General features: G+C 60.7%; 207 protein-coding genes, 6 tRNA genes and 8 pseudogenes (1 of these 221 only partly in view). 83 read left to right on the top strand and 138 right to left on the bottom strand.

What is annotated here, in order from left to right:
- Positions 1–262: 262 nt before the first annotated feature.
- Positions 263–925, bottom strand: coding sequence for an invasion associated locus B family protein (locus ACIPSK_RS03825; RefSeq protein WP_017964275.1), 663 nt, complete (start codon positions 923–925; stop codon positions 263–265).
- Positions 926–1,209: 284 nt separating this feature from the next.
- Here ACIPSK_RS03825 and ACIPSK_RS03820 point away from each other — a divergent pair, with 284 nt between their 5' ends.
- From ACIPSK_RS03820 to ACIPSK_RS03810, 3 genes are read left to right on the top strand one after another with little or no spacing between them, the layout of a single operon-like run.
- Positions 1,210–3,012 carry an extracellular solute-binding protein gene (locus ACIPSK_RS03820; RefSeq protein ID WP_162118610.1) on the top strand — a complete coding sequence of 601 codons (1,803 nt, stop codon included), beginning with the start codon at positions 1,210–1,212 and terminating at the stop codon, positions 3,010–3,012.
- A gap of 60 nt (positions 3,013–3,072) precedes the next feature.
- Complete coding sequence (locus tag ACIPSK_RS03815; RefSeq protein WP_162118611.1) at positions 3,073–3,744, top strand: DsbA family oxidoreductase; 672 nt, start codon at positions 3,073–3,075, stop codon at positions 3,742–3,744.
- 11 nt (positions 3,745–3,755) lie between these two features.
- A complete protein-coding gene (locus tag ACIPSK_RS03810; protein WP_162118612.1) occupies positions 3,756–4,259 on the top strand; it encodes a GrpB family protein in 504 nt (167 codons plus the stop codon).
- 37 nt (positions 4,260–4,296) lie between these two features.
- Here ACIPSK_RS03810 and ACIPSK_RS03805 read toward each other — a convergent pair whose 3' ends face one another.
- Genes ACIPSK_RS03805 through ACIPSK_RS03795 form a run of 3 tightly spaced genes read right to left on the bottom strand, consistent with a single transcriptional unit; the run spans position 4,297 to position 8,617 of the window.
- The gene (locus ACIPSK_RS03805) at positions 4,297–4,764 is read right to left on the bottom strand and encodes an OsmC family protein (protein ID WP_162118613.1); all 468 of its coding nucleotides are present in this window, start codon (positions 4,762–4,764) and stop codon (positions 4,297–4,299) included.
- 50 nt (positions 4,765–4,814) lie between these two features.
- Positions 4,815–8,315, bottom strand: a complete 3,501-nt coding sequence (mfd, locus tag ACIPSK_RS03800) for a transcription-repair coupling factor (protein ID WP_162118614.1) — start codon at positions 8,313–8,315, stop codon at positions 4,815–4,817.
- Positions 8,312–8,617 carry an FAD assembly factor SdhE gene (locus ACIPSK_RS03795; RefSeq protein WP_012757428.1) on the bottom strand — a complete coding sequence of 102 codons (306 nt, stop codon included), beginning with the start codon at positions 8,615–8,617 and terminating at the stop codon, positions 8,312–8,314. The genes mfd and ACIPSK_RS03795 overlap by 4 nt, the downstream gene beginning before the upstream one ends.
- A gap of 92 nt (positions 8,618–8,709) precedes the next feature.
- Here ACIPSK_RS03795 and recG point away from each other — a divergent pair, with 92 nt between their 5' ends.
- Complete coding sequence (recG, locus tag ACIPSK_RS03790; RefSeq protein WP_162118615.1) at positions 8,710–10,815, top strand: ATP-dependent DNA helicase RecG; 2,106 nt, start codon at positions 8,710–8,712, stop codon at positions 10,813–10,815.
- A gap of 81 nt (positions 10,816–10,896) precedes the next feature.
- Here recG and ACIPSK_RS03785 read toward each other — a convergent pair whose 3' ends face one another.
- The 14 genes from ACIPSK_RS03785 to pcsA all read right to left on the bottom strand — a co-directional run bounded on the left by ACIPSK_RS03785 (position 10,897) and on the right by pcsA (position 27,276).
- On the bottom strand, positions 10,897–11,604 hold the full coding sequence (locus tag ACIPSK_RS03785) for a DUF502 domain-containing protein (protein ID WP_162118616.1): 708 nt from the start codon (positions 11,602–11,604) through the stop codon (positions 10,897–10,899).
- 135 nt (positions 11,605–11,739) lie between these two features.
- Positions 11,740–13,566 (bottom strand): glutamine--fructose-6-phosphate transaminase (isomerizing), encoded by a 1,827-nt coding sequence (gene glmS / locus ACIPSK_RS03780; protein WP_162118617.1) that lies wholly within the window; start codon positions 13,564–13,566, stop codon positions 11,740–11,742.
- 109 nt (positions 13,567–13,675) lie between these two features.
- Complete coding sequence (gene glmU / locus ACIPSK_RS03775) at positions 13,676–15,037, bottom strand: bifunctional UDP-N-acetylglucosamine diphosphorylase/glucosamine-1-phosphate N-acetyltransferase GlmU (protein ID WP_162118618.1); 1,362 nt, start codon at positions 15,035–15,037, stop codon at positions 13,676–13,678.
- Between the two features lie 164 nt (positions 15,038–15,201).
- On the bottom strand, positions 15,202–15,987 hold the full coding sequence (locus ACIPSK_RS03770) for a FadR/GntR family transcriptional regulator (protein ID WP_162118619.1): 786 nt from the start codon (positions 15,985–15,987) through the stop codon (positions 15,202–15,204).
- A gap of 16 nt (positions 15,988–16,003) precedes the next feature.
- On the bottom strand, positions 16,004–16,972 hold the full coding sequence (yjfF, locus tag ACIPSK_RS03765; protein WP_162118620.1) for a galactofuranose ABC transporter, permease protein YjfF: 969 nt from the start codon (positions 16,970–16,972) through the stop codon (positions 16,004–16,006).
- Positions 16,973–16,977: 5 nt separating this feature from the next.
- Positions 16,978–17,982, bottom strand: coding sequence for an ABC transporter permease (locus tag ACIPSK_RS03760; protein ID WP_162118621.1), 1,005 nt, complete (start codon positions 17,980–17,982; stop codon positions 16,978–16,980).
- Complete coding sequence (ytfR, locus tag ACIPSK_RS03755) at positions 17,979–19,502, bottom strand: galactofuranose ABC transporter, ATP-binding protein YtfR (RefSeq protein ID WP_162118622.1); 1,524 nt, start codon at positions 19,500–19,502, stop codon at positions 17,979–17,981. The genes ACIPSK_RS03760 and ytfR overlap by 4 nt, the downstream gene beginning before the upstream one ends.
- 218 nt (positions 19,503–19,720) lie before the next feature.
- Positions 19,721–20,683: a galactofuranose ABC transporter, galactofuranose-binding protein YtfQ gene (ytfQ, locus tag ACIPSK_RS03750; protein ID WP_162118623.1), complete on the bottom strand. Its 963-nt coding sequence runs from the start codon at positions 20,681–20,683 to the stop codon at positions 19,721–19,723.
- 144 nt (positions 20,684–20,827) lie between these two features.
- Complete coding sequence (locus ACIPSK_RS03745; protein ID WP_162118624.1) at positions 20,828–21,904, bottom strand: BMP family ABC transporter substrate-binding protein; 1,077 nt, start codon at positions 21,902–21,904, stop codon at positions 20,828–20,830.
- Positions 21,905–21,956: 52 nt separating this feature from the next.
- Positions 21,957–22,877, bottom strand: coding sequence for an ABC transporter permease (locus ACIPSK_RS03740; RefSeq protein WP_162118625.1), 921 nt, complete (start codon positions 22,875–22,877; stop codon positions 21,957–21,959).
- Entirely contained in the window at positions 22,874–23,959 is a 1,086-nt protein-coding gene (locus ACIPSK_RS03735) for an ABC transporter permease (protein WP_162118626.1), read from the bottom strand. The genes ACIPSK_RS03740 and ACIPSK_RS03735 overlap by 4 nt, the downstream gene beginning before the upstream one ends.
- Positions 23,949–25,517 (bottom strand): ATP-binding cassette domain-containing protein, encoded by a 1,569-nt coding sequence (locus ACIPSK_RS03730; protein ID WP_162118627.1) that lies wholly within the window; start codon positions 25,515–25,517, stop codon positions 23,949–23,951. Before ACIPSK_RS03730 ends, ACIPSK_RS03735 begins: the two co-directional genes overlap by 11 nt.
- A gap of 39 nt (positions 25,518–25,556) precedes the next feature.
- Entirely contained in the window at positions 25,557–26,537 is a 981-nt protein-coding gene (locus tag ACIPSK_RS03725) for a quinone oxidoreductase family protein (protein WP_162118628.1), read from the bottom strand.
- A gap of 10 nt (positions 26,538–26,547) precedes the next feature.
- Positions 26,548–27,276: a phosphatidylcholine synthase gene (gene pcsA / locus ACIPSK_RS03720; protein ID WP_162118629.1), complete on the bottom strand. Its 729-nt coding sequence runs from the start codon at positions 27,274–27,276 to the stop codon at positions 26,548–26,550.
- A gap of 356 nt (positions 27,277–27,632) precedes the next feature.
- Between pcsA and ACIPSK_RS03715 the strand changes: the two genes are divergently transcribed.
- Positions 27,633–28,445: a ferredoxin--NADP reductase gene (locus ACIPSK_RS03715; protein ID WP_017964255.1), complete on the top strand. Its 813-nt coding sequence runs from the start codon at positions 27,633–27,635 to the stop codon at positions 28,443–28,445.
- A 50-nt stretch (positions 28,446–28,495) separates the two neighbouring features.
- On the opposite strand, the gene ACIPSK_RS03710 is transcribed toward ACIPSK_RS03715, so the two are convergent.
- Positions 28,496–29,110, bottom strand: a complete 615-nt coding sequence (locus tag ACIPSK_RS03710) for a GntR family transcriptional regulator (protein ID WP_162118630.1) — start codon at positions 29,108–29,110, stop codon at positions 28,496–28,498.
- Between the two features lie 251 nt (positions 29,111–29,361).
- On the opposite strand from ACIPSK_RS03710, the gene ACIPSK_RS03705 reads away from it, so the two are divergent.
- The 5 genes from ACIPSK_RS03705 (at position 29,362) to ACIPSK_RS03685 (ending at position 35,241) form a co-directional block, all read left to right on the top strand.
- Positions 29,362–30,252: a LysR family transcriptional regulator gene (locus ACIPSK_RS03705; RefSeq protein WP_162118631.1), complete on the top strand. Its 891-nt coding sequence runs from the start codon at positions 29,362–29,364 to the stop codon at positions 30,250–30,252.
- A 226-nt stretch (positions 30,253–30,478) separates the two neighbouring features.
- The gene (locus ACIPSK_RS03700) at positions 30,479–31,492 is read left to right on the top strand and encodes an amino acid ABC transporter substrate-binding protein (protein ID WP_162118672.1); all 1,014 of its coding nucleotides are present in this window, start codon (positions 30,479–30,481) and stop codon (positions 31,490–31,492) included.
- Between the two features lie 50 nt (positions 31,493–31,542).
- Entirely contained in the window at positions 31,543–32,730 is a 1,188-nt protein-coding gene (locus tag ACIPSK_RS03695; protein ID WP_162118632.1) for an amino acid ABC transporter permease, read from the top strand.
- A 1-nt stretch (position 32,731) separates the two neighbouring features.
- Positions 32,732–33,871 carry an amino acid ABC transporter permease gene (locus ACIPSK_RS03690; RefSeq protein WP_162118633.1) on the top strand — a complete coding sequence of 380 codons (1,140 nt, stop codon included), beginning with the start codon at positions 32,732–32,734 and terminating at the stop codon, positions 33,869–33,871.
- 143 nt (positions 33,872–34,014) lie between these two features.
- Positions 34,015–35,241, top strand: coding sequence for a MalY/PatB family protein (locus tag ACIPSK_RS03685; RefSeq protein WP_246709896.1), 1,227 nt, complete (start codon positions 34,015–34,017; stop codon positions 35,239–35,241).
- A gap of 15 nt (positions 35,242–35,256) precedes the next feature.
- Here the strand turns inward: ACIPSK_RS03685 and ACIPSK_RS03680 are convergent, their stop codons facing one another.
- From ACIPSK_RS03680 to ACIPSK_RS03660, 5 genes are all read right to left on the bottom strand, one after another.
- Complete coding sequence (locus ACIPSK_RS03680; protein WP_162118635.1) at positions 35,257–36,459, bottom strand: ABC transporter permease; 1,203 nt, start codon at positions 36,457–36,459, stop codon at positions 35,257–35,259.
- Positions 36,449–37,165, bottom strand: a complete 717-nt coding sequence (locus ACIPSK_RS03675) for an ABC transporter ATP-binding protein (RefSeq protein ID WP_162118636.1) — start codon at positions 37,163–37,165, stop codon at positions 36,449–36,451. Before ACIPSK_RS03675 ends, ACIPSK_RS03680 begins: the two co-directional genes overlap by 11 nt.
- A 12-nt stretch (positions 37,166–37,177) precedes the next feature.
- Entirely contained in the window at positions 37,178–38,470 is a 1,293-nt protein-coding gene (locus tag ACIPSK_RS03670; protein WP_162118637.1) for an efflux RND transporter periplasmic adaptor subunit, read from the bottom strand.
- Between the two features lie 184 nt (positions 38,471–38,654).
- Entirely contained in the window at positions 38,655–39,029 is a 375-nt protein-coding gene (locus ACIPSK_RS03665; protein WP_162118638.1) for a GFA family protein, read from the bottom strand.
- Positions 39,030–39,038: 9 nt separating this feature from the next.
- Positions 39,039–39,248: a hypothetical protein gene (locus tag ACIPSK_RS03660; protein ID WP_017964244.1), complete on the bottom strand. Its 210-nt coding sequence runs from the start codon at positions 39,246–39,248 to the stop codon at positions 39,039–39,041.
- A gap of 379 nt (positions 39,249–39,627) precedes the next feature.
- Here ACIPSK_RS03660 and ACIPSK_RS03655 point away from each other — a divergent pair, with 379 nt between their 5' ends.
- A complete protein-coding gene (locus ACIPSK_RS03655) occupies positions 39,628–39,810 on the top strand; it encodes a hypothetical protein (protein ID WP_017964243.1) in 183 nt (60 codons plus the stop codon).
- A gap of 115 nt (positions 39,811–39,925) precedes the next feature.
- Here the strand turns inward: ACIPSK_RS03655 and ACIPSK_RS03650 are convergent, their stop codons facing one another.
- The 5 genes from ACIPSK_RS03650 to ACIPSK_RS03630 form a co-directional block, all read right to left on the bottom strand.
- Positions 39,926–41,005, bottom strand: a complete 1,080-nt coding sequence (locus ACIPSK_RS03650; RefSeq protein WP_162118639.1) for an ABC transporter ATP-binding protein — start codon at positions 41,003–41,005, stop codon at positions 39,926–39,928.
- Positions 41,006–41,055: 50 nt separating this feature from the next.
- Entirely contained in the window at positions 41,056–42,105 is a 1,050-nt protein-coding gene (locus ACIPSK_RS03645) for a carbohydrate ABC transporter permease (protein WP_162118640.1), read from the bottom strand.
- Positions 42,102–43,139 (bottom strand): carbohydrate ABC transporter permease, encoded by a 1,038-nt coding sequence (locus ACIPSK_RS03640; RefSeq protein ID WP_162118641.1) that lies wholly within the window; start codon positions 43,137–43,139, stop codon positions 42,102–42,104. Before ACIPSK_RS03640 ends, ACIPSK_RS03645 begins: the two co-directional genes overlap by 4 nt.
- Before the next feature lie 11 nt (positions 43,140–43,150).
- Complete coding sequence (locus tag ACIPSK_RS03635) at positions 43,151–44,410, bottom strand: ABC transporter substrate-binding protein (protein WP_162118642.1); 1,260 nt, start codon at positions 44,408–44,410, stop codon at positions 43,151–43,153.
- A 65-nt stretch (positions 44,411–44,475) separates the two neighbouring features.
- The gene (locus tag ACIPSK_RS03630) at positions 44,476–46,998 is read right to left on the bottom strand and encodes a hypothetical protein (protein ID WP_162118643.1); all 2,523 of its coding nucleotides are present in this window, start codon (positions 46,996–46,998) and stop codon (positions 44,476–44,478) included.
- A gap of 186 nt (positions 46,999–47,184) precedes the next feature.
- Between ACIPSK_RS03630 and ACIPSK_RS03625 the strand changes: the two genes are divergently transcribed.
- The gene (locus ACIPSK_RS03625) at positions 47,185–48,240 is read left to right on the top strand and encodes a LacI family DNA-binding transcriptional regulator (protein WP_162118644.1); all 1,056 of its coding nucleotides are present in this window, start codon (positions 47,185–47,187) and stop codon (positions 48,238–48,240) included.
- Between the two features lie 227 nt (positions 48,241–48,467).
- Here the strand turns inward: ACIPSK_RS03625 and ACIPSK_RS03620 are convergent, their stop codons facing one another.
- Genes ACIPSK_RS03620 through ACIPSK_RS03600 form a run of 5 tightly spaced genes read right to left on the bottom strand, consistent with a single transcriptional unit; the run spans position 48,468 to position 53,583 of the window.
- Positions 48,468–49,211, bottom strand: a complete 744-nt coding sequence (locus ACIPSK_RS03620) for an ABC transporter ATP-binding protein (protein WP_162118645.1) — start codon at positions 49,209–49,211, stop codon at positions 48,468–48,470.
- Positions 49,208–50,053, bottom strand: a complete 846-nt coding sequence (locus ACIPSK_RS03615) for an ABC transporter ATP-binding protein (RefSeq protein ID WP_162118646.1) — start codon at positions 50,051–50,053, stop codon at positions 49,208–49,210. The genes ACIPSK_RS03620 and ACIPSK_RS03615 overlap by 4 nt, the downstream gene beginning before the upstream one ends.
- Positions 50,040–50,942: an ABC transporter permease gene (locus ACIPSK_RS03610; protein ID WP_162118647.1), complete on the bottom strand. Its 903-nt coding sequence runs from the start codon at positions 50,940–50,942 to the stop codon at positions 50,040–50,042. The genes ACIPSK_RS03615 and ACIPSK_RS03610 overlap by 14 nt, the downstream gene beginning before the upstream one ends.
- On the bottom strand, positions 50,939–51,967 hold the full coding sequence (locus ACIPSK_RS03605) for an ABC transporter permease (protein WP_162118648.1): 1,029 nt from the start codon (positions 51,965–51,967) through the stop codon (positions 50,939–50,941). Before ACIPSK_RS03605 ends, ACIPSK_RS03610 begins: the two co-directional genes overlap by 4 nt.
- A gap of 20 nt (positions 51,968–51,987) precedes the next feature.
- Positions 51,988–53,583, bottom strand: a complete 1,596-nt coding sequence (locus ACIPSK_RS03600) for an ABC transporter substrate-binding protein (protein ID WP_162118649.1) — start codon at positions 53,581–53,583, stop codon at positions 51,988–51,990.
- Positions 53,584–53,717: 134 nt separating this feature from the next.
- Here ACIPSK_RS03600 and ACIPSK_RS03595 point away from each other — a divergent pair, with 134 nt between their 5' ends.
- From ACIPSK_RS03595 to kdgD, 3 genes are all read left to right on the top strand, one after another.
- On the top strand, positions 53,718–54,428 hold the full coding sequence (locus tag ACIPSK_RS03595) for a FadR/GntR family transcriptional regulator (RefSeq protein WP_162118650.1): 711 nt from the start codon (positions 53,718–53,720) through the stop codon (positions 54,426–54,428).
- 65 nt (positions 54,429–54,493) lie between these two features.
- On the top strand, positions 54,494–55,468 hold the full coding sequence (locus tag ACIPSK_RS03590; protein ID WP_162118651.1) for a mannonate dehydratase: 975 nt from the start codon (positions 54,494–54,496) through the stop codon (positions 55,466–55,468).
- A gap of 32 nt (positions 55,469–55,500) precedes the next feature.
- On the top strand, positions 55,501–56,427 hold the full coding sequence (gene kdgD, locus ACIPSK_RS03585; RefSeq protein ID WP_162118652.1) for a 5-dehydro-4-deoxyglucarate dehydratase: 927 nt from the start codon (positions 55,501–55,503) through the stop codon (positions 56,425–56,427).
- A gap of 68 nt (positions 56,428–56,495) precedes the next feature.
- On the opposite strand, the gene ACIPSK_RS03580 is transcribed toward kdgD, so the two are convergent.
- From ACIPSK_RS03580 to ACIPSK_RS03555, 6 genes are all read right to left on the bottom strand, one after another.
- The gene (locus ACIPSK_RS03580; RefSeq protein WP_246709894.1) at positions 56,496–57,074 is read right to left on the bottom strand and encodes a GFA family protein; all 579 of its coding nucleotides are present in this window, start codon (positions 57,072–57,074) and stop codon (positions 56,496–56,498) included.
- Positions 57,075–57,153: 79 nt separating this feature from the next.
- Entirely contained in the window at positions 57,154–57,921 is a 768-nt protein-coding gene (locus ACIPSK_RS03575) for an alpha/beta hydrolase family protein (protein WP_162118653.1), read from the bottom strand.
- Positions 57,922–58,122: 201 nt separating this feature from the next.
- Positions 58,123–59,196 carry an ABC transporter ATP-binding protein gene (locus tag ACIPSK_RS03570; protein WP_162118654.1) on the bottom strand — a complete coding sequence of 358 codons (1,074 nt, stop codon included), beginning with the start codon at positions 59,194–59,196 and terminating at the stop codon, positions 58,123–58,125.
- A 22-nt stretch (positions 59,197–59,218) separates the two neighbouring features.
- On the bottom strand, positions 59,219–60,067 hold the full coding sequence (locus tag ACIPSK_RS03565) for a carbohydrate ABC transporter permease (protein WP_003539503.1): 849 nt from the start codon (positions 60,065–60,067) through the stop codon (positions 59,219–59,221).
- Positions 60,060–60,998: a carbohydrate ABC transporter permease gene (locus tag ACIPSK_RS03560; protein ID WP_162118655.1), complete on the bottom strand. Its 939-nt coding sequence runs from the start codon at positions 60,996–60,998 to the stop codon at positions 60,060–60,062. The genes ACIPSK_RS03565 and ACIPSK_RS03560 overlap by 8 nt, the downstream gene beginning before the upstream one ends.
- Positions 60,999–61,077: 79 nt before the next feature.
- Complete coding sequence (locus tag ACIPSK_RS03555) at positions 61,078–62,382, bottom strand: ABC transporter substrate-binding protein (RefSeq protein ID WP_162118656.1); 1,305 nt, start codon at positions 62,380–62,382, stop codon at positions 61,078–61,080.
- 198 nt (positions 62,383–62,580) lie between these two features.
- Here ACIPSK_RS03555 and ACIPSK_RS03550 point away from each other — a divergent pair, with 198 nt between their 5' ends.
- From ACIPSK_RS03550 to ACIPSK_RS03540, 3 genes are read left to right on the top strand one after another with little or no spacing between them, the layout of a single operon-like run.
- Entirely contained in the window at positions 62,581–63,780 is a 1,200-nt protein-coding gene (locus ACIPSK_RS03550; protein WP_162118657.1) for an ROK family transcriptional regulator, read from the top strand.
- Between the two features lie 33 nt (positions 63,781–63,813).
- Complete coding sequence (locus ACIPSK_RS03545) at positions 63,814–64,914, top strand: Gfo/Idh/MocA family protein (protein WP_162118658.1); 1,101 nt, start codon at positions 63,814–63,816, stop codon at positions 64,912–64,914.
- Between the two features lie 18 nt (positions 64,915–64,932).
- On the top strand, positions 64,933–65,574 hold the full coding sequence (locus ACIPSK_RS03540) for a ThuA domain-containing protein (protein WP_162118659.1): 642 nt from the start codon (positions 64,933–64,935) through the stop codon (positions 65,572–65,574).
- A 166-nt stretch (positions 65,575–65,740) separates the two neighbouring features.
- On the opposite strand, the gene ACIPSK_RS03535 is transcribed toward ACIPSK_RS03540, so the two are convergent.
- Both ACIPSK_RS03535 and ACIPSK_RS03530 read right to left on the bottom strand, forming a co-directional pair.
- The gene (locus ACIPSK_RS03535) at positions 65,741–66,217 is read right to left on the bottom strand and encodes a DUF2938 domain-containing protein (RefSeq protein WP_162118660.1); all 477 of its coding nucleotides are present in this window, start codon (positions 66,215–66,217) and stop codon (positions 65,741–65,743) included.
- Positions 66,218–66,352: 135 nt separating this feature from the next.
- Positions 66,353–66,442, bottom strand: a pseudogene (locus ACIPSK_RS03530) (MarR family transcriptional regulator); the annotation flags it as partial.
- Between ACIPSK_RS03530 and ACIPSK_RS03525 the strand changes: the two are divergent.
- Positions 66,431–66,757, top strand: a pseudogene (locus ACIPSK_RS03525) (FAD-dependent monooxygenase); the annotation flags it as partial. The pseudogenes ACIPSK_RS03530 and ACIPSK_RS03525 sit on opposite strands and share 12 nt — an antisense overlap.
- A gap of 97 nt (positions 66,758–66,854) precedes the next feature.
- On the opposite strand, the gene ACIPSK_RS03520 reads toward ACIPSK_RS03525, so the two are convergent.
- From ACIPSK_RS03520 to ACIPSK_RS03510, 3 genes are all read right to left on the bottom strand, one after another.
- Positions 66,855–67,121 carry a hypothetical protein gene (locus ACIPSK_RS03520; protein ID WP_017964219.1) on the bottom strand — a complete coding sequence of 89 codons (267 nt, stop codon included), beginning with the start codon at positions 67,119–67,121 and terminating at the stop codon, positions 66,855–66,857.
- Positions 67,121–67,291, bottom strand: coding sequence for a hypothetical protein (locus ACIPSK_RS03515; RefSeq protein ID WP_162039352.1), 171 nt, complete (start codon positions 67,289–67,291; stop codon positions 67,121–67,123). Before ACIPSK_RS03515 ends, ACIPSK_RS03520 begins: the two co-directional genes overlap by 1 nt.
- Before the next feature lie 127 nt (positions 67,292–67,418).
- The gene (locus ACIPSK_RS03510; RefSeq protein WP_017964218.1) at positions 67,419–67,676 is read right to left on the bottom strand and encodes a DUF982 domain-containing protein; all 258 of its coding nucleotides are present in this window, start codon (positions 67,674–67,676) and stop codon (positions 67,419–67,421) included.
- A 439-nt stretch (positions 67,677–68,115) separates the two neighbouring features.
- Here ACIPSK_RS03510 and ACIPSK_RS03505 point away from each other — a divergent pair, with 439 nt between their 5' ends.
- Positions 68,116–68,943 (top strand): nickel-binding protein, encoded by an 828-nt coding sequence (locus ACIPSK_RS03505; RefSeq protein ID WP_162118661.1) that lies wholly within the window; start codon positions 68,116–68,118, stop codon positions 68,941–68,943.
- Between the two features lie 282 nt (positions 68,944–69,225).
- Here ACIPSK_RS03505 and ACIPSK_RS03500 read toward each other — a convergent pair whose 3' ends face one another.
- Both ACIPSK_RS03500 and ACIPSK_RS03495 read right to left on the bottom strand, forming a co-directional pair.
- On the bottom strand, positions 69,226–69,516 hold the full coding sequence (locus ACIPSK_RS03500) for a DUF982 domain-containing protein (protein WP_017964215.1): 291 nt from the start codon (positions 69,514–69,516) through the stop codon (positions 69,226–69,228).
- A gap of 859 nt (positions 69,517–70,375) precedes the next feature.
- The gene (locus tag ACIPSK_RS03495) at positions 70,376–70,855 is read right to left on the bottom strand and encodes a hypothetical protein (RefSeq protein WP_168724934.1); all 480 of its coding nucleotides are present in this window, start codon (positions 70,853–70,855) and stop codon (positions 70,376–70,378) included.
- Between the two features lie 285 nt (positions 70,856–71,140).
- On the opposite strand from ACIPSK_RS03495, the gene ACIPSK_RS03490 reads away from it, so the two are divergent.
- Positions 71,141–71,878 carry a hypothetical protein gene (locus ACIPSK_RS03490; protein ID WP_162118662.1) on the top strand — a complete coding sequence of 246 codons (738 nt, stop codon included), beginning with the start codon at positions 71,141–71,143 and terminating at the stop codon, positions 71,876–71,878.
- 18 nt (positions 71,879–71,896) lie between these two features.
- Here the strand turns inward: ACIPSK_RS03490 and ACIPSK_RS03485 are convergent, their stop codons facing one another.
- Positions 71,897–73,390, bottom strand: coding sequence for an FAD-dependent monooxygenase (locus ACIPSK_RS03485; protein ID WP_162118663.1), 1,494 nt, complete (start codon positions 73,388–73,390; stop codon positions 71,897–71,899).
- A 658-nt stretch (positions 73,391–74,048) separates the two neighbouring features.
- On the opposite strand from ACIPSK_RS03485, the gene ACIPSK_RS03480 reads away from it, so the two are divergent.
- Positions 74,049–74,276 carry a hypothetical protein gene (locus ACIPSK_RS03480; protein WP_017964209.1) on the top strand — a complete coding sequence of 76 codons (228 nt, stop codon included), beginning with the start codon at positions 74,049–74,051 and terminating at the stop codon, positions 74,274–74,276.
- A 74-nt stretch (positions 74,277–74,350) separates the two neighbouring features.
- Here the strand turns inward: ACIPSK_RS03480 and ACIPSK_RS03475 are convergent, their stop codons facing one another.
- Positions 74,351–74,554, bottom strand: coding sequence for a CsbD family protein (locus ACIPSK_RS03475; RefSeq protein ID WP_026154138.1), 204 nt, complete (start codon positions 74,552–74,554; stop codon positions 74,351–74,353).
- Positions 74,555–75,239: 685 nt separating this feature from the next.
- On the opposite strand from ACIPSK_RS03475, the gene ACIPSK_RS03470 reads away from it, so the two are divergent.
- Positions 75,240–77,171 carry a hypothetical protein gene (locus tag ACIPSK_RS03470; protein WP_162118664.1) on the top strand — a complete coding sequence of 644 codons (1,932 nt, stop codon included), beginning with the start codon at positions 75,240–75,242 and terminating at the stop codon, positions 77,169–77,171.
- A gap of 24 nt (positions 77,172–77,195) precedes the next feature.
- The gene (locus tag ACIPSK_RS03465) at positions 77,196–77,414 is read left to right on the top strand and encodes a hypothetical protein (protein ID WP_017964206.1); all 219 of its coding nucleotides are present in this window, start codon (positions 77,196–77,198) and stop codon (positions 77,412–77,414) included.
- 125 nt (positions 77,415–77,539) lie between these two features.
- On the opposite strand, the gene ACIPSK_RS03460 is transcribed toward ACIPSK_RS03465, so the two are convergent.
- The 4 genes from ACIPSK_RS03460 to ACIPSK_RS03445 form a co-directional block, all read right to left on the bottom strand.
- Positions 77,540–78,729 (bottom strand): IS3 family transposase gene (locus ACIPSK_RS03460; protein ID WP_162118665.1). Its coding sequence is split into 2 segments (ribosomal slippage): positions 77,540–78,477 and positions 78,477–78,729, totalling 1,191 coding nucleotides; the frame shifts between segments, so codons are not numbered across the junction.
- 231 nt (positions 78,730–78,960) lie between these two features.
- Positions 78,961–79,584: a TetR/AcrR family transcriptional regulator gene (locus ACIPSK_RS03455; RefSeq protein WP_311202880.1), complete on the bottom strand. Its 624-nt coding sequence runs from the start codon at positions 79,582–79,584 to the stop codon at positions 78,961–78,963.
- Between the two features lie 8 nt (positions 79,585–79,592).
- On the bottom strand, positions 79,593–82,703 hold the full coding sequence (locus tag ACIPSK_RS03450; protein ID WP_162118674.1) for an efflux RND transporter permease subunit: 3,111 nt from the start codon (positions 82,701–82,703) through the stop codon (positions 79,593–79,595).
- Complete coding sequence (locus ACIPSK_RS03445; RefSeq protein ID WP_017964200.1) at positions 82,703–83,818, bottom strand: efflux RND transporter periplasmic adaptor subunit; 1,116 nt, start codon at positions 83,816–83,818, stop codon at positions 82,703–82,705. Before ACIPSK_RS03445 ends, ACIPSK_RS03450 begins: the two co-directional genes overlap by 1 nt.
- A gap of 98 nt (positions 83,819–83,916) precedes the next feature.
- On the opposite strand from ACIPSK_RS03445, the gene ACIPSK_RS03440 reads away from it, so the two are divergent.
- A complete protein-coding gene (locus ACIPSK_RS03440) occupies positions 83,917–84,510 on the top strand; it encodes a TetR/AcrR family transcriptional regulator (RefSeq protein ID WP_017964199.1) in 594 nt (197 codons plus the stop codon).
- 229 nt (positions 84,511–84,739) lie between these two features.
- The gene (locus tag ACIPSK_RS03435) at positions 84,740–85,555 is read left to right on the top strand and encodes an oxidoreductase (RefSeq protein WP_162118666.1); all 816 of its coding nucleotides are present in this window, start codon (positions 84,740–84,742) and stop codon (positions 85,553–85,555) included.
- 216 nt (positions 85,556–85,771) lie between these two features.
- On the opposite strand, the gene ACIPSK_RS03430 is transcribed toward ACIPSK_RS03435, so the two are convergent.
- Positions 85,772–85,847: transfer RNA gene (locus tag ACIPSK_RS03430), tRNA-Lys, on the bottom strand.
- Positions 85,848–86,077: 230 nt separating this feature from the next.
- Between ACIPSK_RS03430 and ACIPSK_RS03425 the strand changes: the two genes are divergently transcribed.
- The 8 genes and pseudogenes from ACIPSK_RS03425 to ACIPSK_RS03390 form a co-directional block, all read left to right on the top strand.
- A complete protein-coding gene (locus ACIPSK_RS03425; RefSeq protein WP_162118667.1) occupies positions 86,078–86,827 on the top strand; it encodes a cytochrome c biogenesis CcdA family protein in 750 nt (249 codons plus the stop codon).
- 115 nt (positions 86,828–86,942) lie between these two features.
- Positions 86,943–87,123 (top strand): annotated as a pseudogene (locus ACIPSK_RS03420) (alpha/beta fold hydrolase); the annotation flags it as partial.
- 218 nt (positions 87,124–87,341) lie between these two features.
- Complete coding sequence (locus ACIPSK_RS03415; RefSeq protein WP_162118668.1) at positions 87,342–88,379, top strand: LLM class flavin-dependent oxidoreductase; 1,038 nt, start codon at positions 87,342–87,344, stop codon at positions 88,377–88,379.
- A gap of 390 nt (positions 88,380–88,769) precedes the next feature.
- On the top strand, positions 88,770–90,299 hold the full coding sequence (locus ACIPSK_RS03410) for an aldehyde dehydrogenase (NADP(+)) (protein ID WP_162118669.1): 1,530 nt from the start codon (positions 88,770–88,772) through the stop codon (positions 90,297–90,299).
- 345 nt (positions 90,300–90,644) lie between these two features.
- Positions 90,645–91,436 carry an SDR family NAD(P)-dependent oxidoreductase gene (locus ACIPSK_RS03405; protein WP_162118670.1) on the top strand — a complete coding sequence of 264 codons (792 nt, stop codon included), beginning with the start codon at positions 90,645–90,647 and terminating at the stop codon, positions 91,434–91,436.
- Positions 91,437–91,724: 288 nt separating this feature from the next.
- Entirely contained in the window at positions 91,725–92,213 is a 489-nt protein-coding gene (locus ACIPSK_RS03400) for a cupin (protein ID WP_162118671.1), read from the top strand.
- A gap of 210 nt (positions 92,214–92,423) precedes the next feature.
- Positions 92,424–93,359, top strand: coding sequence for an MBL fold metallo-hydrolase (locus ACIPSK_RS03395; RefSeq protein ID WP_162119657.1), 936 nt, complete (start codon positions 92,424–92,426; stop codon positions 93,357–93,359).
- 239 nt (positions 93,360–93,598) lie between these two features.
- A pseudogene (locus ACIPSK_RS03390) lies at positions 93,599–93,757 on the top strand (AEC family transporter); the annotation flags it as partial.
- On the opposite strand, the gene ACIPSK_RS03385 reads toward ACIPSK_RS03390, so the two are convergent.
- From ACIPSK_RS03385 to cysG, 5 genes are read right to left on the bottom strand one after another with little or no spacing between them, the layout of a single operon-like run.
- On the bottom strand, positions 93,725–94,936 hold the full coding sequence (locus ACIPSK_RS03385) for a UbiH/UbiF family hydroxylase (protein ID WP_162119656.1): 1,212 nt from the start codon (positions 94,934–94,936) through the stop codon (positions 93,725–93,727). The pseudogene ACIPSK_RS03390 and the gene ACIPSK_RS03385 overlap by 33 nt on opposite strands.
- A gap of 39 nt (positions 94,937–94,975) precedes the next feature.
- Entirely contained in the window at positions 94,976–95,488 is a 513-nt protein-coding gene (locus tag ACIPSK_RS03380; RefSeq protein ID WP_162119655.1) for a DUF934 domain-containing protein, read from the bottom strand.
- Between the two features lie 10 nt (positions 95,489–95,498).
- Positions 95,499–97,169, bottom strand: coding sequence for a nitrite/sulfite reductase (locus ACIPSK_RS03375; protein WP_162119654.1), 1,671 nt, complete (start codon positions 97,167–97,169; stop codon positions 95,499–95,501).
- 8 nt (positions 97,170–97,177) lie between these two features.
- Entirely contained in the window at positions 97,178–97,492 is a 315-nt protein-coding gene (locus ACIPSK_RS03370) for a DUF2849 domain-containing protein (RefSeq protein WP_017964185.1), read from the bottom strand.
- Between the two features lie 2 nt (positions 97,493–97,494).
- The gene (gene cysG / locus ACIPSK_RS03365) at positions 97,495–98,931 is read right to left on the bottom strand and encodes a siroheme synthase CysG (protein WP_162119653.1); all 1,437 of its coding nucleotides are present in this window, start codon (positions 98,929–98,931) and stop codon (positions 97,495–97,497) included.
- Between the two features lie 268 nt (positions 98,932–99,199).
- On the opposite strand from cysG, the gene ACIPSK_RS03360 reads away from it, so the two are divergent.
- Positions 99,200–99,787, top strand: a complete 588-nt coding sequence (locus tag ACIPSK_RS03360; RefSeq protein WP_162119652.1) for a deaminase — start codon at positions 99,200–99,202, stop codon at positions 99,785–99,787.
- Between the two features lie 36 nt (positions 99,788–99,823).
- Positions 99,824–100,663, top strand: coding sequence for a nucleoside triphosphate pyrophosphohydrolase (mazG, locus tag ACIPSK_RS03355; RefSeq protein WP_162119651.1), 840 nt, complete (start codon positions 99,824–99,826; stop codon positions 100,661–100,663).
- 214 nt (positions 100,664–100,877) lie between these two features.
- On the opposite strand, the gene hflX is transcribed toward mazG, so the two are convergent.
- The 5 genes from hflX to ACIPSK_RS03330 form a co-directional block, all read right to left on the bottom strand.
- Entirely contained in the window at positions 100,878–102,203 is a 1,326-nt protein-coding gene (gene hflX, locus ACIPSK_RS03350) for a GTPase HflX (RefSeq protein WP_027684812.1), read from the bottom strand.
- Between the two features lie 77 nt (positions 102,204–102,280).
- Positions 102,281–102,523: an RNA chaperone Hfq gene (gene hfq, locus ACIPSK_RS03345; protein WP_003539403.1), complete on the bottom strand. Its 243-nt coding sequence runs from the start codon at positions 102,521–102,523 to the stop codon at positions 102,281–102,283.
- A gap of 113 nt (positions 102,524–102,636) precedes the next feature.
- Positions 102,637–103,500: a D-amino-acid transaminase gene (locus ACIPSK_RS03340; RefSeq protein ID WP_162118753.1), complete on the bottom strand. Its 864-nt coding sequence runs from the start codon at positions 103,498–103,500 to the stop codon at positions 102,637–102,639.
- A 63-nt stretch (positions 103,501–103,563) separates the two neighbouring features.
- The gene (ntrX, locus tag ACIPSK_RS03335) at positions 103,564–104,928 is read right to left on the bottom strand and encodes a nitrogen assimilation response regulator NtrX (RefSeq protein WP_017964179.1); all 1,365 of its coding nucleotides are present in this window, start codon (positions 104,926–104,928) and stop codon (positions 103,564–103,566) included.
- Positions 104,918–107,185 (bottom strand): sensor histidine kinase NtrY-like, encoded by a 2,268-nt coding sequence (locus ACIPSK_RS03330; protein ID WP_017964178.1) that lies wholly within the window; start codon positions 107,183–107,185, stop codon positions 104,918–104,920. The genes ntrX and ACIPSK_RS03330 overlap by 11 nt, the downstream gene beginning before the upstream one ends.
- Positions 107,186–107,690: 505 nt before the next feature.
- On the opposite strand from ACIPSK_RS03330, the gene ACIPSK_RS03325 reads away from it, so the two are divergent.
- The 5 genes and pseudogenes from ACIPSK_RS03325 to ACIPSK_RS03305 all read left to right on the top strand — a co-directional run.
- Positions 107,691–108,644 carry a formylglycine-generating enzyme family protein gene (locus ACIPSK_RS03325; protein ID WP_162118754.1) on the top strand — a complete coding sequence of 318 codons (954 nt, stop codon included), beginning with the start codon at positions 107,691–107,693 and terminating at the stop codon, positions 108,642–108,644.
- Between the two features lie 481 nt (positions 108,645–109,125).
- Positions 109,126–111,552 carry an arylsulfatase gene (locus ACIPSK_RS03320; RefSeq protein ID WP_162118755.1) on the top strand — a complete coding sequence of 809 codons (2,427 nt, stop codon included), beginning with the start codon at positions 109,126–109,128 and terminating at the stop codon, positions 111,550–111,552.
- 79 nt (positions 111,553–111,631) lie between these two features.
- On the top strand, positions 111,632–112,021 hold the full coding sequence (locus ACIPSK_RS03315; protein ID WP_162118756.1) for a hypothetical protein: 390 nt from the start codon (positions 111,632–111,634) through the stop codon (positions 112,019–112,021).
- Positions 112,022–112,284: 263 nt separating this feature from the next.
- Positions 112,285–114,123 (top strand): annotated as a pseudogene (locus tag ACIPSK_RS03310) (adenylate cyclase).
- Positions 114,124–114,175: 52 nt separating this feature from the next.
- Positions 114,176–114,355 (top strand): annotated as a pseudogene (locus ACIPSK_RS03305) (hypothetical protein); the annotation flags it as partial.
- Between the two features lie 133 nt (positions 114,356–114,488).
- Here ACIPSK_RS03305 and ntrC read toward each other — a convergent pair.
- Genes ntrC through dusB form a run of 3 tightly spaced genes read right to left on the bottom strand, consistent with a single transcriptional unit; the run spans position 114,489 to position 118,107 of the window.
- Complete coding sequence (gene ntrC, locus ACIPSK_RS03300; protein WP_017964172.1) at positions 114,489–115,940, bottom strand: nitrogen regulation protein NR(I); 1,452 nt, start codon at positions 115,938–115,940, stop codon at positions 114,489–114,491.
- Positions 115,937–117,091 carry a two-component system sensor histidine kinase NtrB gene (locus ACIPSK_RS03295; RefSeq protein WP_017964171.1) on the bottom strand — a complete coding sequence of 385 codons (1,155 nt, stop codon included), beginning with the start codon at positions 117,089–117,091 and terminating at the stop codon, positions 115,937–115,939. Before ACIPSK_RS03295 ends, ntrC begins: the two co-directional genes overlap by 4 nt.
- Positions 117,088–118,107 (bottom strand): tRNA dihydrouridine synthase DusB, encoded by a 1,020-nt coding sequence (gene dusB, locus ACIPSK_RS03290; protein ID WP_162118801.1) that lies wholly within the window; start codon positions 118,105–118,107, stop codon positions 117,088–117,090. The genes ACIPSK_RS03295 and dusB overlap by 4 nt, the downstream gene beginning before the upstream one ends.
- Before the next feature lie 142 nt (positions 118,108–118,249).
- On the opposite strand from dusB, the gene ACIPSK_RS03285 reads away from it, so the two are divergent.
- Positions 118,250–119,470, top strand: coding sequence for a bifunctional 2-C-methyl-D-erythritol 4-phosphate cytidylyltransferase/2-C-methyl-D-erythritol 2,4-cyclodiphosphate synthase (locus ACIPSK_RS03285; RefSeq protein ID WP_162118757.1), 1,221 nt, complete (start codon positions 118,250–118,252; stop codon positions 119,468–119,470).
- A complete protein-coding gene (locus ACIPSK_RS03280; protein ID WP_162118758.1) occupies positions 119,467–119,967 on the top strand; it encodes a CinA family protein in 501 nt (166 codons plus the stop codon). Before ACIPSK_RS03285 ends, ACIPSK_RS03280 begins: the two co-directional genes overlap by 4 nt.
- A 14-nt stretch (positions 119,968–119,981) precedes the next feature.
- Here ACIPSK_RS03280 and ACIPSK_RS03275 read toward each other — a convergent pair whose 3' ends face one another.
- The 16 genes and pseudogenes from ACIPSK_RS03275 to ACIPSK_RS03200 form a co-directional block, all read right to left on the bottom strand.
- The gene (locus tag ACIPSK_RS03275; RefSeq protein ID WP_017964167.1) at positions 119,982–120,434 is read right to left on the bottom strand and encodes a type II toxin-antitoxin system RatA family toxin; all 453 of its coding nucleotides are present in this window, start codon (positions 120,432–120,434) and stop codon (positions 119,982–119,984) included.
- A 9-nt stretch (positions 120,435–120,443) separates the two neighbouring features.
- A complete protein-coding gene (locus ACIPSK_RS03270; protein WP_162118759.1) occupies positions 120,444–121,040 on the bottom strand; it encodes an AAA family ATPase in 597 nt (198 codons plus the stop codon).
- Positions 121,041–121,073: 33 nt separating this feature from the next.
- Positions 121,074–121,622 carry an AAA family ATPase gene (locus ACIPSK_RS03265; protein ID WP_162118760.1) on the bottom strand — a complete coding sequence of 183 codons (549 nt, stop codon included), beginning with the start codon at positions 121,620–121,622 and terminating at the stop codon, positions 121,074–121,076.
- Between the two features lie 284 nt (positions 121,623–121,906).
- Positions 121,907–122,878, bottom strand: a complete 972-nt coding sequence (lipA, locus tag ACIPSK_RS03260) for a lipoyl synthase (protein ID WP_162118761.1) — start codon at positions 122,876–122,878, stop codon at positions 121,907–121,909.
- Positions 122,879–122,926: 48 nt separating this feature from the next.
- Positions 122,927–123,175: a GlsB/YeaQ/YmgE family stress response membrane protein gene (locus ACIPSK_RS03255; RefSeq protein ID WP_162118762.1), complete on the bottom strand. Its 249-nt coding sequence runs from the start codon at positions 123,173–123,175 to the stop codon at positions 122,927–122,929.
- Positions 123,176–123,199: 24 nt separating this feature from the next.
- Positions 123,200–123,454: a GlsB/YeaQ/YmgE family stress response membrane protein gene (locus ACIPSK_RS03250; RefSeq protein WP_003539329.1), complete on the bottom strand. Its 255-nt coding sequence runs from the start codon at positions 123,452–123,454 to the stop codon at positions 123,200–123,202.
- A gap of 74 nt (positions 123,455–123,528) precedes the next feature.
- The gene (gene lpdA / locus ACIPSK_RS03245) at positions 123,529–124,977 is read right to left on the bottom strand and encodes a dihydrolipoyl dehydrogenase (protein WP_162118763.1); all 1,449 of its coding nucleotides are present in this window, start codon (positions 124,975–124,977) and stop codon (positions 123,529–123,531) included.
- Positions 124,978–124,994: 17 nt separating this feature from the next.
- A pseudogene (locus ACIPSK_RS03240) lies at positions 124,995–125,207 on the bottom strand (GNAT family N-acetyltransferase); the annotation flags it as partial.
- Between the two features lie 67 nt (positions 125,208–125,274).
- Positions 125,275–125,916, bottom strand: a complete 642-nt coding sequence (locus tag ACIPSK_RS03235) for an SGNH/GDSL hydrolase family protein (RefSeq protein ID WP_162118764.1) — start codon at positions 125,914–125,916, stop codon at positions 125,275–125,277.
- A gap of 19 nt (positions 125,917–125,935) precedes the next feature.
- Complete coding sequence (locus ACIPSK_RS03230) at positions 125,936–127,282, bottom strand: pyruvate dehydrogenase complex dihydrolipoamide acetyltransferase (RefSeq protein WP_162118765.1); 1,347 nt, start codon at positions 127,280–127,282, stop codon at positions 125,936–125,938.
- A 15-nt stretch (positions 127,283–127,297) separates the two neighbouring features.
- Complete coding sequence (locus ACIPSK_RS03225) at positions 127,298–128,692, bottom strand: pyruvate dehydrogenase complex E1 component subunit beta (RefSeq protein ID WP_162118766.1); 1,395 nt, start codon at positions 128,690–128,692, stop codon at positions 127,298–127,300.
- A gap of 15 nt (positions 128,693–128,707) precedes the next feature.
- A complete protein-coding gene (gene pdhA, locus ACIPSK_RS03220; RefSeq protein WP_024320711.1) occupies positions 128,708–129,754 on the bottom strand; it encodes a pyruvate dehydrogenase (acetyl-transferring) E1 component subunit alpha in 1,047 nt (348 codons plus the stop codon).
- A gap of 145 nt (positions 129,755–129,899) precedes the next feature.
- Entirely contained in the window at positions 129,900–130,220 is a 321-nt protein-coding gene (locus ACIPSK_RS03215; RefSeq protein ID WP_017964158.1) for an FtsB family cell division protein, read from the bottom strand.
- Between the two features lie 189 nt (positions 130,221–130,409).
- On the bottom strand, positions 130,410–131,684 hold the full coding sequence (gene eno, locus ACIPSK_RS03210; RefSeq protein ID WP_017964157.1) for a phosphopyruvate hydratase: 1,275 nt from the start codon (positions 131,682–131,684) through the stop codon (positions 130,410–130,412).
- Positions 131,685–131,826: 142 nt separating this feature from the next.
- On the bottom strand, positions 131,827–132,672 hold the full coding sequence (gene kdsA / locus ACIPSK_RS03205; RefSeq protein ID WP_162118767.1) for a 3-deoxy-8-phosphooctulonate synthase: 846 nt from the start codon (positions 132,670–132,672) through the stop codon (positions 131,827–131,829).
- Positions 132,669–133,565, bottom strand: a complete 897-nt coding sequence (locus ACIPSK_RS03200; RefSeq protein ID WP_162118768.1) for a VOC family protein — start codon at positions 133,563–133,565, stop codon at positions 132,669–132,671. The genes kdsA and ACIPSK_RS03200 overlap by 4 nt, the downstream gene beginning before the upstream one ends.
- Positions 133,566–133,762: 197 nt before the next feature.
- Between ACIPSK_RS03200 and lexA the strand changes: the two genes are divergently transcribed.
- Complete coding sequence (gene lexA / locus ACIPSK_RS03195) at positions 133,763–134,482, top strand: transcriptional repressor LexA (protein ID WP_162118769.1); 720 nt, start codon at positions 133,763–133,765, stop codon at positions 134,480–134,482.
- Here the strand turns inward: lexA and ACIPSK_RS03190 are convergent.
- Positions 134,463–136,895, bottom strand: a complete 2,433-nt coding sequence (locus tag ACIPSK_RS03190; protein WP_162118770.1) for a ComEC/Rec2 family competence protein — start codon at positions 136,893–136,895, stop codon at positions 134,463–134,465. The two genes, lexA and ACIPSK_RS03190, sit on opposite strands and share 20 nt — an antisense overlap.
- Positions 136,896–137,185: 290 nt before the next feature.
- Between ACIPSK_RS03190 and gltA the strand changes: the two genes are divergently transcribed.
- On the top strand, positions 137,186–138,475 hold the full coding sequence (gene gltA / locus ACIPSK_RS03185; protein ID WP_017964153.1) for a citrate synthase: 1,290 nt from the start codon (positions 137,186–137,188) through the stop codon (positions 138,473–138,475).
- A gap of 36 nt (positions 138,476–138,511) precedes the next feature.
- Here gltA and lpxB read toward each other — a convergent pair whose 3' ends face one another.
- The 18 genes from lpxB to ACIPSK_RS03095 form a co-directional block, all read right to left on the bottom strand.
- Positions 138,512–139,690: a lipid-A-disaccharide synthase gene (gene lpxB, locus ACIPSK_RS03180; RefSeq protein WP_162118771.1), complete on the bottom strand. Its 1,179-nt coding sequence runs from the start codon at positions 139,688–139,690 to the stop codon at positions 138,512–138,514.
- Positions 139,687–140,568 carry an LpxI family protein gene (locus ACIPSK_RS03175; RefSeq protein ID WP_162118772.1) on the bottom strand — a complete coding sequence of 294 codons (882 nt, stop codon included), beginning with the start codon at positions 140,566–140,568 and terminating at the stop codon, positions 139,687–139,689. Before ACIPSK_RS03175 ends, lpxB begins: the two co-directional genes overlap by 4 nt.
- Before the next feature lie 3 nt (positions 140,569–140,571).
- Entirely contained in the window at positions 140,572–141,390 is an 819-nt protein-coding gene (lpxA, locus tag ACIPSK_RS03170; RefSeq protein WP_064250064.1) for an acyl-ACP--UDP-N-acetylglucosamine O-acyltransferase, read from the bottom strand.
- Complete coding sequence (gene fabZ / locus ACIPSK_RS03165) at positions 141,387–141,854, bottom strand: 3-hydroxyacyl-ACP dehydratase FabZ (protein ID WP_017964149.1); 468 nt, start codon at positions 141,852–141,854, stop codon at positions 141,387–141,389. Before fabZ ends, lpxA begins: the two co-directional genes overlap by 4 nt.
- Positions 141,847–142,911 carry a UDP-3-O-(3-hydroxymyristoyl)glucosamine N-acyltransferase gene (gene lpxD / locus ACIPSK_RS03160; RefSeq protein WP_162118773.1) on the bottom strand — a complete coding sequence of 355 codons (1,065 nt, stop codon included), beginning with the start codon at positions 142,909–142,911 and terminating at the stop codon, positions 141,847–141,849. Before lpxD ends, fabZ begins: the two co-directional genes overlap by 8 nt.
- Before the next feature lie 50 nt (positions 142,912–142,961).
- A complete protein-coding gene (bamA, locus tag ACIPSK_RS03155; RefSeq protein ID WP_162118774.1) occupies positions 142,962–145,295 on the bottom strand; it encodes an outer membrane protein assembly factor BamA in 2,334 nt (777 codons plus the stop codon).
- A gap of 197 nt (positions 145,296–145,492) precedes the next feature.
- Positions 145,493–146,626 (bottom strand): RIP metalloprotease RseP, encoded by a 1,134-nt coding sequence (gene rseP / locus ACIPSK_RS03150; RefSeq protein ID WP_017964146.1) that lies wholly within the window; start codon positions 146,624–146,626, stop codon positions 145,493–145,495.
- Positions 146,627–146,650: 24 nt separating this feature from the next.
- A complete protein-coding gene (locus ACIPSK_RS03145; protein WP_162118775.1) occupies positions 146,651–147,481 on the bottom strand; it encodes a phosphatidate cytidylyltransferase in 831 nt (276 codons plus the stop codon).
- Entirely contained in the window at positions 147,481–148,224 is a 744-nt protein-coding gene (locus tag ACIPSK_RS03140) for an isoprenyl transferase (RefSeq protein ID WP_162118776.1), read from the bottom strand. The genes ACIPSK_RS03145 and ACIPSK_RS03140 overlap by 1 nt, the downstream gene beginning before the upstream one ends.
- A 37-nt stretch (positions 148,225–148,261) precedes the next feature.
- A complete protein-coding gene (gene frr / locus ACIPSK_RS03135) occupies positions 148,262–148,822 on the bottom strand; it encodes a ribosome recycling factor (RefSeq protein ID WP_017964143.1) in 561 nt (186 codons plus the stop codon).
- 164 nt (positions 148,823–148,986) lie between these two features.
- Positions 148,987–149,709, bottom strand: a complete 723-nt coding sequence (gene pyrH / locus ACIPSK_RS03130) for a UMP kinase (RefSeq protein ID WP_003539289.1) — start codon at positions 149,707–149,709, stop codon at positions 148,987–148,989.
- A 96-nt stretch (positions 149,710–149,805) separates the two neighbouring features.
- The gene (gene tsf / locus ACIPSK_RS03125) at positions 149,806–150,732 is read right to left on the bottom strand and encodes a translation elongation factor Ts (protein ID WP_017964142.1); all 927 of its coding nucleotides are present in this window, start codon (positions 150,730–150,732) and stop codon (positions 149,806–149,808) included.
- 256 nt (positions 150,733–150,988) lie between these two features.
- Positions 150,989–151,756: a 30S ribosomal protein S2 gene (gene rpsB / locus ACIPSK_RS03120; protein ID WP_017964141.1), complete on the bottom strand. Its 768-nt coding sequence runs from the start codon at positions 151,754–151,756 to the stop codon at positions 150,989–150,991.
- Positions 151,757–151,937: 181 nt separating this feature from the next.
- Positions 151,938–153,044, bottom strand: a complete 1,107-nt coding sequence (locus tag ACIPSK_RS03115) for a substrate-binding domain-containing protein (protein ID WP_162118777.1) — start codon at positions 153,042–153,044, stop codon at positions 151,938–151,940.
- Positions 153,044–153,661 carry a 5-bromo-4-chloroindolyl phosphate hydrolysis family protein gene (locus ACIPSK_RS03110; RefSeq protein WP_162118778.1) on the bottom strand — a complete coding sequence of 206 codons (618 nt, stop codon included), beginning with the start codon at positions 153,659–153,661 and terminating at the stop codon, positions 153,044–153,046. The genes ACIPSK_RS03115 and ACIPSK_RS03110 overlap by 1 nt, the downstream gene beginning before the upstream one ends.
- A gap of 7 nt (positions 153,662–153,668) precedes the next feature.
- Positions 153,669–155,237 (bottom strand): substrate-binding domain-containing protein, encoded by a 1,569-nt coding sequence (locus ACIPSK_RS03105; RefSeq protein WP_162118802.1) that lies wholly within the window; start codon positions 155,235–155,237, stop codon positions 153,669–153,671.
- 14 nt (positions 155,238–155,251) lie between these two features.
- Entirely contained in the window at positions 155,252–156,328 is a 1,077-nt protein-coding gene (locus ACIPSK_RS03100; protein ID WP_162118779.1) for a toxic anion resistance protein, read from the bottom strand.
- A gap of 191 nt (positions 156,329–156,519) precedes the next feature.
- Complete coding sequence (locus ACIPSK_RS03095; protein ID WP_017964136.1) at positions 156,520–157,356, bottom strand: cell envelope integrity EipB family protein; 837 nt, start codon at positions 157,354–157,356, stop codon at positions 156,520–156,522.
- 136 nt (positions 157,357–157,492) lie between these two features.
- Between ACIPSK_RS03095 and ACIPSK_RS03090 the strand changes: the two genes are divergently transcribed.
- The 4 genes from ACIPSK_RS03090 to ACIPSK_RS03075 all read left to right on the top strand — a co-directional run bounded on the left by ACIPSK_RS03090 (position 157,493) and on the right by ACIPSK_RS03075 (position 160,534).
- Positions 157,493–157,963, top strand: coding sequence for a RidA family protein (locus ACIPSK_RS03090; RefSeq protein ID WP_162118780.1), 471 nt, complete (start codon positions 157,493–157,495; stop codon positions 157,961–157,963).
- A complete protein-coding gene (locus ACIPSK_RS03085; RefSeq protein ID WP_162118781.1) occupies positions 157,960–158,679 on the top strand; it encodes a glycerophosphodiester phosphodiesterase in 720 nt (239 codons plus the stop codon). The genes ACIPSK_RS03090 and ACIPSK_RS03085 overlap by 4 nt, the downstream gene beginning before the upstream one ends.
- 177 nt (positions 158,680–158,856) lie before the next feature.
- On the top strand, positions 158,857–160,047 hold the full coding sequence (locus tag ACIPSK_RS03080; RefSeq protein ID WP_162118782.1) for a GNAT family N-acetyltransferase: 1,191 nt from the start codon (positions 158,857–158,859) through the stop codon (positions 160,045–160,047).
- Between the two features lie 55 nt (positions 160,048–160,102).
- A complete protein-coding gene (locus tag ACIPSK_RS03075) occupies positions 160,103–160,534 on the top strand; it encodes an HIT family protein (protein ID WP_162118803.1) in 432 nt (143 codons plus the stop codon).
- Positions 160,535–160,641: 107 nt separating this feature from the next.
- Here the strand turns inward: ACIPSK_RS03075 and tnpA are convergent, their stop codons facing one another.
- From tnpA to ACIPSK_RS03040, 7 genes are all read right to left on the bottom strand, one after another.
- On the bottom strand, positions 160,642–161,049 hold the full coding sequence (gene tnpA, locus ACIPSK_RS03070; RefSeq protein WP_162118783.1) for an IS200/IS605 family transposase: 408 nt from the start codon (positions 161,047–161,049) through the stop codon (positions 160,642–160,644).
- Between the two features lie 165 nt (positions 161,050–161,214).
- The gene (clpA, locus tag ACIPSK_RS03065; RefSeq protein ID WP_162118784.1) at positions 161,215–163,707 is read right to left on the bottom strand and encodes an ATP-dependent Clp protease ATP-binding subunit ClpA; all 2,493 of its coding nucleotides are present in this window, start codon (positions 163,705–163,707) and stop codon (positions 161,215–161,217) included.
- A 10-nt stretch (positions 163,708–163,717) separates the two neighbouring features.
- Positions 163,718–164,068 (bottom strand): ATP-dependent Clp protease adapter ClpS, encoded by a 351-nt coding sequence (gene clpS, locus ACIPSK_RS03060; protein ID WP_017988219.1) that lies wholly within the window; start codon positions 164,066–164,068, stop codon positions 163,718–163,720.
- A gap of 274 nt (positions 164,069–164,342) precedes the next feature.
- Complete coding sequence (locus ACIPSK_RS03055) at positions 164,343–164,717, bottom strand: phasin family protein (protein ID WP_017964130.1); 375 nt, start codon at positions 164,715–164,717, stop codon at positions 164,343–164,345.
- Between the two features lie 272 nt (positions 164,718–164,989).
- Entirely contained in the window at positions 164,990–165,193 is a 204-nt protein-coding gene (locus tag ACIPSK_RS03050; RefSeq protein ID WP_003539277.1) for a DUF3126 family protein, read from the bottom strand.
- A 140-nt stretch (positions 165,194–165,333) separates the two neighbouring features.
- Positions 165,334–166,167, bottom strand: coding sequence for a serine O-acetyltransferase (gene cysE, locus ACIPSK_RS03045; RefSeq protein WP_011651805.1), 834 nt, complete (start codon positions 166,165–166,167; stop codon positions 165,334–165,336).
- Between the two features lie 128 nt (positions 166,168–166,295).
- Positions 166,296–167,081, bottom strand: a complete 786-nt coding sequence (locus ACIPSK_RS03040; RefSeq protein ID WP_162118785.1) for an alpha/beta fold hydrolase — start codon at positions 167,079–167,081, stop codon at positions 166,296–166,298.
- Positions 167,082–167,238: 157 nt separating this feature from the next.
- On the opposite strand from ACIPSK_RS03040, the gene ACIPSK_RS03035 reads away from it, so the two are divergent.
- Positions 167,239–167,484, top strand: coding sequence for a zinc-finger domain-containing protein (locus ACIPSK_RS03035; protein ID WP_017964128.1), 246 nt, complete (start codon positions 167,239–167,241; stop codon positions 167,482–167,484).
- Between the two features lie 27 nt (positions 167,485–167,511).
- Positions 167,512–168,666: an FAD-dependent monooxygenase gene (locus ACIPSK_RS03030; protein ID WP_162118786.1), complete on the top strand. Its 1,155-nt coding sequence runs from the start codon at positions 167,512–167,514 to the stop codon at positions 168,664–168,666.
- 31 nt (positions 168,667–168,697) lie between these two features.
- Here the strand turns inward: ACIPSK_RS03030 and ACIPSK_RS03025 are convergent, their stop codons facing one another.
- Positions 168,698–169,888, bottom strand: a complete 1,191-nt coding sequence (locus ACIPSK_RS03025; RefSeq protein ID WP_162118787.1) for a cystathionine beta-lyase — start codon at positions 169,886–169,888, stop codon at positions 168,698–168,700.
- 361 nt (positions 169,889–170,249) lie between these two features.
- On the opposite strand from ACIPSK_RS03025, the gene ACIPSK_RS03020 reads away from it, so the two are divergent.
- The 6 genes from ACIPSK_RS03020 to ACIPSK_RS02995 all read left to right on the top strand — a co-directional run bounded on the left by ACIPSK_RS03020 (position 170,250) and on the right by ACIPSK_RS02995 (position 175,826).
- Positions 170,250–171,275 carry an amino acid ABC transporter substrate-binding protein gene (locus tag ACIPSK_RS03020; RefSeq protein WP_064251094.1) on the top strand — a complete coding sequence of 342 codons (1,026 nt, stop codon included), beginning with the start codon at positions 170,250–170,252 and terminating at the stop codon, positions 171,273–171,275.
- Between the two features lie 103 nt (positions 171,276–171,378).
- Complete coding sequence (locus ACIPSK_RS03015) at positions 171,379–172,581, top strand: amino acid ABC transporter permease (protein WP_162118788.1); 1,203 nt, start codon at positions 171,379–171,381, stop codon at positions 172,579–172,581.
- 1 nt (position 172,582) lies between these two features.
- A complete protein-coding gene (locus ACIPSK_RS03010) occupies positions 172,583–173,737 on the top strand; it encodes an amino acid ABC transporter permease (RefSeq protein WP_017964123.1) in 1,155 nt (384 codons plus the stop codon).
- A 35-nt stretch (positions 173,738–173,772) separates the two neighbouring features.
- Entirely contained in the window at positions 173,773–174,546 is a 774-nt protein-coding gene (locus ACIPSK_RS03005; protein WP_162118789.1) for an amino acid ABC transporter ATP-binding protein, read from the top strand.
- Positions 174,547–174,875: 329 nt separating this feature from the next.
- A complete protein-coding gene (locus tag ACIPSK_RS03000) occupies positions 174,876–175,304 on the top strand; it encodes a DUF3597 domain-containing protein (protein WP_162118790.1) in 429 nt (142 codons plus the stop codon).
- Between the two features lie 210 nt (positions 175,305–175,514).
- A complete protein-coding gene (locus ACIPSK_RS02995) occupies positions 175,515–175,826 on the top strand; it encodes a hypothetical protein (protein WP_162118791.1) in 312 nt (103 codons plus the stop codon).
- Positions 175,827–175,977: 151 nt separating this feature from the next.
- Here ACIPSK_RS02995 and ACIPSK_RS02990 read toward each other — a convergent pair whose 3' ends face one another.
- Complete coding sequence (locus ACIPSK_RS02990; protein WP_017964118.1) at positions 175,978–176,157, bottom strand: hypothetical protein; 180 nt, start codon at positions 176,155–176,157, stop codon at positions 175,978–175,980.
- 496 nt (positions 176,158–176,653) lie between these two features.
- Here ACIPSK_RS02990 and ACIPSK_RS02985 point away from each other — a divergent pair, with 496 nt between their 5' ends.
- The 4 genes from ACIPSK_RS02985 (at position 176,654) to ACIPSK_RS02970 (ending at position 181,052) form a co-directional block, all read left to right on the top strand.
- On the top strand, positions 176,654–176,911 hold the full coding sequence (locus ACIPSK_RS02985) for a hypothetical protein (protein ID WP_162118792.1): 258 nt from the start codon (positions 176,654–176,656) through the stop codon (positions 176,909–176,911).
- A 1-nt stretch (position 176,912) separates the two neighbouring features.
- Positions 176,913–177,203, top strand: coding sequence for a DUF982 domain-containing protein (locus ACIPSK_RS02980; protein ID WP_017964116.1), 291 nt, complete (start codon positions 176,913–176,915; stop codon positions 177,201–177,203).
- A 726-nt stretch (positions 177,204–177,929) separates the two neighbouring features.
- Entirely contained in the window at positions 177,930–178,211 is a 282-nt protein-coding gene (locus ACIPSK_RS02975; protein WP_162118793.1) for a hypothetical protein, read from the top strand.
- Positions 178,212–179,204: 993 nt separating this feature from the next.
- A complete protein-coding gene (locus tag ACIPSK_RS02970) occupies positions 179,205–181,052 on the top strand; it encodes a choice-of-anchor Q domain-containing protein (RefSeq protein ID WP_017964113.1) in 1,848 nt (615 codons plus the stop codon).
- A 183-nt stretch (positions 181,053–181,235) separates the two neighbouring features.
- Here the strand turns inward: ACIPSK_RS02970 and ACIPSK_RS02965 are convergent.
- The 3 genes and pseudogenes from ACIPSK_RS02965 to ACIPSK_RS02955 form a co-directional block, all read right to left on the bottom strand.
- Positions 181,236–181,447 (bottom strand): annotated as a pseudogene (locus ACIPSK_RS02965) (ATP-binding protein); the annotation flags it as partial.
- Positions 181,448–181,550: 103 nt separating this feature from the next.
- Positions 181,551–181,627, bottom strand: a tRNA-Arg gene (locus ACIPSK_RS02960).
- A 57-nt stretch (positions 181,628–181,684) separates the two neighbouring features.
- Positions 181,685–181,990 carry an ETC complex I subunit gene (locus ACIPSK_RS02955; protein WP_162118685.1) on the bottom strand — a complete coding sequence of 102 codons (306 nt, stop codon included), beginning with the start codon at positions 181,988–181,990 and terminating at the stop codon, positions 181,685–181,687.
- Between the two features lie 305 nt (positions 181,991–182,295).
- Between ACIPSK_RS02955 and ACIPSK_RS02950 the strand changes: the two genes are divergently transcribed.
- Both ACIPSK_RS02950 and ACIPSK_RS02945 read left to right on the top strand, forming a co-directional pair.
- A complete protein-coding gene (locus ACIPSK_RS02950; RefSeq protein ID WP_017964110.1) occupies positions 182,296–182,508 on the top strand; it encodes a hypothetical protein in 213 nt (70 codons plus the stop codon).
- 184 nt (positions 182,509–182,692) lie between these two features.
- A tRNA-Pro gene (locus tag ACIPSK_RS02945) sits at positions 182,693–182,769 on the top strand.
- Positions 182,770–182,834: 65 nt separating this feature from the next.
- Here the strand turns inward: ACIPSK_RS02945 and ACIPSK_RS02940 are convergent.
- Both ACIPSK_RS02940 and ACIPSK_RS02935 read right to left on the bottom strand, forming a co-directional pair.
- Positions 182,835–183,323: a DUF192 domain-containing protein gene (locus tag ACIPSK_RS02940; protein ID WP_162118686.1), complete on the bottom strand. Its 489-nt coding sequence runs from the start codon at positions 183,321–183,323 to the stop codon at positions 182,835–182,837.
- Between the two features lie 2 nt (positions 183,324–183,325).
- Positions 183,326–183,904: a cold-shock protein gene (locus tag ACIPSK_RS02935; protein WP_012757289.1), complete on the bottom strand. Its 579-nt coding sequence runs from the start codon at positions 183,902–183,904 to the stop codon at positions 183,326–183,328.
- A gap of 195 nt (positions 183,905–184,099) precedes the next feature.
- Between ACIPSK_RS02935 and gloA the strand changes: the two genes are divergently transcribed.
- The 5 genes from gloA (at position 184,100) to ACIPSK_RS02910 (ending at position 186,489) form a co-directional block, all read left to right on the top strand.
- Positions 184,100–184,540, top strand: coding sequence for a lactoylglutathione lyase (gloA, locus tag ACIPSK_RS02930; RefSeq protein ID WP_162118687.1), 441 nt, complete (start codon positions 184,100–184,102; stop codon positions 184,538–184,540).
- A gap of 175 nt (positions 184,541–184,715) precedes the next feature.
- Complete coding sequence (locus ACIPSK_RS02925; protein ID WP_409995652.1) at positions 184,716–185,771, top strand: YcbK family protein; 1,056 nt, start codon at positions 184,716–184,718, stop codon at positions 185,769–185,771.
- A 197-nt stretch (positions 185,772–185,968) separates the two neighbouring features.
- Positions 185,969–186,043 (top strand) — tRNA-Glu (locus ACIPSK_RS02920).
- 74 nt (positions 186,044–186,117) lie between these two features.
- Positions 186,118–186,192 (top strand) — tRNA-Glu (locus ACIPSK_RS02915).
- 222 nt (positions 186,193–186,414) lie between these two features.
- Positions 186,415–186,489, top strand: a tRNA-Glu gene (locus tag ACIPSK_RS02910).
- Positions 186,490–186,536: 47 nt separating this feature from the next.
- Here the strand turns inward: ACIPSK_RS02910 and recJ are convergent.
- The 5 genes from recJ to ACIPSK_RS02885 form a co-directional block, all read right to left on the bottom strand.
- Complete coding sequence (gene recJ / locus ACIPSK_RS02905) at positions 186,537–188,339, bottom strand: single-stranded-DNA-specific exonuclease RecJ (RefSeq protein WP_162118689.1); 1,803 nt, start codon at positions 188,337–188,339, stop codon at positions 186,537–186,539.
- Between the two features lie 186 nt (positions 188,340–188,525).
- Complete coding sequence (locus tag ACIPSK_RS02900) at positions 188,526–188,780, bottom strand: hypothetical protein (protein WP_026154131.1); 255 nt, start codon at positions 188,778–188,780, stop codon at positions 188,526–188,528.
- Between the two features lie 162 nt (positions 188,781–188,942).
- Positions 188,943–190,268: a homoserine dehydrogenase gene (locus ACIPSK_RS02895; protein WP_162118690.1), complete on the bottom strand. Its 1,326-nt coding sequence runs from the start codon at positions 190,266–190,268 to the stop codon at positions 188,943–188,945.
- A gap of 61 nt (positions 190,269–190,329) precedes the next feature.
- On the bottom strand, positions 190,330–191,547 hold the full coding sequence (locus ACIPSK_RS02890; protein ID WP_162118691.1) for an LL-diaminopimelate aminotransferase: 1,218 nt from the start codon (positions 191,545–191,547) through the stop codon (positions 190,330–190,332).
- A 222-nt stretch (positions 191,548–191,769) separates the two neighbouring features.
- A complete protein-coding gene (locus ACIPSK_RS02885; RefSeq protein WP_162118692.1) occupies positions 191,770–192,183 on the bottom strand; it encodes a hypothetical protein in 414 nt (137 codons plus the stop codon).
- Positions 192,184–192,333: 150 nt separating this feature from the next.
- Between ACIPSK_RS02885 and ACIPSK_RS02880 the strand changes: the two genes are divergently transcribed.
- Both ACIPSK_RS02880 and ACIPSK_RS02875 read left to right on the top strand, forming a co-directional pair.
- On the top strand, positions 192,334–194,202 hold the full coding sequence (locus ACIPSK_RS02880; RefSeq protein ID WP_222281171.1) for a PHA/PHB synthase family protein: 1,869 nt from the start codon (positions 192,334–192,336) through the stop codon (positions 194,200–194,202).
- 207 nt (positions 194,203–194,409) lie between these two features.
- A complete protein-coding gene (locus ACIPSK_RS02875; RefSeq protein ID WP_162118693.1) occupies positions 194,410–195,750 on the top strand; it encodes a DUF2778 domain-containing protein in 1,341 nt (446 codons plus the stop codon).
- Between the two features lie 38 nt (positions 195,751–195,788).
- Here ACIPSK_RS02875 and ACIPSK_RS02870 read toward each other — a convergent pair whose 3' ends face one another.
- On the bottom strand, positions 195,789–196,946 hold the full coding sequence (locus ACIPSK_RS02870; RefSeq protein WP_162118694.1) for a pyridoxal phosphate-dependent aminotransferase: 1,158 nt from the start codon (positions 196,944–196,946) through the stop codon (positions 195,789–195,791).
- Between the two features lie 210 nt (positions 196,947–197,156).
- Between ACIPSK_RS02870 and ACIPSK_RS02865 the strand changes: the two genes are divergently transcribed.
- The 5 genes from ACIPSK_RS02865 (at position 197,157) to aat (ending at position 200,980) form a co-directional block, all read left to right on the top strand.
- The gene (locus ACIPSK_RS02865; protein ID WP_162118695.1) at positions 197,157–197,915 is read left to right on the top strand and encodes a DsbA family protein; all 759 of its coding nucleotides are present in this window, start codon (positions 197,157–197,159) and stop codon (positions 197,913–197,915) included.
- 160 nt (positions 197,916–198,075) lie between these two features.
- Positions 198,076–198,513, top strand: coding sequence for a type II 3-dehydroquinate dehydratase (gene aroQ, locus ACIPSK_RS02860; protein WP_162118696.1), 438 nt, complete (start codon positions 198,076–198,078; stop codon positions 198,511–198,513).
- Between the two features lie 20 nt (positions 198,514–198,533).
- Positions 198,534–198,998 (top strand): acetyl-CoA carboxylase biotin carboxyl carrier protein, encoded by a 465-nt coding sequence (gene accB / locus ACIPSK_RS02855; protein WP_162118697.1) that lies wholly within the window; start codon positions 198,534–198,536, stop codon positions 198,996–198,998.
- A gap of 4 nt (positions 198,999–199,002) precedes the next feature.
- Complete coding sequence (gene accC, locus ACIPSK_RS02850; RefSeq protein WP_017964094.1) at positions 199,003–200,358, top strand: acetyl-CoA carboxylase biotin carboxylase subunit; 1,356 nt, start codon at positions 199,003–199,005, stop codon at positions 200,356–200,358.
- Positions 200,359–200,365: 7 nt separating this feature from the next.
- Positions 200,366–200,980 carry a leucyl/phenylalanyl-tRNA--protein transferase gene (aat, locus tag ACIPSK_RS02845; RefSeq protein ID WP_162118698.1) on the top strand — a complete coding sequence of 205 codons (615 nt, stop codon included), beginning with the start codon at positions 200,366–200,368 and terminating at the stop codon, positions 200,978–200,980.
- A 110-nt stretch (positions 200,981–201,090) separates the two neighbouring features.
- On the opposite strand, the gene ACIPSK_RS02840 is transcribed toward aat, so the two are convergent.
- The 5 genes from ACIPSK_RS02840 to gatB form a co-directional block, all read right to left on the bottom strand.
- A complete protein-coding gene (locus tag ACIPSK_RS02840) occupies positions 201,091–201,525 on the bottom strand; it encodes a DUF2155 domain-containing protein (RefSeq protein ID WP_017964092.1) in 435 nt (144 codons plus the stop codon).
- Between the two features lie 116 nt (positions 201,526–201,641).
- Positions 201,642–202,040 carry an NADH:ubiquinone oxidoreductase subunit NDUFA12 gene (locus ACIPSK_RS02835; RefSeq protein ID WP_162118699.1) on the bottom strand — a complete coding sequence of 133 codons (399 nt, stop codon included), beginning with the start codon at positions 202,038–202,040 and terminating at the stop codon, positions 201,642–201,644.
- A 103-nt stretch (positions 202,041–202,143) separates the two neighbouring features.
- Complete coding sequence (locus tag ACIPSK_RS02830) at positions 202,144–202,617, bottom strand: GNAT family N-acetyltransferase (RefSeq protein WP_162118700.1); 474 nt, start codon at positions 202,615–202,617, stop codon at positions 202,144–202,146.
- Positions 202,618–202,621: 4 nt separating this feature from the next.
- Positions 202,622–203,125: a GNAT family N-acetyltransferase gene (locus tag ACIPSK_RS02825; RefSeq protein WP_162118701.1), complete on the bottom strand. Its 504-nt coding sequence runs from the start codon at positions 203,123–203,125 to the stop codon at positions 202,622–202,624.
- Positions 203,126–203,128: 3 nt separating this feature from the next.
- Positions 203,129–204,631 (bottom strand): Asp-tRNA(Asn)/Glu-tRNA(Gln) amidotransferase subunit GatB, encoded by a 1,503-nt coding sequence (gene gatB, locus ACIPSK_RS02820; RefSeq protein ID WP_162118702.1) that lies wholly within the window; start codon positions 204,629–204,631, stop codon positions 203,129–203,131.
- Positions 204,632–204,779: 148 nt separating this feature from the next.
- Between gatB and ACIPSK_RS02815 the strand changes: the two genes are divergently transcribed.
- Complete coding sequence (locus tag ACIPSK_RS02815; protein WP_162118703.1) at positions 204,780–205,091, top strand: DUF1294 domain-containing protein; 312 nt, start codon at positions 204,780–204,782, stop codon at positions 205,089–205,091.
- Between the two features lie 4 nt (positions 205,092–205,095).
- On the opposite strand, the gene ACIPSK_RS02810 is transcribed toward ACIPSK_RS02815, so the two are convergent.
- Positions 205,096–205,605 carry a GNAT family N-acetyltransferase gene (locus ACIPSK_RS02810; protein ID WP_162118704.1) on the bottom strand — a complete coding sequence of 170 codons (510 nt, stop codon included), beginning with the start codon at positions 205,603–205,605 and terminating at the stop codon, positions 205,096–205,098.
- Positions 205,606–205,916: 311 nt separating this feature from the next.
- On the opposite strand from ACIPSK_RS02810, the gene ACIPSK_RS02805 reads away from it, so the two are divergent.
- Positions 205,917–206,174, top strand: coding sequence for a YjhX family toxin (locus tag ACIPSK_RS02805; protein ID WP_162118705.1), 258 nt, complete (start codon positions 205,917–205,919; stop codon positions 206,172–206,174).
- A gap of 50 nt (positions 206,175–206,224) precedes the next feature.
- Here ACIPSK_RS02805 and ACIPSK_RS02800 read toward each other — a convergent pair whose 3' ends face one another.
- From ACIPSK_RS02800 to ACIPSK_RS02780, 5 genes are all read right to left on the bottom strand, one after another.
- Positions 206,225–206,500: a hypothetical protein gene (locus ACIPSK_RS02800; protein WP_162118706.1), complete on the bottom strand. Its 276-nt coding sequence runs from the start codon at positions 206,498–206,500 to the stop codon at positions 206,225–206,227.
- A gap of 22 nt (positions 206,501–206,522) precedes the next feature.
- Positions 206,523–206,996 carry a GNAT family N-acetyltransferase gene (locus ACIPSK_RS02795; protein WP_168724936.1) on the bottom strand — a complete coding sequence of 158 codons (474 nt, stop codon included), beginning with the start codon at positions 206,994–206,996 and terminating at the stop codon, positions 206,523–206,525.
- 17 nt (positions 206,997–207,013) lie between these two features.
- A complete protein-coding gene (gene gatA, locus ACIPSK_RS02790; protein ID WP_162118708.1) occupies positions 207,014–208,495 on the bottom strand; it encodes an Asp-tRNA(Asn)/Glu-tRNA(Gln) amidotransferase subunit GatA in 1,482 nt (493 codons plus the stop codon).
- A gap of 59 nt (positions 208,496–208,554) precedes the next feature.
- A complete protein-coding gene (gene gatC, locus ACIPSK_RS02785) occupies positions 208,555–208,842 on the bottom strand; it encodes an Asp-tRNA(Asn)/Glu-tRNA(Gln) amidotransferase subunit GatC (RefSeq protein ID WP_017964081.1) in 288 nt (95 codons plus the stop codon).
- A gap of 69 nt (positions 208,843–208,911) precedes the next feature.
- Positions 208,912–209,616 (bottom strand): metal-dependent hydrolase, encoded by a 705-nt coding sequence (locus ACIPSK_RS02780; protein WP_162118709.1) that lies wholly within the window; start codon positions 209,614–209,616, stop codon positions 208,912–208,914.
- Between the two features lie 116 nt (positions 209,617–209,732).
- On the opposite strand from ACIPSK_RS02780, the gene ruvX reads away from it, so the two are divergent.
- Positions 209,733–210,227, top strand: coding sequence for a Holliday junction resolvase RuvX (gene ruvX, locus ACIPSK_RS02775; protein WP_162118710.1), 495 nt, complete (start codon positions 209,733–209,735; stop codon positions 210,225–210,227).
- On the opposite strand, the gene ACIPSK_RS02770 is transcribed toward ruvX, so the two are convergent.
- From ACIPSK_RS02770 to ACIPSK_RS02760, 3 genes are all read right to left on the bottom strand, one after another.
- Positions 210,164–210,496 carry a DUF6105 family protein gene (locus tag ACIPSK_RS02770; RefSeq protein ID WP_162118711.1) on the bottom strand — a complete coding sequence of 111 codons (333 nt, stop codon included), beginning with the start codon at positions 210,494–210,496 and terminating at the stop codon, positions 210,164–210,166. The genes ruvX and ACIPSK_RS02770 overlap by 64 nt on opposite strands.
- Complete coding sequence (locus ACIPSK_RS02765) at positions 210,493–210,666, bottom strand: hypothetical protein (RefSeq protein WP_017964077.1); 174 nt, start codon at positions 210,664–210,666, stop codon at positions 210,493–210,495. The genes ACIPSK_RS02770 and ACIPSK_RS02765 overlap by 4 nt, the downstream gene beginning before the upstream one ends.
- A 129-nt stretch (positions 210,667–210,795) precedes the next feature.
- On the bottom strand, positions 210,796–211,455 hold the full coding sequence (locus ACIPSK_RS02760; RefSeq protein ID WP_162118712.1) for a TetR/AcrR family transcriptional regulator: 660 nt from the start codon (positions 211,453–211,455) through the stop codon (positions 210,796–210,798).
- A gap of 248 nt (positions 211,456–211,703) precedes the next feature.
- On the opposite strand from ACIPSK_RS02760, the gene map reads away from it, so the two are divergent.
- From map to ACIPSK_RS02735, 5 genes are all read left to right on the top strand, one after another.
- Positions 211,704–212,540 (top strand): type I methionyl aminopeptidase, encoded by an 837-nt coding sequence (gene map / locus ACIPSK_RS02755; RefSeq protein WP_012757260.1) that lies wholly within the window; start codon positions 211,704–211,706, stop codon positions 212,538–212,540.
- Positions 212,541–212,547: 7 nt separating this feature from the next.
- Entirely contained in the window at positions 212,548–213,375 is an 828-nt protein-coding gene (radC, locus tag ACIPSK_RS02750) for a RadC family protein (protein ID WP_017964075.1), read from the top strand.
- Between the two features lie 119 nt (positions 213,376–213,494).
- Positions 213,495–214,901 (top strand): Si-specific NAD(P)(+) transhydrogenase, encoded by a 1,407-nt coding sequence (sthA, locus tag ACIPSK_RS02745; protein ID WP_162118713.1) that lies wholly within the window; start codon positions 213,495–213,497, stop codon positions 214,899–214,901.
- A 57-nt stretch (positions 214,902–214,958) separates the two neighbouring features.
- The gene (locus ACIPSK_RS02740) at positions 214,959–215,768 is read left to right on the top strand and encodes an endonuclease/exonuclease/phosphatase family protein (protein ID WP_210254222.1); all 810 of its coding nucleotides are present in this window, start codon (positions 214,959–214,961) and stop codon (positions 215,766–215,768) included.
- A 161-nt stretch (positions 215,769–215,929) separates the two neighbouring features.
- Positions 215,930–217,699, top strand: a complete 1,770-nt coding sequence (locus ACIPSK_RS02735) for a B12-binding domain-containing radical SAM protein (protein ID WP_018496735.1) — start codon at positions 215,930–215,932, stop codon at positions 217,697–217,699.
- Positions 217,700–217,814: 115 nt separating this feature from the next.
- Here ACIPSK_RS02735 and ACIPSK_RS02730 read toward each other — a convergent pair whose 3' ends face one another.
- Together ACIPSK_RS02730 and tig are read right to left on the bottom strand one after the other, a co-directional pair.
- Positions 217,815–218,234, bottom strand: coding sequence for a nuclear transport factor 2 family protein (locus tag ACIPSK_RS02730; RefSeq protein WP_162118714.1), 420 nt, complete (start codon positions 218,232–218,234; stop codon positions 217,815–217,817).
- Positions 218,235–218,510: 276 nt separating this feature from the next.
- A protein-coding gene (tig, locus tag ACIPSK_RS02725) for a trigger factor (protein ID WP_162118715.1) crosses the window boundary here: on the bottom strand, positions 218,511–218,546 show its end. It continues 1,449 nt past the right edge of the window; the window shows 36 of its 1,485 coding nt (coding positions 1,450–1,485); its start codon lies off the right edge, out of view; the stop codon is at positions 218,511–218,513.

Below are 218,546 nucleotides of genomic sequence, written 5' to 3'. Positions count from 1 at the left end.
CAAGCTCGGCGGCTGGAACGGCTACGCCTCGGCCAAGCCGCCGGGCCCAATCACCTTCTTCAACGGCCTCAAATACTTTCGAGCCGTCGCCGATGGATGGGCTTTGCGAGATATGTATATGCCCTAGCGTTTTTACGGGGAGAGGGTGAGGGGCAGCCATTGGCACGAACCGGACCACGGTGGCACAAGCTGCAGAGATCGAAATCTACCAACAAAAAACCCGGCGTGAAGCCGGGTTTCTGTTTCAAAGAAGGTGACAGGATTACTGCGCCTTGGCTGCCTTCTGCGCGTCTTCCAGCTTCTTGCGGGCTTCTTCGGCCTTCTTCTGCATGCTGTCCTGCAGGCTGCGCTGGCTTTCAGCGAGCTTGGATTCGGAAACCGGTTCGCCGTCATAAGCACCGGTGAAGCCTTCAAGCGAAATCTTGATCGGGTTCGGGGCGCGGCGGAAGTTGATCGAGGTGAAGATCACGTCGCTGCCCTTCTTGAGGCTGGCGATCATCGCGTCGGTCAGCGGGATTTCAGCGGTGCACTTGTCCGGCAGGCAGACGGCGTAGTCGAGCTTTTGGCCTTTGCCGCCGTCGATCTGCATGAGGACGCCGGGAGGGACGAGGCGTGCAGTGGGAACCGAGACCTGCAGGAGCTTGCGGTTGATCTTGCCGGAAACCGAGATCAGGCCGACGGCCGTGACGAGCTGGCCGCCATTGGCGAGGATCAGGTTCTGGACAACACAGATGTCGTTGTCTTCCTGCTTGCTGCAGGTCTTGTACCAGCCGAGCTTCGGCGCTCCTGCGGCCTGTGCCGGGGCATCGGCCGGAGCCTGTGTCGCCGCATCCTGTGCGAAGGAGGAGACCGGAGCCGAAGCGCCGAACACCACTGCCAGAACGGACAGTGCTGCCCGCATTTTCTTTTCAGACTTGAACATCATAACGAATTCCGTCTCCTGATATCCGTTCGGGGCAACGTCTTGCCGCCCCAACCATCGGGTCGTTCGGCACTCCACCTCTTAAAAAAATAAGGCAAATGCATGACCCCTAAACTTCGGGTTCACCTGTTACATCGCAGCGTGCAAGATATCCAGCACTTCTTTGGCAATTTGACGCGCATTTCGTCGCGATGCCAAAGAAATCGCCGCTCCGTGTTGGAATCGGTCGACCCCATGATAATCTTGGCGTGAATCATGCCCCGTTTTCACGGATCAAGGATTGTCGAATGCTCCGTATCGTCGTCCCCCTCGTCCTCTCGCTGCTGTGCGGCACGGTCGCCGCCGAGCCGCTGCACGGCATCGCGATGCACGGCGAGCCTGCTCTGCCGGCTGATTACAAGCACTTCCCTTACGTCAATCCCGACGTCAAAAAGGGTGGCAAGATCACCTATGGCGTGGTCGGCACCTTCGACAGCCTCAACCCGTTCATCCTGAAGAGCATGCGCACGACGGCGCGCGGCATGTGGGATCCGGACTATGGCAATCTCGTCTACGAATCGCTGATGCAGCGCTCCAGGGACGAGCCTTTCACCCTCTACGGCCTGCTTGCCGAGACGGTCGAATGGGACGACGATCGGAGCTTCATTCAGTTCAACCTCAATCCGAAGGCGAGATGGGCCGATGGCCAGCCGGTGACGCCGGAAGACGTGATGTTCACCTTCGAGCTGATGCGCGACAAGGGCCGCGTGCCCTTCGCCAACCGCCTCAACGTCGTCGCCAAGATGGAGAAGGTCGGCGAGCACAGCGTGCGCTTCACCTTCAACGACAAGGCCGACCGCGAGACGCCGTTGATTTTCGGTCTGTTTCCGGTGCTGCCGAAACATGCGATCGATCCGGCAACCTTCGACCGTTCATCGCTGACGCCGCCGGTCGGGTCCGGTCCCTACAAGGTGAAGACGGTGAAGCCCGGCGAGAGCATCACCTATGAGCGCGACCCCAACTACTGGGGCAAGGACATTCCCGCCAAGGTCGGCACCGACAATTACGACCAGATCACCGTCCAGTATTTCCTGCAGGATACGACGCTGTTCGAGGCCTTCAAGAAGGGCGATGTCGACATCTATCCGGATGGCAATCCCGGCCATTGGGCCAATGCCTATAATTTCCCCGCCGCCACCTCGGGGGCCGTGGTCAAGGACGTGTTCACGCCGAAATTGCCGAGCGGCATGCTCGGCTTCGTGTTCAATACGCGCCGGCCGATCTTTGCCGATCTCAAGGTGCGCGAAGGCCTGTCGCTGGTGTTCGATTTCGAATGGGCGAACAAGAACCTCTATTCCGGCGCCTACAAGCGCACGCAGAGTTTCTGGCAGAATTCCGAGCTGTCGAGTTTTGGCGTCCCCGCCAATGCGGCCGAGCTTGCCCTGCTCGGGCCGATCAAGGACAAAATTGCCCCGGAGATTCTCGACGGCACCTACAAGCTGCCAGTCACCGACGGCTCCGGCCGCGACCGCAATGTGCTGAAACAGGGCGTCGAGTTGCTGAAACAGGGCGGCTATACGATTCAGGGCGGCAAGATGCTCGATGCCTCCGGCCGCCAGCTCGCCTTCGAGATCATGACGCAGAATGCCGACCAGGAGAAGCTCGCCGTCGCCTACCAGCGTTCGCTGCAGACCATCGGCATCGCCGCTTCGATTCGCACGGTCGATGATTCGCAGTATCAGAGCCGGACGAACAGTTTTGACTACGACATGATCATGAAGTCCTACACGTCGTCGCTATCGCCTGGAAACGAACAGCTCGGCCGCTGGTCTTCGGCAGCGAAGACCCGCGAGGGCAGCGACAGTTTCGCAGGCGCTGCCGACCCCGATCTCGATACGCTGATCGATCACCTGCTTCGGGCGCGCTCGGCCGAGGATTTCACCGCAGCGGTGCGCTCCTATGACCGGCTGCTGCTGTCCAGCCATTACGTGCTGCCGCTCTATCATATGGATCAGCAATGGGTGGCGCGCAGCAAACGCATCGGCCATCCCGACACGGTGCCACTCTATGGCTACCAGCTGCCGCTCTGGTGGGATACGAGCGCCCAATAAGAACAGCCGAACCGCCCGGCTTACATGTCTCCCTTGGAGACCCATAGAAGGAAAATCATCATGGAGCGTATCACCATCGACGTCGTCTCGGATGTCGTCTGCCCCTGGTGCTATCTCGGCAAGGCGCGGCTGGAACTCGCCATCGCCGAGGTGCAGGACCAAATCGGCGTCGACATCAACTGGCGGCCGTACCGGCTCAATCCCGACTATCCCAAGGAAGGCGTCGACCAGAAGAAGGCGCTGGCGGAGAAGCTCGGCGGCGAGGAGCGCGTGGCGCAAGCGCACAAGATGCTCAGCGATTATGGCCGCGAGGTCGGCATTGCCTTTAATTTCGAGGCGATCAAGATCGGCCCGAACACGCTCGATGCGCATCGACTGATCCACTGGGCGATGATCGAAGGCCGCGAGAAGCAGGACAAGGTCGTTGACGCGCTGTTCAAGGCGAATTTCGAGGAAGGCCGCAATGTCGGCGACCATGCGGTGCTGCTCGATATCGCCGAAAAGTCCGGCCTCGACCGCTCAGTCATCGCCTCGCTGCTTGCCTCCGATGCCGACCGCGATCTGATCGTCGCCGAGATCAAGGCGGCCCAGGAGATGGGCGTCAACGGCGTGCCGTTCTTCATCTTCGACCAGCAGTATGCCGTCAGCGGCGCCCAGACGCCTGATGTGCTCGCGAATGCATTGCGCGATATCGCCAAGGCGAAAGCCGAGGCGCGATCGGGCCTCAACTGAAGCTACCGGTCATGCGGATCGAAATTGAGGAGCCGCGGCAAAGCTGGGTCGAGGATTTTGCGAGCCTCAAATCCGCAATCATGGGCGCAGCACCCGCCGGGGCATATCTGCATCACTTCGGCTCGACGGCCGTTCCCGGGCTTCCCGCCAAGAATATCATCGATATTCAACTAACGGTGCACGATCTCGCCGACGTCGATGCTGACGCATTCGAAGAGGCAGGCTTCGAGCGCAGACCAATCGTCATCGATCACTGCCCTCCGGGAGTTGATCTGGCGGAAGGCGAACTGCGCAAGGCCTTCTATCGCAGCAACGGGCGTCCGGCGAATTTGCACATGCGCGCCCATCCGACAGCGGGAAACGCCTACGCTCTGATCAAGCAGCGGCTTGCCCAACGGTTTCCCGACGACGTCGATTTCTACTACGACATTAAGGATCCGGTGTTCGACATCATCATGGACGGCGCCAATGACTGGGCAAAGCTGATCGGCTGGTCAGAACCGCCGGGCGATTGAAGCCGCCAAATCTGGTGCGCGTAATTATTGCGGCAGCTCAGCCCAGAACCGGAAAGCAGCGCACCTCGGTCTTCACCGAATTGGCGATGAAGCATTCGTCGTGGGCGCGATGGTGCAGGGCTTCGAACTCGCTTAACGAGGGCTGCTTCTCGCCGCTGAAGACGACATGCGGACGGAGCGTCACGACGGTCATGGCAAGGCGGCCCTCGGCATTCTTTTCCGTCACGCCTTCGGCGGCATCGGTGTAGCTGTCGACGCAGAATCGCTGTTTGGCGGCGAGCGACAGGAACCAGAGCATGTGGCAGCTGGAGAGCGAGGCGACGAAAGCCTCTTCCGGATCGACGGCATCTTCGGCGGAATAGGGCAGCGGCACGACATGCGCGGAAGAGGATGCCCTCACCTCGATGCCGCCGTCGAAACTCCAGCGGTGGGCGCGGCTGTAGCGGTTGTCGGTGAAGGTCTCGCCGTTGCGCTGCCAGGCGATCGTTGCGCCGTATGTCGCCATTCTCAATCTCCCTTTTCCACGCAGTTCCGGACGCTTTTACTCGAATTGCTCTATTTCGCGAGTTCGGCCAGTTGCGTCATGATGACCGCTGCCCCCTGCAGGCGTTTTTCCGGCGTCGGCAGGTCTCGGGTCAGGAACAGGCTGTGGTCGGGACGGATCTTCGCCATCGTGCCCTGTTTGCCGATATAACCGACCAGGTTGGCCGGATTGGGGAATTCCTTGTTGCGGAACTGCACGACGACACCCTTCGGGCCGGCATCGAGTTTTTCGACATTGGCGGTGCGGCAGAGCGACTTGATGTAGACGATCTTCAGCAGATGCTGGACTTCGATCGGCATCGGGCCGAAGCGGTCGATCATCTCGGCGCCGAAGCCGTCGATCTCCTTGAGCTCGGTGATTTCGCCGAGGCGGCGGTAGAGCGCCATGCGCAGGTGCAGATCGGGAACGTATCCTTCCGGGATCATTACCGTCGTGCCGACGGAGATCTGCGGCGACCAGCCGGTGTCGTGGATCTCGTCGACACCCTTCACCTCGGCGACCGCCTCTTCCAGCATCTGCTGGTAAAGCTCGAAACCGACCTCCTTGATGTGGCCGGACTGCTCCTCGCCGAGCAGGTTTCCGGCGCCGCGGATATCGAGGTCATGGCTTGCCAACTGGAAGCCGGCACCGAGCGTATCCAGCGACTGCAGCACCTTCAACCGGCGTTCGGCGGTGGCCGTCAGCACCTTGTTGACCGGCAGGGTGAAGAGCGCGAAAGCGCGCACCTTCGAGCGGCCGACGCGGCCGCGCAGCTGATAGAGCTGGGCAAGGCCGAACATGTCGGCGCGGTGGACGATCAGCGTGTTGGCTGTAGGCACGTCGAGGCCGGATTCGACGATGGTTGTGGACAACAGCACGTCGTAGCGGCCTTCATAGAAGGCGTTCATGATGTCTTCGAGTTCGCCGGCCGGCATCTGGCCATGGGCGACGGCGACCTTCAGCTCCGGCACATCCGACTGCAGGAAGGCATGCACATCCTCGAGGTCGGCAAGCCTAGGGCAAACATAGAAGCTCTGGCCGCCGCGATAATGCTCGCGCATCAGCGTCTCGCGGATGACCAGGCTGTCGAAGGGCGAGATGAAGGTGCGCACCGCCATGCGGTCGACCGGCGGCGTGGTGATCAGCGACAGTTCGCGCACGCCGGTCATGGCAAGCTGCAGCGTGCGCGGGATCGGCGTTGCCGACAGCGTCAGCACATGCACGTCGCTCTTCAGCTCTTTCAGCCGCTCCTTGTGCTTGACACCGAAATGCTGCTCCTCGTCGATGACGAGCAGGCCGAGATTGGCGAATTTGATGCCGGCGCCGAGCAGCGCATGGGTGCCGACGACAATATCGGTCTTGCCTTCCGCCACTTCCTTCTTGGTCAGCGCCAGCTCCTTGGCGCCGACGAGGCGCGAGGCCTGCTGGATGCGCACCGGCAGACCGCGGAAACGGTCAGAGAAGGTCTTGAAATGCTGGCGGGACAGCAATGTCGTCGGCACGACGATGGCGACCTGGGCGCCGTTCATCGCTGCGACGAAGGCGGCGCGCAACGCCACTTCGGTCTTGCCGAAGCCGACGTCGCCGCAGACGAGGCGATCCATCGGCCGGCCGGCGCCGAGATCGGAGCGCACCGCCTCGATGGCGTTTTCCTGGTCCTCGGTCTCGTCATAGGGGAAGCGGGCGGCGAATTCGTCGTAAAGGCCTTCCGGCGTCGTCAGCATCGGCGCATGGCGCGTCAGGCGCTCGGCGGCGATGCGGATCAGCGCATCGGCCATATCGAGCAGGCGCTTCTTGAGCTTGGCTTTGCGCATCTGCCAGGCGCCGCCGCCGAGCTTGTCGAGTTGGGCTTCGGTGCCCTCGCCGCCGTAACGGGAGAGAAGATCGATGTTTTCGACCGGCAGGAAGAGCTTGGCCTCGTCGGCATACTGCAGCTCGAGGCAGGCATGCGGCGCGCCGGCGGCCTCGATGGTCCTCAGCCCGATGAAGCGGCCGATACCGTGTTCGGCGTGGACGACGATCGAGCCCTCGTCGAGGCCTGCAACTTCCGAGATGAAATCGGCGGCGCGCTTGCGGCGCTTCGAGCGGCGCACCATGCGGTCGCCTAATATATCCTGCTCGCCGATGACGACGAGGTCGCCGGCCTCGAAGCCGGCTTCGAGGCTGAGCACGGCAGCAGCCGCCTCACCTCTCGCCAGCGAGCCGACATCCTTCAGCGCCTCGATCGGCTTGACCTTTTCCAGGCCATGTTCGTTCAGCACCTGCAGCAGGCGTTCCAGCGAGCCTTCGGTCCAGGCGGTGACGAGCACTTTCGCGCCGGCGGCGCGGCGATCGGCAATATGCTTGACGACGACGTCGAAGATATTGATGCGTTCGGCATCGCCGCCGCCTTCGGCACTCGAACGAGCCCAGCGCTGGCCCTGGCGGGCGTCGATGTTGACGACCCGCCGCGCCTCGCCCTCGTGCTCGTTAAAGGGGCTGATGCGGATCGCGCCGAGCGCATCGAGGGTTTTGACGAAAAGCTTGCTGTCGAGATAGAGCTGCCCCGGCGTCACCGGCTTGTAAGGCGTGCCCTGCGTCATCCCCTTGGCCGGCTGGCCGGAATTCAGGCGGGCATCGTAATAGTCAAAAACGAGCTTGGAGCGCTCTTCGGCTGCTTCACGCACCGTATGGTCGATGACGATGCGGAAGCCGCTCAAATAATCAAAGACGGTATCGAGCTTCTCGTAAAAAAGCGGCAGCCAGTGCTCCATGCCGGGGTACCGGCGGCCTTCGGAGACGGCGAGATACAGCGCGTCGTCACGCGTGGTCGCGCCGAAAGCGGAGAGGTAATTCTTGCGAAAACGGCTGATCGTATCGGGGGTCAGCGTCACCTCGCTCATCGGGTTGAGATCGAGGGAGCGCACCTGCCCGATCGTGCGCTGGCTGGCCGGATCGAAGCTGCGGATGCTTTCCAGCGTGTCGCCGAAGAAATCGAGGCGGACCGGCTCTTCGGAACCCGGCACGAAGACGTCGAGAATGCCGCCGCGCACGGCATATTCGCCGACCTCGCGAACGGTGGCGACGCGCTCGAAGCCGTTGCGCTCCAGGCGGCCGGCGAGATCGTCCATGCGCAGCTGGTTACCGGGACGGGCCGAAAAACTCAGGCTTTCAATGACATCCTGCGGCGCTACCTTCTGCAGCATGGCATTGGCGGTGACGAGCACGATTGCCGCATGCGGCTTCTTGCGATGGGCGATGAGGCCGCCGAGGGCGGCCAGCCGGCGGGCGGAGGTGTCGGCGCTCGGCGAGACGCGGTCATAAGGCAGACAGTCCCAGGCCGGCAGGGTGAGAACCGGAATGTCGGGGGCGACGAAGCCCAGCATCTGCTCCAGATCGGCCATGCGGTGGCCGTCGGACATGACATAGGCGACCGGCTCTCCCGTTCGGGCGAGCTCGGCGAGCAGCAGCGTTTCAAGGCCTGCCGGCACATTGCCGATCGTCAGCGGCTCGGCAATGGCCGCAAGCTTCTTCGCATCGAAACCAGGGATCATTCCGGCGTCCTGAGGGGCTTGTCAAAATCGGGTTTGTAGGCGGCGATGCGAGCAAACATCGGGGTCTGGAAACGCTCGGGCACCGGCCATGTTCCCATGATCCAGCGGACGAGATCATTGTCCTCTTCCGCCATGATCGTCTCGAACTCGTCGAGCTCGGCTTCCGACAGTCTGGCGACCTCGGCTTCGGCGAATTGGCCGAAGACCAGATCCATCTCGCGGATGCCGCGATGCCAGCAGCGGAAAAGGATCCGGCGGCGGCGCGGGTCGAGACCGGCACTGGTGAGCGTGACACCTGTCATGGCATTACCTTCCTGTTGATGCGCCTCTATAGACCCTGGAAAGCGGCTTGTCAGCCTTGCCAAGGCCGCATTGTTCATCGCATTTTGGCCGCATGCGCCCCGCCATTCTCGATCCTCTGTTTTCCCCCATTTCGGGCCTTCCGGGCGTCGGCCCGAAGATCGCCGACCTGCTGGTCAAACTGCTCGGGCGCGAGACGCTGGAGGATTGCCGGGTCATCGATCTGCTCTTCCACGCGCCCTTCTCGCTGATCGACCGGCGCAACCAGCCTGGCATCGCCCGCGCGCCACAGGGTGCGGTCGTAACAATCACGGCGCGCGTCGACCGGCACCAAGTGCCGCCGCGCGGCAAAAGCAACATCCCCTATCGCGTCTTCCTGCATGACGAGACCGGCGAGCTGACGCTGGTCTTCTTTCGCGGACAGGCGGCGTGGCTGGAAAAGCAGCTTCCCGTTGACGCGGAGGTGACCGTCAGCGGCAAGATCGACTGGTTCAACGGCCGCGCCTCGATGGTGCACCCAGACTATATCGTCAGGGCTGAGGAGGCGGAGAGCCTGCCGCTCGTCGAGCCGATCTATCCGCTGACGGCCGGACTTTCACCGAAGACGCTGCGCAAGATCATCGACGCCGGCCTGCCGCGTTTTCCCGAACTGCCGGAATGGATCGACCTGGCGTTGACAGAGAAACAGGGCCTGCCGTCGATCCGCGACAGCTTCCACATGCTGCACGAGCCGCGCGATCCCACCGACATCGACCCGCAGGCCCCTGCCCGGCGGCGGCTTGCCTATGACGAATTCCTCGCCGGCCAGCTATCGCTGAGCCTGGTGCGGCAGAGGCTGCGCAAGGTGGCGGGCCAGCCGGTGCATGCCACCGGCGCCATCAGCAGCAAGATCCTGAAGAGCTTGCCCTTCTCGCTCACATCAAGCCAAAACGAGGCAATCGCCGAGGTTTTGAAGGATATGGCCGGCAACGAGCGCATGCTGCGGCTGCTGCAGGGCGATGTCGGTTCCGGCAAGACGCTGGTGGCGCTGATGGCGATGGCAGCGGTGATCGAGAGCGGCGGCCAGGCCGTGCTGATGGCGCCGACCGAAATCCTGGCGCGGCAACATCACGCGACGATCTCGAAATTCACCGCAGGCACCGGGCTCGGCATCGAGGTGCTGACCGGGCGCACCAAGGGACGCGAAAGGGAGGAAATCCTGGAGCGCATCGGCTCGGGTGCTGCCCAGATCATCATCGGCACGCATGCGCTGTTCCAGGACAGCGTCGCCTACGCCAATCTGATGCTTGCCGTCGTCGACGAGCAGCACCGTTTCGGCGTGCATCAGCGCCTGCGGCTGACCGCCAAGGGCCTCTCGCCGCACATGCTTGTCATGACGGCGACGCCGATCCCGCGCACGCTGGTGCTCGCCGCCTTCGGCGACATGGACGTCTCCAAGCTCACCGAAAAACCGGCCGGTCGCAAGCCGATCCAGACGATCACCGTGCCGATGGAGCGGACCGGCGAAATCGTCGGGCGGCTGCAAAGCGCGATTGCCGAGGGCAAGAAGGCCTACTGGATCTGCCCGCTAGTCGAAGAATCCGAAGAGCTTGACCTGATGTCGGCCGAGGAGCGGCATGCGACGCTGGTCTCAGCGCTTGGCCCTGATGTCGGCCTGATCCACGGCCGCATGAGCGGACCGGAGAAGGACGCGGCGATGATGGCGTTCAAGAACGGCGAGACCCGGCTGCTCGTCGCCACCACCGTCGTCGAGGTCGGTGTCGACGTGCCGGATGCGACGATCATGGTGATCGAACATGCCGAACGCTTCGGCCTGGCGCAATTGCATCAGCTGCGCGGCCGCGTCGGGCGCGGCGACGAGGCCTCAACCTGCATCCTGCTCTACAAGGGACCGCTCGGCGAGACCGGCCATGCCAGGCTTTCGATCATGCGCGAGACGGAGGACGGCTTCCGCATTGCCGAGGAGGACCTGAAGCTGCGCGGTGAAGGCGAATTGCTCGGCACAAGGCAATCCGGCACGCCGGGTTTCCGCATCGCCAGCCTCGAGGCGCATGCCGACCTGCTGGAGATTGCCCGCAAGGATGCGGCTTACCTCATCGAGCGCGATCCGGAATTGACCACCGAGAGAGGCACGGCGATTCGCACCCTGCTCTATCTTTTCCGCCGCGACGAGGCGATCCGTTTTCTTAGAGCGGGATAAAGCGCGCCGCGGCGCGCTTTAAGCCTTCCTTCCATGCATGTCGTTATCCCAAAACCGCTGAACACTTTTGGGCGACATGCATCATTCGGCCTTGGAAACTGCCACCGGCTTCGGCCGCGGCAAGTGCTTCTGCTTCGGCTCCGGCTGGGGGATCTCAGGAGCCACGAGACCGCCCGAAATCAGGAACTTGGCGGCATCCTCCGGCGACATGTCGAGCACGACGATCTTCTCACGCGGAACGAAGACGAGGAAACCGGCCGTCGGCACCGGCGTCGGCGGCAGGAAGACCGCGACCATATCCTGGCCCATCGCATTGAACTTCGAAGCGATTTCGCCTTTGGCGTCGGTGGCGACGAAAACCAGCGCCCAGAGACCGGGACTTGGATATTCGATGAGGCCGACTTTCTTGAAGGAGTTCGACTGCTCCTTCAACACGGTCTCGAAAATCTGCTTCACGCTTCTGTAGATCGTCCGTACGAGCGGCATGCGCTGGACGACGGATTCGCCGAAACCGACGATGCTCTGGCCGATGAGGTTCTTGCCGAGGAAGCCGACGACGGTGATCAGGATAACGGCTGTCAGCAGGCCGAAACCGGGAATAGCGAAATTGAGATAGCTTTCGGGATTCCAACGTGCCGGAATATAGGGCCGGACCCAACTGTCCGACCAATGGATGAAGGTCCAGGTCAGCCAGATGGTGATCGCGATCGGGGCGCAGATGATCAAACCTGCGAGAAAATTATTCCTCAGCCGGGTCGCGACCGGCATTCTGGGGGCGTTGTCGGCCATCGTTTCCAGATGAACTCCATCTCAGTCCTGGACAGGCCGGAACGCCGGCCCTTCCCCCTTGTCCGCAGACCAAAACTGCCAGAATTCTGGGCGTCGCACAATATGTTTCGGCGGCACGGTCGCGGCGTTACAGGCTTATTCCACAGTCACCGATTTCGCCAGGTTGCGCGGCTGATCGACATCGGTGCCCATGAAGACAGCGGTGTGATAGGCGAGCAGCTGGATCGGCAGCGAGAAGATCATCGGCGCGATGATTTCGTCGACGACAGGCAGGGCGATCGTCGCCATGGTCGGCAGTTTCGAGGCAGCCGCACCGGCCTCGTCGGTGATGAAGATGATGCGGCCGCCGCGGGCTGCGACCTCCTGCATGTTCGAGACGGTCTTTTCGAAGAATCGGTCGTAGGGGGCGATGACGATGACGGGCATGTTCTCGTCGATCAGCGCGATCGGTCCATGCTTCAATTCGCCGGCGGCATAACCCTCAGCGTGGATATAGGAAATTTCCTTGAGCTTCAGCGCGCCTTCCATAGCGAGCGGGAAGCTGGTGCCGCGGCCGAGATAGAGCACGTCCTTGCACTTCGACAGCTCACGCGACAGACTTTCCATCTGCGGCTGGATGAGGTTCAGCACCCGGCTCATGATGCGCGGCATTTCGGCGAGATGGCGCACCAGCGCCCTCTCCTCCTCGGCACTCACCGTGCCGCGCGCCTTGCCGGCGCCGATCGCCAGCGCTGCCAGCACGGCAAGCTGGCAGGTGAATGCCTTGGTCGAGGCGACGCCGATTTCGGGGCCGGCCATGATCGGGAAGACGGCGTCGGATTCACGCGCGATCGTCGATTCGCGGACATTGACGACGGCGCCGATCTTCAAGCCGTTTTCGCGGCAATAGCGCAAGCATGCCAGCGTATCGGCGGTCTCGCCGGACTGCGAGATGAAGAGCGCAGCCTGCGACGGCGACAGCGGCATTTCGCGGTAGCGGAATTCGGAAGCGACGTCGATCTCGACCGGCAGGCGGGCATAACGCTCGAACCAGTATTTGCCGACGAGGCCGGCGAGATAGGCAGTACCGCAGGCAGAGATGGCAAGGCCGGTCGCCGCCTTGAAGTCGATCGCGGCGGCGTTGGCGCCGATCGTGTTCTCGGCGAAATCGACATAGTGACTGAGCGCGTGAGAGATCACCTCCGGCTGCTCGTAGATTTCCTTTTCCATGAAGTGGCGGTGGTTGCCCTTATCGACAACATAGGCGGTCGCCTGCGAGGTCTGGCGGGCGCGGTTGACCGGCTTGCCGGCGAAATCGAGCACCGAGACACCATCGCGGGTGAGGACAGCGCAATCGCCGTCGACCAGATAGGTGATCTCGTTGGTGAAGGGCGAGAGCGCGATCGCATCCGAGCCGAGGAACATCTCGCCGCGGCCATAGCCGACGGCAAGCGGCGGACCGGAACGGGCGGCCATGATCGTACCGGGATCGGCCTTGAGCATGATGGCCAATGCATAGGCGCCGGTTACCCGGTTCAGCATCTTCAGCATGGCGGCGCGCGGCTCCAGGCCTTCGCGCAGGTATTTCGCCATCAGATGGGCGACCACTTCGGTATCGGTCTGGGTTTCGAAGACCGAGCCCTCTTCCGTCAGTTCGTCGCGAAGCTCGGAGAAGTTCTCGATGATGCCGTTATGGACGACCGCGACGCCCTCGACGAAATGCGGATGGGCATTGGTCTCGTTCGGAACGCCATGGGTCGCCCAGCGCGTGTGGGCGATGCCGACGGTGCCGGGCAGCGGTTCGCTGTCGAGGCGCTTTTCCAGATTGAACAGCTTGCCCTCGGCGCGGCGGCGATCCATCACGCCGTCATGGATGGTGGCGACACCGGCGGAATCGTAACCACGATATTCGAGACGCTTCAGCGCATCGACCAGGCGCCCGGCAACAGGCGCAGTTCCGACGATCCCCACAATGCCGCACATATAGTATCCCCATGAAGGCTTCGATGACGAGGCCAGTCCTAACGATTCCTGCTTATTTCTCAATCACCTCGGCGGTCACTTTCAATTTCCGCCGGTTACGCAAGGCCGGTCAGGCTTTCGCCTTCTTCGCCGCCTTGATAGCGAGCGCACGCTCGCGCAGCAGCGTCGCACGGCCGGGCTTGATCTCCTGCCGAGCGCGGCCGAGCGCCAGCGCGTCGGCCGGAACATCGACGGTGATGACGCTGCCGGAGGCGATATAGGCGCCGTCGCCGATCGTCACCGGCGCGACCAGCGAGGAATTGGAACCGATGAAGGCGTTTTCGCCGATCACCGTCTCGCTCTTGTTGACGCCGTCATAATTGCAGGTGATCGTGCCGGCGCCGATATTGCTGCCGGCGCCGATGACGGCATCGCCGATATAAGTCAGGTGGTTGACCTTGGCGCCCTCGCCCAGCCGGCCGTTCTTGACCTCGCAGAAATTGCCGACTTTGGCGCCGCTGGCGAGATCGGCGCCCGGCCGCAGCCGCGCGAAGGGACCGACAGTCGCGCCCTGACTGACATGGGCGCCTTCGATATGCGAGAAGGCGTGAATGACGGCGCCGCTGTCGATCACCGCGCCGGGGCCAAAGACGACATTCGGCTCGATCAGCGCGTCCTGGCCGATGACGGTATCGTAGGAGAGAAACACCGTTTCCGGTGCGATCATGGTGACGCCTGAAAGCATCATCTGGTGGCGGCGGCGCTCCTGCCAGAAGCGCTCGATGACGGCGAGTTCGGCCCGGGTGTTGCAGCCGGTCATCTCGATCTCAGGCGCATCGACCGCGGTGACGCGTCCGCCGAGCGAACGAGCGATCTCGACGAGGTCGGTCAGATAGAATTCACCCTTGGCGTTAGCGTTGCCGATGCGCGAGAGAAGATCGAGCGCCTTGCTACCGCTAATCGCCATCAGCCCGCTGTTGCACCATGTGACGGTGCGCTCGGCATCGGTCGCGTCTTTTTCCTCGCGGATGGCAATGAGTTCGCCGTCCTTGACGAGCAGGCGGCCGTAGCCGCTCGGCCGGTCGGTGTGGAAACCGATGACGACGACATCGCTGCCATCGGCAAGGGCCTGGCGGGCGGCCTTCAGCGGTGCGTCGGTCTGCAGGGGCACGTCGCCATAGGTGACGAGGATATCGTCATAGCCCTTGGCGATCGCTTCGCGCGCCGCCAGCACCGCGTGGCCGGTACCGAGACGTTCCTTCTGCAGATAGGATTCGATGCCGACGCCGTCGATGCTTGCCGCCTTTGCCACGTCCTCGGCGTCACGGCCGACGACAAGGGCGACGGACGAGATGCCGGCAGAGGCAACCGCCTCGACCACGTGGGCGATCATCGGCCGTCCGGCGACCGGATGCAGCACCTTTGATTTCGAGGATTTCATCCGCGTGCTGTCACCGGCGGCAAGGATGACGGCAAGACAAGTGCGTTCCATGATTTGCTCCGCGAATCCGCGCCACGAGGCGGCTTTATCGCCTCATACTGCATAATTCCCTAAATCGGAATCGATTTAAGGATAAATTATGCAGCCATTCGAAGCGCTGCAGCGTCCTTTGCGCCTCTCGAAAAGATGCGCGGCGCTGCAGACAAGAACAGCCTTCACAAAGGTGAAATTGCGCTCGAAATCGACCCTGTGACGGGCTCGGAGCCGCGGGCCGCGAAGGCTTCATGCACATGATGGCGGCCGTCCAGGATGACGTCCTCCATCGCGCGGCGCGCAGCACTGCTATCGCCGGACACGATCGCATCGACGATGCGCATATGGGTGTCGGCGATATTGGCGAAGCCGTTTTCGGTTGGCGGCGTGCTCATCCGGAACATGCCGACGAGGGCTGCTTCAATGAGGCTGCCCAGTGTCCGCATGAAGGGATTGTGCGAGGCTTCGGCGATCGCCAGGTGAAAACGAAGGTCGGCGAGTGCCAGGCTGTCGGCCGTATGACCAGGCGCCGCCATCTCGAGCGCCAGCCCGCGCAGCATCTCGATATCCTCGGCATTCGCCCGCTCGGCGACGAGCCCGGCGGCGAAGGGTTCGAAGGCGAGACGAATATCGTAGAGCTGCAGCAGAAACTCTTCCGTCACGCCGTTGTCGAAGTGCCAGGCGATGATCTCGCTGTCGAACATGTTCCAGAGGTTCTTCTCGGTCACACGCGTGCCGACCCGCGCCTTGGCGACGACCATGCCCTTGGCGGCAAGCGTCTTCATCGTCTCACGCAAGACGGTGCGGGACACTTTGAAACGCTGCGCCAGTTCCGTATCGCCCGGCAGGATCGAGCCAACGGGATAGGTGCCGGCGACAATCGCCTTGCCGAGTTCGTCGACGACCTGGGCGTGGCTCGTCCGGGTTCTGCGCCCCGTCTTGCGTGTCTCGTCCAATTTGTAGCGCAAGCGATCCGTCTCCCCCTCAGGCGTACCTCTTGTTCAGACTGGAAACGAACAGGATGGCTTTCTGCATCAGGATGAATGCAAACAGCAGAAGGCCAATCAGGATCTTGGTCCACCAGCTCGACAGCGTGCCGTCAAAGGTGATGTAGGTCTGAATGAGCCCCTGGATCAGGATACCGATCAAAGTTCCCGCCACGAATCCCGCTCCTCCGGTCAGCAGCGTCCCCCCAATGACCACCGCCGCGATAGCATCGAGTTCGACGCCGACTGCTGCAAGAGAATATCCAGCAGAGGTGTACAGCGAAAAAACGATCCCGGATAGGCCTGCAAGAAATCCCGACAGCGCATAGATCTGGATTGTCGTGCGGCCGACCGGCACACCCATCAGCCGCGCCGTCTGCGCGCCGCCGCCGAGTGCATAGACGTTGGTGCCGAAGCGGGTGCGCTGGGCGATGAAGATGCCGACCGCAAAAACCAGAAGCATGATACCGCCGATCAGCGTCAGCCGCCCGCCGCCGGGCAGACGCCAATAGAGGCTCGTCAACGTCGAATAATATTCGTGATCGATCGGGATGCTGTCGATCGAGAGCACGAAGGCCATGCCGCGCGCCAGGAACATGCCGGCGAGTGTGACGATGAAGGCCGGCATTTCGAGATAGTGGATGATCGCGCCCATGACCGCGCCGAAGGCGGTGGTGATGACGAGCACAATCGTAAAGGCAAGCAGCGGATGGATCGAGGTCTTCTGCAGGATGACCGCGAGGAAGACGCCGGTGAAGGCAATGACCGATCCGATCGACAGATCGATACCGCCGGAGATGATGACGAAGGTCATGCCGACGGCGGCAATGCCGAGAAAGGCATTGTCGGTCAGAAGATTGCCGATGACGCGGGTCGACAGCATGTTCGGATATTGCAGCGTGCAGCCGGCATAGGCGAGCACGAAGATGACGACGGTAGCCAGCAGCGGCAGGTATTTGGAGTTCATTTCGGCTACTCCCTTCCGCTCTGCCGGCGGCTGGCGAAGATGGCGAGCGATTGCACCGCCGGCGACTGGATGACGAGGATGACGATAATGATGACCGCCTTGATGATCAGGTTGAATTCAGGCGGGAAACCGGAAGACAGGATGCCGGTATTCACAGCCTGGATGATCATTGCGCCGATCAGCGATCCGAGAATGCTGAAGCGGCCGCCGAGCAGCGAATTGCCGCCAACGACGACGGCGAGGATCGCGTCGAGTTCCAGCCAGAGACCGGCATTGTTGGCATCGGCGCCCTTGATGTCGGCGGCGACGATGATGCCCGCGATCGCGGCACACAGCCCGCTCAGCATATAGACGGCCATCAGCAGCACCGGCGTTTGAATTCCGGACAGTGTGCTGGCGCGGCGATTGATGCCGACGGCCTCGATCAGCATGCCGAGTGCGGTGCGGCGGACGAGCAGGATGACGAGTAGGCCGACGAGAAACCAGATGACGACAGGCATCGGCAGCAGGGCCATGGAACCGCTGCCGAAGAAGGTCAGCCCATCATCGTTGAAGGTCAGGATAGCGCCCTCGGTGATCAGCTGGGCGATGCCGCGACCGGCGACCATCAGCACCAGCGTGGCGATGATCGGCTGGATATTGAGCACGGCCACCAGGAAACCGTTCCAGACGCCGCAGGCGATACCGATCATCAATGTCAGGAAAATAGTGTAGGCCACTGAATTTCCTGAAACAATCGACGATGCAGCGACGGCGCCGCAGATAGCCACGACCGCCCCGACGGACAGGTCGATGCCCTTGGTGGCAATGACCAGCGTCATGCCGATCGCCAGCAGCGCCACCGGCGCGCCGCGATTCAGCACGTCGATGAGGCTGCCATAGAGGCGCCCGTTTTGAACCACGACATTAAAAAACTGCGGCGACGTTATGAAATTCAACAAGAGAATGACAACGAGCGCGATCAATTGCGGCGCCAGGCGATAGGCCAGCGCATTCCGGGAGGACTTCATGCTTCCTCCGTCTTGTGCTCGGCGGCAGCGATGGCATCGACGATGCCGGCGGCGGTGATACGTTCGCCCGTCAATTCGGCGATATGCTGCCGGTCGCGAAGCACGATGATACGTGAGCTATAGGCGACAAGCTCTTCAAGTTCCGATGAAATTACGATCAATGACATGCCTTCGGCGCAGAGCTGTTCGATGAGCCGGATGATCTCGGCATGGGCGCCGACATCGATGCCACGGGTCGGCTCGTCGAGGATCAGAAACTTGGGATTGGTCGCCAGCCAGCGGGCGAGGATCGCCTTCTGCTGGTTGCCGCCGGAGAGCAGCCGGATCGGCTTTTCGCGGTCCGTGGTGCGGATATCGAGCGCCTTGATGTAGCGGTCGGCAAGGGCATTCTGCTCGGCGCGCGAGAGCGGCCGGGTCCAGCCGCGGCGCGCCTGCAGGGCAAGGGCGATGTTCTCCCTGATCGACAGGTCGCCGATGATGCCATCGGTCTTGCGGTCCTCGGGGCAGAAGCCGAAACCCTTTCCGATCGCGGCGCGCGGGCTGGAGAGCGTCACCGGCCGGCCGTCGATCGTGGCGCTGCCGCTGTCGGCGTGTTCAACGCCGAAGAGCAGTTCGGCGGTTTCGGTACGGCCGGAGCCGAGCAGCCCGGCGACGCCGACCACCTCTCCGGCGCGCACCTCAAGGTCGAAAGGCTTGACCTTGCCGCGTTTGCCGTAGCCTGAAAAACGATATCGAACCTCGCCTGCCGCAAGGCTGCGTTCCCTGACAGTCTCTTCGACATGCGCCAGTTCGCGGCCGAGCATCATGGCGATCAGGCCCTGGCGCGGCAGATCGACGGCATCACGGGTGCCGACGAGCTTGCCGTTGCGCAGCACGGTAATGCGGTCGCTGATCGCATAGACCTGCTCAAGAAAATGGGTGATGAAGACGATGCCCAGGCCGCGCTTCTTCAGGTCTTCGATGATGCGGAAGAGCAGCGCGACCTCCTGGTTGTCGAGACTTGCCGTGGGCTCGTCGAGGATCAGCACCTTGCCTGAGAGATCGACGGCGCGGGCGATGGCAACCACCTGCTGGACGGCGACGGAAAAACGGCCAAGTTCGGCGGTAACGTCGATATCGATGCCGTAACCGGTGAGCAGATCGCGCGCCTGGCGGTTCATCGCGCGCATGTCGGTCATGCCGAACCGTCTTGGCTGGCGTCCGAGAAAGAGATTTTCGGCGACGCTTAAATTGGCCAGCAGGTTGACCTCCTGGTAGACGGTGCCGATGCCGAGCTTCTGGGCGGCGAGCGTATTGGCCGGATTGATTTCCTGGCCGTCGAGCGCCAGGCTGCCCTCGTCACGATGATAGGCGCCGGTGATGCACTTGATCAGCGTCGACTTGCCGGCGCCGTTCTCGCCCAGCAATGCGTGCACCTCGCCTCTGCGGAGCGTGAAATCGACCTTATCCAGCGCCACCGCGCCGGGAAAGAATTTCGATATTCCTGAGGCCGCGAGAACGTTCTCGAAATCGTGAGTCATAAGGGTCAGTTTTCCTGATATTGACGGCAAAAGCCGCGCCGCGGCCGGACATGATGTCCCAAGGCGGCGAGGCAGTTCCGCACCGGTCCATGACGGGCCGGTGCGGTTCTACAGCGCCCCTCGTCTTTTCAGACACCGACGCTGTAGCGCTTTGAATTGCTGCATGATCTATCCTGAAATCGATTCAGACCTCAGGAATTATGCAGTGTCAAATCAGATCAGTAGCCCTGGCCCTTCTTCTCTTCGTAGACCTTCATCGGGTCGTCGGCAGGCGTGTAGAGCTTCGACTCAGTCTGGATCCACTTCGCCGGAGCCTTCTTGTCCTTCAGATAGGCTTCGAGCGCATCGAAGGCCGGACCTGCCATATTCGGCGTCAACTCGACCGTGGCATTGGACTCACCTTCGGACATGGCTTTGAAGATATCGGGCACGGCGTCGATGGAGACGACGAGGATATCCTTGCCGGGCTTCAGGCCGGCTTCCTTGATCGCCTGGATGGCGCCGACGGCCATGTCGTCGTTATGGGCGTAGAGAGCGCAGATATCCTTGCCGCCATTCTCGGCCTTCAGGAAGCTTTCCATGACTTCCTTGCCCTTGGTGCGGGTGAAGTCACCGGTCTGGCTGCGAACGATCTTGAGGTTGTCGTGGCCGGCAAGGGCTTCTTCGAAGCCCTTCTTGCGGGCGATGGCCGGCGATGAACCGGTGGTGCCCTGAAGTTCAACGACATTGCACTTCTTGTCGCCGACGGTCTTGACCAGGAAGTCGCCTGCGACCTTGCCTTCATGGACCAGATCCGACGTAACAGCCGTCAGGTAGAGATCGTCGGGAGCCTTGATGGTACGGTCGAGAAGGATGACCGGAATCTTGGCTTCCTTGGCTTCCTTGAGAACGTCGTCCCAGCCGGTTTCGACGACCGGAGCAATGAGAATGGCATCGACGCCCTGAGCAATGAAGGAGCGCAAAGCCTTGATCTGGTTTTCCTGCTTCTGCTGCGCATCGGCAAACTTCAGATCGATGCCGCGCTTCTTGGCCTGCTCCTTGGTCACGGTCGTTTCAGCCGCACGCCAGCCCGATTCCGAGCCGATCTGCGAGAAGCCGACAGTCAAACCACCGGCCGAAGCCGAACCGAACATGCAGGCAGCCAGAATCGTGGCACTCAAAAGTGCAGTCTTCAATTTCATGATTTCCTCCCAATGCCGCATCTCGCGGCGCCGGGTCAAAAAATCATATAGTATTACTTTTGTAAATCGGAATCTTGGGATGCATTGCAGCAAAAAAAGAGCGCCCACGAGGGCGCCCTTCGCATTTGCGAGATAGCTGCGGGATTATTTACCCGGCAGCTTATCGTCGACACCTTCAACGTAGAAGTTCATGCCGAGCAGGGTGCCGTCATCGGCCTTCTCGCCGGCCTTCAGCCAGGGCGTTCCGTCCTGCTTGTTGATCGGTCCGGTGAAGGGATGCAGTTCGCCTGATTTGATCTTGGCTTCGGTTTCCTCGGCCATCTTCTTCACGTCATCGGGCATGTTGGTATAGGGCGCCATCTTCAGGATGCCGTCCTTCAGGCCGTCCCAGCTCTGCTCGGACTTCCACGTGCCATCCAGAAGAGCGTGAACGCGCTTGGAGTAGTAGGCCCCCCAAGTGTCAACGATTGCCGTCAGTTGAGCCTTCGGGCCTGCTGCGATCATGTCGGACGCCTGGCCGAAGGCGTGGATGCCGCGTTCTTCGGCAACCTGCATCGGCGCGGTCGTGTCGGTGTGCTGCGTCAAGACGTCGACGCCCTGGTCGACCATCGCTTTGGCGGCGTCGGCTTCCTTGCCGGGGTCGAACCAGGTGTTGACCCAGATGACCTTCAGCTTGAAGCTCGGATCGACCGACTTGGCGCCCTGCTCGAAGGAGTTGATGCCCATGACGACTTCGGGAATCGGGAAGGACGCGATATAGGCTGCCCCGTGATTCTTCGAGGTTTTCGCGGCGATCTGGCCGAGGATGTAGCGGCCTTCATAGAAGCGCGAATTATAGGTCGCGAGGTTAGGGCCGGTCTTGTAACCGGTGCCATGTTCGAACTTGACCTTCGGGAACTTTGCGGCGACCTTCACCGTCGCATCCATGAAGCCGAAGGACGTGGTGAAGATCAGCTTGCAGCCGGAACGGGCAAGGCGCTCGATGGCGCGCTCGGCATCCGGGCCTTCCGGCACGTTTTCGAGATAAGGCGTATCGATCTTGTCGCCGAACTCGGCCTGGACCTGCTGGCGGCCGAGATCGTGGGCCTGCGAATAACCACCGTCGGTATGCGAACCGACATAGACGAAGCAGACCTTCGTCTTGTCCGCGCCGTGAGCGGCGGAAGAGATGCCGATCACGGCGGCAGCCGAGGCGGCAAGTGTGAATGCTAACTTCTTCATGGGAACCCCTGTTGGTTTGAAGTTATTGCGGAAACCCGTCTTTGTTGTTGCTTTATCGCTCCGGAACGAAGGCTTTTCCGAGCGACGCGGGCGTATTGATCAACGTCGTGCGGCGATTATGGGAAATGATGATGAGAACCACAATAGTCGCGGCGTAGGGCAGCATCGAAAGAAACTGCGAGGGAATGCCGAGACCGAAGGCCTGCGCGTGAAGCTGCAGGATGGTGACTGCGCCGAAGAGATAACCGCCGGCAAAGACCCGCCACGGCCGCCAGGAGGCGAAGACCACCAGGGCCAGCGTGATCCAGCCGCGGCCGGCCGACATGTTCTCGGCCCATTGCGGCGTGTAGACGAGCGAAAGCTGCGCGCCGGCAAGACCGGCGCAGGCGCCGCCGAACATCACCGCCAGATATCGCGTGCGGATGACATGAATGCCGAGTGCGTGGGCCGAACCGTGATTGTCGCCGATCGCCCTGAGCTTCAGCCCGGTCCGGCTGCGAAACAGAAACCAGCTGACGCCGACCACGAGCGCGATCGACAGGTAGAAGATCAGGTCCTGCCTGAAGAGAACATGGCCAACGACCGGAATATCCGACAGGACCGGAATGACGATCTCTCCCAGCCGGATACCGGGCATGCCGACATAGGCTTCGCCAAGCATGCCTGAGGCGCCGAGGCCGAGAAGGGTGAGCGCCAGACCGGTCGCCACCTGGTTCGCCACCAGGGTCAGCGTCAGGAAGGCAAACAGAAGAGAGAAAAGCGCGCCTGCCGCAATGCCGCAGACGATGCCTACATAGGGCGAGCCCGAGATCTGCGCGCCGGCAAAGGCGGCAACCGCGCCCATGATCATCATGCCCTCGACACCGAGATTGAGAACGCCGGAACGCTCGGCCACGAGTTCACCGAGTGCGGCGATGACGAGCGGCGTCGAGGCGGTGATGACAGTCAGCAGAATCGCTTCGAAGATGCTCATGCCACCCTGCCCCTTAGCCGCGACCAGACAATGCGGATTTTGTAATAGATCAGCGTATCGCAGGAGAGCACGAAGAAGAGCAGCAGGCCCTGGAAGACGCGGGTGACCTTGTCGGAAACGCCGAGCGAAAGCTGGGCCGCTTCGCCACCGAGATAGGTCAGCGCCAGCACCAGGCCTGATGCGATGATGCCGAGCGGATTGAGGCGGCCGAGGAAGGCGACGATGATGGCGGTGAAGCCGTAGCCCGGCGAGATCGCCGGCTGCAAATGGCCGATCGAGCCGGAGACCTCGGCTATCCCGGCAAGACCGGCAAGAGCGCCCGAGAAGAGAAAGCTGAACCAGATCATCTTCTTCGACGAAAAGCCGGCAAAGCGCCCTGCCCGCTCCGATTGACCGAGCACGACGATCTCGAAGCCTTTCAGCGTATAGCGCATCATGAACCAGACACCGATTGCGGCGATAATGGCGAAGATGAAGGCCCAATGGGCGCGGCCGGACTCTTCCCAGATCGCGGGCAGCACGGCCTCCGGTGCGAAATCACGGGAAACCGGAAAGTTGAAGCCCTTCGGATCGCGCCAGGCGCCGCGAATCAGCCAGTCGAGGAAGAGCTGGGCGATATAGACCAGCATCAGGGACGTCAGGATCTCGTTGGTGTTGAAATGCGCCTTCAGCAGCGCCGGAATGGCCGCGAAAAGTGCACCGCCAAGCGCGCCCAGTATCAGCATCAGCGGCAGCACGAGCGGCGAATGCCAGTCGTAGAAGACGATCGGTAGATAGGAGCCGGTGATGGCTCCGATGGTGAACTGGCCTTCGGCGCCGATATTCCAGTTGTTCGAGCGATAACAGACAGCCAGGCCTACGGCGATCAGGATCAGCGGCGCGGCCTTGATCGCCAGTTCGTGCAGCGACCAGACCTCGAGCAGCGGCTCTACGAAGAAGGCGTCGAGTGCGGCGACCGGGTCCTTGCCGAGCATGGCGAACATGATGGCGCCGAACACCAGCGTCAGGACAAGGGCCAAGAGCGGCGAGACGAAAGCGAAGAGCTTCGAGACGTCGGGGCGTTTTTCGAGTTCAATGCGCATGGGGCGCCTCCGGAGCAGAGCCGCTCTCGTGCAGGCCGCCCATCAGTAGGCCGATCCTTTCCCGTGTCAGTTCGCCCGCCGGGAACGGGCTGGAAAGGCGGCCTTCGCAGATGACGGCAATATCGGTCGCCACCTCGAAGATCTCGTCGAGATCCTGGCTGATGACGACGACGGCCGAACCAGCTCTTGCGAGATCGACAAGCGCTTGGCGGATGCGGCTTGCCGCCCCGGCATCGACGCCCCAGGTCGGCTGGTTGACGACGAGCACGGCAGGCTGGCGGTCGAGCTCGCGGCCGACGATGAACTTCTGCAGGTTGCCGCCTGATAAGGAGCCGGCGGCCGGGTCATCGCCGCTCTTGCGGACATCCATCGCCTCGGAAATGCGTCTTGCGGCGGATTTCACCGCAGCGTGGCGGATGATGCCGAGCAGGCCCAGAAATGCCTTGCGGTCCGACTGGCTGCGGGCAAGGACGAGATTGTCCGACAGTTTCATGGCGGAGATGGCGGCATGGCCATGGCGCTCCTCCGGCACGAAGCCGGCGCCGAGAAGACGGCGGGCGGTAATACCCTGATTGCCCACGTGCTTCTTGCGGATGACGATCGCCTCGGCCGAGGCGACCGGATATTCGCCCGACAGTGCGTCGAAAAGCTCGCTTTGCCCGTTGCCCGCGACACCTGATATGGCGAGGATCTCGCCGGAGCGCACCGCCATCGACACATCTCGCAGGGGCACGGCGAAGGGGGTGCGCGCGGCGACGGAAAGGTTGGCGACGGCAAGCAGGATCTCGCCCCTGTCGTTGCGCTCCGGATGCGTGACGGTCGCCACTTCGCTGCCGACCATCATGCGAGCGAGCGAGGCCGGCGTTTCCCGCTTCGGATCGCAGGCGCCGGTCACGCGGCCATGGCGCAGCACGGTGGCGCGATCGCAGATACGCTGCACTTCTTCCAAGCGGTGGCTGATATAAAGAACCGAACGTCCCTCGGCGCGCAGCTTGAACAGCGTCTCGAACAGCTTGTCGGCCTCCTGCGGCGTCAGCACCGAGGTCGGCTCGTCGAGGATGATGAGCTTCGGGTTCTGCAGCAGCGCACGGACGATCTCGATACGCTGGCGCTCGCCGACCGAGAGATCGGCGACATGGGCATGCGGATCGAGAGGCAGGCCGTAGGCCACCGACAGCGCTCTCGCCTCCTCGGCGATTTTGTCGATCGGGATGGCGTCATCGAGCGATAGGGCGATGTTTTCGGCAACCGTCAGCGCCTCAAACAGCGAGAAATGCTGGAAGACCATGCCGATGCCGAGCTTGCGGGCTTCCCCAGGCGACGTAATCGCCACCGGCTGGCCCTGCCAGAGGATATGCCCGTCCGTCGGCTCGAGAACGCCGAACAGCATCTTCACCAGGGTGGATTTGCCAGCACCATTTTCGCCGAGAAGCGCATGAATTTCGCCCGGCGCGATATCGAGATCGATTTCATTGCAGGCGGCAAAGCCACCGAAGAACTTCGTCAGCTTCTGAACCGATAATAACGCACCGGAATCCGGCACATTCAATGGCGACACGTTCCCCTCATTTCTTCTGCCAACCGGTCCGTTCGGATCTCATGGAATCAGCAGCGTCGTTCCTGTTGTTTTTCTTGTTTCCAGATCCGCGTGAGCCTGCCCAACGTCACGCAGCGGATAGGTTTGATTGATATTGATACGCACTTTGTTGCTTTGCACAATATCAAATAGCGCTTTCGCACTGTCGGTCAGCTCCTGGCGCGCGGCGATATAGGTAAAGAGCGTCGGCCGCGTCGCAAAGAGCGAGCCCCTCTGCGCCAACATCGCAAGGGTGAAATTCTCGATCGGGCCGGAGGATTGGCCGAAGGAGGCAAAAAGGCCGCGCGGCTTCAGACAATCGAGCGACTGTGGAAAAGTATCCCGTCCGATCGAATCGTAGACGACATCGACGCCCTTGCCGCCGGTGATCTCACGAACACGGTCGACGAAGCTGTCGCTCTTGTAGTTGATCACATGGTCGTAGCCATGGGCGAGCGCCAGCTCGATCTTGTCTTCAGAGCCTGCCGTGCCGATGACGGTGGCGCCGAGCGCCTTTGCCCACTGGCCGGCGATCAAGCCGACCCCGCCGGCAGCCGCATGGAACAGCAGCACCGTCTCAGGGCCGACCTTGAAGGTGCGGTTCAAGAGATATTCGGCGGTCATGCCCTTCAGCATCATCGCCGCCGCCGTTTTAAGTTCTATGCCGTCCGGCACATGCACCAGATGACGCGCCTCGATATTGCGTTCAGCGCTATAGGCACCGTCGGCGCTGGCATAGGCGACACGGTCGCCAACCTTGAAATCCTCGACGCCGGGGCCGACCGATGTCACGGTGCCGGCGCCCTCCTTGCCGGTGACGAAGGGCAGATGCGGGGTATTGTAGGTGCCGTTGCGGAAATAGACGTCGATGAAATTAAGCCCGACCGCCGCCTGTCTGATCTGCACTTCGCCCGCCGACGGCGGCGGAAGGTCGATCTCGACATAGTCGAAAACCTCCGGCCCGCCCGTCTTCGAAAATGAAACAGCCTGCGTTTTGGTCATCTTGCCTGTCCTATGCTTCGCGTCCAAGGGCGGGGAAGAATTGCAGCACCGCGCCGATGACGTAAAGATAGGCTCCGGTCACGATAAAGAGAATGAGCGCCCATTCGGGCGTGTCGAAATGCATCAGCAGCGAAAAAATGCCGAGCGCAGACCACAGGAAAAAGACGCCAAGATTGAGCGGGCGCAGCCTTTTGACCCGGATCGGGTGAAGGAAATTGATCGGCAGGAAGGTCAGCACCACCGAGACGATGACAACGGTAAGCGCCGTGGTGGCGCTGGCATCGATGACGAACAGCGTGAAGACGATCATGTTCCAGACGACGGGGAAGCCGGAGAAGAAATACTCATCCGTCTTCATGCCCATATCGGCATAGTAGATGGCGCTGGAGACGACGATCATGCCGGCGGCGGCGAAGGACCAGGGCTCGCCGATCATGCCGCTCTGATAGAGCGCGAAGGCCGGCAGAAGCACATAGGTGACGTAATCGATGATATTGTCGAGCGTATCGCCCGACCAGTTCGGCAGCACTTCCTTTACACGCACCTTGCGGGCGATCGGCCCGTCTATGCCGTCGACGAGAAGGGCGAGACCCAGCCACCAGAACATGTCAATGAAGCGGTGCTCGGCGGCGGCAACGACGCCGAGAAAGGCAAGGAAGGAGCCGGAGGCCGTCAGAATATGGACGGAAAAGGCGCGCATCTCCGCATAAGGAACACGCTTGTAGTTGAAAATCTTCATATTCCCCGACCGCCCTATCGCGCTCGCCCCGGCAAGCATCTTTTTTTCACCACCATCGCCGGACCCTGTTGCTGAATCGGGTTCGACGTCGTAGGTCTTTGTTGTCGCATCATTTTTGCCGAAAACCGGCATCCGTTTCCGGCGTGCTGCTCTAATATGCATCCTTTGCCGGGCTTCGCCAGCGGGAAATAAGACATTCTCCGCCCGCCTCCGGTCGGCCATTGAATCCTGACCATGACATGCATATTTCCCTTTAGAAGCGTCGCGTGGAATGGAATGCCTTTAATTCCGGCCGGATTTGTAATATCTCGCTCGCATTCGAAAGTTCATCCGACGAAACGGGATCCGCTACCGAAATGAACGCGCCTGCAAAGACCGAAGACTTCGCCTCGTCCATCCCCGCCGGCGTCTATGCCGAGACGGTGCTCGATGTCACGCACTATACCGACCGGCTCTTCCGCTTCACGATGACCCGGCCGCAGGGCTTCCGTTTCCGTTCCGGCGAATTCGCGATGATCGGCCTGATGGTCGAGGGCAAGCCGGTGTTCCGCGCCTATTCGATCGCCAGCCCCGCCTGGGCCGAAGAGCTTGAATTCTTCTCGATCAAGGTGCCGGACGGTCCGCTCACCTCCCATCTGCAGGCGATCAAGCCGGGCGACCAGGTGCTGATGCGCAAGAAGCCGACGGGCACGCTGGTGCTCGATGCGCTGACGCCCGGCCGTCGTCTCTACATGTTCTCGACGGGAACGGGCATTGCGCCTTTCGCCAGTCTGATCCGCGATCCCGAGACCTATGAGAAGTTCGAGGAAGTGATCCTCACCCATACGACGCGTGATGTCGCCGAGCTGAAATACGGCTTCGACCTTGTGCACGAGATCCAGAACGACGAGTTGCTGAAGGAAGTCGTCGGCGACAAGCTGCGCCACTATGCGACCGTCACGCGCGAGGATTTCGAATATCGCGGTCGCATCACCGATCTGATCTCTTCCGGCAAGCTGTTCACCGATCTCGGCGTGCCGCCGCTCGACCCGGCGATCGACCGCGGCATGATCTGCGGCTCCTCGGCCATGCTGAAGGACACCAAGGAACTGCTCGAGAAGGCCGGCCTCAATGAAGGCGCCAACAGCAAGCCCGCCGAATTCGTCATCGAGCGCGCTTTCGTCGGCTAAAGCATTTCTAACAATCTGATCTGTCAACGGCTCCGGAAACGGAGCCGTTTCTACGCGTGGCTGAGATAATCGATCAGCAGCGCCGTGGTAGCGCGCGCCTCATCCGGCCTGCCCTGATGGATGGCGCGAATGACGGCGACATGCAGCGCGATGGCACGATCCATGCGCTCCGGGTTTGCCTTGGAGTACCAGAGGCGACGCGAATGCGTCTGCACCGGGCCGAGCGCTGCCGTGATGAAGCCGTTCGGGCAGGCATCTTCGAGGACTTCGTCGAAGGTCTTGTCGGCGGCAAAGAAGCCGGCGAGATCGGCGCTGACAGCGCATTCCTCCATCGCGCGAGCGCAGTCGAGGAGGCGCGCGCGCTGCTCGTCGCTCGCATGTTCGGCGACGAGTCTTGCCGCGATCGGCTCCAACTCGCGGCGCACCTGCATGACATTGCGATGATCCTCAGGCGCGATCTCGGCCACCTGCAGCCCGACGCGCGGCTTGACCAGGATCAGCCCCTGCCAAGCGAGCTTTTGGATCGCCTCGCGCACCGGCGTACGCCCATGGCCCGCCATATCGATCAGCTGCTTCTCAGTGACCAGCGCGCCGGGCTTCAACGCCAGCGTCACGATCAGATGCTCCAGCGCCAGATAGGCAAGATGGCTCTGTGACGTCTGCATGCAAACAACTGCTCCCCCACTGATATATCAAATCCTGGCATGCTGGAAACCGCACGGCAAGCCGTACTGATAAATGAATGGAGGGTCTCAAGATTGAGTGCTCCGAGGAAGGGGAGTTCTTCGTGGCAGCGCGGATCGGCGGTCCGCGCCATTGAATCTCGAACAGAATTTGACCCTTGTCACCTTACGGTTGTCATGCGCCTGGCGAAATGCTTCGATGCTCCTCATGAACCGGTTTCATGGAGCTCGCAATGTCTCCCGACAACGTTGACCTTAATCTCCTGCGCGTCTTGGATGTGCTGATGCGGGAGAGGAGCGTTACGCGCGCTGCCGATCAATTGGGCCGGACCCAATCCGCGGTCAGTCACTCGCTCTCGAAGTTGCGCATCATATTTAAGGACGAGCTGTTCACACGCGACGGCGGATTGATGAGGCCCACGCCTCGCGCATTGGAGCTTATCGGGGACCTATCTGACTCTCTCGGAAAAATTCGCGGTTTGATTGGGCGGTACAATGTCTTCGACCCTGCAACGACAGAACGAAAGTTTCGCGTGGGGCTCACTGACTATCATGCGATGATCTTCATCCCGGGCCTTATTCGGGAATTCTCCAGACAGGCGCCATATGCGACCCTGAATGTCATACCCGCCAACCGGGCTGAAGCTGAAAGCGCAGACTACTTCCGACAAGTCGACTGCACTTTGACGGGCGCGAGTCTGAAGGACGACCCCAACCTGACTAAAACCGAGCTCGGACAGGACAGAATCCTGTGCGCTGTTTGGAGTGGTAGCCAGATCGCCAGGTCTCCATTAGGTTTGGAGCAGTATCTTTCGGCATCTCACCTTCAAATTTCCGCCGATGGTCTATCTGAGGGTTTGGCAGATGGTGCACTTAAAGAGCGTGGGCTTAGGCGAAAGGTCGTCGCAACCATTTCAAACTACTTAGTGATGCCGTTGGCGCTCAGGGGGACGGACCTGATCACGCATTGTGGCGACGGCATTTTTCAGATTCTTGACGAAGCAAACGAGATTTACACTTCTCTCGCCGCCCATACCCATTCCTTCCGTCAGCGCAAGTCTCGTGGTTCACCGGCAGATGGCTGCCGATCAGGGAATCCTTTGGCTGCGTCGCCTTATAACTGAACTGTATCACGCGGCCCAGATCAGCAAAAATGAAGCCATATTGGCAACCAACGTAATCGCGTGACGAGGAATGCCAACTAGGCAGTCAGTTTTGACGCATTCATCCGGATTCCAGTGCTCTGATATTGTATGAATTTCATTCATAAATTGGATGTCGACAATCAATTTGACAGATTGGCCTTCAGCCAGTCACCCTCTTTGGCAGAATTCAAAAGGGGATCCTCCAATGCGAAATTTAATCGCCAGTATTCTCGGCGCGGCAATTGCCGCTTCTGCATATCCCGTTTGGGCGGGAACCTTGGACGATGTCAAAGCAAAGGGCTTCCTCACATGCGGAACGAATCCGGCAACGGCGGGTTTCAGCGTTCCTGACAACGATGGGAAGTGGACAGGCTTCGTCGTCGACTACTGCCGCGCCGTGGCCGCTGGCGTTCTCGGCGATGCAACGAAGGTCAAGTTTATCCCGCTCAACGCCAAGGACCGGTTTACCGCGCTTCAATCCGGCGAGATCGACATCCTGGCTCATAATGCGACGTGGACGTCCTCGCGAGACACTTCCCTCGGCATCATCTTCGCTGGCACTTATTTTTATGATGGCCAGGGCTTCATGGTTCGCAAGTCGGAGAATATTCAGTCCGCCAAGGGTCTGGACGGCGCATCAATTTGCGTTTCGCAGGGGACTACCGCCGAATTGAATCTGGCCGACTATTTCCGCATCAACGGCATGACCTATAGTGCCGTCGGTTTTGCTGATGAAGAGGCTGTCATCAAGGCTTATGAGGAAGGGCGTTGTGACGTTTTCTCCGCAGACACTTCGAGCCTGAACGCTGCGCGTATCCGTATGGCGAAGCCCGACGAGAACGTCGTGCTCCCGGAAATCATTTCGAAGGAGCCGCTGGGGCCTGCCGTCCGCCAAGGTGACGACCAGTGGCTGAACATCGCCAAGTGGACTCTCAATGTCATGCTCGCCGCAGAAGAGTTCGGCATCACCTCGAAAAACGTCGACGAGATGAAAAATTCCGCCGATCCGAATATACGCCGCCTCCTGGGCGTCGAAGGAAGCTTGGGCAAAGACGTCGGGCTCGGAGAGACCTGGTCTCAGGACATCATCAAGCAGGTTGGCAATTATTCCGACGTTTTCGAGCGTTCGATCGGCAAGGAATCTCCCTTGAAGATAGAACGTGGTGTGAATGCGCTCTGGAATGCCGGCGGCCTTCAATACGCACCTCCCATCCGTTGATACGAGGCCGCCAGGAGAATCGGCGGCCTCTTCCTAGTTGGGAGGAACCAATGGTTGACATTTCTCTGCCTATGCATGTGCGTAGCACCTTCTCGATCTATGACAAAAAGCTTCGCGGGATCGTCTATCAAGCTGCTTTGGCTGTAAGCTTGGCTGTGGTGCTCGCGGCGGTTACAACCCAAACTGTTTCGAACATGAAACGGCGCGGCATTCCTCTTAGCTTCGACTTCTGGAAACAGACTGCAGGCTTCCAGATCAATCAGACGCTGATCCCCTACGACACCCTGTCCACCTATGGACAGGCATTTTGGGTTGGCGTGGCAAACACACTCCTGGTCAGCGTAGTGGGAATCGTACTTGCCACAATCATTGGTTTCCTGATCGGCATTTCACGCCTTTCCAAAAACTGGATAGCCGCCAAGGTCGCGACCTCCTATGTCGAAGTCATTCGAAATATCCCGCTGCTGCTTCAGCTTCTGTTCTGGTACAACGCAGTCCTGAAGCCGCTGCCTGCGCCAAAGGCATCGATCTCCCTTCCCGGGGGAATCTACCTCAACAATCGTGGGATCATAATGCCTACGGTTGAGCTTCAGGCGGGCGCCGGCTGGGTAGGTGTGGCAATCGTCGCCGGGGTGGCTGTCGCGATTGCGTTCGGAGCCTACGCGCTGACGCTCCAGAAGCGAACAGGCAAGCAGCTTCCGGTCCTCCTTGTCACGATACTCGCTCTCGTCGGGCCGCCACTGCTTGCTTGTGTGGCCGTGGGCAGCCCCTGGACCTTCACCTATCCGGAGCTGAGGGGTTTCAACTTCCGTGGGGGCCAGCAGATCTACCCTGAGTTCGCGGCCCTGCTCATCGGCCTTTCTGTCTACACGGCGTCATTTATCGCGGAAATCGTTCGCGGTGGCATTCAAGCCGTTTCCAAAGGACAGACAGAAGCGGCCCACGCGCTCGGTCTCCCACAGGGCAAAACATTGCGACTGATTGTCATCCCGCAGGCTTTGCGGATCATCATCCCGCCTTTGACCAGTCAATATCTGAACTTGATCAAAAACTCGTCGCTTGCCGTTTTCATTGGTTATCCCGATCTCGTTCAGGTCTTTGCCGGCTCCGTACTCAACCAAACGGGGGCGGCGGTGCAGGTGATGGCCATAACGCTCGGGGTCTATCTCGTCATCTCCTTGAGCACATCGGCCGCCATGAACGGCTTCAACCAACGTTTTGCGCTCGTGGAGCGATAAGATGAATGAAACTCTTCATGTGCCGGCTGCATATCGATATGAATACATTCCTGCTGTCGCTCCGCCGCCCGGAATCCAGCCCGGCACTATGACTTGGGCACAGAAGAACCTGTTCTCCAGTCCCTTCTCATGCCTTTTAACCGTGTGTTTCACCGGGCTGGCGGTTTGGCTCGTTTGGCAATTCCTGAGCTTTGCCTTGATAAATGCCGTGTGGAGCGGTGACAGCGAAACCTGCCGTGCCAATCCAGACGGCGCATGCTGGTCGTTTGTCGCCGCTAAACTGAACTATCTACGGTACGGCGCATATCCGGCAACCGAGCGCTGGCGGGTCGACGTAACGCAGCTGATTGGTGCTGCCTTGGTCGGGTGGCTCCTATGGCGGAGCGCCCCATGTCGCAACATCGCAGCACTGCTGTTCTTCGGAATTTATCCCATTGTGGCGTTTGCGCTGCTTCGTGGTGTGGAAACGATTGGTCTGCCGGTCATAGACACAACGCTATGGGGCGGAATGATGATCACGCTCTTGATGTCCGTTGTAGGGATCGTGTTTTCGCTGCCGCTTGGGATCATCCTCGCACTCGGCAGACGTTCTGAGCTTCCAATCGTCAAGGCCGTCTGTGTCTTCTATATCGAGATTGTCCGAGGCGTACCCTTTATCACCGTGCTCTTCATGGCGAACTTCATGATGCCTCTGTTTGTGCCTGAGGCACTAACGCCCGATAGACTTTTGCGCCCAATGATTGGCACTGCCCTCTTCTCGGCGGCTTACATGGCGGAAGTAATTCGTGCCGGGCTGCAGGCTATCCCCAACGGCCAATATGAAGGGGCTCAGGCCCTGGGCGTCGGGTACTTCACGAGCATGAGGCTCGTCATCCTGCCTCAAGCGCTCGCGATCGTCATTCCCGGCATTGTTTCGACGTTCATTGGACTTTTCAAGGACACGACGCTCGTCGCGATCGTCGGCATAGCAGACTTTCTGCGAGCAGTCGAAACCGCCCGTATCGATCCGAACTGGGCGGGACCGACTATCTCGTCAACCGGTTATCTTTTTGCGGCGGTTATCTACTGGATCTTCTGTTTCGGGATGTCTCGCTATTCCATGTCCGTGGAAAGTCATCTCGCGCGCGCTCACAAATCATAGGAAGTGCGGATGTTGAACAATCCGAAGTAAACGCCGCTGGCGACATCACAGCCGCCGCCGGGCAGTTCCTGCGACAAATCCTGAGGTGATTGTCCCGCTCTTTCAATGCGCGGCTTGCGCACACAAATACTAGGACTCAAACGATGACACAGTCCCATGCACCGGCGACCAGGAAACTGGGCGCCGAGGAGACGAATTTTGACGTTATTCATGACCGCAGCCAATTCGGTTCGGCGAAATGGGCCAATCAGTGGGACGAATTCTCTCCCCGCGTCCAGGGCGACGGATTGATATCGCTCTGGACGGCCGACATGGATTTTCGTGCGCCGGAACCGGTGATTGCACGCCTGCGCGAGGCCGTTGATCACGGCATCTATGGCTATACCAAGCGCGATCCGCACCATTACGAAATCATAAAGTCCTGGTTCAAGCGCCGCCACGGCTGGAATGTGGATGTCGAGACGCTGCTTCCTGCTCCGGCAATCATGCCCTCCGTCGCAGCTATCTTGCGGACCTTTACCCAAGCTGGTGACGGCGTCATCGTCCAGGCACCAGTCTATTCTCCATATTTCCAAGTCGTCCGCGAGAATGGCAGGAAGCTCCTGATCAACCGCCTGAGACTTGCGAACGGTGCCTACGAGCTCGATCTGGAGGATTTCGAACGGCAAGCTGCGAACGGCGCCCGCGCGTTTTTATTGTGCAATCCGCACAACCCTGCCGGAAAGGCCTGGACACGTGAGGAGCTGAAGAGCCTTGACGCCATATGTGAGCACTACGGCATCCTGGTCATCTCCGACGACATTCACTGCGACATTCGACTAAGCGATCGTCCTCATATCGTATTCTCCTCTCTCGGTGACGCCGCGGCGGCAAAATCCTTCATCTGCACAGCACCGACCAAGACATTTAATTTGGCCGGTGTACCTGCGGCTACAGTTTCCGTCGCTGACCGGAAACGTCGCGAGGAGCTGTTCCAGGTCATGCAAGCATCGTTCATGCTGAACGCTCATTATTTCGGACGGCTGGCTCTTGAAGTCGCATATAGCTCGGGCGATCAATGGCTCGACAGCCTTACACCTTATGTTCGCGAGAACGTCGATCTCGTCTCGTGCGTAGCGGGCAACAATCTTCCGGGTATCACACCGATGCGACCCGACGCGTCATATCTGGTCTGGCTCGACGCGCGAGAGTTGGACGAAAAGGTGGAAGGAATCCATCGATTCTTCGTCGAACGGGCCGGGGTCAACCTCTACGATGGGCGCGTCTATGGGCCGGGTGGAGAAGGATTCATCCGCCTAAACGTCGGTTGTCCGCGCTCAGTCCTCAAGGAAGCGCTCGGGCGCATGGCACGCGCCCTCGCAGCGCTATAGCGCTTGCGGCGTCTCTTACTCGTGCCGCAGCGCCTCGATGGGGTTCAACTGCGCTGCCCTTCTCGCCGGGAAATAGCCGAAGATCATGCCGATCGCCGCGGAGAAGAGGAACGCGACGGCGACCATCAGGGGGCTGAAGACGAAGGGCACTTTCAGCAGCGTCACAGCGCCGAAGCCGAGGCTCAAGCCCAGCACGATGCCCGTGACCCCGCCGAACAGCGACAGTGCCACCGCCTCGACCAGGAACTGGGTGAGCACCTGGTTTTCGAGCGCGCCGATCGCCAGGCGGATGCCGATCTCGCGGGTGCGCTCGGTGACGGAGACCAGCATGATGTTCATGATGCCGATACCGCCGACGAGCAGGCTGATCGCAGCGACGGCGCCGAGCAGGCCGGTCAGCAGCGTCGTCGTGCCGGTCATCGCCTCGGCGATCTGGGTCATGTCGTTGACGTTGAAATCGTCTTGGCGGCCGGGCACGATCTTGCGGCGTTCGCGCAGGAGATTTTCGACATCGGACTGCACCTTGGCTGTGGAGACGCCGTCGCGCGCCGAGATGATGATCTGCGGCACGTTGCTGTTACCGCTGATGCGCCGCTGGAACACCTTGACCGGCATGATGACGACATCGTCCTGGTCGTTGCCCATGCCGGACTGGCCGCGCTTGGCAAGCACGCCGATGACGGGGCACGAGACCTTGCCGACGCGGATCTGCTGGCCTGTGGGATCGGCGCTGCCGAAGAGCTGCGAGCGCACCGTCTCGCCGATGATGCAGCGCGCCTGGCCGCGTTCCTCGGCAGGGGTGAAATTGCGTCCGAGCGCCAGGTTCCAGTCCTGCGCGATGAAATAATCATTGGTGGTGCCGGAGACGCTTGTGGAATGATTTTGACCGCCGAAAATCACGGTCGCGGTGGACTGGTTGAGCGGCGCCACGGCCCTGAGGCCGGTGATCTGGTCGCTGATCGCCGCGACGTCCTTGATGCTGAAGCGCTTGGCCTCGGAACTCGCCCGGCCGGGGCCGAACTGGCCGGGACGGACGAACAGCATGTTGGTGCCGAGTCGCGACAGCTCGGTCGAGACTTGCGCGGTCGTGCCGTTGCCGATCGTCACCAGCGCGATGACGGCGGCAACGCCGATGACGACGCCGAGCACAGTCAGGAACGAGCGCAGCATGTTGCGGCTGATGGCCCGCAGCGCCAGCTTCAGCGTCTCAAAGAACATGATCCGCCCTCCTCCGATGCTCGACCTCAGTCTCCAGCTTGCCGTCGACGAAGCGCAACAGCCGCTGCGCATAAGCGGCAATATCGGGCTCGTGGGTGACCATGACGATGGTGATGCCTTGCTCGCGGTTCAGCCGTGTCATCAGATCCATGATTTCGACGCTGGTTTTCGTGTCGAGATTGCCGGTGGGCTCATCGGCCAAGAGTAGCGCCGGCTCGGTGACGATGGCGCGGGCAATGGCGACGCGCTGCTGCTGGCCGCCTGACAGCTCCTGCGTCTTGTGATGTTCGCGACCGGACAGCCCGACCAGCGCCAGGGCTTCGCGGGCCCTTTCGCGCCGCTCGCGCACCGCCATGCCGCGATAGATCAGCGGCAGTTCGACATTCTCGACGGCCGAGGTGCGCGACAGGAGGTTGAAGCCTTGGAAGACGAAGCCGAGCATGTAGCGGCGCAGCAGCGTCAACTGGCTGCGGTCGAAGCCGCTGGTCGGAATGCCCTCGAAGATATAGTCGCCGGCGCTCGGCACGTCGAGACAGCCGAGAATGTTCATCGCCGTCGACTTGCCGGAGCCTGATGGGCCCATGATCGCGACGAATTCATGGGCGTTGATCGCGAGATCGACGTGGTCGAGCGCGCGGATCGCCGCCTCGCCCTCGCCATAGACTTTCGAGACCTGTCTGAATTCGATGAGCGGCGGGCTTGCCATCCGTTTCTCCGCCTAGTTCGCACGCGCCGTGGCGTCGATCACCAAAGCGTCGTCTTGCTTGATGTCGCCGGAGACGACCTGAGTGAACTGGCCGTCGGATGAGCCGACCTGGATGACAACAGGCACCGGGCGGCCGTTGCGCAGCACCCAGACGCGGCGCTGCGTGCCCGTCAGCGCCGAACCGGCATTGTTGTTCCGCTGGCGCGGCGGGCCGAAGATACCGAAAATGCCGCGGCCGCGCCTTTCCGCCTGCGCAGGCGCATAGCGTAGCGCGGCGTTCGGCACCATCAGAGTATCCTTGACAGCCTCGACGGTGACGTCTGCCGTCGCCGTCATGCCGGGACGCAGCAGCAGGTCGGCATTGTCGACCGACAGGACCGCCTTATAGGTCACGACATTGTTGACCACTTCGGAGGCGAAGCGGATCTGCTCGATCTCGGCGGGAAATGTCCGATCGGGATAGGCGTCGACGGTGAACTTCGCCTTCTGGCCGACGGCGATCTGGCCGACATCGGCCTCGTCGACATCCACCTGCAGTTCCATCTTCTTCAGGTCGCCGGCGATGGTGAAAAGGATCGGTGCCGAAAGCGAGGCTGCGACCGTGGCGCCCGGATTGACGGAGCGGGTGAGGATGACGCCGTCGATCGGCGAGATGATCTTCGCCTTGGCGAGATTGACTTCGGCAAGCTGCAGGTCGGCCTCCGAGGCGAGGACCTCGGCCTCGTTGATCTGTTTGGCGGCGACGGCGGAATCATATTTGTAGCTGGCATCATCGAGGCTCTGCTGGGTGGAGACGTTGCTCCTGACCAGGCTCTTCAACCGCTCGAGCGAGGTGCTTGCCGATTGCATATCGGCATCGGCCTTGACGACGTTCGCCTTGGCCGAATTGAGCTTGGCGCGCGAGCTCTTCACATCTGCCTCGAGCTTGTTCGTATCGAGAAGGGCGAGCACTTCGCCTGACTTGACCGTGCTGTTGTAGTCGACGTTGACGTCGCGGACCGTGCCGGACAGCTCGCTCGATATATCCACCTGCTCGGTCGGCTGCACGGAACCGGTGGCGGTGACAAGCACCGTCAGATCGCCGCGTCTTGCCGGCTGAGTAGCATAGTTCACTTCGCTTTGCCCGCGGCCCACATAGAAATAGGCAGCAACTGCTGCGGCAGCGATGAGGATCAGCAGGATGATCAGGCGTTCGCGCCAGCGGCTGCGCTTGCCTTGCCGTCCCGATGCGGCAAGGACCGCTGCGAGATCGGACGCTGCGCCTGTCTTTGCTCCGGTCTCGCTGCCGCTTACGATTTTGTTCATGTCGTCCTCGATCCGTCAGTGACCGCTTGCGGCCTCTGCGGCGAAATAATCATAGCGCAGATGAACCGGCGATTAGCGTTGCCGCCGAACTGGCACGGAATTGCAGATGGGTGAAATGAAATATTGGTAAGGAAAGTCAAGTTTCGGTGCGTTTGATCTCGATGGCGACGCGCTTTAGCGCCCGTCAGTTCGCATCCTCGGCAAATTGCCCCGCGCCGGGCAAGGGATGCAGCCACAGTTCGCGCCGCTTGATCCAGACTTCATAGCCAGGCGCAAGATCCGTCGGCGGGCTGTCAAGCGAGCCCAGACGGACTTCCGCCTCGTCATCCCTAAGGCAGAAAAGCCTGCTGCCGCAGACGGGGCAGAAGCTGCGGCCGGAGAAAGTGGCGACCCCGCCGCTGTGGGAGAAAGCCTGGCGCGGCCAGACCGCGAAGAAGGTGAAGGCGGAGCCGCTCGATTTGCGGCAATCGGCGCAGTGGCAAAGGCCCGTGCGAAGCGGTTCGCCTTCCACCCTGTAGGCCACCGCCCCGCAAAGGCAGCTTCCGGTTCGGATCTTCATGTCGGACCGTCAGGCGTCGAGATTGGTCGGCAGGCCCGGCGGGCGCCGCTTTGCCGCCATCAACAGGTCGAGTTCGGTAGCCGACGGGCCGAACTTGTCGTAGAGGCGCCTTGCCTCCTTGTCATCCAACCGGTATTTCCTGGCAAATTCGCCGATGCTGTAGGGGCGGCCACGCAACACTCTGCGCGCCGGGGTCGCCGTATTCGGTGCGTCGGTCATGGTTTTCTCCTTTCGTCACGTCCCTTTTAAGGTAGAGCGAGCTGTCGATTTGAAAAGAGCCGGCGAGCCGCATCGAAGCTTCCGGCGCGGGTGGATGCGGTTGTTTTCCTGGAACCTTTTCGCCGATATGCGCATTTTCAAATCGAGGTTGCGGGCCGCGCCAAGCGGACGCGGCGGTGCTGGAGAACATCGGGATTTTTCCGCTTTCTCCCGATGGCCAACGAAATGGCAGGCGAGCTCCCTGCCCGCCCGGCCTGCGTCCTCGCTCCTCGGCTCGAGCTGCGATCACGAAATGTTAAAATGCGGAACGCATGTACCAGAGCGAGGTTGTCCACCCGAGGTCGACGTGGCCTCAGTTCAAAATCCAAGGAGAAACCAAATGGCAAACCAAGGTGGAACCCACGAACAGCACGTCAAGGCTGGACAGCAGAGTCACAAGAATGACTCCAATACCCGCAGCGCCTCTTCAAGCGGCCGCGACGCGCAGTCCAGCGGAACCCGCGGCGGCAGCCATGAGCAGCATGTAAAGGCTGGTCAACAAAGCCATAAGAACAGCCAATAACGTTGTGCTGATATGAAATTCGGCCCGCGCTGCGGCGCGGGCCTTTGTTTGTCCGGCTCATTGTTCCACGCATGTCGTTATCGCATAACCGCTGCACACTTTTGCGCGCCATGCTTTAGGATAAACGCCTGCCGTCCTCGCCGAAGAGGTGGAGTACCTCGGGGTCGAGATGCAGCGGCAGGCTGTCGCCCGATTTCATCCGCTGCTGGCCGGCAAAGACCGCAATCAACTTTTTCCCGCCTGCGTCGGCGTGGACGACGGTCTCCGAGCCCAGTTCCTCGACAAGAGTGACGCTTGTATCCAGCCTGCTTGCTGAGGCCGCATCGGCAAGGGTGATATGCTGCGGGCGGATGCCGATGCTGACCCTTTCGCCCGCCGGGCGTGCCTCCTTGGCAATGACGGAAAGTCGATGGCCGCCGACGGTTTCGACCTCGGCCAAACCGTCCTCGTGACCGACAACCGCGCCTTCGAGGAAATTCATGTGCGGCGCGCCGATGAAGCCGGCGACGAAGCGGTTGGCCGGCCTATTGTACAGTTCCAGCGGTGTTCCTACCTGCTCGATCTTGCCGCTTCTCAACACGACGATGCGGTCGGCCAGCGTCATTGCCTCGACCTGATCATGGGTGACGTAGATCATCGTCGCCTTCAGGCGGGCGTGAAGGGCGGCCAGCTCAGCGCGCATGCTGACCCTGAGTTCGGCGTCGAGATTGGACAACGGCTCGTCGAGCAGGAAGGCATCCGGCCGCCGCACGATGGCACGGCCGATGGCGACGCGCTGGCGCTGGCCGCCGGAGAGCTGGCCCGGGCGGCGCTGCAGGAAAGGCTCGATCTCCAGCATGCGCGCGGCGTCGGTAATACGCGCTTCGATCTCGGCCTTGGCCACCTTGGTATTCTCCAGACCGAAGGCAAGATTTTCCCGGACACTCATATGCGGATAGAGGGCATAGGACTGGAAGACCATGGCCAAGCCGCGATCGGCGGCGCTGATAGCGGTAACATCCTTGCCGTCGATGGCGATGCTGCCACCTGTGGGCTTGTCGAGGCCGGCGATCAGGCGCAGCAGCGTCGATTTCCCGCAACCGGAGGGGCCGACGAAAGCGACGAACTCGCCGTCGTTGACCTGAAGCGAGACATCGCGAATGACCTCGACGGCGCCGAAATTCTTGACGATGTTCCTGAGCTCGAGCCCGCTCATGCATTCTCCTGTTTCATATGGAAGCTGGCCTCTTTCAAATTATAGCTGGCCTATTTGAGCCCCGAGCCGGCAATGCCGGTGGTGATGAAGCGCTGCAGGAAGACGAAAATCAGCACGACCGGGATCATCGAGACGACGGTCATGGCGAGGATATAGTGCCATTGCACGTTGAGTTCGCCGGCATAGACATTGAGGCCGACCTGCAGCGTATAGAGTTCCTTGCGCGAGAGCACGATCAGCGGCCAGAGGAAGTCGTTCCAGCGCCAGACCACCGAGAAGATCGCCAGCACGGCGAGAGCCGGCGCCGACAGCGGCAGGATGATGCGCCAGTAGATCTGCCATTCGCTGGCCTTGTCCATGCGCGCAGCGTCGAGCAATTCGTCGGGGATGGTCAGCATGTATTGCCTGAGCAGGAAGACGCCCGTCGGGGTGGCGACTGTCGGCAGGATGACGCCCCAGAGGCTGTCGAAGAGGTTCAGCGTGCCGATGACGGAATAGAGCGGTACGACGATGACCGAGAGTGGCACCATCAGCGTCGCCAGGATCATCAGCATGACGGCGGTGCGGCCGGGGAACTGGTATTTCGACAGCGCGAAGGCGGCCATGGAATTGACGAGCAGCGTAATCGCCGTCGCCATGACGGTGACGAAGACGGAGTTGCGCAGGAACAGGAAGAAATCGAAGCGCTGGAAAGGTTCGGTGTAGTTGCCGCCGGCGAATTCGACCTCACGGACTGGCGTGCGGTCCTTGATGTTGACCTTGACGATTTCACCCGGCTGTTTCGGATCGACCATCTGCCCCATGATGCCGATGCGGCGCACTTCGGCGAACACACGCGTGCTGCCATCCGGCATTGCGACATTATAGAGCGGCAACGGCTTGTCGTAGCCCGGCACCACCGCCTGTTCGGTGACGTAGGGCAGGAAGGACGGCGGGAACTCGGCAAGGGCGGCCGGCGTCTTGAAGGAAGAGAAGACCAGCCAGACGGCCGGGCCGAACATCAGGAAGACACCTGAGACTAGCCAGATCCAGGTGACGACATCGGTCCAATGCCAGCCTCGGCCGCGGCGGCGGAGCAGAAATGCAGAGACAGCGCTCATTGGCGTGCTCCCTTCTTCTCGTTGCGGCTACTGACGCTGAGCTGAACCAGCGTCAGGATGACGAGCACAATGCCCATCAGGATCGAGGCGGCAGAAGCCAGTCCCGGATTGCGCAGCGAACTCGCAAAGCCGGTCTCGTAGATATATTGCGTGATGTACATGGTGCTGGTGCCCGGCCCGCCGCCGGTCAACACGAAGACCTCGTCGAAGATCTGCACGGCGCGGATCAGCGCCAGCACCAGGACGACGATGAGGTTCGGCATCAGCAGCGGCAGGGTGATCCGCCGGAAGATGCGGGTGGGGCTCGCCTTATCCATTGCCGCCGCTTCGTAGAGGTCCCGCGGGATTGCCTGCAGGCCGGCAAGCAGGATCAGCGCATAAAAACCCATATGCGCCCAGACCGAGACGAAGACGGCGAAGAAGAACGCCCAGAAACGATCGCTGAGCCAGGAGAAGGGTTCGAAGCCGAAGGGGCTCAACGCATAGTTCAATAGGCCCTCGCGCTGCAGGATCCATTTCCAGATCAGGCCGACGACGACGGGCGACAGCAGCACCGGGAAGAAGAAGACGGCGCGCCAGAAGCCGCGATTGGAAAGCTCGCGGTTGAGAATCAAAGCGGTGGCGAGCGCCGCAATCAGCATCGCTGTCACCTGGAAAACGACGAAGACGGCGGTGTTGCGCACGGCCGCCCAGAAAGTGTCGGCCGCGCAGGTCGAGGGATCGAGATACGAGCGGCAATCGAAGAGAATGCGGTAATGGTCGGCGCCGACATAGGTCCTGTTCGGCAGGAAGATGGCGCTGCCGCTCGTCGTCGAATAGATGAAGTTGATGACCAGCGGCAAGAGCACGAAAACAGAAAAGATCAGCATGTTGGGCGCCAAAAAGACGCCCGCCATGCCATTCAGCCCCGTCAGCTTCTGCCAGGCGCGCATGGGAATGTCGATGAGCCCCAAGACCAGCCGAACAGGCGCCGAGAGTGCCTGCTGTAGACCGGTTTTCACCGGTGATTCGGAAGAAACCGTCTTCGCCGTCATCTGCTTTTCCGTCAGTTGCCGGCGACCTTGGCCTTGATGTCTTCGTCGATGCGGGCATAGGCGTCGTCGAGCTTCATTTCACCGGCGATCACCTGGCTGATGCGTGCGACGATGGCGCTGTAATAGGCATCCGACCACTTCCAGCCCGGCAGCTTCATGGCCGGTGCCGCCGTCTGTCCGGCCGCTTCCACGAAGGCCTTCAGCGCCGCCTGCACATGCGGATTGTCGGTCTTGAAGTCCAGCTGGCCGGAGGCGACGCCTTTGTGCGCCGGGATGAACAGGCTGCGCTCGGCAAATTCCTTCTGCACATCGGCGCTTGCCAGGTAATCCATCACCTTGGCGACATCTTTCGGGTTCTTCGTGTACTTGACGGCCACCAGACCCGCACCACCCTGCATGCCGGAGCATGCCACCGGGCCGCAGGGGCTTCCCGTCACGACCCAGTCGAAATTATCGCCGATCTTCTGGGCGAAGCCCGAAACCTGCCAGCTGCCGGAATAAAGATAGGCGAGGCCACCATTGATGAAGTCCTCGGCAGCAGAGCGGTAGGTTGAGCCGGCAGCACTCACCCAGACGTCCTTGTTGATGGTGCCCTCCTCGTTCCACTTGACGAAGCGGCTGAGGAAGTCCTTGGCGCCCTGATCGAGCGGCGCGGGCTTGCCGTCGGCGGCGATGTAGTTGGCGCCGTAGGAGATGTTCGGGCCGGAGACGCGGTGGCCGGAGCGGTCGATCGCCATGGCGAAGACCTTCTGGCTGTCGGCGACCTTCTTGGCTGCTGCCGCCCAGTCGTCCCAGGTGGCCTTCGGTCCGGGAATTTCGACGCCGGCCTGCTCGAACAGTGTCTTGTTGGCGAAGCCCCCGGTCAGCGTCAGCTGCGTCATGAAGCCGGTAATGGCATTTGAGCCATCGGGTCGCATCCAGTCAGCTTGGGCGCCGAAATTATCGTCCCAATATTTCGCGTCGCTGAGGTAGGGGCGCAGATCGAGCCAGTGCTGCGCCGGCGCCTTCAGGTTGGTGACACGGGCGATATCCGGCCCCTGCCCGGCTTCAAGCTGCACCGGCAGCTGTTCCTTGACGACATTGTAGGAGACTTCGTCGAGGATGACATTGACGTCGGGGTTGGCCTTCGAGAAGCGCGACAGCAGATCCTTGATCACCTCGCCTTCGCCGCCGTCGGAATACCACATGATGCGCACGTCGCCGGCATGGGCGGCAACGGAACTCAAGAGAACTGCAGCAAAAGCCGCGCCGATCGATTTCATTCTGGTCATTTTCTCCTCCTCTTGACCGATGAATTCCTGTGTCCGGCCGGTCCTCCACCTGCCGGACACGTCGTCTACGAGGCCGCGCGCCGAGGCTGCCTGCCCGGTATCTTCAGATGTACCGCGTCTCCCCGCACCGACCAGTCCGTCGGGCGAAGAATGCGGCCTTCGGCGCGCACGGTGCCGTTCTCTTCGAAGACGACCGGGCCATAATCCGGATCGTCGACGATCAAGGCGCCCTCGTCGTCGCGCCGGGCCGAAAGCGTGGCGAAACGCGCCTGCATGCCGTCAAGATCAGCCTCGCGCCCGAGATCGGAGAGACGGACGATCCAGCGGCCCTTGCGGCCGGCCAGGCGCAGCTCGATATCCGTCGTCGGCCCTTGCTTTACCGGCTCCAGCGCACCGTTGCCGATCAGCATCGCAATGCCGTCGCCCGAACGGGCGAGCGCCAGATTGCCGTCGACCACCGTGTCGTCGAAGGCCTCGAGCGGGTACCAGGCATGGGTGAAATCCGGCTGGCCCTCATGGATATCGAAATCGAGGATCGCCAGATCGCGATACTGATGCACGCGCGGCAGCGTTCCACAGCCACCCCAGAAGCTCGGCCGGCCATAACCGAACTGGATGGTTTCGCCGGGATGGTTGATCCAGATCTGCGCTTCCGGCCGGCTGCCCAGACGCAGGTGCAGCACGGTTTCCTGATAACCCCAAGCGCCGGGACGATAATGGGCGATCGTGCCGAGTGCGGTGTCACGGGTCTTGTAGTGATAGAGGGCGGCGAAACGGTTCTCGCCCTGGGAAAAGGTCCATTCCTGCGCATCGTCCGACTGGTGCGCGGCGATTTCGGCCAGCGCTTCTGGAAAACGCAGGCCATGATCGCGAATGCAGACGGCCAGCTGCGGCAAAGCGTGGACACGCCGGCCGTACCAGCCGCGACCCCAGAGCAGTCGGGCGATGGCGGAGAGTTCGACCGATCGGCCGGGGCGCAGCGTATGTTCGTAGGAACGGCCCTGGCTGCCGGTCAGCATGCCGTGATGGGCCGAGCGGGCAACGATCTCCATCAGGCGGACGATGCTGGCACTCGCCCGGCTGCGGATCTCCTCATCCGGCGCGCAGGCGGCAAGCGCCGTCAGCCCCTTGAGATCGATCGGGAAATAGGGAACGGAATTCCACTCGGCCATTTCCCAGCGCTCGAAATGATCGAGCCAGGCGCGGACACGCTCTTCGCCGACCCGCATCTGCTCGGTGCCGGTGCGGCCGGAGCGGACGAAAACGGCATCGGGGAACAGCCTGCCGCCGAGATAGGCGGCGGTATGGAAGAGAAGCGCGTGGTTTTCCGAGAAATACCACTGAACGTCGTTGCCGGGCTCATCCATCCAGTAGCGGTAATTGAGGACGGCGTGCTCGATCCTGTCGCGCAGCGCCGGTGATAGCAGATCGCTCCAGCGCGTATAGGCAAAGAGCAGCGGCACCAGCACGAAATCGGCGCAGTCGTGACAATCCTCGATGACCGGCAGCATGGCCGAGATCATCGCCTCGGTTTCCTCGCCGCCCTGCCCCAGCGCAAGACGGGCGAAAGCACAGACCGTATCGGGTTCGGAATGGGCGGCAACCTCGGCCAGCGCCTCGGCGACGCGGTCCTCAAGGGCGGCGGGTGCCTCCCCCTGGCGCTCGGGATGACAGATCTCGACGCCGAGCGTGCGACTGAGCGAAAGCGCGCCTGTTGTGAAGGTGATGCGGAAATGGCGGAAATCGGCGGGCATATCAGCCGAGGTTCCGAGCGCCAGTTTCGTTGCTCCCGCTTCCAGTTCGAAATCATAATCGAACCGCTCGATCGACATGAAGTCGCCTTCGATCTCGACATGGCTGCTTAGCGCCACCGGCAGCGGCGCGGGGAAAAGGATGGTCACGTCTTCGCCGAGATAGGCGGTGCGGTCGAAGCGCATGCCTTCGAGGATCGCCTCCAGCGCATCCGCATTACCGGCGGCAACGGGAACAGGCAGGGCAGTTTCAACTTCCGGCCCCTCGACATAATCCAGCTGGAAATAGAAACGGGCGTCGCGCTCGGCGAGATCGTCGAAATAGACGCGGATCTCGTTGAGGCCGGCGACCAGATCGACCTCGAAGAGCTGCTGGGCTTCGAGATTGCGCTCATAAGGCGCCATGAAGCCCTGCTCGCGGCCATTGACGAAGAGGATCGCGCCGCCGCAGGTCGACAGGCGAAGCGTGGCAGACCCCGCCGAGCGGGCATCGAGGAAGGTGCGCGCCCAGCAGCCGATGCGTGTCGGGCGAAACCAGAAGCCGGAAAGATCGACGCGCGGGGAGGCAAAAGGAAGCCACCAGCGGACGGCCCCGAATTCGGCAGTCGGCTGCGGCCGTCGGCCGGAGAAGGATTTTTTGAATTCGGTGCGGCAGGGATATTCATGCGGGATGAAATTCTTCGTCTTGGTGACGAAGAAGAACGGATCCATGCTGCCTTCCATCGGACGATCGGCGACGTCGTAGCGCTGCTGCCACAGATGGGCGAGCTGCCAGTAGACGATCGGGCTGGCCTTCGCCGCTGAACGGCGGAGATGGGATTGCTGCTCAGCGGTCATGCTTCAGCCCGCTCAAGCCTTGGAACGCCGGGTAAAACACCGACGCTTGGACTGGCCGTCTAGCCACATTTCAAAGCCTCCCTGCTCTGCCGCTTGTCGCGGACTCCTCAAGGACAATTGTGCATAGGCATTCCATTTGCGCAATCTGAAAGATTTTTGCATAGTAGCTGGGAGCGAGGAGACGACATGGCGGCGGAAGAGAAAAAAGGCAGGCGGACACGCCTCGACGACATTGCTGCCAGATGCGGCGTCTCGATCAGCACGGTGTCTCGTGCGCTGGCCGGCGAAAAGGGCGTCAGGCCGGAGATCCGCAAGCTGGTGCTGGAAACGGCAAGTGCGGTCAGCTACGCCCTGCCGGCGAGCGTTGCCGGCAAGAAGGTCATGCTCGTCGCCTCCGGCGCAGCGATGATCGACTATGTCCGCAACCAGTTTACGCTCTATGTGCTCGAAGGGTTGAATGCGCGCGCAGCCGCCCTCGGCATCGAACTGGCGATGCGCTCGGTCGCCGACAAGGGGGATGAAGCCCGCGTCGTCGCCGAGATGCGTGATGATCCGAGTTTTGGCGGCATGCTGATCCTGACCGTCGATGAAGAGGACATGCTGGCGGCGGCCGCCGATCTCGGAAAGCCCGTCGTGCTGGTCAACAGCGACGATCCCTATATGCGGCTTTCGAGTGTTACGCCCTGCAACCGCTCGGCCGCCTTCATCGCCGCCGAGCGGCTGATCAAGGCGGGACATCAACGCATCCTGTTCATGCTGAGGCCGGGTCGGCGGACGATCGAGCGGCGCCTGGAAGGCTGGCGCGATGCCATGCAGCATCATGGGCTGACGGCCGATGCCGATCTGGTGCTCGAGGTCGACGACTGGTTGCCGGAACTCGGCGCCGAAGCCGTCACCCGTCTTATCCGCGAGAAAGGCCTCTCCTTCACCGCCATCCTGACGGCTGGCGACAGTCTGGCCAACGGCGCGGTGCGCGGACTGCAGTCGATGGGTTATGCCGTGCCGCAGGACATCTCGGTGATGGGCATAGACGACCTGCCACAGTCGGCCTTTCTCAATCCGCCGCTATCGACGGTGCATATTCCGATGCGCGAACTCGGCGCCACCGCGCTCGATCTGCTGCGCGACATGATGCTCGGCCTTGCCGTCCCGCGGCGGCGAGTCGAGCTTGCCTGCCATCTTGTCGAAAGGGGCAGCGTTGCAGCGGTCAGGCATGTACCTGTCGTAACGGAAGGTCGCTGAGGACACGCGATATCTCGGCCAAGAGATCGCAGAGACCGCCCCTCATCCGGCTGCCGCCACCTTCTCCCCGCTCGCGGGGCGAAGGGACCCCCGCCGCAACCTCTCCGTTCCTCTCCCTCCACCTCTCGTGTGGCACGTCCCCTCGCCCCGTTTACGGGGAGAGGGTTAGGGTGAGGGGCAACCATTAGCGCAAACCGGGCAATTCCACGCCACCGCGATCGAGGACATCAAGCCTCCATAAAACTCGCCTCAAACAGCTCGCGCGCATAGGCATCGTGGGTGATACCGGCCTGCAGATCCTCCCTGGTGAGTTCGTCGACGAAGCAACCGTTCTTCATGATCAGCACCCGGTCGCACATATGAGTAATGACCGCGAGGTCGTGGCTGACAAGCAGATAGGTCAGGCCCTTTTCCTCGCGTTGGTCGGCCAGCAGGTTGAGGATTTCGGCCTGGACCGAGACATCGAGCGCCGAGGTCGGCTCGTCGAGCAACAGGATGGGCGGCGACAGGATCAGGGCCCGGGCGATTGCCACCCGCTGCCGCTGGCCGCCGGAAAGCTCGTGCGGAAAACGGTTTGCGAAGCTCGCCGGCAAACCGACCTGGATCAGTGCCTTTTCGACCTTCGACCAGATCTCGGAATGGCCCATCGCGCGCAGCGGTTCCGCCAGGGCGGTGCCGATACGATGGCGCGGATGCAGGGATCCGTAAGGGTCCTGAAACACCATCTGGGCAAATTTCAGCTCCTCGCGGGAGCGCTTCTTGCCGATCGGTTTGCCGCCAAGCTCGATGTGACCGGTCCAACCGGCCTCCATGCCGGCGAGGCAACGCAGCACCGTCGATTTGCCGCATCCTGATTCACCGACAATGCCGAGCGTCTCCCCCTGGCCGACCTGAAAACTGATGCCCTTGACGACATGGTTGCTTGATTTGCCGGAGGCAAAGACGACATCAAGGTCACGCACATTGATCATTGCGCCATCTCCAGATCGAGTTTCGTCCTGTCGAGGACCGCGAGCCGGCGAACCGGATTCCTCGGGTCGGGCAGCGCAGCGATCAGCCCACGGGTATAGGGATGACTGGCGTCCTCGAGACTGGTCAGCGTTTCCACGATCCGGCCGGCATACATGACGATGATGCGCTCGCAAAAGGCTGCCACCATGCGTATGTCATGGCTGATCAACAGCAGCCCGGAATTGTTCTCGCGGACCAGTTCATCGAGCAACAGCAGCACGTCCTTGCGGACGCTGACATCAAGCGCCGAGGTCGGCTCGTCGGCGATGACAAGCTTCGGCCGCGCCAGCAGCATCATGGCGATCATCACGCGCTGGCCCATGCCGCCCGAGATCTGATGCGGATAAAGCGCCATGACCCGATCCGGATCGCTGATGCGCACGCGCTCCAGCATGGCGCGGGCAGCCTCATGCGCCTGTTTCTTGTGAAGACCGAGGTGAAGGCGGGCGGCTTCGGCGATCTGCTTGCCGATCGAGAGCACCGGATTCAGCGAATAGCGCGGATCCTGCATGATCAGCGCGACGTCCTTGCCGCGAAGCGCTCCCATCTGACGCTCGCTCTTTGCAGGCAACGAACTGCCGGCGAGATCCAGGCGTTCGGCCGAGACCACCGCGGCCGGCGGCAGAAGGCGCATGATGGCGCGACCGGTCGTCGATTTGCCGGAACCGGATTCTCCGACGATCCCGACGCGTTCGCGCCCGACGTCGAAACTGACATTGGAGACGGCGGGCACGGCGCCTCGGCCGAAACGGACGCTCAAACCTTCGACGGAAAGAACGGGCTGCAGATCACGATCTTGCATGGCGAGGATCCAGAATGTCGCGCAGAGCATCTCCGGCGATGTTGAAGGCAAGGCTGGTGAGGAGGATGGCGATACCCGGCATCACGGCAACCCACCAATAATCGAGCATGAACTTGCGGCCGCTGGAGATCATCGCGCCCCATTCCGGCGCCGGCGGCTGGGCGCCAAGCCCGAGAAAGCCAAGCGAAGCGGCCGTCAGAATGATACCCGCCATGTTGAGCGTCAGGCGAACGATGACGGACGGGACGCACATCGGGGCGATATAGAGGAGAAGAATGCGCATCGGCGAGGCGCCATAAAGGCGGGCGGCGACCACATAATCGGCGTTTCTGACGACAAGCGCCTCGGCGCGCGCGAGTCTGGCAATCGGCGGCCATGCGGTCAGCGAGATCGCGATGATTGCGGTAGTCAATCCGGCGCCGAGTGCCGCAGCAAAAGCCAGAGCCAGGATCAGTGACGGGAACGACAGAACGATATCGGTGGCGCGCATCAGCAGCGCATCGGTGCGCCCGCCGAAGAAGCCGGCGACAACGCCGATCAACAGGCCGATCGGCCCAACGATCGACGAGATCGACAGCACGGTCTGGATGGTGATGCGCGTGCCGAAGATGAGCCGGCTCAAGATGTCGCGGCCGAATTCGTCCGTGCCTGCCAAGTGCGCGAGGCTCGGCGGCTGCAACGCATCGCCAAGCGCCTGTATCGCCGGATCGTAAGGCGCCAGCAGCGGCGCGAAGATCGCGATCAAGCAAAGCAGACCGAGGATGACAAACCCTCCAAGACCAAGCGGCTCGGCCGCCAATTTGCGGCCGGCGCGCGCAAACGACGCCGCGACACGGGTCGACATACTTGGAGGGCGGATCTGAATTTCGCTGCGGATAACATCGCTCATCGGGCGGCCTCCCGCATGCGCGGATCAAAGACGGCGTAAGCGACGTCGGCCAGGAAGTTCAACAACATGAAAATGAATCCCACAATGATGGTGCCGGCGACGATGGCGTTCATGTCGCCGATCATCAGCGCGTTGGTCATGTACTGGCCAATGCCCGGCCAGGAGAAAACGATCTCGGTCACGACAGCGCCTTCGAGCAGACCGCCATAGGAAATGGCGAGAATGGTGATCAGCTGCACCGCAATGTTCGGTAGCACATGGCGCCAGATCGTGCCGAGCGGGCTCACACCCTTGGCTCGGGCCGCGATGACATAATCCTGGCTCAACTGCTCCAGGGTGAAGCTGCGCGTCATGCGGGTGATGTAGGCCATCGCCGCATAGGCAAGGATGACGGCTGGCAGAATGATATGGCCGAGCGCATTCCAGAAGACTTCCGTCTCGCCCTGCAGCAGGCTGTCGATCAACAACAGCCCGGTTTGCGGCGTGACGAGGCCTTCGTAAAAGACATCGATCCGACCCGGCCCACCGACCCAATTGAGGCCGGCGTAGAAGATGACGAGGCCGACGATGCCGAACCAGAAAACCGGGATCGAATGACCGACGAGCGCGACCACGCGCGCCGTCTTGTCGATGAAGCTGTCGCGAAAGAGTGCTGCGACCAGCCCCAGCGGGACACCGACGAAGGTCGAAATGATCACCGCCAGCGTTGCCAGTTCGAATGTCGCCGGAAACGCCTGGGCAAGATCCGAAGAGACGGGATTACCGGTGAGGACGGCCGTGCCGAAATCACCATGCGCCAAGCCATTCAGATAGAGGAAAAACTGCTGATAGATCGGCAGATCGAGCCCCAGGCGCGCCCGCATCGCCGCATAGGCAGCGGGATCGGCGAGCTCGCCGACGATTGCGCCGACCGGATCGGTGGGCAAGACGCGGCCGATCACGAAGGTCACACATAAGAGGATGAACAGGCTGACCAGCAAATGCGCCAGGCGTCGGCCAAATTCGGCTACGGAGAGTTCCTTCATGATCGGCTGTCCTGGGAGTATTACTGGGTTTCGACTTTGGTCACGTTCTCGAGACGCGTCAGCTGAGACGGATGCCCCACATATCCCTCGACCTTGCTATTGAGGACGATCGGCTCAAAGCGCTCGAAGAGCGGAAGCACCGCCGGCTTCTGTTCGACGAACATCTTCTGCATCTGAACATAGAGTTCGCCACGTTTCTTGGCGTCCGGCTCCATCGACGCCTTGGCCGTCAGGGCCGTGAGTTCCGGGATGTCCCAGGCCGAGCGCCAGACGAAATTGCCGGCATTGTTGGCTTCCTTCGAGTTGTCCGGATTGGAGGAAAACTGCTCCATCGAGCCAAGCACGTTCGGCATATAGGCGCTGGTCTGCGGGATCAGCAGATCGAAATCCCTGGCGCGATGGGCGGCGATGATTTCCGAACCGTTGCCCTGCTGGATGTCGATCTTGATGCCAATTTGAGCAAGCGATGCCTGGATGGCGGTGGCCAGATCGATGCGCGGCGTTTGCGCGATGGTCTTCAGCGTCAGCGAAAAGCCGTCCTTGAAGCCTGCCTCGCTCAGCAGCTGCTTGGACTTTTCGACATCGAGATGCCAATCGGGGTTGGGGATGGCGTACTCGAAATTCTCCGGAACGGGAACGTTTCTCGCCCGGCCGTAAGGGCCCATGATCGTCTTTTCGATGCCCTTGTAGTCGATGCCGTAGGCGATGGCTTCGCGAACCTTCGGATTGGCGAGGTATTTGTTGCCGGCATTCATCGACAGAACGTAGAAACCACCCGTCGGAATACGCTGGATGGCAAAGCCCTTCTTGTTCTGGAACGTCGCGAGATCCGAGGCGGTCAAGGCGCTGGCAATATCGATATCGCCGCGTTCGAGCATCAGCCGCTCGACCTGGCTTTCAGGCACATGCCGGACGATGACGCGGCGCATCTTCGGCACGCCGGCCATATAGTCCTTGTTGGCGTCGAGGATCACCAGTTCGTTCGGAGACCAGCGATTGAGGGTGAACGGACCGGAGCCGGCAGAATGCGTTCGCATCCAGGCATTTCCGTAGTCGTTGTCGACGGCATGGCTCTCGACCTCGACGCTGTCGACCACGCTGGTGGTGGTCGTCGTCAGCCGGTAGAGCAGAAGCTCCGCCGTCACCTGGTCGGAGAGATCAATCCGCACCGTCTGGTCGTCGACGGCCTTGACGAGCTTTTCGACATTGTCCTTGTCGTAGCCGACGCGCTTGAGGTTGGCGGCGGCGGCCTGGTCCATCTTCAGGAGCCGCGCCAGCGAGTAGACGACATCCTTCGAGGTGACCGGGTTGCCGGAGGCGAAATTGGCCTTGCGCAGCGTAAAGGTGATGCCCTTGTCGTCCACCTTCCAGCTTTCCGCCAGCTGCGGAAGGATCTTACCATCAGCCGTACTGGCGACCAGCCGATCGTACAGATTCGACATGATCTCGACCGCCTTGCCTTCGGTCGCCTGCTGCGGATCGAGCGACAGAACCTGCGCGAGCGAAGTGCCGACCACCAGCTGGTCCTGCGGCGTGGCGGCCTGCATCTGCGGTGCAGCGATCGTCAGGGCGCCGATGACGGCACCGACGAACAAGCTCTTAGAAAAATGCTTCATTGTCACTCCTCCCTGGATTACTATAGGAAACATATTATGTCGCCAGTATGTCGTATTATGATTTAACGAAGTCTGATAGGATTGACAAGACCCGGGCGGCAGAGACTTGGTGGGAAGGGATTGGGGAAGCCGAAATGACGACACTCAGCCGGGGCCGGCAAAGACTGGCGCAACAGGTTATCGATCAGCTGCGGGCGCAAATCGAGACGGGAAAGCTGCGCGTCGGCGACCAGCTGCCGACCGAGCCGCAGCTTGAAGCGACATTCGGCGTCAGCCGCACCGTGGTGCGCGAGGCGATTGCGGATCTGAGGTCGGCTGGCTTCGTCAAGCCGATCCAGGGCAAAGGCGTCTTTGTCGCGGATCCGAAGGCGCATTCGGTCCTGTCGCTAACGCCGGTGGAGATCAAAAGCATTCCAGAAACCCTGGAATTGCTGGAGTTTCGCATGGCGGCCGAGGGTGAAGCGGCGGCAATTGCTGCTTATCGCCGCACGGCCGAGCAAGAGGCAGCAATCCGCGACGCCAACCGCAGAATGGCGCACCTGATCGAAACCGGACAGCAAACGGTGGAAGCGGATTACGCCTTTCACATGGCGATTGCTGCCGCCACGAACAATCGATTCTATGTCGATGTCCTACGCCATTTCGGCCCCAGAGCCATCCCCCGCGGCCAGTTTCCGACGCTGCCGGAAGCCAACGACCGCGACTATCTTCAGAAGGTTTATGCCGAACATGTCGAGATCCTCTCGGCAATCGCCGATCAGGATCCCGAACGCGCCCGCCAGGCGATGCGCGCCCATATGCTGGCCAGCCAACGCCGCTACCGCATGCTCGCCGAGCAGCAATAGGGCTCGACACCCTTCAAAATTCATATTATGTCATATGACATTGTGTAATTTCGAAAGAGACTCAAATGTATCTGGGAACACAGGTCGCAGCGCGGGATGACGACGATTATCGTATCTTCGCGCAACTGGGTGTGAAGCATATCAACGCCGACCCGCCGGGAAAGCCGAGCAACTGGACGCTGTCCGATCTCGAGCGCCATCGCGACAAGGTCGAAAGCTTCGGCCTGATCCTCGACATGATCCAGTTGCCCCTGCCCTCGCAGCCGATCGAGAAGGCGTCCTATCCCGATATCCTGCTTGCCGGCCCCGAGCGCGACAGACAGATCGATGCCGTCTGCAAACTGATCGAGAATGCCGCCGCCGCCGGCATTCCTGCGGTGAAGTACAATCTCAACCTGATCGGCATTCCCCGTACGCCGGATGAGCCGGGACGCGGCGGATCGCTGAATGCGAGCTTCCGATGGGACAAGACGGACCAGCAGGCCGAGCCCGGCCTTGCCGGCGTGCTTTCGGAAGACGAAAACTGGGAGCGGATCGACTATTTCCTGGAACGCGTCGTTCCCGTTGCTGCAAGCAACCGCGTCCGGCTCGCCTGCCATCCGCACGATCCCTATACGCCGCCGGGTTATCGCGGCGTCACGCGGGTGCTGGGTACGGTGGAAGGCCTGAAGAAATTCGTGCTGATGCGCGAAAACCCCTATCACGGCCTCAATTTCTGCCAGGGTTCGATCGGCGAGATGCTGGAAAATCCCGGCGAGGAAATCGACGATGTCATCCGCTGGTTCGGCCAGCGCGGCAAGATCTTCAATGTTCATTTCCGCAATATTCGCGGCGGCAAGCTGTCCTTCATGGAAACCTTCCCTGAAGAAGGCGACATGGACATGGTCCGCTCGGCCAGGATCTACAAGGAGGTGGGCTTCAAATACATGCTGATGCCCGACCATGTGCCGACCGTCAGCGGCAAGGATCCAACCGCCACCGCATTTGCCTTCTGCTACGGCTATATCGCGGCACTTCTGCAAGTGCTCGAGAGCGAGTGAGCCGGTTTTCAACACCTAAGAAATAGGACTTCATGATGAACCCGATTGAATTGAAGAAGGCCGTCGGTAGTGGCCTCCTGTCGTTTCCGGTGACCCATTTCGACGATCACCTCAAATTCGACGAAGCCAAGTACCGCCGTCATGTCGAGTGGCTTTCCGGTTATGACGCTGCTGCGCTGTTTGCAGCCGGCGGTACCGGGGAGTTCTTCTCTCTCAATCCGGCCGAGATTCCGCAGGTGATCCGGGCAGCCAAGGCGTCGGCGGGCAAGACGCCGATCATTTCGGGAACCGGCTACGGCACCTCGCTCGCCATCGAGATCGCAGTCGCGGCCGAGAAGGCCGGCGCCGACGGGCTGCTGCTGCTGCCGCCCTATCTGATATTTGCCGAACAGGCGGGTCTCATCGCCCACGTCAAGGCGGTCTGCCAATCGGTCGGAATCGGCGTCATCGTCTATAACCGGGACAACGCCGTCCTGACCGCCGACAGCATCGCGCGCCTGGCGGAGGAATGCCCGAACCTGATCGGCTTCAAGGACGGCGTCGGCGATGTCGACAAGGTGATCGAGATCACCACCCTGCTCGGCGACCGTCTCGTCTATGTCGGCGGCATGCCGACCCACGAGGTTTATGCCCAGGCCTATTTTGCAGCTGGCGTGACCACCTATTCATCGGCCGTCTTCAACTTCGTGCCCGCGCTTGCCCAGCGCTTTTACGGCGCCTTGCGCACCGGCGACCAGGCAACCGTCGACGAGATCCTGAAGAGCTTCTTCTTCCCCTTCGTCGCCTTGCGCAACCGCAAGAAGGGATATGCCGTCTCCATCATCAAGGCCGGCCTTCGCGTCCTCGGGCAGAATCCCGGCCCCGTGCGCCCACCTCTGACGGATCTTTCCCAGGAAGAGCTCGCGCTATTGGAAAAGATCGTCCAGGCAAACGGAGTCACACGGATTGCGGCGGAATAGTACAGCGCGGCTGCAGGCCGCCGGGCTGCCCGGCGGCTGTCCGTGCACCTCTTGAACGTAGGCCGTTGCTATCGCTGGTTTCCGGCGCGACGGCCTTTCGGAATAGCGGCAACGGACAGCGCCGCACTGGCAACTGCCGAATAGGGCTCAGCCATCACACCCCTCGCCGCCCATGAAGTGGTATCGTGATCGGGGTGCTGGTTGTTGCTCTCCTTGATCGCCGCGGCCCAGTCGGCGCCGTTGTTTTCGGTCGCACCGGTATTTTCTATGCCCGTGATCGTATCAAACCATCCAACCATGTTCTCGGTGCAGGTATTGGCAAGCGGCGAGAAGGCGTGCGGATCGTCAAGCGAACCGATCATCAGGTTGGTGCGACCGTTTTCGAGGTGGTGGAAGAACAATGGCGTGCCGCAATTGGCGCAGAAGCCGCGCTCGACAAGCTCCGAGCTCTTCCAGACGCTCGGCTTGCCGCGTGTCCAGGTAAGCGCATCATCGGGCGCGGCGACGAGCGCGGCAAAGATGTTGCCCGAGGCTTTCTGGCACATGCGGCAATGGCAGAGATGCGAATTGTCAAACATAGCGGTTGCGTGGTAGCGCACGGCACCGCACTGGCAGCCACCGCTCACCTCCATCTCGTTGCGTTTCATTTTTCTCCTCCTTCAAGAGGCGGGTTTGGGCTTAATCTCTTTTAGGTTTTCGTCACTTTCCCGAAGCTGTTACGCTGCCCTAGTGGTACGTCACGACGGGATTGAACACCCTTTGCAGGAAGGGCCTGAGAGCTCCCTGCATGTGGTTCCTTGGAATTTGATGTCCACACTCAAAGACGTGAAGCGTCGCCAGGACTCCGGCATTGGACAGAGCTTTTGAGAATAGTTCGGCTTGGGCAACAGGAGCACGGTCGTCATGCTTTCCATGCAGCAACAGCGTCTCAGACCGAACTTCGGGCGCATAATGCAATGCAGAGCGAGCCAGAAAGGCCTCTCTCGATAGGCCCGCCTCTTTCTCGATAGCCCACCGCAAACCGTCTGAACTCTCGTGATAGGCGGCTTCAAGATCGTAGACGCCGCTGGATAGAATGACTGCTCGCAGATCAGGAACCTGGGTGGCGACCATGGCCGATGCAACGGCACCACGACTGTTTCCATTGAGAACAATTCGATTTGGATCGACGGAAGGCTGGCCCCGCAGGAAGGCGAGAGCAGCGATGATCGCTTGCTGGGTTTTGGGGCCGCAGAAATCTGGAGGGCCGTCTGACGCCCCAAAACCGGGCTGCGAGACTGCCGCAGCAGTGATATTCAAACGAGAACAGAACCGAAGCAACGCGCCGCTGTCGACCGCCTCTATCCCTCCAAGCAGACGGCCACCCTGATTGCCGTGGACAAATAGGATTGCTCCTGCGGGCGCTTCGCTTGCGGCTTGAGCTTGAAAAAGCTCAACCGTGGCTCCGTCACCCCGGTCAATGAGATGTCGAGTTACTACCGGCATAACCACCATCAGGTTTTCGCGTGCCGGACAGACAATAGTGCAACTTGTGGCATTGGCAACGTCCGGTGGCGGCGGAAATCGTTGAGAAACCAGATGGATTAACCGCTCATCCGTCCGTTTCGGTCTTTTGAGCAGGGGAGAAGAGGATGTGCCTACCCTTCCCGTTCCCGCTCGTCGACGTAAATCGGACAGCCGTGGGACAAGTGGCGCCTACAGCGCCACGCCGGTGCCTCGGTCAAACACGTGCACCTGATCGCTGGTGATGCTTGCCTCGAAAACGGCGCCGTAACGGGCGGGGTATTCGCCGTCGACGATGGCGGTCACCTGCTGTCCGGCGAGATCGAAGACGACATGGGTCTGGGCGCCCGTCGGTTCCACCAGCATCGTCCGGCCGGCGAGCGGCGTGCCGGCGGCGACACCTGGAATGAGATGTTCGGGGCGCAGGCCGATGGTGATGGACTGGCCGGCCTTGACCTTACGGTCCGGCGCGATGCGGATTGCCGTGCCGTCGCTAAGACGAGCAGCAGGCTCACCATTTTCGCCGTCGACCGTGCCTTCGAGCATGTTCATCGCCGGCGATCCGATGAAGGCGGCGACGAAGAGATTGGCGGGTTTCCTGTAGAGTTCGAGCGGCGTCCCCTGCTGCTCCACCCTGCCCTGATTGAGCACGACGATGCGGTCGGCAAGCGTCATCGCTTCGATCTGGTCGTGGGTGACATAGATCGAGGTCGTCCTGACCTTCTGGTGCAGCGTCTTGATCTCCGAGCGCATCTGCACGCGGAGTTTCGCATCGAGGTTGGACAGCGGCTCGTCGAACAGGAAGACGGCGGGATTGCGCACGACGGCACGGCCCATGGCGACGCGCTGGCGCTGGCCGCCGGAAAGCTGGGCCGGCTTGCGGTCGAGCAGATTGCCGAGATCCAGCATGCGGGCGGCTTCGGCCACCCGGGCTTCGATCTGCGGTTTGGCAACGCCGGCGAGCTTCAGATTGAAGCCCATGTTTTCAGCAACCGTCATGTGCGGATAGAGCGCGTAGGATTGGAAGACCATGGCGATGTTGCGTTCGCGCGGCGTCATGGCGTTGACGACCTTGCCGCCGATGGCGATCTCACCATCGGTGATCTCCTCAAGGCCGGCGATCATTCTGAGCAGTGTCGATTTTCCGCAACCGGACGGCCCGACGAGGGCGACGAATTCGCCATCCTCAATATGAAGCGAGATGCCGTGAATAACGTCGATGGCGCCATAGGTCTTGCTGATATCCGTGAGTTCAACGGATGCCATGATTGCACTCCAACGGTTCGGCTCAGGACTTCACGGCGCCGGCGGTCAGACCGGCGATGATGTGTCTCTGGGCGACGAAAAAGACGATGATGGTGGGAAGGATGGTCAGCGTGATGAAGGCCAGCACCAGCTGCCATTCCGTGCCGTACTCGCCGCGATAGACCATGATGCCGAGCGGCCAGGGATATTTCGATTCCGAGTTCAGCATGATCAGCGGCAGGATGTAGCTGTTCCAGCTGCCGACGAAGGAAATGATGCTGACGGTGGCGACGATCGGGCGGGAGAGCGGCAGCGAGATATGCCAGAAGAAGCGGAGATAACCGCAGCCGTCGACGAAGGCCGCCTGAAACAATTCTTCCGGAAGATTGCGGAAATAGTTTCGAAACAGCAGGATGCTCATGCCGAGACCGAAAGCCACCTGCGGCAGCACCACGCCCCAATAGGTATCGAGCAGGCCGAGATCGCGGATGCGAATGAACAGCGGCAGGATCGCGGTCGCCGCCGGAAACATCAGGCCGAGCAGGAAATAATTCAGTAGGAAGGACGATCCGAAAAAGCGGACATGGGCAAAGGCGAAAGCCGCCATCGACGAGACGATCAGCGTCAGGAGGACGGTGAGCGACGCGATCACCAGCGAATTGCCGATCTGCAGCCAGTAGCGTTCACCGAAGAGAATATCTGTGTAGTTCGCCCATTGCCACTCCGTCGGCAGGCCGAAGGGATTGGTGCGCAGGTCGCCCAGCGTCTTGAAGCCACCGAGTGCGGTCGTCAGCAGCGGTACGAGCACGATCGCGGCAATCAGGCTCAGCGACACGTAGAGATAGACGCGCGTTGACGTGCTCATGCGGATGGAAGAGCTCATATCAGTCATGGCGCATGAATATCCTTTTGTAACCGAAGGCGAGCGTCACGCAGATGATGAAGAGCACGACGCCGACGGCGCTGCCGAGGCCGACCTGCATGCGCATGACACCATAGGTGTAGAGGAAGGTGACCATCGTCTGGGTGGAGTTGGACGGCCCGCCGCCGGTCAGCGGCATGATCATGTCGAAGAGTTGCAGCGAGCCGACGACGGCAAAGAATATGGAAAGACGCAAGGTCGAGCCGAGCAGCGGCAGCGTCACGTAACGGAATTTCTGCCAGCCGGTGGCGCCGTCGATTTCGGCGGCCTCCAGCACGCTCTTGTCGACGGATTGCAGGCCGGCGATGAACAGCATCATGTGGAAACCGAAATATTTCCAGACGATAACGCCAAGCACGGCATAGATCGCCACGTCCTTGTCGGCGAGCACGTAAGGGTTGGCGAAGCCGAAGAAGTTGGAAACGGCGGCAAACAGGCCATAGTCGCCATCATAGACAAAGCGCCAGATGAGGCCCGCGGCAACGTCCGCCAGCACATAGGGCAGGAAGAAGATCAGGCGGTAACCGACGACACCCGGAATGCGGTGCGCCAGCATGGTCGCCAGCCAGATGGCGAGCGGCACCTGGATGCAGATCGAGATCACGATGATCAGGCCGTTATTGACCAGCGCCTGGGTGAAGGCCGCATTGCGGAACAGAACTTGGAAATTACGCAGCGCGATGAACTCGGTCGGCGTGCCATAGCCGTTCCACTTGTAGAGGCTATACCAGGCCGCCTCGCCCATCGGCATTATGACGAAGAGCGTGAAGAGCAGCAGCGCCGGCGGCAGAAAGATGAGCAGCACCGTCAGCCGGTCATGGGCGACCGAGCTTTTCCGGTTTGCGGCCCGTCTTGCCGGCCTCGCGGCCGATGTCACCGAGGGTACTGAAATATTGGCCATGGGTCCTGCTTTCGTTCGTCGGCAGCAATGCCGGCGCTCCACTTGATCGAGAGCGCCGGGAAGGCTCTGCGGGCGCTGGTTATTGTTCCAGCTCGAAAGCGTCCTGGATCATCTGGGCACCGTCCTTGGAATTCATCTGGCCGGAGACGATTTCCACGGAGACGTCGTTGACGACACGGCCGACGGCCGCGCCGAGATCCTGGTCGAAGAAGTTCTGATGCCAGGTCGAACCGGCAAGCTGTTTGGCCGATTCGGCCAGCAGCGGATTGACGACGCCGTCATCGGCGCCGACGGCAACGGGAAGCAACATGCCGGCCTTGGCCATCGCCCGCTCGTTTTCCGCATTGGTGAGGAAGGCGAGGAAATCGAGCGCTTCCTTGGAGGCCTTCTTGGTGACGGCCCAGCCGTTCAGGCCGCCAAGCGTATCGGTCGGTTTGCCGGCGCCGCCTTCGACCGTCGGGAAGACGAAACGGCCGATATTGTCTGATGAAAGCCCCTTGCCGTCGCCGGCATTCTTGCGCTGGTTGGCCTCGGTCGCTTCAAAGCCGAGGATCATCGCAGCCTTGCCGTCGCCGAAAACGCCGAGCGTCTGCGGCCAGGTCGCACCGAGATAGCCGGGCTGGAACGGCTCGAGCTTGCCGAGTTCGGCGAGGTCGTCGCCGGCCTTGATGATAGCGGGATCAAGGAAACCTTCGCCCTCGCCGTTCTTGGCCGCTTCGAACACCTTCTGGCCGCCCTCGCGCATGACGAGATAGCTCCAGTAGAAATGGATAGGCCATTTCTCACCACCGCCGCCGGCGATCGGCACGATGCCGGCCGCCTTGATCTTCTGAACCGTGGCGAGAAAATCGCTCCACGTCTTGATGTCTTCGGCTTTGACGCCCGCCTTGGCAAACAGCGTCTTGTTGTAGAAGAAGCTGACGAGACCGACCTTGTAGGGAATGGCCCAGGTCTTGCCGTCGAAAGTCAGGCCATCGACCGAAGCCGGGGTATAGGCGCTGCGCAGCTTGCCGCCATCGCCATCAAGCGCTGCCGTCACATCCTGGAGCGCGCCGGTTTCGGACTGCTGCTTCAACACGCCGCCGCCCCAGCTGAAAAAGAAATCCGGCACGTCGTCGGACTGGAGCAATGTCGGAAGCTTGGCCTTGAAGGCCTCGTTTTCGAGGAACTGCATCTGGATGTCGACGTCGGGATGCTGGGCTTCGTATTTCTTGACGATGTCTTCCCAGGCCGCGACGTTTTTCGGGTCGAGCTCGAGATGCAGCCATTTCACCACTGTCGTCGCCGAGGCGGCGCCCGCTCCCGCCAACAACAGGCCGGCTGCCGCAGCCATGGATACAATGCGCCTGCCGCCGAAAGCGGCGTTCTTCAGCATAAAATTCATTGATTTTCCTCCCAGGGGTCTATCCTCACAATTTTTCCCCTATGCGGATTAATTCAACGGAGCTTTGCCCGGATGTCAACCCAATCGCTGCTATTTTTACCAAATACGCTTGACAGGCCCACGGGATTGCCTGCTATTTATTTCGTAACCCGTTAAAAATATTGGGTTCCGCCCAACAAACGATGCCGGCTAGTTTTTATGAAGACCGCAGATCCAGAATTGATGCGCGCGATCAATCGCTTGAACGTGCTCGATACCATCCGGCGCCATGGTCCGATCTCGCGGATAGAGATCAGCGAGCGTACCGAACTCTCCACCACAACCGTTTCGGCGATCACCGCCTCGCTGCTCGACGACGGGCTGATCCTGCCGCGCCATGAAGGCGACATCCGCAACGAGGCGGTGCGCGGCAGGCCGCGCGTGGCGCTGGAGCTCAATCCGGATGCCGCCCGCGTGGTGGGGGGCAAGATCGCCGCCAACCGGATGGTCTTCGTCGTCACCAATTTCCGCGGCGACGTGCTGTCGAAGCTTTCCCTGCCGATCCGCATCGACCGGCAGCCAATCGGCGTCATCGCCGATCTCGTCGAGGACGGCGTCAGGCGTTGCGTCGTCGATGCCGGGCTGTCGCTGGAGGATGTCGACAGCGTCTGCCTCGGCTTTCCCGGCGTCATCGAGCACCGCACCGGCTATATCAGAAGCAGCCCGATCTTTCGCGACACCAACGTCGATTTCGCCGCCGAGATGTCGACGCGGCTGGCAACGCCGACCATCGTCGAAAGTGATGCGCATGCCATCACGCTTGGCCATCACTGGTTCGGAAAGGCGCGTGATCTCGAGGATATGGTATTGATTTCGCTCGAACAAACGTTGGGGCTCGGAGTGCTGCACGGCAACAGCCTGTTTCGCGGCGCCGGCGGCCTCAGCCACAATCTCGGCGACCTCGTGCTCGGCATGGGGCCGAACGGCGTCATCCGGCTTTTCAGCCAGGCCGGCGAAAGCGCCATCCTCGGCGAACAACCAGCCGACGGGCGTTTTGCCGAAGCGATCCGGCTCGGCCGCGGCATGAACCATGCGCAGGCGCTGATCAAGGCCGATGACGACCGGCTGATCAGCGCCGCCATCCGCGCCGGCGAAGCGGTGGGATTGACCATCGCCAACATCGTCACGCTGTTTGCGCCGCCCCGCGTCATCCTTGTGGGCTCGAGCCTGGCGCTTGGCGAACCCTTTCTGAACAGCCTGCGCGATGCCTATGCGCTCGCCATTCCGCCGTCGCTGAAGGGGGTGAGCGAACTCGTCTTCGACGATTCGAGCGATGATTTCTGGGCGCAGGGCGCGGCTGCCGTGGCGCTCTACGAGCTTTACGAATCGCCCTGGAGCACGACCGGGCCGGCGCTCTGACGGGCGCCACAATCACAATCAATGGAGGAATTCATGGAGAGAGTCGGTATCGGCATCATCGGATGCGGCAATATTTCAGGCGCCTATCTCACGGCGATGGCATCCTTTCCCATTCTCGATATTCGCGGCGTTGCCGATCTCAATCGGGAGCTGGCCGAGGCGAAGGCTAAGGAATTCAACGTTCCGGCCCGATCGATCGAAGAGCTTTTCGCCGATCCGAAGGTCGAGATCATCGTCAATCTGACGATCCCGAAAGCCCATGTCGCGGTCGCGCTGCAGGCGCTCGAGGCCGGCAAACATACCTATTCGGAAAAGCCGCTCGGGATTAATTTCGCGGAAGGGAAAAAATTGGCGGATGCCGCCAAGGCGAGGAATCTGCGCATTGGTGCTGCCCCCGACACCTTTCTCGGCGGTGGCCACCAGACGGCCCGCGCGCTGATCGACCAGGGCGTCATCGGCCAGCCGGTCGGCGGCTCTGCGAGCTTCATGTGCCCGGGCCATGAGCGCTGGCATCCGAACCCGGACTTCTATTACGAAGTCGGCGGCGGGCCGATGCTCGACATGGGTCCCTATTACATCACCGATCTCGTCAATCTTCTCGGACCGGTTTCGCAAGTTGCGGGTTTTGCGACGACGCCGCGCGCCGAACGGCTGATCACCAGCGAACCGCGCAATGGCGAGCGCATTCCCGTCCATGTGCCGACCCATGTCGCCGGCATGATGCGTTTTGAGAACGGCGCCGTCGTGCAGATCGCCATGAGCTTCGATGTCGCCGGCCACAAGCATGTGCCGCTTGAGGTCTACGGCACCGAAGGCACGCTTGTTGTGCCCGATCCCAACAAGTTCGCCGGCCCGGTGGAATATCTGAAGAAGGGTGGGCCGTTCGAGGACCAACCGGTCACCACGCCCTATGCCGACGGCAATTATCGCTCGCTCGGCGTCGCCGACATGGCGCATGCGATCCGCTCCAACCGGCCGCACCGCGCCAATGGCGACCTGGCGCTGCATGTGCTCGAAGTCATGGAAGCCTTCCACATCGCCGCCGCGACCGGCCGAACGGTCGCGATCACCACGGCGACGGAGCGCCCTGCCCCGCTGTCCCAATCCATCGTCGACGGACGGCTGGCGAAATAAGTTTCAGGAGGAAAGACTATGCGTGAAGCACTGATCGTCTGGGGCGGCTGGAGCGGGCATGAGCCGCAGGAGTGCGCCGAAATCATCAAGACCATGCTCGAGGAAGACGGTTTCAAGGTCTATCTCGAACACGGCACCGAGGCGCTTGCCGACCCTTCCGTCCATGATCTCAGCCTCGTCGTGCCGATCATGACGATGTCGAAGATCGAGAAGGAGGAGGTCAAGAATCTCGCCACGGCGATCGAAAGCGGCGTCGGTATCGCCGGCTATCACGGCGGCGCGGGCGATGCCTTCCGCGACTCCGTCGACTACCAGTTCATCATCGGCGGCCAGTGGGTGGCTCACCCCGGCAACATCATCGACTATACCGTCAACATCACCCGGTCCGACGATCCCCTCATGGAGGGCATTGCCGATTTCCCCTATACGTCAGAGCAATATTACATGCATGTCGACCCCTCAAACGAGGTTCTGGCGACGACGAAATTCACCGGCGAACACGCCTACTGGATCGACGGCGTCGTCATGCCCGTCGTCTGGAAGCGGAAATACGGCAAGGGCCGCGTCTTCTATTCCTCGCTCGGCCATCAGGCCAAAGAATTCGACGTTCCCCAGATGAAGACCATCTTCCGCCGCGGCGCCAACTGGGCGGCGCGGTGAGGCTGTCCGGTTTGTAGGCATCCAAGAAAGGCCCCTCCCCAACTCCCCACAAGGGGGAGGGGCTAACCCGGAGCGCCCACCTCGTTCTTCTTGAAACGTCGCAGATCTAGAAAGCGGGTGCGGCATCTTAGCCCCTCCCCCTTGTGGGGAGGGGTTTTGGCTGATCTCAGCCGATGATCAACGCCGTGCCGTAAAGCCCCAATGCAAACACCATATGAGCCAGCAGATTGAAGCACCGGACCTTGTTCGGGGTCGGATGTTTGGAAGCGGCCCAGCCGATGCCGAGGCCGGGCTGCAGGAGGAACCACCCTGCCCCGACGGTGATGATGCCGAAGATCCAGGCGGGTAGAAATGTCGGGGCCGCCAGCCAGGCCGAGCCCATGATGATGGCGAAGATCACCCCATAGAGGATGCCGACGGCGTAGTGGCCGATCCAGCCGAGAGCCAGTTCACTGCCATAGGGCTCGGCGTCGGCAATGCTCTCGTGAAAGACCTTGCCGCGGCTAAGGTGCCAGAACCAGCGTCCCACAGGCGCCCAGTTGGGCGCCGCCTGGCCGAACTGGGTGAGCAGGATCGCCCAGAGGTCCATCAGGATGGTTGCGCCGGCGCCGATCACCAGGCCGCGCCACAGAATATCGAACATTGGGAATCACCGGAAAACGTTGCGATTGCAGGACGCTACAAGATCATCGCCGACGCGCCGGCGCAATGGCTCCGGTGAATTCAAAGGCCACATTCCGGAGTGATTCAGAGGCTAATCCGCCTGCGGTTCGCCCTCGCCCATCCGCTCGCGGGCGATATCGATGCGATCGGTCATTGCCTTGCCCTTCGGGCTGATGACCGCCTCGCGCACGCGGCGGTCGGCGGACAGGGCCTGAATACCAGCGTTCAGGACGCCCATAATCTCGGATGGAAACTGGCGGCGGTTGCTGCCAGCGCCCCTGACGCGCTGCTCGACAGCTATGAGGAAGAGCGCCGCCGCCGTGCTCGGTCTGGCGACCAATCTCCTCGACGCCATGAAGCGCGGCGATATGCGGGCGCGGCCGTGATGTGCATCAACTCGATATCGGCTATCCCAATTCCTCCCTCGCGCTGGAAAAGCCGGAGCGGAACGCCGGCCTGCTTGCGTGCGCCCGATGCGCCGCTCAAAGCTGTCGCCGGCCAGCCGACGCGTCCGCTCGAAAGCGTTGCGGCAGATCCTTCGAGGCTCCGCCCGATGGGCAACGTATAAGGATGAGGAGCGTTAGAGGTGCCGCGCTATAAACGGGGCACACGGATCTTTAGAGGGCATCCCGCTCGTATCGCGGCGCCCATCCGCGGGCCATCCCGCGGCTCATCACGCTTTCCGCCAGCGCCAATTGCTGGCGGAGATGTTTGCAGTCATCGAGCAGCGAGCGTATCGCCGCCTTGGCATTGTCGTCATGCCAGGCAAGCACGGCTTCGACTTCCCAAGCTTGATCTGGCCAGGCTTGATCGGGCCAGGTTTGATCAGGTCCAGTTTGTTCGGGTCGAGGCCGATGGGGTTCCAAGACTTTTGCCGGCTGCATCAGTTCAGCGCCAACGGCAATTGCACAGGGCGCGGCAATGGCGGCAGCGGCCGGCTGAGTTCGACCTTTCTCTGCCAGGCGGCGCGCCGCTGTTGATCCCGCTCGCGGGCTGCGCGGGACGCTTCGACGAGCGCGAGGGCGTTGGCGATCACCTGTTCCGTATGCGTCATGATCATCTCCAATGTTCCTGTTTTGTTCTACGTTAGAACTTCGGCAGGAAAAGTCAAGCGTTGGGATGATATGGCTTTGAGGATGGGTGTGGCCAGGCGGAGGCTGGGGTCGAGGCGAGCCAGATACTCAGTCGGCCGCTTCTATGACGGCGATGCCGGCCTCCTGTGCTGCCCTGATGAAGGCCGCCCGCACGTGTTCCGGTGGGAGATCGCCGATGATCGCATCCAGGCACGACTTGACGGCCTCGAAATACTCTTCACCATCGTCTACCGGCCAGTCGCGCAGCAGCGTGCGCGCGGCGTCCCACACAGAGTTAATAACGGCATAATGGCCGATCCCCATTGAGGCCAAGCCAACCGGTCGAAAATGTGCCGTCTGTCTCACTTTGCTACAGCTTTTCCCAATTTCAGTGGAGCTCATGGGTACGATGCAAGTTGCGTGCCGTTGGTAGGCCGCGTCACCAGCCGAAGGGTGGCTTCACGGGATTTGATCTTGGTCAGCGATGCTCGCAGTGTAGGTGTTCCTTTCGTCCGCTCCAGATCCCCTGCAGCCGCTGCTTTTGAGAACATGGAGCCTGAACTGGGATCCTGCGATCAGTCATTAAGCGACTGATTATGGTAAATATCGGGCTTCCCCTCCCAGGCCTGCTGATTAAAACTCAGTCTTTCCTTTTATACTCTACAAGGATTACAGCAACTCATATGCATTGCCGGAAGCAAAAACCCCTATAATCATTCATGGATTGTCCCAGAGGTGGACGGAGTTTCATCCGGGTCGTACAATGCCATTATCCTGCACGCGGCGGATCTGGGAGGAGCGCGCGATGCCTATCTTCATGGACCGGCACTTTCTTGAAGGAACGTCAGCCGCCGACGTTGCCAGGGCGCATCGCATGGATCTCGATATCCAGGACAAGTACGGCGTCAAATTCCTGACCTACTGGTTCGATCAGCGGCGCGGGACCGCCTTTTGCCTCGTGGATGCACCGGATGCCGAAACCGCGCAATGTGTGCATCGCGAAGCGCACGGCTTCGTCGCCGCCGAGATCGTCGAGGTTGCCTTGTCGGCGGTCGAGGCTTTTCTCGGCCGAATTCACGATCCTGAGCCGGCACCCGGTCAGTCGTCCAGCGACGTCGATCCCGGCCACCGAGCAATCCTCTTTACCGACATCGTCGGATCGACAGCGATGACATCGCGCCTCGGCGACCGGATTGCGACCGAAATGGTCAGAGCCCATGATGCCATCGTGCGCCGATGCCTCAGCCAGAATTCGGGCCGCGAAGTGAAACACACCGGCGACGGCATCATGGCGGCCTTCGCCGCGACAACAGCAGCCGTCGAATGCGCAATGGCGATCCAGCGGGAATTCAAGCGTTACAACGGCGGTAACACCGAACCGATCCACATCCGCATTGGACTGGACTGCGGCGAACCGGTCGAGGACAGCAACGACCTCTTCGGCTCGACCGTGCAACTTGCCGCGCGTCTCTGTGCGGCAGCCTCCAGCGACCAGATCCTCGTCTCGGAGAACATTTTTCGCGAATACGGCGCCGCCGATCTCTTCGCTCACGTAGCGCGCCGACGGTTCAAGGGGTTTTCGAAGCCCATGCTGGTCTTCCGATGCGATTGGGCCAGCGCCGGCCTTGGCTAAGATTTGTCGAGATCCAACACCCGAACAGGCATCTGCCTCTTGGCAGGGCTTGCCGCGCCGCGCGCTTGGTGGCGAAGAAATAGGCGATCATCAAAGCATAGGGCGCAAAACTGTGCCGCGATTTTGGGACAGCGACATGCGTGAAAACAAAGAGCTGAAGGCGAAGAGCGAATCTGGAGTTTGCGACCACTTCAGGCCAGCAGACGTTGAGACGAGAACGCACCGCAAAGTGGCGGCGCGTTCTCGTCTGCTATCGGATAGCCTCGTCAAAAGCCTGTCTTGCTAAGCATTGCCCATATGCTCGTTCATCAGCCGCTCGAATTTGGGGCCACCCTCGACCTTCGCCAGCACGCCCGACATCTTGAGGAACCGACGGAAATTCTCGCGTGCAGCGCTCAGCGGGAAACGCCCGTTGGCGGTATCTCTGCACGCCTTCAACAGCGTTTCATATGCCAAACCCCGTTTGTCCTCCGGCCACTCCTCCAGAACATCGAAGATTTCATCGAGGCACGTGACCTCATCGATGAAATGTTGACGATGCAGCAGAATCGGATCAAACCGAGTTGACGACATAGTATCCTCCCATTTATATTACTATTTTATGGCGTAATTCTACTGAAGAACCCCGATTTATTCAAGTCAAAATCAAATTCGCCTGACTATTAACGGCCATGCAACTACTTCCATAACGGCAGAATAGCCCGATCAGACTAGACTGAAGCGAAGTTGATCATCGGCTGAGGTTCGACGCATCACGATTTGAGATTGGTTGATCAATCATACGAATGTTTCGGCTCAGCTGAGCGTGCGTCTAGCGCCCCAGAAGTTTTCGCATAGGCTCGTGTTGGCATGGTAGATTGCCACCATGACAACCTTGCGAGGAGACGTTCAGATGAACCAATTTTTTACGTTGGTAGCGGGAGTGCTGATCGGCGTATCCGCGATCACGTCTTCCTGTACGTCGCCTGCAAGGCAGGATCACCAGGATTATCAATACCAGCGGAATACATCGGTAAACCCGGCATGCGCGGATGGGTTCAGACCCGGCAATGCTCGCTCGTGCAGCTATTGAAAGATTTAGAACCGAAATTGGTTTTGCACCAGGGGCGGCACGCGACAGCAATGGGCCGTTCGGGAACTCCTAACCTGCTTCACCGTTATGTGATCGGGCCACAGTTGGCCCGATCTCAAACAGGAGAACGGTTTCCCATGAACAATTTGATTTGGCTCGTCGGCGCTGTCGTTATCGTGCTCGCGATTTTGAGTTTCTTCGGATTCCGCTGATTGCAGACGTGCTGATGGAATGTGGCGACTGAACCGCGCCTTCCCTTCCTGGCGATCGGATGGAGGGCGAATTCCTCCGCGCCGATGATCGATAGGGAGTGGGAGCGCCTCAAACCGCGGAAGCCTTGAGCGGCGTCAAAGCCGTCAATCACCTCTCGCAAAGCTTCGCGAGGTTCTTCTCGAGGCTTCGCCGCAGCGCCTCGGAAATCTCGGTCTGGAGTCCATTGACAACATCGCCGAAGCGACCGCCAGTCTGCACGATCTCGATCGAACTCTCGGCGGTCTTGCAAGTCGCAAGGTCGACCTGCAGATGGACTTCCGCGGTCGCCGAGAACCCGCCTTTGACGATAGCTTCGTCCGATGTCTTGCAGGCCAGCGTGCCTCGGGCACTGGCCTGCGCGGCGTCGCCATTCACCGACACCTGGAGGTTTTCGATCTTCACGGAATCGAGCTTGTCGACGCCGACCTGCACGGTAATCCCAAAACTCGAGACCTTCGCCTTGAGCGACCTGCAAGGTTGCGCGTCTGCGATCGCCCGCTCCAGCGCATTCGCTGCTTGCGCCTGTGAGACGGTGAGCGGTTGCAAGACAAGAGCACCTGCCGCAAGCGGGCCCAGCCAATTACGCATCTCTTTCTCCGTTCCGTATAGTCCGATGAGCAGTCCGCGGATGCCCGGCATCATAAGCGTGGAACAGGCTGTCGGCAAAGCAATGCCGATCGCCGCCACACAGTCGTGCTTTGCTATCGCGTTTGCCATTTTCCGAGCAACATCGGGTCGATTCGGGATCGACCGCCATGTCCTCGACTATCCTCAGAATGACGTGTGAACAGCGCGAAAAGTGGATGATCACCCCCTCGGTCTTCCTTTACAATCAGTCGTTTCGGCCTCTCAAGCCAGTGCATGGGAAAATCGATGGATCGTCTTTTTGGTGCAGATGAAGTGGCGCAATCGGAGAAGCGGGCTGCAGAAGCGGATCGGCCGGAGGGCTTGGCGCGGAATGTTGCGGTCATCAAGATCGGCAACTGTCTGCTGGGTTACAAGGCCGTCCAGCGCCGCATGCGGGCCAGCCGTTGGAACCATTTCCGCGGCCGGATGCGCGAGATCGAAAAACTGATCAGGCATCGTCACGGAGACATTGTGCCCGAGGCCGACGACGCATTGATCTATGTCGAGGTGATCGCCAGCCTCGCCCTTGTCGAATTCAAGGAAGAGTTCGTCGACGTCGTGCTCGGCTGGGCGGCGCGATGGCTGCCATGGGCTGGGAAAGCCGACATGGAGGAAGTCATCTACGAGCGGACAAAGGTGCGCTTTTCTGACTTGTCGGCCGACGCTCTCGGTCATGCTCTGTACCTAAGCTACGCGGAACGAAGTGCCCTCGATATCCGCACCATCGGTGCCTTCGATGTGCCGAAGCGGAAGCGAGAAAAATTGCAAAAGGAAAAGCGGCGGCAGCGAGACCGAAGCCGGAAAGAGGAGCAGCGCCGTGCCGTCGGCGCGCGTTCCAGAGCCGATTATCTCGCCCATTCTTTGAGTGCAGCGCGCCCCTGGGAGGCTTTCGGCATCAGCCGCCGGACGTGGGAACGTCGCGGCAAACCGATGCCGGATCCCGCGACGATATCGGATTGCGGTTCGATCTCGCTCGCCGCCTAGGTCGGAGCTTCTCGGCCTTTAGCAGGGTGGTCCGAACCAGCTATTCACAGCCTCTTGCAAACCATCCTGCATCCCGTTACCCGCCCACGCCACATATCCATCGGGCCGGATCAACACTGCGGTGGGCGCGGAGACCGCACCCAGCGCAGGCAGCTCCCATGCACCGTCATATCCGGCGTCGACCAGCGTGATGCGGTCAGACCACGGCGCGATGTCGAAGCTGCCGGGCGCGTCGAGGTTCAAGAACACAGGCCGCGCATCTTGGAGCAGCGTAGAGAGACGCAGAGGACCATCAGGTGTGGTGAGGTCAAGGTCAGGCATGCGGCGGCCGAGCAGCGGATGCCCCTCACCGAGGTCGTAATGGATACCAAGTCCCGACATTTCGGCCGCGATCCGTTTGCGCGGTTCCTCCATGCCAAGCAGCTCCGTCACGATGTCTCGCAAGGCTTCGGTGCGATCGTCGGTCCGCTGCAACGCGACCTGCGCCATCGTCATGCGCAACACGCGGGCCGCAACCGGATGCCGCTCGGCGTGATAGGTGTCGAGCAAGGCTTCGGGCGACGTGCCTTTTACCACCTGGGCCAACTTCCAACCGAGATTGACGGCATCCTGCACACCGGTATTCAGGCCTTGTCCGCCGACTGGAGAATGCACATGGGCGGCATCGCCGGCGAGGAGTACCCGGCCCTTGCGGTAGGCCGTTGCCTGCCTGGACATGTCGGTGAACCTGGAAATCCAGTTGACGCGATGGAGTCCGTAATCCGTTCCGAAGGCGGCGATAAGTGCGTCCCTGAGATCCCCGAGGGTCGGCTCGGTCCTGGCGCCGGCATTCTTCTCCGGCACCATCACGCCGACCGGACCTTCCTTGGCAAAGACGATCTTGCGGTCGTGGATTTCATACTCCTCCCTGCCAAAGGCATAAATGCCAAGGGCCGTGCGATGGATGCCCAATGGCGGCTCCTCTTCCATCTCCACTTCGGCGAGAATGTTGCTGATCGTCGGATCCCATCCTTCAAACGCAATGCCTGCAGCCTTGCGAACCAGACTGCGGCCGCCATCGCAGCCGACGAGATAGCGTGCCTTGAGCGAAGCGCCATTGGATAGCTCAATGGTGACGCTGGTGTCGTGCTGCGCAAAACCCGTTACCTCAAGGCCGCGATGGATCGGCACCTCGAGCTCGCCGACCCAGCCGGCCAGAATGCGCTCGATATGCTTCTGCCTCAACGCCAGCCCGTAATTGTGCCGGGTCGGAAAATCGCTGATGTCCAGACGTGTGACCGCGAACCCCGTGACCTGGGCTATCTGCCCTTCCGCAAGGAACCGGTCGACAACGCCACGCTGATCGAGAACCTCGAGCGTGCGCGCACTCAGACCGCCGGCACGCGTACCGGCAAGCTCCTGGTTGGGTCGGCGCTCGACAATGGCGACGTCGACGCCTGCCAAGGCAAGCTCGCCTGCCAGCATCAGGCCCGTCGGCCCTGCCCCTGATACCACGACTGCATGTTCCCTCATCCGCAGACTCCCTTATTTCAATTGTTCCAATGCGATCTCTCAGGGTCTAATGAGACCTCGTCTCACTGCACCACCCCGATCTCATCGGTCCTGCGCAGCTGGCGATTTTCTCTGTCGCAGGTTGTTCTACCTATAATTATAAACCTCATACTGGTTGGAAGGACTTGCGACAGGATTCCTGGCTTGCTCTCTAAAGCCATGTTCTTTGCCACTTGCAGGTCTCTTGCTGTGGAGCTTGAGCTTTTCAATACGACCTGACCGGGTGGGCGCCGGATCTGGCAGGCGCCCACCCGGGGTCGTTCCTCTCGAAGGGGATCAATCAATTGCGGAACGACGTATCTTACTGCGGAGCCGGAGCTTTTTGCGGAATCGTATCGGCCGCTGGTCGCTCAGACGGATCAGCGGGATGGCCATAGATTGTGTACACGGCCCCCGCCAGCACCCCCAAAAGGAGGAGCGCGGCTACGTACAACATCATGCTACGGATTGCCGTCTTTGGTGTCTCGTCCATTGGGGATCTCCAGGATTACTCAACGGTCAAATTCAATGCGGGCGCTGTTGGTTCCGAGGTGGAGGTTGTTCAGGTGAGTAGCCACTCACGGAACGATCAGGTCCGGATCTGGTTTAACCAATATGCTCATCGCTAGCGGAGGCCATCATGTGGGCAATCCTGACCGGAGCCGCACTCATCATCGGCGGACTTCTTTTTCTCTTTACGTCGGCGCTTGGTCGAAGACCGAGTAATCCGCATCAAATGCCGCAAGGCGGCACCACGCTGGAACCACGACGCCAGGGCCTCAGATTCCTCGGCGTGTCGCAAAACTGGCCAGCGCTGGCCATAATCGCGATCGGCGCACTTCTTCTGGCTTTTGGCGGATATTCATGACATCCGACAACCCTTGACGGCACTAGCTCCTTCCACAGCAAAAACCCGGCTTTCACCGGGTTTTTGTTCAGGCACTACCAAGTCTGGCGACTGGTCCAGTCATCGATGTCGCGTCTGACACGATCCTTTTGGAGGCCATACCGCTCCTGGATCTTGCCTTCCAGCTGCTCGCGCTTGCCCGCGATCTGGTCGAGATCATCGTCAGTGAGTTTGCCCCACTGCTCCTTGATCTTGCCCTTCGCCTGCTTCCAGTTTCCTTCGACACGATTCCAATCCATGGTCGATTTCTCCCGTCTGTTGATGAGGAGAAAACGGAGCGCAGCGGAATTTGGTTCCTGTGTCATAGTCGATTTCATAAACCATCGCGCTATCTGCATCGACGCTCGTAGACGACATCCAAGGCCATGCTCGCCAACAGTTGATCGCCATCGGCCTCAATCTATTCCGAGAGCCTCCCGAAGCAGCGGGACGACTGCCTAACTGATTATAGATCCTTCACTTGCCGCCGCCCTGCGACGCCTTTTATCCTGTTGCACTTCGGCGTTTGAGCAAATGGGACCTATCGTGCCGACTCTAATGCGGAGATCATCTTTTGACCGCGGCGGCGAAAGCCGTAGCAGGCAAGAAAGTCCCTCGGCTCAGGCTGTCGCTTTGACCCGCCATTGGGCAATCCAGGGGCCCAGCGCAGGAGCCCTCCGATTCGCGTTTTCCAGCCATCGCGGTGCCAGTGAGTGCATCTATAATCATCATCTTATATGGAATTCTCTTTAAAGATAATTTGGCCAAGCCGATTGCGAAATTCGTTTCTGCCGTTAACTTGGAAAACGTAGCATACGTTTTCCAGGTACTATTGAATTTCATGGCGCATTGGGAAAAAGTCCGCCGCGAGTGCGACTTCTGCTGGCGCAATACACACACTGCGCTTTCGTGCAGACGCAGAGATGTGATGACTTGAAGGGCAAAATGGCGCTTGTTCTGAAGACCTTCGGTAGGTTGCAGCTCGTTGACGAGGACGGGAATGGGGTCGCGTTTCCGGAGAAGGGCCTGCTGCTTCTCGCCTATTTGCTCACCACCGACCAAGGTTCGGCGGATCGAACAACATTAGTGAGCTTTCTGTGGGGCGACGCCGATAGGGACGATACGCTTGCGACTTTGCGTAAGTTGATTTCGAGAATGAAGGCCCGTCAAATTGAACTCGGGATAAATATCCTTTCATCCCAGGGCAACATGGTCACCCTCGACCGGGAGTCTCTGTCTTCCGACATTCTGCTATCCGGGACAGAGGAAGAGGTTGAACCGTTCTCCCGGCTTAAGCATCTCGTGAAGCTCATGAACCAGCCTTTTCTGGGGCCGGTTCACAGTCATAGCCGTCAGTTTCAACGGTGGCTCGCCGAGCGAGAAATTTGCCATATCGAGCTTCTCGGTAATACATTGAGAACGGCGTCCCGACTGCCGCAGTCGCAGAAGGAATCCGAACTCCTGAGGAAGGCTGCAGTTATCCTCTTTCGGACGGAGCCGAAGGATCCCGATACACTGCAAATGCTCATACAGATATTCCAGGCGGAAGAGGAAGTTGCGTCCCTTCGGAACCATTTTGAACAGCGGCGGAATTCGATTTTGCGAGGAATCGCCGCGCGCGCCAGATCCGATGACGATGACGCAAAATCCCTCCGTCCGACATCAGCGCCTGCAAAGCCGAAACTCGAGGCCGCTCTTCCCGTTGAGCCCGAAGATATCCGGATTGCAATTCCCCGCCTGGTGCTGCTTCCGCCCAAGAACCAATCCGCGCGACCCCAAGCGGGTTTTTTAGCCGCATCTTTGGTGGAAGATATCACAATCGGATTTTGCGCCTTCAACAGCCTGGAGGTCATAGCCCCCTATTCGGCGGTTCAAATCGGCCACCACATGGAGACGCAGAAAGCCTTCTTTGAACGGCATCGCGTCAATTATATTCTCGATACCCGGATCAGCAACACGGACGATGACGTCACCCTGTTCGCCCAACTGATCTTTTTCGACCAAAATCAAATAGTTTGGGCGGAAAGATTCAGCCTTGATCATATGGATCTCGTCAAAGATCGGAGAACTGTCGCCCGACGGATCGCTCTCTCGGTGTCCAGTGAAATCGAGCGCCATGAGACGTTGCGCGAAGATCTGAACCCGATCGCTTACCATCGATATCTTGTCGGCAGGCGGCACCTGGCGCGATTGACGCTTCCGAATCTGCGGCGTGCGCGCAAGGAAATGAAAGCCGCACTCAGCGTCAGCCCCGATTTCGCGCCGGCGCTGAGTTCGATGGCCCGGACCTACTCGAAGGAATGGTTGTTGACGGCCAGGGGTGATGCCGATCTTTTGCAATCGGCGGAGATTTTGGCAAAGCAGGCCACCGAGACGCGTCCGGACTTCGCCGATGGATATCGCGAGTTCGGGGTCGCCAAACTGTTACAGGGGGCATTTGACGAAAGCGCCGAGGCAATGGAAGTGGCCGAGAGCCTTGCTCCACACTACGCCGACGTGATTGCCGACTATGCAGACACCTTGGTTCATTGTTCGCTCCCCGCGATGGCCTTGCGAAAGATCGAGCGGGCAATCGAGCTGAACCCGCTTGCTCCCGACACTTATTTTTGGACCGCCGCGGGAGCGAACTACGCCCTCGGAGCTTTTGAAGAGTCCCTGGATTACATCGGGCAGATGGCCGATCCGAGTCTCGCGGATAGGCTATCTGCCGCAAGCTGGGCTATGCTGGGCCGTCAGGACAAAGCGCGGGTCTTCGTCAGGAGGTTTCGCGAAGGCAACCCGGCCTTCGATGTGGACAAGTGGTTGTCTGCTGTTCCAAGTAAAGAGCAGTGGCATAAAGATCTTTATCGTGAAGGCCTGAAGAAAGCTGGATTTTAAACATCAATCGTTGGAGGGAAAACCATGGCTACAGTTGTTATTATTAGTGTTGACGGCCGAGACGAACTCTGGATCGCTGATCTGGACAACGGCACCGTCGTGCCGCTCCCGGAGCCCAAATCAGGCGGCCTGAAAGTGGTGACCGATCTTCGCGCGACCGGGACAACCTTGACGAAGGGCGTGAATATCGCCGTGGTTGTCAAATCTGCGGAGGCAGCACTTTCGGGCCATTATGATGGCTGAACGCCGATAACCTTAGCGGCGTGAGGCTGGAAGGCGGCAGCACGCTGGAACGAGGCTTCAAGTGGTCGATATTCATGGCATCCGACGGCGCTTGGCCGTACCAGGAGTGACCTGCCACTGATCTTTCATCCAGCGGCGGTTAGAGCCCCGGCAGTTTTGAATACGCCAAATGGCGCGGTGTGAGCAACCGGCGGAAACGCGAAGCTTTCACCTTGCGCAGCGTTGGAGCCGGTTGCGGCGATGGTCCCGGCATAGTCTGCCGGGGTTTTGTATCCGAGCGATGAGTGCGGCCGGAAATGGTTGTAATCCTCAGCCCATTCAGCAATGGCGCTGCGGGCATGATCGAGGCCGAAGAAGAGGCTCTCGTTGAGCAACTCGTCGCGCATCCGACCGTTGAAACTCTCGACATAGCCGTTCTGCGTTGGCTTCCCCGGCGCAATATAGTGCCATTCGACCTTGTGATCCTTCGACCAGGCAAGAATGGCATTCGAGGTGAATTCGGTGCCGTTGTCGGAGACGATCATATCAGGCTTGCCGCGTCGTTCGATCAGCGTCGTCAGTTCCCGAGCAACACGGCGACCGGAGATCGACGTGTCGGGAATTGCCGCCAGGCATTCGCGCGTCACATCATCGACAATGTTGAGCACCCGGAAGCGTCTACCGCAGGCAAACTGATCATGCACGAAGTCCAGCGACCAGCGAGCATTGGCCTTCGCTTCAACCAGGATCGGCGCACGCGTGCCGACCGCACGCCGCCTGGCTTTCCGCTTGCGAACGGAAAGACCTTCCTCGCGATAGAGCCGGTAGATGCGATTGACCCCGGACGGCTCTCCGTCCCGCCAAAGCAGGACGAACAGCCGACGATAGCCGAAGCGACGCCGCTCATTGGCGAGGTCGCGCAGCTTTGCTCGCAGCTCAACCTCCGGCGGCCGGCTTGACCGGTAACGGATCGTCTTGCGGTCGGCGGATATAATCTGGCAGGCCCGCCGCTCCGAAAGACCCATGACGGCCTTCAGATGCGTGGCAGCGTCACGCTGGGCGGCAGGCCCTACCATTTTTTTGCAAGAAGCTCGCGGAGTGCGGCTGCATCCAGCATCTGCTCGGCCAGCAGCTTCTTCAGCCTGGCATTCTCGTCCTCAAGCGCCTTCAGCCGCTTCGCCTCGGAGACTTCCATGCCACCATATTTGGCTTTCCAATTATAAAACGTCGCCTCTGAAATCCCGTGCTTGCGGCAAAGATCAGCGGCCTTTGCGCCTGCCTCCTGCTCCTTCAGCACTGCAATAATCTGCTCTTCCGTAAATCTCTGCTTCTTCATTCGTCCGTCCTTTAATGGGCCGGACTCTAATCCATTCTGGAGGAAATTCGCAGTGGCAGGTCACTCGATATCGCTAGTGGCGCAGGTGTATTCAAGGTGATGCGTTCGCCATTGGCGATTGCTTCAAACGAGGTGTGCAGTGCCACCAGGCACATCGCCTGAGCGACGTATTCCTCGTGCGATGCTGCGCATGTAGGTCGCCTTTGTTGGTCGCGCGAGTAGCGACTTTCGTCATTCCCACCAAAGTGCTTGCAGGATAAACGAGATCTGTTCACCAAGGCCCTCTTCAGCATTCCCGGCGTTTCGAACCCGCTCCTCGACGAGGACCGGGTGGTAAAAAGGCACGAACGCATTCATCGCACTTCGGGCAGCTAGGGCTGCATCGATGACATTAAAATTGCCGGCGTCTGCCCCTTCTTCGATAATATTTTCGATGATCGCCACAAGACGAGCGCTATGGGCGCTAATAACTGGCCAGCTCTCCACCGTTGCAGCGACGATCAAGTCATGGACCGGCTTCTCTTCAACGAAGTTCTTTCTTCTCTCCTCATGGAGCAGCTTGAAAAGACTTTCGAGCTTCTCGTGAGCCGGCGCCTCTTGCCGGGCGACTGCATCCGCCAACCGAGCAGCTTTCTCGATGAACCGGCCGCAGATCGACTTGTTGATCGCTGCCCTCGACGGGAAGAACCGGTAGATGTTGGCACTGCTCATCCCGAGGCAAGATGCGATATCTGCGACAGATGTCTTCTGGTAACCGATGCGGCGAAAATGCTCTTCCGCCACATCGAGGATACGCTCGCGCCACATTTCGACTTCAGTGCCCGAGCGGCCCTGTGGGATCACGATACGTGGCACGGACGCCCCTATTCTGCCGCCAGCGCTATCGGCCGCGCCTGATGTTCGACCGCTTCCTCTTTCTCAACTGCTTTGGGTGGTTTGATCCGAAACCACACAGCATAGAGGGCCGGAAGGAAGAGCAGGATCATCACGGTGCCTGCCGCCGTTCCGCCGATCAGGGTATAGGCCATCGACCCCCAGAACACTGAGTGGGTTAGAGGTATGAATGCCAGGATCGCCGCGAGTGCAGTCAGGATAACAGGTCTTGTTCGCTGGACGGTCGCTTCGATCACGGCATGGTAGTCGTCGAGCCCTGCCGCCTGGTTCTGCTTGATCTGCTCTGTCAGGATAAGCGTGTTTCGCATCAGTATGCCTGCGAGCCCGATCAAGCCGAGGATGGCGTTGAAACCGAAGGGTTGATTGAACAGCAGCAAGGTCGGAACCACCCCGGCAAGACCAAGCGGTGCGGTCAGCATCACCATTGTCATTGTCGAGAGACTGCGAACCTGCAGGATGATGATGATCAACATGGCAGCAATCATCAGCGGGAAAACCTGCGCAAGCGCAACATTGGCTTTCAATGACTCCTCGATGTTGCCGCCCATCTCGATACGGTATCCAACGGGAAGCGATGCGATCAGCGGCTGGAGGGCCTTCATTACCTGTTGCGACACCTCCGGTGGCTGCGTCGCCTCGTTGATATCAGACCTTATAGTGATGACCGGGGTCCGGTCACGACGCTTCAAGATCGGCTCTTCGAACCTGATCTCGGAATGCCCGATCTGATCGAGGGGAACCTGGCGGCCATCCCGGCTCATCAGCGAAAAGTCGGCAAGTCGTGACGGGTCGAGGCGGTTTTCGCCAGCACTTCGAGCAACGACAGGCACGTTGCGGATGTTGTCGCGCACCTGCGTGACAGGGATGCCGGTGAGCAGCATCTGCATCTGCTGGGCAGCCTCCGACGGAGAAAGACCAATCAGATTGAGCCTCTCCTGGTCGGGGACAAATCGCAGAACAGGTGTTCGGTTGCCCCAGTCACGGTTGGCTTGGCGGACATCGGGAACGGTCTTCATGATCGCCAGAGCCTGCTCGGAAATCTTATAGAGTTCATCCTGACCAGGCCCCATGATCCGGAACTCGACCGGGAACGGCGTGTACGGACCAAACACGAGTTGAGTGACGCGCACAGAAGCTTCGGGAACAAGACCCTCCGAAATAGCGGCACGAAGGCGGTGTTTCAGTTCTTCGCGCGCATGGGCGTCGGGCGTGAGAACGACGACCTTGGCGAAGGCGGGATCCGGCAATTCCGGTGCCATAGCAAAGAAGAACCGGGGTGCGCCCTGCCCTACGTAACTTGTGACGATATTGGTCTCGGGCTGGGTCTGTAGCCAGTCTTCAACCTTCTTCACCGCGGATGTCGTCGCCTCGATGCTGGTGCCCTCGGGCATGCGCACTTCAACCAGGACCTCCGGGCGATCCGATGTCGGGAAGAATTGCTGCTTCACGCCGCCCATCCCAACAACCGAAACGGCCATGGTGATGCCTACCACGGCGCAGACCATGAACTTATGGCGGACAGCGAACTCGATGCCGGAACGCAGACGACGGTAGTTCGGCGTGTCGTAGATGGCGTGATGACCGCCCTCGACCGGCTTGATGTTCGGCAGCATCTTGACGCCAAGGTAGGGCGTGAAGGTAACAGCCACGATCCAGGATACGATCAGGGCAAAACCGACGACCCAGAAGATGTTACCGGCATACTCGCCGGCCGTTGATTTTGCGAACCCCACGGGCATCAGCCCGATGATCGTCACCAGCGTGCCCGACAGCATTGGCGCCGCAGTATGGCTCCAGGCATAGGCGGCCGCCTTGATGCGGTCCATGCCCTCTTCCATCTTCACGACCATCACCTCAATGGCGATGATGGCATCGTCCACAAGAAGGCCCAGCGCAAGGATCAAAGCGCCGAGCGTGATGCGGTCGAAGAAGCGCCCGGTTTCCAGCATGATGAGAAAGACCACGGCAAGTGTGAGCGGCACGGCAAGCGCGACGACAATGCCAACGCGCCAGCCGAGTGCGACTAGACTTACGAACAGCACGACGCCAAGCGCCATGGCGAACTTGAGCATGAACTCGCCGACGGCCTCCTCGATGTTGACAGCCTGATCGCTGACCTTGGTGAGCGTCATCCCCAGCGGCAGTGTCTCCGCGATCGTGGCGGATCGAGCCTCAAGCGCTTTTCCGAGATCGAGTCCGTTCCATCCCGCCTGCATTACGGCACCCAACATAATTGTCGGCTCGCCTTCATGGCGGATAAGGTAGGTGGCAGGATCTTGATAACCGCGCCGTACATCCGCGATATCGGAGAGTTTCAAAGTACGGCCAGCGGCCACGATCGGCGTGTCGGCAACGGCCTGCACACTGTTGTAAGCTCCGTCGAACCGGATGAATACCTGTGGCCCCCTGGTGTCGATCGAGCCGGCGGGCGTGACCGTGTTCTGTCGCTGCAAAGCAGCAGCGATGTCTTGCGCCGATATGCCGAGTGTCGCGAGCTTCGCGTAGGAGAACTCGACGAAAATCTGTTCGGGACGTTCCCCGACGATGTTGATTTTCTTGATACCAGGAACATGCAGCAGGTCCTGCCGGATGACCTCTGCCTGCCGCACGAGATCGCGCATTGGCAGTCCCTTTGCCTTCAATGCATAGAGACCGAAACTCACATCGGAGTATTCATCGTTGACAAATGGCCCGATTACGCCCGGAGGGAGATTGCGGGCTTCGTCACTAAGCTTCTTGCGCGCCTGATAGAATTCTTCTGCCACGGCACTTGCCGGGGTGTTATCCTTGAGGGTGACCGTCAGGAAAGCGTAGCCCGGTCGGGTTGTCGTCTCGACGCGGTCGTACCATGTGAGTTCCTGAATGCGCTTTTCAAGCGGCTCGGCGACAAGGTCCTGCATTTCACGGGCAGTGGCACCTGGCCAGACCGAAGTAACAGTTAGGGTCTTGATTGTGAAAGACGGATCTTCGGCGCGCCCCAGCTTGACGAAGGCGTAGGCGCCAGCGGCGGCCAGCAGCACAATAAAGAACAGGGTGATGGCACGTTCGCGAACGGCGATGGCTGACAGATTGAAGTTCATTACTTTTTTACCTCTTGCTGCGAGGCAATCCTGATGACCGCGCCGTCGGCGAGGAGATGCGCGCCCAGCGCGACAACTTGCTCTCCAGTTCCAATTCCCGTGACGAATGCCATCTCCTCGCCAATCTGCTGAACTTTGACCGGAGTGAACTTCACCGTTGATGTTGTGCCGTTGACGACCCACACTCCAGTGCGACTACCGTCATCCAGAATTGCGCCCACTGGTATAGCAACCTCCGACTGGCGGTCAGCATCGAGAATTCCAATCGTCACTGTCGAGCCAAGCGGGGCGGAAGCCGCATCGCCTTCGAGAACATAACGCGCCTCGTAGGTACGGGTTTGCGGATCGGCGGAATCCGAGATCTGCCGAAGTTTGGCCTTTCCGCTTAAACTTCCGCCTGCATAGACGCTGGTCTGCGCTTCGGAGCCAATCTTGGGCCGCAGGGTCTCCGGAAGCCAGATAACAGCCTCGCGCGGGCCCGCCTGCGCCAGTTGAACGACCGTCTGGCCCGCTGCCACGACTTGTCCCGGATCTCCAAGGGTCTGGGTTATGGTTCCATCAGCGTCGGCAACAAGAAGCGTGTATGCAGTCCCATTTTCGGCCACCTTGGCGTCGGCTTCTGCCGCAGCAAGCTGAGCAGAGGCTGTGTCGAGCGCTGCTTTTGCCTGTTCATAACGCTGCGGAGTAGCTGCCAAGCCATTTTTTACCAGCGCCGCATAGCGCTTTTCGTCTGCTTGCGCCTGAACCAAGACAGCGCGTGCTGCGGTAACGGTATTACGCTTTGCTGTCAGCGCGAGTTGGAGATCGGTCTCGTCAATGCGCATCAGCGCCTGACCTTGCCTCACCTGCTGCCCGACGTCGACCATCCGCTCGACGATTTTGCCGGGAACACGAAAACCAAGGTTGCTTTGCACCCGGGAAGCGACAGTGCCTGTGAAAGAGCGCTCAGCCGCACCGGTGGTCGTTGCCTCCACCACTCTTACGAGCGGTGACGCTGTTCTTGGATCAGCGGCCACCGCTTCCTGCTTGCTGGGTTCAAAAACCACGAAAAAGGCCCCGGCTGCGCCGGCCGCTGCCACGAGACCTACGAAAGTCAGGACAAGTTTGCGTTTCATTTGAGTTTCTCTTCTTGACGGACGACACGGATAATTTAGATTGCGACCTAAATCTATTTTTGTTATAGATGTCAAACAAAATCTAACTGGAGGTCGATATGAGAGTGAGCCGGGCACAGGCTGAAGAGAATCGCGAAACGGTGATCAACGTCGCAAGCCGTCTGTTCCGAGAACATGGCTTCGATGGAATTGGGCTAAAAGATCTGATGAAAGGGGCCGGCCTGACCCAGGGAGGTTTCTACAAGCAGTTCGCGTCGAAGGACGACCTTGCCGCACTAGCATCGCGGCGTGCGATGGAAAGCGCCACACGGAGATGGTCTGCAGCGGCGGCAAACAGCTCCGATCCCCTTGAGGCAGTCATGGCGTTCTATCTTTCATCGGACCACAGAGGTGAAAAGTCAGAAGGCTGCCCACTTGTGGCGCTGGGATCGGACGCGGCTCGCCAGAGCAAAGAGGTCAGGCGCCCATTTGAAGACGGGATCCGGGCTCACTTCGAGGTTCTGGATGAACTGATGGCCAGCGACACGAGCTCTAGTCCCAGCGGCGGGGCGATGGCCATACTGTCTCTCATGGTGGGCGCCGTCACGCTGTCGCGGATTATGGAAGACGAGGACCTTTCACGAGGCATCCTTAACGCAGCGGCTGGCGAAGTCAGGCGCATTGCGCGCGGCGACGATGTCGCTGAAGGCTAAGCCGGGTTCAATGACCTGGCGCGGAAAAGTGCCGAAGTTTAGCTCCCGCCCGGCAAGGTGAGTGTGTCCTAAGGCTCCTGCATAAGCCGCAAGTTTAGAGAACAGGCCAAAGCGGTATCCGTCGACTGCCTGACGATATCCTCGGAGACCTCCCTTTTGCACGTCAGTCGCAAACAGCCTACCCGAGTTTTACAAGCAGCAGCTCATCACACAGAAAGAAGTGATTTCCATGAACGAGAACAATCTTGGCGTAGCCTTGGTGACTGGGGCATCCACCGGCATCGGATATGCAACGGCCGCAGCCCTGCAGAACGCGGGCTTTCGCGTGTTCGGAACCAGCCGCCGCCCCGCAACCCAGAGGAGCGACGGTGTATCCATGCTGACATGCGACGTGACCGACGACGCGTCGGTGGCGAAACTGGTTGATGACGTGCTAGCAGAGGCCGGCCGCATCGATCTTCTTGTCAATAATGCTGGCATGGGGCTGCTTGGTGGCGCGGAGGAGTCCTCAATGGCCCAGGCCAAGTCGTTGTTCGACGTGAACGTCTTCGGCGTTTTCCGTGTGACCAACGCGGTGTTGCCGGTTATGCGACGCCAAGGGAAGGGCAGAATCGTGAATTTGAGCTCGGTACAGGGGTTCATCCCCGCTCCCTATTTCGCGCTCTACTCGTCGACCAAACATGCCGTCGAGGGTTATTCCGAATCGCTCGATCACGAATTGCGCGCCTTCGGCATTCGCGTTTCGCTGGTCGAGCCAGCCTACACCCGGACGTCGTTCGAAGACAATCTCGCCAAGCCGGATCAGGTGCTCGATATATATGACTCTGCGCGCGCTGGCATGAATGTAGTCGTGCAGAAAGCAATGGAAATAGGCGACGCGCCCGACGTGGTGGCAAAGGCAATTATTGCCGCTGCGACTGATCCCGCTCCAAAGAGGCGTTATACGGCCGGAAAAATGGCACGACAGGTCAGTTTTCTGCGCCGCTTCGTCCCTGCATTCGCATTCGACAAGAGCCTCCGAAAACAACTCGGGCTGCCGGTCTGAAACCGACGACATCCTGTTCCGCTTGATGAACAGGCGTCTGGGCGCATTTCAGAAGATGACAATGGCAGCATCGACGCAGGAAACATGCCGCCCTGTTGGCGCGAACGCTTGCCGCGGCGCCATCGGCGGGGCAAGGGCAACGTCTGTCCAGTGAACTTCTTCAAGTATCCGTCGCGCGGATGCCTACAAACCTACGCCTGCCTCCCGGATGACACTTGGTGAGAGCGTCGGGGTTCGAACCCGAGACCTACTGATTAAAAGTCAGTTGCTCTACCAGCTGAGCTACGCTCTCCCTCTCCGCGGGTGTGCCCACCCCGGCTGGAAGTGGGCGGAACATAGGCAGGCGACTCATTGCGGTCAACCGAAAAATTTGCCTTTTTCCAGCGGCCGGCACATTTCTTGCCAAGCGCAAGCAGATGTCTCGCGTGCAAAGACAGATTTCCTGCGCGCGCAAAAAGGTGATTGGCAATCGCTTGCCTGCAAAGCTAGGAACATCACGCAAATTGCAGCCGGAGAGAATGCGTGTCGATTGCCGATATTTCCCTGTGGAGCGCGCTGATTGCCGGAGCGCTTTCGTTTCTGTCGCCCTGCGTGCTTCCCCTCGTCCCGCCCTACCTCTGCTATATGGCCGGAATCTCAGTCGAGCAGTTCCGCGGCGGCGGTGCGATTGCGGTCGCGCCCGGTATCAGGCGCGGCGTCTTCCTCTCTGCCCTCTTCTTCACGCTCGGCTTTGCCACCGTCTTTGTGGCGCTCGGCGCCGGTGCTTCCAGCATCGGCATGGCGCTTCGCCAGCATCTCGACCTCCTGTCGAAGATCGGCGGGCTGATCATCATCGTCATGGGGCTGAATTTCCTCGGCCTCTTCCGAATCGGACTGCTGACCCGCGAGGCTCGCTTCCAGGACGGCGGCAAGCCGGGGACGCTGACGGGCGCCTATGTCATGGGGCTTGCCTTCGCCTTCGGCTGGACGCCCTGCATCGGTCCCGTGCTCGGCGCCATCCTCGGCGTTGCCGCCTCGCGCGAGACGGTCGGCTCCGGCGCCGAACTGCTCGCCGTCTATTCGCTTGGCCTTGCCATCCCCTTCTGGATCGCCGCCGGCTTTTCCGGCGCCTTCATGCGCTTCCTGTCGCGCTTCCGCCGCCATCTCGGCACGGTTGAAAAGGTGATGGGTCTCTTCCTCGTGCTGACCGGCCTCGCCTTCCTGTTCGGATGGGTCAGCAATGTGGCGATCTGGTTCCAGCAGACCTTTCCGATCCTGATGCAGATCGGCTAGATTCCCCACCCAACTACCGGTCGCAGATTTTCGAGGCGATGGCAGCGGCTCGCCGCATGCGCTGCATCTGATCGATTGCTCGATCATCCGCTCATCAGCATGCCGCCAGCGGTAGATGCGCAACGGCCAACAATCGGCGCTGGCAGTCGATGCCATCAAACTGATGGACTCTCTGAACATCGAGCAAACCACTGTCGCGGCTTTCGACTGGCGCGCGGACCGCTGACATTGTCGCCGCGCTCTGGCCGGAACGATGCAAGGGCTTGGTCTCCGTCTACGATTATCTCATCGGCTCGGACTGACGGAGGGCAAGCGAACTCCCCTATCGGATATTTGGATAGTATCCATCAGGATATGACGGGTAGTAGGGCGCCTGTCATCGTGTGATGAAGCGGGAGGCGCTTCTGCCAGATAGACGTGTCCGCTCCATCCGGGGCGAGTCATGAGAAGCTGGAAGCGCCGAAACAGCGACCACCGTGGTTGGGTGGCAACAGTGCCTCGAAAGGATCCTTCGTTGGAAATCGGTATCGATAGTTTTGCGATGCTGCTGAACGACCCCGCTACGGGACGACTGCAGTCAGCCATCGATCGCATGGAGAGCGTACTTGCAGAGGTCGAGCTGGCCGATCAAGTCGGCCTCGATGTCTTTGGCATGGGCGAACATCATCGAGAGAACGCGCTTGATTCAGCGCCAGCCGTTATCCTTGCGGCCGCTGCGGCGCGCACGAAGTCGATCAGGCTGACAAGCGCTGTCGCTGTCCTCAGCGCCGCCGACCCCGTGCGGCTCTTTCAGGAATTCGCCACATTGGATCTGATATCGCGCGGACGAGCGGAAATCGTAGTTGGCCGCGGCTCGTCCGTTGAGGCCTATCCCCTGTTCGGATTCGACCTTCGGGACTACGATGCCCTCTTCGCGGAGAAGCTGGACCTGTTGCTCAAGATCAGGGAAAAGCCCGGGATCGAGTGGCAAGGGCGCTTTCGACCGCCCATCGGCGGCCAGGGTGTCTTTCCCCGTCCGCACCAGCCAACCTTGCCAATCTGGCTGGGTGTCGGCGGGACGCCCGAATCCTTCATCCGCGCCGGAACGCTTGGCTTGCCTTTGATGGTCGCGATCATCGGCGGCAGTTTCGAGCGGTTTCTGCCGTTGGTCGAACTCTATCGACGTGCATGGCTCGCCGCGAGACACCCCAGCGAGGAACAGAGGGTCGGCGTGCACGCTCTCGGCTTTGTCGGAGAGACTGACAAAGCAGCCAGGGAAGCGTTCTTCCCCGGCTGGTTCCAGATGTTCACGGACGCTGGACGGGAACGGGGCTGGCCACCGCCAACGCAGGCGCAATTCGACTTCATGTGCGGCCCGAATGGGGCGTTTCTGGTTGGCAGCCCGCAGACAGTTGCGGCAAAGATCGAGCATGTTAACAGGACTTTGGGTGGAGTTTCTCGCCTCACCTTCCAGATGAGCACCGCCGCCTTGGAGACCGAAGCAATGCGCCGTTCGATCGAACTCCTTGGCACCGATGTCGCTCCGATCGTTCGCGGACACCGTCTCGGTTAGAAGGATTGAGGGCGTCTACATCGATCGGCGGCCGCTCCTGCCCGAGATCAGTCTCTGGTAATCGGCCAGAATCTTCGGATGCTCGACCGACCTGTGATGGCGAAGCTATCGCCAGGCCCCGTCAGGCATGAGGGCGCTTGAAACCGTGGTCATCACCCGGGTTTCGCAGGGAACCGGAGCGGGACTGCTCTAGGGCCATCGGCATCCGGCGGTCGCAATGCGCGCGCCGAATTTAGCATGACTTGAAAAGTAATACTTTTGATGAGCGAAGGGTTGGCATACCCGCCGTCGATGCCTATGTGAGTTCGACAGCCATAGGCCGACGGTTACGCAAAGCCTCCATTCAGCATGCGAGGGCGGCCATGGCTTCTCATTTTGAAAGGATCCACGATGACACTCTCCGGCGACCTGATTATCGGCGGCGCAAACGTGCGCGGCGCGGCCGCGTCATTCTCCGCAATCAATCCCGCCAACGGCAGCCCGATGGAACCGCGCTTCGCGGGCGCGACGAAGGAGCAGGTGGAAGCGGCCACGAGTTTGGCGTGGGACGCCTTTCCGGCCTACAAGGAGACGTCGCTCGACGATCGGGCTCGGTTCCTGGAAGCAATCGCTGAAGGCATCCTCGCACTCGGCGACGATCTCGTCCTGCGAGCAATTGACGAGACTGGCCTGCCACTCGGCCGCATCGAAGGAGAGCGCGCCAGGACCGTCGGGCAGCTTCGCCTGTTCGCCAAGGAGGTTCGCGACGGCAGGTTTCAGGAGCTTCGCTTCGATCCGGCTGATACGGAGCGCAGGCCGGTTGCAAAGCCGGACCTTCGGTTGCGAAACGTTGCCCTCGGCCCTGTCGCGGTGTTCGGGGCATCGAATTTTCCCCTTGCTTTCTCTGTCGCTGGCGGTGACACCGCCTCCGCCCTCGCCGCCGGCTGCCCGGTTATCGTCAAGGCGCACTCCGCCCATCCCGGCACGTCCGAGCTGGTCGGCAGAGCCGTCGCGGACGCAGTCGCAGCATGCGGCCTTCCGGCGGGGACGTTTGGGCTTTTGTTCGACTCGGGATTCGAGGTCGGCCAGGCTCTGGTCGCCGACCACCGCATACGCGCCGTCGGCTTCACGGGCTCGCGCCGTGGCGGCACCGCGCTGATGAAGATCGCCTCGGAGCGGAAGCAGCCGATACCGGTCTACGCCGAAATGAGCAGCATCAACCCTGTCATCCTCTATCCCAACGCACTTCGCAGCAGAGGAGCGGAGATCGGAAAATCGTTCGTCTCCTCTCTGATCCTCGGCGCTGGTCAGTTCTGCACCAATCCTGGCCTGATCATCGCCGTCGAGGGTGCGGGCCTCGACGCCTTCATCGGGAGTGCCGCCGCAGCGCTTTTGGAATCGCAGGCTCAAACAATGCTGACTGGTGGCATCTGTGATGCATATCGCAATGGCGTCGCAAGGCTGTCGTCATCGTCCTCCGTCTCGCAAGTGGCCGTCGGGAAAGAGGGGACGCCCCATCAGGCCGCGGCGGCGCTCTTCGAGACGACCGCGGCTGCGTTCCTCGCGAACCCGGAACTTCAGGAAGAGGTTTTCGGCGCGTCGGGACTGATCGTCCGCTGCCGGGACGATGAGGAGTTGCGGAGGGTCGTGGGGTCCCTGGAAGGTCAGTTGACCATCGCCCTGCACGTTGACGCCGGAGACATCGGGGCCGCCTCGCCGATGATCTCGCAGTTGGAGCTTCTGGCAGGCCGACTTCTCGTCAACGGCTTCGGAACGGGGGTCGAGGTGTCCCCGGCGATGGTCCATGGCGGACCCTATCCAGCCACATCGGACGGGAGGTCGACCTCAGTCGGGACCTTGGCCATCTATCGCTTCCTGCGCCCGGTCTCCTATCAGGACTTTCCGATAGATCTGCTTCCCGAGCCGCTCAAACTCTTCTAAGCGCATCTAGCCTCGAGCAACAGAACGTCGTGGAGGCGATTGACGCATCCACGACGCAAATCAGATTACCCCCGTCTGGCGGCCATCGTAGCTTTTGCCCGCCACCCGCGATGGTTGGCTGGCGTTCTCGTCGTGTAGCGCCAAAGCCCGCCGTATTGAAGAAGGTGCGATCATTGCCTTCCATACGGGCCGGATCGGCGACTTCGACTAAACTTGGCGAGAGCTACTCCGGTTCTAGGCCCAGCGGCCGCCCAATCGAAGGGGAAGGATTATCCGCATCGTGGGCTGTTGCGAGATCGGTCGCCAGTTCATACGTTCTGTCATCCAACCTCACAGGAGCAGAAGATGCAGATCGACCTCACAGGCAAGACCGCTCTGGTTACCGGATCCACCGAAGGCATTGGATACGCAATCGCCCGCCAGCTCGCCAGGGCGGGAGGGGACGTGGTGGTCAACGGCCGGTCCGAAGAAAAGACCGCGAAGGCCGCCGCTCGCCTGAAAGGCGAAGGCGCCAAGGGAAACGTGACCGCGGCGGCAGCGGATCTCGCCACCGCTGGCGGATGTGACGCTCTTGTCGCCCAAGTTCCTCACGTCGACATCCTCATCAACAACGCGGGCATCTTCCAGCCGCTAGACTTCTTCGATGCGGGCGACGAGGTATGGGACCGACACTGGCAAGTGAACGTCATGTCCGCCGTCAGGCTTTCGCGCGCATATCTTCCGGGCATGCAGAAGCTCGATTGGGGCCGCGTCATCTTTATCGCGTCTGAATCCGGCTTTAACATACCGGTCGAGATGATCCACTACGGTGTCAGCAAGACCGCGGACATCGCGGTCGCCCGCGGCCTTGCCAAGCGCATGGCCGGCACGGGCGTCACCGTGAACTCAGTCCTTCCCGGCCCCACGCTGTCCGAGGGCGTCGAGGCGATGCTCGCAGAGGAACGTGCGAAGACGGGGAAACCGATCGAGGAGGTGGCGGCGGACTTCGTCAAGAAGCACCGCGCCGGCTCGATCATCCAAAGGGCCGCGAGCGTCGAGGAAATTGCCAATCTCGTCACCTATCTGGCCTCCCCTTTGGCGTCAGCCACGACTGGAGCTTCGATGCGCGTGGACGGAGGCCTGATCGACACGCTCTGACTGACCCCACCGCACCGTCTTCGTCGGAAGTTGTCTCCGCGATGCGCTGCGGTGGCGGGCTATTTTGGCGGCCTTTCCAAAGCCCGCCAATTCTCACTCTTTCGCAGACCAGTACCTTATCGAAGAAACGGCACGTCAAGGAACCGTTGGCGACCGCCAAGGTTTAGCCTCGAGAACATCAGCGCAGATGAGTTCAATGGAGAACGCGGCGAAAGACTTGGGCAAACAACGTCGACGACTCGATGGCCGTCGCGTCGAGGCAATCGACGACTAGCTTGGGAATTCAGCATGAACATCGAGACGATAATTTTCGGGCCGAGCGACTGGGTCCCGAACAACCCGCATCTTCCTGTATTGCTTTACAGAGGGCTGTTTGCCGACGGCGGACCGATCGATTTCGAGCGTCGCTTCGCGGCAAACGGTTGGACAGGTATCTGGACAAACGGTGTCTTCGATTATCAGCACTACCATTCCGGTGCCCATGAAGTGCTGGGAATTGCACTTGGTAGCGCCACGCTGCTGATTGGTGGTCCCGGCGGTCAAGCAATCGCGGTTGCGGCCGGAGACTGTCTGGTGCTTCCAGCCGGGACAGGGCACCGAAATCTCGGTTGCACGTCGGACTTCCAGGTCATCGGCGCTTATCCTAAGGGACAGCATGCCGACATTCAGACTTCGGCTGCTTCAAGCGAGACGCTGGCGAAAATCTCGTCAGTACCCCTACCCGACACCGATCCCGTTCAAGGACCATCGGGATTCCTCATCGAGACATGGCGGTAGCAGGCTTGCTGCGTTCGCCAATCTGGTCAACTCCGCGCTCATCAGCACGCCGCCGGCAGTGAAAAGTGAGGCCCGCACCTATGCCGTGGTATGGCCTGCCCTGTCCCTCGGACCCACCCGCCCTTATCCCTCGACCCAATCGATCGCAAACACGCCTCCCTGTAGCGTCGTCGATGCCGTGTTTAAGGCGGCGGTCAGAAGGAGACGAACATGAACCTTGAGACAAAGATGAGCCTGGAAAACACCGCACACCCCGGCAGACCTCGGCTCGACGAATTGGTTCCGTCGCGCTACGCGGTGCAGGTCGGCGAGATCGAGGTGCTGGTGGTCAGCGATGGAGTGCTACCGCTCCCAACCGCGATGCTGGGACACAACATCGATCCCGCCGTCCGAGCGGCCTGGCTGAAAGAGATGTTCCTGCCGGCGGACGCTTTCGACTGGGCGCTCAACGTGGTCGTGGTGCGCAGCGGCGACCAGACCATACTGCTCGACGCCGGGCTGGGGATCGACCCGGACCTGCACCTGCCGCGCGCCGGGCAGTTGATCAAGCGGCTGGAAGCTGCCGGCATCGATCTTGCGTCGGTGACCGACGTGGTGCTGACCCACATGCACATGGACCATATTGGCGGCCTGCTCGTCGACGGAGTGAAGGACCAACTGCGTCCGGACCTGCGGATCCACGTGGCGGCCGCCGAGGTCAAGTTCTGGGAGGCGCCGGATTTCTCCCGGGTCTCCATGCCGCCGGGGTTCCCGGACGCGCTTCGGGCGACCGCCACGCGTTTCGCCACAGAGTATCGAAGCCATTTCAGGCTGTTCGACGACGAGTACGAGGTGGCGCCGGGCGTGGTCGTCCATCGCACCGGCGGCCACACCCCGGGGCACAGCGTGATCCGCGTGGCGTCCGGCGGCGACCGGCTGATGTTTGCCGGCGACGCCGTATTCGCGGTCGGGTTCGAACACCCCGACTGGTTCAACGGCTTCGAACACGACCCCGAGGAGGCGGCGCGCGTTCGCCTCCGTCTGTTGCGGGAACTGGCGGAGACCGGCGAGCAACTGGTGGCCACTCACCTGCCGTTCCCGTCTGTCGGTCGGGTGGCGGTCGACGGCGATGCCTTTCGCTGGGTGGCGGCCTTCTGGGACTACTGATCGCTTGTCGGGTTGGGATCTTAGAGCGTGTACTCATCGCGTGAATGAGTCCACGCTCTACTGGTTTGTTTTTTGAGCAATTCCGAACGCAAAAACCGCTACACACTTTTGCTGGAATTACTCTTGTTGCTGCGCAATTCCGGACGCAAAACCGCGACACACTTTTGCTGGAATTGCTTAAGTCAGATCCTGACCCACTGATCATTCTCGCTTCCTGGAAGATCTCTTGGCCGAAATCGTCAGCGACTAATGTCTTCGTCATCGGCCAGCAATACGGCGTCTGGCGGGAGCGCGCCTCAGCGACGATCCTGATCACGATGCTGCTTTCGGTGGTGACGGTTCCGCTCTGGCTGATCGTGATCCGATCAGGCCTTCTTCCGCTTCAGCTTTTCCCGTAGCGCATCCGGAATATCGCGGAAACCGCGGCCGGGCTCGATGCCCTCGCGCATGACGATATTGCGCAGCGGCGGTATCGCCGAGAGGATATGCAGGCCGGTAGCGCGCAGCATCTGCACGGGCAGGAAATCCGAGAGCAGCGAGCGGTTGAGAACATCGACACTGGCCGTGCGCGTCATGATGTCGGCGCGGCGCCTGCGGTCGAAGCTTTCGCCGGCATCGGCCGGCACCGGCAATTCCGCCCTGTCGCAAAGGATATCGGCAAGCGCCATGATATCGCGCAGGCTGAGGTTCAGCCCCTGCGCGCCGATCGGCGGGAAGACATGGGCGGCCTCGCCGATCAGCGCGACGCGCCCCTTGCCGAAACGATGCGCCATCATGCCGGAGAGCGGCCAGACCTGGACACCCTCCTCGACGCTGACCTTACCGAGCATGGACTGCATGCGTGCCTCGACAAGAGCGCCGAGCTCGGCAAGCGGCAATTCCATCCGGCTCGTCGCCTCAGCGGGATCCTGCACCCAGACGAGGCTGGAGCGGCTTCCCGGCAGCGGCACCTGGGTGAAGGGACCGTGTTTGGTGTGGAACTCGGTCGAGATGTTCTGGTGCGGCAGCGAATGGGCGAAATTCAGCACCATGGCCGATTGCGGATAGGACCAGTTGCGCACGGTAATGCCTGATGTTTCGCGCAGCTTCGAGCCGCGGCCATCGGCGCCGACGGCAAAATCGGCCGACAGCATCTCGCCGCCGGCAAGCGTGATCGAGACCACTTCGGCTGAGATGTCGATCGATTCGGCCATACCGGTGAAGCGGGTGATATTGCCCTCGCCGGCGGCGGCCTCTTCGAGGATATCGATCAGCGCCTTGTTGGGGAAATTGTAGCCGAAGGCATCCAGGCCGACATCGGCCGCGCGGAAGGTGGTGGTCGGCGCGCGCAGCAGCCTGTCGGTGCCGTCGACGACGCGCATGCTGGTGAGAGGGGCGGCTGCGGGACGAAGCTTTTCCCAGAGCGCCAGGCGGTCGAGGAAGCGGATCGACTGATCCATCAGCGCCGTGGTGCGCCGATCCTCCTTCGGAGCAACGGGGGCAACCAGCGCCACGCTGCGGCCGCCGCGCGCCAGCGCGATTGCGGCGATCATGCCGGCTAGACCGCCACCGATCACCACCACTTCGTATGTCTTCATGCTATCGTTCCGCCATCGTAATAAGGACGAAGCGACCGCTTATGCGGCCGGCTTCGCCTGACGGCGCCAACTATAGCCCTTGCCGGCTTCGGCGTCACGCGCCGCCGGCTGATAATGATGGGGAATGGCGGGAAGACGGTTTTCGCTGAGCCGCTTCAGCGCCGTGGCGTTGCTGACGGAAAAGCTGTCGATGCCGACGCGCAGCATCAGCGGCACCTGATCGATCAGCACGTCGCCGACGGCGCGCAGTTCATTAGTGTAGCCGAGGCGCTGGCGCAGCAGCGAAGCATGGCTGAAGGCGCGGCCGTCGTTGAAAGCGGGAAAGGCGACGGCGACGATTTCGAGGCGATCGAGATAGGGTTCCAGCCGGCGCACATCGTCGGCCGGCTTGATCAACACGCCGAAGCCGACATCGTTGCTTTGGTCGGCCTTGGCGATCAATTCGTCGAGGCCGAGCAGCGGCTTCTGCTCCCCGGTCGCCTTGACCTCGTCGGTTTCGATCACCCAGGGATCGTTTTCGACAAAACCGGTTTCTTTCCAGATCTTCGTCATCATCCCCTCCTTATGCCGCTTCGGCGGCCGAGCCGTAGAGCGCAGTCTTGAATGGCTGCGGTCCGACACGGCGATAGGCGGCGAGGAAGTTCTCGGACTGATCGAGGCGCAGGCCGAGATAGGTGTCGACGATCGTCTCGATTGCGTCCGTCACCCGGTCCGGCTCGAAGCCGCGGCCGATGATCTCGCCGATCGAGGTATGTTCGTCGCCGGAGCCGCCGAGCGTGATCTGGTAGAGTTCGGCACCCTTCTTCTCGACACCGAGCAAGCCGATATGGCCGACATGGTGATGGCCGCAGGCATTGATGCAGCCGGAGATCTTGATCTTCAGTTCACCGATCTCGGCCTGGCGTTCGGCATTGCCGAAACGGCGGGAGATTTCCTGCGCCAGCGGAATCGAGCGCGCATTGGCGAGCGCGCAGTAGTCCAGGCCGGGACAGGCAATGATATCGGTGATCAGGCCGGCATTGGCTTCCGCCAGCTTGATGGCGACGAGGCCGCGATAGACGGCTTCGAGATCGGCAAGCGCCACATGCGGCAGGATCAGGTTCTGCTCATGGCTGACGCGGATTTCGTCGAAGGCATATTCCTCGGCGAGATCGGCGATCGCATCCATCTGCGCATCCGAGGCATCGCCCGGAATGCCGCCGATCGGCTTCAGCGAGATCGTCACCATGCCGTAGTCGGGGTTCTTGTGCGGCTGCACGTTCTGCTGCACCCAGCGGGAGAAACCTGAATCGGCCTTCTTCCAGCGGGCGAGGTTTTCCCAGCCTTCGGCGCGCTCGGGCAGCTCAGGCGGCGCGAAATAGGCAGCGATCGCCTGGACGTCCTTTTCCGGCAGCTTGAGCTCGGTATCCTTCAGCGCAGCGAATTCGGCCTCCACCTGGCGCGTCAGCTCCTCGGTGCCTGTTTCGTGCACCAGGATCTTGATGCGGGCCTTGTATTTGTTGTCGCGGCGGCCGTGCAGATTGTACACACGCACGATGGCCGTGGTGTAGGAGAGCAGGTCTTCCTCGGGCAGGAAGTCGCGGATCAGCTTGGCGATCATCGGCGTACGGCCCTGGCCGCCGCCGACATAGACGGCAAAGCCGATTTCGCCCTTGTCGTTCTTCTTCACGTGCAGGCCGATATCATGGACCTGGATTGCGGCGCGGTCACGCTCGGCGCCGGTGACGGCGATCTTGAACTTGCGCGGCAGGAAGGAGAATTCCGGGTGGACCGACGACCACTGGCGCAGGATTTCGGCGTAAGGCCTGGGATCGGCGATCTCATCGGCGGCGGCACCGGCGAAGTGATCGGCGGTGACGTTTCTGATGCAGTTGCCCGAGGTCTGCAGCGCATGCATCTCGACGCTCGCCAGGTCGGCCAGCGCATCGGGAATGTCGGACAGTTTCGGCCAGTTGAACTGCAGGTTCTGGCGCGTGGTGAAGTGGCCATAGCCGCGGTCATAGGTGCGGGCGATATGGGCGAGCATGCGCAGCTGGCGCGCGCTCAGCGTGCCATAGGGAATGGCGATGCGCAGCATGTAGGCGTGGAGCTGCAGGTAGACGCCGTTCATCAGGCGCAGCGGCTTGAACGCGTCCTCGGCGAGCTCGCCGGAAAGGCGGCGCTGAACCTGGTCGCGAAACTGCTCGACGCGCTCGGTAACAAAGGCATGGTCAAATTCGTCGTAACGGTACATCGTCTTCCTCAGACTGCAATGAATTCGGGATCGGCAGGAGCGTAGCCCGGGGCATATTCCATGGTCGGGCCTTGTGCGCGGATGCGCTCGCGAAGGCGAAGCGGCCAGAGAATGCCGTTGGTTTCCTGAACGTCAACGACGGCGACGTCAACGACCTCGTTGTCGGCGTAGGATTTCTTGCCGATCGCCTCAAGCGCCGCAACGGCCTCGGCATGACGGGCAACGAGCGCCTCCTGCAGCGAGGTCGACCACTTCCCATTCGCATCCAGCCAGACGGCAATGCCGTCCGTCAGCCGGTTGGCGGTCAGAACCCTGTCACCCATATTCAGCTCCTTGCAAGTTCCTCGAGCCGGGCGTTTGCGCGCACCAGGGGCTCGGACAGTTCGAAATTGGCGCCGGCGACCGCATCGCCGATGATGACCATGACAGGCCCGGTCAATTCGTCGCGGTGCTGCAGATCGGGCAGATCGGCAAGCGTGCCATGCAGCAGGCGGCGTTCGGCGCGGCTGGCATTTTCGATGACGGCGACGGTGGTCTCAGACGGAATGCCCGCCTGCATCAGCCGCTCGGCAACGGAGGCGGCAACGGTGCGGCCCATATAGACGGCGATCGTCGCGCCGGAGACGGCAAGGCTTGCCCAATCGGGCAGCACGTCGCCGGTGAGATCATGGCCTGTCGTGAAGACCAGCGAGGAGGCGACGCCGCGCAGCGTCAGCGGCAGCTCGAAATCGGCAGCGGCGGCGAAAGCCGAGGTGATACCGGGCACGACCTCATAGGTGATGCCGGCAGCGCGCAGTGCCGCCATCTCTTCCCCTGCCCGGCCATAGACCAGGGGATCGCCGGATTTCAGGCGGACGACACGCTTGCCCTGGCGGCCGAGTTCGACCAGCAGTTCATTGATCTCTTCCTGGGATTTCGAATGGCAGCCCTTGCGTTTGCCGACGGAAAGCCGTTCTGCATCGCGGCGGCCCATATCGACGATCGCCTGCGGCACCAGCGCGTCATAGACGATGACATCGGCTTCCATCATCACGCGCTGGGCGCGCAGCGTCAGCAGATCCTCGGCACCGGGACCGGCGCCGACCAGCCAGACGTGACCGGCAACCTTGTCCATCGCATGCAGCAGCCGGTCGGCGGCATGGCGGGCCTGCGGCAGGTTGCCGTTGGCGACCGCATCGGCAACGGCGCCGGAGAAGAAACGGCGCCAGAAGACCCGGCGCGAGACGCCTTTCGGAATCAGTTGTTCGACTGCCTTGCGGTAGCTCGTCGCCAGACCGGCAAGGCGGCCGAGCGAGGGCGAAAGAAGCTGGTCGATCTGCGCGCGGATCATCTGCGCCAGAACCGGCCCTGCCCCTTCGGTGCCGATCGCAACGGCAACGGGCGCGCGGTTGACCAGCGCCGGCGTAAAGAAATCGCAGTAATCGGGCTGATCGACGGCATTGGCCGGAATTCTGGCAGCGCGAGCGGCATCGACGATGCTGCGGTCATCAGCTTCATTGCCGGTCGCGGCGAAGACGAGCGCCGAACCCTCGACCTGTTCGGCTGCGAAGGCAGCGCGCACGGTATCGATCCGGCTGGCGATCAGGAAGGCGTGGTAATCGGCTTCCGGCCGGTCGGCATAGGCGACAATCCGCGCCCTCGTGTTCAGCAGCAGCCGCACCTTGGCGAAAGCTTCGTCGCCATTGCCGAAGACAGCCGTCTTCTGGCCTTCCACGCGAAAGAAGGCGGGAAATACCGAAAGCTGTTCAGTCTTGGGAGGCATCATCAATCCACTTCGAGGTTGCCGGAATATGCCCTTGATCGACAAGGGATTGAAGGAACAGAAATTCGAAAGCCCAAGCAAGCGGGTATTGTTTTGCTCGCGCCGTCAGTGATTTGAGAAAAGTCACCCGTGCTGCCGAAAAGCCGCATATTCCCAGCCCGCTTGCTGCGGTGCAGTATAAAGCCTGTGACAAAAGACGTCCACCGCCGCTTGACGCATTTCACTCACGCCGCCAAGGCGATAGAATGAGGAAAACCGGAGGGCCCCCATGCCTGATAAGACCATTGCCTCCCGCCTGCTTTCGGTCATCGAAGACGATATCCTGCCGCTGACGGAGCGTGGCGTTTCGCTTGGCAACAAGGTGTTCGGTGCGGCGATCTTAAGGAAATCCGATCTTTCGCTTGTCGTCGCCGAGACCAATAACGAGCTGGACAATCCGCTCTGGCACGGCGAGGTGCATACGCTGAAGCGCTTCTACGAGCTCGGCGACAAGCCGCCGACCAAGGATCTGATCTTCCTGTCGACGCACGAGCCCTGCACCATGTGCATGTCGGCGATCACCTGGGCGGGCTTCGACAATTTCTACTATTTCTTCAGCCATGAGGATTCCCGCGACGCCTTCGCCATTCCGCACGATTTGAAGATCCTCAAGGAAGTCTTCGGGCTTGAACCCGGCGGCTACCGCAGGCAAAACGCCTTCTGGAACAGCTTTGCTATCGCCGATCTCATCGAGACCGAAGAGGCTACGCTGAAAAACGCGCTGAAGGCGCAGACCGCCCGCATCAAGGCGCGCTACGACGCCCTGTCGACCAGCTACCAGTCGTCGAAGAGCGCCAACGACATTCCATTGAACTGAGGGCCTCTGAACTAAAGCCCGCTGAACCGAGGCAACATGCAACCTTCCAAAGACATTTCGCGGCTGATCGAGATCATGGCGGCCCTTCGCCATCCCGAAACGGGCTGCCCCTGGGACATCGTGCAGAACTTCGAGACGATCAAGCCCTATACCATCGAGGAGGCCTATGAGGTCTCCGACGCGATCGAGCGCGGCGATATGGACGATCTCTGCGACGAGTTGGGCGACTTGCTGCTGCAGGTGGTCTTCCACGCCCGCATGGCCGAGGAGGCCGGCGAATTTTCCTTCGGCGACGTGGTCAACGCCATCACCGCCAAGATGATCCGCCGCCATCCGCACGTCTTTGCCCGCTCGTCGGCAGATACGCCGGACGCGGTGAAGAGACAATGGGACGAGATCAAGCAGGCGGAGAAACGCGAGCGCACTGAGCGGCGGTCACGGCGCGGCATCACCGAGGATTTCAACAGCGGCTTCCTCGGCTCCGTGCAGCGCAGCTTTCCAGCTTTGACGGAAGCCCTGAAGCTGCAGGAACGCGCCGCCAAGGTCGGCTTCGACTGGGCGGCACCCGAGCCGATCCTCGACAAGATCGAGGAAGAGATCGGTGAATTGCGGGCAGCCCTTCGGGAGGGCGATCAGGCAAAGGTCAGCGACGAACTCGGCGACCTGATCTTCGCGGTCGTCAATATCGGCCGGCATGTCAAGGCCGATCCGGAGCAGGCAGTGCGCGGAACGAATACGAAATTCCGGCGCCGTTTCAGCCATATAGAACGGGTTCTTGAAGCAGAAGGCGAGACGCTGGAGGCAGCCAGTCTCGAACGCATGGAAGAAATCTGGCAGGCGGCGAAGGCGATTGAAAGAGCGATCGTGGCGGAGTGAGTTATCGCCGGCGATTTCTATTGATCGTCGAAGCCAGCCCCTCATCCGGCTGCCGCCACCTTCTCCCCGCCTGCGGGGAGAAGGGGATATGCCGCAGCCTCTCCGTGCCCCACCAACCTTTCGCAGGGCACGTCCCCTCGCCCCGTTTTTACGGGGAGAGGGTTAGGGTGAGGGGCAGCCATTAGCGCGAACCCGACTGCGCCAGGCGCGCGCCTTACCGCTCCCAATCTTCCTTTGAAGACTTCGGTCCGTTGCCGATGCGGCGCTCGAGTTCGGTGGCTTCGGTTTCGGAGAGGCGCAGATCGAGCGTGATCGAGCCGTCTTCATTGTCCTCGCGGCCGTCAACGATCGCGTGGTCGTAAAGCCAGGGTAGCAGTGCCAGCTTGTCGACCGGAAGGCGGATCGTCGCCACAGTCATCACGCCGGACAGTCTGCGGCTGATCTCTTCCATCAGCGTGTCGACGCCCTCGCCGCTGACGGCCGAAACAGCCACCACGTTGCTGGCGCCGGCCGATTTCTGCACCATAGCATCGTGCACTTCGGGCTCCAGCCGGTCGATCTTGTTCCAGACTTCGATCAGACGCTTTTCGGCTTCGGCCTCGTCGATGCCGAGATCGTTCAGGATGCGCATCACGTCGGAGCTCTGCGCCTGGTTGTCGGCATCGGACATGTCGCGGACATGCAGGATGAGATCGGCTTCCAGCACCTCTTCCAGCGTCGCCCGGAAGGCGGCGACCAGATGGGTCGGCAGGTCGGAGATGAAGCCGACGGTGTCGGACAGGATGACGGTGCGGCCGTGCGGCAGCTTCATACGCCGAAGGGTCGGGTCGAGCGTGGCAAAGAGCATGTCTTCGGCCAGCACGCCGGCGCCGGTGATGCGGTTGAACAGTGTCGACTTGCCGGCATTGGTGTAACCGACCAGCGCCACGATCGGGTGCGGCACCTTGCGGCGCTTGGCGCGGTGGAGCTGGCGGGTGCGCACCACCTGCTCCAGCTCCCGTTCGAGCTTGATGATGCGGTCCTGCAGCATCCGCCGGTCGGCTTCGATCTGCGTTTCGCCGGGGCCGCCCATGAAACCGCCGCCGCCGCGCTGGCGTTCAAGGTGGGTCCAGCTTCGGACCAGTCGGCCCTTCTGATAATTCAGATGGGCGAGATCGACCTGCAGCGTGCCTTCCTTGGTGGAGGCGCGGCGGCCGAAGATTTCGAGGATGAGGCCCGTCCGGTCGATGACCTTGGCGTTCCATTCCTTTTCGAGATTGCGCTGCTGCACCGGCGTCAACGGATGATCGACGATGACGAGACCGGAATCGCGCTCATCGAGCAGCGCCTTGATCTCCTCGATCTTGCCGGTGCCGAGCAGTGTGGCCGGTCTCGGATCGTTGACCGGGACGATCGAGCCGTTGACGACATCGAGATCGATCGCCTGGGCAAGACCGGTCGCCTCTTCGAGCCGGCTTTCCGGCGTGCGGGTCGATGCCGATTCGCTCTGGCCGCCGCGACTGCGCGATTTCAGAACCGGCACGACGACAGTCGCGCGCATGTCGTCCCTGTGCTTGGCGGCCTCAGGGATGATCGAATCGTTCTTGGTATCGCGTGTCGAAATGACGGCTGATCCTGTTAGGACGCGGCTTCTTCGCTCTCGAACATCTGCATGGGCTGGCCCGGCATGATCGTCGATATCGCATGCTTATACACGAGCTGCGAGTGGCCGTCACGGCGAAGAAGAACACAGAAATTGTCAAAAGACGTAACAACGCCCGTGAGTTTCACGCCGTTGATCAGAAAGATTGTCAGGGAAATCTTTTGCTTGCGAACAGTATTGAGAAATAAGTCCTGAAGATTCTGAGAACGTTCCGCCATCGCGCCGCTTCTTTCTTTATTGCCGACCTGATCTAGCCGGTAGAATATCAATCAACCTCACCATACGAAGACCCGGCGGCATCCTCATTCCGCCTGTCCAGCAAATCTTGGTATCAAATCGCAATCTTTTCCGCAACGTCGAAAAAGGCCTCGCGGACTTTCTGCGAAACGCTGCCTGGATGACCGTTGGCAATGGCCTGGCCATCGACGGAAACGACCGGAAAACAAATGCTTGTGGCAGCAGTGAGGAAGACCTCGCGGGCCGCGAGCATCTCCGAAACGGAGAAGTTCCGCTCAGTGATCGTCAACCCCAGCTTGGCACCGACATCCATCAAGGTGGTGCGGGTAATGCCGCGCAGGATTCCGTGTTCGGCCGGGCGCGTCACCAGCGTTCCGTCCGGATCGACGATCCAGACATTGGTCGCCGCCCCTTCCTTCACCATGCCGTCGCCATCGACATAGATCGCTTCCTGGGCGCCGGCCTCCTTCGCCTGCTGGCGGGCCATGGCATTCGGCAGCAAGCCGACGGACTTGATGTCGACCCGCTCCCAGCGGTTGTCGATAAGGGTGATCGCCTTGATGCCGTTGGCGTTCTTGGCGGCGATGATCTTGGCATCGGTGCTCTTGGCGGTGATGACAAGCGATGGCGGCGTTCCCTCGGCCGGGAAGACATGATCGCGGCGGGCGACGCCGCGCGTCACCTGCATGTAGAAAAGCCCGTTGCGGACATGGTTGCGGCGTAGCGTCTCGCGGATGACCTGCGTCAGCGCCGCCCGGCCCATCGGCCAGGCGATGCGCAACTCACCGAGCGAACGGTCGAGACGGTTCAGATGGCGTGTGAGATCGACGATATAGCCGTGGCGCACTTCGCAGACCTCGTAGACGCCATCGGCGAACTGGTAGCCGCGGTCCTCGATATGCACGCTGGCATCGGAATGCTTGACGTAACGGCCATTCACATAGGCAATTCTCGGCATGGGAAACCTGGTCTTCCGGAAAGCAATATGGGCGCGGCGCAGCGTCGGCCGCGCCGGAAAGGATCAGACGCCGAGCGACTTCAGCTTGCGATGCAGCGCCGAACGCTCCATGCCGACGAATTCCGCGGTGCGCGAGATATTGCCGCCGAAGCGGTTGATCTGGGCGATCAGGTAATCCTTCTCGAACATCTCGCGGGCTTCGCGCAGCGGCAGCGTCATGATGTGATAGTCGTTCTTGGCGGAAACCTTCGGCAGCATGTCGCCGAGATCGGTCGGCAGCATGTCGGCGGTGATCGGCGCATCCGGGCCGTCGGTGCGGGCAAGGATCATCAGCCGCTCGATGTTGTTGCGCAGCTGGCGGATGTTGCCGGGCCAATCATGCGCCTGCAGCACGGCCATGGCGTCATCACCGATGCGGCGCGGACGGATGCCGGCCTGCTCGGATATCTGGCGCATCAGCTGGTCGACGAGGAAGGGAATGTCCTCGCGTCGCTCTGCAAGGGCCGGCACACGCACCGGCACGACAGCGAGGCGATGATAGAGATCCTCGCGGAACCATCCTTCAGCGATGCGGCTCTCAAGATTATAGGCGGTCGAGGAGATGATGCGGACATCGACCTTGACGCGCTTGGAACCACCAACCCGCTCGAACTGCTGATCGACCAGCACGCGCAGGATCTTGTTCTGCGTCTCGCGCGGCATTTCGCCGACTTCGTCGAGATAGAGGATGCCACGATGGGCTTCTTCGAGCGCGCCGATCTTGCGCGCCTGGCCGGGTGTGCCCTCGGTGCCGAACAGCGCCACTTCCATGCGTTCGGGCGTGATGTTGGCGGCGTTGATCGCGACGAAGGGGCCGTTGGCGCGGGCCGACTTCTTGTGGATCATCCGCGCCACCAGTTCCTTGCCGGAGCCGGAGGCGCCGAGGATCATGATGCGGCTGTTGGTCGGTGCAACCTTCTCGATCGTCTGGCGCAGCTGCGAAACGGCAACTGAGGTGCCGATCAACTCCAGCGCATCGCCGGTGCGGCGCTTCAGGTCGGAAACCTCGCGCTTCAGTTTGGAATTCTCCAGCGCCCGTTCGGCGATCAGGATCAGCCGGTCGGCCTTGAAGGGTTTCTCGATGAAATCGAAGGCGCCGCGCTTGATCGCCGAGACAGCGGTCTCGATGTTGCCGTGGCCGGAGATCATCACAATCGGCAGTTCCGGGTGGCGCGTCTTGATCTCGTCAAGCAGCGACAGGCCATCGAGCTTGCTGCCCTGCATCCATATATCGAGGAAGATCAGCCGCGGTACGCGATCGGAAATCGCCGCCAGCGCGCTGTCGCTGTCATGGGCCGTGCGCGTCTCGTGTCCCTCGTCGGAGAGAATGCCGGAAACGATCTCGCGAATATCGTGCTCATCGTCGACGACGAGAATATCAGAGGCCATAAACGCTTTCCTTGTCATTGGCTGCGGGAGCAGGCGTCGGATCCAGGCGTGGCAGATGCACGCGGATCATGGCCCCTCTTCCCCGGTCAAAATCGGCGGGCGCATCATGCAGCTCCAGCTGCCCGCCATGTTCCTCGATGATCTTCTTGACGATGGCGAGGCCGAGGCCGGTGCCCTTCTCACGCATCGTCATATAGGGTTCCAGAATGCTGTGGCGGTTCTCCACCGGCAGGCCGCGGCCATTGTCGATCACGTCGACGGTGAAGCGGTCGCGGCCGGTATCGAGGGCGGCGCGGACGAGAACCTTGCGTTCGTCCCGCTCGTCGCTCGGAACGGCCTCGATCGATTCGACGGCATTCTTGATGAGATTTCCAAAAGCCTGGCCGAGCATGCGACTGTCGAACAGGCCCTCCAGAGGCTGGTCGCCGAAATCCTGCTCGAAGGTGACGTGATGGTTGCCCATCTCACGCAGGAAGATCGCGTCGCGCAGGATATTGCGCAGATCGCTCGGCTCCTTGGTCGGCTTCGGCATGCGGGCAAAGGCGGAGAATTCGTCGACCATGCGACCGATATCGCCGACCTGGCGGATGATCGTATCCGTGCACTGGTCGAAGACGGTTCGGTCGCCCTGGTCGATCTGCTTGCCGTAGCGGCGCTGGATGCGCTCGGCGGACAGCTGGATCGGCGTCAACGGGTTTTTGATCTCGTGAGCGATGCGCCTGGCCACGTCGCCCCAGGCGGTCGAGCGCTGGGCGATGACGAGGTCGGTGATGTCGTCGAGCGTAATCACGTAGGATTCGCTCATGTCGCGCACTTCTTCGCGAGTGACCTGCACACTCAATGTCCTCACGGTGCCGCCGCGTACCAGCGCGATCTGCTTGCGGAAATCGCCGCGATAACGCACCGCCGCCTCGGTCAGCACGTGATCGACCTCGGGCGCAATGTCGACCAGCTGCTTTCCGAGCATCTCGCCCGCCGATAGCGACATCAGCGTCTCGGCCGAACTGTTGACGATGGCGATGCGGCGGTCCTGCTCTACGCCGATGACGGCGGCGGTGACGCCCGACAGCACCGCTTCGATGAAGCGGCGGCGGTCGTCGACCTCGTCCTTGGCCTCAAGGATCTCGTCGCGCTGGGTGCGGATTTCCGAGATCATCTTGTTGAAGGTGCGCGAGAGATTGGCGACATCGCCGTCAACGGCATGCACCGGCACGACGATGTCCATATTGCCCGATGCGACACTGTCGGCCGCCGTGATCAGCAGGCGGATCGGCCGGACGATGCGGTCGGCGACGGCGATCGCGGTCCAGATCGCCGCCAAGAGCACGATCAGCGCGAAGCCAATATAGAGCACGGCGAAGGCGACCTGCAGCGAGAAGCGGTTGGCCTCCATCGAGCGGTATTCGGTGGCGTTCTCCTCCATCATGCGCATGGCGCCCATTACCTTGGGATCGACGGCGCGCACCGTGTAAAGGAAGGTGCCCTGGATGGCATCGAGCTTGATAATGGCGCCGACGAGATTGGTGACGCCGGGCGGGATCAGTGTCGGCTGGCCGGCAGCCGCCTTTTCCAGCGCGTCCTGTGGAATGGCCGGCAGCGGCTTTTCAGTGGCGATATCGGCCTGGACGATCACCGAGCCGTCGCGCTCGACGAGGAAGGCGCCGAGCAGGCCGCGGCCCCTCGCCTGGCGGGTCATCAGGTCGGCAAAACCCGTCCTGTCGAGACTGTAGAGCGCGCGGTTGCGCTCCAGGTCGTTGGCCATGGAGACCGTCTGCCCCTGCAGATAGCTGGCATTCTCCATCATGTAGGCCTGACCGATATTCCGCGACGAGCTGACGATCGACTGGGTGCGCAGGGCAAACCAGCGATCGAGACCGGCATTCAGCGTGATGCTGGCGAAGATGGCGACGAGGATCGCCGGCGTGATGGCGACGATCGAAAAAAGCACGACGATGCGGATATGCAGGCGCGCTGCCGCACGGCCGCGGGTGCGGGCTTTCAGCAGCCTTGCCACCTCGCGAGCGATCAAGGCCAGCAGCGTCAGGACAAAGAAGGAATTGACGATCACCGAGGTGATGACGACATGTGACGTCGGCGCGATCGGCGTCAGACCGAGCAGCACGAAAAGTGTCGCCGTGGCGCAGAGAAGCGCGCCGCCGGCGAGCACGAGGCCGGGCACGGCAAAAAGGGCGCGGCGATCGGTCACCGTCGTCACCGTCTCGCCCGCCGCCGCCGGCGATACCCCATCCTGCGTCATTCGGCCTCTCTTCAGACGGCACTTGCCGCCTCGCCATCCGATCGAAACCAAGGAAACGCCGGCTTAAAGAAGCCAGCGTTGCAACGACTCGATCGGGAGCGAATGTCTAAACCCTTGCGTGACCTTTAAGCAACGCATTGTGGCGAAAATGCAACGCATCTCGGACATTGTCAAGCTGCGCTGACCTCGTCCGCCACAATGAGCGCCTTCAGTTCGAAGGCCTGGTTCGGCAAGCCCTCGATCCGTAACCTACGGGCGAAACCGCCGATAGGCAGGAACCAATGTCCGGGCGAAAGCCGCCCAGAAATACCGATAGCGTGAAAGGCGACATCCGTGCTGACGCGATATCATCTCCGCGACTTCCGTGGCTCGATAGAACTCGGCAGGGTCGCGTATTTTACTGTAACCTACTTCAAGAACGCGGCTGTGAGGGATAGTTATCTTGATCGAAGATCGGGGACACGTACGGTTAGATTAACGGCGATAAGCTGCGAGGATGACGAAAATGATGCCTGACCGCCGCGCGGTGGACGACGCGGGATTTCAGGGTCTGGTCTGGGTAGCCGGCCGCACCTTCACCATGGGATCGAACGAGCATTATGTGGAGGAGGCCCCCGCCCATCCGGTGACGGTCGACGGCTTCTGGATCGACGCCACCCCTGTCACCAACCGGCAGTTCGCCTCATTCGTCAACGCCACCGGACATGTGACCGTCGCCGAAAGGGCTCCCCGTGCCGAGGACTATCCTGGAGCGCTTCCCAAAATGCTGCGAGCCGGATCTCTGGTGTTCACCCCGCCGAAAGCCGTCGTCGGCCCCGACATTACCCAATGGTGGTCGTTTAAATTCGGCGCGGACTGGCGACACCCTTACGGCGGTCGCACCGACATCCGCGGCAAGCTCGATCATCCCGTCGTTCATATCGCCTATAGCGACGCCAAGGCCTATGCGGCTTGGGCGGGAAAAGATCTGCCGACCGAGGCAGAGTGGGAGCTGGCTGCGCGCGGCGGCCTTGATGAAGCGGAATTTGCCTGGGGCGACGCGTTGAACCCCGAAGGAAAGCTCATGGCCAATACCTGGCAGGGTACCTTCCCTACGCTGAGCACAAAGCCAGCCGGTGCGGACAGAACGTCGCCGGTCGGATCCTTTCCATCAAACGGCTACGGCATCTACGACATGATCGGCAATGTCTGGGAATGGACCTCTGACTTCTGGTCGACACGCCATCCCGAGCCTGCCAGCCATTCATGCTGCATCCCCAGCAATCCCCGCGGAGGCGACGCCGACGCCAGCTACGATCCGCGGCTGCCTGAGATCAGGATCCCGCGGCGCGTCCTCAAGGGCGGGTCCCACCTTTGCGCGCCGAACTACTGCAGGCGCTATCGTCCGGCCGCCAGACATGCCGAGCCAGAGGACACGTCCACAAGTCATGTCGGCTTCAGATGTGTCAAGCGCGTGTGAGGCGGCGTCATGGCCACATGTCGCGTCGGCGGAATAAGCCACCGATGGTAACAAGACCTTTCATTCTGATCGGTCAATAGACGGCTTTCCAGTCATCCTTCGTGTCGACAATCGTCCACCCGTGAGCCTGTGCTTCGTCCAAGCCCTGGTCGAGCTGGCCGATGCTGAACTTCCTTCATAAGCAAATTCGCGCTCGGCTTCGGTGTGACCAGCGCCCGTCCGCAACAATATTCGCTCGAAGAGAGGTTTGCCCGTATCATACGGTAGTATCTGTCAATCCGGCGCAGCTGCAGCGGGACGATCACTCGTTCGGCCGTTGCCCGGAAATAAGGTCCGCAACGTGTTCTCGAGTGTGACTGTCGAAGCGAACGCGGATCAACAGTGCATACTGTATGTTACTGGCGCGCTCGCAGTACTCGCCATACCCTCCCCGAATAAAACGGTCCACATCACGCGGGATCGATTGCCGGGGGGAATCGAGATGAAAAGCAGTATCCTGACTTTGGCTGCCCTATTAGGCGGCACTGCGCTTACATTTTTTTCCGTTGGCGGGACGAATGCGTCAGCTCAAGTCATCAATGGAACACCCGGCACGCCGAGCGCAACGATCACAATCGACGGCCGACAGATCCCGCCACCGCCAGGGCAGTTTGGCGGCACGACAAATCTCGACGCGCTTCAGTCGACGCCATATTGGCAGCCGCAGGTTGTGCCGCCCAAGAGTGCGCCCAACGTCTTGCTGATCTTGACAGATGACGTCGGATTTGCGGCCCCGAGCACCTTCGGCGGGGTCATTCCGACCCCAACACTCGACCGGATTGCCAACATAGGCCTGCGCTACACGAACTTCCATACGACATCGCTGTGTTCCCCGACACGCGCCGCTCTGATCACGGGCCGCAATCATCATTCAGTCGGCTTCGGTGTGATCAGCGAGGCGTCGACCGGTTATCCGGGCTACGACAGCGTCATTACCGCGGACAAGGATACGGTCGGCACAATCCTCAAGGCAAATGGTTATGCAACATCGTGGTTCGGCAAGAATCACAACACGCCATCTTTCCAAACCAGCCAGGCGGGTCCCTTCGATCAATGGCCCATCGGAATGGGATTTGAATATTTCTATGGCTTTGTCAGCGGCGAGACCAACCAGTGGCAACCGGACCTCTACCGCAATACCACGCGTGTCTATCCCTATCTGAACAATCCTACCTACAACCTGACGACAGATATGGCGGACGACGCCATCAACTATCTCAACCAACTCAATCAGCTCGATCCCAAGAAGCCATTCTTCCTTTACTATGCACCGGGCGGGACTCACGCGCCTCATCACCCGACCCCCGATTGGATCAAAAAGATCAGCGACTTGCATCTGTTCGACAAGGGATGGAATGCGCTGCGCGACCAAATCTTCGCCAACCAGAAGAGGCTGGGTGTTATCCCTCAGGATGCGCAACTGACACCCTGGCCGGATAAGCTCATCAAGCCGTGGGACGTCCTTTCGGCTGACGAGAAGAAGCTCTTCATCCACCAGGCCGACGTCTACGGAGCCTACCTCGCCTATACCGACAATGAAATCGGCCGGGTCGTCAAAGCGGTCGAGGACATGGGCAAGCTCGATGACACGCTGATTATCTTTATCAGCGGCGACAATGGCGCGAGCGCGGAAGGCTCCCCGGCTGGAACGCCAAACGAGATGACGTTCTTCAACGGCGTCGACGTGCCCGTCCAGGACCAGCTCAAATTCTATGACGCCTGGGGGTCGGCGTTGACCTATCCGCATTATTCGGTCGGCTGGGCTTGGGCTTTCGATACGCCCTTCAAGTGGACCAAGCAGGTCGCTTCCTATTTTGGGGGTATTCGTAACGGTATGGCCATTGCGTGGCCGGGCCACATCAAAGATCCGGGTGGGGTGCGCAACCAGTTCCACCATGTCATCGACATCGTCCCGACGATCTTGGAAGTGACGGGCATCCGTGCTCCTGATGCAGTCAATGGGATCACCCAAACGCCGATCGAAGGCGTGAGCCTGGCCTACACATTCGACAAGGCAAACGCCGATGCGCCATCGAAACATTCGACCCAATATTTCGAGATGTTCGGCAATCGCGCGATCTATCACGATGGGTGGATTGCCTCCACGTTGCCCTATCGGGAACCTTGGAACGGAACGGCTCCGATCCCGAAGGACATCGTCAACGGCGTGACCTGGGAGTTGTTCGACCTGTCCAAGGACTGGACGCAAAACAACGATCTGGCGGCCACCAATCCCGGCAAGCTGAAGGAGTTGCAGGATTTGTTCTGGATCGAGGCTGCGAAGTACCAGGTTCTGCCGTTGGACGCCTCGGCCTTGACGCGCTTCATTCTCCCGCGACCGAGCATCGTCGCCGGACGTAATGATTTCATCTACACGAAACCCATCGTCGGCGTGCCCCTTGGGACGGCACCGAGCGTCCTCAACAAGTCCTTCACGATCACGGCCGATATCGATGTGCCCGCGGGCGGCGGCAACGGCATGCTTGTGACTGCAGGCGGGCGCTTCGGGGGATGGGGCTTCTACCTGCTCAAAGGGAAGCCAATCTTTGTCTATGACCTATTGGATCTCGCCCGGCCGAGGGTGGAGGGCGCAGCGGCATTGACGCCTGGAAAGCACAATCTCGGCTTCTCCTTCAAGTCCGATGGGCCCGGCCTCGGTAAAGGTGGCAAGGGGACAATCACGATCGACGGCGCCGAGGCGGCAAGCGGGATCTTCCCAAACACCATTCCCTTTGCTCTCGAGGCGAGTGAAACCTTTGATATCGGCTCCGACACGGGAACCGGTGTCGACGATAACGACTACCAGGCACCGTTCGCCTTCGACGGCAAGCTGAGCAGCTTGAGGATAGAACTTCAGCCGCAACCTTGATGAAAGAGGTTCTGCGCAGAGCGGCCCGTCGCGGCCCGTGCCGAAAGTGACGTTGACCTAGGCACGGGGATTCTGCGCCATGAACACAGCTCACCGACACACGCTTCTGACCCTGTTCGCAATCGCCGAAGGTGCGACGGGACTGGGGCTTGTCGTGGCGCCATCGATCCTCTTCGTTCTGCTGTTTGAGGCAAGGCCGGTTGCTTCGGAGGCACCACTGATTGCGCGGATCTGCGGTGCGGCGCTGCTCGCTCTTGCCGCAGCAAGCTGGGGTGGGCGTGACGCCGAAGACAGGCGAGGCACCCTGGGGCTCCTCGTCGGCGTGGCGCTCTACAATCTCCTGACCACGGCCGTCCTGATCTATTCCGCTCTCGTTCTGGAGATGATCGGCATCCTGTTGTTCCCCGCGATCCTCTATCACGCGGCGACTTCCCTGTGGTGCTTGCTTGCTATCTGGCGGGCGCGTTAGACCGAGTCGTCGTGGCCCCTTGCGTGGTCACTAACGGCTTTGGCCGCTTCGGGTCGCGGGCTGCTACGAGGCGGCGAAGACGCGATGTCCGCTTCCGCGGTTCACGCGCCTGGAGTCCCCTTCCCTCGATCTGCGAAGTCATCGAACAGGCTCGATGCGCCGCCTTTGATGGACGAGGATCGGTTTCTGCGGTAGGTTACAAAAGGGATAGTTAATAAAATCTCTGGTAGTCACGTCCCTCAAGAGCGGGTGAGGAGCAAGTCGTGCAGGATTCATTGCCATCAAGGCGCGATATCGCGCCGGTTTCGACGCGACCACTACCGACCCACGATGATGTTCGGGCTCAGCTTGAGCGAATCATCACCAGCCCGCAATTTCCGCATGTCGGCCGGAGTGCGGCATTTCTCACCTATGCCGTGGAGGAGACGCTTGCAGGCCGCGCAGACCGGATCAAGGGTTACTCCATCGCCGTCGAAGTCTTCAAGCGCTCCAACGGATTCACACAGGATGATCCGGTTGTGCGGATCGAGGCCGGAAGGCTCAGGCGGGTGCTCGAGCGCTATTATTTTACAGCAGGTCAACACGATCCGATCCGAATAGACATTCCGAAAGGCGGTTACGTGCCGACCTTTGCCTGGACTTGCCCGAGCGATGACAATCCCGATGCTGAAGACCAAAGTCTGCCACCGGAGCGCGCCTATTCCCTCTTTCCCGGCTTACGAGGATATAGATGGGCAGTGGTCCTTGGATTGATCGTGATCGCGGGCGGCGCTGCAGCCCTGGCTGGCTTGACCTCCGTTGGATTTGGCTCGATCTGGCCGTTTGCGACTGCCCACATAACGGGATCTGACGGACCGACATTGGTGATCGCTCCATTTGCCAATCTCGGTGATGGTCCTCAGGCGGAACTCTACACGACGGGCCTGACCGAGGAACTCCTCACTGCCCTTCCCCGCTTCAAGGAGATCAAGGTCTTCGGTCGCGAGACGTCCAAATCGTTGCCGCCAGAAGTGGAGACATCGAGGATTCGCGGGGAACTTGGCGCACGCTTCCTGCTGGCAGGCGGTGTTCGCGTCTCCGGAAGCCGAGTGCGTGTGACGGCACGTCTGCTCGACACGCAGACCGATGAGATCCTCTGGTCGCAGACCTACGACGACGACATCGGCGTCCGCGACCTGTTCACCATCCAGTCCGACGTCGCAAACAAGGTTGCGACCGCCGTGGCGCAGCCCTATGGCATCATGGCCCAGGCCGATGTTTCCAATCCGCCGCCTGATGATCTCGGCATCTACGGCTGCACGCTTAGCTTTTATGCTTACCGTGCCGAGTTAAGCAGCGAGCGGCACGGAGAGGTTCGAAACTGCCTCGAAAGTGCTGTCGCCCGCTATCCATCCTTTGCGACCGCCTGGGCGATGTTGTAGATAGTCTATCTTGACGAGGATCGTTTCAGGTTCAACCGGAAGCCCATTTCGTCCACGCCGATAGATCGCAGCTTTCAAGCCGCCCGCCGTGCCGTTCAACTGGATCCCGGCAACACCCGCGCCCTTCAGGCGCTGATGACGGCGTTGTTTTTCAGCCAGCGGGTTTCGGAGGCACTTCAGATCGGCGAACGGGCACTGGCGACCAATCCGAACGACACCGAATTGCTGGCAGAATTTGGTACCCGGCTGGCGATGAGCGGGGAGTGGCAGCGCGGGGCAGCGCTGCTGGATCGTGCCATTGATCTCAACCCTGCCGGCGGCGGCTACTATCGCGGAACGCGCGCACTCGCAGCCTACATGTTGCACGACGACAAGACCGCAGTCATCGAGATCAGGCAGGCGGACCTGCAGAAGTTCCCGCTATTCCATGCGGTGGCTGCCGTCATCTACGTCGACGCTGGAATGATCGAGGACGCCCGCAGAGAGGCCGCGCGGTTCAACGAAATGAGACCCGACTTCATTCCGAACATCGTGGCCGAACTCAAGGTGCGCAATTTCCAGCCACAGGACCGGTCGCGGATGATTGCCGATCTGCAAACGGCCGGGCTGCTTGTGAGGGACGAGGTGCTGGCGACCATGTCGCTGCCGATCGACGGCTCCAAGGCCCTTCAGCCGCAGTAGCGCTACCGTCACGACAACTGGCACAGAAACCCGACGAACGCATTCGACAAACGTCGGTGCCGGCGGCGCGGATCTCGACTGGGATGTGGCGCTCGCGGTCGGGTACAAGTTCACCGATACGATCTCGGCCGTTGCGGGATACCGCGCACTCGGCGTCGACTACGACAATGACGGCTTTGTCTTCGACGTCGTCCAGCAGGGTCCGATCCTCGGCGTCGTTATCCACTTCTGAGTACGACGCCTGGAACAGCAGACCGGGTTTGAACGATGAAGTCGTCCATGAAGCCCACGATTTCTCGCCAGCCCGTCGCGGCGCCAATTCTGGCATCAGGCCGCATGCCGGCCCGATGCGAGCGCGAACACACTCAGGCAGTGCGGGAACTCCTGTAGACGGAGACGCCAAGTTCCCTGATCTTCTTGCGCAAGGTGTTGCGGTTGAGACCGAGAAGATCGGCGGCCTTGATCTGGTTGCCGCGTGTCGCCGTCAGGGCTGCGAGGATCAGCGGATACTCCATTTCCGTCAGCACGCGGTCATAGAGGCCGGGCGGCGGCAGATTGTCCCCGAAGCCTGCGAAGTAGCTGCGCATGTTCTCCTCGACCGCCTGTGCGATCGTCATCGATCCGCTGCGGATCGGCCCCTTGTCGATCGGGCTGTCAGGCACGTCGGAACGAAGTTCGGCGTCGATGATCTCGCGGGTGATGACATCCTGCGGATAGAGCGCCATCAGACGGCGGATGAGGTTTTCCAGTTCGCGGACGTTGCCCGGCCAGGCATAGGCCTTCATCAGTTCGAGCGCTTCCTGATCGAAACGCTTGGAGCCGAGGCCTTCCTTTTCGGCCTGCTGGATGAAATGGCGCACCAGATCGGGAATGTCCTCGGCGCGATCGCGCAGCGGCGGCAGGCGCAGCGGCACGACATTGAGGCGGTAATAGAGGTCCTCGCGGAAGAGACCCTGGTTGATCGCCTGCTTCAGGTCCTTGTTGGTGGCGGCAACGATGCGCACGTCCGTGCGGATCGGCGTGCGGCCGCCGACGGTGGTGTATTCGCCCTGCTGCAGGACGCGTAAGAGCCGTGTCTGGGCGTCCATCGGCATGTCGCCGATCTCGTCGAGGAACAGCGTGCCGCCTTCGGCCTGTTCGAAACGGCCGGTCGAGCGGGTCTGCGCGCCGGTAAAGGCGCCCTTCTCATGGCCGAAAAGTTCGGATTCGATCAGGTCGCGCGGGATCGCCGCCATGTTGATTGCAACAAACGGGCCGTTGCGGCGCTTGCCGTAGTCGTGCAGCGCGCGGGCGACGAGTTCCTTGCCGGTGCCGGATTCGCCGGTGATCATCAGCGTCAGGTCCGTCTGCATCAGCCGGGCGAGCACGCGGTAGATTTCCTGCATTGCCGCCGACCGGCCGACGAGCGGCATGCCGTCCTGCATGTCGTCTTCGAGCTTGGCGGGCTTGCGCTTCGGTTCCGCCAGCGCCCGGCCGATGATGCCGATCAGCTCGGTGAGGTCGAAGGGCTTCGGCAGATAGTCGTAGGCGCCTTTTTCCGAGGCCTTGATGGCGGTCATGAAGGTGTTCTGGGCGCTCATGACCAGGACGGGCAGGTCGGGCCGCGCCTTCTTGATGCGCGGCAGCAGATCGAAGGCGTTTTCGTCGGGCATCACCACATCGGTGACGACCAGATCGCCCTCGCCCGCGGAAATCCAGCGCCAGAGGGTAGCGGCGTTGGAGGTGATGCGAACGTCATAGCCGGCGCGGCTCAAAGCCTGGTTGAGCACGGTCCGGATGGCCGCATCATCATCTGCAACGAGGATCGTGGCTGTCATCGAGAAGGTCCTGTCGAGCTTGCTATAGAAGCGTCTTCAAGCGAGGCGTCCTTCGACGCCGGCATGAGAACGCGGAATGTCGTGCGGCTGTTCTGGCTGTCGCATTCGATGATGCCGCCGTGATCGCCGATGATCTTGGCGACCAGCGCCAGCCCGAGGCCGCTGCCGTTCGGCTTGGTGGTGATGAAGGGATCGAAGAGATGCGGCAACAGATCGAGGGGAACGCCGGGGCCGTTGTCGTGGACGCAGAATTCCAGCGGCAGCGAGATCTTCTCGCGCGTGCCGGCGACCGAAAGACGGATGCCCGGGCGATAGGCGGTCGTCAGCATGATCTCGCCGTCCGGCCGATCGCCGACCGCTTCGGCGGCGTTCTTCACCAGATTGAGGAAGACCTGGACGAGCTGGTCGCGATTGGCATAAACGGCCGGCAGCGACGGGTCGTAACTCTCGGTGACCCGGATGTTGCGGGCAAAACCTGCCTTGGCGACCGCCTTCACATGATCGAGCACGGAATGGATATTGACCGGCATGCGGTCGACAGGACGTTCGTCGGAAAAGACTTCCATACGGTCGACCAACGAGACAATGCGATCGGTCTCGTCGCAGATCAGCCGGGTCAGCGCCCGATCCTCGTCGACCGCAGACTGTTCGAGCAGCTGGGCAGCGCCGCGTATACCAGAGAGCGGGTTCTTGATCTCATGCGCCAGCATCGAGGCAAGGCCGGTCACCGAGCGGGCGGCGGCGCGATGCGTCAGCTGCCGGTCGATCTTGTCGGCCATCGAGCGTTCCTGAAAGACGATGACGACGGCGCCGGGCTCGCTGAGCACCGGGGCGACGTAGAGATCGACGAGCTTGTCCTGTCCGAGGCGGGGCGAACTCAGGTCGACGCGATATTCGTTGACCGGCGCCTTGCGCTCGCGCACCTGGTCGATGAGGGCAAGCAGCGGGCTGCCGAAAGGGATGAAGGTCGAGATGCGGTAACGCGCCAGATGCGAGGCGCTGGCACCGAAGAAGGCCTCCGCCTCCCAATTGGCGAAAACGACGAAACCGGATTCGTCGACCATGATGACCGGGTTCTGGATGGCGTTCAGTACGGCCATGGCGACGGTCCCGCCGGCGTGATCGGACGGAGATATCATATCCTTCGTCATGCCGCCTCCCGGCTGTCGACAATATTCACAGCCAGCGCATCATAAAGGCGCGCGGCCACCTCGCGCGGATCGCGCGAGGTCATGATCTCCGCCTTTTCAGCGCCTGACAGAGCCGGGGCGAAACGCTGGAGATACCAGCCAAGGTGCTTGCGGGCGTGGCGGATCGCCACCGCTTCGCCGTAGAAATCCAGCATCATCCGGTAATGTTCGACGGCGATATCGGCGATCTCCTGGCGTCGCGGCTCGGGCTCACCGGCAAGGACGCCGGCATGCCACGGTCTGCCCTGACAGCCCCTGCCAATCATCACGGCATCGGCGCCGGAGCGACGCAATATTTCCTGCGCGTCGCCAGCGGTTTCGACATCGCCATTGGCGATCAGCGGAATGGAGATCACCTCGCGTACGGCGCGGATAGCATCCCAATCGGCGCGGCCTTCATAGAATTGCATGCGGGTGCGCCCATGAATGGTCACAAGCTGGATGCCGGCGGCTTCGGCGCGACGGGCGATATCAGGCGCGTTGATGGAATTCTCATCCCAGCCGAGGCGCATCTTCAGCGTTACCGGAATGTCGACAGCCTTGACCGTCGCCTCGATGAGGCCGAGCGCCTGATCGGGCTCGCGCATCAGCGCCGAGCCGGAATAACCGCCGATCACCTTCTTTGCCGGGCAACCCATGTTGATGTCGATGATATCGGCGCCGTGATCGGCGGCGATCTTGGCCGCCTCCGCCATCCAGTGCGCCTCGCGCCCGGCAAGCTGCACCATATGCGGCCGGAAGCCGGCAGCGCTGAACCGCGACCAGGATTCGGCGGTGTCGTTGACCAGTTCACGGCTCGCCACCATTTCTGTGACGACGAGGCCGGCGCCGAAGCGCCAGGCAAGCTCGCGATAGGGCATGTCGGTGACGCCGGACATCGGCGCCAGCACAACGCGGTTCCGCACAGACACGGGTCCGATTCGGAAAGGCGCTGCGAGGTCCTGGGAAATCAAATGATTATCTTTCGGGCATACAATAGAACTGCATTATTTTTAGCCACTATTCCCTGGCTTGCCAAGGGGGCTGGCACCGGAATTGATATTTTTCGGGCAGATGCTGGAAAAGGCCCAAGCAAGACGTTAGAGCACTCCGGTCAATTCCGCATAATTTAGGGGATTTATGCTGCAAATGCCTTCTAAGCAACCGATATCGGCTGGAATTGTCATCGTTGCCGCCGGCCGCGGCGAGCGCGCAGGATCCTCCAAGGAAGGCCCCAAGCAGTATCGCATGATCGGCGGCAAACCGGTTATCGTGCATACGCTTGAAAACTTCATGACATGGGAAGCGGCAACTGAGATCGTCGTGGTCATTCATCCAGATGACGAGGCGCTGTTTGCGAGAGCCTTCCGCCACATCATCTCGGCAACGCCCATCGAAACGGTGCATGGGGGTGCAACGAGGCAACAATCCGTCCTGGCAGGCCTCAGATACCTCGAGGACAAGCACATCAGTCACGTGCTGATCCATGATGCCGTGCGACCTTTCTTCGACCATGTGCTGCTCGATCGCATTGCCGCGAGCCTTCGCGCCGGAGCCCAGGCGGTCCTGCCGGCGATCCCGGTCACCGACACGCTGAAACGCGCCGATAATGCCGGCACCGTGCTGACCACGGTGTCCCGCGAGCATCTCTACGCGGCGCAGACGCCGCAATCCTTCGCCTTCGAAACGATCCTCGATGCGCATGAGAAGGCAGCCGCGAGCGGTCGAGGCGATTTCACCGACGACGCCTCGATCGCCGAATGGCTGGGCATTCCGGTGACGATCGTCGAGGGCACGGCCGACAACGTCAAGCTGACGGTCAAGAACGATATTGCCATGGCCGACGACAAGCTGTCGACGTCGCTGCTTCCGGACGTGCGCACCGGCAACGGCTACGACGTGCACCAGCTCGTCGCCGGCGATGGCGTGACGCTCTGCGGCGTGTTCATTCCGCATGACCAGAAGCTGAAAGGACACTCCGATGCCGACGTTGCGCTGCATGCGCTGACGGACGCGCTGCTCGCCACCTGCGGCGCCGGCGATATCGGCGATCATTTTCCGCCGTCCGACCCGCAATGGAAGGGTGCAGCTTCGCGGATATTCATCGAATATGCCGCCCGGATCGTGCGCGAGCGCGGCGGCACGATCATGAATGCCGACGTCTCGCTGATCGCCGAGGCGCCGAAAGTCGGCCCGCATCGAGACGCCATGCGGGCGAAACTGTCGGACTATCTCGGAATCGATATCGAGCGCTGCTCGGTCAAGGCGACGACCAACGAGACGATCGGCTTCGTCGGCCGACGCGAAGGCATCGCGGCGATCGCGACTGCCACCGTCGTCTATCGCGGGAGGAAAGGATGAGCCTTTTTCCTCAAGATATCATTTCCACGGCGGAGGCGATCATCCGTGACTTCACGGCTGCAGGGCTGATGGTCTCGACCGCCGAATCCTGCACCGGCGGCCTGATCGCCGGGGCGCTGACGGAGATTTCGGGTTCGTCCGCCGTCGTCGACCGCGGCTTCGTCACCTATACGAATAGCGCAAAGATCGAGATGCTCGGCGTGCAGGCGGAAACGCTCTCGCGCTTCGGCGCGGTCTCGGAGGAAACGGCGCGGCAGATGGTGCATGGCGCCCTCTTCCGCTCACGCGCCGAGATCGCCGTCGCCGTCACAGGCATTGCCGGCCCCGGCGGCGGATCCGCCGAAAAGCCGGTCGGCCTCGTGCACCTCGCCGCCAAATCGCGCGCCGGCGCGCTCATCCATCGGAAAATGCACTATGGCGATATCGGCCGCAGCGAGGTTCGGCTAGCGACGATCAGGATGGCGCTGGAGATGGTGCGCTCGCTTCTTGCTGCCTGAGGCCGGTTCGCTCATCAAGCCGGTGTGTAGATCCTGTTTGCCCTGGTCTCGAAGGCTTCGGTGAACATGCGGAAAGCGCGGTCGAACATCGAGCCCATCAACGCGCCGAGAATACGGCTCTTGAACTCGTAATCGATGAAGAAATCGACGGTGCAGCCGCCGGACGGCGTCTCGGCGAAATGCCAGCGATTGTCGAGATATTTGAACGGGCCATCGATATATTTGACCTCAATGACGTGCTCGGCCCGGTTCAGCAGCACCTGGGTCGTGAAGGTCTCGCGGATCGCCTTATAGCCGACCGTCATGTCGGCGACGAGCAGGATCTTGCCGTCGCGCTCCTTGCGGCTCCTGATGGCGAGCGCTTCGCAAAGCGGCAGGAATTCCGGATAGCGCTCGACGTCGGCGACGAGGTCGAACATCTGCTCGGGCGAATGCGGGACGGGACGGTGTGTTTCGAATTGCGGCATAGTCGGCAATTAAGCGGGCCGGCCGAGAAGATCAAGAAGCTCGCGCATCTGGCGGCGGGATTTTAGCTGAAGAACCGGCACGTCAGAGCCGTGCTCGGCGATGCCGGCGACGAGGCGCGGCGCGAATTTCTCCTCGAAGGTCCAGATGAAGCGGAGGAATTCCAAATCGATCTTCTCGATACAGCCCGGCGCCATTTCGGGGCGAGTGCGGCCGATCCATTTCGCCCATCGGCTGATGGCGCCCCAGACGCAGACAAGCCGCGGCATCCGGACCCAGACGACGAAATCGGTGCGTGGCAGCCGAATGTCCAGGGATGACGGGTTCGTGCCGTCCATGATCCAACGCTCTTCGAGGATCCGGCTGGCGATGATATTTCTCTGCTCGGCCCTGTCGCGCGTGACCCAGCCGGGAAGCCAAAATACGTCGCGATCGAGCGAAACGTAGGAAAGCCCGAAGCCCTTGGCGATCTTCAGCGATAGCGTGGATTTGCCGCCGCCCGAGCAGCCCACGACGAGGATTCGGCTGGCTGTACGGATATGCTCCGCAGCCTGTTTAAGATCGGTGATCTGCTGACGCAGCGGCAGCTCTACTTTCTGATCCATCATGCAACTCCCTCGGCCGGCGCCTGCGCTTCGCTGCTACGTGCGAAGGGCGGCCAGCTGGCCAGCTGCTTCGCGTGATCTTATGGTGACAGTGGCATTTGTAAGCCCATGATCCCGAAGTGCCGCTTCGATCAAGGGGGCGGCATCGCGCTCGAAATTCCAGATATAGGCAAGCGCGCCCAGCGAAAGATGTTCAGGGCAGCCGGCAGGCAGTTCGGGGCGGTTGCGCCCGAAATAACGGAACGCTCTCGATATGGCGCCGTAAAGGCATGCATATCTCGGTAGCCGAAGCCAAATGACGGCGTCGGCGCGTGGCAGGCGAAGATCGAAGGAGTTCAGCCCGGTTCCATCCATGATCCAGCGCTCTTCCGCCACGGCCTTGGCGATCAGGCGGTCGATCTCGTCGCGCGGCCTCTTTCTCCAGCCCGGCAGCCAGTAAAAGTCGCGGTCCATGGAGATATAGCCAAGGCCGAGCGCTCGCGAAAGCCGCTTTGCGAGCGTGCTCTTGCCGCTACCGGGGCAGCCAATCACCAGGATGCGGTCGGCTTCGATCAGCGTCGACTTCAAACCGAATTTGACCTTCATCGTCGCCCTCAAGATACGACACCTCGGCCGAGGAGAACGGCGAGGCCGGCCCCTCATCCGCCTGCCGGCACCTTCTCCCCGCTTGCGGGGCGAAGGGAATATGCCGCGACCTCTCCGTCCCTCGCCCACTTCTCGCAGGGCACGTCCCCTCGCCCCGTTTACGGGGAGAGGGTTAGGGTGAGGGGCAGCCATTGGCGCGAACAGGGCAACCGCGGCACCAGCTCGAGCAGCCGAAGCATGGTTGGTCGACTTTATCAGCAGTCTGATAAAGCAAGCGCCAAATCTCACTCAGCGGCGATCAGCAGCTTCTTTTCGCGCGCCGCCCGCAGCCGGGCGAAGTCGTCGCCGGCATGGTGGGAAGAGCGGGTCAGCGGGCTGGAGGCGACCATCAGGAAGCCCTTGCTGTAGGCGACCGTCTCGTACGACTTGAACTCGTCGGGAGTGACGAAGCTTTCGACTTTGTGGTGCTTGCGGGTCGGCTGCAGGTACTGGCCGATCGTCAGAAAGTCGACATCGGCGGTGCGTAGATCGTCCATCAGCTGCAGGACTTCGTTTCGCTCTTCGCCGAGACCAACCATGATGCCCGATTTGGTGAACATGGTGGGATTGAGTTCCTTCACCCGCTGCAGCAGGCGGACGGAATGGAAGTAACGGGCGCCAGGGCGAACCGTCAGATAGTTGCCGGGCACCGTTTCCATATTGTGGTTGAAGACGTCGGGCTTGGCGGCGACGACGCGCTCCAGCGCACCCGGCTTCTTCAGGAAATCGGGCGTCAGGATCTCGATCGTCGTCATCGGCGAGGCGGCACGGATTGCCCAGATCACTTTTTCGAAGTGCTCGGCGCCGCCGTCCTCCAGGTCGTCACGGTCGACCGAGGTGATGACGACGTGGCTGAGGCCCATCTGCTTGACCGCCTTGGCGACATTCTCGGGCTCGGCCATATCGAGCGCATTTGGCTTGCCGGTGGCGACGTTGCAGAAGGCACAGGCGCGGGTACAGATCTCGCCCATGATCATGAACGTCGCATGCTTCTTGTCCCAGCACTCGCCGATATTCGGGCAGCCGGCCTCCTCGCAGACGGTGACGAGCTTGTGCTCCTTCACGATCGCGCGCGTCTCGGCATAACCCTTGGAGGTCGGCGCCTTGACGCGAATCCAGTCCGGCTTGCGCATGACTTCCGTGTCCGGCCGATGCGCCTTCTCCGGATGCCGCACGCGCTTGGCGTCGGGATTGATCGTATCGAGGATGGTCACCATTGCAGTTTCAGCTTTCTATCGCCCCTATGCGGCAAATCTCATTCGGATCTAGCGCCGCACCAGCCGCGCAAGGAATATCAACAAGCAGGCGCCGAGGAAACCCGTCACGAAGTAACCAAGCCGCCCGCCGACCACCTCGAGATGAAACTGCGCGAGGATGGCGCTTGCGACGACCGAGCCGACGATGCCGAGCACGATATTCAGGAAAATCCCGTATCGCGCTTCCATCAGCTTGCCGGCGAGCCAGCCTGCAAGACCGCCGATGATGATTGCCGAAACCCAGCCGACGCCTTCCATTCCTGCCCTGCCCTCTTTTGACCCTTAAGCGACCGCTCTTGCGATCAGAACCACGATAATGGCACCGACCGTCGCGTGGATGATCTGCACGACTAGCGCGTTTTCAATGCCCAGCGAAATGCCGAGTGCACTGAACAGATAACCGCCGACGAAAGCGCCGATGATGCCGCTCAGCAGGCATCTTATCAGCCCACCGCCACCGACGACCAGGCTTGCGAGGAAGCCTGCAACCAGGCCGATCAACAAAAATACCAGCAACGCCTGCGTCTCCATAGACATGATGATTTCCTTTCGTTTTTTCCACCCTCGGAGTGGCTTTCCCCTCCGGACATAGAGGGCGGGATCGGAAATTATCAAGCGTTCAGGACGCGGCCGTAAGCATCGAGCACCGCTTCCTTCATCGATTCCGACACGGTCGGATGCGGGAAGATCGTGTGCATCAGTTCTTCCTCGGTCGTCTCGAGATTCATCGCGACGACGAAGCCTTGGATGAGCTCGGTGACTTCGGCGCCGACCATGTGGGCGCCAAGCAGCTCGCCGGTCTTCTTGTCGAAGATCACCTTCACCATGCCCTGATCTTCACCGAGCGCGATCGCCTTGCCGTTCGCTGCGAAGGAGAAGCGGCCGACGCGGATGTCGCGGCCCAGTTCCTTGGCTTTGGCTTCGGTGATGCCGACGGAGGCGACCTGCGGATTGCAATAGGTGCAGCCCGGGACCTTGCCCTTGTCCGTGGGATGAACGTTCGGGAGGCCGGCGATCTTTTCGACGCAGACGACGCCCTCATGCTCTGCCTTGTGCGCCAGCATCGGTGGGCCGGCGACATCGCCGATCGCATAGATGCCGGCGACATTGGTCTTGCCATAGCCATCGATGACGACGCAGCCGCGGTCTGTCTTGACGCCGAGCGCCTCGAGACCGAGGTTTTCGATATTGCCCTGAACGCCGACGGCCGAAATCAACCGGTCCGCGGTGATCTGCTGCACCTTGCCATCAGCCGTCTCGACGTGAGCGGTGACGCTGTCGGCGGCCTTCTCGACCTTGGTGACCTTGGCACTGGTGAAGATCTTGAGCCCGCGCTTTTCAAGCTGCTTGCGGGCGATCGCGGTGATCTCGGCATCCTCGACCGGCATGATGGTCGGCATGACTTCGACGACCGTCACGTCGACGCCCATCGAGCGATAGAAGCTGGCGAATTCGATGCCGATCGCGCCAGAGCCCATGACGATCAGCGACTTCGGCAGCACATCCGGCTTCAGTGCCTCGAAATAGGTCCAGATCAGCTTGCCATCCGCCTCGATGCCGGGCAACGCGCGCGGGCGGGCGCCGGTGGCGATGATGATATGCTTGGCGGTATAGGTGCCCTCGCCGCTCTTGACGTTCTTCGGCAGCGGATGCTGTGGCTCGACGACCGGCTTCGACGGCTTGCCGACGACGATCTCACCTGGCTTGGTGATCTTCGCCTCGCCCCAGATGATGTCGATCTTGTTCTTCTTCATCAGGAAGCCGACACCGGCATTCAGACGGGCGGAAACGGCGCGCGAGCGGCCGACGACGGCCTTGGCATCCGGCTTGACCGTGCCTTCGAGAACGAGGCCGTAATCCTTGAAATGATTGGCATGGTCGAGCACCTCGGCCGAGCGCAGCAGCGCCTTTGTGGGTATGCAGCCCCAGTTCAGGCAGATGCCGCCCATATGCTCGCGCTCGACGATCGCGGTCTTGAGTCCGAGCTGGCTGGCACGGATGGCGGCGACATAGCCGCCGGGACCCGAGCCGATGATGATGACGTCGTAGGATTCAGCCATGTGTTTCCTGCCCTTTGTTACGCTGCGCTGCGGGTCATGAGCACCCACGCGTGTCTCTTGCTGTTTTCGAAGAGCGGCACGGCATCGGCGCGCGCAGCCTCCAGGAATCCGTTTCTTGCATAAAGCGACAAAGCCGCTTCGTTGTCCCTTGCGGTGATCAGGCTGACGGGCCGCCGATCCGTCCTTTCGATCTGGTCGTCCAGCAGCCCGCGTCCGAAGCCACACCCGCGACCTCGCCAATGACAGCATTCCGCCAGCTGCCGACGGCTTCGTCCTCGCTCATGAAGGAGGTCATGCTCAGATCCCCAGCATCATCCGCACGATTGATTCCAGCCCGCGGCCGAGCGCACGCGTATTCTCCGCATCGAGATGGATGCCATCGATCGGTGTGGTCTTGGCGACGGAATTGCCGTCGAAGAAGCCACAACCGAGTTCGTCGGCAAGATCACGATAAAGCGTTGCAAGCTTTGCCGATTCCTCGATGCCGCCGGGAAACGACGCGGCGAAGGGCACATTGCCCGTCGCACGGATCGCCGGCGGCGCCACGATCAGAATCTCCGGCCCATCGAATTCGAAGGGCCAGGCGTGATTGCGGATCAGCCGCACGAGCCGGCTGATGCCCTGGCATGCGGCAAAGGCCGAACCCGCCACAACCGGCTTCATGTCGTTGGTGCCGAGCAGAAGGACAACGAGGTCGAGCGGCGCATGCGTCTGCAGGACCGTCGGCAGGATGCGCGCACCGTTGCGGTCGCAATCGGCCAGGTGGTCGTCGAAAGCGGTCGTGCGACCGTTCAGGCCTTCGGCGATGACGCGCGCCTCACTGCCGAGCGCGGCTTGAAGCACGCTCGGCCAGCGATTCTTGTAATCATGACGGCCGATCGTCTCGGCGTCATAACCCCAGGTCAGCGAGTCGCCATAGCAAAGAACGGTCTTGGTCATTTCCGCCTCCGCGCCGCTATCAGACAAGCATGCCCATCGGGTTCTCGATGTAGCCCTTGAAGGCCTGGAGCAGCTCGGCGCCGAGCGAGCCGTCGACGCAGCGATGGTCGGTCGAGAGCGTGACTGACATCACGGTGGCGATCGCCATTTCGCCCTTCTTGACGACGACCCGCTGTTCGCCGGCACCGACCGCGAGGATCGTCGCATGCGGCGGGTTGACGACGGCCGCGAAGTTCTTCACGCCCATCATGCCCATGTTGGAGACTGAGCTGGTGCCGCCCTGATATTCCTCAGGCTTCAGCTTGCGGTCCTTGGCCCGCTTGCCGAGATCGCGCATCTCGTTGGAGATCGTCGACAGGGTCTTTTCCTCGGCCTTGCGAATGATCGGCGTGATCAGGCCGCCGGGGATCGAGACCGCGACGCCGACATCGGCATGCTTGTGCTTGACCATGTTGCTGTCGGTCCAGGAGACATTGGCATCCGGAACGTCGCGCAACGCCAGCGCCATGGCCTTGATGACCATGTCGTTGACCGAGAGCTTGTAGGCCGGAGCGTTGTCCTTGCGCGGGGCCGCATCGTTCAGCTGGGCGCGCAGCGCCAGCAGTGCATCGAGCTCGCAATCGAGGCTGACGTAGAAATGCGGGATCGTCTGCTTGGATTCGACCAGACGCCTGGCGATCGTCTTGCGCATGCCGTCATGCGGTACAAGCTCGTAGGAGCCTGGTTCGAAGAGCTTGAGCACGGCTTCTTCGGACGCGCCTTTCGGTGCGGCGGCCGGAGCCGGCGCGGCGGTCGCGGATACAGGCGCAGCAGCGGCCTTGGCGCCACCACCGGCAACGGCGATTTCGATGTCGCTCTTGACCACGCGGCCGTGCGGGCCGGAGCCTGCGACCGCCGAAAGGTCGATACCCGCTTCCTTGGCCAGCCTGCGAGCGAGCGGCGAAGAGAAGGTGCGGTTGCCATGAGACGAAACCGCGGCGGGCGCGGCGGTGGTTACAGGTGCAGCAGCCGGAGCAGACTGGGCCGGAGCCGGTGCAGCCTCGGCTTTCGGCGCGGCTGCACCGTCAGTTTTCGGTGCCGGAGCGGCGGAACCCGCACTGCTTGCGGCAGCGGAGACATCCTCGCCATCGGCGGCGAGAACCGCGATCAGCGCATTGACCTTGACGCCTTCGGTGCCGGCGGCAACGACGAGCTTGGCGACCGTGCCTTCATCGACGGCTTCGACTTCCATCGTCGCCTTGTCGGTCTCGATCTCGGCGATCACATCGCCAGACTTGACCTTGTCGCCTTCCTTGACCAGCCATTTGGAAAGATTGCCTTCCTCCATGGTCGGAGAGAGGGCGGGCATCGTGATATTGATCGGCATCGAAACACCCTCCCCTTATTTGTAGCAAACAGCCTTCACCGCATCGACCACTTCGCCGACGTTCGGAAGAGCGAGTTTTTCGAGATTGGCGGCGTAAGGCATCGGAACGTCCTTGCCTGCGATCGTCAGGATCGGCGCATCGAGATAGTCGAAGGCCTGCTGCATGACGCGGGTGGCGATTTCGGTGCCGACGGAGGACTGGGGATAACCCTCCTCGACGGTGACCAGACGGCCGGTCTTCTTCACCGATTCGATGACAGTCGGCAGGTCCATCGGGCGGATGGTGCGAAGGTCGATCAGCTCGACGTCGATGCCGATCTTCTCGAGTTCGGCGACAGCCTTGGTGGCATAGCTCATGCCGATGCCGAAGGAGACGACCGTGACGTCCTTGCCCGGACGATGGATGCGGGCCTTGCCGATCGGCAGCACGAAATTGTCGAGCTTCGGCACGTCGAAGTGCTGACCGTAGAGAATTTCATTTTCGAGGAAGATGACCGGGTTCGGATCGCGGATTGCAGCCTTCAGCAGGCCCTTGGCGTCGGATGCCGTATAGGGCATGACGACTTTCAGGCCGGGAATGGCGCTATACCAGGCAGCATAATCCTGGCTGTGCTGGGCGCCGACGCGAGCGGCTGCACCATTCGGGCCGCGGAAGACGATCGGAGCGCCCATCTGGCCGCCGGACATATAAAGCGTCTTGGCGGCGGAGTTGATGATCTGGTCGATCGCCTGCATGGCGAAGTTGAAGGTCATGAACTCGACGATCGGCCGAAGGCCGGCCATGGCTGCACCGACGCCGACGCCGGCAAAGCCATGCTCGGTAATCGGCGTATCGACGACGCGGCGGGGGCCAAATTCCTGCAGCAGCCCTTGCGTGACCTTGTAGGCGCCCTGGTATTCGGCGACTTCTTCGCCCATGACGAAGACGTTTTCGTCGGCGCGCATTTCCTCGGCCATGGCGTCGCGCAGCGCTTCGCGCACGGTCGTCGACACCATTTCGGTGCCGGCCGGGATTTCCGGATCGTTCTGCACCTGGGCTTTCGGCTCGGCCGGAACAGGTGCGGATGCCGGAGTTGCAGCCGGCTTTTCCTCCTGCGCGGCCTGCGGTGCAGCAGCAGGAGCCGGCGCTGCTGCCGGAGCGGACGCAGACATGTCGGATGCGGATTCACCGTCCTGCAGGAGAACGGCGATCTTGGCGTTCACCTTGACGCCTTCGGTTCCGGCAGGAACCAGAAGCTTGCCGATGACGCCTTCGTCGACGGCTTCGACTTCCATCGTCGCCTTGTCGGTTTCGATTTCGGCGATCACGTCGCCTGAGGTGACCTTGTCACCTTCCTGCTTCAGCCATTTGGACAGTGTGCCTTCTTCCATGGTCGGAGAGAGGGCGGGCATGAGGATATCGATAGGCATGGGTTCCCTCCCCGATTAGAGCAGAATGTCGGTATAGAGCTCGGATACATCCGGCTCCGGATCGGCCTGGGCGAAGTCGGCGCTGTCGGCGACGATGTCGCGGACATCCTTGTCGATCGCCTTCAGATCGTCTTCGGAAGCCCAGCCCTTTTCGACGAGGCGTGCCTTCACCTGTTCGATCGGGTCATGCTCGGAGCGCATCTTCTGCACCTCGTCCTTGGAGCGATACTTCGCCGGGTCGGACATGGAGTGACCGCGATAACGATAGGTCAGCATTTCGAGAATGATCGGGCCCTTGCCGGAACGGCAATGTTCGAGCGCTTCGTCGGCGGCCGCCTTGACGGCGCGGACGTCCATGCCGTCGACCTGAATGCCGGGGATGCCGAAGCCGGATCCGCGAAGCGAATAGTTCGACTGCGCTGTGGCGCGGGCGGTCGAGGTGCCCATGGCGTAACGGTTGTTCTCGACGATATAGACGATCGGCAGCTTCCAAAGAGCCGCCATGTTGAAGCTCTCGTAGACCTGGCCCTGGTTGGCAGCGCCGTCGCCGAAATAGGCAATGGAAACATTGTCGTTGCCGCGGTAGCGGTTTGCGAAGGCAAGACCCGTTCCGAGCGAGACCTGGGCGCCGACGATGCCGTGACCGCCGTAGAAATGCTTCTCTTTCGAGAACATGTGCATCGAGCCGCCCTTGCCGTGGGAATAGCCGCTGCGACGCCCGGTCAGTTCCGCCATGACGCCGCGCGCTTCCATGCCGGTTGCCAGCATATGGCCGTGGTCGCGATAGGCGGTGATGACCTGGTCGCCTTCCTTCTGCGCCATCTGCATGCCGACGACGACAGCTTCCTGACCGATGTAGAGGTGACAAAAGCCGCCGATGAAGCCCATGCCGTAAAGCTGACCGGCCTTCTCCTCGAAGCGGCGGATCAGCAGCATCTCGCGATAGGCCTTCAGCTCTTCATTGCGATCGAAGTCGGCTACCGGGCCGCCATTCGATGCTTTGGCTGCCGGTTTTGCTGCAGTTTTGCGGCTGGAAACGGTCGCGGTCTTTCGCGGCGCCATTCAACCCTCCCTATGGGTTTGTCGTTTCTTGGTGGCGCGTACCATAGGGAAGAAACATGACCACAGCAATGCCATAATTGCATGGCTCGTATTCGGTGCTAAGCTATGGAAATAACTATGAAAATTTCAATTAACCTGTTTTCGGTTAATTGGAATAATGGTTGAAGACGACGATCTCGTCCGCACGCGACATGTTGAGCTGATAACGCGCTTTTTCGTCCAACATATCCTTGTCGAGCGAACCGTCACTCAGCAGCGCGACCTGATTTTCCAGATGTTCGCGCTTCGCCTTCAAGACTGCAAGCTCTTTTTCACGCGCAACACGCTGATGCTCGAACGTCTCCGTCGCGCGCAGGCCGTAATCGCCATGGATGCAATGATAACCGAAATAGGAGAGGAAGGCGACCGTCATGGCCGGAATGACGAAGCGACCGATCTTTCTCTTCTTATGATGCTTTGTCCACATACACGCATGCTCTTGAACGCATTACCAATTCGTTCAATCTAACGCGCAGAGATTAACCGTTCGTTGACTCTAAAAACCGCGCAATAAAAAACCCGCGCCGGTGAACTGACCCCCCGAAAGTTGGACATCCAACCTTCGGGGGTCTGTTCACGGGAAGGCGCGGGTCAAGCCATTGGAAATCAGATCCGATCAGCCGCGAATGATCGAGCGACCGGCATACTGGGCCTGGGGGCCGAGGCCTTCCTCGATGCGGATCAGCTGGTTGTACTTGGCAAGGCGGTCGGAGCGCGACAGCGAGCCGGTCTTGATCTGACCGCAGTTGGTGGCGACCGCGAGATCGGCGATGGTCGAATCTTCGGTCTCGCCGGAGCGGTGGGACATGACGGCTGTATAGGCCGCCTTGTGCGCCGTGTTGACGGCATCGAGCGTCTCCGTCAGCGTGCCGATCTGGTTGACCTTGACGAGGATCGAGTTGGCGACGCCCATGCGGATGCCGTCGCGAAGACGGGCGGAGTTGGTGACGAAGAGATCGTCGCCGACGAGCTGGGTCTTTTTGCCAGCCAGGTCGGTCAGCGTCTTCCAGCCGTCCCAATCGTCTTCGGCCATGCCGTCCTCGATCGAGATGATCGGATACTTGCCGGCGAGCTCGGCCAGATATTCGGCCATGGCGCCCGATTCCAGCGTGCGGCCTTCACCTTCGAGAACGTATTTGCCGTCCTTGAAGAATTCGGTCGAGGCGCAGTCGAGGCCGAGGCACATGTCGTCGCCCGGCTTGTAGCCGGCTTTCTCGATCGACTTCATGATGAAGTCGAGGGCTTCCGGCGCGCTCTTCAGACCCGGTGCGAAACCGCCTTCGTCGCCGACATTGGTGTTGTGGCCCTGGCTAGCAAGCTCCTTGCGCAGCGTATGGAAGACTTCCGAACCCATGCGCACGGCTTCGGCGATCGAATCGGCGCCGACCGGCAGGATCATGAACTCCTGGAAATCGATCGGGTTGTCCGCGTGGGCGCCGCCGTTGATGATGTTCATCATCGGCACCGGCAGCAGGCTGGCGGAAGCACCGCCGACGTAGCGGTAGAGCGGCAGGCCGGACGCCTGGGCGGCAGCCTTGGCGACGGCGAGCGACACGCCGAGGATGGCGTTGGCGCCCAGGCGCGACTTGTTCGGCGTGCCGTCCAGCTCGATCATGATGTTGTCGATCTGGATCTGGTTTTCGGCGTCGATGCCGCCGATCGCGTCGAAGATCTCGGTGTTGGCGGCTTCGACCGCCTTTTCGACGCCCTTGCCCAGGTAGCGCTTGCCGCCGTCGCGCAGTTCGACCGCCTCATGCGCGCCCGTCGAGGCACCCGAGGGAACGGCCGCGCGGCCCATGCTGCCATCTTCGAGATAGACATCGACTTCGACGGTGGGGTTGCCACGGCTATCGAGAATCTCGCGGGCGATGATATCGGTGATTGCAGTCATGGGTTCTTCCTGCTCGGTGGGTGATAAATCGGTTCGAAACCTGTCTTAGTCGAAGGCGTGCAAATTACAATGCTGCAATTTCCAGCCCTTCGGACCGTGTTCGGATCTCGCCTATAGCACGATCATGTCAGGCTGTTGAACGTCAAGCCTTGGCGACCGCATCGAAGGCGAGTAGCTTTTCAAGCAGCCGCGGCATGTCCTTGAGATAGACCATGTTGGGGCCGTCGGAAGGTGCATTGTCGGGGTCCTGGTGGGTTTCGACGAACACGCCGGCGATACCGGTAGCCACCGCTGCGCGCGCCAGCGTTTCCACGAATTCCCGCTGACCGCCGGAGGATTCGCCCTGCCCGCCCGGCTGCGCCACGGAATGGGTCGCATCGAAGATAACGGGGGCGCCCATCGCCGCCATGATCGGCAGCGAACGCATGTCGGAAACCAGCGTGTTGTAACCGAAAGAGGCGCCGCGCTCGCACAGCAGCACGTTCGGGTTCCCGCTGGCATTGAGCTTCTTCAGGACGTTCTTCATATCCCAGGGAGCGAGGAACTGGCCCTTCTTGACGTTGACGACGCGGCCGGTCTTGGCCGCGGCAATAAGAAGGTCGGTCTGGCGGCAAAGGAAGGCCGGGATCTGCAGGACGTCCACGATCTTTGCCACCTCGGCGCATTGTTCGGCGGTATGAACGTCGGTCAGGACGGGAAAGCCGAATTCCTTCTTGAGGTCGGCAAAGACCTCCATGCCCTTTTCGATCCCGATACCGCGTTCGGCCGAGAGCGAGGTCCGGTTCGCCTTGTCGAAGGAACTCTTGTAGACGAGGCCGATGCCGAGCCTTCCGCAAAGCTCCTTCAGCGTGCCGGCAACCATGAAGGCGTGGTCGCGGCTCTCCATCTGGCAGGGACCGGCAATCAGCGACAGGCGGCCGGTATTGGAAAAGGTGACCTGGCCTTGGCCTTCGCCGACCCTGACGTCGGAATTCGTATCAATGCTCATCGTGTTTCCTCGAAGGCGAAGAGCGTGCCCTGCCCGGGCGCGGGCTTCACCAGAATGCGATTGTTCTTGCGCGTGTATGTCACCCCGTTAGCAGCCAAATGCGCTTCTGTCACGGCAAGATCGGCAACAGCAAAGAGGATTGCCCGGCCGCGCAGGCCGCGATCTGCGGATGAGCCGGCGATGTCGAAATAGGCCTCCAGCCCTTCCGGCGTCATCAGACCGATTTTCGCATTCGACGCCGCGACATTGACGCCGAAACCGGTTTTCTCGACTGCCGATTGCGCCGCTGCAAGGCCGACGAAGGCAGCGAATGCGGCCGGTTCCGGCGCGCAAAGCGCGATCTCCGTTATGCCGGTCACGCCATTGGCATGCGTCTCCAGCGCGGCGCGGTCGGCCGGCAGCGGATTGATACGCTCGACGGTGAAGAGCAAGAGATCAGGCGCGCGCAGGTCGCCGGCAAAAGCCAGCTTGAAGCCGGCAATCGTCTCGGAGCCGTCCGGCATCGTCATCGGCCGGGTGAACTGCAGCATCTCCCCGGCGCTCGACCCGTTGCCGACGAAATCCTGATGATCGATGCCGGCATCCTTGCTGCCGAAGGCCACCGCCGAAAGCCCCTCCGCGCCGCAACGGAAGCGGAAAGCCCGGTTGCGAGCGGTGAAGACATTGCCTCGTCGCGCCGATGCCTCGCTCTCCTCGACGCTCGCGATCCCGAGCGGCTCCAGATAGGTCTTGTCGGCAAAGAAGACGCAGGCATTCTCCGTCCCGAAGGGGTGGCGCGCATCGGCGGCAACGGTGAAGCCGAGCTTGCCGAGCCTTTCGCGCGCCAGATCGATGTCGACGACCGGCAGCACGACATGATCCAGCGGGTACGGTTTGGTGGAATGCGTGTTCATCATATCCCTCCTCAAATCGGCAAGAGATGTGCGACAGCGCCACCCTCAATGCAAGACATGTGTCCAATCCGGCGAATGAAAATAAGAATCTCGACGAGTTGGTGCCAAGTTTTACGGAAATTTAGCTACTTGCGGAACACATATGGAACATATAGTGTCTGTTCTGGATTTGTTTCAATCACGAGGTCACAACGTCGATGCTCACGCGCAAACAACAGGAGCTTCTCCTTTTCATTCATGAGCGCATGAAGGAATCCGGCGTTCCGCCATCTTTCGACGAAATGAAGGATGCCCTGGACCTCGCTTCGAAGTCCGGGATTCATCGCTTGATTACAGCGCTCGAGGAACGTGGCTTCATTCGCCGCCTACCGAACCGGGCCCGCGCGATCGAGGTCATCAAGCTTCCGGAGGCCTACAGCCCCAGCATCCAGCCGCGGCGCGGCTTTTCGCCGAGCGTCATCGAGGGCAGCCTCGGCAAGCCCCAGCCGGTCGCCGCCCCCGCTGCCGCAAAACCCGTCGCCGACAACGGCAACTCAGTCTCCGTGCCGGTCATGGGGCGCATCGCCGCCGGTGTTCCAATCTCGGCGATCCAGAACAACACCCACGACATCGTCGTTCCGGCCGACATGCTCGGCTCCGGTGAACATTATGCGCTGGAGGTGAAGGGCGATTCGATGATCGACGCCGGCATCTTTGACGGCGACACCGTGATCATCCGCAACGGCAGCACCGCAAGTCCTGGCGACATCGTCGTTGCTCTCGTCGACGACGAGGAAGCGACACTCAAACGCTTCCGCCGCAAGGGCGCCTCGATTGCGCTCGAAGCCGCCAACCCGGCTTACGAGACCCGGATTTTCGGGCCGGACCGTGTCAAGGTTCAGGGCAAGCTCGTCGGTCTTATTCGCCGCTATCACTGACCTTGGCTAAACCGGGCTCGGTAAAACTATTGCTGCGCCAGTCATAGGCGCGATGGCGCATCCATGGCCGCGACAATGCATCGAATGCGGTTGCCACCTCCAGGCCGGCGTTCGTGAAGCGCAACTCGACGGAACCGGTCCTGCGCAGCGTTTCACCGGTGAAGAGCGTCGCACCTGAGCGGCAGCTGTTGAAGCGCAGGCGGACCGACGTCACGACGATATCGGCGGCGTCGCATGCGGGGCCGAGATAGGCGGCATTGTCGATGACGGCCACGACCTGGCCATTGCCAAGCCTTGATGTGCACCAGGCCTTTTTGACGCAGGAAAAGCGGTTTGCTTCACCGGCCGCTGCGGCTGCACGCATCGCGGTCCTCGCTTCGGTCTGCTGATCGCGGGAAAGCCTGACGCGGCGGTCTTCTCCCTCCGGCGGGATAGCAGGACCATCCAGCATCTTCGGCGGATCATGCGTCGGCAGGACCAGCGCCCTCTGCCATTGGTCGAAGATGAAATCCGGCGGTCGTTCACGGTTGGACGCCATGGCTGCCGCCTCGACGACCGCGACGAGATTGCCATCCTCCGAAATTACCAGATCCGGCAGCCGGGGAACCGGTAGAAGCAACAGGAGGAGCGTCGAGACTGCGATGATCGATGTGCCGGAATGGCGCAGTCGCGTCCGGAGCAGCGTCAGCAGAAGAAAGCCTGCCACGGCGACGGCGAAATACCAGGCGGGCAAGCGGCCAACGTCGATATTGCCGCCCCAGCCGGACACCGTCTTTGCGACTGCGATCACCAGATCGAGGCCGAATCCGACGACCTTCCAGGCCCAAACATCCAGACCGAAAGGCATGAGCAGCATCGCCAGCAGCCCGGCCGGCATGACGATAAAGGAGATGATCGGCATCGTCGCGAGGTTTGCCGGCAGGCCATAGGCGGTCAGGCGATGAAAATGCTCGATCGAAAACAGCGCGGTTGAAAAGCCGCCGATCAGCGACGTCAGGAAGACGCCGCCGAAGAAACCCGCAACCGTAACGATCGGCCTGATGATCGGCAGCTTGAGGAAGGCGTTTTCGCGGACGCGCCGGTCCTTCCATAGCTGATAGCCCGAGACCAGCGCCAATGTCGCTGCAAAGGACATCTGGAAGCTCGGACCCAAGACCTCGGACGGCGAAATGGCGATGATGACGAGCGCGGAGAGCGCGACATTGCGCAGGCTGATCGACGGCCGGTCGAAGAAGACGGCAATCAACATGATGGCCATCATGATGAAGGCGCGTTCGGCAGAGACCCCAAAGCCCGAGATCAGGAAATAGGCGGTCACGGCGATGAGCGCGCCGGCGGCAGCGATCTTCTTCGTCGGATAGGCCTCAGCGACGCCGGGAAAGAGGCTGAGCAACATCCGGAACCCAACGAAGAAGATACCGGCCGACAGCGCCATGTTGAGGCCGGAGATGGCGACGATATGAGCCAGGCCGGACTGGCGCAGCGCTTCCGTCGTCTCATTCGAGATGGCGCGCCGCTCGTCCGTCACCAGAGCAGCGGCGAAAGCGCCGGTGTCGCCAGGCAAGATCGACCTTATGCGGTCGCCAATGCCGCTGCGCAGCCAGTAGAGCCCTTCGAGCAGAGCTTCCCACGTCGATCTTGCCGCCTGCGGACCTGCCTGCCAGTCGACCTTCGACGGCGCGCCGTAGAAGAAGCCGTTCGCGCCGATGCCATCGAAATAGGCACCGAAGGAGAAGTCGTTGAGCTCAGGAAGTGCTGGACCTGCCGGCGGCGTCAGCCGCGCCCTGCCGGTTATGATATCACCGATCTCGAAGGGCGCGTCTGCGCCGCGGGTGATCGCGGTTATGCGTTCGGGCGACCGCTTCACTTCCGGCGCCTCCGTACCGATGACGGCAAGAATGTAGCGCCACCGGCCGCGACCGTCGCCTTCGCGCCGTTCCACACGGCCGGTCACCGTCGTCGTGACGGCGGAATCGAGGATCACGGTCGAAGCCCGCCAGCTCTCGAGCTGCGCGGAGGCCATGCCGCAGGCCACAAGTGCAAGCGCCAGCAGCGTTGCCCGCAATGCCGCCCGGCTGCGGCTGGCGATGAGAACGGCGACGATCAGCAGCAACAGGCAGAGCAGCGATGCAACGAGCGGAAAGTCCGATGCCGCGAGAAACCAGAAGGCTGACCCGGCACCGAGGAAGACAGGCGAGACCAGCAGCAGACGGCCGTGGTCCGCCTCTTCGCTCAGCATGCCCATGCCGATACGCAGCGATTGCGAGGCTGCTGCCGGCAGCCGGTGCCGCAAGGGGCTCGTCGACTGCGTTCTTGTCGGGCGCTTCACCATGACAGGTGGAGAAAAACCGGCGGAGTCGGCGAGGCCTTCGCCTGCTTCCGGCCGCAATTCGACTGTGGTCAACTCCTGCATGTGCCGCCCAAGCCCAGCTGCGAAGGCGGCCAGAATGCAACCTCCGATCAAATCCGGCAAGCATAATCGATTGAAATACGAGGGAAAATCGCAAGCGCCAAAAGACGAGTTGAATCATCGGCTTCCGATATGCGTGCGGCTCATCGCTGCAGTGCCTAAAAGGTGATACCGCAATGCACAAAATGCCGTCACGGTAACTTGGCATTAGCTTCGCGATCATATAGCTATCGGTGAGGACGCTTAACCCCTATGGCGCTTTTATGGCGCCACCGCCATTTCGGAGGATCAGCATGACGGATCAAAGCGCTACAATAAAAATCGGTGACAAGTCTGTCGACCTTGCTGTCAAAAGCGGCACGATCGGCCCGAGCGTCATCGATATCGGTGCCCTCTACAAGAATACGGCTTCCTTCACCTACGATCCGGGTTTCACCTCGACGGCATCCTGCGAATCGAAAATCACTTACATCGACGGCGACGAAGGTGTCCTGTTGCACCGCGGCTATCCGATCGAGCAGCTCGCCGAGCATGGCGACTTCCTCGAGGTCTGCTACCTGCTGCTTTACGGCGAACTGCCGACCACCGTGCAGAAGAAGGATTTCGATTATCGCGTCACGCACCACACCATGGTGCACGAGCAGATGAGCCGCTTCTTCACCGGCTTCCGCCGCGATGCGCATCCGATGGCCGTCATGTGCGGCTGTGTCGGCGCCCTGTCGGCCTTCTATCACGACTCCACCGACATCACCGATCCGCACCAGCGCATGGTCGCCAGCCTGCGCATGATCGCCAAGATGCCGACGCTTGCCGCCATGGCCTACAAGTACCATATCGGCCAGCCCTTCGTTTATCCGAAGAACGACCTCGACTATGCCTCGAACTTCCTGCGCATGTGCTTTGCCGTGCCTTGCGAGGAATATGTGGTCAATCCGGTGCTTGCCCGCGCCATGGACCGCATCTTCATCCTGCATGCCGATCACGAGCAAAACGCCTCGACCTCGACCGTCCGTCTCGCCGGTTCGTCGGGCGCCAACCCGTTCGCCTGCATCGCCGCCGGCATCGCCTGCCTCTGGGGCCCCGCCCACGGCGGCGCCAACGAAGCAGCCCTCAACATGTTGACGGAAATCGGCACGGTCGACCACATTCCGGAATATGTCGCCCGCGCCAAGGACAAGAACGATCCGTTCCGCCTGATGGGCTTCGGTCACCGTGTCTACAAGAACTATGATCCGCGCGCCAAGATCATGCAGAAAACGACGCATGAAGTGCTCGGCGAACTCGGCATCAAGGACGATCCATTGCTCGAAGTGGCCATGGAGCTGGAGCGCATCGCGCTCACCGACGAATATTTCATCGAGAAGAAGCTCTATCCGAACATCGACTTCTATTCCGGAATCACGCTGAAGGCGCTGGGCTTCCCCACGACCATGTTCACCGTGCTCTTCGCGCTCGCCCGCACCGTCGGCTGGATTGCGCAGTGGAACGAGATGATCGAGGATCCGGAACAGCGCATCGGCCGTCCGCGCCAGCTCTATGTCGGCGAACCGAAGCGCGATTACATCCCGGTTTCAAAGCGCTGATCGCTTCAAAGGATCCCAAAAGAAAACCCGGTCAGTTCAGAAACGATCGGGTTTTTTCTTTTTCAAGACGTCGAGAAGGATCTCGGCAGCGTGCTCGCCGGGCGGCTTTTCGGTCTGCATGCGTTGCCAGACGAGATCATAACCCTCGTTCATCGCCTTCAGTTGGAACGTGTCGGCCGACAGCCGCTCCATCCAGCGCGCCAGGCTGGCGCCGCGAACGATCTCGTTCAGATATTCCGGCACGACGGCATAATCGGCGATGATATTCGGCAATGCGCCCGTCCAAACCTTGATGCGCGGGGCGAGCAGGCGGATGATCCAATCCGTCTTGTAGACGGACACCGTCGGCACGCCGGCAAGGGCGAGTTCGAGGATCACCGTGCCGGAGGCTGCCATCGCCGCATCCGCTTCGGCAAAGGCCTTCCATTTCTGCGCCGGCCCGACCGCCACCTCCGGCGGCGTGGCCCAGCCGGCAACCAGACCCTTCACCAGCGCTTCGTTGTGCGGCACGGTCGGCAGCAGGAATCGCATCGGGCCGTTGCGGGCGACGAGTTCATTGGCCGCATCCTCGAAGAACGGCAGGAGTTTGGCGATTTCGGAGGATCTTGACCCCGGAAGCATCAGGATGGTCTTGCCCGCTTCCCCGACAGATGCCCTCCCGGCGCGCAGCCGCCGCGCTTCGAGCAGCGCCGGATCAGCGATCAGGCGATGGCCGACATAGGTGGTCTCAGGCCCGCCGAGCGCACGCATCGTCGCCGGCTCGAAGGGCAGGACGGCGAGCACATGATCGACATAGGGCAGCATGCGCGTGGCGCGATATTCCTTCCAGGCCCAGACGCTCGGACAGACATAATTGACAACAGGCAGATCGGGCAGTGCGATCCGGACACGCTTAGCGACTCGGTGGGTGAAGTCTGGGCTATCGATAATGAGAAGTATGTCCGGCCTGGCGGCGACGATGGCAGCCGTTGTCTTCCGGATCAGGGTATAGAGCCTTGGCAGCCGGCTCAGCACCTGGGTGATGCCCATGATCGACAGCTCGGAAAAATCGAACAGCGATTTCAAACCTTGGGCCTGAAGCCCCTCGCCGCCGACACCGACGAGTTCGATCGGTCCGGCATGGATCCGCTTCAGGGCCGCAACCAGATCGGCGCCGAGCAGGTCGCCCGACACCTCGCCGGCGATGACGGCGATCTTCAGCGGCGCCCCGGTCATTCGAGCCCCCATGCCGGCAGCTCGCGATCGATGCCGCAGACGAAAAGCCCGGCCTCATCGGCGGCCTTGAGGACGGCGGCGCGATCGAGCACCAGCGAACGGCCTGCCTCGACCGCCACGCCGGCAAGCCCCGCCTTCTTTGCATTCAGGACCGTGGAAACGCCGATTGCCGGCAGGTCTGCGCGAATATCCTGCTGAGGCTTGCAGAGCTTGACGAGCGCGCCGCGACGGCGTGGAGAGATGCGTCCGGCGGCTCTCAGACCGGCGACACGCTCCAGCATCTCGTCCGTGCCTTCCAGCCCCTCCAGCGCGACGATGCGCCCGCCGATGGCGACGGCGCCTTGGCCGACATCGAGCCGGCCGAGCATCTCGGCGGCTTCCGCTGCACGGTTGATATCGCGCCGGTCTTCTTCGCCCGGTATCGCCGTGCCGAGCGGGCCGACGGCGGCAAGAAGGTCGGGGGCGATCTCATGGGCACCGACGACACGCCTGCCGTTTCCCTCGATCAGCCGGATCACCATCTGTAGCACCTTATCGTCGCCGCCAGAAAGCAAGGTGCGGATCACGGCCGGCATCTTCATCAGAGTGCGCAGCGTCGGGCGCACCTCGCGCCATTCCGGCCGGCGCCGCACGCTGCCGGACATGACGACACGGCCGATGCCGTAGCGGTTCAAGAGGCCCTCGAGAGCTGCAAAATCGCCGATGCCGATGACGGCATGGTCATACGCTTCCCAACGCCGGTCGCTTTCATCCTTCAGCGCGACGATGACGGGATTTTCGCCCGCCGCGCGCGCGGCTTCGGCGACATAGGAAGGCAGAAGGCCGCCGCCGGCGATGATCGCCAGCCGGCCCGCAGCGGTGTCGCCTGATAAAGCCACGGACTAACCCTTCTGTCCCCGGGTCGGCGAGGATAAGGCACGGTCGCTGTCGGCGGCAATGAAGTCGAGGATGTGGACCACCGGCTCGCAATCGGCATATTCTTCGCGGATGGCGGCGGCGTTTTCACGAACGGAGCCCGTTCCTTCGAAGATCGACTTGTAGGCGCGACGTACCCTGTGAATGACGGCGCGGTCGACGCCGGCGCGCGTCATGCCGACGACGTTGAGGCCGCTCAGCAGCCCGGGATTGCCGTTCAGCATGCCATAGGGAATGACGTCGTAACTCACTGCCGAGAGCCCGCCGACGAAGGCCTGACGGCCGACGCGGGTGAACTGGTGAACGGCCGAACCGCCGCCCAGGATGACGCGATCCTCGATGACGACATGGCCGGCGAGCATGACGTTGTTCGACATGATCACATGATTGCCGACCCGGCAGTCGTGCGCGACATGCGAATTGGCAAGGAAGAGGTTATTGTCGCCGACGATTGTCTGGCCACCAAAATCGGCCGTGCCGGTATTCATCGTCACGCCTTCGCGGATCGTGCAGTTGGCGCCCACCGTCAGCGTCGTCTCCTCGCCGCCATGATGCACGCTCTGCGGATCGCCGCCGACGACCGCCATCGGGAAGATGCGCGTGCCCTTGCCGATCACGGTTCGGCCGGTCACGACCGCATGCGACAAAAGCTCGACGTTCGCATGCAGGATGACGTGCGAGCCGACATGGCAGAAGGGACCGATCTTGACGCCCTCACCGATGGTCGCGCCGTCTTCAACGACAGCCATCGGATGAATGCGGGCGCTTTCGGCGATAGTGCTCATGCCTGATCCTTACGAACGATCATCGCGCCGATATCGGCCTCGGCAACAAGCGCGCCGTCGACCTTGGCATCACAATGGAATTTCCAGATATTGCCACGCTGCTTCTGCTTCCTGACATGGAATTCAACACGATCGCCGGGCACGACGGGCTTGCGGAAGCGCGCATTCTCGATGGTCATGAAATAGACGAGGTTGCCCGGCTGGCCATCCTTCTTGGCACAGATCGCACCCGCGGTCTGAGCCATGCCCTCGATCAAGAGCACGCCGGGCATGATTGGAGATTCCGGAAAATGGCCGGTGAAATGCGGTTCATTCACTGTGACGTTCTTGATGCCGATCGCCGTGTTATCGCCGTCGATCTCGATGATCTTGTCGACCATGAGAAACGGGTAACGATGCGGCAGCAGCTTCATGATCTCGATGATGTCAGCCGAAGAAAGCGTTGTCGTGGCTTCCTCAGTCATTTTTCTCGCCTCCAGGTTTCTTTCCGCGCACCCTGGTCTTGGACATCAGTTGTGCAACATCTCTCAGATAGTCATTCAGCGGACGCGCAGGTGTACCACCATATTGTCCGCCGGCGGCAAGATCGGTCATGATACCGCTTTGGGCGGCGATCTGCACGCCGTCGCCGATCGTCACATGCCCCTTGATGCCGACCTGGCCGCCGATCTGCACGCCATTGCCGATCTTCGCGCTGCCGGCAATGCCGACCTGCGCGACGATGGCGCAATGGCGGCCGATCTGAACGTTGTGGCCGATCTGTACCTGGTTGTCGATCTTGGTGCCTTCACCGATCACCGTATCGTCCATGGCGCCACGGTCGATCGTGGTGTTGGCGCCGATCTCGACATTATCCTGGATGATCACCCGGCCGATCTGGACGATCTTGATCATGCCGCGCGGACCCGGCGCATAACCGAAACCATCCTGGCCGATGCGGACGCCGTTGTGGATAATGACGCCGTTGCCGAGCAGAGCGCAGAGAATGCTCGCGCCTGCCGCAATCGAACAATCCCGGCCAATCTTGACATTCGGGCCGATCACACTGTGCGCGCCGATACGCGTCCCTTCGCCGATCTCGGCATGCGCCCCGATGACGGCCATCGGCTCGACGATCACGCCCTTTTCAAGCTTGGCGCTCGGATTGATCACCGCGCTTGGCGCGATCTCGCTTTCACCGGAAAAGGCGACCGGGCGCAATGCCGTGGGATAGAACAGGCCGCCTGCCATCGCGAAGGCCGCATGCGGATTGGACGACAGCATGACAGGGAGATGTTGGGGGACGAGATCGGCGAGCGCCTTGTCGCAGATCACCGCCGAGGCTTCGCATGTCGCCAGTTCATCGCGGCTGCGGCGCGACAGGATATAACAGATATCGCCTGCCCGTGCCCGGCTGATGGGGGCAACGGACCTGACGATAACATCGGCATGGTCGGAATTGACAAGCTCCGCCCCAAGAAACTCTGCCAGCTCAGCGAGCCTCAGACCTTCATGGGGCAGAAAAAAAACGTTTTGCTCCATCGGCAATGCTCCAGAACGGAATTGAGTCTTACAGTTCCGGACTGCCGATATCAGAATTGGTTGTTGATGCCAAACTTGAAGTTCTGCGTCTTGTCGAAGTCTTCCTTGAGGACCGGGATCGCGTAATCCAGACGCAATGCACCGAAGGGAGACTGCCAGACGACACCGACACCGACGGAAGCACGCAGCGAAGCGCTGGTGCCCTCGGCCTGGTCGGCCCCGAGAAGCTCGACATCATTGCCAAACAGCGTGCCGGCATCGGCAAAGACTGCGCCGCGCAGATTGAAGTCACGCGGGAAGCCCGGCATTGGGAAGGTCGCTTCAGCAGACGCCGTGAAATAGGTGGTGCCACCGAGCGGGTCATCGTGGTCCCCGGTGATGCGCGGGCCGATACCCTTGTTCTCGAAGCCGCGAATATCGCCGTTGGTCAGCGTGAACTGGTCGAAGACGTTCAGATGGTCGCCGAAGGGGACGACATAACCAGCCGAACCCGAGACCGAGCCGATGATATCGGCATCGTCGGCAAGCAGATGGTAGTAGCGGGCCTTGCCGTAGATCTTGTAGAACTGAGAGTCGCCGCCGAGGCCGGCAATTTCCTGCGTCGCCGTCGCATAGATGCCTTCACGCGGCAGGACGGTGTCGTCAAGCGTGTTGTAGGTCAGCGTCTGCGAGACGGAAGAGCGTGTCCACGGGCTCTCATCGACCAGATTGGCGTAGGTCGCCGACAGGTCGGAGGTATCGCCGTCGTACTTCATCTGCTTGTAGTTGTAGCGGAAGGTCGTCGCCAGATCTTCGGTAATCGGCGCAGTGACGCGCAGGACAACGCTGGTTTCCTCGTAATCGTAATTGCTGTTGCTCGACGTTTCGCTGCGATTGACGTCGAAGCCTGCCGCCAGACGGTAGCCGAGGAAATAGGGTTCGGTGAAGCTGACGCCGTAAGCGCGCGAGCCTTCCTGGCCGCCACCGGCCGAGATGCGGATGTACTGGCCGCGGCCGAGGAAGTTCTTTTCCTCGATCGATGCTTCGAGCAGCAAGCCGTCGCCGCCGGCGGCATAACCCGCGCCGACACCGAACGAACCGGTCGACTGATCCTGCACGTCGACGACCACCACGACACGGTCCGGGGAACTGCCCGGTTGGGTGGAGATGTTGACCGAGGAGAAATAACCGAGCGCTTCGAGACGACGCTTGGCCTTGGTGATCATCTGCTGGTTGAAGGCGTCGCCTTCGCTCATGTCGAATTCGCGGCGGATGACGTAGTCGCGCGTACGGCTGTTGCCGCGAATCTCGATGCGCTCGACATAGGCGCGCTCGCCCTGGTCGACCAGATATTCAACACCGATCGTGTTGTTGTTAAGGTCGCGGTTACCGCGCGGCGTGACACGTGCAAAGGGATAACCGGCAGACGCCACCTGATCGGAGATCGCCTCGATCGACTTCTGCACTTCCTTGGCGCTGTAGACCTGGCCTTCGCGAGTGCGCACGAGCGGCTGCAGCTGGTCGGAGCCGACGCCTTCGACAGTCGACTGAACGGTCACTGGTCCGAAGTCGTAACGCTGGCCTTCCTCGATGTTGAAGGTGAGCGTGTATTTGTTGGTCGCATCGTCGAACGTGGCATCGGAAGAGACGATGCGCATGTCGGCGTAGCCGCGATTGTAATAGAACTGGCGCAGCGCTTCTTCGTCGGCGTGGAGCTTGTCTTCGTTGTAGACGTCCTTGCGGGTCAGGAACGACAGGAAGTTCGAACGCTTGGTGGCGATGACGGCAGCCAGGCGGCCGGCGCTGTAGGCATTGTTGCCGACGAAGTTGATCGAATCGATCTTGGTGCGGTCCCCCTCGTTGATGACGAAGGCAAGGTTAACGCGGCCTTCGCCGAGCGGCACCACCTGCGTCGTAACTTCGACCTCGCTGCGGCCGGTGGCGGCGTAGGCGTCCTTGATCGACTGGATGTCAGCCTGAATCTGGGTGTCGCTATAAGGGCCGGCAGCATGGGTCTGGACGACGGTCGCGAGCTTGTCGTCCTTGATCTTGCGGTTGCCGTTGAAGACAACCTGATTGACGAGCTGGGCTTCCTGGACGTTGACGACGAGCGTGCTTCCGGAGACCGAGATCTTGACGTCGGAGAAGTAGCCCGTCCCGTAGAGCTGCTTGACCGAGGCATCGATATCGCTGTTGGAAAAACTCTTGCCGGGAGCGATGGTAAGGTTCGACCGGACGGCTTCCGCGCCGACACGGCTTGCGCCGCGCACATCGATACGCTGGATAACCGCGGCCTCAGCGGCCGTAGCGGAAACGAACGTCAAAGCACCTGCGCCCGAAGCAACAACACTAGCAGACAGCGCAACCGCCGATACTGCGTTCAAAAACTTTGAACCAGCCTTCATTTCACCTATTACCTTTGTTTCCCTCGTCCCCGGTTCCGGGAGAACCCGATTCCGGTCACGTGTGTCGTTTTACCCGCTTTTGACATACAAGCAAGGCAGGTCGTTAATTTCTGTTTACTTCATTTGCAAGCGTGACCCATTCGCCACTACAGCCTTGAAACATCGTAAATAAATAGTAATTGGCCCCGCTTGCGCGTTTACCCTCTCAACGAGCCAATGTCGTTCCAGGTCGTGAAAACCATCAATGTCAGGATCATCGCCAAGCCGATGCGAAATGCAATTTCCTGGGCCGAAGAGCCGAGCGGCTTTCCCCTCACCGCTTCCACCGCATAGAACATCAAGTGGCCGCCATCAAGTACCGGAACCGGCATCAGGTTAAGCAATCCTATCGAAACAGAAAGCACCGCCGCAAGCTGCAACACTGCGCCTATCCCAAGCGACGCCATCTGGCCCGAGGCTTGCGCGACGCGGATCGGCCCGCCCAATTGGTCGGCGCGCATCGTTCCGCTGAAGATGTTACCGATATATTTGAAGGTGCCGGTGACGATATCCCGGGTCTGGAGCACAGACTCACGCAGCGCCTGGAGCGGCGTATAGGTCTGCAGGCGAAAATTGCCGGCCTGCTGGTTGGTGACGATGCCGATCTGGCCGACCTCAGCCTTGTTACCGAACTGGTCAGTCGTGTCGGTGCGTTGCGGCACCATCGGCACGTCGAGCTTCTGGCCGGCGCGCTCGATCGTCACGACGATCTGCTGGCTCGGCCGGATGCTGACATAGCGGCGCACGTCGTCGAAGGTCTCGACCTTACCGCCATCGATGGCGACCAATAGATCGCCTGGAAGGATGCCGGCGGCGGCGGCAGCGCCATCGGGCTTGACTTCGGCAACGACAGGATCGGCGATCATGCGGCCATAGACTGAGAAAAGAATGGTGAAGATGGCGATCGCCAGCAGAAAATTGGCAATCGGGCCAGCCGCGACGGTTACAGCTCGTTTCCATAGCTTGGCGCCGGCAAAGGAGCGCGCCCTGTCCTCTTCGGACATGGCGGCGATCTTGTCGGTGTCGGGCTTGCTCGAGGCATCCTCGTCGCCGAAGAACCGGACGTAGCCGCCAAGTGGGATCACAGAGATCTTCCAGCGCGTTCCATGGCGGTCGGTGAAGCCGAATATCTCCGGACCGAAACCGACGGAAAAGGCAAGGATGCGAATGCCGCTCCAACGCCCGACAAGGTAATGGCCCATCTCATGCACGAAGACGAGCAGTGACAGCACGAGGATGAAGGTGACGATATTCCCCATCAAAAATGCGTATATTCCGCTCAGGGTTTCCATGGGTGCCTTCCGTCAGACGCGTTGTCAGAGTCCGAACAATGCCGCGCCGAGCGACGTCATTCCGGTCCCCTTTATCAGGGAAAAAAGCCCTGCAAGCAAGAACGCCGAAAAACAGGCAAAAATCAGTCCGTCGACACGGTCCATGACGCCGCCATGGCCCGGAATGAGACGGCTGGAATCCTTGACGCCGAATTTCCGCTTGATGAACGATTCGAAAAGATCGCCGGACTGGCTGCAAACCGACAGAACGAGCGCCACGAAGGCGGCGATGATTTCAGCGCCCGGAAGGAGAAAATGGACGAGAACGACGCCGGCGGCGACTGCCGAGGCGGCACCGCCGATTGCGCCAGACCAGGTCTTTCCAGGCGAGATCGAAGGGGCGAGCTTCGGTCCGCCGAGCGCCCTGCCGACGAAATAGGCAAGGATATCGGTTGCCCAGACGACGGCAAAGACGAAGAGCATGGCGTAAAGGCCGGGCCGGTCATCGCTTCTGATCGCGGCAAGCGCCAGGCTGGTAGCGCCGGAATAAAACAGGCCAGTCGGAAACCAGCGGCTCGTGCCCTGCAAGATGATCAGGGCGATGCCGACGGCGGTGACGCCGGCCAGCATGCCGGCGGCGAATTCGAAATTGCCGACAAGCACGAGGAAGGCTATCGCCGCCTCGCCGATCCAGCCGACGGCATTGGCAACCCAATCGCGGGCGATACCTGTGATCTTCGACCATTCATAGTAGATCAGCAGGCCAATGACGACCGCCAGGATGCGGAAGGCAAGCCCGCCATACCAGGTGGCGGCGAGAACGATGGCCGCAAGAATCAGCCCTGAAACAATGCGGAGCTTCAATTCCCTCTGCATCAGGTGCCGACCGCGGCTGCCTGCGACGAGAGGCCGCCGAAGCGCCGGTCGCGAGAGGCGAATGTCTCGAGCGCCGAACGGAAGATCTCGGCGGTGAAATCCGGCCAGTATTCCGGAAGGAAGATGAATTCCGAATAGGCCGCCTGCCAGAGGAGGAAGTTGGAAAGCCGCTCCTCGCCGCTGGTGCGGATGATGAGATCCGGATCGGGGATACCTGCTGTATCAAGACGGGCGTTGATCAGCGCCGGGGTGATGTCCTGCGCCCTCAAGCGGCCAGCCTCGACATCCCTGGCAAGGCTCACTGCGGCGCGGGCGATCTCGTCGCGAGAACCATAATTGAAGGCTATGACCAGCGTCAGCGCCGTGTTGTCCTTAGTCGTTTCCTCGGCTTCGAGCAGCAGGCCGAGAATGTCGCTGCGCAGGCTGTGGCGGTCGCCGATCACCTTGATCCGCACGTTCTGGCGATGGAGCTCGGCGAGGTCGCGGCGGATGAAAGCCTTGAGGAGACCGAGCAGATCGGAGACCTCGGCTTCGGGCCGACGCCAGTTCTCCGAGGAGAAGGCAAAGAGGGTCAGATATTTTATCCCGGCGGCGCCAGCGGCGCGTACTGTCTCGCGTACCGCCTCCACACCCTTGCGATGGCCCATCGTGCGCGGCAGACCACGCTGCTTGGCCCAACGGCCATTGCCGTCCATGATGATGGCAACATGCTCTGGCACAGTTACAAATACAGATTCCGACATTTCCCGTCCGGTCTTTCCAGGCAAAGGCACAGATCCACTAGACCTGCATGATTTCCTTTTCCTTCTCGCCAAGCAAGCGGTCGACTTCGGAAATCGTCTCGTCCGTCATCTTCTGTACACGTTCCGACTGCGCCCGGCTCTCGTCCTGGCCGATGACGCCGTCCTTTTCGGCCTTCTTGAGGCCGTCCATGCCGTCGCGGCGGACATGGCGAATCGCCACCTTGCTCTTTTCGGCATAGTCGTGCGCCACCTTGACGAGCGACTTGCGGCGCTCCTCGTTCAGTTCCGGCAGCGGAATGCGCAGGTTCTGGCCGTCGATGATCGGGTTGAGGCCGAGATTGGATTCGCGGATGCCGCGCTCGACGGCGCTGACCATCGACTTGTCCCAGACGGAGACCGACAGCATGCGCGGCTCAGGCACGGTGATGTTGGCGACCTGGTTCAGCGGCATGCGCGAACCATAGGCCTCGACCGTGACCGGGTCGAGGATGTTGGCCGAAGCACGGCCGGTGCGCAGCGATGCGATGTCGCCCTTGAATGCGGAAATCGCGCCATCCATGCGGCGCTTCAGTTCCTTGATATCTATACCTTCACTCATGTCGATGCTCCCGTCCAGAGCATGATGCCGAAAAGTGTCAGCGGTTTTCGGGCGACATCATGCTCTAACTATCTAATGTAGAACATGATTCAGATTTAGGCCCATCGGGCCCAAAATCATCATGTTCTAGCGAGGGCTGCGCCGAAACCGCGGCGCAGCTTATATCAGTTGTCGGAGACGATGGTCTTGAGGCCACCGCCCGTCAAGATTTCAGCAAAACCGCCTTTTTCGTGGATCGAAAAGACGATGATCGGAATGGAATTTTCTCTGGCGAGCGCCACGGCGGCAACGTCCATCACCGCCAGCCCTCTGTCCAGCACTTCCTGGTGCGTCAGCCGGTCGAGGCGGGTCGCATCGGGATATTTTTTGGGGTCGGCGGTGTAGATGCCGTCGACCTGCGTGCCCTTGAAGATCGCTTCCGCACCCATTTCGGCGGCGCGCAGTGCCGCAGCGGAATCGGTGGTGAAGAAGGGATTGCCGGTGCCGCCGGCAAAGATCACCACGCGTCCCATCGACAGATGGTAGAGGGTCGCGCGCTGCGAGAAACTTTCACAAATCTCCGGCATGGAGATGGCCGAGAGCACCACCGTATCGATGTTCAGCTTGCGCAACGAGGTCGCCAGCGCCAGCGCGTTGATGATGGTGCCGAGCATGCCCATATGGTCGCCGGTGACCCGGTCGCCGCCCTTGGACGCTACCGCGACACCGCGGAAGATATTGCCGCCACCGACGACAACGCCGACTTCCACGCCCATATGCCTTGCCTCGGCGATGTCGGATGCAATGCGGTCCGCCACCGTCACATCGATCCCGAAACCCTGGCCACCCATCAGCGCTTCGCCGGAAGCCTTGAGTAGAACACGTTTATAGACAGGCTCTAAAGACATCTTGGCTCCTCGTAAATTGCCGTGAATGCCCGATACACGAAGGGCACCGCGTTGTCACGCGATGCCCTTCGTGTTTTCCCAATTATGGCTGGAAGATCAACCCTTGACGGCAGCAGCGACTTCGGCTGCGAAGTCGGTTTCTTCCTTCTCGACGCCTTCGCCGAGGAGCAGACGGGCCATGCCGGCAACCTCGATCGGCGCGCCGACGGCCTTTTCAGCTTCCTTGATGGCAGCGGCGACGGTCAGATCCGGATTGATAACGAAAGCCTGCGAGAGAAGGGCGACTTCCTCGAAGAACTTGCGCATGCGGCCTTCGACCATCTTTTCGATGATGTTGTCAGGCTTGCCGGAAGCGCGCGACTGCTCGATGAAGACATTGCGCTCGCGCTCGGCGACGGCGGCATCGACTTCTTCCGGGCGGATCGCCAGCGGCGCGGTCGCGGCGATGTGCATGGCGACCTGACGGCCGATGGCGTTCAGGGCTTCCTTGTCGCCGGTCGACTTCAGCGCAACCAGAACGCCGAGCTTGCCGAGGCCGTCGGAAACAGCATTGTGGATATAGGTGGCGACGACGCCGTCCTCGACGGAGAGAGCGGTTGAACGACGCAGGTTCATGTTCTCGCCGATCGTTGCGATCGCGTCCTTGATCGTGTCGGAAACCGACTTGCCGGATGCCGGGTAGGCCGCAGCGGCAACAGCCTCGACAGTGCCGTCGGTCGAGACAGCGACCTTGGCGATGCCGCGGACGAGTTCCTGGAAGGCATCGTTACGGGCAACGAAGTCGGTTTCGGAATTGACTTCGACGACGACGGCCTTGGTGCCCTGGCTCGCAACGCCGATGAGGCCTTCGGCAGCGGTGCGGCCGGACTTCTTGTCGGCCTTGGCGATGCCCTTGGCGCGCAGCCAGTCGATCGCCGCTTCCATGTCGCCACCGGTTTCAGCAAGAGCCTTCTTGCAGTCCATCATGCCTGCGCCGGTCTTTTCGCGCAGTTCCTTCACCATTGCAGCCGTAATCTCGCTCATTAGCTTCCTCTTGTCGGTTCATACGGTGGACCGCAAAGCGCGGCTCGGCACCGGATTGAGGCACGAAATGTACCTGTGTGTATGACAGCGTGATGAAGACGCGTCATAACGAAACTTATCGGGCGGAGAGCCTGATGCCCTCCCCTCGAAACAGGCAAGGCCGCCGAACTTCGATGAGTCGCGAGCGGCCTTTCCCAGTCTCTGCAAGCCCAGTCTCTGCAAGCATCGGCGGACCTTTTCGATCCGCCTGCTTTCATCAGCCTTCGGCTGATTCCTCGAGAGCCGGCTCGACCGGAACTTCGAAGGATGCGCCGAGATCGCGGCCGGAAGAGCCCTGCTGACGCGCGATGCCGTCGATGGCGGCGCGGGAGATCAGCTCGCAGTAAAGGGCGATCGCGCGCGATGCGTCGTCGTTACCCGGGATCGGATAGTCGATCAGGTCCGGATCGCAGTTCGAATCGATGATGGCGACAACCGGAATGCCGAGGCGCTTGGCTTCGTCGATCGCGATCTTTTCCTTGTTGGTGTCGATGATGAACATCAGGTCGGGCGTGCCGCCCATATCGCGGATACCGCCGAGAGCCTTGTCGAGCTTTTCACGCTCGCGCTCGAGGTTCAGGCGTTCCTTCTTTGTGAAGCCCTGGGCTTCGCCGTTCAGGATCTCGTCGAGCTTGCGCAGGCGCTGGATCGAGTTGGAGATCGTCTTCCAGTTCGTCATCATGCCGCCGAGCCAGCGCGAGTTGACGTAGTACTGGGCCGAGCGCTTGGCGCTGTCGGCGATGATCTCAGACGCCTGGCGCTTGGTGCCGACGAAGAGAACACGGCCGCCGCGGGCAACGGTGTCGCTGACGACCTGAAGGGCGCGCGACAGCATCGGAACGGTCTGAGCCAGGTCGATGATGTGGATGTTATTGCGATCGCCGAAGATGTACGGCTTCATCTTCGGGTTCCAGCGATGCGTCTGGTGGCCGAAGTGGACGCCTGCCTCAAGAAGCTGGCGCATAGAAAAATCAGGCAATGCCATGCCTTGTTACTCCTTTTCCGGTTGAACCTCCGCAAGGCGAACAGCATCCTCTTCGAGAATGCCACCGGGCGGAACAGCCCGGATTTCTCCCGGACGATCCCATGCCTTACGTGTGGAATGCCGGTGCCCATACATTCGATTTGGCGCAAAAGCAAGGCTTATGCGGAAAAAACCTGGCCGCTTAGCTTAGCAGTGTCGGCAGCAGCGACAGCATGACGCCCGCATCCGGCATCGGCAGGATGGCATCGACCTCGGCCGGCAGCAGAGAGCCGATCGCGCTGTCGGCATTACCGGTGGCAGTTCCCAGCGGACCACGGAAGCCGTGTCTCGTCCAGGCAAGTTCCTGGAGCTTCGCGCTCACCAGCGCTTCGATCAGCCGGTTGGCGCTCTCGTCGACGACGATCAGCGGATGTGCCGAATAAACGGTCGGGCGCGGATAGAGCACCACGGGCTTTGCGCCGGCGCTCGCCTTGATGCGTTCCCATCGCGCGGGATCGGCGAGGATCCATTCGACCAGCTGGTTCTCATAGCCGACGATCATCGGCTCGCCGCCGAGGCCGCCTGCCAGATACTGGTCGAAAAGCTTGCCTGAGGATGGTGACTTGAAGCCCATATTGCGGAAGATCGCCTGCACTTTGCCGCCAAAGGCGGCAAGGTCACCTGATGTCGCGACATTGCCGCTGAAAAGGCTGAGCGCGAGGCCGGCGAACATGAAGCCGGAATTCGAGCGGTTCGGATCGGTCGAGACGATGCGGGCGCGGCCGTAGAGCGAATTGACGCCGAGCTTCGACCAGTCGGATCCGGCAAGAATCGCATCAAGCAACGCCTTGAGGTCGAGCTGATGATGACCTTCGTTCGTCACCGTCACCAATCCCGCTTTCATCAGTCCGTCGACGACGGGCTGCCAGGAATAGACGACGATCGGTGTGTTCAGCACGACGCGGTCGTCGCGGATATTGATGCCGTTTTGCCTGGCGATATCGACCATGATCGAGGAGGACGGCCAGAGGAATTGCGGACGCTGCGACAGCAGCGCCTGTTCGCGGACCATCTCCACGGAGCCCGCGACGCGGCTGTCCACCGTCAACCCGTATCCGCCGAGCGCCCTGATGACGTCAGGATCGGCCAGGAAGGCCTCCTTCTCGCCGCCGATGAAGCCGAACAACGTCGTGCGGCTGCCGAGCAGGCCCTGCAATTCCGGCCGATCCCGGACGGCGAAATAACCGCCGGTGCCCGCGACGCCGGCTCCGAGCAGTCCCACTCCAAAGGCGCGACGAGAAAGGGCCATCAGCGTCCGATATCCTCTTTGAGCGATGCCTGGATGAGGCGCAGATCGGTGTCGAGCGTGCCGAGTTCCTCATCAACCAGACTGTCGGCATAATGGACGAAGGCCTCCTCGAGCTTCACCAGCACGCCGCGCACTTCCTCCAGCTGCTTGAGGTCGGGAACGCGCTTGGCCTCGATGACGGCAAAACCTTCCGCCAGCTCGGCAGAACGCGGCAGATAATAGGAGAGGAACCGCCGCACGGCATTGGCACTTTCGGGCTTGGCTTCGACCTTGCGAAAGACATCGGCGGCGATTTCAGCGAGATGCCGGACTGCGGCCGCCATCTGTTTGTCGCCGATCACATCCGCGGCAGTCTCCAGGCGTTCGGCAAAGGGAACGGTGGCCTCCAGCAGGTCACGGGCAAAGGCGATGCGTCCGCTGCCGATGCGCTTGATATCGAGGCCTTCGAACAGCCGGCGCGGTGCAAGCAGAATGACGAGGCCGGCAAAGACCAGGAGGGCGATGATGGCGGCGATCCAGAAGGGCATGCCGGCGGCAAAGCTCAAGAACGGCACGGTGATTGCCGCCGCCAGTCCCGCTACGATCCAGTTGCCGTCATTGCCGAGCCAGTTGCGCATGCCTGTCCTAATTATAGCCCCGCGCCGTACGAAAGGCGGTGGCGAGATCCGAGCCGCCGTCGAACACGCGCGCTGAGCTCAGCTTGGCGAGGCTGTCGAGCTGCGTCTTGTCGGCATCGCCGAATGTGATGCCGAAGATCGGCACATGTGGCTCCATCGCGTTCCATGAACGCATGAAAGCTTGGCTTTGATCATCGGACTTGCCGTCGGTCATGATGACGATGGCAGGCAGATAAGTCGAGAGCCTGTCGGTTCGGGCAATCTGCTGCAGAGCTCGTTCGGCGCAGGCATACATGTTCGTGCCGCCATCGGCCTTCTGGCGGGAAATCTCGTTCAGCAGCCCTTCCTGCTCCAGCGGGTTTCCACTCGCCACGAACGTGCTGCGCACGTTGCCGTCGAAGGGAATGACGATAATCTGATCGGCGGGCGACCATTGCACCAGCACCTTGCTCGCTTCGTCGGGCGTCAACAGGAAACGCATCGCCTTCTGCAACTGGTCCTCGCCGTCACCTTGCATCGAGCCGGAAAAATCGAGGCACAGCGCGGTCAACGACGGTTTGCGCAGCGCCGCCTGATAAAGGTTGAGCGCCTGGCGGATGACGCTCGCCTCCGGCATGCGGATCGCCGTCACCAGCCGGGCGGGATCGAAATTCCAGCTCGGCTCCGGTTTTGCGGCAACGCCGGTCAGCGGAATGCGCCGGCCGCTATCGGCGATTCGCTGCTGCACGGGGGCAGAGCTCAGATAGGCGAGCAGATCGTTGAAGAAGGTCTGGACTTCTGGCCCGCGGCCATGATCGACGAAACCGATCGGCGAATCCGCCATGGCCACACCATCAGCCGGATAGATGGCGTAAAGCGGTTCCTGCGACAGGGCAGCGAGCTTGTCGTTGGTTTCCTTCAGCACCGCTTCGTAATTCCACATCGCGTCATAGACGGTGCCCTTGCCGGCGGATTCGACATAGAGATCGGCGAGCCAGCCCGAAGAACCGGAAGAGCGCACGACACCTGACAGCAGCGACCGGACGCTTTCCTGGACGTGTCTGTCGTCGAGATCGCCGGGTTCGATTACCGGTTTGTTGCCGAGTGCGCTCGACAGCATGGCAAGATAGGCGCTGGCGCCCGAATTGGATTGCGTCGCCGAGGTCATCAGGAACTTCAGTGATCCGCTCTCGACAGCAGCGAGAATGTCTTTCATGAAGACATCCTTGCCGATCCAGCCAAGCTGCTGCGCCTTCGATCTGCGCACACCCAAGACCACCGGCGTCTGAGCGATCGAGGTCAAGCTCTTGACGCGGCGCTTGGTGTCGAACATGTCGACCCAGACGCTGGAAGCCGGCCAGACCGCATCCTGCGCGACGCCCTCGTCGCTCTGCAACGCCAGGCCGATATCGAGCGTGCCTTCATATTTGAAGGTGCAGGTGGCGTTCTTCTGCTTGCAGAATTCCTCAACGATCGGCTGCAGAATGGTATTCTCCGATCCCGATACGATCGAGAAATCCGGCCCCTGGCCGAAGGGATTGCAGCCGGCAAGGGGCAGAGCTGCAAGAAGTGCCAAGCCTGAAAGCAGTGCTCGCATCGCCATCTTGCCGATCACGCCTGGGTCATCGCCTTCTTGAGTTCGATCGTCATCTGCTCCATCTGCTGCTCGGCGAGCGCCCGCTTTCGCCGACCCTCCTCCTGAACCTGCAGCACGCCGGATATCGTATCGATCAGATCCCTGTTCGCCTTGGCAAGCGTGTCGATATCGACGATGCCGCGCTGCGACTGCTGCTCGATTGATATCGCCTGATCCTTCATCATCTCGGATGCCTGGCGGATCATGTCGTTGGTGGCGTCGGTCACCGCCTTCTGCAGGTCGAGCGCCGATTTCTGCCGCGTTAGGCCGAGCAGGATCACCATCTTCTGCTTCCAGGCCGGCACCGTCAGCGCCGAAGTCGCCTGCAGGTTCTCGATCAGCGTTTCGTCGCCCGCCTGAACGATGCGGATCTGCGGTAATTGCTGGATACCGAGCTGGCGGGCCTGCTGCAGGTAGAAGACCCGCTTTTCCAGCCGGTCGAGCGCCTGCAGGCTGTCCTGATAGGTCTGCGCCTCCAGCATGCCGCCGCCGGGGCCTGTCGCTGCCGCCTCGGCTTGCGCCTTCAGCCTCGGCAGCTCGACGCTGCGAAAACGCTCGGCGAAAGTCTTGCCGGCCTGGACATAGGCCTCGAGCCGCATGATCGATTGCCGGGTTTCTTCATGCAGGTCGTCGAGCAGCGCAATGTCGCGCCTCAGCGTATCCTTGTGACGGTCGAGCTCCAGGCCGATCCGGTCGATCTGGCCGGCTACGTCCTCGAATTCCGCCTTGAAGCGTTCGAGTCGGGCCTTGGCTGAGAAAAACATGCGGCTAAGGAAACCCTTGTCCTTCAATGACGCCGGATCGAGGCTCTTCGATTTGAGGATGATGTCGGTCAGCAGGCGGCCGACATCGCCGAGGTCCTTGTTGCGAACTTCGCGCAGGATCCTGTCGGCATAATCGCTGACCGCCTGCTGGGCGCGGTCACCATAGACCGAGATGCCGGCGCGGTCGGTGATGTCGATGCTATCGGAAATGCGGGCAATTTCCGCCGGATCGCCGACGACAACCGGCAGGGCAGCATTTTGAACAGTCGCGAGATCGGTATCGGCCATGGTTCGGGCTTTCAAGCTTGCGATGCGTAATGGTCTACGCGGTCTGACAGATAGACGTCATCGCAATGGCTTGGCCGCTCGGATCGCACCGACCCGAAAAGCAGGACGACAGACGGCGACTCAGTCATCGCTGATCGCCGAACCATAGTGAATTTTATGATACAGTTTTATGACAGGCGAGATCTCGTCGCCTATTTGCAAACCTCGGCCTTGCGGTCGAGCAGCTCCAGCTTGGCGAGCTTGCCGGTCAGGACGAAATCGCCGTAGTCCATCGTCAGGTCGCGGGTGATGCCGTTCTCATAAAGCTTGAACGACATGCGGTAGACCGGCAAAGCATCGGATTTCGCACTCTCGTTGAAATAGGCGATCGTTACCGGCCAGAAGGCCGTCTTGGAGAAAGCGCCGGCGTTACCGGCATCGGTTTCCTCGGCGATCGGCGTCTCCTGCTTGCCGACGATCGTCGTCGTCACCAGCGACTTGTCGCCGTCGTCCGAACCGTCGAAGACTCGCGCCTCGAAGAAGCGCTTGCCGTCCTTGGCGTGCTGGATCACGTCGAGCATATGTTCTGTGGGAAAACGGCTTTCTAAAAGCTGCAGCTCGCGGCTCGCCGGCTGCGTCAGATCGACCTTGACACCATCCGGCTGATCCTGAGCCGCACCGTTGACCTCCTTGTCGAGCTGGTCGTCAGTGAAGGACTTGGTGTCGAAGGTGAACTTGCCGTCCTTCAGGTTCTCGAAGGTCTTCGTCTGCTGGTCGCTGACGCGAACGTTGTCGCCGGTGTCGATCTGCGTCACGAAGCGGAAATTGGTGGTGAAGCCCTGGCAATAGCTGCCATCGAACTCATAGACCATGCGACCATACATGGCGGCGATGCCAGAGCGGTCCGAGGCGTCCTTCAATTCCAGATCGTAGACCGCACGATGTGCGACGAGGCCGGTCGCGATCGCAGCGCTTACCGCGGGCGCAGCCGCCCATGCATTGGCGGAAACGCTGGCAAGAAGCAGAGCGACAAGACTCGATCGGAACATTCACTAACTCCTGTTGGACTCGCTCGCGATGTTATAAGAACGCTTTCGGCCAAATCGAGGCTCGAAACTGTCATATTAAAGATTCTAGTCTTGATGCATAATTTTAGAAGAATTGACAACAAAAGCGGAGGCGAAAATGTCCGATGAAATAGCAGCGCGCCTGATTGAGATGGGGATAACCCTGCCCGAAGCCGCAGCACCTGCTGCAAATTACGTTCCCTATGTCATCAGCGGCAATCTCCTCTACATCTCCGGCCAGCTACCGCTCGAAGGCGGCAAGGTCGCCGTATCGGGCCATCTCGGCAAGACCGTCGACGTCGCAACGGGCCAGCGCGGCGCCGAACTTTGCGCCATCAACATCCTTGCCCAGGCGAAGGCGGCACTTGGCGGTGAACTCAGCCGTATCCGGCGCGTCGTCAAGCTGAACGGCTTCGTCGCCTCGGCGCCCGACTTCATTGAGCAGCATCTCGTTATCAATGGCGCTTCGAACCTGATTGCCGGCGTGCTCGGCGAAGCCGGCAAACATGCGCGTGCTGCTGTCGGCATGGCCGCCCTGCCGTTGAACGCCGCCGTCGAGATAGACGCTATCATGGAAATCGCCGAATGACCAATGCTGCCTGGATCAGGGACCTGCCGGTCGCCCATCGCGGCTATCACGATCTCAACACCCATATCTGGGAAAATACGCTTTCGGCATTCTCGCGTGCCGTCGAAGCGGGCTTTGCGATCGAATGCGACCTGCATTACGCCTCCGACGGCGTGCCGGTCATCTTTCACGACGAGGACTTGCAGCGCCTGTGCAATCTCAGCGGCGACATCCGCGAGCGCACGTCCAGGGAACTCGGACTGATCGCCGTCGGCGGCACCAGCGACAAGGTGCCGACGCTGCGCCAGCTCCTCGACCTCGTCAAGGGCAAGGTGCCGCTGGTGCTGGAGCTCAAGGGCCGCGAGGCCGATGACGAAGGTTTCGCCGAAGACGTGCTCGAGGTGCTTGAAAACTATCAGGGCAAAGTGGCGCTGATGAGCTTCGATCACTGGCTGCTGCGCGATCTGAAGGCGCTTGGCTCGCCCTACCCGCTCGGGCTGACCGCCAACGGCAACACGCCGGAAGCGTTCAACACGCATGCGAAGGCGATGGCGATCGGTCTCGATTTCATCTCCTATTATTATGACGACCTGCCGAATGCCTTCATCACCGGCGAACGCAAGAAAGGCATTCCCGTCATCACCTGGACGGTGCGTGACGAAGAGGCGCGTCGACGCACATTCGCCAATGCAGACCAGATGACCTTCGAGGGCTTCGATCCGCGTGTGGCTGCTTGACACTCGCTTTTTGGCCAAGATCATGCGCAGACTGCTGCATAATTCCTTAAATTGGATCGATTTGAGGATAAAATTATGCAGCAACTCAAAGTGTTACAGCGTCCTTTGCGCGTCTGAAAGAGGCGGCGCTGTAAGGCAGAGCCGAGACTATCCTCCCACAGGCTTCACATTTGCCCCATGACTGACGAACTATCCATTCGCGTAGAACGCTCCTTCACCGCGATTTCCCCGGAGAGCTGGTCCAGGCTTTCCGGGGCATCGAAGTCCTGCAGTACGCTTGCTTACAACCCCTTCGTTTCGCACGCCTTTTTATCATCGCTGGAGGAATCCGGTTCGGCCGACGCCGAGACCGGCTGGCTCGGCCACCACCTGCTGCTCGAGACCGATCGCGGCGAACTGGTCGGCGCCCTGCCCGGCTATCTCAAGAACCACAGCCAGGGCGAATATGTCTTCGACCATGGCTGGGCCGACGCCTTCGAGCGGGCCGGCGGGCGTTATTATCCCAAACTTCAGTGCTCGATCCCGTTCACCCCGGCGACAGGCCCGCGTCTTCTTGTCGCCGAGGGGCTGCAGCGGCTTCCGATCCAGAGCGCTATCGCCGAAAGCCTGAAGGAGGTCGTGCGCCGGCTCGGCATCTCCTCGGCCCATATCACCTTCGTGCCAGATGATGAGATCGGCGTCTTCGAGATGGACGGCTATCTGCACCGCACCGACCAGCAGTTCCATTTCATCAATGACGGCTATGCCAATCACGAGGAATTCCTCGAAACGCTTGCCTCGCGCAAACGCAAGGCGTTGCGCAAGGAGCGTCGCGCCGCACTCGAAAACGGTATCAGCATCGACTGGCTGACCGGCAGCGACCTGACAGAACGCATCTGGGATCAATTCTTCAAGTTCTACATGGATACCGGCGGGCGCAAGTGGGGTCGGCCCTACCTCACCCGTAAGTTCTATTCGCTGATCGGCGAACGCATGGCCGACGACGTCCTGCTCGTCATGGCCAAGCGCGACGGGCGCTATGTCGCCGGCGCGATCAACTTCATCGGCGGCGATACGCTCTACGGCCGTCACTGGGGCTGCGTCGAGGATCACCCCTTCCTGCATTTCGAGGTCTGCTATCACCAGGCGATCGACTTCGCCCTTTCGAAAGGGTTGAAACGGGTCGAGGCCGGCGCGCAGGGCGAACACAAGCTCGCCCGCGGTTACCTGCCGGTGACAACGCATTCCGCCCATTATGTCGCCCATGCCGGCCTTCGCCGGGCGATCGGCGACTATCTCGCCCGCGAGCGCACCGACGTCGAACAGATGAGCGAGCTGCTGAGCGAGCACAGTCCGTTCCGCAAGGGCGAGCGTCAGCAGGAGGATTGACGCCGCCGCAACGGTCGCGCTACCCGAATAATCTGGAAACGAGGAGATTTTCGTGATGACCAGCCCAGCCGCCTATGACGACAGCAACATCTTCGCCAAGATCCTGCGCGGCGAAATCCCTTCGCACCGGGTTTATGAAGACGAGCATACCGTCGCGATCATGGATGTGATGCCGCAGGCGCCGGGCCACGTGCTCGTCGTTCCGAAGGCGGCGTCGCGCAATATCTTCGATGCCGATCCCGCCACCCTCACCCGTGCGATTACGGTCGTCCAGAAGGTCGCCAATGCGGTCAAGGATGTTTTCGACGCCGACGGCGTTTTCGTCGCCCAGTTCAACGAACCGGCCGCCGGGCAAACGGTGTTCCATCTGCATTTCCACGTCATCCCGCGGCTTGAGGGCACCGCCCTCAAGCCGCATTCCGGCAAGATGGAGGACGGTGCCGTGCTGGCCGCCAATGCCGAAAAGATCAGGGCAGCGCTGGCGTAAGGTCGATATCAGCCAAAGCGATGGAACGAGCCGAAAGTCATGACCTCCACCAAAGGTGGAGGTTTGAAACGCTGCGCTTGAACCGCTAGAAGCGGTTTTGCTATATGTTAGTAGCTGGCATTAAAGAGGTCGGCAAAGTCGGAAGCTTTGTCGACCTTTTCCTGATTACGGATATAACGTCTGACGACCTGCTCATCATAGCCAGCCGTAGACACGAAGTACCCACGCGCCCAAAAGTGATAACCCTTGTAGCGTCGTTTGCGGGCATACTTGTTGGCAACCCCAACAATGTGAGAAACTGAGTATTTTGGTGGGATCGATATCAGCATGTGCACATGGTCGGGCATCAAGTGCCCTTCCGTGATTTCGCACCCCTTTTGTCGAGCAAGAGTATGCAAAAGATCCCCCAATTCACGCCGTACGTCCCCGTAGAGCCGTTTCGTTCGGTACTTACTCGCGAAGACCACATGATATTTGCAGTCCCACGTCGCGTGTGATTGCGATCGTTCGTCCATAAAACCTCCGTTCTATGTCTCGGCCAATCTAACGGTCCAAGCTCGGAGGTCTCTCAACTATGATGTAGAACACTTCCAGTCCTCCACCGAAGGTGGAGGTTTATTTATTCCACAACCAAAAAAGGCCGCGGTGACGCGGCCTTTTTCCAATTCGGTGACACTATCTTACTTCTTGCGTGGAACCTTCGGAACCGCGCTTCCCTTCTTCGGAGCGTCGCGAACCTCAGGCTCGGCCCGCGGGGCTGTCTTGGCGCGCGCCTTGCGGGCCGCCTTCGTCTTCAGCTCACCGTCATCCTCGCCGTCGACTTCGGGGTGGGCGACCTCGGCTTCGGGCTTCGGCTTGATCGGCGCCGTTTCCGAAATGGCTTCGAGCACGATGCCGGGCTTGCCGTCTTCCTTGGGGCCGACGGTGACATTGACGACGCCGCCCTTCTTCAGCTTGCCGAAAAGGATTTCGTTGGCGAGCGGCTTCTTGATCGTATCCTGGATGACGCGCGCAAGCGGGCGGGCGCCCATCTTCTCGTCGTAACCCTTTTCCGCCAGCCAGGCGATCGCATCCTCGTGCAGGTCGAAGGTGACGTTCCTTTCGGAAAGCTGGGCCTCCAGCTGCATGATGAACTTCTGCACGACCTTGTGGATGACCGCCGTTGGCAACGCCGCAAAGGGAATGATCGCGTCGAGACGGTTGCGGAATTCCGGCGTGAAGAGACGGGTCAGCGCCTCCTCGTCCTCGCCGGTGCGCTTGGACGAGCCGAAGCCGATCGCCGCCTTGGCCATTTCGGATGCGCCCGCATTGGTCGTCATGATCAGGATGACGTTGCGGAAATCGATCTTCTTGCCGTTATGGTCGGTCAGCGTGCCGTGGTCCATGACCTGCAGCAGGATATTGTAGATGTCGGGATGCGCCTTCTCGATTTCGTCGAGCAGGACCACGCAATGCGGGTGCTGGTCGACGCCATCTGTGAGGAGGCCGCCCTGGTCGAAGCCGACATAGCCGGGAGGTGCACCGAGCAGACGCGAAACCGTGTGCCGCTCCATATATTCCGACATGTCGAAGCGCAGGAGTTCGACGCCGAGCGACGATGCCAGCTGTTTTGCCACCTCGGTCTTGCCGACGCCGGTCGGACCGGAGAAGACATAGGCGCCGATCGGTTTGTTCGGCTCGCGAAGACCGGCACGCGCCAGCTTGATCGAGGTCGAAAGAGCTTCGATCGCGATATCCTGGCCGTAGACCACCGAACGCAGTTCCTGCTCGAGATTGGCGAGCACGGCTTCATCGTCCTTGGAGACGGTCTTCGGCGGAATGCGCGCCATCGTGGCGACCGTCGCCTCGATCTCCTTTTCGGTGATCAGCTTGCGGCGCTTCGACGGCGGCAGCAGCATCTGGGCCGCACCGGTTTCGTCGATCACGTCGATCGCCTTGTCGGGCAGCTTGCGGTCGGAGATGTAGCGGGCCGACAATTCGACGGCCGACTTGATGGCGTCGTTCGAATAACGCAGGTGGTGATACTCTTCGAAATAGGGCTTCAGGCCCTTCATGATCTCGATCGCATCATCGATCGACGGCTCGCTGACGTCGATCTTCTGGAAACGACGGACCAGCGCCCTGTCCTTCTCGAAGAACTGGCGATATTCCTTGTACGTTGTCGAACCGATGCAGCGAATCGCGCCCGATGACAGGGCCGGCTTCAGGAGGTTCGATGCATCCATCGCGCCGCCCGAGGTGGCGCCGGCGCCGATCACCGTGTGGATCTCGTCGATGAAGAGCACGGCGCCCGGATATTCTTCCAGTTCCTTGACGACCTGCTTCAGGCGCTCCTCGAAATCGCCGCGGTAGCGCGTGCCGGCCAAGAGCGTGCCCATGTCGAGCGAGAAGATCGTCGCATCGGCGAGCGCTTCCGGTACCTTGCCTTCGACGATGCGCTTGGCAAGGCCTTCGGCGATCGCCGTCTTGCCGACGCCGGGATCACCGACGTAGAGCGGATTGTTCTTCGAACGGCGGCACAGGATCTGGATCGTGCGGCTCACCTCAGCGTGACGGCCGATCAGCGGATCGATCTTGCCGCCCTTGGCCTTCTCGTTGAGATTGACGCAGTAGGCCTTGAGCGCGTCCTGCTGCTTCTTGGGGCCGCCCTCTTCCTCGCTGCCGCGCGCCGTCGGCTTGCTGCTTTCGGCTTCGTCTTCGGCGCCGCGCGGGGGGCGCGCTTCCGAAATGCCGGGGCGCTTGCCGATGCCGTGGGAGATGTAGTTAACCGCATCGTAGCGGGTCATCTCCTGCTCCTGCAGGAAATAGGCGGCATGGCTTTCGCGCTCGGCGAAAATCGCGACGAGCACGTTGGCGCCGGTCACCTCTTCGCGGCCGGACGACTGCACGTGGATGACCGCCCGCTGGATGACGCGCTGGAAGCCGGAGGTCGGCTTCGAATCCTCGTCATAACCGGTGATCAGGTTGGAAAGTTCGTTATCGACATATTCGACGAGCGTCTTGCGCAGCGCGTCGAGATCGACATTGCAGGCACCCATGACCGCGGCCGCATCGGCATCGTCGATCAGGGCAAGCAGCAAATGCTCGAGCGTCGCATATTCGTGGTGCCGCTCGTTGGCAAAGGTCAGTGCCTGATGGAGCGCCTTCTCTAAACTAGGCGAAAATGTTGGCACGTTCAGATCCTCACTTCTTTTCCATGACGCATTGCAGCGGATGCTGGTGCTGCCGGGCGAAGTCCATCACCTGGCTGACCTTCGTTTCCGCTACCTCGTATGTGAATATTCCGCATTCGCCGACGCCGTGGTTATGGACATGGAGCATGATGCGGGTGGCACTTTCACGATCCTTCTGAAAAAAACGCTCCAGAATATGGATGACGAATTCCATGGGAGTGTAGTCGTCATTCAAAAGCAGCACACGATAAAGATTGGGCTTCTTGGTCTTCGGCTTGGTGCGCGTGATGACCGAGGTTCGATTTGCGTTGTCCCCGTTCCTTTCGCTGTCGTTCTGCATCCGGATCGGCTTTGCGATCATTGTCATTCATTCCTCAAGCAATCCGGCGGAGCATGGGAGGGTGCTTTTCCCACCGAATATCTGAAACACTAACTTAGTTCATAATAGGCTGATTTTAAGCCCCCTGTCAGACACTGCAATCAAGAAATGGCCGCATGCACGGGAAAGACTAAAAAAGTCCCCGGTCGATCCCATGCGGGCGCTGCAGCGAAAGTGGAAACAAAAAGACCGGCTACAGATGCGTAGCCGGTCCTCATTTTTCAATATGTAGCGCAGGTTGCGCGTCAAAATCAGTTCATGCAGCAGCAGGCGTCGCCGCCGACGGCGCCGACTTGGCGCTCTTGACGACGGCAGCGGCGATCGGTGCTTCATAGGGCTTGTAGGCTGATTTGGCGAGATCGGCATACATCTCACTGAGCTTCGTCGTCTCGGAGACAAAGCCTTCGAAATACGCCTTGACGTAGCTCGTCTGCAACTCGAAGGCCGCCTCGAAGCTCTTGACGCCGGCCAGCGTTTCGAAATGCGTCACTGCGTCCTGGAAGGATTTCTTCGAATATTCAGTGGCTTCGGCGGCGATCGCCTGAAAGCCTTTGGTCGTGTCGGAATAGGTTTTCAGGGCCGTGTCGACGGCTTCCTTGCTCTTCTTGTTAGCATCGTCAAAGTTGAACATGAGCCATCCTCCGTTGGGCTGTTGATGGCCGCAGGGTAGCTGCAATGCACAAATAGTCAAGTAGTCTTGTGCGATGCAACACCTCTTTGGGTTGCATGACAATAATAAAACAAAGCCGATGTCCCGGGGCACGTACGTCTTTAACGGATTTCGCTAATATATAGGCCGATGCTGCAACTATAAGCTTTAAAAAAAATTTTACTCGTGAGCACAAAAGACAAAAAAACCGGGCGGATCGTGCCGCCCGGCTCAGCTAAATTGGTCGAACGCGATCAGAGATCGACGTCGAGGATCGCCATCGAAAAGTTGTAGGAGCGGTCACCGTCCTCGTCATCGATATAGACGACGCCCAGAAATTCTTCGCCGAGATAGACTTCCGCAGAATCATCCTTGCGCGGACGCGCCTTGACGATCATCTGCGGATTGAACATGCGCTTGAAATAGGCGTCGAGCTTCTTGATTTCTTCTGGCTTCACTCTGTCATCTCCGTAAGCGGTCTTGATTGGCCGCTTCTTGCACAGGAAATGCAGCGGTGTAAAGGCAAGGTTGCCGTCTGCTCATGGCCCTCCTCGCTCGGATCCCGCCGATTTCTCCTATCCCTGGTTCCAACGGGCGCTCAGATATCGGCGCCGATCACCTGATCCATGTTGCGCGACGGCTCGGAACAACCGGCCTCGCCGACGACCTTAGCCGGAACGCCCGCCACCGTTTTCTTGGGAGGCACCGCCTTCAAGACAACGGAGCCGGCTGCGACACGTGAGCAGTAGCCGATCTCGATATTGCCAAGGATCTTGGCGCCGGCGCCGATCATGACGCCGGAGCCGATCTTCGGATGACGGTCGGCGCCCTCCTTGCCGGTGCCGCCGAGTGTGACGCCGTGCAGGATCGAGACGTTGTCGCCGATGACAGCCGTCTCGCCGACGACGAGGCCGGTGGCGTGATCGAGGAAGATGCCCTTGCCGATCCGGGCGGCCGGATTGATGTCGGTCTGGAAGACGCTGGAAGAGCGGCTCTGCAGATAGAGGGCGAAATCACGCCGGCCGCGGTTCAGCAGCCAATGGGCGAGACGGTGTGTCTGCAGCGCATGGAAGCCCTTGAAATAAAGCACCGCCTCCATGAAGCGCAGGCATGCGGGATCGCGGTCATAGATCGCCTGGATATCGACGCGCAGGATGGAACTCCAGTCAGGCCAGTCGAGAAGCATTTCCTCGAAGGTCTGGCGCAGGAGGTTCGCCTGCATGTCGGGATGATCGAGACGTTCGCAGATGCGGTGGATGACGCATTCCTCGAGCGAATGGTAGTTGATCACCGTAGAATAGAGGAAGGCGGCGAGAACCGGATCCCGTTCGGCGGCGAGCCGGGCTTCCTCGCGCAGGCTGTCCCAGATGGGGTCCATCACCTTCAGCGGATGGCCTGTCTCAAAAGCACGGATGTCAGTCTTTGCGACCATCGCCGCTCTCCTCGTTGCCGGAAGGAATGCCGTTTTCGGAATGCCAATATATAAAGGAAAACGCCAATAACATAAATGGGTGCCGTCGCCATTGTTTTTTAGCATGGTTTTTCGGCATCACGATGTTGTCAGCGATGGGCGACCCTTGCATAGAAGGCCAGCACCGCCTGCTTGAAAACCCTGTCGCCGACGGCGAGCATATGATCGCGGCCCGGAATATCCAGCGCCTCGGCATTTTGCATCAGCGCCGCCAATTCCTGCGGCGAGCCGGCAATATCATCCTTGGTGCCGACGCCGATCAGCGTCGGCACGTCGAGCTTGGCCATATCGGAGCGGGCAACGAGATCGCGCGAGCCGCGGATGCAGTCGGCAAGGGCGACGCGGTCACTCTTCGTCTGCTCGGCGAAAGCGCGGAACATGCGGCCGCGGGCATGCGTCACCGCGTCGAGCGAGGGCGCCAGCAGCGCATCGGCGATCGGGTCCCAATCGCCGACGCCATCGGTCATGCCGATGCCGAGGCCGCCGAGAACCAACGAGCGAACCCGATGGGGATTGGCAAGTGCGGCAAAGACGGAAATACGCGCGCCCATCGAATAGCCCATGACATTGGCTTTGGGGATGCCAAGATGGTCGAGCAGCGCGACCGCATCGCCGGCCATGATCCATGGACGATAGGCTTCGGCATCGTGCGGCTTGTCGCTTGTGCCGTGGCCGCGATTGTCCATGGCGATCACCCGGTAGCCGGCATCGCCCAGCGTCTTCAGCCAGCCCGGATGCACCCAATTGACGTTTGCGGTCGAGGCAAAGCCGTGGATCAACAACACGGGCACACCGGCCGGATCGCCCTCATCGAAGAAGGCGAGCTGCAATCCATCATGGGTGAAGCTTGAAAATGCGGGTGTATTCAGATTCATCGAGCCTTCCTTTTGGCGCGACCATAGTCGAGCGGCCTTTCATCGTGAAGCCAAAAACTGTGGCTAAAAACTGTGCCTGGCGCGGCGGTTTGGCTCTACACATTTGCGGCGAAGGCTTATAAGGTTCGCGCACATTTCAAAGCATTCGGAGAGCGACATGGCCGGCCACAACATTCCCCACTTCCAGAACGACGGCGGTCACAGCGTTATCGAAGTTGGCGTCAAGGAATTCATGTGCACCGGCGCTTCGGCTCCCTTCGATCATCCGCATATCTTCATCGACATGGGCGACGACAACGAGAAGGTCTGTTCCTACTGCTCGACGCTCTATCGTTTCAATTCCGCGCTCAAGCCCAGCCAGACCAATCCGGCCGGTTGCGTTTTCCACGTGAAGGCGGCGTAGTCAGTCCAGATCCGGATCGGACGGACAATGCCGATCGAACATGCCGCCATCATCGGCGCCGGCATATCAGGGCTGACCGCTGCCCTTGCGCTTTCGCGCCGGGATATCAGTTCGGAGATCTTCGAGCAGGCGGGCGAACTCACCGACATTGGCGCCGGATTGCAGGTTTCGCCGAACGCCTCCCGCATCCTTGCCGAATTCGGTATCCTTGAGGGACTGTCAAAGGTCTGGCTCGAGCCGGACGCGATCCGGCTGATATCAGGCAGTTCGCTTCGCCAGCTCGCGACGGTGCCGGCCGGCAAATTCGCGCGGGAACGCTGGGGCGCTCCCTATGGCGTCCTGCACCGCACCACATTGCAAAAAGCCCTTCTGGATGCGGTTACGGCCGATCCGCTCTGCCGGCTTCACCTCGGCGTGCGGATGGACTCGAGCCTACCGCCTTTCGAGCGGGCGGCCGATGTCATCATCGGCGCCGACGGCGTCTGGTCGAAGCTTCGGCAATTCGTTCCGGGCAGCCCCTCGCCGCGCTTTTCCGGCAATATCGCCTACCGCTTTACCATTCCCGAAAATGAGGCGCCTGGTTTCCTCGACCGGGCAAGCGTTTCGGCTTTTCTCGGCGGCTCGGCACATCTCGTCTGCTATCCGCTCAGGGAGACCGGCAGCTTCAACATGGTGGCGATCACCGCCGGCAATATCGCGCCGCAGGCCTGGCAAAGCGAGCCGACGGCCGAGCAGCGGGTGCAGCTGCGGGCGCGCCTTTCCGGCTGGAACGCCTCGATCGTCTCGCTACTCAGCCGAAATAGGAAGCTGACGTTCTGGCCACTGTTCGAAACCACATCAGGCGCATGGCAGGACGGCCGAAAGACGGTTCTGATCGGCGACGCCGCACATGCGATGATGCCGTTTGCCGCCCAGGGAGCGGCGATGGCGATCGAAGACGGCTATGAACTGGCCGCATTTCTTTCGAACCGTCCCGTGGCGGAAGCACTGGCGCTCTTCGAACGACATCGCGCGCCGCGCATCGCGAAGCTTCGCCAGCGCGGCGCCTTCAACCGGTTTGCCTATCATGCGAAAGGGCCGATCCGGATCGGCCGCGATCTCGTGCTCGGCCTCAAGCCGCCGCTAAGCCTGGCGGCAGATCTCGACTGGATCTACGGCTATCGGGCTGCAGATCTGCCGTGAGCCGCTGCCAGCGACGACAAAGCGTGTCCGATCAGATGGCGCTTGCGGCGGCAAAACCCCTCTCGATATCGGCCTTGAGGTCGGCCACGTCCTCGATGCCGATCTGCAGGCGGATGACCGGACCGTCCGTCGGAGCCTTGGCGACCGTGCGATCGTTGAGATAGGCGTGCAAGGCGAGGCTTTCATAGCCGCCCCAGGAATAACCGAGACCAAAAATCCTGAGCGCGTCGAGGAAGGCATGCGCCTTTGCTCTGGACTTCTCGGGACCATCGGCGGCAAGCACGAAGGAAAAGATGCCGCTGGCGCCTTTGAAATCGCGCTTCCAGAGATGGTGGGAGGGGAAACTCGGCAGGGCCGGATGCAGCACGCGGGCGACATCCTCCCTGCCCTCCAGCCATTCCGCGATATCGAGCGCGCTTTCATAATGCCGATCGAGGCGCAGGCCCATGGTGCGCAATCCGCGTAGGATCTGGTAGGCATCATCGGGTGCGCCGCAGATGCCGAGCACACCGTTTGCCTCCTTCAGCCGCTCCCAATGCTCGGCATTGGCCGAAACCGTTCCGAGCAGAATATCGGAATGGCCGGACGGATATTTCGTCGATGCGTGGATCGAGATGTCGACGCCGTGATCGAGCGGCCTGAAATAGAGCGGCGTTGCCCAGGTATTGTCCATCATGACGACGGCGCCATGGCGGTGCGCAACCCCCGAGATTGCCGGAATATCCTGCATTTCGAACGTATTCGAGCCGGGGGCCTCGGTATGGACGAGCTTCGTGTTCGACCGGAACAACGTCTCGATGCCGGCGCCGATCTCCGGATCGTAATATTCCACCTCGACGCCGAGGCGCTTCAGCATCGTGTCGCAGAAATGGCGCGTCGGACCATAGACCGAATCGACCACCAGCGCATGATCGCCGGCAGCGACGAAACCCAGGAACGGAATGGTGACGGCCGCAAGGCCCGAGGGGACGAGGATCGTGCCGGCCGAGCCTTCGAGCGCGTCGATCGCCTCGCAGAGCGCATCCGTCGTCGGTGTGCCGCGCGTTCCGTAGGTGTATTTCTGCGTGCGCGTCTCCATCGCCCGTGCATTCGGAAACAACACAGTCGAGGCATGCACGACCGGCGGATTGATGAAGCCGTGATAGTCGAACGGGTCGTTGCCGATATGGGTCAGGCGGGTGTTGATGCCGGCATTCTGCAGCAAGCTGTCTTTGTCTTTCATGTCGGGAATAGCCTTTGGCGAAGGGTCGCGAAACCAGACTTTTGGACGCCCCGCCGTTTCGGGTCAACCCCTTGAAGATCGGTTGCAGGCGACGATCCGAAATGATGGAAATTTCGATTTTCGCGTTATTTTTCCGCAACCGGACGCCTATTTCATAGCCAGCCGCCCACGAATGCAGCGCAATCTACCAAAATTCTGAATTTTGCGGCAATTATTGGGCGCGACACTTGACCATAGTGACATTTGCGACTGTGATAGGGTCACTCGCGCCGGGAGGGTGTCGAGACAATGGGGAGGCGGCACGGATTGTTCGCACGCACTCTCCACAAGAAAAGATAAGACAACGGAAAAGGTTGGGAAAATGAAAAATAAGCTCCTGTCGGCCGCCATCGGCGCAGCAGTTTTGGCAGCTGGCGCCTCGGCCGCCTCCGCCACCACTCTCTCAGACGTCAAGGCAAAGGGTTTCGTTCAGTGCGGCGTCAATACCGGCCTTACCGGCTTTGCCGCACCTGACGCTTCCGGCAATTGGGCCGGCTTCGACGTCGACTTCTGCAAGGCCGTCGCTTCGGCCGTGTTCGGCGACCCCACCAAGGTCAAATACACGCCGACAAATGCGAAGGAACGCTTCACCGCTCTGCAGTCCGGCGAAATCGACGTTCTCTCGCGCAATACGACCTGGACGATCAATCGCGACACCGCACTCGGCTTCAACTTCCGTCCTGTCACCTATTACGACGGCCAGGGCTTCATGGTGCGCAAGGGTCTGAACGTGAAGTCGGCTCTCGAACTCTCCGGCGCCGCAGTGTGCGTACAGTCAGGCACGACTACCGAACTGAACCTCGCCGATTACTTCAAGACGAACAATCTGCAGTACAATCCGGTCGTCTTCGAAAATCTTCCTGAGGTCAACGCCGCCTATGACGCCGGTCGTTGCGACGTTTACACGACCGACCAATCCGGTCTCTATTCGTTGCGTCTGACGCTGAAGAATCCCGACGAACACGTCATCCTTCCTGAGATCATCTCCAAGGAGCCGCTTGGCCCGGCCGTCCGTCAGGGTGACGACCAGTGGTTCGACATCGTTTCCTGGACGGCTTATGCGCTGATCAATGCCGAAGAGTTCGGCATTACCCAGGCAAATGTCGACGAGATGAAGAACTCGCCGAACCCGGATATCAAGCGCTTCCTCGGCAGCGAGGCCGATACCAAGATCGGCACCGACCTCGGCCTGACCAATGATTGGGCCGCCAATGTCATCAAGGGCGTCGGCAATTATGGCGAAATCTTCGAACGCAACATCGGTGAGGGTAGCCCCCTCAAGATCGCACGGGGCTTGAATGCCCTGTGGAACAAGGGCGGCATCCAGTACGCACCGCCGGTTCGTTAATCGAGCCCTGGCATGAAATACCGGGAAGGCGGCCAAGCCGCCTTCCCGCTTCCAAAAAGCTAAAAAGAAAGCCCGAAAACGGGCACAAGGGGATTGGCGCGGCATGACGCATGAGGCTGTGGATTCGACACCTTTGCATGGCACCGGCTGGAGTTTCCGGTCGGCAATGTACGACCCGAAATACCGGAGCATATTTTACCAGGTTCTAACAATTGTTGTTCTCGTGGGCTTTGTGTGGTGGGTGGCCCACAACACGGCCGTGAACCTTGCCCGCAGCAATACGGCATCGGGTTTCGGCTTTCTTCGCGGTCGCGCCGGTTTCGAAATCGGCCAGTCGCTGATCAGCTTTTCGAGTGACTCGACTTATGCGCGCGCACTTCTCGTCGGCATTCTGAATACCTTGCTGGTGGCGGTGACCGGGATATTCACGGCGACCATCATCGGTTTCCTGATCGGGATCGGCCGGCTGTCGCGCAATTGGTTGGTTGCCAAGCTCTGCACGGTCTATGTCGAGGTTTTCCGCAACATTCCGCCGCTGCTCGTCATCTTTTTCTGGTATCTCGGCGTTCTCTCCGTCTTGCCGCAGCCGCGCGAGTCGGTGGGTCTGCCGTTCAACATGTTCCTCAACAACAGAGGACTAGCCTTCCCGAAGCCGATCTTCGAGACAGGCATGATAGCGGTCGGCATCGCCCTGCTGATTGCGATTGTCGCCACCATCATCATCGTGCGCTGGGCCCACAAGCGCCAAGCCGCAACCGGCCAGCCGTTCCACACCGTATGGACGTCGATCGCGCTGATCGTCGGCATGCCATTGCTGGTCTTCGTTGTCTCCGGCTTTCCGCTCACCTTCGACGTTCCGATTGCCGGAAAATTCAACCTCACGGGCGGCTCCGTCGTCGGCCCCGAATTCATGTCGCTGTTTCTCGCTCTGTCCTTCTATACCGCCTCGTTCATCGCCGAGATCGTTCGCGGCGGCATTCGCGGCGTTGCAAAGGGACAATCCGAAGCAGCCGGCGCGCTGGGACTGCATCCATCGAGCGTGACGAGACTTGTCGTGGTGCCGCAGGCGCTGCGTATCATCATCCCGCCGCTGACGAGCCAGTACCTGAACCTGACCAAGAACTCCTCACTCGCCATCGCGATCGGTTTCTCGGATCTCGTTGCCGTCGGCGGCACGATCCTCAATCAGAGCGGTCAAGCGATCGAGATCGTCTGCATCTGGGGTATCGTCTATCTCAGCTTGAGCATTCTCACGTCGCTGTTCATGAATTGGTTCAATGCCAAGATGGCACTGGTGGAGAGATAAGATGTCGGTCGCCGATAAACCCTTTGTCAGAACGTCCATCCTTGCCGCCGAACCGCCGCCCCCCGGCGAGACCGGGGCCGTCGCCTGGATACGCCGCAATCTCCTGGCAACTCCGAAGGACGTGATCCTGACGATCCTGGCTCTTGCGCTCATCGCATGGGCCGTGCCGCATCTCGTCAATTGGCTGTTCATCCAGGCCGTATGGTCAGGCCCGGACCGCACATTCTGCGCGACGACGATCCAGGGCGGCATCCAGCCTGACGGCTGGAGCGGTGCATGCTGGGCCTTCATCAGCGCCAAGTACGATCAGTTTATTTTCGGCCGCTATCCGCTCGGTGAGCGTTGGAGGCCGGCGATCGTCGGGATCCTGTTCATTCTGCTGCTGGTCCCGATGTTGATCCCGTCGGCGCCGCGCAAGGGCATGAACGCCATTCTTCTGTTCGCCGTCCTGCCGGTCCTCGCCTTCTGGCTTCTTCACGGCGGCTTCGGCCTCGAAGTGGTGGATACTCCGCTCTGGGGCGGGTTGATGGTGACGCTCGTTCTATCCTTTGTCGGTATTGCCGTCTCTTTACCCTGCGGCATTCTGCTCGCGCTGGGACGCCGCTCGAAGATGCCCGTCATCCGGATGCTTTGCGTTACCTTCATCGAGGTCATTCGAGGCGTTCCGCTGATCACCGTTCTGTTCATGGCAAGTGTCATGCTGCCGCTCTTCCTTCCCACAGGCTGGAACGTGGACAAACTGCTTCGGGCGCTGATCGGTGTGTCGATTTTCACGTCGGCCTATATGGCGGAAGTGATCCGCGGCGGCCTTCAGGCGATCCCGAAGGGACAGTTCGAAGGCGCCGATTCACTTGGCCTCGGCTATTGGCAGAAGACCCGGCTGATCATCATGCCGCAGGCCATCAAGCTGGTGATCCCGAGCATCGTGAACACCTTCATCGGAACGTTCAAGGACACGTCGCTGGTCACCATTATCGGCATGTTCGATCTGCTTGGCATCGTCAAGCTGAACTTCTCAGATGCCAACTGGGCAAGCGCTGTCACGCCGATCACGGGTCTGATCTTCGCGGGCTTCATCTTCTGGCTGTTCTGCTTCGGCATGTCGCGCTATTCAGGTTTCATGGAACGCCATCTCGATACCGGCCACAAACGATAAGAACGCTAAAACGATAAAAATGAGGGAAAATAGTCATGGCTGAAGCTCCAGCGAAAAAGCTCACCGTTTCCGCGACGGAAGTGGCGGTCGAGATCGTCAACATGAACAAATGGTACGGCGATTTCCACGTGCTGCGCGACATCAACCTGAAGGTCATGCGTGGCGAGCGTATCGTCATCGCCGGTCCGTCGGGCTCGGGCAAGTCGACGATGATCCGCTGCATCAATCGCCTGGAAGAGCATCAGAAGGGCAAAATCATCGTCGATGGCACCGAGCTCACCAACGACCTGAAGAAGATCGACGAAGTGCGGCGCGAAGTCGGCATGGTGTTCCAGCACTTCAACCTCTTCCCGCACCTGACGATCCTCGAAAACTGCACGCTGGCGCCGATCTGGGTCCGCAAGATGCCGAAGAAGCAAGCCGAAGAAGTGGCCATGCACTTCCTCAAGCGGGTCAAGATTCCGGAGCAGGCCAACAAATATCCGGGCCAGCTCTCCGGCGGCCAGCAGCAGCGCGTGGCGATCGCCCGGTCGCTGTGTATGAACCCGAAGATCATGCTGTTCGACGAGCCGACCTCGGCGCTCGATCCCGAAATGATCAAGGAAGTGCTCGACACCATGGTGGGTCTTGCCGAGGAAGGCATGACCATGCTCTGCGTCACGCATGAAATGGGCTTTGCCCGCCAGGTCGCCAACCGCGTCATCTTCATGGACCAGGGCCAGATCGTCGAGCAGAATTCACCGGCCGAGTTCTTCGACAATCCGCAGCACGAACGCACCAAGCTGTTCCTCAGCCAGATCCTGCACTAAAGCGGGTCACGATCTTTCGGTTTCTCTCCCCGCGCTTTAGGCCCTTGTTTTTACGCATGTTGTCGCAAACCGCTGCTCACTTTTGCATGCTTTAGATCGAAGCATCCTTTGAAAAGACCCGCCGAGCCGCTGGCTCGGCGGGTTTTGCATGTTCAGCGGGAGGCGGCGAATAATCCGATCGGAGCTCTTCCTCGAGATCGATCACACGCGGCATTGGCTTTTCTACCAAGGATTGAACGTGTTAAAAATAACTCCCTTCCCGCCTAGATATATCAGGCGGGAAGTCCATGTTTCAGCATGTTCTCATCTGATGGAACTGGAGGTTTAGAATGGGCATTTTCGACAAAATCAAACATGCAATCTTCGGAGAGGCGAAAGCAGCCGAACCCGTTGCTGCCGGCGCGCCGAAGATGGAGCCGGCGCAAGCGCCTGCCTCACCGTCGGCGGCGCCCAGTCCAACGCCTGCTGCCCCTGCCCCGCAGAGCAAGCCGGCCACCGCCACAGTCGATATCGTCCCGATCCTTGACGCGGCTGTGAAGAAGAGCGGCCAGAAACTCGATTGGCGCCACTCGATCGTGGACTTGATGAAAGCCGTTGGGATGGATGCAAGCCTAACCGAGCGCAAGGAACTTGCCGCTGAACTCGGCTATACCGGCGACGCCAACGATTCCGCAAAAATGAATGTGTGGCTGCACAAGGCGCTGATGAAGCGGCTTTCGGAAAATGGCGGCAAGGTTCCCGCCGATCTCTTGGATTGATCGGTACAAAATTGCTGCCGCCATCCGTGGCGGCAGCTCTCAAGCCGCCGGTGCGCTTCGCGAGATGATCTCGCTCATTTCTCACGGTCGGCCATCCGGAAGATCACGCCGCCGATGTAGATGCCGCAACAAGCGGGCCTTGCCCGCAGGCACTGGAACTAATAACGTTCTGCTCGATACTTCGATAATCGATCAGGGGGAATAAATCCAATGAGATTGATGGCAGTCGTTGGTCTTGCACTTAGCCTGGGCTGTATATCGGCCGCAGAATCTCCTTCAAACTATCAGTCCTACAGCGGCATTCGGGTCGATACCGACCCGGCGCTCCTGGCTCGATACGATAAAGTGCTTCAACGGTGCGTGCCGGAGGCTGGCTCATGGCGACGCGGCTCAACGGACCCGCACAGCCTCTATTACAACGCGGCTCTCAGAAGTTGCCTCTATAGGTACAGTTTCGTCGACAGGGGCGTCTACGCCTACCCCATCCCCCAGGTCTACTTCGATCATTTCCTGGATCGCTGAGAAGAGCCGAGAAGATCCAATCCGCCGTAGGCCTTCAGAGGCGCATCAAACAAAACCCCGCCATTATGGCGGGGTTGTCTTCGATCGCGATGCAGCCCTTCAAAATGCTACAGCGTCCTTTGCGCGGCTTAAAAGACGCACGGCGCTGTCGTCAGCGTTTGCCGCCACTTGGCGGCCTGCCCTTGCCTGCCGGTCGATTACCGCTTCCGGACGAGGTCTTGGCGTCATTGCCCTGACCGAAGTTGGTGCCGCCGAGGTGGCCACCGCCACTGGTATTGGCGACCTGGCGCTGCATTTTGCGCAACAGTGCTTCTGCATTGGTCTTGCTCATAAAATTCTCCTCAATGGCTGGAAAACCCAGCCTGAATGGCGCCGCTGACATCCGCGGTCAAAGACCGAAGGCATATCGGGCAGCGACGATGGGTGTTTGGTGGAGGCTTGCGTCGATCAAAGAATTGCCTGCGTTCATGACGATCCCCCTCAACCGGCATGACAATCACCCTCCGGCGGCTGCCAGACGGCGCAGAAATCGATTTTGAAAGGAAAGATCAGCTGGGACGCCAAGGGCGCAAACCAAGCTCGACAAGCAATTTCGATAGAAGAATCAATAGGACGGCAATGTGTTTAAAACAAGTTCCCGGCCACTTGGTTGTCTAGGCATTGCCTCGAATTTCTGCCCAATCGGACAAGGGCAATAGCCCTAAGCATTTTAACAATCCAGATAGTCCGATCGAAAGCTGCGCCTGACAAAACAACAACTTACGATTTCAACAGTAAAACGACATGTCACGGTTTTTGATGGGATCGGTGGCCTTCATCGCGGAGTGATGAACCTCGTGTTCTCGGTGTACTCCGGTGCGGTCATGCTAACAGCAGCCCTCATTGGAGCCTGTCATCCGCCCGAGAAGCATCCCAAGACCAGTTCGGATCTGCTCGACCGCGCTTTGACCCAGATCGGTTTGATCGGTTTGACCGCTCTGCGACTGCATCGAATCTCCCCGTTCCGTTGCCGGCCGTTGTTGCGGAACCATCCGCGGATGATCATGCAGCAGCTCCCGTTGGAACGCTTTTTGCAGGGTTACTAATATGTTGATGATGCAAGGACCAAACGTCATGAATCGGTACACATCGCATCAGTTTCCCGCCCTGAGGATGCTCATGAGCGGCCAAGATAAATACAGCGTCGTCAGAACCCTCGGCGACGCAGCCATCATGCTCATTTCCGAATGGCCTGGAGATGATGGCGAGGAGTATATCGTAGCGGTGAAGACATGCCTCGACGCGATCCGCGGCACCACGCCCGCAAACGCCGCGCGGGAAGCGCTGATGAGAGCGGCTGATGAAGCCGGCATCCGCTACCTCTCGGTCGTTCACTGAGATCACCGCTGGATCGGGCAGAAACGGCGCGCAGCCACGCTGATCGCCGAGGCCGAATTCTGGGGCTAGGTAGGATGGATGGCGGAGAGCTGCAGCCTGCCTGCTATGCTGAGGAAATGCGGGATGGCACTGGTCCTGCGAGCCCTCCCAGATCAAGCTGCGCGCGTGAGTGGATCATATCGGGCGAAACGACATCCCAGCTGTAGTGACTAGCTGCAATACGCTACCTGTTGGACCTCGTCAAAGGCATGAAATAGGTGAAAGCCGGACATACCATGCCCTGACTGACCTCCGCAATTTCCGCCGCATGGTCTTTCGCGTCACGCGAATCGAAATAGAAATCAGACGCCGATCATTGATAGCAACAACACCGTTGTGGCCGCGACAAACCGACAAACGGCGTCCGACAGACCTTCAGTTCTGCGCAGCGGGCAGTTCCGGCACCACTGGCGCGCGTCTTTGATATTGCATCGGCATCGGAAACTGCGGGGCTCTACACTGACAGCGCGTGGATCGGAGCTGGCGTGCATGCGACGCAGCCGGCAATCTGCCGATAGTGAGCAACGGCGTCATTGATCCTGCGCTGATCGTGCGCTTGCCCCTGATCCCGGACCAATACTTACCAGTTGATTCACCCTTGTTTAAATGCAAGAGGAGTAAGGATTTCGCGAGTATCACAACAATGATCGCGCCGTCCGAAATTCGATAAGTTAATAGGGCCTTCGCATGGATATTGACGGTATGCTTAAGGAGATTGCCGACAAGGGCGGGGCGATGGAAGTCGTAGAAGACCACTATTATCCCTTGGACGTGGAAGCCGAGTTGCTGGGCCTCATTTCCAAAGAGTATCATGGCGGGGACCTAGGCTTTACAGAAACGCTGGCGTTGACGAATAAGGGACGCCAGCATCTGGGAATAGATGTAGTCACTCCACACACATGGACTTCCGCTGCCAGCACATTCGCTCGTATTATTGCCAAGTTTACACGACCAATTCTCTATCGGTGACTTAGTATTACTTAGGTTTATGAAATTTCATAGTCGCGTGGCTATTTTTGGCCTCGCTCCATTGTTCGAGGCGCGGCTGGCGGTTTGGAAGCGGAGGCACAAAGACCGCGTGCTTGCTGGATGTGGATCGCATTTGACGCAATTTTTCGGCGGCTGCCGAAGCGGGTGGGTGTCCAACTTATCGACCACGGATGTTATCTGGCTCTTATTGATTGCGCCGGGCGGCAGTCGCAGTCTCGATGCTGCATATTCAGTCGGATAGTCCTCATAGATTACGTCGCGCGCGCATTCCATGATATCTCCACCAAAATAGTTCAGTGCACTACAAGGATGTTGGTAGGCATAGCGCAGCCTAACGAATGCGTTGGCTGACAAATGCAATGTTTCGTCAAAAATCCGGATGAGGTTTATTCGTCCCGGCGGCAATGGCATCGCGTATCAAAACGCCTGCAATAGGGTTTTCCTATTTCGACTTGAAGAGCTTTTCCAGGTCGTACCGCATGCCCAATGATCTCGGCGGGGAATCGGCGGCGCTTGAAATGCTGCGCAATGGGTTTGGCCGAATCTGCTGCGGTCATGCCCTCCCATTACCCTCTCGATTTGTCCCAATCGGTAAAGCGGCGCTGCCTAAAATCGCTAAATACAGAAAAAATGTCGATTCCGCCCTTTGCGGGAGGAATCCGCTCACGCCCGTCAGGTTTTTCTAATGTTTTCAAGGGGCGTATATCGCGGCAGTTGCAGAAAGAATAATTCGCGGAAAGCGAGACCTTTATACTGCCTCAATTTGGGCGACTCAAATTTCACTAAATATTTCAAAACGTAACTTCGGATCGATTTTGATAATGTGGCAGCAATATGGCTATGTTTGTCAAGCACTTACTATCGCTCTACTGTTGCGCCCTCCAGGATGTCACCCTATAACCCCTCGCCGTAACGCCTGATTAACCAAAAATAGTACCGGCAAAGACAACGCTAAGGTTGAGGAACAAGAACATGACGACATACTATGTAGCGACGACCGGCAGCGGCGGTGGTAACGGAAGTGCCTCCACTCCCTTTCGCACGATTGGCGAGGCAATGTCGGCGAACCTTAAGCCCGGCGACGAGGTGGTGGTGAAGCCAGGAACCTACAACGAGAGCATCAACATCGACAAGGACGGCTCGGCGGCAGGCGACATCACGCTACGCTCGGAAGTGCCTGGCGCAGCGCTGATCCGCCCGCCCGCGGGCTCGTACACCGGGATCAGTGTCAACGCCAACTACGTGACAATCGACGGCTTCGACATCAAGGGCGGCAACGGTGACGGCATCGAAGCGAACAACGTCCATCACGTCTCAATTCTCAACAACAAGGTCCACGACAGCGGCGAGTCGGGCATTCAGTTCAACTATTCTGACTTCGTCAAGATCGTTGGGAACGAGACCTACCATAACGCGTCCACGGGCTGGTTCTCGGGCATCTCGATCTACGAGAACCGGAACATCACCGGCGATACCTCGACGACCGGTTACCGGAATATCGTACAAAACAACATCTCGCATGACAACGTCACGAAGACGGGTGCGCACACCGATGGCAACGGCATCATCATCGACGATTTTCAGAGCACACAGGCGGATGGTCATCCGAACTATACGTTTAAGACCCTCGTCGACAACAACCTGGTCTACGAGAACGGCGGCAAAGGCGTCCAGGTTGCCTGGAGCGACTCCGTCACGGTGCAGAACAACACAGCATACCACAACAACCAGGACCCGCTGAACGACGGCACCTGGCGCGGCGAGCTCAGCAACGCGCAGTCGAGCAACAACACCTGGGTCAACAACGTCGCCGTAGCCGACCCATCGGTGAACAAGAACAACACCGCTGTCGATAACACGTCGTACGGTGGCTACACCAACGCCAACACCGTCTGGGCCAACAACATCACTTACAACGGCACGGCCGGCCAGGACTCGGTCAGGACCGACGGCGGCAACGCGATGCCGAGTGCGACGAACGGCAACAAGCTCGGTGTCGACCCGCATTTCGCGGGGGCAGCGACCGACAACTTCCACCTCGGCTCCGGCTCGTCGGCGATCGACGGTGGAACCACCAAGTACGGCGTCGGCTCGACCGATCTGGACGGCCACGCTCGCGTCGTTGGGACTGTCGATATGGGTGCCTACGAATCGGGCTCCAGCGCGGCACCGGGAACGCCAACCACGCCGACGCAACCGACAACGCCGACCACGCCGACAGAGCCAACCACGCCGACGCAGCCGAGCTCCGGCTCGGGAACGCCGACCACGCCGACGCAACCGACAGAGCCGACAACGCCGACCACATCGACGAAGGTATATACCGGCACCGAGGGTAACGACTACCTGCCACACACCGGTCAGTCCAACGGCGGCAACGAAACCTACAAGGGTCTCGGCGGCAATGACGTGTTGAAGGGCGGCGCCGGCTCGGACGTCATCATTGGTGGTGCCGGAAAGGACATCATGAGCGGTGGTATCGGCTCGGATACGTTTACCTTCAAGACAGCGACGGAGACCGGGTCCGGCTGGAACCGCGACGTCATCACCGACTTCCAGCATGGCGTCGACAAGATCAACCTCTCGGCGATCGATGCGAATGGCTCTGCGCAGGGCGATGCAGCCTTCCATTTCCAGGCGCAAGAGAATGCCTTGTTCGATAAGAAGGCTGGCGCGCTCGCTTGGCACTATCAAGACAATGCTGGATCCGATCACGATATTACCGTTGTCCAGGCCGACCTGAACGGCGACGGCGTTCATGACTTCGAGATTCAGCTGCAGGGCCTCGTCCACCTGGGGGCAGGCGATTTGATCCTGTAACTATACCTGTTGCGGCGGTCGTCCGATCGCCGCAACAATCGTGCTAACAAAATGTGTCGACGGCGGAGTAAAACCCGCCACGCGGCGCGCAAAATTCGACTACTTCAGCGCGTGGATGAGCAAGCTGGGAGGGCATAGCCCGAACGGCGATCCCATCCGCGCGCTGCGATTTTTTGACGGCTGTCAGCCGGCCTTTCGAGTGCGGACTTGCGCGAGGCGATAACTGTCGCCGTTCATCTCGCGGATGTGGACGTGGCGGGTGACGCGGTCCAGCAGAGCGCCGGTCAGGCACTCGGATCCCAGGATTCCTCGAACGCAAGGTTGCTGGTGATCAGATGGCACTCGTCGACGTCTTGCGAGATCAGTTCAAACAATAATTCCGCACCGGTCTGGGACGCCCGTCCGGCCGCCGTACGCGGGATTCGCCGGGCGCGGTCCAAATGTGAGCGCCCAGGCTCCTTCGGGCTGGTCACGGGCGGCTTCAAGTCATTGAATTTGTGGCGACCCCTGCAGGAATCGAACCTGCGACAACCTGCTTAGAAGGCAGGTGCTCTATCCAGCTGAGCTAAGGGGCCGTCCGGCGGCCGCGTCTCACGAGCGCGACCGGATGCGGCATATCTGGACCAGAAATCTCAGTGCGTCCAGGGCTGCGTGCGGGTATAGCGGAAATTGTCCGGATAGGCGACAACCTGGCGTGTCGGGTCCTTCGGCGCGATGACGCGGTAGTCGATACCGTTGCGCTGGGCATAGGCTTCGGCGAATTCCTGCGTTTCGAAGGTGAGCTTCACCTGCTGGCGCATGTCACCCGAAGAGGTGTAGCCCATGATCGGATCGATCTTGCGCGGCGACTCCTGATCGAACTCAAGCACCCAGAGATTGGTCTTGGCCTTGCCGGACTGCATGGCGGTCTTGGCTGGACGATAGATCTTGGCAGACATGACTGCAGCGTCTCCGACTATGCGGGACAATGCCCGCCTTCATGGTCCTAATCCCGTTGCCGGCCCGTGCCGGGCCTTTTGCATCATCGCTGAGGATAACGCAAAGAGATGAATTTTCCTTAGCTGCGAATCCCCGCTTTTTCAAGGAAAAAGGCGGTGCACGACGACGCTGCCGACTCCATCCCATGACAAGCCGATGCGTTAGGAAGCAAAGAATATCCGCGGACAGGCGGCGGTGGGCGTTCTTCCCCTCGTGACGGACCAGCCATCTCTTGATGGCCAAGCGACACCGGCCGGATTGCGCAATGTTACCGATTGTCGCATGTTGTGATTGCAACCTGATTGCCGCAGCCAGCCCTCGGCACTATTTTTACGGCTCGGTTGGTTTCAGTGGATTCGCACTCATGATGAGACGTTCGGCGGAGTTCAATGCCATTGTGATAGGGGCTGGTATCACGGCGTTCTTCTACCTTGCGATCAGCTACGCTCAATATATCGGCCTGATCGCTCACGGCTAAGGCAGAATTGCCCTGACGCCAATAGTGCCAGGCAAACGGACTCGTGGCCTGGTAAGCAGACTGACCGCCCATCAAGATTTTTCTATCTTGCATCCACAGGTCCGGCGAGGAATCTTCGGCCAGAGCTGGATTTATGGGTTGCGACGGCGAAGTGAACCGTGTATCTCCCCTGCCATTCACGGCACGGAGTGTAGCGCAGCCTGGTAGCGCATCTGGTTTGGGACCAGAGGGTCGGGAGTTCGAATCTCTCCACTCCGACCATTCAAATATCCCGATATTGTTGAATTCCTTGACAGGCGCAGCGCAGCTTGCGGTTATACGCGCCGTCACTTCATCCTTTTCGTCGTCGTGGCGCTGACGATCCTGTCGCCCGGCTTGATTCCGAGTTTGGCAACAATGCCGGCGTTGAGTTCGACGACGTATTTCACAGCAACCATCGAATCGATGATGTCGCGCGAATAGGGCACTGCCTTTTCCTTGATGTGGCGAATCGTGCCGGTGTCGTCGGCAAAGAGCATGTCGAGTGGCAGGATGGTGTTTTCCATCCACATGGTGACGCGCCTTGGCTCGTCGAAATCGAAGATCATGCCGGCATCGTCGGCCATCACCTTGCGAAACATCAGTCCGCGGGCGCGCTGATCCGGGGTCGAGGCAATCTCGACAGTGAAATGCAGCACCTTGCCCGCCGCAGTCTGGATGAGCAGCGGCTCCTTGTCGAACCGCATCTGCTCCTCGGCCAAAGCCGGCAGCGCAACCATGAAAAAAAGCGCCAGGATGGCGCTTCTGATAGCATCAAATAGGATTAGGCCGCGCATGTTCAGTGCGACCGGCTTGCCGGGCTCGGAACGTCAGGATGGATCTCTGCGGCCATCAGGCCCTTTTCTCCGTCGCCGAAGCGGACGAGAACCACCTGGCCAGGGCGGAGCTCCGTCAGGCCGAAGCGGCGGAGCGTTTCCATGTGCACGAAGATGTCTTCCGTGCCCTCGCCGCGCGTCAGGAAGCCGAATCCCTTGGTGCGGTTGAACCACTTGACCAGCGCGCGCTCGAGTCCGCTCGTCGCGGTGACCTGCACATGGGTGCGCACCGGCGGCAGCTGCGAGGGATGAACCGCGGTCGACTGGTCCATCGAGAGGATCTTGAAAGCCTGATAGCCGCGCTCGCGGCGCTGGATGAGGGCGACGATGCGCGTTCCCTCGAGGATCGTCTGGTAACCGTCGCGGCGCAGGCAGGTCACGTGCAGGAGTACATCCTGCATGCCGTTGTCTGGCACGATGAAGCCGAAACCCTTGGCGACGTCGAACCACTTGACGACGCCGGTGATTTCAACAAGATCGACCGCCTCTCCCGATAGCTCGTCGAGGTCGGAGTATTCGTTCGATGAAATCCTGTCAGCCATTGTCGCCAGCCCCTCGAATACGCGTCACACTGTTACGGTTAACTGATTCTTGAAATCAAGATTAACATCTTGGTAACGGATAAGCGCAAGTCCTAGTTTTCGGTTATTCCCAGGTGCACATTTTATAAAGATGACTTGCCCGAAGCTGACCTCGGCTCGCCGAAAAAAGCTAGCCCCAATAAAGGAGTAAATAGAATGCGTTATCTTCATACAATGGTGCGCGTCAAAGACCTGGACGCCTCGCTTGCCTTTTACACCACGCTTTTCGGGCTGGAGGAGATTCGCCGCCACGAAAACGAGAAGGGCCGCTTCACCCTGGTTTTCCTGGCTGCTCGCGACGATCTCGACCGTGCGCGCAGCGAAAAGGCCCCCTGCCTCGAGCTTACCTACAACTGGGACACGGAAGATTATAGCGGAGGTCGCAATTTCGGCCACCTCGCTTATGAGGTCGACGATATCTACGCGACCTGCCAGAAGCTGATGGACAACGGCGTCACCATCAACCGGCCGCCGCGCGACGGGAATATGGCGTTCGTGCGCTCGCCCGACGGCATCTCGATCGAAATCCTTCAAAAGGGCAGCCCGCTTCCGGCCACTGAGCCCTGGCTCTCGATGGGCAATACCGGCGCCTGGTAAGGCTTTTCGGCGCGAGGCTTTTGCGAGGCTTGCGGCTTTTCCGATTTCGGGTCCGGCCGGCGCTTCGGCGCTTGCCGCGATCCGGCCCCGCAGGCAATCTCCTAACGACTCGAAGCGGAAGAGAAGCGGTTTTCGCTTATTTTCCGGATCAACTGGAGACTGTCGCTTGCGTAAGATGCAGATGCGGATGCCCCTGACCGGCGCTTTGCTGATCGCCACCTCGGTGCTGGCGCTGTCCGGCTGCGCGTCGGACAAGAAGGCGCTCGATTCCGCCGCAGTTGTTCCAGCACAAGCCGCAGCACCGCAGCTTGCCACCGCAGGGCCTGGAAGCCCTGCCCCACATTCGGTCTATACGGACCCTCGACTCGTCAACGTCTCCGGCGTCCAAGGCGCGCCTCAGGTCGTGGCACAAGATCCAAATGCCGCCGCTCCGCCCGCCGGCTCGGCAACGGCGGCGCCTGCCAATATCGGCGGGTTGATCCTGCAGTCGACCAGGATCAACGCGCAGTCGATGAGCATCTTTTCAGATCGCCAGCCGGCGCCGCAGAACAATAGCACCTCCACCGTCATTCAGCCGCAGGCCTATGCGCCGGTGGAAGGTGCAGCATCGGCGCGAAGCAGCGTCTATAGCCAGCCGCCCACGCTCCAACAGCCGGCAGAGCCGGTGCTGCCGCAGCAATCCTCGCAGAATAACAGTACGCAGCTTGCGCCTGCGCAGACTGCGTCGCTGGCGACGGGCAGCATTCCGACCTCGACGATGAATGCGCTCTACAGCGCGCCGAAGCAGAACCTGCTCGGCAGCCTCTCGGGCCTGCTGCACAAAGCCGCCCTGCCCGGCATGACGCGCATCGCGCCGAACGGGCTGCATCTCCAGAACGACAAGGTCGAGGTCGGTTGCTTCAAGCCCGACCTGCTGAAAGTGATCAAGACGGTCGAAAACCATTTCGGGCGACCGGTCATCGTCACCTCCGGCTATCGAGACGAAGAGCACAACCGCCTGGCCGGCGGGGCTGACGAATCGATGCACAAGAGCTGCGAGGCGGCCGACATCCAGATCGACGGTGTTACGAAATGGGATATCGCCGCCTATATCCGCTCGTTGCCGGACCGCGGCGGCGTCGGCACCTATTGCCATACGGATTCGGTCCACCTCGATACCGGCAAAAGTCGTGACTGGAACTGGGGCTGCGGCGGCAAACGCGCGCCGATGACGACCGCACGAGCGATCTGACGGCCGCGCGATTTTCGCATTACGTTACGGCAGCACCACCTGGTCTCATTAAAGAAACAACCGGCAGCCTGTTGATTCGGCTTCAATAATCGGCTTCTCGAACGCGCTCGGATTTCCTGTCATTTTTTTGAAAGAAACCGCAATTGCCGCTTGCGGGATTCAATACGCCTGACTATAAGGGCGCCACCACGAAGGACGCGCCCTTCGTCTATCGGTTAGGACACCAGATTTTCATTCTGGGAAGAGGGGTTCGACTCCCCTAGGGCGTACCACTTTCTCCCTATATAGAAGCCATCACTTCCGCTTGCAGAAGCCGGCGCACGCTCCTATTTTAACGAGGCTGCCTGCGCCCTTCGTCTATCGGTTAGGACGACAGATTCTCATTCTGTAAAGAGGGGTTCGACTCCCCTAGGGCGTACCAATTCCTGATGATAGGCCACCGGCCCTATGAGTCCCCTCGTGTAGAACCCTCTGGGTTCGCGCGCCGCTGCTCATCCCAGCCCGCCGGCTTGACCTCCATTCCGCGTAGACTGTGCCGCGATTTTCCACAGCCGAAATAAATCGGCGAAAACGATGATTTTTTCGCGCCTTGGCGCTTGCGGCCTTCGAAGGCGCTGACTATAAGGGCGCCACCACGAAGGAAGCGCCCTTCGTCTATCGGTTAGGACACCAGATTTTCATTCTGGGAAGAGGGGTTCGACTCCCCTAGGGCGTACCACTTTCTCTCCCTTGATTTCACATCGTCAGCGCTCTTGCGCGACCGTTCTATTTCGCCGGTGCTGCATCGCAGACGCGCAACTGGATGCGGCGTGCGCCCTGGTAGTGGTCGGCACCGAGCGAACCGGCGACATGCAGGCTGGCGCCGCGTGAATTGATGAGAAGATTGCCGAGCGGCGTATCGGCGGCGCGGAAGGCGATGCCGTCGAGCCGCGATCCGTCCATGGCCTCCAGCGTCACCTTCACATGTTTCTCGCCGACCAGGCGAGCGTCGCGCAGACGATGCGCCGGTATGGCAAAGAGCGGCTGTGCGTGGCCGGAGCCATAGGGGCCGGCGGCCTCCAGGCGGTCGATGAGTTCGATGGTGGCGCCACTTGCGCCGATCGCACCGTCGATCTTCAGCGTTTCGTTGGCGACGAGGCTAGCCACCGTCCTCTCGGCCTTCTCCGTGAAAAAGGTCCTCAGCTTGCCGAGATCGGTGCGCTCGACCGTCAGGCCCGCGGCCATTGCGTGGCCGCCGCCTTTGACGAGCAGCCCCTCGTCGACTGCGGCCCGGACCATCCTGCCCATGTCGAAGCCGTTGATGGAGCGGCCCGAGCCGGTGCCGCGGCCGGAGGGATCGAAGGCGATCGCAAAGGCCGGCCGTTTGAATTTCTCCTTCAGCCGCGCCGCGATCAGCCCGACGATACCGGGATGCCATTTCTCATGGGCGGTGACGATGACGGAGGCGCCCTCGCCGTCGCCATATTCGGCAAGCGCCTCGGCTTCCGCTTCCTGCAGCATGATCGCCTCCATCGCCTGGCGTTCGCGATTGAGCTCGTCCAGGCGCTGCGCGATCACATCCGCCTCTCCGGCGTCATCGAGCGTCAGCAGCCGGCTTCCGAGTGCGGCGTCGCCGATCCGCCCGCCGGCATTGATGCGCGGGCCGATCAGGAAGCCGAAATGATAGGGCGTCACCGGGCCGGCGAGCCCCGCCTTGCGGAAGAGTGCCGCCAATCCGGCATTGCTCTGGTGGCGGGCGGCAACCAGCCCCTTTACCACATAGGCGCGGTTGAGACCCTTCAGCGGCACGACATCGCAGACCGTCGCAAGTGCCACGATATCCAGCCATTGCAGCAGGTCGAGCGCCAGGATGCGCTTGTTGCCGGCCGCGCGCAGCAGCCTGAGTGTCGCGACCAGCACCATGAAGACGACGCCGGCGGCGCAAAGATGCCCCTGCCCCGAGAGATCGTCCTCGCGGTTCGGGTTGACCAGCGCATGGCAGGGCGGCAGCTCATGTGTCACCTGGTGGTGATCGATGACGACGACATCGATGTTGCGCGCCGCGGCAGCGGCCAGTGCCTCGTGGCTGGTGGAGCCGCAATCGACGGTGATGATCAGCTCAGCGCCGTTGTCGATCAACTGGTTGATCGCCGCCGGATTGGGGCCGTAACCTTCGAAGACGCGGTCTGGAATATAGATGGTCGCCCTGACACCGAAATGGCTGAGAAAGCGGAACATCAGTGCCGAGGAGGCTGCGCCGTCGACGTCGTAGTCGCCAAAAATCGCGACGCTCTCGCCGCGCTCGATTGCGCGCAGGAGGCGGGTCGCGGCCTTTTCGCAATCAGTGAGTCTATGGGGATCGGGCATCAGGCTGCGGATCGTCGGATCGAGGAATTCGATCGCCTCGTCTACCGTCACGCCGCGCCCGGCGAGCACCCGGGCGATCAGATCCGGTAATCCATGGATCTGCGACATGGCCAGCGCGCGGTTCTGCCCGGCCTGGTCGAGCCGCGCCACCCAGCGATTGTCGAGCGCGGATTTCTCCACGCCGAGAAACGCGCGCTGTACGGGGTCGACGAGATCTGCCATGCCACACTCCGCTGACTTCATCTGCTCTTTCTACAGGAGCAGCGGAGATAACATAGCGATGGATTTGCAGACACGGATTTTTACCAAAGCATGTCGCGCAAAAGCGTGCAGCGATTTTGCGACAACGACATGCGTAAAAATAGAGACCTAAAGCGCGAGAGCGAATCTGAAAGATCGCGACACGCTTTAGAATACCGCCCAGACGATCAGGGCGATGCCGGCCAGTTGCACCAGGATGACGGAGAAGAGAGTGAGAAGAATGGCCCAGTTGCGGCCTTCCGGGCTTTCGTCGTCATAGGCCTCATTGGAGGCCCCATCGGAGGGGTGGTAACGAACCTCATCACGGTTCGTCTCGGGAACTTCCTCAAACAGACCAGGATGATCGGGAGGTTCCTCTTCCGGGCGACCATACCCCTTCCCGGCATGGCTGTCCTTGTTCACGATGTTCTCCAAAGCCGGCGACTCCCTCTCCCGGCTTATTTATATCAATGTTTCGGTATCTGTTAATATAAGTTTTCGTGAGAGCGGTTAAACAGGCAATAAAAAAACCCGCTCTGCGTGCACAGAGCGGGTCAGCCATCCCGGATTGTGGCAAAAAAGAGTTCAACCTTCCTCTTTTGGCCGCTCGATGCGAATCACCTGCGGTTCGCCGAAGAGGTAACCTTCCGACTTGATCGAGGCGACCGCCTTGCGCACCGACTCTTCCATCGTCGCATGGGTGACGAGAATGATCGTCTGGTGGTGCGATGGCGCCAGGTGCTGCTTGGAGCGCTGGACGATCGATTCCAGCGAGATGTTGTTTTCCGCCATGCGGGTTGCGACGCTGGCAAAGACGCCGGTGCGGTCGAGCACGGTCAGGCGGATGAAATAGCCGCCCTCGTGGCTCTGCATCTGCGCCTTGCGGTAGGGTTCCAGCGTCGCTGCGGGATGGCCGAGCACCGGCACGCGCTGGGCGCCTGGCTGGCTCTTGGCAATATCGGCGATATCGCCGAGCACCGACGAGGCCGTCGCGTTGCCGCCGGCGCCCGGGCCTACCATCAGCAGTTCGCCGAGCACGTCGGATTCGATCGCCACCGCATTGGTGACGCCGTCGACCTGGGCGATGACCGAATCGACCGGCACCATTGTGGGATGGACGCGCTGCTCGATGCCGGTATCGGTGCGCTGGGCAACGCCTAAGAGCTTGATGCGATAGCCGAGCTCGGCGGCAGCGTGGATATCCTCGATCGAGATGTTGGTGATGCCTTCGAGATAGATGTCGTCGGCGGCGATCTGATTGCCGAAGGCGAGCGTCGTCAGGATGGAAAGCTTATGGGCCGTGTCGTTGCCCTCGATATCGAAGGCTGGATCGGCCTCGGCATAACCCAGCCGCTGCGCTTCCTTGAGGCATTCGGCGAAGGAAAGCCCCTCCTTCTCCATCTTGGTCAGGATGTAATTGCAGGTGCCGTTCATGATGCCATAGATGCGCGAGACGGAATTGCCCGTCAGCGATTCACGCAGCGCCTTGATGACCGGAATGCCGCCGGCGACTGCCGCCTCGAAGTTCAGCAGCGAACCCTTCTCCTCGGCGATCGTCGCAAGCTCGACGCCGTGATAGGCAAGCAGCGCCTTGTTGGCTGTCACCACATGGAGACCACGTTGGAGTGCCGTACGCACCGAGACGTTGGCGGCCCCTTCGGCGCCACCCATCAGTTCGACGAAGACGTCGATATCGCCTTTTTCGGCAAGCTCTTCCGGCCGGTCGAACCAGGTAACGGTGGAAAGATCGATGCCGCGATCCCTCGCCTTGTCACGCGCGGAGACCGCCGTGATGGTGATCGGACGCCCGCAGGTGACGGCAAGCTCGTTGCTTTTCTGCTGAATGATACGGACAAGCGAGGCGCCAACGGTGCCCAAGCCCGCAATGCCGATTTTGAGGGCATCTGCCATGGATCGATCCTGAAATGTCTGTGTGGCGGCAGCCGCCGAACGCGGCTGCCCAACGGTTGGATTAGCGGTGGGCGTTCAGCGAGATGACGTTGTGCATCGTCTCGTCTGCCGTCGACATGAACTTCTTGATGTTGCGCGCAGCCTGGCGGATACGGTGTTCGTTCTCGACAAGTGCCAAACGGACGTAGTCGTCGCCCATTTCGCCGAAGCCGATGCCCGGGGCAACGGCGACGTCGGCCTTCTCGACCAGCAGCTTGGAGAATTCCAGCGAACCGAGATGACGGAACTTTTCCGGAATCTTCGCCCAGGCGAACATCGTCGCAGCCGGCGGCGGCACCTCGAACCCGGCCTTTCCGAAACTTTCGACCATGACGTCGCGGCGGCGTTTATAGACGTTGCGGACTTCCGCAATGTCGGAACCATCGCCGTTCAGCGCATGCGTCGCCGCCACCTGGATCGGCGTGAAGGCGCCGTAGTCGAGATAGGACTTGACGCGGGTGAGCGCCGCGATCAGCCGCTCGTTGCCGACGGCAAAGCCCATGCGCCAGCCGGGCATGGAGAAGGTCTTCGACATCGAGGTGAACTCGACCGTCACGTCCATTGCGCCCGGCACTTCGAGAACCGACGGCGGCGGGGAGCCGTCGAAGTAGATTTCCGAATAGGCAAGGTCGGAAAGCACGATGATGTCGTGCTTTTTCGCGAAGGCGATGACGTCCTTGTAGAAATCGAGCGTCGCGACAAAAGCCGTCGGATTCGAGGGGTAGTTGAGGATCAGCGCCAAGGGCTTCGGGATCGAATGCCGGACGGCACGTTCCAGCGGTTCGAAGAAGCTCGCATCCGGCTCCACCGACATGGAACGGATCACGCCGCCCGCCATCAGGAAGCCGAAGGCGTGGATCGGATAGGTGGGGTTCGGGCAGAGGATCACGTCGCCCGGCGCCGTAATCGCCTGCGCCATGTTGGCGAAGCCTTCCTTGGAGCCCAAGGTGGCGACCACCTGCGTATCCGGGTTGAGCTTGACGCCGAAACGGCGGGCATAATAGGCGGCCTGGGCACGGCGCAGCCCCGGAATGCCCTTGGAAGAGGAATAGCGGTGCGTGCGCGGATCCTGCACGACCTCGCACAGCTTGTCGACGATCGACTGAGGAGTGGGGAGGTCTGGGTTTCCCATGCCGAGATCGATGATATCGGCGCCGCCCGCTCGCGCGCTTGCTTTCAAACGGTTGACCTGTTCGAAAACGTAAGGCGGCAAACGCCGGACTTTGTGAAACTCTTCCATCTCATTCCCCATGGAAAGGCGGCATTTCGGGCCGCAGTCGAAGTTCGTTCCGTCTTCCGGCGGCTGCGACACGAACTTCAGAATCGCAACGCCGTGTTCATCAGACCCAAGTGACGCGGCGAATCTTTGACGGAAAGGCCGCGTAACGCGCTTTATCGGAAAAATTGTATCTTCCGATCCATTCGGAATGGCTTTGCGTCCAAATTGCCTGAAAGGCAAGGTCTATTTGGAGATTTCGGAGAGTGTATCGGTGCCGTGCTCGGCGGCGAGACGCCGCATTTCGGCGACCTTGGCCTGATATTCGGCTTCCGAGATCGTGCCGGCCTTACGCCGAGCGGCAAGTGCCGTCAGCTGATGCTGCAGTTCAGCCGCCTGCTCGTCACTCATCTGGACATTGGCGGCGGTCAGCGGCGCACCGAAACTCGGATAGCCGTCCGGGTATTTTGCCAGGCCGCCCTCAGCCGCCTCGCCCTTGGTGGCCGGCATGACGACGGCGGTCGGCGCCGCCCGCTTAGCGGCAGCTGCGGCCTTTTGTTCCGCCGTCAGATTGCATCCGGCAAGCGCCATCGCCGCCGCGGCGCAGATCAGTGCGGTGCGGTTGAGGATTGCGATGCGCCGAATGCCGTTCTTTGTCATGCCTCAAAAATCCAGTTCTGACTGCGTCGACTGTTAAATTTGTCGCAGCCACAAAGCAATAGCATGAGCCGATGCGGGTGGAACTTGTTTTCTCGTTCGATCACGATGTACAACGAATGGATAAAAAGAGTGGTGCTGCCGCCGGAGGAAATGGTGACCGACAGCAAGCAGGAGAATGGCGGCCAAAAGAATGGCGAAAAGGCCGGCTTCGACGCGACCGATCTCGATCCCTATCTGTTGAAGGATCCCGAGGCCATGGCGATGAATTTCGCCCGGGCGCTCGAAAATCTCGGACAGGCGGCGTCTGCCTGGCTTGCGCCGCGCGAACGCGGCGAGATCGCCGAAACCGCCGTCGATCCGATGACCGACATGGTCAAGACGCTTTCCAAGGTCACCGAATACTGGATTTCCGATCCGCGCCGCACCTTCGAGGCACAGACGCAGCTGATGTCCTCGTTCTTCGGCATCTGGATGCGCTCGATGCAGCGCATGCAAGGCACGCGCGGCATGCAAGGAGAACCCACGCCGCCGGAACCGGACACCCGCAAGGACAAGCGCTTCTCGGACGAGGACTGGCAGAAGAATCCGTTCTTCGATTTTCTCCGCCAGGTCTATTTCGTCACCACCGACTGGGTGGAAAAGCTGGTGTCGGAGACCGATGGCCTCGACGAGCATACCAAGCACAAGGCCGGCTTCTACGTGAAGCAGATCACGGCAGCGCTTTCGCCGACCAACTTCATCGCCACCAATCCGCAACTCTACCGCGAGACGATCGCAACCAGCGGCGCCAATCTGGTGCGCGGAATGAAGATGCTGGCCGAGGATATCGCTGCCGGACATGGCGACCTTCGCCTTCGCCAGACCGACATGACGAAATTCGCCGTCGGCCGCGACATGGCGCTGACGCCAGGCAAGGTGATCGCCCAGAACGACATCTGCCAGATCATCCAGTACGAGGCTTCGACCGAAACGGTGCTGAAGCGGCCGCTTTTGATCTGCCCGCCCTGGATCAACAAATTCTATATTCTCGACCTCAACCCGCAAAAATCCTTCATCAAATGGTGCGTCGACCAGGGTCAGACGGTCTTCGTCATTTCCTGGGTCAACCCGGATGCGCGCCACGCCGACAAGGACTGGGCAGCCTATGCCCGCGAGGGAATCGATTTCGCGCTTGATACAATCGAGAAGGCGACCGGCGAAAAGGACGTCAACGCCGTCGGCTACTGCGTCGGCGGCACGCTGCTGGCGGCGACACTGGCGCTGCATGCCAAGGAGAAGAACAAGCGCATCAAGACCGCGACACTCTTCACCACCCAGGTCGACTTCACTCATGCCGGCGACCTCAAGGTCTTCGTCGACGAGGAGCAGCTTGAAGCGCTCGAAGAGCATATGCAGGCGACCGGCTATCTCGACGGCACGAAGATGTCGATGGCCTTCAACATGCTGCGCGCCTCCGAGCTGATCTGGCCTTATTTCGTCAACAACTACCTCAAGGGCCAGGATCCCCTGCCCTTCGACCTACTGTTCTGGAACGCCGACTCGACCCGCATGGCGGCGGCAAACCATGCCTTCTACCTGCGCAATTGCTATCTCAAGAACGCGCTGACGCGGAACGAGATGATCCTCGACGGCAAGTCCGTGTCGCTGAAGGATGTGAAGATCCCGATCTATAATCTCGCCACCCGCGAGGATCACATCGCACCTGCCAAGTCCGTCTTCCTCGGCAGCCGGTTCTTCGGCGGCGAGGTGGAATTCGTCGTGACCGGCTCGGGACATATCGCCGGCGTCGTCAACCCGCCCGACAGGAAGAAGTATCAATTCTGGACGGGCGGCCCGGCCAAGGGGGACTACGAGACCTGGCTCGAGCAGGCGACCGAGACCCCGGGATCATGGTGGCCACATTGGCAGGCCTGGATCGAGACGCATGACGGCAGGCGTGTGCCGGCCCGCAAACCCGGCGGCGACGCCTTGAACGCCATCGAGGAAGCGCCGGGAAGTTATGTGATGGAGCGCGCCTGAGACGCCCAACGCATCTCTTTTTGAGACGTCGTGAGAAACTGCAACGCCGCGTAAACAAATTAGAAACCATAATTCGTCATCCTTGCGAGACAGTCGGACGTCGTGGGTGGTCTAAATTCGGCCCATTTGCGCCTGTACCGGCCCCCGGCGAAGTGTAGTCAGTCAGTGCCGCCGGCCTGCGTAGCGAGTTTGAAAGACGAGTGTAGTATGGCGTGTGCGGTCGGGACGTTCGATGACGTCACCCCTCTTGGCGGATCTGCTTTCCGTTGGCGCAGATCTCGCGGTTTCCTTTACAGTGTTGTCGGCGCCGGATTTCTGACCTCGACATGGCTGATCGCGACCTTCGCGACGATGCATTCGATCGCCGCTCCCTATTCTCCGCCGGATCGCCTGGCACAGGTGGCGGCTGCGCCGAAGGTGGCGCCTACACCGCGCCATGAGAGGCTGATTCATGTCGGCAAGGCCGACCGGCTAACCGCCTTCGATGCGAAGCCGAAGGTCCCGCTGACGGCGAGCCTCATTCAATCCCATGCCGAAAAGACCGCCGCCGCAGCAACGGCGCTGGCGGCTCTTACAAAAAACAATCGGCTCACCATGGCCGCGGAGCAACCGGTCGTGGCCGCGATTTCCGACAGCGCCAAATTCCGCAAGGACGATGTCATCGCGCCGCCGCCGGTCGAGCTCGCCTCGGCAGAGACTGATGAAGACGACGGCGATCGGATCATCGTTCCGTCGAAGGAGGCGGTCGCTGCAGCCGAACTGACAGCCCTGCTTGCGCTTGCCGATGCAGGATCCCGGCAAATCGCGCCGGCTCCGGTCGAGCCGACCGCATCTCCCGTCAAAACGGCCTCAATTCCCGCCTCGGAACCTGCACCGGTGGTCGTTGCCGCCGCGGACGACGCGCCACCCTTCGATCTCGTGCTGGCGCCGGACGAAGGTTCCGTGCCGCTGCCGATGGCACGTCCTGATGGCCTCATCGGCAAACCGGCACTGGCTTCCAAGGGTTCGCAGCGCGCTGGCGAGCCTGCACTTGCCTATGCCCAGCCGAACTCGCCGATCGAGGATGACGAGGACGACGCAGTGCCGCGCTATGACAAGCCGGTGTTCTCGCCGAAGCTGCGCGCTGGCGTGGCGATCTACGACATCGAAAACAGCACCGTCTATCTGCCGAACGGCGAACGGCTCGAGGCCCATTCCGGGCTCGGCAAGATGCGCGACAATCCGCGTTATGTGAACAAGAAGATGCGCGGACCAACACCGCCGCACACCTATGTCCTCACGATACGCGAGAGCCTTTTCCATGGGGTCGAGGCGCTGCGGCTGACGCCGGTCCAGGGTTCGGACGCAATCTATGACCGTGTCGGCCTTCTCGCCCATACCTATATGCTCGGCAAGAACGGCGATTCCAACGGCTGCGTCTCCTTCAAGGACTACCGCCGCTTCCTCGCCGCCTACAAGCGCGGCGACATCAGGCAACTCGTGGTGGTGCCAAGGCTGAACAACAAACCGTCTTCGACGTTCGCTTCGCTGTTTTCGTCGCGCAGCTGACGACAGGAGAGTGCACTGCCGCTTGCCCGGCGGCGACGCTACTTCAACCAGGCTGCGATTCTCTCCACCGCCTCGCCGATCTCGGCTTGCGAGCCCGCATAGGACAGACGCAGCGTTCGATTTCCCTCCAGCGGATCGAAATCGAGACCGGGCGTTGCGGCGACGTCGATTTCCACGAGCATGCGTTTGGCAAAGCCCATGCTGTCATTGCTGAAGCGGGTGACGTCGAGATAGGCGTAGAAGGCGCCGTCCATCGGCGAGGCGATCGAAAGGCCGATCTGCGGCAGTCGCCGCATCAGCAAATCGCGGTTGGCGGCGTAACTGGCCTTGTAACGATCGAGCTCGCCGCCGGCGCTCAGAGCGGCCGTGGCGGCGATCTGGGAAAGCTCAGGTGGGGAAATATAAAGGCTCTGCGCCACCCGCTCGATCGGCCGAACCAGGCGCTCGGGAAGCACCATCCAGCCGATTCGCCAGCCGGTCATGCAATAATATTTGGAGAAGGAGTTGATGACGATCGCCTCGTCGGTCAGCTCCAGCGCGCTCGCCTCCTCGCCTGCGAAGGTCAGCCCGTGGTAGATTTCATCGGAGATGAAGGCGATGGAATGGGCCGCGCAATAATCCGAAAGCGCCTTCAGCCCCTCGCGGCCTGTCACCGTGCCGGTCGGATTGGCGGGGCTGGCGAGCAGCACGCCTTTCAGCGTCATGCCGCTTTCCTTCTGCGCTGTTTCCAGGCTTTGCGGCGTCAGGGTGAAGTGGGTCTCGGCGGTTACAGGCACTTCGAGAACCTTCAGGCCGAGCGCGCCGAGGATATTGCGATAGGCGGGATAACCAGGTCTTGCGATCGCCACCGCATCGCCGGCATCGAAGAGCGACAGGAAGGCGAGATTGAAGCCGGCCGAGGAACCGGTGGTGATGGCGATGCGCTTGGGATCGATCTCCAGGCCGTGGCGATCCTTGTAGTGCCAGGCGAGCGCCGATTTCAGCCGCGCCGTACCGAGCGCATCGGTATAGCCGATCCGGCCTTCGACAAGGGCTGCGCGCGCCGCTTCGAGGGCCGCCTGAGGCGCCGGATGCGAGGGCTGACCGACCGCCATCGAGATCACCGGATGGCCGCTCGCACGCCGCTTCGTCGCCTCCGCCAAGACGTCCATGGCGTGAAAGGGCTCGACTTCGCTGCGTTTCGATATGGAAAACAAGATCGTTTCTCGCTCAGCTTCTGCAATGACGGCCCGACAATTGCCGCATTAATCGGCTGATCACAATCCCGCGAGGGCCATGCGGGGATGAAAAATTCCTGTTTGAGCAGAACCGAACCCACCGTACCTTGACGCGAGGCTTTCAAGTCCATTAACCCGGCGACGTCATCTCGACGACGAGACGACCATACCGCCGATGACGAGGATATCATGGCATTCTTCCCGAAGACCTTCACCGCTCTGGCGCTTGCCGCATCGATCGCCCTTCCGCTTCCGGCGGCAGCACTCGACGACCAGCAGAAGAAGGAGTTCGGCGAATTCATCAAGCAATACCTGATCGAGAACCCCGAGATCATGCTGGAAGTCCAGGACGCGCTGCAGAAGAAGCAGGAAGCCCAGCGGTTGGTGAAGGCCAATATGGCGATCGAAGAGAACACCACCGACATCTTCGAATCGAAGAACGACGTTACGCTCGGCAATCCCAAGGGCGATGTGACGGTCGTCGAGTTCTTCGATTATAATTGCAGCTACTGCCGGCATGCGCTGCCCGACATGCAGGCGATGCTTAAGAAAGACAAGAATGTCCGTTTCGTCCTCAAGGAGTTTCCGATCCTCGGGCCGGATTCGGTTGCCGCCCACAAGGTGGCTGACGCTTTCCGCAAGCTGGCACCGGAGAAATATGCCGATTTCCACGTCGCCCTTCTCGGCAGCGAAGGCCGCGCCTCTGACGAAACAGCGATCGCGGTCGCCGCTTCGCTCGGCGTCAGCGAGGACAATATCCGCGCCGAGATGGCAAAGAGCCCGAATGACGGTATCGTCCAGGCGACCTACCAGCTCGCCTCCAGTCTCGGCATCAGCGGCACGCCCTCCTATGTGATCGGCAATGAACTGGTGCCGGGCGCCGTCGGGCTCGACGATCTCGAAGCCAAGGTCAAGAACATGCGCAGCTGCGGCAAGACCGCCTGCTGAGCAATCAACCGCCGAACGATAGCCCATCAAATCGACAAAATCGAAGCGTTTCAACCATGTGGACAAATGTGGCGCGATTGCAGCTGGCCAATCCGTAAGGGCTTTCATTCAGCTCTCGCGGAGTCTATAGGTTGCCGTCGTACATTTTACGGAACATTCTATGACGCAAACGATTTTTGTCCTGAACGGCCCCAACCTGAACATGCTGGGTAAACGAGAGCCCGGCATTTATGGCGGCAAGACGCTCAAGGACATCGAGGCGGACTGCAAGGCCGCAGGCCGCGAACTCGGCATCGATATCGATTTCCGTCAGAGCAACCACGAAGGCACGCTCGTCGACTGGTTCCATGAGGCCGACGAAAATGCAGTCGGCGTTGCGATCAATGCAGGCGCCTATACGCATACATCGGTCGCGCTGCATGATGCGATCCGCGCCATTTCCATTCCCGTCGTCGAGCTCCACATATCCAACGTGCATGCACGGGAAGAATTCCGCCACAAGTCGATGATCGCGCCGGCATGCAAAGGCGTGATCTATGGCTTCGGGCCTCACAGCTACATCCTGGCGCTCCACGCGCTGAAGAACATCACGGCATAAGAAGAAGACAGGGCAACACCATGGCTGAAAAGAAATCGGGTATCGACCAGGCACTGATCCGCGATCTCGCCAATATTCTCAACGAAACGGATCTGACGGAGATCGAGGTCGAGCAGGACGATCTGCGTATCCGCGTTTCGCGCGCCGGCACGCCGCAATATGTCCAGGCGCCGATCGCAGCACCGGCCTTTGCCGCGCCCGCCGCAGCGGCAGCCGCTGCCGCGCCCGTCGCAGCTCCCAGCCGCAACCCGGCCAATGTCGTCAGTGCACCGATGGTTGGCACCGTCTACATGGCGGCGGCTCCAGGCGCGCGTCCGTTCATCGAAGTCGGCGCAATCGTCAAGGAAGGCCAGACGCTCATCATCATCGAAGCGATGAAGACGATGAACCAGATCCCTTCGCCGAAGTCAGGCAAGGTGACCGAGATCCTCGTCGATGACGGACATCCCGTTGAGTACGGCCAAGCCCTCGTCGTCATCGAATAGGCCGATGCCCATGATTTCGAAAATCCTCATCGCCAATCGCGGGGAAATCGCCCTTCGCGTGCTCCGGGCCTGCAAAGAGCTCGGCATCGCCTGCGTCGTGGTTCATTCCACCGCCGACGCCGATGCCATGCATGTGCGCCTTGCCGACGAAAGTGTGTGCATCGGCCCGCCCTCGTCGCGCGAGAGCTATCTCAACATCCACCAGATCGTCGCCGCCTGCGAGATCACCGGCGCCGACGCCGTGCATCCGGGCTACGGATTTCTGTCGGAGAATGCCAAGTTCGCCGATATCCTCGACGCCCACGGCATCACCTTTATCGGACCGACGGCGGACCACATCCGCATCATGGGCGACAAGATCACCGCCAAGACGACGGCGCTGGAACTCGGCATTCCCGTCGTTCCGGGCTCGGACGGCGAAGTGAAGACCGAAGAGGATGCGCTGAAGACGGCCGCCGAAATCGGCTATCCCGTACTGATCAAGGCCACGGCCGGCGGCGGCGGACGCGGCATGAAGGTCGCCAAGAGCGAGGCCGACCTGATCGAGGCCTGGTCGACGGCGCGCAGCGAAGCGGCAGCTGCCTTCGGCAATGATGCCGTCTACATGGAAAAATATCTCGGCAAGCCGCGGCACATCGAAATCCAGGTGTTCGGCGACGGCGAAGGCAACGCCATCCATCTCGGCGAGCGCGACTGCTCGCTGCAGCGCCGCCATCAGAAGGTCTGGGAAGAGGCGAATTCGCCAGCGCTCAACGTCGAGCAGCGCATGAAGATCGGCCAAATCTGTGCCGATGCCATGAAGAAGCTGAAATATCGCGGCGCCGGCACGATCGAATTTCTCTACGAGAACGGCGAGTTCTATTTCATCGAAATGAACACCCGTCTGCAGGTGGAGCATCCGATCACCGAAGCGATCACCGGCATCGACCTCGTGCACGAACAGATCCGCGTCGCTTCCGGCGGCGGTCTCTCGGTGACGCAGGATGAAGTGCATTTTTCCGGTCACGCCATCGAATGCCGTATCAATGCCGAGCACCCGCGCACCTTCGTGCCTTCGCCCGGTACGATCACGCATTTCCACGCGCCGGGTGGCCTCGGCGTGCGCATCGATTCCGGCGCCTATCAGGGCTACAAGATCCCGCCCTATTACGACAGCCTCATCGGCAAGCTGATCGTGCATGGCCGCACCCGCGTCGAATGCATGATGCGCCTGCGCCGGGCGCTCGACGAATTCGTCGTCGACGGCATCAATACGACGCTGCCGCTGTTCCAGGATCTCGTGTCCAACCAGGATATCGCCAACGGCGACTACGACATCCACTGGCTGGAAGACTACCTCGCCAACACACCGGCGGCATAGGACAGGAATGGCAGGATCGCGCAGGAAGTCACCAGGCATAACCCCTGACATTCTCCTGCGCGCCTATTCCATCGGGCTCTTCCCGATGGCCGAATCCGCCGACGATCCGGAGATTTTCTGGGTCGAACCGGAACTCCGCGGCGTGCTGCCGTTCGACCGTTTCCATGTGTCGAAAAGCCTTGCCAAGGCAGTGCGCAAGAAACGCTTCAATATCCGTTTCGATCACGCTTTCGATCAGGTCATTGCTGCCTGTGCGGAAGAGACATCCGGGCGCCCGAGCACCTGGATCAACAAGACGATCAGATCGCTTTACGCGACGCTCTTCGACATGGGCCATGCCCATACCGTCGAAGCCTGGGAGGGCAATGAATTGGTCGGCGGCCTCTATGGCGTCTCGCTCGGCTCGGCCTTCTTCGGCGAAAGCATGTTTTCGCGCCGGACGGATGCCTCGAAGATCTGCCTCGTGCATCTGGTCGACCGGCTGCGGGAAAAGGGCTTCACCCTGCTCGACACGCAGTTCACTACCGAGCACTTGAAGACGTTCGGAGCGATCGACGTTCCGAAGGCCGATTATGCCATGATGCTTGCGGCGGCGATGGAATCGCCGCATCTGGAATTCTGAGGATCGTTTTCAGAGTAAAATTCGGCAGACAATATCGTCCTTACCCGTCGTGGATCACCTCGTTCCACGCGTCGGGTTGTGGAGGGTGCCGAAGACCAGCGAAGACGCAGTTATTTCGCCTTGGCGCCGTCAGGCGCCGGGACATCCGAGTTTGCCTTGCAGTCTTTCAGCCAGACGTCGTAGATCGGGTGCTCGACGGCATTGAGGCCGGGGCTGGCGGCAAACATCCAGCCGGTGAAAATCCGGCGGATCTTGCGGTCTAGGGTGATCTCGTCGACCTCGACGAAACCGTCGATCTTCTGGGCTTCTGCCTGGTCGCGCGAATAACAGGCCTTCGGTGTCACTTGCAGCGCGCCGAACTGTACCGTCTCATTGACATAGACGTCGAAGGTCGTGATGCGGCCGGTGATCTTGTCGAGGCCGGAGAAGACGGCAACCGGATTTTCGATGCGTGCAGCATTTGCCGCAACTGGCGGAAGCAGGGCCAAAAGCGCCAGCAGCGATCCGGCGGCACGCAGCACCATGTTCCGCGTGAAGAGCTTCATGTGTACCCGTCTCCAGACATTTTCAGTTCACCGCCGCGGTCAAGCGCGGCCAACCTGCGGGTAAAGGTCAATTGTGGCCAAAAGCCGGGTCTTGGGATCGCCCCGGTCGGGCCGTCTCAGTTGCCTGGCGTCCAGGCGTCGTAATCGCCGGTGACTCGTGGACGCTCGCCCGGAACGGAGATGGAACCCGGCGGACGATAGGCCTGCGATGAACCGGTATGGTTGGGACGGTGCGGCTTCTGCCATTCCTTGGCGACGTAGCTCTCCTTGGACGGAGGAACATCGGTGCGATGATGCATCCAGCCATGCCAACCCGGCGGAATGGCGGAGGCTTCGGCATAACCCTTGTAGATCACCCAACGCTTCGGCAGACCGTAGGAAGACATGCCGCCTTCGTAGTAGACGTTGCCGAATTCATCCTCGCCGACGCGCTTGCCAAAACGCCAGGTCGCAAAACGCGTGCCCATCGTCTGACCGTTCCACCAGGTAAAGGTCTGAACCAGAAGATTCCACATGTCTTTTCCTTGTGCCCGCCAGATGCGAGCCAAACCAGAATTCGTTTCCTCGCTTATGCCGTCGCCAAGCCGAATTGTCCAGCGATTCCACGACGGACACAGGTCATTTCAAAGCCATCTTGAAGCCCAGGTGCGAGGGCTTGAAGCCCAGCCTTTTGTAGAAACGATGGGCGTCCTTGCGTATCGCGTTCGAGGTCAACGCTACCCGCCCGATACCGCGGCCTTTTGCCTCGGCAATGGCGAATTCGATCATCAGGGCGCCGACCCCCTGCCCTCGCATATCGGCGCGCGTCTGCACCGCCTCGATGATCATCGCCGAGGAGCCGCGGCTGGTGAGCGACGTCGTCACCATCGTCTGGAACGTGCCGACGACCTCGCCGCCGCGCTCTGCGACGTAAAGCGTCTGGTCGGGCGAAGACTCGATGGCGGCGAAGGCCCTGACATAGTCGGGAAAGGCTTCGGGATCGGTCGTATCGCCATGACCGCCGAGCGCATCGGCGGCAAACATAGCCACGAGCGCCGACAGGTCGTCCTTGCGCGCCTGACGAATGAGAATGTCGGATAACTCAACGGCCACGGCTTCAATGTCCTTCGAGCGGTTTTTCGAGGATCAGTGCCGGAATGCCGGATTGCCCGGCCCCGCTATTTTCGTTGCGTCCGACCTCGATGAAGTCGTGCGAGAGATAGAAGGCGATCGCCGCAGCGTTTTGCGGTTCAACTTCGAGACGCATGATCTCCGCATCCGGAAAGCAGGTTTCGAGTTCGGCGAAGATATCGCGGCCGATACCCTGGCGCTGTAGCGCCGGCCTGACATAGAGGAGATGCAGCATGACCGTTTTCGTCAATTGCTGCGACATTGCCGCATACCCCATGCCGCCGATATTACGGCCGTCATCGGCAACGAGGAATTCGGCATCCTTTTGCACCAGGCGCGTTTTCAGCGCCGCCGGCGAAAAGAGATGGGTGATCAGTTCATCTACCCTGGCCCTGCCATGCAGGCCGTCATAGCTGGCATGAAAGCTCTCCACGAGCAGGGCGCGCACCTTCTCCAGGTCGCGCTCGCCGGCCGTGCGGACGAAATACACCGCTTATTCCTCGATGCCGAGCTTCGCCTTGACGAGAGCCTGGACAGCCTGCGGATTGGCCTTGCCGCCGGTCGCCTTCATCACCTGGCCGACGAACCATGCCGCCATGGTCGGCTTCGCCTTGACCTTGGCGACCTGGTCAGGATTGGCGGCGATGATCTCGTCGACGGCCTTTTCGATGGCGCCGGTATCCGTCACCTGCTTCATGCCGCGCACTTCGACGATCTCGGCGGGATCGCCGCCCTCGTTGAGCACGATCTCGAAGAGATCCTTGGCGATCTTGCCGGAGATGGTTTCGGCCTTGATGAGATCGATGATGGCGCCGAGCTGGGCCGACGAAACCGGCGTCTGCTCGATGTCCTTGCCCGTGCGGTTCAGCGCGCCGAGCAGATCGTTGATCACCCAGTTGGCAGCCGTCTTGCCGTCACGGCCTGCGGCGACGGCTTCGAAATAGTCGGCGATCGCTTTTTCGGAAACGAGCACCGAGGCGTCGTAGATCGACAGGCCGAGCTCGCGCACGAAGCGCTCCTTCTTGTCGTCAGGCAGTTCCGGCAGATCGGCTTCGAGCGCCTTGATGAAGGCGTCGTCGAATTCGAGCGGCAGCAGATCCGGATCGGGGAAGTAACGATAGTCGTGCGCGTCCTCCTTGGAGCGCATCGAGCGCGTCTCGCCCTTGTTCGGATCGAAAAGGCGGGTCTCCTGATCGATCTTGCCGCCTTCCTCCAGAATGCCGATCTGCCGACGGGCTTCATATTCGATCGCCTGGCCGATGAAACGGATGGAGTTGACGTTCTTGATTTCGCAACGCGTGCCGAAATCCTCGCCCGGACGGCGGACGGAGACGTTGACGTCGGCGCGCATCGAGCCCTCGTCCATGTTGCCGTCGCAAGTGCCGAGATAACGCACGATCGAGCGCAGCTTGGTCATATAGGCCTTGGCCTCGTCGGACGAGCGCATGTCGGGCTTGGAGACGATCTCCATCAGGGCGACGCCGGAGCGGTTCAGATCGACATAGGACATGGTCGCGTGCTGGTCATGCATCGACTTGCCGGCATCCTGCTCCAGATGCAGGCGCTCGATGCCGATCTCGATGTCCTCGAACTGACCCTGGCGGTCGGGCCCGAGTGAAATGACGATCTTGCCTTCGCCGACGATCGGATCCTTGAACTGCGAGATCTGATAGCCCTGCGGCAGGTCGGGATAGAAATAGTTCTTGCGATCAAAGAGGGAGCGCTTGTTGATTTGGGCTTTCAGGCCGAGGCCGGTGCGCACCGCCTGCTTGACGCATTCCTCGTTGATGACGGGCAGCATGCCGGGCATGGCGGCGTCGACCATCGAGACATTCGAATTCTGCGGCTTGCCGAACTCCGTCGAGGCACCGGAGAAGAGCTTCGAATTGGACAGCACCTGGGCATGGACTTCCATGCCGACGATGACTTCCCAGTCGCCGGTGGCGCCGGGGATGAAGCGTTTCGGATCAGGCGTACGGACGTCGACAAGGGTCATCTGATGCTCTTTGCAGGCTGTTCTTTTCCACTGGTGAGGTAAAGGAAATGGCGTGCCGGTGCAAGGCTTTCGCCATGGCGCGCATCGCGGTTTGACGGCGGGCGGCGACATTTGTCGTGTGTTAACCAAGGCACGGTAGAGTTGTCGCATGACGATAATCGATATCACCAAGTGGGCCGCACCGTTTCTGGCGCTGAACCTCCTCGTCTTCTCGATCTATTTCCTCGACAAGCAGGCGGCGCGCGATGGCAGGTGGCGGATCAGCGAGCGTACGCTTCTGACGCTTGCGCTGATCGGCGGCAGCCTCGGCGCGGTGGCTGCACAGCAATTCCTGCGGCACAAAACGAGAAAGGAGCCGTTCAGGTCGATCCTGGCGGCGATCCTGATGTTGCACAGCGCATTGGCCGCGGTGCTGATCTTTGCGCCAAAATGGCGCGTTTTCCTTCTTCAGGATTTTTGAAGCATCAGAATTCCTGCCCATATCCACCTTGGTCATCCGAAACGAGCTGTTTCTTCAGTCCAACGGAGGGTACGTCGCGATCAAGCTTCGGATTGTAGGCGACCGAGAGCCAATGGATGCGGTAGCCGTGCTTCCGGAAGAAGCCGATCGCCTCGCTATTGCCGGAGTGGGTCTGCATCGCCGCCTTCTCGAGGCCCTGATCGGCGATCTCCTTTTCGATGCGGGCGAGAAGGGCCGAACCAAGGCCCCGGCGGGTGAAGACGGGATCGATCCAGAAATCCGAGATGGTTTCGTCCAATCCCTCGCGCGCTGCCCAGCCTGCGACCTGGCCGTTCTGCTCGATGACGGTGATGGTCAGCCAGTCGTTTTCCACGAAGTTCCGAAAGGCGTTGCGCGCTGCGTCGATCATCGCGTCCGATTCGCCGATCGACGCCATCGCCTTTTGCCAGGCCCTCAGCCCGATCTCGCTCAATAGCTCTGCTTCACCGTCGCGGGCATTGCGAATGTGGATCAACGACACCTCCGCGTTACCCGTGAACTAGACCATTGAGTCGCGGATTTTACCAGTAGCTCCAAGGGGATGATCCACCGAAACCGCGGTTTTCGACTGGTTTTGACCTGAGAACAGGCTCTTGACCGAATTTTCCGGGCTGAATAATAGACCCTATCGAGGTGTTTTATGTTGAGCCTTCCTGAGACCCGGTAAAGGCCCTGCCCGCAAGTTTGCTTGCGCGCATGGGCCCGAAAAAAACGAAGCCCTGACGTTCGAATGAGCGCCAGATCGTTTTTGTGCGCCCTGCCGGGCGCGATACCGGATCTCAACACATGGATATTTCTCGCACGGAGCAGCGCATCCTGCATCTCATGGCCCAAGGCGGCCGCATTGAAATTACCCGCGACGACGACAGGAAAATCGGGACGGTCAGTTGCTTCACCCGCGACGGCTGGCTCTATCCCGGCGTCGACATCGATCTCTTCCGCCGGCTGAAGCGGCTGAGGGCAATCAAGTCCTCAGGTGGCCAGCCCTACCGGATCACCGAAAGAGGGCTGAGGTTGGTCAGGTCGCAGCTGAACAACAGGTAATCGTGGCACCCCTGATCGCGTCTCGAACGGGCGCGGTCAGGGGGATCGTCTCAGGCCTTTGCAGAAAGTTCCGTCCGCATCACCGACCACTCGTCGGCCATCGTGCCCGTGCCCCGCGCCTTACCGGCGCGGCGATACCAGTAATCGGCGTTCCAGGCATCGCCCTCGATGCGATGGCAAAGGGCGTGCCCCCAGTCGAACGGCTGTTCGCCTTCGTGGCGCTGGCAGATGTCGTGGACGGCCTGCCAATCCGCGCCCATGGTGAAACCACCGGCAGAGAGGCGATCGAATGCCTCGATCAATTGCGCAATATCATTGCTGGCCATAAGACCTCCTTGCTGGTTCCCGCTATCGGTCAGCCAACCGTTTCTCCAGATGGACCTTTTCAAGTTCCACGCCCATGCTCTCGGAAAATTCGCGGCCACGCCAGATGATGGTGAAGCCGCAGCGCTCGTAGAGGCGGATCGCGCCCTTATTCCCGGCATGCGTGTCGAGCCTGGCAGTCGCCAGCCCCTCTGCCGCCATCAGTTCGCACAAATGAAGCAAAAGAGCCCGGCCGACGCCGTTGCCCTGATGGTCGGGATGCACCCAGAGGTCGGACACATAATTCGGTTGGTTTTCACGCGCGCCCCAGCCGACGATCGTCCCGCCCCGTTCGGCAAGGAAGATCTCGCCTTTCGTTTCCTCGGGAAAGATGGCGAACTCGTGCCGCACCCTGGTGATCACATCGGGATCGAGATAGCTGTCCTCGAAGGCATCGCTTGCGGCCCATGCGGCAAAGCCGACGGCGCCGACCGCTTCGTGGTCGGCAGCCGCTATCATTCGGATCGTTAGATCCGTTACCACCACTTGGCCGGCGTAAACCGGCCGGCTGCCTGCTCGATGACGTGGGCGGTCTTGAAGAGGGTTTCCTCATCGAAGGGTTTGCCGATCAGCTGCAGGCCGAGCGGCAGGCCCTTGTGATCGAGGCCGGCAGGCACGGCGATGCCCGGCAGGCCCGCCATGTTGACGGTCACCGTGAAGATGTCGTTCAGATACATCTTCACCGGATCGGCGGCGAGGTTCTCATCGGCAACGCCAAAGGCGGACGACGGCGTTGCCGGTGTCAGTATGGCATCGACGCCGGCGTCGAAGGCGAGTTCGAAATCGCGCTTGATCAGCGTGCGCACCTTCTGGGCGCGGATGTAATAGGCATCGTAATAGCCGGCCGACAGCACATAGGTGCCGATCATGATGCGGCGCTTGACTTCCTTGCCGAAGCCCGCGGCACGTGTCTTCTCATACATGTCGACGATGTCCTTGCCGTCGACGCGCAGGCCGTAGCGCACGCCGTCGTAACGGGCGAGGTTCGAGGATGCCTCGGCGGGAGCGACGATGTAATAGGCCGGAAGGGCGTATTTGGTGTGCGGCAGCGAGATGTCGACGATCTCGGCGCCGGCATCCTTCAGCCAGGCGATGCCCTGGCGCCAGAGGGTTTCGATCTCATCCGGCATGCCGTCGACACGATATTCGTTCGGAATACCGATCTTCATGCCCTTCAGCGACTGGCCGAGGGCCGCTTCGTAATCCGGCACCGGCAAATCGACCGATGTCGTGTCCTTGGCGTCGACGCTTGCCATCGACTTCAAAAGGATGGCGGCATCGCGGACGTCGCGGGCGATCGGGCCTGCCTGGTCGAGCGAGGAGGCAAAGGCGACGGTGCCCCAGCGCGAGCAGCGGCCGTAGGTCGGCTTGATGCCGACGGTGCCGGTGAAAGCGGCCGGCTGGCGGATCGAGCCGCCGGTATCGGTTGCGGTCGCGCCGGCGCAAAGATGCGCGGCGACAGCGGCGGCCGAGCCGCCGGAGGAGCCGCCGGGCACGAGCTGCTGATTGGAGCCTGCGGCGCGCCAGGGATTGATCACTGGGCCGTAATAGGATGTTTCATTCGACGAGCCCATGGCGAATTCGTCCATGTTGAGCTTGCCGAGCATGACGGCGCCGTCATCCCAGAGGTTCTGCGTGACCGTCGATTCATAACGCGGCTCGAAACCGTCGAGTATATGGCTGCAGGCCTGGGTGTGGACACCGACGGTGGCGAAGAGATCCTTGATGCCAAGCGGAATGCCTTCGAGGTCACCGGCCTTGCCGGCGGCGATGCGCTCGTCGGAGTTCTTCGCCATGACGCGGGCGAGATCCGGCGTGACCTTGATATAGGCATTCAACCGATCATTGGCCGCGTCGATCGCCGAGATATAGGCTTCGGTCAGTTCGATCGCGGTGATTTCCTTGCCGCGCAGCTTCTGGCGGGCTTCGGCAATGGTCAGGCTGGTGAGTTCGCTCATCGTGTTTTCGCTTTAAATCTGGAAATATGGCAACAGGGTCGGAAAGAGGCTGCGAAGCCTTATTCGACGACTTTCGGCACCAGGAAAAAATTGTGGTCGGTGACGGGCGCATTGGCGACGATATCGGCTGCCTTGCTGCCGTCGGTCACCGCGTCGGTGCGCTTCTTCATCGCCATCGGGGTTACCGAGGTCATCGCCTCGACGCCGTCGACATTCACTTCGGAGAGTTGCTCGACGAAGCCGAGGATGCCGTTCAGCTCGCCGACCATGCGATTTGCTTCGTCCTCGGAGACGGCAATACGGGCAAGGCGGGCGACGCGCTTCACGGTGGCAAGATCGACGGACATGGCATTCTCCGGGTAGGATTTTTCCTACCCGCTATAAAGGCCCTGTCCGCCTGACGCAACGGGGTTTCGTCAGATCGACAGGCTCTCGGAAGGCCTGATCGCCTTCACTTCGGTCTTCGATCCTTCCATGCCGGCAACGAATTTTTCCGCCGTCTGGTCGATGATCGGGAAGGTGCCGTAGTGGCAGGGGATCGCGGTCTTGAAGTTGAAATAGCGCCGGCAGGCAAGGGCTGCCACAGCGCCGCCCATGGTAAAGCGGTCGCCGACCGGCACGAAGCCGATATCGGGCTGGTGCAATTCGTTGATCAGCGCCATGTCTGAGAAGATGTCGGTATCGCCCATGGCAAGGATCGAGGCTTCGTCGTCGAAATGCAGCATCAGGCCGTTGGCGTTGCCGAGCGCATGCGAGACGCCGTCCTCGGTGATCTGGGCGGAAGAGTGCAGCGCGTTGGTGAAGGTTGCCGAGAAGCTGCCGAGCGCGATCGTGCCGCCGGTATTGCCCATCTCGATCTTGTCGACGCCCTTGGAGCCGAGCCAAGCGGCGAGATCGGCATTGGCGAGAACGACGGCGCCGGTTTCCTTGGCGAGTGCCACGGTATCGCCGACATGATCGCCATGGCCATGCGTCAGCAGGATGTGGGTGATGCCGGCAGACACATCCTTGATATCCTGGCCGGAAAAGGAGGCGTTATAGCTGAGGAATGGATCGAGCAGGATCTTCGCCCTTGATGTCTCGATGCGGAAGGCGGAATGGCCGAGCCAGGTGATCTTCATGAAATGTCTCCTTTATTACGTGATGCAAAGCCGGTTTAGATGCTAAGGACATATCTTATGCGGCCGCAAAGAAAAGCGGCGGCGACTTCAATTTGTTTTGACGGGATGAGACGGCGATGACGGTGCTGACGATCGAGGAAATGGCCGAAACGCTCGCTCCGCGACAGGCGATTGCCGGCCTGGATCTCGGCACCAAGACGATCGGACTTTCGATGTCCGATCTCGGACGGCGCTTCGCCACGCCGCGCACGGTGATCCGCCGCGTCAAGTTCACCATCGATGCCCAGGCGCTGCTGGATTTCGCCACAGCGGAAAGGGTCGCAGGCTTCGTCATCGGCCTGCCGATGAACATGGACGGATCGGCGGGTCCGCGCGTGCAGGCGACACGCGCCTTCGTGCGTAATATGGAGCAGAAGACGGCGCTGCCCTTCGTCTATTGGGACGAGCGGCTTTCGACGGTTGCGGCCGAACGGACGTTGCTCGAAATGGACGTCTCGCGCGCCAAGCGGGCCGAACGGATCGATTCGGCCGCTGCAAGCTTCATCCTTCAGGGCGCGCTCGACAGGCTTTCCTTACTGGCAAGGTCTGATGGAGACGAATTCAGCGCCTGACGCGCCTTCCACCAGGCGATGATCGACTTGCGCTTGCGGAAGGCCGTGATCGCGAAGACGACGAGGCTGTCGACCGCGATCGCGCGGGCAACGAGCGGGGGGATAGACTCCGGCGGAATGCCGAGCGCCTTGCCGTAAAGCTGGAATGTCAGGTCGTGGACCTGCCGCGTGAACATGAAGATGCCGAAACTCATGTCGTAATAGGAGAGCCAGTACCATCCGCCCAGAAAGATGATGGGGCCGGCCCAGAAGACCAGAAACCACTTCATGCGGCCTCTCCTCCATGCTTGCGCGTCACGGGCAGATCGAGGGAAACCAACCAGGTCGACGATGCCATGATGCAAAGCACCAGCGCCGGAATTGCGATATCCAGCGCCAGGACTGCGAAAAACATCATCGCCGTCACCAGGAACGCGGCTTTAGCGATCTTGATTCTCATGGGCGTCAACTCGGGGCTTCTACTCGTACATCTCTGCTCACCGCCACACTGTCGGGTTAACCAGGCCCCCGCAACGTAAACCATTTGTTAAGGTTAACGTGGCCCCGCCCCCTGTGGATGAGGCAGGCATCAACCGTAAACACCACGCACGATGCGCTTCAGCGCTAGTGCCGCCTTCTCCCAATCCTTGGATGTCTTCAGCGACAGGCCGGCGCACTGCCCGCCGACTGCGGCTGCCAGCACAAGGTGCTGGATCGCGGCGATGACGACGGCGTTGACGGCAGCCGCATCCACGCCCTTCGGCGGCGCCAGCGAGCCGCGCATGCGCTCCAGCCAGAGAGCGAGCGCCTTCGAACGCGCTTCGGACAACCGCGTCACCTGTTCGGTGTTTTCAGAAATCTCCCAGGCGAGGATGCGGCGCATCAGCGGATCGGTTCTCAAGGCGTCGAGGAGGAGAAGCGACAGCCGCTCCATCAGGTCGCCATAGGTGAGCAGGAACATGCCGCCGGCGTCTTCCGGGATGCGATCCTTTACCCATGTGCCGAGATCGGTGCCGATCGCCTCGACCAAGCCGTCGAGGCCGCCATAGTAGCGATAGATCAACTGCTTATCGCAACCGGCGCGGCGGGCAACCGCATTGATGCCGAAATTCTGGAAGCCTTCCTCGGCGAGCAGCCCCTTGGCGGCGGCAAGGATTGCGCGCTCGGTAGCGGCGCGGTCACGCACCCGCCGTTCCGGCTCTCCGCCGGTCCCGGGTGAATTTTCAAGATTTACGGCTTCATTCAGCATGATCGACCCTTCCCCGCTGTCACCAATCGGTGAGTAGCGGGGAGGCTTCATGCAATCAATCCTATCCCTTTGGGAAGATTGTGGATATTCCAGCCGGATCGTTGATTGTCCGCCGAACGGATGTGGAAAGCTGCACGTTGGACTGATCGGATCCGTCCAGAAATCTCGTCCTAGCAGTTGATCGTGATGGACGAACCCGGCATAGCTGCATTATGAACAAATCTAACAATCTCTGCTAAGGCCCTGCAATGGTGAACTATATCGAAGCCTCCACCGCGCCCCCGAAGAATACGGGCGCCATCCGGCTTTATGATGCTGAAGCATTCGAGGGTATGCGCAGGGCATGTCAGCTGACCGCGCGCTGCCTCGATGCGCTTGCCGACATCGTCAAACCCGGCCTGCTGACCGATGAGATCGACAGGTTCGTCTTCGATTTCGGCATGGATCACGGCGCCTATCCGGCGACGCTGAACTATCGCGGCTACACCAAATCGACCTGCACCTCGATCAACCACGTCGTCTGCCACGGCATTCCCAACGACAAGCCGCTGCGTGACGGCGATATCGTGAATATCGACGTCACCTTCGTGCTCGACGGCTGGCACGGCGATTCCAGCCGGATGTACCCCGTCGGCGTCGTCAAGCGTGCTGCCGAGCGGCTGCTCGAAGTCACCTATGAATCGCTGATGCGCGGCATTGCCGCCGTCAGGCCCGGCGCCCGCACCGGCGCGATCGGCGAGGCGATCCAGACCTATGCGGAGGCCGAACGCTGTTCGGTGGTGCGCGATTTCTGCGGCCATGGCGTTGGCCGGCTGTTCCACGATTCGCCGAATATCCTGCATTACGGCCGTGCCAACGAGGGGCCGGAGCTGCGCGAAGGCATGATCTTCACCATCGAGCCGATGATCAACCTCGGCCGGCCGCATGTGAAGGTGCTGGCCGACGGCTGGACGGCAGTCACCCGCGACCGCTCACTTTCGGCGCAGTACGAACACACCGTCGGCGTCACCTCCGACGGCTGCGAGATCTTCACGCTGTCGCCTGGCGGGCTCGACCGCCCCGGCCTGCCGTCACACAACGGGTGACGCTTCGATGGCGAAGGGCCCCGTTTCGACATCTTCCGACGACGAGCTGCCTTTCCCAACGCAAGAGTCTCTTGCCGCCGACGAACGCTCGTTCTTTGGCGGACAGCCGCAAAAACCGTCCGCACCGAATGCCAGGACCGCCCTGCCCGCTTCGCTTGCCGGCCATGAGCATTATCACGGCCATCGAGAGCGATTGCGTGACCGCTTCCGCGAGCTCGGCGACATAGCACTTGCCGACTACGAAATCCTCGAACTGCTGCTTTTCCGGCTGATCCCGCGGCGTGACACCAAACCGATCTCCAAGGCGCTGATCGAACGGTTCGGCTCACTCTCCGGCGTCTTCGGTGCGCCCCAGGCGCTGCTGATGGAAGTCAAGGGCGTCGGCGAGGCCGTGGCGCTCGACCTGAAGCTGATCTCGACTGTCGCCCACCGGACACTGAAGAGCGAGCTCAGGAGCAAACAGGTTCTGTCTTCGTGGTCTTCGGTCATCCAGTATTGCCATGCAGCCATGGCGCACGAGACACGCGAACAGTTCCGCATCCTCTTCCTCGACAAGCGCAATGTGCTGATCGCCGATGAGGTGCAGGGCCGCGGCACGGTCGACCATACGCCGGTCTATCCGCGCGAGGTGGTCAAACGCGCGCTCGAGCTTTCGGCAACGGCGTTGATCCTCGTCCACAACCATCCCTCCGGCGATCCTACGCCATCGCGCGCCGACATCGACATGACGAAGGTGATCATCGATGCCGCCAAGGCACTCGATATCACCGTCCACGACCACGTCATCATCGGCAAGGATGGCCATGTCAGCCTGAAGGGGCTGAAGTTGATCTGAAAGGGCACAGGCCCGGCGGAACCGGCGGTCGTAAAACAATCTGTAACATTGACCGGCTAACGATGGACGGGTGACATTTTGCGTCGCAATATGATTCCTTTCCAATCCGGGGCTTGATGATGCTTCAGTACGATCTCGTTGTGGTGGGCAGCGGTCCAGCAGGGCGCCGCGGCGCGATCCAGGCGGCAAAACTCGGCAAGAAAGTGCTTGTCATCGAGCAGGGCAAACGCGTCGGCGGCGTGTCCGTGCATACCGGTACCATCCCTTCCAAAACGCTGCGCGAGACCGCGCTTAATCTTTCCGGCTGGCGCGAACGCGGCTTCTACGGCCGGTCTTACCGCGTCAAGGAAGAGATCAGTGCAGATGACCTGCGCCGCCGCCTGCTGATTACGCTCAACCACGAGGTCGAGGTGCTGGAACACCAGTTCGCCCGCAACCGCGTGCAGCATATTCGCGGCAAGGCGAGCTTCATCGATGCGTCGACGCTGCAGGTGATCAAGGATGACGGCGAGACCACGCAGGTCACCGCCGCCAGTGTGCTGCTTGCCGTCGGCACTAAGCCGTTCCGCCCCGATTACATGCCCTTCGACGGCAAGACCGTTCTCGACAGCGACGAACTGCTCGACATCCAGGACCTGCCGCGATCAATGGTCGTCATCGGCGCCGGCGTCATCGGCATCGAATATGCGACGATCTTCAGCGCGCTCGACACGGCCGTCACCGTCATCGACCCGAAGGCGACAATGCTCGACTTCATCGACAAGGAAATCATCGAGGATTTCACCTACCAGCTGCGCGACCGGAACATGAAGCTGCTGCTCGGCCAAAAGGCCGACAAGGTGGAGACGCTGGACGACGGCAAGGTCGGGCTGACGCTCGATAGTGGCCGGCGCCTGACGACCGACATGGTGCTTTTCGCCGCCGGCCGCATGGGGGCGACTGACGCGCTGAACCTTCCGGCCATCGGCCTCGAAGCCGACAGCCGCGGCCGTCTCAAGGTCAATCCGGAAACCTTCCAGACATCCGTTGCCAACATTTACGCCGCTGGCGACGTCGTCGGCTTTCCGAGCCTTGCCTCGACCTCGATGGAACAGGGCCGCATCGCCGCCCGCGTCGCGGTCGGCGCGGTCGCCAAGGAACCGCCGAAATATTTCCCCTACGGCATCTATGCCGTGCCGGAGATCTCGACCTGCGGCCTGACCGAAGAAGAGATGAAGGAGCGCGGCATTCCCTATGAATGCGGCATCGCCCGCTTCCGCGAAACCTCGCGGGGTCACATTATGGGCCTCGACACCGGGCTTTTGAAGCTGATCTTCTCGCTGAAGACCCGCCGCCTGCTCGGTGTTCATATCGTCGGCGAAGGCGCCACCGAGCTGGTCCATATCGGCCAGGCGGTGCTCAATCTCAAAGGCACGGTCGAATATTTCGTCGAGAACACCTTCAACTACCCGACGCTTGCCGAAGCCTACAAGATCGCTGGGCTCGATGCCTGGAACCGGATGGGCGACATCAAGTCAGAACTTTAAAACGCATCATGTAGACGGCGGAGCTGTCGTCTAAATCCGGCCGCCAAACGGAGCCCAATGACATTGCGCATCATTTCGCTGAATGCATGGGGCGGCAGGCTGCATGAGGCCTTGATCGGCTATATCAGGCAAGCCGATCCGGATGTGCTGTGCCTGCAGGAAGTGCTGCGGGCGCCAGGTACTGGCGGCGGATGGTCGATCTATCGGGACGCAGGGCTGGAACTGCCGCAGCGCGCCAATCTGTTTACTGAGATCAGCACCGCCCTGCCCTGCCACGACGGCTTCTTCTGCCCGACCTCGAGAGGCGAACTCTTCGACGGCGATACCGCCATTGTCGCCGAATTCGGGCTGGCGACCTTCGTGCGCAAAACGCATTCAGTCATCGCCCAAGGGCTGGACTTCGTGCTTGGCGGTTTTTCCGCCAATGGCTGGGGCGAGCATCCGCGGCCGCGAAACGCCCATTGCATCCGTCTCTTCAGCCCTGAGCACGCATCTACCGTGACGGTCGCCCACATGCATGGCCTGCGCGATCCCGCGGGCAAGGGCGATACCGCAGCGCGCGAGGAGCAGGCCGAGGCGCTGGTCAGGCTCATCGAGCGCGTCTGGCCCGGCGACGAAGGGCTCGTCCTCTGCGGCGATTTCAACGTGCTGCCTGACAGCGCGACCTTTGCGATTCTCGCCACACTCGGGCTTTCCGATCTCGTCACCGGAAACGGCCTTGTAGACACGCGAACCTCCTACTATCTGAAGGAGGGCCGCTTTGCCGACTACATGCTGGTGACGCCAGGGGTGAAGGTTGCCAAATTCGAGGTGGTCGAGGCGCCCGAAGTCTCCGACCATCGCGCATTGCTGCTCGATATCGGGTAGTATATTGAGGAATGATACACGTCGCGAAGCGTTCGCGCGCCGTGCCGTTTTTTACGCCTTAGTTTGAACCCTCACAAATGGCATTGATACGCGGTGCCTGATATATGCCTTCAACGCCATTTTGCCTTCGGGCAAAAGCTTCTAAAGAAAGATAGATACTCTTGTCCCATGTCTTGGAAGCTGCGCGCCGACGTTTTCAGCTGATCCTGATCAAGCCGTCGCATTATGACGATGACGGCTACGTCATCCGCTGGTGGCGGGCGATGATCCCCTCCAATTCGCTGGCGGCGCTCTACGGCATTGCCGCCGAATGTGCCGAGCGCAAGGTGCTCGGAGACGATACGGCGATTGACATCACCGTGATCGACGAGACCAATACGCGGATCGATATCGCCGGACTGCTGGCGCAGTTCAAGCGCCACGACAATTTCGGCATGATCGCTCTCGTCGGCGTCCAGACCAACCAGTATCCCCGCGCCCTCGATATCGCCCGTCCCTTCCGCGATGCCGGCCTGCCGGTTTCGATCGGCGGCTTTCATGTTTCCGGCTGCCTGTCGATGCTGGATGGCAAGGCCGTCGGGCTCGACGCCTGCCGCGACATGGGCATCTCGATGTTTGCCGGCGAAGCCGAGGGCCGGCTCGACATGGTGCTGCGCGATGCCGCCGCCGGCGAGCTGAAGCCGCTCTACAATTTCATGAACGACCTTCCCGGCATCGGCGGCACGCCGGTTCCCTTCCTGCCGAAGGACAATATCCAGCGCACGCTCGGGCTCAGCACCAGCTTCGATGCCGGACGTGGTTGTCCCTATCAGTGCTCGTTCTGCACCATCATCAACGTCCAGGGACGCAAGTCACGCTTCCGTTCGGCCGACGACGTCGAAAAGCTCGTGCGGATGAACTGGGCACAGGGCATCCACAAATTCTTCATCACCGACGACAATTTCGCCCGTAACAAGGATTGGGAAGCGATCTTCGACCGGTTGATCGAACTTAAGGAACGGGACGGCATTCCACTCGGCCTGATGATCCAGGTCGACACGCTCTGCCACAAGATCCCCAATTTCATCGAGAAATCCAGGCGCGCCGGGGTCACGCGCGTCTTCATCGGCCTTGAGAACGTCAATCCGGACAATCTGACCGCTGCCAAGAAGAACCAGAACAAGATCACCGAATACCGCAAGATGCTGCTCGCCTGGAAGGCCCAGGGCATCATGACGCTCGCCGGTTATATCTTGGGCTTCCCCGCCGACACGCCGGAGTCGATCCGCCGCGACATCGCGATCATCCAGGAAGAGCTGCCGCTCGACGTCATCGAATTCTTCATCCTGACGCCGCTGCCTGGCTCCGAGGACCATCAGGTCCTGTGGAAGAAGGGCATCGAGATGGATGCCGATCTCAACATCTACGATGTCGAGCACGTCTGCACCGCGCATCCCAAAATGAGCAAGCAGGAATGGGAAGACATCTACCACGAGGCCTGGTCGCTCTATTATTCGCCTGATCATATGAAGACGCTGCTGCGCCGCGCCGTGGCGACCGGCGTGCCGCTGGCAAGGCTCGTCAAGGTTCTCGTCTCCTTCGCGACCACCGTGCCGCTGGAAAACGTGCATCCGCTGCAAAGCGGTCTGCTGCGCCTGAAGACGCCATCGGAGCGGCGTCCTGACCTGCCGCGCGAGAATCCACTGGTCTTCTGGCCGCGCTTTGCCTGGGAAACCTTCCGCAAACACGCTTCGCTCGCAGGCACGATCATTGGCCTGACGATTTCGGCGTTCCTGATTTCAAGGGATGCAAAGTCGAAGACCTACATGGATCAGGCGCTGACGCCTGTCGCCGACGACGAAGAGGAAACGCTCCACCTCTTCACACAGACCGCAGGCGGTGCGGCAGCCGTAAGCCATGTCAGGAAAGTAGCGCAACTGACAGCGCATTGAGCGGTAATTCTTGAACGGCGGCTGACGCCCGAAGACATGGGCGGCATTAAACTCTAAAGCGCGTCGCATGAATCGACTTTGACAACGCTTCGAAGGCTCCGACCTTGGTGGCCGTTTAAGCGACTTGGATCATCTTGGCCGTCTCGGCCACTTGCAGCGTGTCGACGAATTCGACGATCTTGACCAGTTTCCCATCCCGGAAATGGATCTTGTCGATGAATTCCGTATGGAAGCTCACGCCCGATGGGATGTGCCTAACCTCGCCTTCACGGTGGGCAAAGACCATATGCTCATCCTCGTCCACATAGATAGCTGTCCTGATATTCGATAGATCCCATACCGTGATAAGCTGCGTTATCGCTTGGCGAAAAGCATGCCCGCTTGATTCAGTCGAAAAAGGCGCCAGCCGTGTATTGCCGACCATGCGAAAGGTGCAACCCTCGCCGATCAGCGCCAGCGTAGCTTCGACATCGCCGCAGTCGCGCACAGCATACATTTCTTCCACCAGCTTCTTCATACCATGCTTTGCAGTCATTTTCAGGTCCTCCCCACCAGTAGAATCTGCATCGAATTATACTTTATTGCAACTCTTTGTTGTTCCTGGTGAATAAACACAAAGGAGTAGGCGGCGAGAAATGAACTGCCCTGTACAATAGAAAAGGCCCCGCACGATGGCGAGGCCTCCCAAACTTTACTGCATGATTCCTTAAATCGGAATCGATTTAAGGACAAAATCACGCAGCAACTCAAAGTGTTACAGCGTCCTTTGCGCGTCTGAAAAGACGCGCGGCGCTGTAGAACTGAAAAGCGACTATTCGGCGCTTTCGTCAGCCGCCTTCTTCTTCGG

Source organism: Rhizobium sp. LARHSG275 (genome assembly GCF_052871115.1).
The sequence above is the reverse complement of the archived record's forward strand: the minus strand, read 5'-3'. Positions and strand labels throughout refer to the sequence as shown.

Bases quoted from the DNA above. Each gene is read 5' to 3' on its own strand.
- ACIPSK_RS03825 (WP_017964275.1), bottom strand. From the start codon at position 925: ATGATGTTCAAGTCTGAAAAGAAAATGCGGGCAGCACTGTCCGTTCTG.
- ACIPSK_RS03820 (WP_162118610.1), top strand. From the start codon at position 1,210: ATGCTCCGTATCGTCGTCCCCCTCGTCCTCTCGCTGCTGTGCGGCACG.
- ACIPSK_RS03815 (WP_162118611.1), top strand. From the start codon at position 3,073: ATGGAGCGTATCACCATCGACGTCGTCTCGGATGTCGTCTGCCCCTGG.
- ACIPSK_RS03810 (WP_162118612.1), top strand. From the start codon at position 3,756: ATGCGGATCGAAATTGAGGAGCCGCGGCAAAGCTGGGTCGAGGATTTT.
- ACIPSK_RS03805 (WP_162118613.1), bottom strand. From the start codon at position 4,764: ATGGCGACATACGGCGCAACGATCGCCTGGCAGCGCAACGGCGAGACC.
- mfd (WP_162118614.1), bottom strand. From the start codon at position 8,315: ATGATCCCTGGTTTCGATGCGAAGAAGCTTGCGGCCATTGCCGAGCCG.
- ACIPSK_RS03795 (WP_012757428.1), bottom strand. From the start codon at position 8,617: ATGACAGGTGTCACGCTCACCAGTGCCGGTCTCGACCCGCGCCGCCGC.
- recG (WP_162118615.1), top strand. From the start codon at position 8,710: ATGCGCCCCGCCATTCTCGATCCTCTGTTTTCCCCCATTTCGGGCCTT.
- ACIPSK_RS03785 (WP_162118616.1), bottom strand. From the start codon at position 11,604: ATGGCCGACAACGCCCCCAGAATGCCGGTCGCGACCCGGCTGAGGAAT.
- glmS (WP_162118617.1), bottom strand. From the start codon at position 13,566: ATGTGCGGCATTGTGGGGATCGTCGGAACTGCGCCTGTTGCCGGGCGC.
- glmU (WP_162118618.1), bottom strand. From the start codon at position 15,037: ATGGAACGCACTTGTCTTGCCGTCATCCTTGCCGCCGGTGACAGCACG.
- yjfF (WP_162118620.1), bottom strand. From the start codon at position 16,972: ATGAACTCCAAATACCTGCCGCTGCTGGCTACCGTCGTCATCTTCGTG.
- ACIPSK_RS03760 (WP_162118621.1), bottom strand. From the start codon at position 17,982: ATGAAGTCCTCCCGGAATGCGCTGGCCTATCGCCTGGCGCCGCAATTG.
- ytfR (WP_162118622.1), bottom strand. From the start codon at position 19,502: ATGACTCACGATTTCGAGAACGTTCTCGCGGCCTCAGGAATATCGAAA.
- ytfQ (WP_162118623.1), bottom strand. From the start codon at position 20,683: ATGAAATTGAAGACTGCACTTTTGAGTGCCACGATTCTGGCTGCCTGC.
- ACIPSK_RS03745 (WP_162118624.1), bottom strand. From the start codon at position 21,904: ATGAAGAAGTTAGCATTCACACTTGCCGCCTCGGCTGCCGCCGTGATC.
- ACIPSK_RS03740 (WP_162118625.1), bottom strand. From the start codon at position 22,877: ATGAGCATCTTCGAAGCGATTCTGCTGACTGTCATCACCGCCTCGACG.
- ACIPSK_RS03735 (WP_162118626.1), bottom strand. From the start codon at position 23,959: ATGCGCATTGAACTCGAAAAACGCCCCGACGTCTCGAAGCTCTTCGCT.
- ACIPSK_RS03725 (WP_162118628.1), bottom strand. From the start codon at position 26,537: ATGACCAAAACGCAGGCTGTTTCATTTTCGAAGACGGGCGGGCCGGAG.
- pcsA (WP_162118629.1), bottom strand. From the start codon at position 27,276: ATGAAGATTTTCAACTACAAGCGTGTTCCTTATGCGGAGATGCGCGCC.
- ACIPSK_RS03715 (WP_017964255.1), top strand. From the start codon at position 27,633: ATGAACGCGCCTGCAAAGACCGAAGACTTCGCCTCGTCCATCCCCGCC.
- ACIPSK_RS03710 (WP_162118630.1), bottom strand. From the start codon at position 29,110: ATGCAGACGTCACAGAGCCATCTTGCCTATCTGGCGCTGGAGCATCTG.
- ACIPSK_RS03705 (WP_162118631.1), top strand. From the start codon at position 29,362: ATGTCTCCCGACAACGTTGACCTTAATCTCCTGCGCGTCTTGGATGTG.
- ACIPSK_RS03700 (WP_162118672.1), top strand. From the start codon at position 30,479: ATGCGAAATTTAATCGCCAGTATTCTCGGCGCGGCAATTGCCGCTTCT.
- ACIPSK_RS03695 (WP_162118632.1), top strand. From the start codon at position 31,543: ATGGTTGACATTTCTCTGCCTATGCATGTGCGTAGCACCTTCTCGATC.
- ACIPSK_RS03690 (WP_162118633.1), top strand. From the start codon at position 32,732: ATGAATGAAACTCTTCATGTGCCGGCTGCATATCGATATGAATACATT.
- ACIPSK_RS03685 (WP_246709896.1), top strand. From the start codon at position 34,015: ATGACACAGTCCCATGCACCGGCGACCAGGAAACTGGGCGCCGAGGAG.
- ACIPSK_RS03680 (WP_162118635.1), bottom strand. From the start codon at position 36,459: ATGTTCTTTGAGACGCTGAAGCTGGCGCTGCGGGCCATCAGCCGCAAC.
- ACIPSK_RS03675 (WP_162118636.1), bottom strand. From the start codon at position 37,165: ATGGCAAGCCCGCCGCTCATCGAATTCAGACAGGTCTCGAAAGTCTAT.
- ACIPSK_RS03670 (WP_162118637.1), bottom strand. From the start codon at position 38,470: ATGAACAAAATCGTAAGCGGCAGCGAGACCGGAGCAAAGACAGGCGCA.
- ACIPSK_RS03665 (WP_162118638.1), bottom strand. From the start codon at position 39,029: ATGAAGATCCGAACCGGAAGCTGCCTTTGCGGGGCGGTGGCCTACAGG.
- ACIPSK_RS03660 (WP_017964244.1), bottom strand. From the start codon at position 39,248: ATGACCGACGCACCGAATACGGCGACCCCGGCGCGCAGAGTGTTGCGT.
- ACIPSK_RS03655 (WP_017964243.1), top strand. From the start codon at position 39,628: ATGGCAAACCAAGGTGGAACCCACGAACAGCACGTCAAGGCTGGACAG.
- ACIPSK_RS03650 (WP_162118639.1), bottom strand. From the start codon at position 41,005: ATGAGCGGGCTCGAGCTCAGGAACATCGTCAAGAATTTCGGCGCCGTC.
- ACIPSK_RS03645 (WP_162118640.1), bottom strand. From the start codon at position 42,105: ATGAGCGCTGTCTCTGCATTTCTGCTCCGCCGCCGCGGCCGAGGCTGG.
- ACIPSK_RS03640 (WP_162118641.1), bottom strand. From the start codon at position 43,139: ATGACGGCGAAGACGGTTTCTTCCGAATCACCGGTGAAAACCGGTCTA.
- ACIPSK_RS03635 (WP_162118642.1), bottom strand. From the start codon at position 44,410: ATGACCAGAATGAAATCGATCGGCGCGGCTTTTGCTGCAGTTCTCTTG.
- ACIPSK_RS03630 (WP_162118643.1), bottom strand. From the start codon at position 46,998: ATGACCGCTGAGCAGCAATCCCATCTCCGCCGTTCAGCGGCGAAGGCC.
- ACIPSK_RS03625 (WP_162118644.1), top strand. From the start codon at position 47,185: ATGGCGGCGGAAGAGAAAAAAGGCAGGCGGACACGCCTCGACGACATT.
- ACIPSK_RS03620 (WP_162118645.1), bottom strand. From the start codon at position 49,211: ATGATCAATGTGCGTGACCTTGATGTCGTCTTTGCCTCCGGCAAATCA.
- ACIPSK_RS03615 (WP_162118646.1), bottom strand. From the start codon at position 50,053: ATGCAAGATCGTGATCTGCAGCCCGTTCTTTCCGTCGAAGGTTTGAGC.
- ACIPSK_RS03610 (WP_162118647.1), bottom strand. From the start codon at position 50,942: ATGAGCGATGTTATCCGCAGCGAAATTCAGATCCGCCCTCCAAGTATG.
- ACIPSK_RS03605 (WP_162118648.1), bottom strand. From the start codon at position 51,967: ATGAAGGAACTCTCCGTAGCCGAATTTGGCCGACGCCTGGCGCATTTG.
- ACIPSK_RS03600 (WP_162118649.1), bottom strand. From the start codon at position 53,583: ATGAAGCATTTTTCTAAGAGCTTGTTCGTCGGTGCCGTCATCGGCGCC.
- ACIPSK_RS03595 (WP_162118650.1), top strand. From the start codon at position 53,718: ATGACGACACTCAGCCGGGGCCGGCAAAGACTGGCGCAACAGGTTATC.
- ACIPSK_RS03590 (WP_162118651.1), top strand. From the start codon at position 54,494: ATGTATCTGGGAACACAGGTCGCAGCGCGGGATGACGACGATTATCGT.
- kdgD (WP_162118652.1), top strand. From the start codon at position 55,501: ATGATGAACCCGATTGAATTGAAGAAGGCCGTCGGTAGTGGCCTCCTG.
- ACIPSK_RS03580 (WP_246709894.1), bottom strand. From the start codon at position 57,074: ATGAAACGCAACGAGATGGAGGTGAGCGGTGGCTGCCAGTGCGGTGCC.
- ACIPSK_RS03575 (WP_162118653.1), bottom strand. From the start codon at position 57,921: ATGGTGGTTATGCCGGTAGTAACTCGACATCTCATTGACCGGGGTGAC.
- ACIPSK_RS03570 (WP_162118654.1), bottom strand. From the start codon at position 59,196: ATGGCATCCGTTGAACTCACGGATATCAGCAAGACCTATGGCGCCATC.
- ACIPSK_RS03565 (WP_003539503.1), bottom strand. From the start codon at position 60,067: ATGACTGATATGAGCTCTTCCATCCGCATGAGCACGTCAACGCGCGTC.
- ACIPSK_RS03560 (WP_162118655.1), bottom strand. From the start codon at position 60,998: ATGGCCAATATTTCAGTACCCTCGGTGACATCGGCCGCGAGGCCGGCA.
- ACIPSK_RS03555 (WP_162118656.1), bottom strand. From the start codon at position 62,382: ATGAATTTTATGCTGAAGAACGCCGCTTTCGGCGGCAGGCGCATTGTA.
- ACIPSK_RS03550 (WP_162118657.1), top strand. From the start codon at position 62,581: ATGAAGACCGCAGATCCAGAATTGATGCGCGCGATCAATCGCTTGAAC.
- ACIPSK_RS03545 (WP_162118658.1), top strand. From the start codon at position 63,814: ATGGAGAGAGTCGGTATCGGCATCATCGGATGCGGCAATATTTCAGGC.
- ACIPSK_RS03540 (WP_162118659.1), top strand. From the start codon at position 64,933: ATGCGTGAAGCACTGATCGTCTGGGGCGGCTGGAGCGGGCATGAGCCG.
- ACIPSK_RS03535 (WP_162118660.1), bottom strand. From the start codon at position 66,217: ATGTTCGATATTCTGTGGCGCGGCCTGGTGATCGGCGCCGGCGCAACC.
- ACIPSK_RS03520 (WP_017964219.1), bottom strand. From the start codon at position 67,121: ATGCAGCCGGCAAAAGTCTTGGAACCCCATCGGCCTCGACCCGAACAA.
- ACIPSK_RS03515 (WP_162039352.1), bottom strand. From the start codon at position 67,291: ATGACGCATACGGAACAGGTGATCGCCAACGCCCTCGCGCTCGTCGAA.
- ACIPSK_RS03505 (WP_162118661.1), top strand. From the start codon at position 68,116: ATGCCTATCTTCATGGACCGGCACTTTCTTGAAGGAACGTCAGCCGCC.
- ACIPSK_RS03500 (WP_017964215.1), bottom strand. From the start codon at position 69,516: ATGTCGTCAACTCGGTTTGATCCGATTCTGCTGCATCGTCAACATTTC.
- ACIPSK_RS03495 (WP_168724934.1), bottom strand. From the start codon at position 70,855: ATGCGTAATTGGCTGGGCCCGCTTGCGGCAGGTGCTCTTGTCTTGCAA.
- ACIPSK_RS03490 (WP_162118662.1), top strand. From the start codon at position 71,141: ATGGATCGTCTTTTTGGTGCAGATGAAGTGGCGCAATCGGAGAAGCGG.
- ACIPSK_RS03485 (WP_162118663.1), bottom strand. From the start codon at position 73,390: ATGAGGGAACATGCAGTCGTGGTATCAGGGGCAGGGCCGACGGGCCTG.
- ACIPSK_RS03480 (WP_017964209.1), top strand. From the start codon at position 74,049: ATGTGGGCAATCCTGACCGGAGCCGCACTCATCATCGGCGGACTTCTT.
- ACIPSK_RS03475 (WP_026154138.1), bottom strand. From the start codon at position 74,554: ATGGATTGGAATCGTGTCGAAGGAAACTGGAAGCAGGCGAAGGGCAAG.
- ACIPSK_RS03470 (WP_162118664.1), top strand. From the start codon at position 75,240: ATGGCGCTTGTTCTGAAGACCTTCGGTAGGTTGCAGCTCGTTGACGAG.
- ACIPSK_RS03465 (WP_017964206.1), top strand. From the start codon at position 77,196: ATGGCTACAGTTGTTATTATTAGTGTTGACGGCCGAGACGAACTCTGG.
- ACIPSK_RS03450 (WP_162118674.1), bottom strand. From the start codon at position 82,703: ATGAACTTCAATCTGTCAGCCATCGCCGTTCGCGAACGTGCCATCACC.
- ACIPSK_RS03445 (WP_017964200.1), bottom strand. From the start codon at position 83,818: ATGAAACGCAAACTTGTCCTGACTTTCGTAGGTCTCGTGGCAGCGGCC.
- ACIPSK_RS03440 (WP_017964199.1), top strand. From the start codon at position 83,917: ATGAGAGTGAGCCGGGCACAGGCTGAAGAGAATCGCGAAACGGTGATC.
- ACIPSK_RS03435 (WP_162118666.1), top strand. From the start codon at position 84,740: ATGAACGAGAACAATCTTGGCGTAGCCTTGGTGACTGGGGCATCCACC.
- ACIPSK_RS03410 (WP_162118669.1), top strand. From the start codon at position 88,770: ATGACACTCTCCGGCGACCTGATTATCGGCGGCGCAAACGTGCGCGGC.
- ACIPSK_RS03405 (WP_162118670.1), top strand. From the start codon at position 90,645: ATGCAGATCGACCTCACAGGCAAGACCGCTCTGGTTACCGGATCCACC.
- ACIPSK_RS03400 (WP_162118671.1), top strand. From the start codon at position 91,725: ATGAACATCGAGACGATAATTTTCGGGCCGAGCGACTGGGTCCCGAAC.
- ACIPSK_RS03395 (WP_162119657.1), top strand. From the start codon at position 92,424: ATGAACCTTGAGACAAAGATGAGCCTGGAAAACACCGCACACCCCGGC.
- ACIPSK_RS03385 (WP_162119656.1), bottom strand. From the start codon at position 94,936: ATGAAGACATACGAAGTGGTGGTGATCGGTGGCGGTCTAGCCGGCATG.
- ACIPSK_RS03380 (WP_162119655.1), bottom strand. From the start codon at position 95,488: ATGACGAAGATCTGGAAAGAAACCGGTTTTGTCGAAAACGATCCCTGG.
- ACIPSK_RS03375 (WP_162119654.1), bottom strand. From the start codon at position 97,169: ATGTACCGTTACGACGAATTTGACCATGCCTTTGTTACCGAGCGCGTC.
- ACIPSK_RS03370 (WP_017964185.1), bottom strand. From the start codon at position 97,492: ATGGGTGACAGGGTTCTGACCGCCAACCGGCTGACGGACGGCATTGCC.
- cysG (WP_162119653.1), bottom strand. From the start codon at position 98,931: ATGCCTCCCAAGACTGAACAGCTTTCGGTATTTCCCGCCTTCTTTCGC.
- ACIPSK_RS03360 (WP_162119652.1), top strand. From the start codon at position 99,200: ATGCCTGATAAGACCATTGCCTCCCGCCTGCTTTCGGTCATCGAAGAC.
- mazG (WP_162119651.1), top strand. From the start codon at position 99,824: ATGCAACCTTCCAAAGACATTTCGCGGCTGATCGAGATCATGGCGGCC.
- hflX (WP_027684812.1), bottom strand. From the start codon at position 102,203: ATGCGCGCGACTGTCGTCGTGCCGGTTCTGAAATCGCGCAGTCGCGGC.
- hfq (WP_003539403.1), bottom strand. From the start codon at position 102,523: ATGGCGGAACGTTCTCAGAATCTTCAGGACTTATTTCTCAATACTGTT.
- ACIPSK_RS03340 (WP_162118753.1), bottom strand. From the start codon at position 103,500: ATGCCGAGAATTGCCTATGTGAATGGCCGTTACGTCAAGCATTCCGAT.
- ntrX (WP_017964179.1), bottom strand. From the start codon at position 104,928: ATGGCCTCTGATATTCTCGTCGTCGACGATGAGCACGATATTCGCGAG.
- ACIPSK_RS03330 (WP_017964178.1), bottom strand. From the start codon at position 107,185: ATGACGCAGGATGGGGTATCGCCGGCGGCGGCGGGCGAGACGGTGACG.
- ACIPSK_RS03325 (WP_162118754.1), top strand. From the start codon at position 107,691: ATGATGCCTGACCGCCGCGCGGTGGACGACGCGGGATTTCAGGGTCTG.
- ACIPSK_RS03320 (WP_162118755.1), top strand. From the start codon at position 109,126: ATGAAAAGCAGTATCCTGACTTTGGCTGCCCTATTAGGCGGCACTGCG.
- ACIPSK_RS03315 (WP_162118756.1), top strand. From the start codon at position 111,632: ATGAACACAGCTCACCGACACACGCTTCTGACCCTGTTCGCAATCGCC.
- ntrC (WP_017964172.1), bottom strand. From the start codon at position 115,940: ATGACAGCCACGATCCTCGTTGCAGATGATGATGCGGCCATCCGGACC.
- ACIPSK_RS03295 (WP_017964171.1), bottom strand. From the start codon at position 117,091: ATGACGAAGGATATGATATCTCCGTCCGATCACGCCGGCGGGACCGTC.
- ACIPSK_RS03285 (WP_162118757.1), top strand. From the start codon at position 118,250: ATGCTGCAAATGCCTTCTAAGCAACCGATATCGGCTGGAATTGTCATC.
- ACIPSK_RS03280 (WP_162118758.1), top strand. From the start codon at position 119,467: ATGAGCCTTTTTCCTCAAGATATCATTTCCACGGCGGAGGCGATCATC.
- ACIPSK_RS03275 (WP_017964167.1), bottom strand. From the start codon at position 120,434: ATGCCGCAATTCGAAACACACCGTCCCGTCCCGCATTCGCCCGAGCAG.
- ACIPSK_RS03270 (WP_162118759.1), bottom strand. From the start codon at position 121,040: ATGATGGATCAGAAAGTAGAGCTGCCGCTGCGTCAGCAGATCACCGAT.
- ACIPSK_RS03265 (WP_162118760.1), bottom strand. From the start codon at position 121,622: ATGAAGGTCAAATTCGGTTTGAAGTCGACGCTGATCGAAGCCGACCGC.
- lipA (WP_162118761.1), bottom strand. From the start codon at position 122,878: ATGGTGACCATCCTCGATACGATCAATCCCGACGCCAAGCGCGTGCGG.
- ACIPSK_RS03255 (WP_162118762.1), bottom strand. From the start codon at position 123,175: ATGGAAGGCGTCGGCTGGGTTTCGGCAATCATCATCGGCGGTCTTGCA.
- ACIPSK_RS03250 (WP_003539329.1), bottom strand. From the start codon at position 123,454: ATGTCTATGGAGACGCAGGCGTTGCTGGTATTTTTGTTGATCGGCCTG.
- lpdA (WP_162118763.1), bottom strand. From the start codon at position 124,977: ATGGCTGAATCCTACGACGTCATCATCATCGGCTCGGGTCCCGGCGGC.
- ACIPSK_RS03235 (WP_162118764.1), bottom strand. From the start codon at position 125,916: ATGACCAAGACCGTTCTTTGCTATGGCGACTCGCTGACCTGGGGTTAT.
- ACIPSK_RS03230 (WP_162118765.1), bottom strand. From the start codon at position 127,282: ATGCCGATCAATATCACGATGCCCGCCCTCTCTCCGACCATGGAGGAA.
- ACIPSK_RS03225 (WP_162118766.1), bottom strand. From the start codon at position 128,692: ATGCCTATCGATATCCTCATGCCCGCCCTCTCTCCGACCATGGAAGAA.
- pdhA (WP_024320711.1), bottom strand. From the start codon at position 129,754: ATGGCGCCGCGAAAGACCGCGACCGTTTCCAGCCGCAAAACTGCAGCA.
- ACIPSK_RS03215 (WP_017964158.1), bottom strand. From the start codon at position 130,220: ATGTGGACAAAGCATCATAAGAAGAGAAAGATCGGTCGCTTCGTCATT.
- eno (WP_017964157.1), bottom strand. From the start codon at position 131,684: ATGACTGCAATCACCGATATCATCGCCCGCGAGATTCTCGATAGCCGT.
- kdsA (WP_162118767.1), bottom strand. From the start codon at position 132,672: ATGAGCATTGATACGAATTCCGACGTCAGGGTCGGCGAAGGCCAAGGC.
- ACIPSK_RS03200 (WP_162118768.1), bottom strand. From the start codon at position 133,565: ATGAACACGCATTCCACCAAACCGTACCCGCTGGATCATGTCGTGCTG.
- lexA (WP_162118769.1), top strand. From the start codon at position 133,763: ATGCTCACGCGCAAACAACAGGAGCTTCTCCTTTTCATTCATGAGCGC.
- ACIPSK_RS03190 (WP_162118770.1), bottom strand. From the start codon at position 136,895: ATGCAGGAGTTGACCACAGTCGAATTGCGGCCGGAAGCAGGCGAAGGC.
- gltA (WP_017964153.1), top strand. From the start codon at position 137,186: ATGACGGATCAAAGCGCTACAATAAAAATCGGTGACAAGTCTGTCGAC.
- lpxB (WP_162118771.1), bottom strand. From the start codon at position 139,690: ATGACCGGGGCGCCGCTGAAGATCGCCGTCATCGCCGGCGAGGTGTCG.
- lpxA (WP_064250064.1), bottom strand. From the start codon at position 141,390: ATGAGCACTATCGCCGAAAGCGCCCGCATTCATCCGATGGCTGTCGTT.
- fabZ (WP_017964149.1), bottom strand. From the start codon at position 141,854: ATGACTGAGGAAGCCACGACAACGCTTTCTTCGGCTGACATCATCGAG.
- lpxD (WP_162118773.1), bottom strand. From the start codon at position 142,911: ATGGAGCAAAACGTTTTTTTTCTGCCCCATGAAGGTCTGAGGCTCGCT.
- bamA (WP_162118774.1), bottom strand. From the start codon at position 145,295: ATGAAGGCTGGTTCAAAGTTTTTGAACGCAGTATCGGCGGTTGCGCTG.
- rseP (WP_017964146.1), bottom strand. From the start codon at position 146,626: ATGGAAACCCTGAGCGGAATATACGCATTTTTGATGGGGAATATCGTC.
- ACIPSK_RS03145 (WP_162118775.1), bottom strand. From the start codon at position 147,481: ATGCAGAGGGAATTGAAGCTCCGCATTGTTTCAGGGCTGATTCTTGCG.
- ACIPSK_RS03140 (WP_162118776.1), bottom strand. From the start codon at position 148,224: ATGTCGGAATCTGTATTTGTAACTGTGCCAGAGCATGTTGCCATCATC.
- frr (WP_017964143.1), bottom strand. From the start codon at position 148,822: ATGAGTGAAGGTATAGATATCAAGGAACTGAAGCGCCGCATGGATGGC.
- pyrH (WP_003539289.1), bottom strand. From the start codon at position 149,709: ATGTCTTTAGAGCCTGTCTATAAACGTGTTCTACTCAAGGCTTCCGGC.
- tsf (WP_017964142.1), bottom strand. From the start codon at position 150,732: ATGAGCGAGATTACGGCTGCAATGGTGAAGGAACTGCGCGAAAAGACC.
- rpsB (WP_017964141.1), bottom strand. From the start codon at position 151,756: ATGGCATTGCCTGATTTTTCTATGCGCCAGCTTCTTGAGGCAGGCGTC.
- ACIPSK_RS03115 (WP_162118777.1), bottom strand. From the start codon at position 153,044: ATGGCCCTTTCTCGTCGCGCCTTTGGAGTGGGACTGCTCGGAGCCGGC.
- ACIPSK_RS03110 (WP_162118778.1), bottom strand. From the start codon at position 153,661: ATGCGCAACTGGCTCGGCAATGACGGCAACTGGATCGTAGCGGGACTG.
- ACIPSK_RS03105 (WP_162118802.1), bottom strand. From the start codon at position 155,237: ATGCGAGCACTGCTTTCAGGCTTGGCACTTCTTGCAGCTCTGCCCCTT.
- ACIPSK_RS03100 (WP_162118779.1), bottom strand. From the start codon at position 156,328: ATGGCCGATACCGATCTCGCGACTGTTCAAAATGCTGCCCTGCCGGTT.
- ACIPSK_RS03095 (WP_017964136.1), bottom strand. From the start codon at position 157,356: ATGTTCCGATCGAGTCTTGTCGCTCTGCTTCTTGCCAGCGTTTCCGCC.
- ACIPSK_RS03090 (WP_162118780.1), top strand. From the start codon at position 157,493: ATGTCCGATGAAATAGCAGCGCGCCTGATTGAGATGGGGATAACCCTG.
- ACIPSK_RS03085 (WP_162118781.1), top strand. From the start codon at position 157,960: ATGACCAATGCTGCCTGGATCAGGGACCTGCCGGTCGCCCATCGCGGC.
- ACIPSK_RS03080 (WP_162118782.1), top strand. From the start codon at position 158,857: ATGACTGACGAACTATCCATTCGCGTAGAACGCTCCTTCACCGCGATT.
- ACIPSK_RS03075 (WP_162118803.1), top strand. From the start codon at position 160,103: ATGACCAGCCCAGCCGCCTATGACGACAGCAACATCTTCGCCAAGATC.
- tnpA (WP_162118783.1), bottom strand. From the start codon at position 161,049: ATGGACGAACGATCGCAATCACACGCGACGTGGGACTGCAAATATCAT.
- clpS (WP_017988219.1), bottom strand. From the start codon at position 164,068: ATGATCGCAAAGCCGATCCGGATGCAGAACGACAGCGAAAGGAACGGG.
- ACIPSK_RS03055 (WP_017964130.1), bottom strand. From the start codon at position 164,717: ATGTTCAACTTTGACGATGCTAACAAGAAGAGCAAGGAAGCCGTCGAC.
- cysE (WP_011651805.1), bottom strand. From the start codon at position 166,167: ATGGTCGCAAAGACTGACATCCGTGCTTTTGAGACAGGCCATCCGCTG.
- ACIPSK_RS03040 (WP_162118785.1), bottom strand. From the start codon at position 167,081: ATGAATCTGAATACACCCGCATTTTCAAGCTTCACCCATGATGGATTG.
- ACIPSK_RS03035 (WP_017964128.1), top strand. From the start codon at position 167,239: ATGGCCGGCCACAACATTCCCCACTTCCAGAACGACGGCGGTCACAGC.
- ACIPSK_RS03030 (WP_162118786.1), top strand. From the start codon at position 167,512: ATGCCGATCGAACATGCCGCCATCATCGGCGCCGGCATATCAGGGCTG.
- ACIPSK_RS03025 (WP_162118787.1), bottom strand. From the start codon at position 169,888: ATGAAAGACAAAGACAGCTTGCTGCAGAATGCCGGCATCAACACCCGC.
- ACIPSK_RS03020 (WP_064251094.1), top strand. From the start codon at position 170,250: ATGAAAAATAAGCTCCTGTCGGCCGCCATCGGCGCAGCAGTTTTGGCA.
- ACIPSK_RS03015 (WP_162118788.1), top strand. From the start codon at position 171,379: ATGACGCATGAGGCTGTGGATTCGACACCTTTGCATGGCACCGGCTGG.
- ACIPSK_RS03010 (WP_017964123.1), top strand. From the start codon at position 172,583: ATGTCGGTCGCCGATAAACCCTTTGTCAGAACGTCCATCCTTGCCGCC.
- ACIPSK_RS03005 (WP_162118789.1), top strand. From the start codon at position 173,773: ATGGCTGAAGCTCCAGCGAAAAAGCTCACCGTTTCCGCGACGGAAGTG.
- ACIPSK_RS03000 (WP_162118790.1), top strand. From the start codon at position 174,876: ATGGGCATTTTCGACAAAATCAAACATGCAATCTTCGGAGAGGCGAAA.
- ACIPSK_RS02995 (WP_162118791.1), top strand. From the start codon at position 175,515: ATGAGATTGATGGCAGTCGTTGGTCTTGCACTTAGCCTGGGCTGTATA.
- ACIPSK_RS02990 (WP_017964118.1), bottom strand. From the start codon at position 176,157: ATGAGCAAGACCAATGCAGAAGCACTGTTGCGCAAAATGCAGCGCCAG.
- ACIPSK_RS02985 (WP_162118792.1), top strand. From the start codon at position 176,654: ATGAACCTCGTGTTCTCGGTGTACTCCGGTGCGGTCATGCTAACAGCA.
- ACIPSK_RS02980 (WP_017964116.1), top strand. From the start codon at position 176,913: ATGTTGATGATGCAAGGACCAAACGTCATGAATCGGTACACATCGCAT.
- ACIPSK_RS02975 (WP_162118793.1), top strand. From the start codon at position 177,930: ATGGATATTGACGGTATGCTTAAGGAGATTGCCGACAAGGGCGGGGCG.
- ACIPSK_RS02970 (WP_017964113.1), top strand. From the start codon at position 179,205: ATGACGACATACTATGTAGCGACGACCGGCAGCGGCGGTGGTAACGGA.
- ACIPSK_RS02955 (WP_162118685.1), bottom strand. From the start codon at position 181,990: ATGTCTGCCAAGATCTATCGTCCAGCCAAGACCGCCATGCAGTCCGGC.
- ACIPSK_RS02950 (WP_017964110.1), top strand. From the start codon at position 182,296: ATGTTACCGATTGTCGCATGTTGTGATTGCAACCTGATTGCCGCAGCC.
- ACIPSK_RS02940 (WP_162118686.1), bottom strand. From the start codon at position 183,323: ATGCGCGGCCTAATCCTATTTGATGCTATCAGAAGCGCCATCCTGGCG.
- ACIPSK_RS02935 (WP_012757289.1), bottom strand. From the start codon at position 183,904: ATGGCTGACAGGATTTCATCGAACGAATACTCCGACCTCGACGAGCTA.
- gloA (WP_162118687.1), top strand. From the start codon at position 184,100: ATGCGTTATCTTCATACAATGGTGCGCGTCAAAGACCTGGACGCCTCG.
- ACIPSK_RS02925 (WP_409995652.1), top strand. From the start codon at position 184,716: ATGCAGATGCGGATGCCCCTGACCGGCGCTTTGCTGATCGCCACCTCG.
- recJ (WP_162118689.1), bottom strand. From the start codon at position 188,339: ATGGCAGATCTCGTCGACCCCGTACAGCGCGCGTTTCTCGGCGTGGAG.
- ACIPSK_RS02895 (WP_162118690.1), bottom strand. From the start codon at position 190,268: ATGGCAGATGCCCTCAAAATCGGCATTGCGGGCTTGGGCACCGTTGGC.
- ACIPSK_RS02890 (WP_162118691.1), bottom strand. From the start codon at position 191,547: ATGGAAGAGTTTCACAAAGTCCGGCGTTTGCCGCCTTACGTTTTCGAA.
- ACIPSK_RS02885 (WP_162118692.1), bottom strand. From the start codon at position 192,183: ATGACAAAGAACGGCATTCGGCGCATCGCAATCCTCAACCGCACCGCA.
- ACIPSK_RS02880 (WP_222281171.1), top strand. From the start codon at position 192,334: ATGGTGACCGACAGCAAGCAGGAGAATGGCGGCCAAAAGAATGGCGAA.
- ACIPSK_RS02875 (WP_162118693.1), top strand. From the start codon at position 194,410: ATGGCGTGTGCGGTCGGGACGTTCGATGACGTCACCCCTCTTGGCGGA.
- ACIPSK_RS02865 (WP_162118695.1), top strand. From the start codon at position 197,157: ATGGCATTCTTCCCGAAGACCTTCACCGCTCTGGCGCTTGCCGCATCG.
- aroQ (WP_162118696.1), top strand. From the start codon at position 198,076: ATGACGCAAACGATTTTTGTCCTGAACGGCCCCAACCTGAACATGCTG.
- accB (WP_162118697.1), top strand. From the start codon at position 198,534: ATGGCTGAAAAGAAATCGGGTATCGACCAGGCACTGATCCGCGATCTC.
- accC (WP_017964094.1), top strand. From the start codon at position 199,003: ATGCCCATGATTTCGAAAATCCTCATCGCCAATCGCGGGGAAATCGCC.
- aat (WP_162118698.1), top strand. From the start codon at position 200,366: ATGGCAGGATCGCGCAGGAAGTCACCAGGCATAACCCCTGACATTCTC.
- ACIPSK_RS02840 (WP_017964092.1), bottom strand. From the start codon at position 201,525: ATGAAGCTCTTCACGCGGAACATGGTGCTGCGTGCCGCCGGATCGCTG.
- ACIPSK_RS02835 (WP_162118699.1), bottom strand. From the start codon at position 202,040: ATGTGGAATCTTCTGGTTCAGACCTTTACCTGGTGGAACGGTCAGACG.
- gatB (WP_162118702.1), bottom strand. From the start codon at position 204,631: ATGACCCTTGTCGACGTCCGTACGCCTGATCCGAAACGCTTCATCCCC.
- ACIPSK_RS02815 (WP_162118703.1), top strand. From the start codon at position 204,780: ATGACGATAATCGATATCACCAAGTGGGCCGCACCGTTTCTGGCGCTG.
- ACIPSK_RS02805 (WP_162118705.1), top strand. From the start codon at position 205,917: ATGGATATTTCTCGCACGGAGCAGCGCATCCTGCATCTCATGGCCCAA.
- ACIPSK_RS02800 (WP_162118706.1), bottom strand. From the start codon at position 206,500: ATGGCCAGCAATGATATTGCGCAATTGATCGAGGCATTCGATCGCCTC.
- ACIPSK_RS02795 (WP_168724936.1), bottom strand. From the start codon at position 206,996: ATGATAGCGGCTGCCGACCACGAAGCGGTCGGCGCCGTCGGCTTTGCC.
- gatA (WP_162118708.1), bottom strand. From the start codon at position 208,495: ATGAGCGAACTCACCAGCCTGACCATTGCCGAAGCCCGCCAGAAGCTG.
- gatC (WP_017964081.1), bottom strand. From the start codon at position 208,842: ATGTCCGTCGATCTTGCCACCGTGAAGCGCGTCGCCCGCCTTGCCCGT.
- ACIPSK_RS02780 (WP_162118709.1), bottom strand. From the start codon at position 209,616: ATGAAGATCACCTGGCTCGGCCATTCCGCCTTCCGCATCGAGACATCA.
- ruvX (WP_162118710.1), top strand. From the start codon at position 209,733: ATGACGGTGCTGACGATCGAGGAAATGGCCGAAACGCTCGCTCCGCGA.
- ACIPSK_RS02770 (WP_162118711.1), bottom strand. From the start codon at position 210,496: ATGAAGTGGTTTCTGGTCTTCTGGGCCGGCCCCATCATCTTTCTGGGC.
- ACIPSK_RS02765 (WP_017964077.1), bottom strand. From the start codon at position 210,666: ATGAGAATCAAGATCGCTAAAGCCGCGTTCCTGGTGACGGCGATGATG.
- ACIPSK_RS02760 (WP_162118712.1), bottom strand. From the start codon at position 211,455: ATGCTGAATGAAGCCGTAAATCTTGAAAATTCACCCGGGACCGGCGGA.
- map (WP_012757260.1), top strand. From the start codon at position 211,704: ATGGTGAACTATATCGAAGCCTCCACCGCGCCCCCGAAGAATACGGGC.
- radC (WP_017964075.1), top strand. From the start codon at position 212,548: ATGGCGAAGGGCCCCGTTTCGACATCTTCCGACGACGAGCTGCCTTTC.
- sthA (WP_162118713.1), top strand. From the start codon at position 213,495: ATGCTTCAGTACGATCTCGTTGTGGTGGGCAGCGGTCCAGCAGGGCGC.
- ACIPSK_RS02740 (WP_210254222.1), top strand. From the start codon at position 214,959: ATGACATTGCGCATCATTTCGCTGAATGCATGGGGCGGCAGGCTGCAT.
- ACIPSK_RS02730 (WP_162118714.1), bottom strand. From the start codon at position 218,234: ATGACTGCAAAGCATGGTATGAAGAAGCTGGTGGAAGAAATGTATGCT.